Raw genomic sequence first — 228,324 nt, 5'->3', positions numbered from 1 at the left:
CGCGTGATGATCCGGGTGCTGGCTTTCGCACTCCATGCGGACCCGGCGCTCGTGTTCACCAAGGACCTGTTCGACGTCGAGGAGCCGGCCATGTGGCAGAAGGACCTGACCGGCGCCATCCAGACCTGGATCGAGGTCGGCCAGCCTGACGAGAAGCGCCTTCTCAAGGCGGCGGGCCGCTCGGAGCAGGTGCTCGTGTACAGCTACAGCGCTACCAGCGACATCTGGTTCAGGGGCCTGGCCAACAAGATCGACCGGGCGAAGAACGTCGCGGTGGTTAACATTCCGAACGAGGCCAGCGTCCAGCTCGAGAAGATGGCGAAGCGCAACATGCAGCTGCAGTGCACGATCCAGGACGGCCAGGTGTGGCTGACCGACGGCATCGATACCGTGCTGGTCGAGCGCGAATACCTGCGCGGCGGCCCGTGAAGCTATAATTCCCAGTCCACTTCCTCACATTCGTCGCCATGAAACATCGCTTCCTCGCTTTCCTCGCCGGCAGCCTGCTGTCGGTTTCCGCGTTCGCCCAGGTGAGCGTGTCCGAACCCTGGATCCGCGCCACCGTGCCGGCCCAGAAGGTGACCGGCGCCTTCATGCGCGTGCAGTCCGTGGCGCCCGCGCGCCTGGTCGGCGTGCAGACCGAGGTCGCCGGCCGCGCCGAGCTGCACGAGATGGCGATGGAAGGCCAGACCATGCGCATGCGCCGCGTGGACGCGATCGAGCTGCCCGCGGGTAAGCCGGTCAACCTGGCCAGCGGCGGCTACCACATCATGCTGATGGACCTGAAGCGCCAGGTGAAGGAAGGGGAGAGCGTCGAGCTGACCCTGCGCGTAGAGGACGCGGCGGGCAAGCGCCAGGACGTGAAGGTGAAGGCGGCGGTGCGTCCCCTGAGCCACAGCGCCCACGCCGGGCATTGATGTTGCGGATGGCCGGCCGCGCCGGCCATCCCCTGGACCCGCTCAGCGCGGCGCCGCCGCGATCCGGCGCGCATCTCCCGAACCCACGACCGACTTGCTGACGCGCGGGTCGCCGTAGTAGTTGACGTCGCCCGAGCCGGCGATGGTCATGCTCAGCTCGTGGCGCGCCCACACCGTCGCTTCTCCCGAACCGGCCACGCTGATGCTGGCGTTGTCCGCCTGCACCCGGCCCATGTCCACGGTGCCCGAGCCGCCGATCGACACCGACAGCTTGCGCGCCTGGCCGGCCCCGGCCTTGAAGTCACCGCTGCCGCCCAGGGTGACCGAGACCGCGTCGCTGTCCAGCTGGCGCACATTGATTTCGCCCGAGCCTCCCAGGTCGATGTTCAGGCGCGGTGCGCGCAGCAGGTCGGCATCCACCGAGCCCGAGCCGCCCAGCGCCAGGCGCTCGATCTGGCGTGCGTTGACGACGATCTTCAGGTTCCTGGTGCGCAGGTTCAGGTTGCGCTTGGCCGGGCGGATCTTCAGGGTGCCGTTCTCCACCACGGTCTCGATCAGCGGCAGCAGGTTGTCGTCGGTTTCGATCGTGAGGCCTTCGCTGTCGCCCATGCGCAGCTCCAGCTTGCCCGGCACTTCGAGGGCCAGCCCGGTGAAGTGCGATACCTGGCGCGCCTGGCGCTTGATGCTGCCGTTGCCCTCGACGCGCTCGCCGCCGAAGGACCAGCTGGCGGCCAGCGACGGGGTGGCCGTCGTGGCCAGACCTGCGGCCAGGGCGCCGGCCACCAGGGTGGGAAGCAGAATGGCGCGCAGGATGCCGGCCGGGCGGGAAGAGGTCTTGTTCATGCTTGTCTCCTGTTGAAGCGTTTGTCGATGCTGTCATCCTAGGCAAAGGCCGGGCCCGGCGCATCCCGGATGCGACGAAGCGCACAGTCCACTGTCCAGAATGCACCCAGGCAGGACAGGCTGTCGCGCTCCATGCGGCGTGCATGGCTATCACGAACGCCCGGATTGCACTAGAATCGTGCGCTTTTTGCCCCGGTATGCATCCGGCGGAGGTAGCAATGAACCTGATTTTCCTTCTGATGGCCTTCTGCGTCGGCATGGCCATGTCCATCCAGGCGGCCGTGAATACCCAGCTGGCCGCATCGATCGGCGCCAACTCGGTGGTCGCCGCCCTGGTCTCCTTTGCCTGCGGCACCATCGTGCTGGCCGGGGTCGCGCTCTCGCGCGGCGGGCTGGGCCCGACCTTCGCCGCGCTCGCCGGCCAGCCGCTGTGGAAGTTCGCGGGCGGCTTCCTGGGCGCGGCGTTTGTCTTCGGCACGGTATTCCTGGCGCCGCGCATCGGCCTGCTGAGCCTGATCGTGCTGGTGATCGCCGGCCAGCTGATCACCTCGATGGCGATCGACCACTTCGGGCTGGTCAACATGGCGATGCGCAAGGTGTCGGGCGTGCGGGTGCTGGGCGCCTGCATCGTCGCGCTGGGCGTGGCCGTCACCCTGTTCGGCGACCGCATCCTGGCCGGCCTGCGTCACTGAGCCGCGGCGCACGCGTCGCATTCCCGTTAACGCTGTCTTGACGTTGCGGGCGTAAGATAGGCGCCTGGCCGCTGTACAGGGGAACATCATGTTCGCGAGCAAGGTCGCCGCTGGTCGGAAGCATGGGCATCCGTATGCCATCACGCTGCTGCTCGTGGCGCTGTGCGCGTTCAGCCAGTACGAGGGGCGCCACGTGTTCGGCCAGCGCGCCCCGCTCGGCCTGCTGTACCTGCCGGTCATGGCCAGCGCGATCCTGGGCGGCTGGCGCCCGGCGCTGCTGGCCTCGGTATTGTCGCTGCTGCTGTCGCCGCTGCTGGTGGCGCCGCAATTCACCTTCATCATCGCGCGGCCGCAGGATGTCGGCGCCATCCTGGTGCTGCTCATGGTCTGCCTGTTTACCTGCGGCATGGCCGCGGTGCTGGAACGGTCCGAGAACAAGGCGCGCGCCTACCTGGCCGACCTGCAGGGCAGGGAGCATACCTTGCGCGCCCTGCTGGGGGCCTCGGTCCACGCCATCCTCGGCATCGGCCACGACGGCCGGATCCAGTTCGCCAGCGCCTCGGTGGCGCGCCTGTTCGACTTCGCGCCGCAGGAACTGATCGGCCAGTCCTACGAGGTACTGGTCGTGAACGGCCTGCGGCAACTGCGGGGCGGGGGCCTCGACAACCTGTTCCACAGCGGCGCGGTGGGGCAGGTCGGCGACACCCAGGAAATCGAATGCCGCCGCAAGGACGGCAGCCTGTTCCCGGCCGAAGCCAGCCTGGCGCTCGCCGACGTGTCGGGCGGGCGCCTGGTGGTCAGCCATATCGCCGACATCAGCGAACGGCGCGAAGCGGAGCGGCGGGTCCTGCACGCGGCCCGCCACGATCCGCTCACCGGCCTGCCGAACCGGGCCCTGGTCTACGAGCTGGGCGCGCAGCTGCTGGCCTCGGCCAAGCGCCACGGCGACCGCATCGCCATCCTGTTCTTCGATCTCGACCGCTTCAAGCCGATCAACGACACCTATGGGCACACGATCGGCGACCGGATGCTGCAGCAGGTGGGGCAGCGCCTGAAGGACGGGCTGCGCGGCAACGACCTGGTCGGGCGCCTGGGCGGCGACGAATTCGTCGCCATCCTCGCCGATATCCGGACCGACGACGCGGTGCTGCACATGGCCACCCAGCTGCTGCATACCCTGCGCGAACCCTACCGGATCGACACGCTCGACCTGAAGACCTCGCCCAGCATCGGCATCAGCATCTACCCGGAAGACGGCGACGAGCTCGATACGCTGATCCGCCATGCCGATGCGGCGATGTACCATGCCAAGAATGCCGGCCGCAACCGCTGCCAGTTCTTCACCCAGGAGATCTACCTGCATGCCCGGCAGACCTTCGACCTCGAACAGCGGCTGCGCCACAGCATCGCCGAGAGCGACTTCGAGCTCGTGTACCAGCCCTTCATCGACCTGAGCCACAAGCGCTTCGTCGGCGTGGAGGCGCTGCTGCGCTGGCGCGGCGGCCCTACCGCGCCCGGCGCGCAGGAGCGCTTCATTGCCGCCGCCGAGCGCATCGGCCTGATCACGGTGCTGGGCGACTGGGTGCTGCAGGAAGCCTGCAGGCAGCATGAAAAATGGCGCGAACTGGGTTTGCCCGCCATCCGCATGGCGGTGAACGTCTCGGCGGTGCAGTTCCGCGAGAAGAATTTCAGCGAGCGCGCCGCCTACATCATCCGTAGAAGCGGCATCCCTCCGTCCTGCATCGAGTTCGAGGTGACCGAGAGCGCCGTGATGAGCGACGTCGAAGATGCGGCGAAGATGCTGGAGCGGCTCAAGGGCGACGGCGTCAGCATCGCACTGGACGACTTCGGCACCGGCTATTCCAGCCTGAGCTACCTGTCCCAGTTCCCCATCAACAAGCTCAAGATCGACAAGTCCTTCATCCACAACATCGATACCGACCCACGCTCGCTGGCCATCGCCGAGACCGTGATCGCGCTCGGCAAGAAGCTGGGCATGACCGTGATCGCCGAAGGCATCGAATCGCAGGCCGGCATCAAGCTGCTGGCGGACATCGGCTGCGACCTGGGGCAGGGTTTCTTCATCAGCAAGCCGGTCCGTCCGGACAAGCTGGTCGACTGGTATTACCAGGCGCAGTACAAACACCTGTTCGCATAGCGACGCCAAGCGTTGCGGCTTTGTAGCGCCACGAACAATTTTATTTCAGATTTGCAATCTTTTTGATATGCATGGTTCTATAATATCCGGCACTGTTTAACTTTTTGCCACGTGCCGGCCAGATGGAATACCACCAGTCCTCGCAGATCCCCACCCTGTCGTACATCGAGAACGAAGACCATCCGGTATTCGGTACCCTGGTCGAGCAGATCCTGCACCTGCTGAATTCGCGCCTGGTGTTCTCGGACATCATCATCCACCAGAACAGCCCCCTGATGCTGCGCCAGCCGAAGGGCCTGGTGGCGGTGACGGACTCGCCCATCACCAAGGAAGAGCTGGAGGAATTCTTCGACGTCATCGAGCCGAACTGGGCCGAGCGCATCGCGGTGCGCGCCTTCGATCGCTCGATCGACCTGCACACGGCGCGTATCCGCGCCAACTGCTTCAGCTTCCAGGGCAAGAAGCGCCTGGGCTGCGTGATCCGCCGCTTCCCGAAGGAACCGCTGGCGCTGGTGGAACTGGGCCTGTGGCCGGACGAGCAGGAATTCGCGCGCTTGAATAGCGGCCTGGTGCTGATCATCGGCGATACCTGCCAGGGCAAGTCGACCACGATCGCCTCGATGATCGACGAGATCAACAAGCAGCGCTCGGGCCACATCATCACCATCGAAGACCCGGTCGAGACCCTGATCCCGCAGCGCAAGTGCATCATCACCCAGCGCGAGGTGGGCGAGGACGCCGACGTGGCCAGCTACTACCTGGGTGCGCTGGACGCGCTGCGCGAGCGCCCGGACGTGATCGTGATCGGCGAGATCCGCGATGCCGAGACCGCGCAGGAAGCCCTGGCCCTGGCCGAATCCGGCCCGCTGGTGCTGGCCACCCTGCACGCGCGTTCGACCGAACTGGGACTGCAGAAGATGCTGCGCCTGCTCGGCAATTCGGAAGCCCAGTCCCAGGCCCTGGCGCACGCCCTGCGCGGCGTGCTGTGCCAGGCGCTGCTGCCGTCGGTGGAAGGCAACCGCTACCACCTGGCCACCGAATGCCTGACGCCCAGCGCGGCCGTGATGCGCATGCTGGAGGCGGGCGACGTCGGCGCCATCCGCGCCCACATGAACGCGGGCCGCGATCCGGGCTGCCACACCATGAACGCCTCGCTCGAAGGGCTGCTGGCCTCGCACAAGGTGCGGGTGGAGGATGCGCGCAACGCGACCACCGACCGGGTGGGGTTTGCGGACATGGTCTAGGTCGGCGCAGGCAGACATGCCTCCCGGCCGGATTCCGGTATAGTCAGCGACAATCCGGATGGCCGAAAGGAGCACAGGTGCGACACATTCTTCTGCTTGCAGCACTGGCGCTGCTGAGCGCATGTACGGAGCGCGCGCCGGCGCCAGTCAAGGGCACGGATGCCGGCAGCGCATCGATTCCCACCCCGCGAGCTGCCGCTGAGGCGCCGCCGCGCCTGAGCGACGCCGGGTTCGGCCCGATCCGCTTCGGCATGAGCCTGCCGCAAGCGGAAGCGGTGGCCGGCAAGGCCAGCCTGCCCCAATCCTTCGATCCCGCCTGCAGCATGGTGCGCTTCGCCACGCTGCCCGGACTGCGCTTCATGGTCGAGAGCGGCACCGTCACGCGCGCCGACGCCGATCCCGGCACCCCGAACGTACTCGGCCTGGCGGTCGGCGACACGCTCGCGCAGCTGCGGGCCCGCTATCCCGACGCGCAGGTAGCGCCCCACAAGTACGTGGAGAATGGCCATACCATCAGTGTTCCCAGCGCCGACGGCAGTGCCGCCATCGTGCTGGAAGAGGAGGGCGGGAAGCTTACCAGAATTCGCGCCGGTCGCCAGCCGGCGGTCGCCTACGTCGAGACCTGCGGATAAGCGCGACTGCCCTCAGGCGGCACTTCCCACGAACGGGATCACGCCGAAGACCAGCGCCGCCACCAGCAGCACCAGCGATGCCGAGATCGCCCATTTCAGGGTGTAGCGCTGGTGGTCGCCGAATTCCACCTTCGCCATGCCGACCAGCAGGTAGGTCGAGGCCACCAGCGGGCTGAGCAGGTGGACCGGCTGGCCGATCAGCGCGGCGCGGCCGATCTCCGCCGGGCTGATGCCGTACACGGCGGCCGCCTTGGCCAGGATCGGCACGATGCCGAAGTAGAAGGCGTCGTTCGAGATGAAGAAGGTGAAGGGAATGCTCAGCAGGCCGGTCACGATCGCCAGATACGGCCCCATCCACTCGGGCACGGCGGCGATGACGCTGAGCGCGATCGCATCCACCATCTTGGTGCCCTGCAGGATGCCGACGAAAATGCCGGCGGCGAAGATCAGCGAGACCACAGGCAGCACGTTGGCGGCGTGGTGGGCGATGCGCTCCTTCTGCTCTTCCAGGCCGGGGTAGTTGATCATGACGGCGACCGCGAAGAAGACCATGAACAGTACCGGCAGCGGCAGCACGCCGGCGACGAGCAGGCCGAGGAGCGACGCGGTCAGCAGGAAGTTTACCCAGATCAGCTTCGGGCGCGCCGTGGCGGGCGAGGAGACGCCGGAATCCGGCTCGCTGCCGCCGCCATCGCCGTGCGCGCTGCTGCCGACCGATCCTGCGGTGGAAGCGTGCGCAAGCCACTGGCCGGTGGTCCCGTCCATGTCACCGGCAAGCGCCAGCCTGGCGTGGGCAGGCTGCAGCACGCTGACGTTCGAGGCCTGCAGGGTAGCGGCCTGGGCCGGCATCTGGAGCATGCCGATCCGCATGCGTTCCTTCTTGCCCAGCACATAGGCGACGAACAGCACCCAGGCCACGCCGGCCAGCATCGGGGCGATCATGGGGACGAAGATGTCGCCCACGTCGACACCCAGGGCGCTGGCGGCCCGTGCGGTGGGACCGCCCCAGGGCAGGATGTTGAAGACGCCGCCTCCCAGCATGATGACGCATGCCAGCACCAGGCGGCTCATGCCCAGGCGCACGTACAGCGGCAGCATCGCCGACACCGTTATCATATAGGTCGTGGCCCCGTCGCCGTCGAGCGAGACCAGCATGGTCAGCGCCGCCGTGCCGACGACGATCTTGACGGGATCGCCGCGCACCAGCGTGACGAGCCGGCGGATCACGGGGTCGAACAGGCCGGCATCGATCATGATGCCGAAGTAGAGGATCGCGAACATCAGCATGACCCCGGTGGGGGCCAGGTTCTTGATCCCGGTGAGCATCATGGGCCCGAGCTCGGCGCCGAAGCCGCCGATCAGGCCGAAGGCGATCGGCACCACGATCAGGGCGACCATGGCCGGCAGGCGCTTGGTCATGATCAGGAACATGAAAACGATGATCATCGAGTAGGCCAGGATGGTCAGCATGGGTTGTCTCCGAATATTGTGGGCGTTATGTGCCGTCTGAATGACAGCCTATAAGCCAACTATATGCGGGGCCGGCTTTCAGTTAGCTTTCAGGGTGCGCGCCGGCGGGAACAGCACGCTCACCTTCAGTCCGCGGCCATCGTCTCCCGTGCCGAGGGCAAGGCCGGCACCGTGCATGGCGGCGATGTCGCGCACGATGGCCAGGCCCAGGCCGGTGCCGCCGGGATTGGCTTCCAGCGTGGCCTGGGCACGGTAGAAGGGCGTGAACACCTTGTCGTGTTCCGCCGGGGCGATGCCGGGGCCGCTGTCGAGCACCTCCAGCAGGACGCCGTCGTCCTGCCGCGCGATGCGCAGCTGCACGCTGCCGTGCGCCGGCGTGTAGCGGATCGCATTGTCGACCAAGTTGGACACCAGTTCGTGCAGCAGCAGCGCGTCGCCGTTCACGGTGGTGTCGGCGCCGTCCCCGGCGTCCAGGCCCAGGTCGATTCCCTTCTGCACCGCCGCCACGGCCAGCTCCAGGCCGACCTGGCCCGCTACCGCGGCCAGAGACACGGGGCTGCTCTGCAGCTTGCCGCCGCCATGCTCGATGCGCGCCAGCGTCAGCAGGCGGTTGGCCAGGTGGATGGCGGCATCGGTGGTGCCGGCCACCGAGCGCACGATGGCGCGCATGGCTTCCGGATCGTTTTCCCTCAAGGCCAGTTCGGCCTGGGTCTTGAGCACCGCGAGCGGGGTGCGCAACTGGTGCGAGGCGTCGGCGATGAAGCGACGCTGGCTGGCGACCAGGTCGTGCATGCGCGTCATGGCGCCGTTCATCGCCAGCACCAGCGGCCGCACTTCGCGGTGCACCAGGTCGGGGTCGACGTCGCCCAGGTCCGACAGCGAGCGCGTCTCGACCTCGTTCTTCAGGTCCATCAGGGGGCGCAGCACGAGGCGCACCGCGAACCACACCAGGGTCGCCACCGCCAGCACCAGCAAGGCCTGGCGCAGCAGGGTGTTGATCAGGATGCGGCGCGACAGCGCACGGCGCGCGTCCAGGGTCTCGCCGACCTGGATCAGGGCGATGCCGCGCATGCTGTCGTCGAATACCGGCTGCAGCAGCGCCGCGATGCGCACCGTCTCGCCGTTGTACTGCGCGTGGTAGAAGCGCACCAGGGCCGGATACAGGTCCGAGCGCGGCACGTCCTTCGGCACCGGCGGCAGGTCGTCGAAGCCGGACACCGTCTCGCCGCGCAGCCCCGTCACCTTGTAGTAGATGCGCCCCAGGGTGTCGGTCTCGAAGCTGTCCAGGGCCACGTAGGGCACCTCGGCCGCCACCTGGCCGTCGCGCACCGAGACCCGCTCGGCGAGCGCGCGCGTGGAGGCCAGCAGCGAGCGGTCGTAGGCGATGTCGGCGGCCTCCAGCGCGTCGCCGTACAGCGACACCGCATTGAGCGCGACCAGCCCCACCAGCGGCAGGATCAGCCAGCGCAGCAGCTGGTTGCGCAGGCTGCCGCGCGGCCGCGCGGCCTTCAGCGCCATGGCGGCCCCAGGCTCACGCGGGACGTTCCTGCAGCAGGTAGCCGATGCCGCGCAGGGTGACGATTGCGGTATTGCCTTCGGGCTGGCGTTCGAGCTTCTTGCGGATGCGGTGGATATAGAGTTCGATGGCGTCGAGGTTGGCGTCGTCGACCAGCGCGAACACTTCGTCGAACAGTTTTTCTTTCGAGAGCGCGCGGCCCGGGCGCGCGATCAACGCTTCCAGCACCGCGTGTTCGCGCGGCGTCAGGCCCAGCGGTTCGCCGCAGTAATGGAACATGCGCGACACCGTGTCGAAGCTGAGCTGGCCGCAACGGTGCACCAGGGCTTCGGTGCCGCCGCCGTTGCCGAACCTGCGGCGCAGCAGCGCCTTCACCCGCGCTTCCAGCTCGGCCAGCTCGAAGGGCTTGGCCAGGTAGTCGTCGGCGCCCAGGTTCAGGCCCTGCACCTTCTCTTCCAGGCCGCCGCGCGCGGTCAGGATCAGCACCGGCGTGCCGCCGCGGGCGCCGCCGCGCGCGCGCAGGCGGCGCAGCACCTCGAGGCCGTCCATCCGCGGCAGCGTCAGGTCGAGGATCACGAGCGCGTAATCCTGGGTGTGGAGCAGGGCGTCGGCATCGGCGCCGGTGGCCGCGCATTCGACGGTGAAGTTGGCGTCGCGCAGCGCCTTGGATACCCAGTGCGACAGCTCGACATGGTCTTCGACTAGCAGGATTCTCATCGCGCCAGTGTAAGCCCAAACCCGGCGCCGCGAAAAGGCCGGGTGCGCTGAAAGCGAACTGAAAGCTCGGCCTGCCTATAGTGGGGCCAAACAGAAGCTGTACATAACGATGACAGTACCGGAGACAAGATGAAGAAGTCGGCCCTCGCGCTCGCCGTCCTGGCAGCGCTTTCCCTGAATGATTCCGCCCTTGCCCAAGGCAAGACGCAAGTCTATGGCCTGATCGATGCGGGCGTCGAGTATGTGAACAATGCCGCCGACGATGGCGGCAGCATGGCGCGCGTGGTCTCGGGCGGCAAGAACACCTCGCGCTGGGGCCTGCGCGGCAGCGAAGAACTGGGCGGCGGCTTGAAAGCCGTCTACCAGTTAGAGGGCGGTATCCTGATGGACAGCGGCGAATCCGACGGCCCGCTGTTCAAGCGCCAGGCCAACGTCGGCCTGGAAGGCGATTTCGGTCGCGTCGTCATCGGGCGCTCGTTCACCACCACCTACGAGCTGGTGATCAAGTTCGACCCGATGGGCTTTGCCCCGAACTATTCCTGGGCTACGGGCGGCAGTGCTAGCGGGCCGTCGAAGTACGGCATGACGACCTCGTTCGACAACATGGTGAAATATACCGGCACCAGCGGCGGCTTCACCTATGGCGCCTCGGTCGGCCTGGGCGAAAGGAGCAGCAGCGCGGCCGACGGACGGAAAGTCGCGCTCGGCGGCTCCTGGTCCGGCGGCGGCCTCGGCCTGATGGCGGCCTGGGAGCAGGTCAACGGCGCCACGGTGACAGCTGCCGGCGAGCGCGACCGGACCACCGCGCTGCACCTGGCGGCGAACTACCAGTGGGGCCCGTGGCGCAGCAGCGCGGGCCTGCGCAGCTACCGGCTGCGCGCCGGCGGCGCGGGCGTTGCCGACCTGCGCGGCGATACCTGGTGGGGCGGCCTCACCTGGCTGGACGGCCCGGTCACGCTGACCGGCGCCGTCTACCACATCAATACCAGGGAGCTGCCGGCCGCGCGCGACGCCGACCCGACCATGCTGGTGGCGCGCGCCATGTACTCGCTGTCGAAGCGCACCACCTTGTACCTGTCGGCGGCGCATGCCAGGGCCGCGCACGGCCAGCGCATCAGCCTGTCGCGCGACGATGCCGGCGCCGGCGACACGCAAACCGGCATTACCGCCGGCATCCAGCACCGCTTCTGAGCGCTGCGGGCTATCATGGGCGCATGAACATGCTGCGCAACTTGTCCCTATTGCTCTGTGCTGCCGGGCTGGCCCTGGCCGGTCCCGCAGCCGGCCAGCCGCTTGATGCCGAATGCCTGGTGCCGTCCAAGCCAGGCGGCGCGATGGACCTGACCTGCAAGCTGGTGCAACATGGCCTGCAGGGCCGGCCCGGTGCGCCGCGCCTGAAGCTGCGCTACATGCCGGGCGGCGTCGGCGCGGTGGCATGGCATACCCTGGGCTCGCAGCGCCGCAGCGAGCCGAATACCCTAGTGGCGTTCTCGGGTGGTTCGGTACTCAACCTGGCCCGTGGCAAATTCGGCAAGGCCAGCGCCGACGACGTGCGCTGGGTCGCGGCCTTTGGCGCCGATTACGGGATGGTCGCGGTGCCCGCGAACTCGCCCTACCACAGCCTGGGCGAGCTCCTGGCGGCGCTGCGGCGCGATCCGCGCCGCGTCCTGGTGGGCATGTCCGGCACCATCGGCAGCCAGGACTGGATGAAGATGGCGCTGTTGGTGAGCAAGGCCGGCGTCGACCCGCGCAAGATGCGCTTCGTCGCCTTGGAGGGCGGCGGCGAGCAGTTCGTGGCGATGCAGGCCGGCCACGTGCAGGCCATCTCGGGCGACAGTTCGGAAGCGCTCCTGTACGCGGGGCGCGGCACGGTCCGGGTGCTGGCGGTGCTGTCCGAGCACCGCCTGCCCGGCTTGCTGGCGGGGGTGCCGACCGCTCGCGAGCAGGGCTACGACGTGGTGTGGCCGGTGATCCGCGGGGTATGGATGGGGCCGGGCGTAAGCGATACCGACTACCGGCGCTGGGTGGCCGCGTTCGCGGACATGGAAAACGATCCCGGTTTCGCCCGCATGCGGGCCGAAGCCGGGCTCTATCCGTTCTCGCGCACCGGCGAGGCGCTGGCGCGGCACATCAAGCAGTCGATTGCCGAGTACAACCGGCAGGCTGCGCAGTTCAATCTCGTGCGCGAGCGTTAGGACCCGGCACCGCCCCTAGGGGCTGGCGATGCCGGGCTGGTCCCGGTCAGCGCTCGATCAGCACCGGCTCGTCGAAGCCCAGCTCCTTCATGCGCGGCAGCTGGGTCTTGGCGTCGCCCACCACCAGCCACACCATCTTCGACGGATCCAGGTACTTCTGCGACAGGGCCTGCACCTGCGGCAGCGTCATCGACTTGACGATGCGCTCGCGGTCCTTGACGTAGTCGGCGCGCCAGCCGTACTTGCTGATGTTGTCCAGCATGCCCAGCTTGGCCTCGGCCGTCTCGAAGGCGCGCGCATTGCTCTTGACCAGGAAGTTCCTGGTGGTCTCCAGGTCCGCTGCCGAGTAGGTCGGGGCGTAGTCCTGCAGGATCTTCTTGACCAGCTGGGTCGACTCGAGCGTGACGTTGCTGCGTACGCCGCTGGCGATGATGAATGGACCGGCGCTCTTGCTGCCGGCAAAGCTCGAGCGGATGCCGTAGGTGTAGCCTTTGCCTTCACGCAGTTCCTGGGTCAGGCGCGAGGCGAAACCGCCGCCGCCCAGGATGTAGTTGGCGACGGTGGCCGGGTAGTAGTCCGGATCGGTCGCCGCCAGCGCACGGTAGCCGATGTGCAGCACCGACTGTTTGGCGTCCGGCACGTCGACGAAGTAGACCTTGCCGGGCGCTTCGCCGCGCGCCGCGCCGGCCGCGGGGAGGGCAACCGGCTTGGCTTGCCAAGCGCGGCTGAGCGCGGCCAGGGGACGCGCCACGGCATCCTTCGGCAGCGCGCCGATCACGTGCATGCGCGCGTTTGACGGCGACAGGTTGGCGCGGTAGTAGGCCTTCAGGTCCTCGATGGTGATCGCGTTCACGCTCGCGCTGGTGCCGAGGATGTTGCGCGAACGGATGTCCCCCTTGCCGTAGATGAGTTTGTTGAAATTGCTGCTCGCGAGCGCGTTCGGGTCGGCTTCCTGCTGGCGGATCTGGCTCAGCACACTCTGCTTGACGAGGGCGAACTCCTTCTCGTCCCAGCGTGGTTCGAGCAGGATCTCGCGCACCAGGTCGACCGTGGCCGCGTAGTTGCGGGCCAGGGTGGTGACGCTGATGCGCACGTCCTCGGTCCGCGCGAAGACATTGATGCTCGCGCCCAGCTGCAAGATGGCTTCTTCCAGTTCCTGCGGGGTCTTCTTCGCCGTGCCCTGGGTCATCAGGCGCGCCATCAGGTTGGCCACGCCCACCTTGTCCGGATTGTCGAGCAGCAGGCCGCCGTCGATCGCGATATCGAACTGCACCAGCGGCACTTCCTTGTTCTCGATGCCGTAGACGCGCATGCCGTTCGCCAGTTTCGTGTCCCATACCTGCGGCACCTTCACGCTCGGGGCCGCGCCGTAGGGCGGTTCCTTGCTGCGGTCAAAACTGGACGGGGTGCGGGTGTAATCGGCATTCGCGCTCGGGTCGACCTTGTCCTCGGCGCCTTGCACAACTTTTTCCTCGACCACGTCGGCCTTGCTGGATCCGCTCAGGGCCAGGTTCAGCCTGCCCTTCGGGACGAAGCTGGTGGCGACATAGGGCTTGCCCTTGATGTAGGTGTCGTACACGCGGCGCACGTCGGCGGTGGTGACGGCCAGGGTCTTCCTGACGCCTTCCTCGACATAGCCCGGGTTGCCGGTCAGGTAGTTGTACTCGGCCAGCAGGGCGGACTTGCCGAGCACGCTGGATACCGAGCTGTAGAAGCGGGTCTCGAGGCCGGCCTTGATGCGGTTCAGGTCGCGCTCCGAGATGCCTTCGCGTTCGAACTTGGCGAAGGCCTGCCCGATCGCGCCGGCAACGTCGTCCAGCGGCTTGCCCTCGAAGGCGCGCACGCGCAGCATGAACTGGCCCGCCAGTTCGCCCGTCTGGTTGCCGATCTGGACGCTGGGCGCCAGCTTGCTGTCTTCCACCAGCACCTGGTAGAAGGGGGCGCGCTTGGTCTGCGACAGGTATTCGGCCAGCACTTCGAGCGCATATGAATCCGGATGCAGGTCCTCGACCGTCGGCCAGGCCATGGTCAGCTCGGGCAGCTTGGCAAAATTGTCTTCATGGGCCAGCTTGACGGTCTGCTTCACGACACCGGGGCGCTTGGCCATGGCCTCGATCGGCGCGCCGCGCTTGATCTCGGAAAAATACTTCTCGACCCACTTGCGGGCCTGGGCCGGGTCGAAGTCGCCCGCGATCACCAGGGTCACGTTGTTCGGCACGTACCACAGGCGGAAGAATTCCTTGACGTCGTCGAGGGTGGCGTTTTGCAGGTCCTCGAGCGAGCCGATCACCTGCCAGTTGTACGGGTGATCAAGCGGATACAAGGCCTTGTTGATCACGTAGCGGGTGTGGCCGTAGGGCGCGTTGTCCACGCCCTGGCGCTTCTCGTTCTTGACGACCTGCTTTTCCTTGGCCAGCACCGGATCGGTGACGGTATTGATGAACCAGCCCAGCTTGTCCGCCTCGGCCCAGATCATCTTTTCCAGCGCGTCCTTGGGCACCGTTTGCAGGTAGTTGGTGCGGTCCTGCGAGGTCGAGCCGTTGGCGCCGGAGCCGCCGATGCGCGCGCTCATCTTGTCCAGGCCGCCCTTGCCGAGGTTTTCCGATTCCAGGAACAGCAGGTGCTCGAACAGGTGAGCGAAGCCGGTGCGGCCGGCCTTTTCACGGGCCGAGCCCACGTGCGCCGTCAGGTTCACGGCCACCACCGGGTCGGAGCGGTCGATATGGAAGATCACGTCCAGCCCGTTGGGCAGGGTGAACTTCTGGTAGTCCACCTTCAGGCCGGCCGCCTGGCTGGCAACTGCCGGCTTGGCGGCGTGTGCGGGGACCAGTGCGGTCGACGTGAAGCACGCGGCCAGCAAGAGGGGCAGGGGAGACATCTTCATGCAATCGGATCCTTACAATAGAGAACGTTGGCCAGGCGGCCATCCGTTCCGGATGGTATTGTAATTTCCTGATTGCTACAATCACCGGCCGCGTTTGGCAGGCATGGAGAACGCACGGGCCAGCATGCCGCGCTGCGGCGTGAACGGCCGCGTGCGATCGACCTGCTTGAGGTAGCGGACGCCGACGCCGTGCGTGCCGGCCGGGTTCGAGAACGTGAACAGGCTCTTCGCCTGTGCCGTCGTGGCCGCGCACAACAGGAACCCGAGCAGGACGGCGCGCACGGGAGCGCTTGCCTCAGTCGGCCAGTTCACGAACCTGCACCATGAGCTTGCCGTTGGTGGTGGTCGAGTTCAGGCCCATATAGGTGCGCTTGCCGCTGTCTTCCAGGGCAATCCTCGGCTCGTTCTTGTGCATGAGCGGGGTGAGCCGGATGTTCCGCGTGCTGCCGTCGGACATCGTCAGCGTTTTCTCGAAGCTGCCTTCGAAGCGCTCGGCAAAGACGAATTTGTTGCTGACCTCGTCGATCGATACCGCGAAGCGCTTGACGCGCAAGGCCTCCTCCATGCCCTGGGCTTGCGCCTGCTTCACGCGTTCGATCCGCTCGCGCGTCTCGGCGTAGTCACGGCCGTTCTTGATGTCGATGGCCGCCGCAGCGGCGAAAGCGCCGGCGGCGAAGGCGAGGGTGGGAACCAGGATGGTCTTGAGTCGGAACTGCATGCTTGCCTCCATTTATTGGCGCTGAATTTCGGCGATGGCCGCTTCCAGCACTTCGTCGCGACCGGCACGTATGCCTGCGATCGTCGGCTTGACCTCGATATCGGGAACGATGCCGATACGCTGGGTCGGGCGCTTGTCGGGGTAGAAGACGCCGATGCCGCTGATCATGGTCCGCAGGCCGCCCGGCAGGGGAATCCAGGACGCGTTGCCGTCGGCGCCCGCCGTCGTGCTGCCGACCACCCTGGCGCGCGGCGCGGCGCGCAAGGCCATCGCCGTATACTCGGACTGGCTCTGGGAGATGTCGTCGACCAGGATCATCACCTTGCCGGCGTAGCGCGCCGCCTGCGGGTAGAGCGCGACGACCTTGCCCCATTTGAAGCCGCCCGGATTACCCAGGTCGCCCACCGTGAAGCGCGCAAAAGGGGTCGGCTTGTCGACGAGGTACTGGCCAAGGGCGAAGGGGACGAAGGCCGAGGGATAGTTGCGGATGTCGATCACCAGGCCCTTGGTATGCGCGGCTTTTTCCATATAGCCCGGAATGTCGGCGCTCTTGATCGACGACAGCTTGATGTAGGCGACGTCCTTGCCGAGCAACTGGAAGGTGTCGCCGGCCCGGTCGTTGGTGGTGGGGATCTTCAGGTCCTTGCGCGGCACCCGCGTGAGGCTCATCTCCATGGGTCCCTTGTCCTGGCGCACCGTGAGCTGCACCGGGCCGCAGTCGCCCTTGGTCAGGACCGCCCCCATGTCGCGCAGCCGCGTCGGTTCGTTGGAGGCCGCGAAATACGGTTTCCAGGACTGCAACAGGGTATCGACCGGGACGCCGCCGATCGCTTCGATGGTGTCGCCGATCTTCAGTCCCGTCGCCGCCGCGGCGTCCTCGCCCAGGTGGGCGCTGACCATGGCGCGCCCTTCGATGAAGCGCACCCGCACGGGAAGGTGGCAGCGGCCCACCGGCGGACGCACCTGCAGCGAGCTCCACAGGTTGGTATGGGTATCGTGGATGCGCGCGATGAGCGCGATCATCGCCAGCTCATGACTGGCGCGATCCTGTGCCAGCGCCACCGGCGCGATGGATTCGCGCAGCACCTTGTCCCAGTCCTCGTCGAGCTGGTCGCGGTAGGGCGCCCAGTATTCGATGATGTTCCAGAGCCGGAACAGGGACAGGAGCTGGAAGCCGGCGTCCGGGAAGCGCAGGTCCTTGTAGTCGGGCTCGTTGTCGAAGACCGGATTCTCGACGCCCGGCGCCAGCGAGACGTAGTACTGCTTGCCGGCGCTGCGCTTGCGGTAGACCTCCTTCAGTTCCTTGCGCAGCTCGGGGTTCAAGAGGCGCGTGTCGTCCAGCCACTTCAGGTTCGGCAGCAGCTGGAAGTCCTGCTGATCCAGGCTCGCGCAGGGATCGCAATCGGCGACCGGGCCGAACTTGACGATCCAGCGCTGCAGGATGGCGTCCGCGGCTTGACGGTTTTCTGCCGCCAGGATTGCGGGAAGGATGTCCAGCAGCGCGCCGTCCCAGCGGTGCTGCCCCGCGGTGACGGCGGGATGGTGATACTTCAGGAAGCCCCACACCTTGCCGGTGACCGCGAGGTTTTCCACCTGCAGCGGACTCAGGGCCTGCAACTTGATAGGAGAACCGGCCTTGAAATCGTGCTCGCCCGTGGCGGCCGGCGCGTCGGCCTGGGCAGGCGCGATCGGCGCCGCGACGATACTCAATAAGAAAGCGCTGCGGATCAGGTGTGTCAGCATGAAGCCGGTCTCCTTCTTTGGTTGAATTGTTCATGTCGACGTTACCAGAACCTCAGGCCTTGAAAGTCGCGGATTGTCACTGGGCTCAACAATGCGCCATGCTCTTTGCATTATCGATAAGATCGGGCCAAACCAATCCAGGAAGGACCACGTCATGTCTTCTCAAACCACGGTCAACGCGACCTACCGGAGCCCGCCGGGACTGCTACACACGGTCCTGCTTGCCGGGTCCATCCCCCTGTTCCTCGGCGCATTGCTGAGCGATATCGCCTACCACAACACCTACCAGATCCAGTGGAACAACTTCGCCTCCTGGCTCCTGGCCGGCGCCGAGCTGTTCAGTGGGCTCGCCCTCCTGTTCGCGCTGGTCAACCTGCTGCGGGCAAAGCGCAAGGCAGGGCGTCCACTGACCTACTTCCTGGTGCTGCTGGCAGCCTGGGTGCTGGGACTGGTCAATGCCTTCGAACATGCGAAAGACGCCTGGGCCTCGATGCCGACCGGCCTGGTGCTGTCGATCGTCGTCAGCGTGTTGATCCTTGCCGCGGCCTGGCTGGGACTCGCTCCGCAAGCCGCCCCACGCCATGGAGGTGCGCAATGAAGCCGTCATCGACCCTCGTATTCCTGGGCATGGCCCTGCTGCTGGGCGCCTGCAGCAAGGAAGGCGGCAAGCTGGCCCACGGCCCGGATCCGCAGCTGCCCGCGCCGGAACGCGGCTTGTTGCCCGATATGAAGATCGCCGAGCCGGTGGAATGGGGCAAGCAGAAGCCGACGGTCCCGCAGGGTTACAGCGTCAGCGCGATCGCGACCGGCCTGAAGATTCCGCGTCAGACCCTGGTGCTGCCAAACGGCGACATCCTGGTGGCGGAAGGGCGTGGCGGCAACGCGGCCAAGCTCAAGCCCAAGGACGTGATCGCCGGCTATATCAAGGCGAAGGGCAATACCAAGGTCAAGGGCGGCGACCGCCTGACCCTGTTGCGCGATGCCGATGGCGACGGCGTGTACGAACTGCAGACCGTCTTCGCCGACAAGCTGAACGCCCCCTACGGCCTGGCCTTCTTCGATAACAAGCTCTACGTCGCCAACCAGGACGAGCTGGTGCGCTTCGACTACACCGAAGGCCAGACCCAGGCCGGCGGCCCGCCGGTCAGCGTCGCCAAGCTGCCTTCCGAGATCAACCACCACTGGACCAAGGCGCTCACGATCAGCCCCGACGGCCGCTTCCTGTACGTCGGCATCGGCTCGAACAGCAACATCACCGAACGCGGCATGGAAGCCGAAGTCGACCGCGCCATGGTGTGGCAGGTCGATGCCGCCACGGGTGCGCACAAGCCCTATGCGACCGGCCTGCGCAACCCGACGGCCTTGGCGATCCAGCCCGGCAGCGGGCAGCTGTGGGCGGTGGTCAACGAACGCGACGAGATCGGGCCGGACCTGGTGCCGGACTACCTGACTTCGGTGCGCCCGGGCGCCTTCTACGGCTGGCCGTACAGCTACTGGGGCCAGAACGTCGACACGCGCGTCAAGCCGGGCGACCCGAAAAAGGTCGCCGCCGCCGTCAAGCCGGACTACAGCCTGGGCGCGCACGTCGCCGCGCTCGGCCTGGCGTTCTCGCTGCCGGCGATGGGCCAGGCCTATGCCGACGGCGTCTTCGTCGGCGAGCACGGCAGCTGGAACCGTGCCGATCCGGTCGGCTACAAGGTGATCTTCGTACCGTTCCGGAATGGACGTCCGGCGGGCGAGCCGATCGACTTCGTCTCCGGCTTCCGCGACGCCGACGGCAAGACCCGCGGGCGGCCGGTCGGCGTCACCGTCGATCCGCGCGGGGCGCTGATCGTCGCGGACGACCTGGCGAATACGGTGTGGCGGGTGGTTCCGAGCCGATAGTTCATGCCGCATGGGTAAGCGGAATGCCTACCCATGCCGCTACAATGCATGTCGTCGATGCAACACGGGCTATTGCAGCCAATCACCATGCCGCACCTGAAACACAGCCCGCTCAAGCAGCTGGGCTACGTCGGAATCACCATCATCGCGTTTCTCTGCCTGAACTGGATCAATGAGCTCCTGTTCATCCAGTTCGAGCAAAGCAGTGGCATCAATTGGGTATTTCTCCCTGCGGGCATCCGGCTGCTGGCGACGCTGCTGTTCGGGTTCGCCGGCTTCGTCGGCCTGCTCCTGGTGAGCCTCTACCTCAACTTCTACCATTTCGCTTTCACGGACGAGGTCCGTGCGGTGTATGGCGCGGTGGCAGGGGCGGGCGGCCCCTATCTTGCCTATCTCTTCGCCAAGCACTGGTTCGACCTGGGGCCGCGCCTGAAGAACCTGACGGCGCGGCGGCTGCTGTTCACCGGGGTCTTGTGCGGCGTCGTGAGTCCGGCCTTTCACCATGCGTTCATGTGGGTCCAGACTGGACTGGTGGAATGGACCGCGCTGGTCGCGATGATTGTTGGGGACATTGTTGGCATCCTGGTCGTGCTTTACATCGCGAAGGGCTTGATTACATTGACCGATCCGCGCGACGTGGAGTCGCAGCTCGACTGAAGAACGCCTGACGATCTGTTCGACGACTGCATGCGCCGTCTTGGCAAGAACATCGATTGCGGATTTAGTTCCTCCTACTCACTTGATGTGGGTTTATATCTGTCTAGAAGCGGGGCCTACAGTTTGATGTCTGCACTCCTCAATCCTTCCGAGGCTCCTATGACATCCTTTCTTGGTGTAAAAATTCGCCATCAGCTGCATGGCCAGTTCCTGCCGGTTTTTTTAGCGCTTTACGCTACCGCCGCTACAGGCGCCTCGACTAATATTGCAGCTACGCCCCGCTTACTTGAATATAGCGTTATCAATCTCGGCCGCGATGCCGGGTCCGCAGTCTTGAACCAGCGCGGACAGGCGGCTTTCACGAGTTGGGTGCTCGACGACGGATTCCACGGTTTCTTCGATGGCAAGCGGGTGCATACCCTCGTGCCCTCAGGCGGATCGTACGAATACGTGAACGCCCTGAACGATAATGGGGTCGTGGTAGGCGAATACCGGACGGCTTCCGGCGACTATCGGGCTTTTACCTGGACTTCCGCGCGCGGCCTGCGTGTGCTGCCGCGCAACGATGCTGTATCCGGTCCTGCCGGAGGCAGAGCTATTGATATCAATAACTTCAACCAGGTAGTGGGTCAGATCCGGTCGCCGATAGGGATCTACCCGCTTGCTGCGCGCTGGAATCCGAACGGCACCCTTCTCCATTTGGCGCCGCAGACTGCCAGGATCGCGCGTGCGGTTGCCATCAACGATAGCGGTATGGCAGTCGGAGAGGCTGAGGTACAGCGGTACGACAACCACGCCATGGTGTGGAATCCCGATGGCACCGTCATCGACCTGGGTACTTTCGGCGGCACTTTCTCGGCGGCCACGCACATCAATGCCAGTGGACAGGTGTTGGGACACTACTACAAGGATAACAACAAGCTCGGCTTCCTGTGGAGTCGCAAACACGGTATGGTACCGATCGGCCCGGATGGCGGCTATCGCAGCGTAACCGCGCTCAACGATGCTGGAGAAGTTGCCGGAAACAACATGATTATCAGCGGCAGCGCGCCAGCCATTCAGTATCCCTTTATCTGGTCAAGGGCTCAAGGCTTGCGTCCCCTGCCTTTAGGTGGCGCGACGCACGGCGAAGTGCTGGCTCTGAATAACCGCCGCGAGATGGTCGGTCTTGTCAATCGCGCGCCTGGCGACAGCGACCTCAGTCAGAGACGTGCTGTCTACTGGAACGGTGTCGCCGCTCCCGTCGACCTGAACACCCGGCTGTACCGGGCGCCGGCCAGCCTGGTGCTGTACGCGGCGAAGGCGATCAACGACAGGGGCACCATTTTGGCGGAGTCCAACGCTGGGCTGATCATGCTGCGCCCAGGAAGAGAAGGAACGCCCGCGCCGGTGTTGGGACCGCTCGTCGGTGCCGGACAGGACGGTGTCGTTGCCCTGGGTGCCTCGGTCGACTTTACCGTCGATTTCGTGGATAGTGATCTGGCCGAATCGCACCAGGCGAGGGCGAGCGTAAATGACGGATGCCCGCAACCGGTTCCGAGCCTGCGCGAGCGGCGCGGCCAGGGCGACGTCAGCGTACGCCATGTCTTCTGCCGCCCCGGCTATGCCTCGCTGAAGGTCAAGGTGATAGACCGTGCCGGTAATGCCACGCAAGTTGAACGCCTGTTGCTCGTCACCGATCCGCTCGGAACTCTCAAGTATCGGCAGTAAATCCCTTCTTGAAACGAAGAACGGCAAGTGCTTCATTGGATCCTTTCGCCATTACACACTTGCCAGGACGAAGATAAGGTCTGCTTCTGGCCCGATAGCGGAACTAAAGTAGAGTCTGCTTACAACCCAGCACAGCCCAGTACAGATATCGCAGAGCTGGCCAACGGTCCATCAAAAAACTTAGCCAGCCACTCCGGCGTCAATTGATGTTCCGGCGATAACTACGCCGTTCACAGCAAGCGAAACGTCAATGACTGTTTTTCAGTTCACCTATGCAGGGTCTGTCTCAGGAATGCGCTGGAGACACTACGGCAGGATCAGGTCAATCTCGACCAGGGCCCTGCCTTTCGCCACATAGCCGAGCTTGGCGGCGGCCACGTACGATAGATCAATAATCCTGTCAGAGAGGAAGGGACCGCGGTCGTTCACGCGAACGACTAGCGTTCGACCGTTCTCAACGTTCGTAACCCTGACGTAAGAGGGGATGGGAAGCGTCGGATGCGCAGCCGTGAGCTTCATCACGTCGTAGAGTTCACCACTTGCCGTCGGTAATCGGTGGTAACGGGTTCCGTACCAGCTTGCCACGCCACGCGCACGGTAGGGCATTAACTTGGTCATCGGCCGGTAGCTGTTTCCCATGACAACATAAGGCTTGAGCGTACCGGAGACAAACCGTTCTGCCCTAGGTACTGGCTCCTTGACTGCATCAATCTGCGCCTGCGTTACGCCTTTTGGTGGGCCATCGTTGAGGTAATAGCGCCCGCCAGCTTTCGTTGGCTGAACTTTTGGTGTCGAGCAGGCTACAAGAGACATCGCCAACGCGGCTACCAGCCCTAGTCTTGAACAGATAGGTAAATTGCTTCTCATCTTTGCCTTCACATATTTTTCATCGCGCCCGACGGTTCGCAGTTGCAATTAACGTGCAAAAGACCTGCCAGGCGATTCGAGCGCCCGCACTGCTAATCCAGCGGCACGCTACGGTAACGGTTGACGTCCGGCGCCGACACCGGCGCCGCCTCATTGCCCCAGCTGGCGCGCACATACGTCAAGACGGCCGCCACCTGCGCATCGTCCAACTCGTGGCTGTAGGGCGGCATGCCGTAAGGACGCGGATTGCCGGCGGTGCCGGGCGGGAAGCCGCCATGGAGCACCATCCGGATCGCGTTCACGGCCGGGGTGAGCGTCACCGCGCGGTTGCCGGCCAGCGGCGGATAGGCCGGCGCCTTGCCCTTGCCGTCGGCGCCATGGCAATCCACGCAATACTTGCCGTACAGGCGGCGTCCCTCGGCCAGCAGCGGCTCGCTTGGGCGTTCGCCGCTGTCCGCCGGCTTGTCCTGCGTCGCGGGGAGAGATTTCAGGTAGGTCGCCATCGCGCCCAGGTCGGAGCCGTTCAGGTGCTGCAGGCTGCGCGCCACCACTTCGGCCATCGGCCCGGTGGCCGAGCCGCGCGGCGATATGCCGGTGGCAAGCAGGGCGACGATGTGTTCCTTGTCCCAGTCGCCCAGGCCCGCCTCGCTGCTCGCGGTGAGCGAGGGGGCGTACCAGCCGATGGTCGGGATCAGGCCGCCCGAGAGTGTGTTGCCGGCGGCGCCCAGCCGGTTGCGCGTGCTGTGGCATGCGCTGCAGTGGCCCAGGCCCTCGACCAGGTAGGCGCCGCGGTTCCATTCGGCGCCGCGGGTGGGCTGGGGCGTGAACACGGCCGGGCGGAAGTACAGCAGGCGCCAGCCCGCCAGCAGCGCCTGCTGGTCGTAGGGGAAGTCCAGTTCGTGCGGCTGGTTCGGGCGGCGCTGCGGCGCCAGGCTCCGGAAGTAGGCAAACATGGCATCCGAATCGGTGCGCGAGACCTTTGTATAGTTGGTGTACGGGAAGGCCGGGTAGAGCAGCCGGCCGTTGCGCGACTTCCCGTTGTGCAGGGCATTCCAGAAGTCGTCGGCGGACCAACGGCCGATGCCGGTTTCCAGGTCCGGCGTGAGGTTGGGACCATACAGGCGGCCGAAGGGCGTGTCGAGCGCGCGCCCGCCTGCATACTGCGCACCGCCACGCGCGGTGTGGCAGGCCACGCAGTCGCCGGCGCGCGCCAGGTAGGCGCCGCGCGCGATGTTCTCGGGCGTGGCCGCCCAGGCGGCGGGCGAGGTCGAGGGGATGAATTCCTCGCGCGGCCAGGCCAGCGCCACGACGACGACGGCAACCAGGGCCAGGACCAGGGCATAGCGTTTCATGGCGCCTCCGGGGCGCTGCCGCAGGCCAGCGGCAGGGGGCGCGCGATCGAGGCGGCCGGGCGCGGGTCGGCGGGTGTGGGCTGGGCCGCGAGCCAGTGCGAGACGGCGTTCACGTCCTCCAGCGACAAACGGGCCGTGATCTCGGCCATGCAATCCGGCGCATGGGCGCGGCGCGCCTTGTTGCGCCAGGCGCCGAATTGCGCGTTCACGTAGTCGCGCGGCAGGCCGAGCAGGCCAGGGATCGTCGGTTCGACGCCGGTCAGGCGCTGGCCGTGGCAGGCCACGCAGGCCGGCAGCTTGCGCGTACTGTCGCCCTGCATGACCAGCTGGCGTCCGCGCTCGAGCAGCTGGGTGGGCATGCTGGACGCCTCGGCGGCGTGCGCCGCGGGCGGCTGGGCGGCGAAATGGCCGGCGATCTCGCGCAGGTAGGCGTCGGGCAGGTGGTCAACCAGGTAGGTCATGAGCGGATACTGGCGCCGGCCTTCGCGTAAGTTGAGCAGCTGGTTGTACAGGTAGCCGGCCGGCTTGCCGCTGATGCGCGGGAAGTAGCTGTCGTTCACGGGATTGCCGCGCGCGTCGATGCGCGCATGGCAGGAGGCGCAGGCCAGCAGGCGCTGGGCCAGGGTGTCCGGCACCTGGGCGGGCGGGCTGGCCTGCGGCGCGGCCTGGAGCGCACCGGCGGACAGGATCAGGACTGCGAACAGCATGCGGCGTCGATTCATGGATGAACTCGGCAGTAGCAATGCCGGCATGATAACGCGCTTAGGGCTGTCGTAGGTCAGGAAGCGCGGCGCGGCGGCAGGCTGGTGTCGTCGGCGGGCGGATTGGCGAGCCAGTGGCGGTACAGGCGCAGGGCCACGTGGGCGTCGTCGGCCGCGTACAGCACCTGCTTGTCGCTCAGCTGGGGCAGGGCCCAGTTGGTGGTGGTGATGCGGCGCGACTTCTGCAGGCGCTGGCCGAAGAAGCGCGCCACCGCGGTCTTGGCGCCGAGCGTGTTGCGTTCGCCGCGCCGGCGCATGGCCGTGGCCAGGTCCAGCACCTTGCGCGCGTCGATGCCGAGCTTGCTGCGCAGGCGTTTCAGGTCGTCGCCCAGCCCGAAGCCGACCTTCAGGATGCTCTCGGATTCGAGCACGGGCTTGAGCACTTCCAGCGCCGTCTGTGCGCTGGCGGCGCTGCCGATCTGGAACAGGTAGGCGATGTCGTCGGTAGCAAGCTGCACCAGGTGCGGTCCGGTCGAGACCTCGCCCTTGGAAAAGGTGGGCTTGGATTCGGTGTCGAAGCCGATGACATCGGCCTGCGACAGCGCCGCCAGCGCGGCCGCCGCCTCGACCGGCGTGCGCACGATGCGCACGTCCGTCAGGCGGATGCCTTCGTAGGGCGGCAGCAGTTCGTCGGACTCTGCGACGCTCGGCCCGGACATCAGTTGCGCGAGAACTTGGCCGCGAGGGCGTTGAGCTTTTCCTGGCGCTGGCGGTTCGCCTCTTCGGCCGCGGCAGCTTCGCGCTCGGCCTTCTTGCGCTCGGCTTCCTTCTTGAAGCGCTCCTGCAGCTGTTCCTTGGCGTGCTGGCGGTGGGTGTCGGTGACTTCGGCGCCCGGGCTGCCGTCGAGGTTGTAGCGGACCTTGGCCTTTTCCATGGCGCGCAGGTAGCGCATCGAGCCGGTATGGATGCCGAGCGCGGCGCGCATGGCCTTGCGGTTCAGGTCGGGCATCTGCGCCAGCAGCTGCTTGTCGATGCCGATCGCCAGCGGCAGGCAGTCGCGGAAGGCCGGGAACTCCTGTTGCAGCTGCTTGAGCAGCGCGCGGGCCGACGGGGCCGGGGCGGCGCCGGCAGGGGCGGCGGCCGGCGCTTCTGCGGCAGGCGCGTCGCCGGCCGCCCCGTCCTGTGCGGGCGCCGGGGTGGACGTGTCCACGGATGGCGGCGTGTCGGGCGTGGCAGGAGCGGTGGTGTCGACGGTCTCGGCAGCGGTAGTGGTATTCATTGACTTCATTGTAAGAACGGGAAAACGAAGGATAGCACGGCGCCCGTACGCCGGTGCGGGCCGTATTGTACTTGTTCCATTAATCTTGAGAATTTGATTGAAGATCCGATGCGGGCGGATAGGCGTGCTGCCGCGAAATCGTGTATGATCCGCCTCTTGCCTTGCGCACGGCTTGCGCCGGCGCAGATGGGTCGGAGGACCCGGCGAAGCGCCCGTGTCATATTCAGATTGGTGATATCCCTTATCGGATATTTCAATTATCACCAATTCTTGCAATGCGGCATAATATCGCCTTCCTCCTGTTCTTCGCTGAACATGAGATGCAAGCCCGTTTCATCCGACGGGCTTTTTTTCGTTCCGACATGCGCACCGTGATTTCAAACACCGTTTACTTTTCCCCAGCCCGCCGCCATCCCGCCAGGAGTGCAGGCCGCCCCGGGGGAAGCGTGCTTGAAGTCCGCGTGTCCGCCCTCAGCTAGGGCCATCCCGCTTCCAAACCCACACCGGACCCGACCTTGGGTCCCGCTGACATTGATTCGCAGGCAGCCGCATGCCTCGACTGGAGAGAGCTTTACTATGAAAAACACCGCCAAGACACTGACACTGACCGCCAAGAAAACGCCCGCCAAGGCTACGGCACAGCTGGCAGTGCCGAAAACCGCGACCTCCTACTTCCTCGAGACGGAAGCGGCGGCCAAGGTGACGGTGGTGAAGACCCGCTCGCGCCTGGCGTCGGCCAAGGCCGCGCTGGAAGCGGAGCAGGCGCCTGGCGAGGTGGAAGCCGCGGCGAACGAAGCCGTGCTGGACACCCCGGCCGTCGCCGAGCCGGTGGCGGACGTTGTCGAAGCGGTCGTCGAAGCCGCGCCGGTTGCACCGGTTGCACAGGCCGAGGCTGCTCCGGCCGCCGAGCCGGCGCCGTTCGAAGACTATACGGCCGCCGTGCCGAACGCCGCGGCGACCGTGGTCGTGCGCAAGCGCGGCTCGAAGCTGGCCGCCCTGAAAGCCGCCTCTGCCGAAGAAGCGCCGCAGGCCGAGGCCGCGCCCGCAGCAGCGGCTGCACCCGCCGCGCCGGCCGCGGAAGAAGCCCCGGCCGCGCCGAAGGTCGTGCGCACCCGTACCCGCCGCACCGACGCCAACGCACTGCCGGCGCCGGCAGTCCCGAGCAGCGCCGTGGGCGCCGTCAGCGCCACCACCGACGCCGCCGCACTGGCCGCGATCGACACCTCGGGCTATCTGCTGCCGCAGGTGAAGGTCCCGGGCCGCCGCGGCCGCAAGCCGAGCGAATTCGTGCCGGAGAACGACGAAGTCGCGGCACTGAACGCGGTCGAGCGCGCCGAAATGAAGGCCGCCTCCAAGCTGCGCGAGCGCAAGGCCAAGGGCCTGGCCGGCATGCTGGGCGGCGAAAGCGGCTTCTCGGAAGCGGAACTGGAGAAGCGCCGCCAGCAGATCAAGAACCTGATCAACATGGGCAAGGAGCGCGGCTACCTGACCCACGCCCAGATCAACGACCAGCTGCCGGAAAACATCGTCGATCCGGAAGCGATCGAAGGCATCATCGCGACCTTCAACGACATGGGCATCGCGATCTACGAGCGCGCCCCGGAAGCCGAAATGATGCTGCTGTCGGATAACGTGCCGACCGCCACCAGCGACGACGAAGTGGAAGCGGCCGCCGCGACCGCGCTGTCGACCGTCGATTCCGACTTCGGCCGCACCACCGACCCGGTCCGCATGTACATGCGTGAAATGGGCGCGGTGTCGCTGCTGACGCGCGAAGGCGAGATCGAGATCGCCAAGCGCATCGAGGACGGCCTGAAGGACATGGTGCAGGCGATCTCGGCTTGCCCGACCACGATCTCGGAGATCATCGCGCTGTCGCACAAGATCGCGTCCGACGAGATGAAGATCGACGACGTGGTGGACGGCTTCGTCGACCTGAACGATGCCGCGCCTGCGCCCGCCGCCGCGCCGGCACGCGCCGGCGACGACGAGGAAGAAGAAGAGGAAGTCGAGGAAGAGGAAGAAGAGGGCGCCGCCGGCGGTGGCGCGGCCGGCTACTCGACCGAGCAGCTGGCGCAGCTGCGCAAGAGCGCGCTCGAGAAGTTCGCCCTGATCGAGAAGCAGTTCGACCGCATGGGCCACGCCTTCAAGACCAGCGGCTATGGTTCGGACGAGTATGAGGAGGCCCAGGCCATCATCTCGAACGAGCTGCTGGGCATCCGCTTCACCGCCAAGATCGTGGAAAAGCTGTGCGACACCCTGCGCGGCCAGATGGACGAAGTGCGTTCGATCGAGCGCGCCGTGCTGGACATCTGCGTGAACCGCTGCGGCATGCCGCGCGCCCACTTCATCAAGGTCTTCCCGGGCAACGAGACCGACCTGGCATGGGGCGACCGCGAAGTCGACTGCGCCTACCCGTACAGCGCGGTGCTGAGCCGGAACCTGCCGGCCATCAAGGAGCTGCAGCAGCGCATGATCGACCTGCAGGCGCGCGTAGCGCTGCCGCTGGCCGACCTGCGCCGCATCAACAAGCAGATGGCGGCAGGCGAGAAGCGCGCCCGCCAGGCCAAGCGCGAAATGACCGTGGCCAACCTGCGCCTGGTGATCTCGATCGCCAAGAAATACATCAACCGCGGCCTGCAATTCCTCGACCTGATCCAGGAAGGCAATATCGGCCTGCTGAAGGCGGTGGACAAGTTCGAGTACCGCCGTGGTTATAAATTCTCGACCTACGCGACCTGGTGGATCCGCCAGGCGATCACGCGTTCGATCGCGGACATGGCCCGCACCATCCGCGTGCCGGTGCACATGATCGAGACCATCAACAAGATGAACCGCATCTCGCGCCAGATCATGCAGGAAACCGGCAGCGAGCCGGACCTGCCGACCCTGGCGGCCAAGATGGAAATGCCGGAGAACAAGGTTCGCGAGATCATGAAGATCGCGAAGGAACCGATTTCGATGGAAACCCCGATGGGCGAGGACGGCGATTCGCAGCTGGGCGACTTCATCGAGGACAACACCACCCTGGCGCCGCTGGACGCCGCGCTGCACGCCTCGATGCGCAACGTGATCAAGGAAGTGCTGGACTCGCTGACCCCGCGCGAAGCCAAGGTGCTGCGCATGCGCTACGGCGTCGAGATGTCGAACGACCACACGCTGGAAGAAGTGGGCAAGCAGTTCGACGTCACCCGCGAGCGTATCCGCCAGATCGAAGCCAAGGCGATGAGCAAGCTGCGCCAGCCGTCGCGTTCGGACAAGCTGAAGACCTTCCTGCACAACCAGTAATTTTTACCATTCGGTAAAAAATAGACATGCCGTCCAGTGCTGAGCTGGGCGGCATTTTTTTCGTCCCGTGCGGCCCCATGGCCGGCTTTGCGTTATCTTTTATATAAGATTCCACGCTCGCGCCACCCATGAACCACGCCGCCATCTTCGCCGCCGCCCTTGCCCTGTGCACGGGCGCCGCCCACGCCCAGGACAGCATCCAGGCCGACCGTCCCGACTTCGTCGAGTCGAGCAAGGTGGTAGGCAAGGGGCGGGTGCAACTCGAGACCAGTGCGCTGCTCGAGCGCGATCACGGCGAAGGGCGCGAGCGCACCCTGTCGACGCCCACCCTGCTGCGCATCGGTATCGCCGAGGCTTTCGAGTTGCGGGTCGAGACCGACGGCCGCATGGTCCGCCACCATAGCGAGGACGGCGCGCGCGTGAGCGAAGCCGGCTATGGCGACACGGCGCTCGGCCTCAGCTGGCACGCGCTCGATGCCGAGGGCAGCCGTCCCTCGGTCGGCGTCCACCTGGCGGCAGAACTCGCCAGCGGCTCTCGCGCCTTCCGCGGCGAGGGCGTGCGGCCGTCGCTGCGGGTGACCGGGGAGTGGGACTTGCCGAACGAGCTGACGCTGGGCGTGATGCCGGGCATTGGCGTCGACCGCGACGAGGCGGGACGCTACCGCTACGGCATCCTCGGCATCGTGCTCGAGAAGGAACTCGGCGAGCGCCTGAAGGGCCTGGTCGAGCTCGCCCTGCCGCGCATCGCCCGTGGCAAGCATGGCGGGACCGAGGCGCGCTTCGACGTCGGCGCCGCCTATCTGCTGTCGAAGGACGTGCAGGTCGACGCAATGCTGTCGCGCGGTTTGAACAGCCGCACGCCGGACATCGCCTTCACCATCGGGCTGTCGATCCGGCGCTGAGCACCCCGCCTGCCATGGCGGCCCGGTCAGTCATGTGCCGGGGTTATGCCGCCTGTTCCGAATTTCATTGGTTGTCAAAATTGCTCGCGCGTACTCTGTTTCGCGGATGGCAACACATCGGCGCGTGGAGAGGCGCCGGGGACCGCCACCAGCGCTCCCCTGGTGCGCTCACCTCAACCTGCAAAAAAAGACAACATGAAAAAACTTTTGCTTGCAGCGGCAGCCGCCATGCTCGTCGCTTCCATTTCCCACGCCGATGCACAGACGGTGTCACCCAAGCGCGAGATGCGCGGCGTGTGGATCAGCACCCACATCAGCCTGGACTGGCCCAGCCGTCTCGATACGCCGGCCCAGCAGCAGGCCAAGCTCAAGGCCATCCTGGACCATAACAAGGCGACCGGCATGAACGCCGCCTTCCTGCAGGTGCGCAGCCAGTCCGATGCCATGTACCCGAGCGAGCTGGAGCCCTGGTCCTACTACCTGACCAACCAGCAGGGCCGCGCGCCCAGCCCGGCCTGGGACCCGCTGCAGTTCGCGATCGACGAGACCCGCAAGCGCGGCATGGAATTCCATGCCTGGATCAATCCCTACCGCGCGGTGGCCACGGCGGCCAACCAGAACAACACGGCGATGTACGCGCCGAACCACGTCTCGCTCGCCCATCCGGAATGGCTGCTCACGGTCGGCACCGTGAAGATCCTGAACCCGGGCCTGCCGGCGGTGCGCGACCACGTCGTGAACGTCATCATGGACATCGTCAACCGCTACGACGTGGACGGCATCCACTTCGACGACTACTTCTACCCGAACGGCACCACCGGCGACGACGCGGCGTACTACGCCGATCCGCGCGGCTTCCCGGATACCGCGGCCGGCCGGGCCGACTGGCGCCGCGACAACATCGACATCCTGATCGCGCGCGTGAACGACAGCATCCGCGCGGTCAAGCCCTGGGTGAAGTTCGGCATCTCGCCGTCCGGCATCTACCGCAGCAGCACCGACCCGGCCGTGGGCTCCCCGACCGGCGCCGGCGCCCTGCAGCACTACACCCACATGTTCGCCGACACCCGCAAGTGGATCCGCGAGGGCTGGGTGGACTACCTAGCGCCGCAGGTCTACTGGTACATCGGCCAGGCCGGCTCGGACTACAAGCTCCTGGTGCCGTGGTGGAACGACAACGCCTACGAGCGCCACATGTACATCGGCCTGGCCGACTACAAGATGCGCGACACGGCAGGCTGGAGCAACCCGAACGAGATCAACAACCAGATCGCGCTGAACCGCGCTTCGGCCAACATCTCGGGCCAGGTCCACTTCCGCCACCAGTTCCTGCAGAACGACCCGCTGGGCTACCGTACTTCGCTGATGAACAGCACCTATGCGCGTCCGGCACTGCTGCCGACCATGGCCTGGAAAGGCACGGCGGCTCCAGCCGCACCGTCAGGCTTGGCGGCCAGCGTGGGCGAGAACAACGCGGTGAACCTGGCCTGGGCGCCGGCGGCGGAGAGTAGCGACGAACTGGAGAAGACCCGCAAGTACGCCATCTACCGCGCGCCGGATCGCGAGATGGACCTGGAGAACCCGGCCAACCTGCTGGGCGTGACCGACACCGCCACCAGCGCCTTCGCGGACGCCGGCGTCGCGCCGGGCCAGTATTACTACTACACGGTGACGGCGCTGAACCGCCTGAGCACCGAGAGCGCGCGCGCGGGCACGGTCAGCAACGACTTCGAGGCGCCGACCGTGCGCACCCGGGAAGTCTCGGTCACGCTGGCCAACGGCAGCGCCTCGATCGCCGCGAGCGAGCTCGATGGCGGCACGGGCGACAACTGGGGCGTGGAGTCCTTGACGGCCTCGCGCACCAGCTTCTCGTGCTCGGACATCGGCGTGCAGAAGGTGGTGCTGAGCGCCGTCGACAAGGGCGGCAACAGCGCCAGCGCGGAAGGCCTGGTGCGGGTGCTGGGCCACGTGCCGCAGCCCTCGATCAGCGTGAGCCCGGGACCAGGGGAAGCCACCGGCCTGCCGGCGAACACGATCGCGCTGGGCTACGGTCCGCAGAGCGTGAGCTTGACTGCGAGCGACGCGGCAGGATCGTCGACCTTCACCTGGAGCCCGGCCGGCGGGCTGTCGACCGCCAGCGGCGCGGTGACCAGCTTCGCGCCGAGCGCTGCGGGCAGCTTCAGCTTCACGGCGCAAGCAAGCAGCCCGGAAAGCTGCTTCGCGCAGGCCAGCACCACGGTCAACGTGATCGATGCGCGCTGCGGCGAGGGCAAGGTGATGGTGTGTAACAAGACCGGCAGCGCGAGCAATCCGGGGGCGCAGGTGTGCGTGTCGCCGAATGCGGTGCCGGCGTTCCTGAAGAAGGGCAGTGTGTTGGGAGCCTGCTCCAGCTGATGTTCGTAGGGTGGGCGGATTCTCCGCCCACGCGGTGATCGTTAGCAGCAAGATCATCCGGTGCGAAAGCGGAGTCGCTATCCATCACCGCGTGGGCGGGAAGACCCGCCCACCCTACAAAAACGGCTTAGCCTGTGTTGCGCAGGCCCGCCGCCACCCCATTGATCGACAAGTGAATCCCCCGGTGCACCCGCGGATCCGCATTGTCCCCCAGCTTGCGCCGGCGATGGATCAGCTCCACCTGCAGGTGGTTCAGCGGGTCGAGGTAGGCGAAGCGGTTCTGGATCGAGCGCGCCAGCAGCGGGTTGCCAGCCAGCCGTTCGCTCACCCCCGTCACCGATTCGAGGCAGCGCAGGGTCTCGCCATGCTCGGCGGTGATGCGGCGGAAGATGCGCTCGCGCAGCTCCACGTCCGCCACCAGCCCGGCATAGCGCGAGGCGATCGCCAGGTCGGTCTTGGCCAGCACCATGTCCATGTTCGACAGCAGGGTCGCGAAGAACGGCCAGCCTGCATGCATCTCCTGCAGCAGCGCCAGGCGCTCCTCGCGGTCGCCGTCCGCCAGCCAGCCGCTCACCGCGGTGCCGAAGCCGTACCAGCCCGGCAGCAGCAGGCGGCACTGGCCCCATGAGAAGCCCCACGGAATCGCGCGCAGGTCTTCGATGCGGCGGGTCGACTTGCGCGAGGCGGGACGCGAACCGAGGTTCAGTTCCGCGATCTCGGCGATCGGCGTGGCGCTGAAGAAGTAGTCGGTGAAGCCCGGGGTTTCGTACACCAGGTTGCGGTAGGCGCGGTAGGCGCGTTCGGACAGCTCGGCCATCACGGCTTCAAAGCGCGCCAGTCTGGCGTTGTTCACCTCGTCCGCCGGATGCGGCACCAGGCTCGCCTCCAGGGTCGCCGCCACCAGCAGTTCCAGGTTGCGCCGGCCGATCTCGGGATTCGAGAACTTCGAGGCGATGATCTCGCCCTGTTCGGTGAGCCTGATCTGGCCGTTGACGGTGCCCGGCGGCTGGGCGCGGATCGCGTCGTAGCTCGGGCCGCCGCCGCGGCCCACGGTGCCGCCGCGGCCGTGGAACAGGCGCAGCTTGACGCCCTTGGCGGCGAACACGTCGACCAGCTTGAGCTCGGCCTGGTACAGCTCCCAGTTCGAGGTCAGGAAGCCGCCGTCCTTGTTCGAGTCCGAGTAACCGAGCATGACTTCCTGCAGGCGGCCCTGTTTCTCGATGACGCCGGCCACCAGTGGGATCGACATCCACTCGTCCATGATGCCGCTGGCGCGCTGCAGGTCGGGGATGGTCTCGAACAGAGGGATCACCATCACGTCGCTGGTGCCGCTGGATACCCGCATCAGGCCGGTCTCCTTCTGCAGCAGCAGGACTTCCAGCAGGTCGGACACGGTCTCGGTGTGCGAGATGATGTAGTTGCGGATCGCGCGGCTGCCGTAGCGCTGGCGGATGTCGCGCGCCGCGCGCAGGATCGCCAGCTCGGAATTGGTCTCGTCCGAATAGCTCTCGTAGGGCGAGTACAGGGGGCGCGGCTGCGCCAGTTCGCGCAGCAGCAGCGCGACCTTGTCCGCCTCGCCCAGGGCAGCGTAGTCCGTTTGAGCGCCGGCGCGCGCGAACAGCTCGGCCAGCACGCGCTCGTGCACGTCCGAACTCTGGCGCATGTCGAGCGAGGCCAGGTGGAAGCCGAAGATGCGCGCGGCGCGCTTCAGGCCCGCCAGGCGCGGCTCGACCAGCACGGCGCCGTGGTTGGCGCGCAGCGAATCGGCCAGCACCTCGAGGTCGGCCGCGAACAAGGCGGCGTCGAGGTAGGGCGGGGCTTCGCCGACTTCCTTGCGCAGGATGTGGTCGACGCCCAGTTCGCGCGCGGTGGCGGCCAGGCGCGCGTAGATGCCGATCAGGGCGCGGCGGTAGGGCTCGTCGCTGCGGTGCGGCGAGTTGTCGACCGAGGCATCGGCCAGCGCCTGCATCTGCGGCGTCACCGGCACCATCAGGGTCGAGGTGGACAGCTCGGCGCCGAGGGCGTGCACCTCGTCCAGGTAGAAGTCGAGGATGGTGGTCGACTGGCGCACCAGCGCATGGCGCATGGTGTCGGCATTCACGTTCGGGTTGCCGTCGCGGTCGCCGCCGATCCAGCTGCCCATCTGCAGGTACTGCGATTCGCCCAGCTTCGCTTCGCCGCCGTAGCAGGACGCGATCTCGTCCTCGATGTCGTCGTACAGGCCCGGCACTTCACGCAAGAAGGTAATGCGGTAGTAGGACAGCGCGTTGTCGATCTCGTCGGCGACGGTCAGCTTGGAGTAGCGCAGCATCCGGGTCTGCCACAGGGTGGCGATGCGCGCCTGCAGCAGTTGGGTGTTGCGATTGAGTTCCTTGGGCGTCAGGCCGCGGTCGCGCTCGGCCAGCAGGCGCGCGATGTCGTGCTCGGCGTCGAGGATGCTCTTGCGCTGCACTTCGGTCGGGTGCGCGGTGAGCACCGGCGCGATCAGGGCGTCCTTGAAGAAGTCTTCGACGACCTCGCGCGGCACGCCGGCATCGACGAGCTTGCCGAGCGCATGGCCGACGCTGCCCTGGCGCGGCGCGGCGCCGCGCATCAGGTGGGCGCGGCGGCGGCGGATGTGGTGCTGGTCCTCGGCGATGTTGGCCAGGTGCGAGAAATAGGAGAAGGCGCGCACCACCGAAATGGTCTGGTCGCGCGTGAGCCGGTGCAGCAGGGTGGTGAGTTCCTCGCCGGCGACCGGGTCGGCATCGCGGCGGAAACGCACCGCCGTCTGGCGGATGGTCTCGACCACCTCGAACACGGCTTCGCCTTCCTGTTCGCGCAGCACGTCGCCGAGCAGGCGGCCGAGCAGGCGGATGTCTTCTTTCAAGGGCGCGTCCTTGTCCAGGGCGGGCTGTACGGCAGGGTTGTCTAGTGCAGCAGGGTTTTCCATATCGACCACAAATGAATTGTTAGTGCCATGGCGGTTGGCCATCGTCTGCAGGAGGCCCCATGCTAAAATTTGTGATCTTGAGCAAGGGCCGTTAACCGGCATCGTCCTGGTAGGCTAGATGACAGTGAAAGAATCCATGTTGAAAGCAAATGAATCGGCGCAGGAAGCGCCAGTGAAGCTGACGCCTCAAAAGCTCATTATCGCATCCCGCGAGAGCCGCCTGGCCATGTGGCAGGCGGAACATGTGCGTGCCCGACTCGCTGCATTATATCCGCAGTGCAGCGTTGAAATTCTCGGAATGACAACACGCGGCGACCAGATCCTCGACCGGACGCTCTCCAAGGTAGGCGGCAAGGGCCTGTTCGTCAAGGAGCTGGAAGTGGCGATGGCCGAAGGCCGCGCCGACCTGGCCGTGCACTCGCTCAAGGACGTGCCGATGGAATTGCCGGAAGGCTTCGAGCTGGCCGCCGTGCTCGAGCGCGAAGACCCGCGCGACGCCTTCGTCTCGAACGATTACGCCGGCCTGGCCGAACTGCCGGCAGGCAGCATCGTCGGCACCAGCAGCCTGCGCCGCCAGGCCCTGATCGCCGCGCGCTACCCGCAACTCGTCATCAAGCCGCTGCGCGGCAACCTCGACACCCGCCTGGCCAAGCTGGACCGCGGCGAATATGCCGCCATCATCCTGGCGGCGGCCGGCCTGAAGCGCCTCGGCCTGCCCCAGCGCATCCGCGCCTTGCTCGAACCCGAAGACAGCCTGCCGGCGGCCGGGCAGGGCGCGATGGCGATCGAGATCGTCAGCAGCGCGCGCAGCGACGGCGTCGACCTGCGCGCGCTCCTGGCGCCGCTGAACCACGAGGCCACCGCGCGCGCCGTGACGGCCGAGCGCAAGGTCTCGAAGATCTTCGGCGGCAGCTGCCAGATTCCGCTGGCGGCCTTTGCGACCGTCACCGGCACCGCCATGCGCCTGCGCGCGATGGTGACGACCCCGGACGGCCAGCGCACCGCGCAGGCCGAGGTGGCGGGCTCCTGGGAGCATCCGGAATTCCTGGGCGAGCAGGTGGCGATCCTGCTGGAAGACCAGGATGCGCATGCGATCCTGGAAGCATGCAAGCAGGAGGCGGCACAGGAGACGGCCGCCGACGCGTCGCCGGCGCCAAGCCAGGGCGGCTGACCCATGCCTGATCGGGCAGTCGTCATCACCCGGCCGCGCGCCCAGGCGCAGCCGCTGGCCCAGGCCGTGCGCGCGCTCGGGCGCCGGGCCGTGGTGCTGCCGCTGCTCGAGATCGCGCCGCTCGACGATAGCGCGCCGCTGCGCGCCGCGCTGGCCGGGCTGGATTCCTGTGCGATGGTCGTGTTCGTCTCGCCGAATGCGGTGGATGCCGCCTTTGCCCACCTGGACGGCTGGCCGGCCGGCGTGCCGATCGGCGTCGTCGGCGAGGGCAGCCGCGCGGCGCTGGCCCGCCACGGGATCACGGACGAGAACGCCACCATCCATTGCCCGCCGGATCCGGCCAACAGCGATTCGGAACACCTGCTGGCCAGCCTCGACCTGTCGGCCTTCGCCGGGCGCCGCGTGCTGATCGTGCGCGGCGAAAGCGGGCGCGAACTGATGGCCGACACCCTGCGCGCGGCCGGAGCCCAGGTGTCCCCGGTCGCCGCCTATCGCCGCAGCGTGCCGCCCTTGAGCGCGGCGCTGGCGGCCGAGCTGGACGCCTTGCTGGCAGGGCCAAACGACTGGATAATCACGAGTTCGGAAGCCTTGCGCGGCCTGGCGGGGCTGGTGCAGGAGCTCGATCCCGCGACCGGGCTGGCCCGCTTGCAGGCGCAGCACCTGATCGTTCCCCATGCACGGATAGCGGAGACGGCGCGCGCGCTCGGGTGCGATCGGATCACCCTGACGGGTTCTGGCGACGCACGCTTACTTGCCGCGATACAATCTAAAGAATGAACGAACAACAAAATAATCCAGAACACATCCCGTCTGGCAGCGTCACGCTGCAGAAGGCGCCGGCGCCCGCGTCGAGGGGGGAGGGGCTGCTCCAGGCGCTGCAGCGCCCCCTGCCGGCGGCGGTCGCCATCCTGGCCCTGTTGCTGGCGGTGCAGACCTGGACCTCGCACAACCGCATCAACACCCTGCGCCGCGACATGGCGCAAAGCCTGCAGAAGGGCAACGCCGTGAACGCCGAGACCGCGGCGCTGGCGCGCGAGGTATCGGATACGGCCAAGGAGCTGCAGATCAAGGTCGGCGTGCTGGAAAGCCGCCAGTCCGAGGCCCAGACCCAGCAGCTGGCGCTCGAACAGCTCTACCAGGACCTGTCGAAGAACCGCGACGAATGGGCGCTGTCCGAGGTCGAGCAGGTGCTGAACACGGCCAGCCAGCAATTGCAGCTGGCCGGCAACGTGCAGGGCGCCCTGATCGCGCTGCAGAACGCCGACCGTTCGCTGGGCCGTTCGGACAAGCCGCAGTTCCTGAACATCCGCCGCGCCATCGGCGCCGACATCGAGCGCCTGAAGGCGATGCCGGCGGTCGACCTGGCCGGCGTCGCGCTGCGCCTGGACAACGTCATCGCCCAGGTCGACACGCTGCCGATGCTGTCCGACGAAAGGCCGCTGCTGCCGGCGGCCCCGGTGCGCAGCACCCGGAAACCAGATGGCAAGCTTGATGCCAAGGGCGCTGCCGAAGCCGCGCCGGAGAAGCTGAGCCTGGGCCAGCGCATGATCCAGACCTGGCGCAACTGGAGCCAGGAGATGTGGGACGACGTGCGCCAGCTGGTGCGCGTGCGCAGCGTCGACACGCCGGAAGCGCTGATGCTCTCGCCCACCGAGTCCTTCTTCGTGCGCGAGAACCTCAAGCTGCGCCTGCTGAACGCGCGCCTGGCCCTGCTGTCGCGCAACGAGGCGACTTTCCGCGACGACCTGGCCAGCAGCCAGGAAATCCTGCTCAAGTATTTCGACACCCGCTCCCGCGCCACCCAGTCGGCGCAGGCGGCGCTGCGCCAGGTGCAGGCGAACAACCTGACGATCGAGATGCCGACGCTGTCCGAGAGCCTGAACGCGGTGCGCAACTACAAGGCGAAGCAATAAGATGCGGCTCCTCCTCTGGTTAGTCGCCCTGATGGCCGCGGCCATCGGCATCGCCGTGACGGCACGCTTCAACCCGGGCAACGTGGTGCTGTTCTATCCGCCGCACCGGCTCGACATGTCGCTCAACCTGTTCGTCGTGCTGCTGGTGCTGCTGTTCCTGACCTTCTACGGCCTGGTGCGGGCGCTGAAATCCACCCTCAAGATGCCGCAGCGCGTGGCCGCCTATCGCCAGCGCAAGCGCGAGCGCGAAGGCAACAAGGGCTTGCGTGACGCGCTCAAGGCCCTGTTCGAAGGCCGCTTCGGCCACGCCGAGAAAGCCGCCATGCGCGCCGCCGAGCTGCCGGAGAACGCCGGCCTGGCGGCCCTGATCGGCGCCAGGGCCGCGCACCGCATGCGCGAGCCGGCGCGGCGCGACGCCTGGCTGGCCGGCATCGCGCACGACAACACGCTCAAGACCGCGCGCCTGATGACGGTGACCGAGCTGCTGGTCGACGATCACCAGCCGGAAGCCGCGCTCGAGGCGGTCGCCGAACTCAATGCCAGCGGCCAGCGCCACATCCACGCGCTGCAATGGTCGATGAAGGCCCACCAGCAGGCGCGCAACTGGCCGGAAGTGTTGCGCCTGGTGCGCATCCTCGACAAGCGCAAGGCCCTGCATCCGGCGCTATCGACGCGCCTGCGCGAGTTGGCCTACGAAGCCCTGCTATCCGAGCGCAACGTCGATGCGGAAACGATCCGCCGCCTCTGGGCCGGCGTACCGGTGGCGGAGCGCACCCTGCCCACGGTCGCGGCGCGCGCCGCCAATGTCTTCAATGCCTGCGGCCTGCACGACGAGGCGCGCCAGATTGCCGAAGAGGCGCTCAAGGCCAACTGGGACGACTGTGTGGTGCGCGCCTACCGCGAGGCGGCCGGCCCCAGCGGCTCGCCCTCGCTGCTGGCCCAGATCGAGCACTGCGAGGCCTGGCTCAAGGAACGTCCGCGGGACGCCGAACTGGCCCTGACCCTCGGCGCCTTATGCCTGAAGCAGAAGCTGTGGGGCAAGGCGCAGCGCTACCTGGAGCAGGCGCTGTCGGATGCCCTCGATGCGGCGATGGTGCGCGAGGCGCACCTCAAGCTGGCCCAGATGCACGAGGCGCTGGGGCAGGAAGGGGAAGCGGCGCACCATTACCGGCAATGTGCGCTGGCCAGCATCCTCTGATGCCGGGTTGACAGCGGATGCGCGCCGCCACCGGACGCGCCATCCGCTTGCCGCTTTCGCTATAATGACGCACCTTATTAAAACTTCAGCAAGCAAGGAATTCCATGAGCCTGAATAACGTCCCAGCCGGCAAAGACGTGCCGAACGACTTCAACGTCATCATCGAGATCCCGATGAACGCCGACCCGGTCAAGTACGAGGTCGACAAGGACAGCGGCGCGATCTTCGTCGACCGCTTCATGGGTACCGCCATGCACTATCCGTGCAACTACGGCTACGTGCCGCAGACCATCGCCGACGACGGCGACCCATGCGACGTGCTCGTGATCACCCCGTTCCCGCTGCCGCCGGGCGTGGTGGTGCGCTGCCGCGCGCTGGGCGTGCTGAAGATGACCGATGACGGCGGCGGCGACGCCAAGGTCATCGCCGTGCCGGTCGAAAAAGTCCTGCCGATGTACAAGAAGATCCAGAAGCTGGAAGACCTGGAAGAACTGCGCCTGCAGCAGATCCAGCATTTCTTCGAGCACTACAAGGACCTCGAGCCGGGCAAGTGGGTCAAGATTGAAGGCTGGGCCGATGCGGAAGCCGCCAAGGCCGAGATCACGGGCGGCGTCGAAGCGTTCAAGCGCAAGGGCCAGGAATAAGCACCGCTGCATGACGCGCCGCGTGAACGCACGCAGCGCGCCTTGCAAGCGATAAAAGCCGGCGTCCCTCATCGGGATGCCGGCTTTTTTTATTACCAGCCGCGCATTACCAGCCAATATCGCGCAGCAGCGGGAAGGTCAGGTCGCACGGCGGCCTGACCACGTGCCGCAGGTCGGCGTTGATCGACGGCTCCATCAGCTGGTTCGGCTTGGCTTCGGTGGTGTAGTGCGACACCGAGGAGCCCGGCTGGTTGATGCTGGGGCTGTACATCAGGATGCGCCGTTGCCGGTCGGTGCCTGCCAGCCGGGTGGGGTCGATGCCGAAGGTGGCGATCACGCCTGACATCGTCCGCGAGCGCTGCTGCAGCGCCGCCTTGATGGCGACGCCGTCGGACAAGGTGATGCGCAGCGAGGGGATCCTGATGCTCGGATCGGCGCCGCTCAGGCCGATGACGTCGCCCGGGACATTGTCCACCACCAGCATGCCGATCGCGCCGGCCGCCTGCACGTTGCGCGCCTTGGTGACGAAATCGCAGCTGCCGCGGTCCACCAGGGCGATGTTGTTGCGCACCGCCAGGGCATTGTTGAAGCTGAGCGGCGTGCAGGCCAGCCCGGTGCCGTTCGGCTGGTCGACCACCGGCATCAACTGGCCGCTGACGGCGCGGGCGCCGACCGGCGGACCGAAGGACGCATCGCCGACGTAGTAATCGCCCCTGGCGGCCCCGGCGTTCGCGCCGCCGATGTTCAGGTTGCTGCGTGGCGCCAGCACGCGCGGCACCGCGGCGGTGACGTTCGGGCCGTTCCAGGACAGGCCGCGCCAGGTGATGGCGGAGATGCGGCGCTGCTCGTCGGTCATGGCCACCCAGGGCATGTTATTGCGGTTGTTCACCAGGAAGTAGTCCCAGATCGAGGGGATGCCGAAGAACAGTTCGCCCGTTTCGTCGTCGGTGAAGGTCTGGAAGCCGAGCCCGTGCGCCATTTCGTGCAGCAGCACCGTAACCAGGTCGATCTGGCCGTTGGCGCGCCGGTCCAGGCCCAGGTAGAAGGGCGAGCCCGGCAGGCAATCGGGGAACAGGCCGAGGCGCGAGTTGAAGCGCGCGATGATGTGCGGATCTTCCGGCGCGGTCAGGTCGGCGCCGGCCAGCTTGCTGGCCAGCGCCGCCGGATACCAGGTGTTGGCGCGCGGCGCGTTCGGGAAATCGGTCCAGATCTCGGCGGCGCCGGCGGAACCGAGCACCGCGCCGCTGGCCGTGCAGGACAGGGGCACGAAGGCGGCGCCGATGCGGATCGTCACGAGGCTGTCGAGCGTGGCGCCCCAGATGCTTGCTGCGCGCTGGAAGGCGATCAGGCGCTGGGCGCCCAGCGTGGTGCCGGTGTTGCCCCCGACGGGTGCGGCAGGCGTCGGGTCATTGAAGCCTTCGCCGGGCGCGTTCAGGTTGACGATGACGATGGTGGCGGCCGCCTGCGCGGCGCCGATGCCGCCGAGCATGACGGCAAAGGTGGCGGCAAGCGCGCAGGCCAGCGTGGCGGCGCGACTGCGCAGGTGGGCGGTGAAGGTGGCAGCTTTCATTGGCGATGCTCCTCTTGCTTGGCGGCGCCGTGCTCCTGCGCGCCCTGGACCGCCTGGTCGGCGGCATGCGCGCCGTGCACGCATTGCTCCTCGAGCTTGCCGTCGGCGCCGCGGGTGACGACCGAATACACCATGCCGCGTTCGCCGAGCTGGACCGAGCGGCGTCCGCCGGGTCCGGTGACCATCTTCGGTGCGGGCGCGGCCACGCCCGCCGCCGAGGCCTTGGTGCGCGGGTGCAGGGCGCGCGCCTCGTCCGCGGTGGGGGCGCGCAGTTCGCCGGTGTCGGCGTCGCGCACGACCACCATTCCCTGCTGGGCTGGCGCCGCCTGGGATTCGGTTTGCTGGGCGCAGGCGGGGAGGGCCAGCGCGGCAAGCGGCAGGAAGCACATCAATTTATGGATGAACATGGCATTCTCCTCAAACGGTGGGGGGCGCCTCTTTGATGGATGGCGCCGGCGCCCGCCTGCGCAGCCGCCGGGCATGCGCCCCGACGGCGCCGAGGCCCGCCAGCAGCATCAGGTAGGTCGACGGCTCCGGCACGGCGGTGACCACCTTGACGGTGTCGAGCCCGATGTAGGAAAGCGTCTCGGCATTACCGAGGTAGCGGAAAGCGAAGCGTCCTTCTCCTTGGACATCGAGGCTCGTCGTCCATTGCGCCCACTGTGTGGGAAAACTGTTCTCGCCGCCGATGGTCAGGAGCAGAGTGTCGAAGCCGTCGGCGCTGGTATTGCCGCCGTAGCTGAAGCGCACCTCGAGCTGGTCGAAGAAGCCGGGATCGGGTGCGCGGTTGGTGAAGAAGGACAGGGTGGTCAGGCCGTTCAGCGACAAGGTAGGGGTGATCAGCCAGTTGTCCACCATGCCGAGGCCGTTGGCGGCGCTCAGGTAGTTGACGCCGGCATACGAGCCGGCTGCGCCCGACTGTGCGGAGAAAATGCTGGTATTGCCCTGGAACCATGCGTTCCCGGGTGGCGTGCTGCGGTTGATTTGCGCCCAGTCGGACAGGCCGGCCACGCTGCCGAAGCCTTCGTCGAGGACGACAAGGCCGGCGGCATGGCCCGGCAGTGGCGCCCACGTGGCCGCCGCGACGAGCGCCGCGCCGGCGAGTGAGGTAAGTCGCTTCATGATTCCCCTTTCGTGCTGAGCCAGAAAGAAAATGGTGGTCCACTCGCGCTGGCTGACGGCGAGCCCATGGTTGTCTTTATGGTATGGGCAGGCCGACGAGCAAGCTTGATGTTCATTCAATGCGGGTAGACCAGGACACGGCCCGGCTCAAGGGCGAGAGGGGAACTAAATCACGGAAAAGAAAACGGCCTCCGCAAGGGAGGCCGTGAGCTGCTGCTGGGAAATGGCGGTAAAGACTACCGGGCTTGCCGCGCCAGGAAACTGCGCAACCTGAGCTTGCCGACGATCCCGATCGGGAAGAAATAGATCGACAGGATGAACAGCACGCCCAACCATAGCATCCAGCGGTCCGGATGCAGCAGCGCCGCCAGCATCGGCACGCCGGCCAGCGCTTCCGAACCCGCTCCCATCAGTCCCTGCAGGTAGTTCTGCGCGATGATGAACAGGGCCGCGCCCACCACCGCGCCGTACATCGTGCCCATGCCGCCAATGACGACGATCAGCAGGATGTCGGTCATCACCTTGAAGCCGAGCGAGGTATCCGGGCCTACGTAGCGCAGCCACAGGGCCATCAGCGCGCCGGCCAGCGCCGCCACCAGCGCCGCCAGGCAGTTGGCCCAGATGCGGTAGGTCATGGTGCGGTAGCCCAGCGCCTCGGCGCGGAACTCGTTCTCGCGGATCGCCTGCAACACCCGGCCGAACGGCGAATTCACCAATCGCAGCAGGAACAGGAATAGCATCAGGCAGCCGAAGAACACCAGATAATAGGTGAGCAGCTTGCCGTCGATCGAGCGCCCGAAGACCTCGTTTTCCATCAGCGTGAAGCCGGGCGTGAGCACTTCCGGCACGCTGAAGGTGATGCCATCCTCGCCACCGGTGAAGTCCGACAGCTGCGAGGCCAGCACCGCGAACGAGGAAGCGACCGCCAGCGTGATCATGGCGTAGAAGATGGCGCGCACGCGCAGGGCGAACAGGCCGACCACCAGGGCCAGGGCCAGGGCCAGCAGCAGGGCGATGCCGAGGCCGGTCAGCGCCGCGCTCCAGGTCGGCTCGTCCACGCGCGCCAGCCCTAGGCCGATGCCGTAGGCGCCGATGCCGTAGAACATGGTGTGGGCGAAAGAGACGATGCCCGTGTAGCCCAGCAGCAGGTCATAGGACGCCACCAGCACGATGTAGACGCAGATCGTGGCGGCGGTGTTGAGCGGACGCGCGCCCGAGAACAGGAAGGGCGCGAAGGCCAGTCCCAGCAGGATCAGGAGCAGGCTTGCTGCCAGCAGGCGGCTGCGCGGCATGTCGGCGGATAAAAGTCGGTGCAGCATGTTCATCAACCCCGCATCTTCGAGTACAGGCCGGCCGGACGCCACAGCAGGATCGCGATCATCAGGATGATGTTCGAGACCAGCGCTACTTTTGGGGCCAGGAAACCGGCATAGTTGGTAACCAGCGCCATGAGCAGGGCGCCGATGAAGCAGCCGCCCACGGAACCGAGGCCGCCGATGATGATGACGATGAAGATCAGCACCATCATCTCGCCGCCCATCGCGGCGGTCAGCGTTTCCTTGTACAGGCCCCACAGCACGCCGCCCATCCCGGCCAGCGCCGAACCGGCCGCGAACACGATCACGAACAGGCGCTTGATGCGGTAGCCGAGCGCTTCGACCATCTCGCCGTTCTCGACGCCGGCGCGGATCAGGAGGCCGATCTTGCTGCGGTTCAGGGTCAGGAACATGCCCACAAAAACCAGCAGGCCGATCACCACCGCTACCAGGCGGTATTTCTCGATCGCCGCGTCGCCCAGGAAGATGGCGCCGCGCAGCGCGGTCGGCAGCGGCAGGGCGATGGTCTCGGCGCCCCAGATCACGTGGATCAGCTGCTCGGCCACGATCATGCCGCCCATGGTGATCAGGATCTGCTTCAGGTGCTGGCCATAGACCGGCATGATGATCACGCGCTCGAACGCCCACCCCAATAGTGCGGTAACGACCATCGCCACCGTGATGGCCAGCGCCAGCACGCCCAGGTTGATCAGGAGCGAGTCCATCTCGAGCCAGCCGCGCATCGGCAGCAGCACCATGGTCGCCGCGAAGGCGCCGACCGACACGAAGGCGCCGTGGCCGAAGTTCAGCACGCTCATCAGGCCGAACACGAGGGTCAGGCCGCTCGCCATGATGAAGATCATCATGCCCATCGCCAGGCCGGCGACGGTCAGGGTGACCCAGGTGGGGAAGCTGCCGACCAGGGGCAGCATGGCCAGCATCAGGACGGGAACCAGGAGCAGCGGCGCGATGTCGCGCGGCGCGCTTGGCAAAGGTGTGTCCTTGCTGGCAATGGGAAGGCTTGCACTCATGGTGATTCCTATTGATGTGAATCCAAAGACAGGCCGAGCAGGCGCTGTTGCAGCTCGTCGTCGTCCGCCAGCGCCGCCATCGAGCCCGCATGCACGACGCGGCCGTCGTCCATCACGCTGACCGTGTCGCCCAGCGAACGAACGAAGTTGAAGTTCTGCTCGACCAGCAGGATGCTGGTGCTGGTGTCCTTCAGCTCGCGGAAGGCGGCCATCAGGCTCTGGATGATGGCCGGGGCCAGGCCCTTGGTCGGTTCGTCGACCAGCAGGAGCTTGCGGGGCTCGACGATCGCGCGCGCGATCGCCACCATCTGCTTCTGGCCGCCCGAGAGGTTCCCGGCCGGGTAGTTCCAGAATTTCTTCAGGGCCGGGAAGAAGCCGCAGATCCAGTCCACGCGTGCCCCGTCCAAAGGACCATTCCGGGCGGCGAGGTACAGGTTTTCGCGCACGGTCAGGTCGGAGAACACGGCCATGCTTTCCGGGACGTAGGCTATTCCTGAGCGCGAGATGTCGGGCGTGGCCATCTTCGTGATGTCGCGGCCCTCGAACGTGATGGAGCCGGCGCTGGCCTTCCACAGGCCCATGATGGTGCGCAGGGTCGTCGTCTTGCCGGCGCCGTTGCGGCCCAGCAGGATCGACAGGCCGCCGCGCGGGACCACCAGGTCGACGCCCTGCAGGATGTGGTACTGGCCGATGTGGGTGTGCACGCCCTTCAGGACGAGCAGCGGCTCGCCAGGCGCGTTATGCATGGGCGAGGTTTGTTGATTCAGGTGTTCCAAGATAGGCTTCCTGTACGATCTTCGATTGCATGACTTCAGCCGGCTTGCCGTCCGCGACCAGGGTGCCGTTGTGCAGCACGATGATGCGGTCGGCCAGGGCGCGCACCACGTCCATCTTGTGCTCGACCAGCAGCACGGTCTTGTTGCGCTCCTGCTTGACGGCATGGATCAGGTCGAGCACCACCGGCACTTCGTCCACGCTCATGCCGGCGGTGGGTTCGTCGAACATCATGATGCTGGGTTCCAGCGCCAGCAGGATCGCCACTTCCAGCTTGCGCTGGTCGCCGTGCGAGAGCGTCGCCACCCAGGCGTCGCGGCGCTTGACCAGGCCCACACGCTCCAGGTAATGCTCGGCGCGCGCGATCAGTTCCCGGTGGCTCGACCAGATCGAGAAGAAATTCAGGCCCAGGCCGGCGCGGCTCTGCACCGCCAGGCGCACGTTTTCCGCCACCGTCAGGTTGGGAAACAGGTTGGTGAGCTGGAAGGCCCGGCCTATCCCCAGGCGGGTGCGCTTGGCGGCGCCGGCGCGGGTGATGTCCCGGCCGTTCACCAACACGCTGCCCGAGGTGGCCGGCAACTGCCCCGACACCAGGTTGAAATAGGTGGTCTTGCCGGCGCCGTTGGGCCCGACGATGACCGTCAGGGTGCCGGGATGGAAGTCCGCCGTGACCGCGTTCACCGCGACGTGGCCGCCGAAGCGGATCGTCAGGTCGCGGGTGGACAGGGAAGGTGCAGCGGACTGCAGCGATGCGGGAGCCGTCATGTCAGCGCTTGTTCCGCACCGGCAGCGGCAGTTCGGATGCCGGGATCTCGCGCACCAGTTCCAGCAGGTCCCACTCGTTCTTCTGGTCCTTCTTGATGCGGAAGTGGTACATCGGCTGGATCGCCTGGTGGTCTTCCTTGCGGAAGCTCATCCGGCCCTTGGGCGTTTCGAAGGACAGGCCTTCCATCGCCGCCACCATCTCGTCGCCGTTCTTGGCGTTGGGCGCCTTCGACAGGGCCGCAACCACCGCGCCGGCCGCGGCCATGCCACCGGCCGTGAACATATCGGGCGGCATCTTGAAGCGCTTGGTATGCTCCGCCACCAGCCAGTCGTTCATCTTGTTCTTCGGGAAGCCGTAGTAGTAATTGATGGTGCCTTCGGTGCCGGCGAAGTTCTTCCAGGTCTTCATCACCGGCAGGATGTTGCCGCCCGGGGCCAGCGCGATGCCGAAGCGCTCCGGCTTCATGTCGGCGATCTTGTTCAGCGGATTCGGGCCGGCCCAGACGATCTGCAGCACGCGCGGCTGCGGCTTGTCCTTGAGCTTGTCGAACAGGCGCTGGGCCGGCGCGGTGAAGTCGGTGGCGGTGGCCGGCGCGTATTCCTCGTGCACGACGACGGCCTTGCTACCGGTGGTCTTGAGCGCTTCCTTGCCGGCCTCGATGGCGTCGCGCCCGAAGGCGTAGTCCTGCGCCAGGAAACCGACGCTGCCGCTCTTGAAGGTGCTGGCCGCGGCCAGCGCATCCTGCATCGAGCTGCGCGCGGTGCGGAAGATGTACTTGTTCCACTTTTCCTGGGTGATCGCGTCGGCCACGGCCGGTTCGACGATCAGCACCTTCTTGTATTCCTTGGCGACCGGCAGCATGGCGATGGCCGAGCCGGACGAGGTGGTGCCGACCGCGATGTCGACCTTGTCGTCGCCGTAGGCTTCGGCCAGCAGGGTGCGGCCCAGCGACGGGTTGGACTGGTCGTCCTTGACGATGACCTTGATTCTCCGGCCATTGATCTGCATGGTGCCGCCGGTGAGGTATTCGAGGCCCATCATGAAGCCGGTCTCGGTTTCCTTGGCATAGGCTTCGAGCGGGCCGGTCTTGCCGGCGATGAGGGCGATCTTCAGGTCCTTGCCCTGTGCATACGCGCCAGGCGCAGCGCTCGCCGCGAAGGCGGCCACGATGGCGATGGACAGGGGTTTGATCAGGTGGTGCATGTCAGTCTCCTTGTGATTCTTACGGTAGCTTGGACAGGAAAGCGCGGATCGCCTCCAGCGCTTCCGGCTCGGTGAGCATGGGCGCATGGCCGACGTTCGGCACTTCCGCGTAATGCAGTTCCGGGGCGGCCTTGCGCATCCAGTCGGCCTGTTCCTGCTCGACCAGGTCGGACAGCGCACCGCGCACCAGGAGGGTGGGGCGGCGCCGCGCCAGCCGGCGGAAGGCCATGCGCGCGGCCAGCGAGGTCGGACGCAGTTTACCCGTCTGTATCGCTTGTGCGATATTCGGATCGTAACGCAGCGCCAGCTGGCCGTCATCCTTCTGTTCGAAGGCGCGGCGCGCCCACTTGCCCCATTCCTCGTCGGAGTTGGCGGGGAAGGCGCAGGCGTTGATGTCGCGCAGGTAGGCGGCAGCGTCGTCCCAGCTCGCGAGCGCATTGCAGCGGCCCGCATAGCCCGCGATGCGCTGCAGGCCGCGCACGGACAACACCGGGCCGACGTCGTTGAGGACGGCGGCGGCAATCAGATCGAGGCGGCGCGCCGCCAGGGTCATGGTGATCAGGCCCCCCATCGAGGTGCCCACGAAGATGGCGCGCCCCAGGCCCAGGTGCTCCATCAGCCGGGCGACGTCGGCGGCGTAGACGTTCGGGTTGTAGTTGTCGGGATTGGGATCGTGCGCCGAGTGGCCGCGGCCGCGCACGTCGACCGCGATCACGCGCCGGCCCATGGCGGAAAGGATGGGCGCGAGTTCGTCGAAGTCGGCGGAGTTGCGTGTCAGGCCGTGGATGCAGATGACCGGCAGCCGCGCGCCGGCGCCGGCGTCGGTGGCCGCGCTTGTTGGCGGATAATCGCGCGCGTACAGCGCCAGCCCGTCGCTGCTGGTGTAGCTGATTGGTGTGTAGGTAGACACGCTGGCTTGTATCCTGTGTTCGTTCGGGGCGCTTTGCAGCGTTTGTTCGGGCGGCAAGCCTCCGGGCCGGCGCCGGGAGGGCGCCTGCCTGGAGATGCTGCGGGTACTTCGGTGGAAGGTTTAGAAGCGGTACTCGAGCGTTGCCGAGACCTGGCGTGGGTTGCCGTAGAACGCGGTCAGGGTACCTTCGTTGCCCAGGGTCGGGAACAGGTAGCCGCCGGTCTTGTAGTGCTTGTCGCTCAGGTTCTTGCCGTGCAGGCCGACGCGGACCTTGCCGTCGGTGCGGGTCCAGACGATGCTCGCGTCATACAGCTTGTACGACTCCTGGTCCAGCAACGATGCGGTCTCGAACTGGGCGGTGGCGCCCTTGTACGCAGCGCTGCCGATCAGCGACAGCTTGCCGCCGTAACCCATCACCGGCATCGGGATGTCGTAGTTGAAGCGCAGGTTGGCCGAGTTCTTCGGGGTGTTCTGGAAGGTGCGCTGGCTCGCCACGTTGACGCCGGCCGCGATGTATTCCTTGTACTCGGCATCGATGTAGCTGTACATGCCCGCGATCATGAAGTTCGGGGTGAGGTTGGCCACCGCTTCCAGTTCCGCGCCCTTGATCTTGGCCTTGCCGGCATTGGTGGTCACGCCGGCGAAGCTGTCGTCCTTGCCGTCGCCGTTGGTGTCGATCGCCACCGAACCCGGGATCTGCACGTCCTGGTAGTCGCTGTAGAACACCGCCGCGTTGGTGGTGATGCGGCCGCCGTTGAAGGCCGACTTCAGGCCCAGTTCGTAGGTCTCGATGGTTTCCGGCTCGTAGCCGCGCTGCGCCACCGCGATCGGGATGCGGGTGCCGACCACGTTCAGGCGCGGCTCGAAGCCGCCGCCCTTGAAGCCTTCCGAGTAGGACGCGTAGACGTTGTGGTCCTGGTTCAGCTTGTAGTTGAGGGCCACGCGTGGGGTGAATTTCTTGTCTTCGCGCTTCAGGATGCCGCCACGCAGGTCGGTGTCGGTGCGGAACAGGATGGCGCCGGCATTGCCCAGGGCCGGGGAACCGCCCGCGCCCAGGTAGATCTGGCGCAGCACTTCGGCTTCACGCTTGTCGACGGTGTAGCGACCGCCCAGCGAGACGCTGAAGGCGTCGGTGACGTTGTAGCTGCCGTCGGCGTAGATGGCCCAGGCCTTGGTGTCGATGTCGCCCATCGTGTAGGTCGAGGTCGGGACCGCGCCGCCGAGGATGGTGTCGAAGTGGTTGAAGGCGTTGGCGTCGATGTAGTAGATGCCGGCCACGCCCTGCAGGCGGTCGCCGTTGTAGGTGAGGTTGAACTCCTGGCTGAACTGCTTGTTGGTGTACAGGGCCGGGACTTCCATGTCGACCACCGCCAGCGAGTCGAAGTCGATCGGCGCATAGGACTTGTCCTTGCGCGAAGCCGTGATCGATTTGAGGGTCCACTCGTTATTCAGGGTGTATTCGACGGTGGCCGAGACGCCGTGCGCCTTGACTTCCTGGTCGTGGCCGAGCGCCTTCATCAGGTTGGCGCGGGTGTCGAAGACGTTCGAGAGGATCGGGGCGCCGCTGGTGCGGCCGACGATCAGGCGATGGCCGTTCTTCGGGCTGGAGTCGTCCTGGGTGACGTCGCCGGCGATGCGGATGAACAGGTCCTGGTTCGGGGTGAACTCGGCCGACAGGCGGGCCGCCGTCACATCCTTGTCGTAGTTCTCGCCGCCGGTGGTCAGGTTCTTGCCGAAGCCGTCGCGCTTGAAGCGGGCGAAGGTGCCGCCGATGCGTGCGGTTTCCGAGATCGGGGTGCTGGCGGTGGCGACGATTTCCTTCTGGCCGTACTGGCCGATGGTGGCGCGCAGGCGCGCATCGGTCTGCGGCGCCAGCTTGCGGGTGACGTACTTGACGGCGCCGCCGATGGTGTTGCGGCCGTACAGCGTGCCCTGCGGGCCGCGCAGCACTTCGATGCGCTCGACGTCGTAGATGTCGGCCACGGCAGCCTGCGGCCTGGCCAGGTAGATGTCGTCGATGTAGATGCCGACGCCGGACTCGAAGCCGGCCAGCGGGTCGGCCTGGCCGACGCCGCGGATGAAGGCGGTCAGGGTCGAGTTGGTGGCGCGCGAGGCTTTCAGGGTGGTGTTCGGCAGCGCGGTGGCGAGGGCGGTGATGTCCGGCGTCGCTACCTTGGAGAGCTGGTCGGCGCTGAAGGCGGTGACCGAGACCGGCACGTCCTGCAGGGTTTCTTCGCGGCGGCGGGCGGTCACGACCACCTTGTTGACGCCGCCTTCTTCGGCACTGGCCACCGGCGGGGCGGTGGTGGCTTCCTGCGCGTAGGCCACGTTGCCGCCCGAGAGGACGAGCAGGGCGACGGCCGACTGGATGGCGGGGTTCAGCAGCTTCAGTTTGTTCTTGGTCAGACGCATTCATGTCTCCTAATTTTTGATAGCGGCATGCGTTCAGGTTTTCGCATGGTCAGCAGTGTGCCTTGCTCCGGTTTGGTTAGATAGTCAACAATCGCCCACCCCTTTGTGCAAAAATGCACAGGCCGCTGCACCAGGCTTGTGCGCGTGTTGACGAGGGAGGATTCCGGCGGTGCACCGTTTGTGCGCTGCCGCATGCGAAAAGCGCCAAACGATTGCAGGGGGAATGTGCACTAGTGCACAATATGTCATCTTGATATCAAACAACCCGTCTGATGAATACGCTGCCTGAGTGGACCGACCTGCGATTCTTCCTGGAGCTGGCGCGCGCCGGCACCCTCTCGGGCGCCTCGCGCCGGCTGGAAGTGGAGCACACGACCGTGGCGCGCCGCATCGACCGGCTGGAAGCCCAGCTCGGCTCCACCCTGTTCGACCGCTCGCGCGAAGGCTACGAGCTGACCGAGGTCGGGCGCGCGCTGCTGCCGCATGCCGAGGCGATGGAGGGGGCGGCGCTGGCGGCGGCCGAACAGATCGGCGGGGCCGAAGTGGCGGCGCACGGCGTGGTGCGGCTCGGCGTGCCCGAGGTCTTCGGGGTGCGGGTGGTGGCGCCGCTGCTGGCCAGGCTCTTGGCCCAGCATCCCGACCTGTCGATCGACCTGCTGGCGCTGCCCAGCTTCGCCAACCTGGCCAACCGCGAGGCCGACCTCGGGGTCACGATGGATGCTCCCACCACCGGACGCTACATGGTGACGCGGCTGGCTTCCTTTCACTTCTACCTGTATGCCTCGCCGATCTACCTGGCCAAGCATCCGCCGATCCGCACCCAGGCCGACCTGGCCGGCCACGACTTCGTCGACTACGTGCAGGACCGGCTGGCCAGCCGCGAACTGTCCTACCTGAACGAGCTGGGTTTCACGCCGCGGCGGCGCATGTGCTGCTCGGGCATGACGGCGCAGCTGGAAGCCGCGTCGCTCGGCATGGGCCTGATGATGGCGCCGCCCTATGCGGTGCCCGACAACGGCCGCCTGGTGCGGGTGCTGCCGGATTTCCACGCCGAACGTGCATTCTGGCTGGCGGCGCCGACCGACCTGTACCGCCTGCGCCGGGTGAAGGTGGTGTGGAACCTGCTGCGCGAATGCGCGGAGAGCCATCCGGACCTGTTCGTGGCGGACAAGGCGGACACAGACGCGGGCTTGCCCGCATCCTGAGCAGGGCGTATCCTCGCCATTCTCGACCACTTCCCAGGCAATCCATGCGCAACCGGATCAGCGAAGACATCACTTTCCGCAAGCTCGAGATCCTGCTCGCCTACATGGAAGGCGGCAACCTGAACGCCGCGGCGCGCATGCTCGACATCAGCGCGGTGAGCGTGCACCGGGCCCTGCATTCGCTGGAAGAGGCGATGAGCTGCCAGCTGTTCAGCCTGCAGGGCCGCAACCTGATCCCGAACGAGGCGGCCCAGGTGCTGGCCGAGGTCAGCGCCGACGTGCTCAAGCTGATGGCCGACGGCATCGCCGCCACCCGCTCGGCGGCCGGCTATTCGGCCGACCACCTCAAGATCGGCTCGCTGTACTCGCTCACCACCGGGATCGTCCCCAACGTCATCATCGGCATCAAGCTGCGCAAGCAGGAGCTCGAGACCGAGCTGGTGCTCGGCTCCAACGACGACCTGCTGCACAAGCTCAAGCAGAACGCGATCGACGCCGCCCTGATCGCGGTGCCCGATCCCGATCCGGAGGTCGAATCGATCGCCCTGTTCGAGGACGAGGTCTTTTTCGCTGCCCCCGCCGGCTCGCCGTATGCCGGCATGAAGGAGGTCGACCTGCGCGAGTGCGCCGGCGAGAAGTTCGTGTGCCTGCGCGACGGCTTCGTCACCTTCAGCGGCTTCCAGGAAGCCTTCCGCATCGCCGGCTTCGCGCCGGCCATCGTCACCCGCGTGGGCGACATCTTCTCGCTGATGAACCTGGTGGCGGCGGGCATCGGCTATACCCTGCTGCCGGGCCGGGTGCGCGATGCCTTCGGCGACAAGGTGCAGCTGATCCCCCTGAAGGCCGACTACCGCATGCGCCAGACCATCGGCCTGAGCTTCCTGCGGGTGCGCGAACGCGATCCCAACCTGCTGGCCCTGGCGGCGGTTTGCCGCATGCTCAAGCATGGGCCCGCCTGAGATTTCGTCCCGACCGTTTCGCTGAACGTAAACGTCCCACGGCGAGCGTAATTGATCGGACAGGAATTCAGGGCTACCTTACGTCTCTAACACCATAACAAAAGAGCATGTCCGGCACGGCGGTCCAAGCGGCGGCCAGGCATGCATTGGAGACGTATCACCTGCGGCGCCGGGCCCAGTCCGCCCGGCGCCGCGCCTTGAAGGAGCACTACCGTGTCCTCTCATATGATCGCAATCCTCGTGCTGGCGCTGATGTTCGTGCTGGCCACCGCACTGCCCATCAACATGGGCGTCATCGCCTTCGTGGGCGCTTTCCTGGTCGGCTCGGTCGTGGCCGGCATGCAGGCCAAGGCCATCATGGCGGGCTTTCCCGCCGAACTGTTCCTGACCCTGGTCGGGATCACCTTCCTGTTCGCCCAGGCCCAGAACAACGGCACCATCGACTGGCTGGTCCGGCTCGCGGTGCGGGCTGTGGGCGGGCGCATCGCCGCCATTCCCTGGGTGATGTTCGCCATCACCGCGGTGCTCACCTCGGTGGGCGCCGTGAGCCCGGCGGCGGTGGCGATCATCGCCCCGATCGCGCTCGGCTTCGCCGCCAAGTACAACATCAATCCCCTGATGATGGGCATGATGGTGGTCCACGGCGCCCAGGGCGGCGGCTTTTCTCCCATCAGCATCTATGGCGGCATCACCAACAAGGTGGTGCACGAGGCGGGCTTGCCGTTGTCCGAAATGACCACCGCGCTCACCAGCCTGGGCGTCAACCTGGCGGTGTCGGCGGTGCTGTTCTTCGTCTTCGGCGGGATGAAGCTGATGCGCCAGCAGGTGCCGAAGTCGGCGCCCGGCGCCGGCATCGGGATGATGCCGTTCGGCCAGCCGGTGGCAGTGGCGGCGCAGGGACCGCAAATCTACGGCGACGCCGAGAACGAAGCGGCCAGCGAGGAACGCCTGACGGCGCAGCGCTCGAGCAGCGCGGCGGCCGGTGTGGGCCCGGTGGGTGCGGGCGGAGCGGCCGGCGCCGTGGGCGCCGAACGGCACGTAGGCCCGACCCTGCACCAGATCGTCACCGTGGCCGGCCTGATCGCGCTGGCCGTGCTGACCCTGATGTACAAGCTCGACATCGGCTTCGTCGCCATCACCATCGGCCTCCTGATCTCGATCCTGTCGCCGCAGGTGCAGAAGCGCGCCATCGGCCAGGTCTCGTGGCCCGAGATCATGCTGATCGTCGGCGTCAGCACCTATGTGGGCGTGATGCAGAAGATGGGCACCATCACCTGGGTCGGCGACACCGTCGCCACCCTCACGTCGCCGATGATGGTGGCCTTGCTGCTGCTGTTCGTGGGCGCCATCGTGTCCGCCTTCGCGTCCTCGACGGCGGTGCTGGGTTCCCTGATCCCGCTGGCCGTGCCTTTCCTGGCGTCCGGCACCGGCGTGGACCCGATCGGCTTCATCGCAGCGATGGCGGTGGCCTCCACCATCGTCGACGTCAGCCCGTTCTCGACCAACGGCGCGCTGGTGCTGGCCAGTGCCCAGCACATCGACCGCGACGTGTTCCTGCGCCAGCTGATGATCTACGGCGGGATCGTGACCCTGGTCGCGCCGGTCGTGGTGTGGCTGCTGTTCGTGGTCCTGTAAGCTTGACCAAGGAGAAGACATGAATGCAGTGGAAGGCCGCTGGACTACCCAGCAACACAACCGCAGCGCACGCCTGGCACGCGCCCAGGCGGCGCTCGGCGGGGCGCTGGACGGCAAGATCGTTGCGTCCTCGCACATCGTCGAGCTGCTGCACGCGGTACTGGAGCCGGGCGACCGCGTCTGCCTGGAAGGGAACAACCAGAAGCAGGCCGATTTCCTCGGCAAGGCGCTCACAAAAGTCGACCCGGCCCGCGTCAACAATCTGCACATGCTGCTGTCGGTGCTGTCGCTGCCCGAGCACCTCGACGTGTTCGAAAAGGGCCTGGGGTCGCGCCTGGACTTCTCATTCTCCGGGCCGCAGGCCGGGCGCCTGGCCAAGCTGGCGCAATCGGGCAAGCTCAACATCGGAGCGATCCACACTTACCTGGAGCTGTTCTCCCGCTACTTCGTGGACCTGACCCCGCGGGTGGCGCTGGTGGCGGCCGAGATGGCCGACCGCGAAGGCAACCTGTACACCGGCCCGAACACCGAGGACACGCCGGCCATCGTCGAGGCCACCGCCTTCAAGAGCGGCATCGTGATCGCCCAGGTGAACAAGGTGGTCGACAAGCTGCCGCGGGTGGACATCCCGTCCGGCTGGGTGGAATACGTGGTGCAGTCGCCGACGCCGTACTACATCGAGCCGCTGTTCACGCGCGACCCGGCCCAGATCTCGGAAATCCAGGTCCTGATGGCGATGATGGCGATCAAGGGCATCTATGCCGAGTACCAGGTCGAGCGCCTGAACCACGGCATCGGCTTCGACACCGCGGCCATCGAACTGCTCTTGCCGACCTATGCGGCGCAGCTCGGGTTGAAGGGCAAAATTGCGCGGCACTGGGCCCTGAACCCGCACCCGGCCCTGATCCCGGCGATCGAAGCCGGCTTCGTCGAGTCGGTACACTCCTTCGGCTCCGAACTGGGCATGGAGAACTACATCCGCGCCCGGCCCGACGTGTTCTTCGTCGGCCCGGACGGCTCGATGCGCAGCAACCGCGCCTTTTCCCAGGCGGCCGGCCACTATGCCTGCGACATGTTCATCGGCTCGACCCTGCAGATCGACCTGCAGGGCAATTCGTCCACGGCGACCCTGGGCCGCATCTCCGGCTTCGGCGGCGCGCCCAACATGGGCGCCGACGCGCGCGGCCGCAGGCATCCGAGCGCGGCCTGGCTCAAGGCCGGTCAGCAGGCGCGCGAGGGCCGCAACACCATCCCGCGCGGGCAGAAGCTGGTGGTGCAGATGGTCGAGACCTTCCGCGAGCACATGGCGCCGGCCTTTGTCGAACGCCTGGATGCCTGGCAGCTCGCCGAGCAGACCGGGATGGCGATCCCGCCCGTAATGATCTACGGCGATGACGTCACCCACATCCTCACCGAGGAGGGCATCGCCAACCTGCTGCTGTGCCGCAGTATTGAAGAGCGCGAGCAGGCGATCCGCGGCGTGGCCGGGTATACGCCGGTGGGCATGGGCCGCGACAAGCGCATGGTGGAGAACCTGCGCGACCGCGGCGTGATCCGCCGCGCCGAAGACCTCGGCATCGACAAGCGCACGGCGACCCGCGACCTGCTGGCCGCCAAGAACATGAAAGGCCTGGTGCGCGCATCCGGCGGACTGTACGATCCGCCGAAACGCTTCAGGAACTGGTAAGGACTCTTATGGAAACCCTTCAATACAGGTTTGAACAGGGCACGCGGCCACTGAGCGGCATGCCGCAGCTGGTGGGCGTGGTCGGCTCGGGCAATCTGGAAGTCCTGATCGAGCCGGCGCAGCTCAATGGCGCCTGCGAGATCGAGGTGCGCACCGCGGCGGTCGGCTTCGGCGCCACATGGCAGGCGGTGATGAGCGACTTCCACCAGCGCTGGAGCCTGGCGGACGCGCGCATCTGCATCAACGACATGGGCGCGACGCCGGCCGTGGTCGGCCTGCGCCTGGACCAGGCGGTGGAATCGCTCACCGGAGGAGCACCATGAGCAGCTATCTGGAACTGACGGCGCGCCAGCGCATCCCGGCGATCTTCGATCCCGGCAGCTTCGAGGAATTCCTGCCGCCCAGCGCGCGCGTGGCCAGTCCCCACCTGGCCCAGCTCGATGCGCCGGTCTCGTTCGACGACGGTGTGGTGGTCGGGCGTGCTCGCATTCAGGGCCGGCTGGTGTTCGGCGCGGCCCAGGAGGGCGGCTTCATGGGCGGCGCGGTGGGCGAGGTCCATGGCGCCAAGCTGGTCGGGATGCTGCGCCGTGCGGTCGAGGAACAGGCCGATGCGGTGCTGCTCCTGCTCGAATCGGGCGGGGTGCGCCTGCACGAGGCGAATGCCGGCCTGATCGCGGTGTCGGAAGTGATGCGCGCCATGCTGGACGCGCGCGAAGCCGGCATCCCGGTGGTAGCCCTGGTGGGCGGTTCGAACGGCTGCTTCGGCGGCATGGGGATCTCGGCGCGCTGCGCCAACACGGTGATCATGTCGGAAGAAGGGCGGCTCGCCATGTCCGGTCCCGAGGTGATCGAGACCGCGGCCGGCGTCGAGGAGTTCGATTCGCGCGACCGCGCCCTGGTGTGGCGCACCACCGGCGGCAAGCACCGCTACCTGATGGGCGACTGCCAGGTGCTGGTGCCCGACGATACGACGGCCTTCCGCGCCGCCGCCATTCGGGCGATCGAAGATGTCCGCAATCGGGGCGCGCAGCTGACACTGGAAGATTTGCTGGCCGAACAGGACATGCTGGCGCGCCGCATCGACCTGTCCGAGGGACTGTCCGAACCGATGGAAGTATGGAGGACGCTCGGCGTTCCCGATCCGGCCAGCGTGCCGATGCTCGATGCGGATGCGTTCATGGAACTGGCGGCGCAGCACCGCGTGGGAGGACGATAATGGACTGGCAAACACTGGCAACGCAGCTGTTCCCGGGCGGGCACGACATCATCGAGCGCGATCACTTCCTGTCCGGCTCGGCGCAGGTCGAGGGCAGGGCGCTCGACGTGATCGGCACCACCGGGCACGTCCCGATCGGCATCGAAATCGCGCTGGCCCAGGCGCGCGCGATCCTGAAGACGGTGCAGCAGCATCCCGGGCGCCCGATCCTGATCCTGGTCGATACGGTCGGCCAGCGCCTGCGCCACCGCGACGAGATGTTGGGCATCAACAGCTACATGGCCCACCTGGGCAAGTGCGTGGACTTCGCTCGCCGCAAGGGACATGTCGTGGTCGGCCTGGTGTACGACCAGGCGCTGTCCGGCGGCTTCATCACCAGCGGGCTGATCGCCAGCGCCTGCTATGCGCTGCCGCAGGCGACCATCCGCGTGATGGGCCTGCCGGCGATGGCGCGCATCACCAAGGTGCCGGAAGAGCGCCTGACCGAGCTGGCGAAGGACAACCCGGTGTTCGCGCCGGGCCCGGAGAACTACCTGCGCATGGGTGGCCTGCACGGCGTCTGGGAGGGGGACCTCGCAGGCGAGCTGGCGCGTGCGCTGGCGGCCGGCCCGGCCGAGGACACCCGCATGGCGCTGGGCCGCGAACGCGGCGGGCGCCTGCTGGCGCAGCCGGTGGCGGAAGCGGTCAGGACGGGCAGCCATGTTCGCCCGGCATGACCTGGTCTGGCTGACCGGCCGCGGCTGGGAGCGCGTGCGCGAAGCCGCACCGCTCGACGCGCTCGAGGCGCTCGACTTGTGGCAGGGCGGCGGCTGGCCGGCCGTGGTGCGGCGCGCGGAAATCGATTTGCCACCCAACGAAGTCGCCATCGGCTTCGCCCTGCCGCCGCGCCGCGCCGGCGACCCGAAGGGCGGCAAGGGCGGCAAGCTGCGTGTCGGCTGCCGGGTGGACCTGGCGGATATCGGGCGGCGCACCCGCGCGCTGCCGCTGGTGGGCGCCCTCGACGCGGTGCCGCCTCAGTGGCAGCAGGGCCTGGCGGCGCTGGAGCGCGAGGCGGCGGACGCCGGCATCGGGCTGGCCGTGTACGGCTCGGTGGCGCTGGAGGCGCTCACCGGACAGCGCTACCTGACGCCCAGGTCGGACATCGACCTGCTGCTGCGCCCCCTGAGCCGTGCGCAGCTGATGGCGGGCCTGGCGCTGCTGGCCCGGCACGCGCTCACGCTGCCGCTCGACGGCGAAGTGGTGTTCGCGGACGGCCGCGCGGTGGCCTGGAAAGAGCTGCAGGCGGCCTTCGCGAGCGCACCGGGAACCCGGGTACTGGCAAAAGGCCTCGAGCGGATTGCGCTGGTGCCGCCCGACGAACTGATCGCGACGCTGGAGGAGACCACCACATGGCTGAACTGATCGCGCTGCGGCCCGGCACACGCCGGATCCCGCCGCAGACCGGCGCCGACCTGCCGTTCTGCCGCCAGCTTGCGCGCCTGGCGGTGCGCAGCCTGTATGCGGAACTGGTGCTGTATCCGAAACCGGGCCTGGTCTCGCTGGTCGACAACGGCAGCCACGAGGACATGAACGCCGCCACCTTCATGCGCAGCATGTTCGCGCTGCGGCGTTACTTTTTCGAGATTGCCCGGGCCGGCATGGAGGATGCCCCTTTCCACGTGCTCAAGCGCCTGGGCATCGCGGCGGAGGCGCGGATGATGCGCGCCACCGGCGGCATCAATACCCACCGCGGCGCGATCTTCTGCCTCGGCCTGCTGTGCGCCGCCATCGGCCGCTGCCGCGCCAAGGGTACGCCGCTCAGGGCTGCCGCCATCCAGGCCACGCTCCTGATCCAGTGGGGCCGTGAACTCGGCGCGCACAGCGGCGAGGCGGATACGCTCTCGCACGGCCTGGAGGCGCGCCTGCGCTACGCGGCCAGCGGCGCGCGCGAGGAGGGGGCGCGCGGCTTTCCCTCCGTGTTCGCGGTCGGCCTGCCGGCCCTGCGGCGCACCCTGGCGGCAGGCGGCGGACTTCGCCGGGCCCGGGTCGATGCGCTGTTCGCCCTGATGGCGCACATGAGCGACACCAACGTCTACCATCGCGGCGGCCTCGAAGGCGCGCAAACGGTGCAGCGCGAGGCGCGCGCCTTCATCGCGCGCGGCGGCACGGCGGCACCGGACTGGGAAGCGCGCGCGCTGGCCTGCCACCACAGCTTTGTCGCGGCGCGCCTGTCGCCGGGCGGCGCCGCCGACCTGCTGGGCGCCGTATGCCTGCTGCAGTCCGTGTGCGGCGGGATGGACTAGCATGGCCGGCCGGCTCGTCCTCCTGTGTCCCGGCCAGGGCGGCCAGCACCCGGGCATGTTCGACATGGCGCGCAGCGATCCGGCGGCGAGCAGCCTGCTCGACGCGTGGTTTGCCGACCCGGCCCTTGGCCCCTTGCTGCGCGCGGCGGTGGAAGGAGAAGCGCGCTTTGCCAACGCCGTGGCGCAGCCGTCGATCGTGGCCGCGACGCTGGCCATGTGGACCGCGCTGGGCGAACTGCCGGCGCCGCCCGCACTGGTGGCCGGCTACAGCATCGGCGAGCTGTCCGCCTACGGCGTTGCCGGCGCGCTCGACCCTCTCGACGCCGTCAGACTCGCTGCCGAGCGTGCCCTGCTGATGAACGCCTGTCTTGCGGACGGGCAGCGCCAGGGCATGGTGGCGCTGTCCGGCATGCCGGCCGAGACGGTCGAACCGCTGCTGCAGCGCTTCGGCTTCCATCCCGCCATCGTCAACGGCGAGGACAGCCTGGTTGCCGGCGGACCTGCCGAGGGGCGTGAGCGGCTCGCGGAGGCGGCGGCGGCAGCCGGCGGCAAGGTCACCCTGTTGCCGGTCGAGCTTGCATCGCACACGCCCTACCTGCAGGGCGCGGTGGCGCCGTTCGCCGCGCTGCTGGCAGGGCAGCGCTGGTCTGCCTTCACCTGTCCGGTGTTATCCGGTATCTCGGCCGAAGGGGTGGAGGATGCGGCGAAAGCGATGGCCGAGCTGCCACGACAGATCGCGGAACCGATCCGCTGGAAGGACTGCATGGACGCCTGCGCCGAGGCGGGCGCGACGGTCGCGCTCGAACTGGGGCCGGGCGCGGCGCTCTCGCGCATGTTGCAGGTACGCCACCCCAAAATCGCTTGCCGTTCCGTTACGGAATTCCGTTCGCTGGACGGGATACGCTCCTGGCTAGGGGGGCAGCTCGAATAACATTCACCAGACTAATGTCTGGTATTGCTAATGGGAATTGGAATTTCACCCGACTCGCCCCTATAACGGTGATATGGGATCGCTGTTGCGATCGAATCGCTTATCGTAGGTAAGGAGTCGCAAGTGAATAAATTTCTGAACACCGCTACCCGCGTGCTGCTGGCCGCCGCCAACTCGCGCGCAATGCATGTCCTGCGCAAGCAGGCCGAACTCAGCAAGCCTTTTCACGTCGAGTTCCGCTCGAACGCTGGCGGCTGGAACTGATGAGCGCAGGCGCCTGAGGCGCCAGGTACTGGCAAACAGGGTCGGATTCGCGACGAGCGGGTCCGGCCCTTTGTTCGTCTACACCGCTGCATCGGTCCGACGGTGCTGCAGCTGTACATCCACTTGGTGTTGACTGCTGCCTGTGGAAGATGCACACATTTCCACTATACGTGCCCTCACGGGAGCGTGCCGTTCCAGGCCTGCACTGCCGAAATCAGCTGTTTGCTCAGCACTTCGTTATCGCCGCCGAAGCGGTCGCCGTTATGCAGCGTGATCGCGACGATGCCCGAATCGATGTCCATCTCGAGCTGGCTGTAGAAGTTGAGGATGTAGCCGCCGTGCCCGACCAGGCGCTTGCCGTTGACCGTGCGCACCCAGGTACCGAGCCCATATCCGGTCGCCTTGCCGTCCGGGAGGATGGTGTCGGTATTCATGCGCTTGACGCCGGCCGGCGACACCAGCTTCCCCGACTGCAGCGCGAGCATGAAGGCGGCGAGGTCGTCGACGGTGCTGACCAGGCCGCCGGCTGCATGCAGGTTGCTGGAGGCGAGCAGCATGGCAGGGGCGGGACCGCTGCGGTAGCCGGTGACCAGGCCCGGAATGAGCTCCTTGTCGCTGCCTTCGCGCGTATGCTTCAGGCCGAGCGGCTGGATGATGCGGCGATCCAGGAAGGCGAAAAAGCCTTCGCCCGACACCTTCTCGATCACCATGGCGAGCAGGTTGTAGCCGGTATTGTTGTAGGCGAATGTCGAACCTGGCGCGAAGTCGAGCGGGCGCTCGCGCACCGGCGCGATCAGTTCTTCCAGCGTGTGGTCCAGGCGAGCGCTCGTGCGCCAGTAACCCGAATCCATCGACAGGTTGGGAATACCGCTGGTGTGCCTCAAGAGATGCTCGATCGTGACCTTGTCCCAATGGGGCGGTGCATCCGGCAGGTAGCGCTTGAGGGGAGCGTTGAGGGTGAGCCTGCCTTCGTCGACCAGCAGCATGACGGCGCTTGCGGTGAACAGCTTGGTCGTCGAACCGATCCGGAACACGTGGCCGGGCTGGACCGGCACCCCGAGTTCCACGTTGGCCATGCCATAGGCCTTGCGCAGGACCGGGTGGCCGTCCTTGACGACGAGGGCGGCCACGCCGGGCAGTTCCGGCTTGAAGCGTGCGGCGACGATGCGGTCGAGGGACTGGACAAGGGACGCCGGCGCGTCCGGCGCAGCCATGGCGGCGAAGGGAAAACAGAGCAGCAGGGCGAGGCGCTTCATGCAGGTTGGCGTTGGTGGATGAGAGGCGGCGACGATAGCACGCGCCGGACCGCCAGAAATGCATGCATTCTCACACTGCCGCTCAGCGTCCCTCGCGGAACGGATTGCGCTCGTTGAGCTCGTCCAGGTAGTCGTCGATCCCACCCCGCTCGCGCTCCAGGAAGCGCTCGATCGCGTCCGCGAACGAGGGATGGGCCAGCCAGTGCGCTGACCAGGTGCGGGTCGGCAGAAAGCCGCGCGCCATCTTGTGCTCGCCCTGGGCGCCGCCCTCGAAGGCCTGGATCCCCTGTTCGATGCAGAACTCGAGCGGCTGATAATAGGCCGCCTCGAAGTGCAGGCAGGGCACGTGTTCCAGTTCGCCCCAGTAGCGCCCGAACAGCGTGCTCTCGTTGTGGATCACCAGCGAAGCCGCGATGTCGCGCCCCTCGCGCGAGGCGATGACGAGCAGGATGTTGTCGGGCATGCTCGCGCCGATACGCCGGAAGAAGTCCAGGTTCAGGTAGGGCGTCGAATAGTGGGCCTTGTAGGTGTGGCGGTAGCAGCGGTTGAACAGGACCCAGTCCGCGTCCGTCGCATCGCGCCCGCGCACGCGGCGCATCGTCACGCCAGCCTCGCGCACCTTCCGCCGCTCGGCGCGGATGTTCTTGCGCTTCTTCTGTTCGAGCGTGGACAGGAAGTCGTCGAACGTGCCGTACCCCCCGTTCAGCCAATGGAACTGGACCCCGCTGCGCAGCATGAAGCCGGCCTCCTGCAACTGGCGCGCCTGCTCCTCGGGCGGGAATAGCACATGGGTCGACGAGACCTCGGCCGCGCCCTGCGTGGCCACCAGCACCTCGACCAGCGCGGCCCTTGCCGCGTCGTCCACCGCCATCAGGCGCGGACCCGCCACCGGCGTGAACGGAATTGCGGAGAGCAGCTTCGGATAGTACTCGACCCCGTGCCGGTGGTAGGCATCGGCCCAGGCCCAGTCGAACACATACTCGCCGTAGGAGTGGCCCTTGACGTACAGGGGCAGGGCGGCCGCCAGCTGCTCGCCGTCGTAGAGGACGATGTACTGCGGCTGCCAGCCGGTCTCGGGCGCCGCGCTGCCCGATTCGTGCAGCGCGTGCAGGAAGGCATAGGACAGGAAAGGATTGGAGTCTTCCTGTGCCGAGACCAGCGCGTCCCACCGTTCCTGGCCAATCTCGGACAAGGAAGAAACGATATGCGTGCGATAATTCAAAATGACATCCCTAACGAATTGATGAGCGACGACTCAGCGAAAGTCTCACCAATGAACAAGCAATTCTTCAATCTCTACACGCACCACTTCGCCCGCGTCGCCGTGGCCATCCCGCGCTGCCGCATCGCCGACCCGGCCTTCAACGTCGAGCAGACCTTGACGCTGGCCCGCCAGGCCGCCGACGAAGGCGCCGTGCTGGTGGCCTTCCCCGAGCTGGGACTGTCGGCCTACAGCTGCGAAGACCTGTTCCACCAGCGCGCCCTGCTCGATGGCTGCCTCGAGGGCCTGGCGAAGATCATCGAAGCTTCGAAGGCGCTGCCGGTGGCGCTGGTCGTCGGCCTGCCGCTCAAGGTCAACCACCAGCTCTTCAATTGCGCCGCCGTCGTTGCGGGTGGCCGGGTGCTGGGCGTGGTGCCCAAGAGTTTCCTGCCTAATTATGGCGAGTTTTACGAATCCCGGCAGTTCAGTGCGGCCGATTGCGCGGCGGTGGAGCAAATCGACCTGTTCGGCGCAACCGTGCCTTTCGGTGCGAACCTGCTGTTCGAGATCGAGAACCTGCCCCTGTTCCGCTTCCACGTCGAGATCTGCGAAGACGTGTGGGTGCCGATTCCCCCGTCCTCGTTCGCCGCAATGGCCGGCGCCACGGTGCTGGTCAACCTGTCGGCCTCGAACGTCGTGGTGGGCAAGAGCGGCTACCGCCACCAGCTGGTGAGCCAGCAGTCGGCGCGCTGCCTGGCCGCCTACCTGTACACCTCGGCCGGGCGCGGCGAGTCGACCAACGACATGGCCTGGGACGGCCAGTCGCTCATCTACGAGAAGGGCGAGCTGCTGGCCGAGTCGGAACGCTTCAGCGACGATTCGCACGTGATCTTCGCCGACGTCGACCTCGACCGCCTGTCGAACGAGCGCATGCATGCCACCACCTTCGCGCAATCGGTGCGCCGCCATGCGGAAGAGGTGTCGAAGTTCCGCCTGGTACAGTTCACGCTCGCGCTGCCCCTGGAGCGCGACATGCCCCTAAGCCGTACGATCGAACGCTTCCCCTATGTGCCGGCCGACGTGGCGCGCCGCGACGAGCGCTGCCTTGAAGTCTACAACATCCAGGTGCAGGCCCTGATCCAGCGCCTGTCGAGCACCGGCATCAAGAAGGTGGTCATCGGCGTCTCCGGCGGGCTGGACTCGACCCATGCGCTGCTGGTCTGCGCCAAGGCCATGGACCGCCTTGGCCTGCCGCGCACCAACATCCTCGCCTATACGATGCCGGGCTTCGCCACCAGCGAGCGTACGCTCAAGCAGGCCAACGACCTGATGGCGGCGGTGGGCTGCAGCGCCCAGCTGATCGACATCCGCCCGAGCTGCATCCAGATGCTCAAGGACCTCGGCCACCCCTACGTGGAGGGCAAGGCGGAATACGACATCACCTTCGAGAACGTGCAGGCCGGCGAGCGCACCAACCACCTGTTCCGCCTGGCGAACTTCCACAACGGGATCGTGATCGGCACCGGCGACCTGTCCGAACTGGCGCTGGGCTGGTGCACCTACGGCGTGGGCGACCACATGTCGCACTACAACGTCAATGCCAGCGTGCCCAAGACCCTGATCTCCTACCTGGTGCGCTGGGTAGCCGAGACCGGCGCGGTGGTGGACAATGGCGCCGACGTGCTGCTGAAGATCCTCGACACCGAGATCAGCCCCGAGCTGGTGCCCGGAGGGGACAAGGATGGCAAACCGGCCCAGATCACCGAGGACACCATCGGCCCCTACGAGCTGCAGGACTTCAACCTGTACTACACACTGCGCTACGGCCTCAAGCCGAGCAAGGTGGCCTTCCTTTCCTGGAGCGCCTGGCACGACCGCGAGCAGGGCAGGTGGCCGAGCGCGGCCAACGTGCGCAACGAGTACGGGCTGGCTGCGATCAAGAAGAACCTCGGCATTTTCCTGTGGCGCTTCTTCAAGACCAGCCAGTTCAAGCGCACCTGCGTGCCGAACGGGCCGAAGGTCGGTAACGGCGGCTCGCTGTCCCCGCGCGGCGACTGGCGCGCACCGTCGGATTCCGAGGCCACCGTGTGGATGGACGACCTCAAGAATATCCCTGATTGATTCCTGTTTTTTAGAGAGAAAAGAAAATGAAACAGATTACCTGCGTGATCAAACCCTTCAAGCTGGACGAAGTGCGCGAGGCGCTGGCCGAAGTGAACGTCACCGGCCTGACCGTGACCGAAGTGAAGGGCTTCGGCCGCCAGAAGGGCCACACCGAGCTGTATCGCGGCGCCGAGTACGTGGTGGACTTCCTGCCGAAGGTGAAGATCGAGGTGGTGGTCGACGACGGCATGGCCGACCAGGTCGTTGACGCCATCATCAAGGCGGCCCGCACCGGCAAGATCGGCGACGGCAAGATCTTCGTGCAGAACGTGGAGCAGGTGATCCGCATCCGTACCGGCGAAACCGGCCCCGACGCCGTCTAAGCCGGCGCTTCCAGCGTTGCGGCTGGCATCCCGCGTTTCCCAAGCTCATCAGTTGTAGTCCTATTCTTGCTTCATGAGAAGCCAGCCTGCTATTCGAGTGCAGGCTGAGCTGAGCTATCATGCATAAAAATTGTCTAATTGACATGAGTACGTGTATCTCGCTCTTCCAACAAGCCTAGAGAGAACAACATGAGCGACCTGGAAAAAATTCATACCGGCATCCCCGAGCTCGACATGGTCTTGCGCGGCGGCTTGCCGAAACAGCGTATCCACCTGATCGAGGGCCGTCCCGGCTCCGGCAAGACCACCATCGGCCTGCGCTTCCTGATCGACGGCGCGGAAAAGGGCGAGAAGTGCCTGTATATCTCGCTGTCCGAGACGGTGGAGGAACTGCGCGCCACCGCGGCCAGCCATGGCTGGTCGCTGGACGGCATCGGGCTGCGCGAAGTCGTGCCGGCCGAAGCCCAGCTCGGGCGCCAGCAAAGCGTGCTGTTTCCGTCGGAAGTCGAACTCGGCCAGACCATCTCGGCGATCACCGAGGCGGTGCAGGAAGAGGGGCCAAGGCGGGTGGTGATCGATTCGATGTCGGAACTGCGCATGGTCGCCGATGACCCGATGCGCTACCGGCGCCAGATCGTCGCCCTGAAGCGCTTCCTGCTGCAGCAGAACTGCACCACGCTCTTGATGGACGACCTGACCGACGAGCCGCGCCAGTACGACCTGCAGGGCACGGTGCACGGCGTGATCACGCTGGAACAGCGCGAGCGCGAGTTCGGCGCGGCGCGCCGGCGACTGCGGGTGGTCAAGATGCGCGGCGCCGAGTTCCAGAGCGGCTGGCATGACTTCGCCATCACCGAGCGCGAAGTGTACGTGTTTCCCAGCCTGATCGCGGACGAGCACAAGGGCGAGCGCACCCGCGACACCATCACCAGCGAGATCCCGGCCCTGGACACGATGCTGGGCGGCGGCCTGATGCGCGGCACCTCGGTGATGATCCTCGGGCCGACCGGGGTCGGCAAGTCCTCGCTGGCCCTGCAATACGCCAACGTGGCGGCCGAGCGCCAGGAACACGTCGCCTACTTCGCCTTCGACGAGAGCAGGGAAACCCTGATCGACCGTGCCAACGGCCTGTCGATGCGCGCCGCCGATGCCATCCGCAACGGCACGATTTATTGGGAGCGCATCAATCCCTCGCGCATCTCGCCGGGGGAATTCATCTGGAAGGTGCGGCGCCAGGTCGAGGACCAGGGCGCTGCCGTGGTCGTCATCGACAGCCTGAATTCCTACCTCGAGACCATGCACGAGGAGAAGGCGCTGATGCTGCAGATGCACGAGCTGCTCAGCTACCTGTCGCACCAGGGCGTGCTGTCGATCCTGATCGTGGGCCAGAGCGGCCTGCTGGACAACGTGGGCGACCCACTCGACATCGCCTTCATCAGCGACACCGTGATCCTGATGCGCTACTTCGAGGCCGAGGGCGAGGTCCGCAAGGCGATCTCGATCGTCAAGAAGCGGCCGGGCCGCCATGAGAGCAGCATCCGCGAGTTTTCCCTGACCAGTGCCGGCGTCGCGGTCGGCCCTCAACTGGGCGGCTTCGAAGGCGTGCTGACCGGCGTGCCGCGCGCCGCGCAGGAGGATTCCGACCCGCCGCCGGTGCAACATGACTGACCCGCGCAAGCCCGGCGCCAGCGTGGTCGCCGCGATCTGCGCGCCTTTCGGCTACGACGAACAGGCGCTGGCCGGCCTGCTGGCGGAGTGGGGCGCGCAGGCCCGGCCCTGTGCCGACGGGGCGCAGCTGGCCGCCGCGGTGGAGGACTCCGACGTCTGGCTGCTGCTGCTCACCGACGACGCCCTGGAGACGCACGCGACGCCGCTGGCCGCTGCCCTGCAGGGCCAGCCCGCCTGGTCGGACATGCCGCTGATCGTGCTCAGCGCCCAAGCGGGCAGCGGTGGCTCGCACCTGCAATGGAGCTTCCTGCGCCAGTTCGCGAACCTCACGGTGCTGGGACGGCCGGGTTCCGCCAACGTCCTGCGCACCGCCTTCGATGCCGCCTGCCGGGCACGCGCCTGGCAGTACACGGTGCGCGACCAGATGCAGACCCTGTCGGGCGCGGCCACTCTGCTGGAGCAGCGGGTGCTGGAACGCACCGCCGAACTGGTCGCCGAGACTGAAACCCGCAAGCGCGTCGAAAGCGCCCTGAACGAGGCGCGCAAGCTGGAAGCGATCGGGCGGCTCACCGGCGGCGTGGCCCATGACTTCAACAACCTGCTGCAGGTGATCCAGGGTTCGACGACCCTGCTGCCGCTGGTCGAGCCGGGCAGCGAACGCTGGCAGCGCGCCCTGCATGCGATCCAGCGCGCGGCCTCGCGCGGCGCCAAGCTGACCCACCAGCTGCTGGCCTTCGGCCGGCGCCAGGCATTGAGCGGCGGCGCGCTCGACATCGCGCGCCAGCTCGAGGAGATGCAGGACTTGCTGCAGCAGTCCCTGCGCGAACGGATTGCGCTGACCCTGGAGGTCGAACCCGGCCTGTGGCTGGCCGATGCCGACCTGACCCAGCTCGAGGTGGCGCTGCTCAACCTGGCCGTCAACGCCAAGGACGCGATGCCGGACGGCGGCGCGGTCACCATCCAGGCCCGCAATCTCAGCCTGCCGTCGCCGGGCTTGCCCCAGCTGGAACTGAGCGGCGACTTCGTCTGGCTGAGTGTGCGTGATACCGGCACCGGCATGCCGCCCGAGGTGGTGCGGCAGGCCTTCGATCCCTTCTTCACGACCAAGCCGCTCGGCGCCGGGACCGGCCTGGGCCTGAGCCAGGTGTACGGTTTCGCCAGGCAATCGGGCGGCACGGCCTGGATCGACAGCTCGGCGCAAGGGACGGCGGTATCGATCCTGCTGCCGCGCAGCAGGGCCGCCAGGAGGCAGGAGAAGGAGGACGGCGCCGCCTCGCCGCCCCTGGTGGCGGGCGCCCGCGTGCTATATGTCGAGGACGATGCGGCGGTCGCCGACGCGACCCTGGAGTTGCTCGCCAACCTCGGCTGCGAAGCCACGCTGGCACGCGACGCCCAGGACGCGCTGCGGCATCCACTGGAGCGCTTCGACCTGGTGTTCTCCGACGTCGTCATGCCGGGGGCCATGGACGGCATCGGCCTGGCGCATCACCTCCGCACGCAGCACCCGAAGCTGCCGGTGCTGCTGGCCAGCGGCTATGTGGTCGCGCCCGAGCGCCTGCACGGGCTGGACGTCAGCGTATTAGCCAAGCCGTATACGCAGGAAGAATTGCGCAGGGCACTGGCGCGCCTGCTGGCGCGAGGAGAAAGGAGCGCTTAGCGCCCCATCTGCAGATCGAACTTCCAGGTGATCAAGCGCAGCCCGCTGATGAACAGCGCGCTGGTCCACAGGGCGAAATCCGGCTCCACGCCATAGTGGCGCATCATGAGGTACAGCCAGTTCCCCAGGAAGGCGCAGATCGCGTAGGGCTTCCCGTCGCGGAACACCATCGGCACTTCGTTGCAGACGATGTCGCGCAGCACCCCGCCGAAGATCCCGGTGATCACACCCATCATCGAGGCGATGAAGATCGGCATGTCGGCCGCCAGCGCGGCGGATACCCCGGCTATCGAGAACAGGCCCAGGCCGACCGCGTCGGCGATCACGATCAGGCGTTCCGAGACGATCTGACGCAGCGTGCGGATCAGGGGGGAGGCCACCAGGGCCAGCACGAAGATCAGGATCGCGTATTCCTGGTGGATGACCCAGAACAGCGGCCGGCGGTCGAGCAGGATGTCGCGCAGGGTGCCGCCGCCGAAGGCGGTGATGAAAGCCACCGTGAAGACGCCCACCAGGTCCATGCGCTTGCGCCGCGCTTCGATGAAGCCGGAGAAGGCGCCGACCAGGATCGCCATGATTTCGATGAACTTGATGAGGGTCATGCGGTAATGAAGAGCGGACAGTGTTGCTAGACTACCATGCCGCTCTGCATTTCAGTAGGGTGGTCGGCTACGCCGACCGCGCGTTCAGCTCGGGCATGCACGGTCACAGCACATCCGAGAGTTGAACGCGCGCACGGCGAAGCCGTGCACCCTACAGAAGCGGTAAACGCACCGAGAAGACCACTTCGTTCCCATCGTAGCGGTAGGCGATGTCGCCATGGTGCTCGCGTACGATCTGCTGCGCGATGTACAGTCCCAGCCCCATGCCCGTGCGGTTGCGCGGGTTGTTCAGCGAGGCGCGCTTGAAGGGGTTGAACAAGGTCGCCACCAGTTCCGGCGGGATCGGGGCGCCCGCATTGCTGACGTCGACCACCGCCTCCTTGCCGTCGACCCTGACGCAGACGCGCACCGGCTTGCCCACCTCGCCATGGTGGCGCGCATTGCTCAGCAGGTTGGACAGCACCTGTCCCATCCTTCCGCTGTCGGCATTGACCATCGCCTGCTCGTCGCAGGCCAGCTGGAAGGGGATGGTTGGGTAGGCCAGGCGCGCTTCGTCGATCAGGTCTTCCACCAGGGCCGTCAGGTTGACCGGCTCGAGCGCCACGCCCAGGCCCAGGCCGCCGTCGATGCGGCTCATGTCCAGCACTTGCGTGATCATGCGCTGCATGCGGCTGGTGGAGGACTGGATGCGCTTGCCCAGGGTCGGCTGGCTGTTGCCCTTCTCGAGCACCATGCCGGCCATGTTGATCGAATGGAGCGGGTCGCGAAGGTCGTGGCCGAGCATGGCCAGCAGCTGGGCGCGCGTCGCTTCGGTTTGGGCGCGGCGCGCGGTCATCACGCGCACCAGTTCGGCCAGGGTCAGGCGCGAATTGGACAGGACGGTCGATTCCCACGGATGCGCATGGCCGCGCACCGTCTGGTACCAGGCGTCGAACGAGCCGCGCGGCGTCAGGCGCTCGCCGAGCGGGCCGAAGGCCGTGGTCTTCTCCGGACGCCCACCCCAGGCGACCTGCTCGATCTGCTCGACCCGCAGCACCACGTTCCAGCCGTTCGCGGCCGGATCGAAGGGCAGGGCCAGCAGGCCGACCCATTTGCCGAGCCGCTCGCGGATCGCTTCCGGCCAGTCGTCCAGCTTTTCGCGCACCACCAAATCGTGCGCGCCCTCGGGCAGCGAGGCGACGATGGCCTCGGCCAGTTCGTGCGGCACATCGCCGCGCACCTGCACCTTGTGGTAGTAGCTGGTGAGCTGGGCCTGCGCCAGGGTCGCCTCCAGGATGGCGTCGGCGAAGCGGCCGAAGGTCTCGAGCGGATCGTCTTCCAGCAGCAGGTCTTCGACCAGCTTGGTGCGGGTCGAGGCCGCGCGCTCGATCAACCCGGTTTCCAGACGCGACTCGATGCTGTGGATGGTCGAGGCCATCACCTGGGCCAGCACGTCGCAGGCCATGCGGATCGAATAGGGCACGAGCTTGCGCGACATGTGGTGGCAGGCGATCAGCCCCCACAGCCGGTTGTTGATGACGATCGACACGCTCATCGACGCGCCGACGCCCATGTTCTTCAGGTACTCGATGTGGATCGGCGAGACGCTGCGCAGCACGGCATGGCTCATGTCGAGCGGCAGCGCATCCGGCGCGCCCAGCAGCGGCACCATGGTGTCGTTGACGTCGATGATCGAACGCAGCGTGTTCAGCACATACAGGCGGCGTGCCTGGGCCGGGATGTCCGAGGCCGGGTAGCGCTGGCCGAGGTAGGGCACGATATCCTCGCGCCGGGCTTCGGCCACCACGTCGCCGCTGTCGTCCGGGCGGAAGCGGTAGGCCATCACGCGGTCGAATCCGGTGATCTCGCGGATCTGCTCCACCGCGATGGACAGCAGGCCTTCGATGGTCTTCTGGCGGCGCAGGCGGTCGATCGAGGCATGCGCCTTCACCGCGAACAGGGCCACTTCGTCGGCGCTCGATTCGCGCTGTTCGAATTCGGCCGTCACCCGCCCGAGGGCGGCATGTACGACGCAATCGAAGTCGGCGCCGCCGATACTGACCGGGACCATCGAGGGAGTGACTTCAGGCTCGCCCGGTCCGATGTACTCGACCAGCAGTTCCAGCGCGGCGGGCGGCAGGTCGAGCGAGGCATAGGGGGCGCCGAGTTCGGGCGCGAGGCCGAGCAGGGCAGGGGCGTTGGCGCTCCAGCCTTCCAGCGCGCCGTCGGCAGTGAAGAACAGGAGGGCGCCGTGAGGCTGGATCGAGCCGGGGATGTGGATCGGCTCGTCGGCGCAGTTCAGCAGGTCGACCTGGCGGCCGTGCTCCATGGGAATCACGGAAGTACCCTTCAATTCGCCACCATTCCCTTCTCGTCAAATTCGTCAAATGTCCGTGAGCGCATTTTACAGGTAATACATACAAGGACACATTCTATTGTTGTGTCCATGTTGCATTCCGTGCGGCCGCTCACTCGAGCAAGGCGGGGCGCAGCAGGACGATCAGGGCCCCGTGTCCGCCATCTTTCTTACCTGCAACGCAGAAGGCCACCACCTCGCTTTTTTGCACCAGCCAGCTGTGCACGATCCCGCGCAGGACCGGCTGGCCCTGCGGCGAGCCGTAGCCGATGCCATGGACGATGCGCACGCAACGCACGCCGCGGCGGTTGGCGCGGTGGAGGAAGTCGGTGAGGGCGTCGCGTGCCCCGTCGCGGTTCAGGCCATGCAGGTCGAGCTCGTCCTGCACGGGCCAGTGGCGCTTGCGCAGCTTTTTCACGACGTCCGGCCCGACGCCCGGTTGGGCGTAGCTCAGCGACGGGTCTTCGTCGAGCAGGCCGTCGACGTCGAATTCGTCGGACAGCGACTCGCGCAGCACCGCTTCGATTTCCTCTTCCTCGGTGAGCGGGCTGCGGTCCTTGAAGGCGCGGTCGGAGGCCACGTACACCGGACGGTATACATAGCGGTCCGATTCGGGAATCTTGGTCACGCCTTCCATCGCGCCGCGGAATTCCACGGCGCGTTCCTTCGCGATCCGCTCGCGCTTCTCGCGCTCGGCCTTCTCGATGGCGCGCAGGCGCTCGTCTTCCTTGAGCTTGTCGCGCAAGCCCTTTAACTCGGAAAAATCCTTCATGCCCGCCATCGTACCGCTACTTGCTTATTTAGGATCGTCTTCAAGCGCTTCGAGATAACGCTGCGCGTCGAGCGCGGCCATGCAGCCGGTGCCCGAGCTGGTGATCGCCTGGCGGTACACGTGGTCCTGCACGTCGCCGGCGGCGAACACGCCCGGCACGCTGGTGGCGGTCGCCATGCCCTCGGTACCGGAGCGGGTCTTGATGTAGCCGTTCTGCATGTCCAGCTGGCCTTCGAAGATGCCGGTGTTCGGCTTGTGGCCGATCGCCACGAACAGGCCGTGCACGGCGATGTCCTTGGCTGCGCCGGTCTCGGTGGACTTGATGCGCAGGCCGGTCACGCCGCTGTTGTCGCCCAGTACCTCATCCAGGGTGTGGTTCAGTTCGAGCACGATCTTGCCTTCCTGGACCTTGTGCATCAGGCGATCGACCAGGATCGGTTCGGCGCGGAACTTGTCGCGGCGGTGGATCAAGGTGACCTTGGAGGCGATGCCGGCCAGGTACAGGGCTTCCTCGACCGCGGTATTGCCGCCGCCGATCACCGCGACTTCCTGGTTGCGATAGAAGAAACCGTCGCAGGTGGCGCAGGCCGACACGCCCCTGCCCATGAACGCCTGTTCCGACGGCAGGCCGAGGTACTGGGCCGAGGCGCCGGTGGCGATGATCAGCGCGTCGCAGGTGTATTCGTTGCTGTCGCCGACCAGGCGGATCGGCTTCTCGTTCAGGAAGGTGGTGTGGATGTGGTCGAACACGATCTCGGTGTTGAAGCGCTCCGCATGCTGCAGCAGGCGCTGCATCAGCTCCGGACCCTGCACGCCCAGCGGGTCGCCCGGCCAGTTCTCGACGTCGGTCGTGGTCATCAGCTGGCCGCCCTGTTCGACGCCGGTGACCAGCATCGGGCTCAGGTTGGCGCGCGCGGCGTACACCGCGGCGCTGTAGCCGGCAGGACCGGAACCGAGAATCAGGACTTTGGCGTGTTTGGTAGTAGTCATGGGAGGCTTCAATAAGAGATGAACAAGCGGAAACTGGGGGCGGCCTTTAGAAAGATCAAGGCTCGGTTTGCAACACAAGATTATAGACGATGATGCACACGAGCATGAATCGTAGGCCAGCCCAGCCGTATATGGCTTAGAATGGGCGGATTGTCGATAGCGAACACTTCTGTTTCGCTTTCCATGTCACTTTCGTAGTACAAGCAATGAGCAAGAACAGCCAAGCCAGCACTTCTGGATACACCCGCACTGCGCAATCCACACGCGCCCGCCAGCCCCTGCCTGGCCGGCTGTCGCGCCTCCTGTCGGAAGCGCGCTGGATCGCCATGGCCGTCGCCTTCCTGTATTTCGTGCTTATTTTATTAAGCTATAACAAGGGCGATCCGGGCTGGTCGCACGCCAACTCCGTCCCCAGGATCGCCAACCTGGGCGGCAAGGCCGGGGCCTGGCTGTCCGACCTGCTGCTGTTCATCTTCGGTTTCTCGGCCTGGTGGTGGGGCGTGATCTTCCTGCGCGGCGTCTGGAAGGGCTGGCGGCGCCTGACCGACAAGCTGGCCCCGGTGAGTGACGAACCGCTGCATGCCGGCGAGATGTACGTGCGCTGGACCGGCTTCGCCATCATGCTGGCCGGCAGCCTGGGCCTGGAGTACCTGCGCCTGTGGACCTGGAACGTCGAGCTGCCGCGCGCCGCCGGCGGGGTGCTGGGCCAGCTGATCGGCCATTCGGCCCACGTCGCCTTCGGCTTCACTGGCGCGACCCTGCTGCTCCTGCTGCTGTTCGGCCTGGGCTTCTCGCTGTTCTTCCAGGTGTCCTGGCTGGCCGTGGCCGAGCGCATCGGCGAGTCGGTCGAGAACACGATCGACTGGTTCCGCATGCGCATGGAAGACCACGAAGACCGCAAGCAGGGCGAAGCCGCCGCCGTCAAGCGCGACGAGCTGGTGGTCAACGAGCGCCAGAAGTACACCGAAAAGCATCCGGCCCCGCCGCCGATCGTCAAGGCCGAGCCGGCGCTGGAGCCGCGCGCCGAGCCCGCTCAGGTGCCCCAGATCCTGCCGCCGTCGACGCCGTCCTCGCTCGCCATGCCGCCGGCGGCCCCGTCGCCGGTGGCCAGCGCGGCCTCGACCATCAAGATCGAGCCGCAGATGACCAGCGTGCCGAAGTCCGAGCGCGCCCAGAAGGAAATGCAGACGCCGCTGTTCCACGAGCTGGCGGGCGACGGCGGCCTGCCGCCGCTGGCGCTGCTGGACGAAGCCCCGCCGGCGCAAGAGACGGTGGCGGTCGAGACCCTGGAATTCACCAGCCGCCTGATCGAGAAGAAGCTGTCCGACTTCGGCGTCGAAGCGAAGGTCGTGGCCGCCTATCCGGGCCCGGTGGTCACCCGCTACGAGATCGAGCCGGCCACCGGCGTGAAGGGCAGCCAGATCGTCAACCTGGCGCGCGACCTGGCGCGTTCGCTCTCGCTGACCTCGATCCGCGTGGTCGAGACCATCCCGGGCAAGAACTACATGGCGCTCGAGCTGCCGAACCCGAAGCGCCAGATCGTGCGCCTGTCGGAGATCGTCGGTTCCAAGGTCTATGGCGACAGCGCATCAAGCCTGACGGTCGCCCTGGGCAAGGACATCGCCGGTAAACCAGTCTGCGCCGACCTGGCCAAGATGCCGCACCTCCTGGTGGCGGGTACCACCGGTTCGGGTAAATCGGTGGGCATCAACGCGACCATCCTGTCCTTGCTCTACAAATCCGACCCGCTTGATGTGCGCCTGATCCTGATCGACCCGAAGATGCTGGAGATGTCGGTGTACGAAGGCATCCCGCACCTGCTGGCGCCGGTCGTGACCGACATGCGCCAGGCCGGCCACGCCCTGAACTGGGCGGTGAACGAGATGGAGCGCCGCTACAAATTGATGTCGAAGCTGGGCGTGCGTAACCTGGCCGGCTACAACGGCAAGATTGTGGAGGCGGCCAAGCGCGAGGAGCACATCCCGAATCCGTTCTCGATCATGCCGGACAATCCCGAGCCGCTCGAGAAGTTGCCGACCATCGTCATCATCATCGACGAACTGGCCGACCTGATGATGGTCGTGGGTAAGAAGGTGGAAGAACTGATCGCCCGTATCGCCCAGAAGGCGCGTGCGGCCGGCATCCACCTGATTCTGGCCACCCAGCGTCCGTCGGTCGACGTGATCACCGGCCTGATCAAGGCGAACATCCCGACCCGCATCGCCTTCCAGGTCTCGTCGAAGATCGACTCGCGCACCATTCTCGACCAGATGGGCGCGGAAACGCTGCTGGGCATGGGCGACATGCTGTACATGCCGCCGGGGACCGGCCTGCCGATCCGCGTGCACGGCGCCTTCGTGTCGGACGACGAAGTGCATCGAGTTGTAAAACATCTCCAGTCGCTCGGTGAACCGAACTATATTGAAGGCATTCTCGAAGGCGGCACGCTGGAAGAGGGCAATGCCGAGGGCATCCCGGCGGGCGAGGGCGGCGGCGAATCCGACGCGCTCTACGACCAGGCTGTGGCGGTGGTGCTCAAGAACCGCAAGGCCTCGATCTCGCTGGTCCAGCGCCACCTGCGCATCGGCTACAACCGCGCGGCCCGCCTGATCGAGCAAATGGAACAGAGCGGCCTGGTGTCGCCGATGCAGTCGAACGGCAACCGCGACATCCTCGTGCCGGCGACGACCGCCGAATAACCGCGCCTATCCGCTGTTGTAGGGTGGGCGGGTCCTCCCGCCCACGCGGTCAACGATGGGCGGCGGACCACAACAAGAGGAATCCATATGAAATTCACGACCACCCGTTTCGCAGCACTCATCGCAACGACCGCGTTCGCCCTGTCGGCCAACGCCGGCGCCGCCGCCCTCGACCAGTTCAAGAGCTTCGTCGCCACCACCAAGTCCGCCAAGGGCGAATTCACCCAGCAGCAGCTGACCAAGTCCAAGAGCGGCAAGGCCGCCCCGATCTCGAGCGGCACGTTTGTGTTCGCCCGTCCCGGCAAGTTCATCTGGACCTACCAGAAGCCCTACGAACAGCTGCTGCAGGCCGACGGCGAAACGCTCTACATCTACGACAAGGACCTGAATCAGGTCAGCACCCGCAAGCTGGGCAACGCCCTGGGTTCGTCGCCGGCCGCCATCCTGTTCGGCAGCAATGACCTGGAAAAGAACTTCACCCTGTCGGAGGCCGGCGAGCGTGACGGCGCCGAATGGCTGACCGCGGTGCCGAAGACCAAGGACACCACCTTCGAGCAGATCGGCATCGGCCTGAAGGGCGGCGTGCCGGTGGCGATGGAGCTGAAGGACCAGTTCGGCCAGGTCTCGCTGCTGAAGTTCACCAACTTCCAGCGCAACCCGGCGCTGGGCGCCCAGCAGTTCAAGTTCGACGTGCCGAAGGGCGCCGACGTCGTCAACCAGTAAATCGCGCTGCCGGGCGCTCCGCCCCGCCGCCTTCCGTACAATCGGTCTTCACGACCAACGGCAGGCCAAAGGAGCGCCCATGAAGGCAGTACGCATCCATCAGTACGGAGGACGCGAGGTCCTCTCCCTCGACGAGATTCCCGTCCCCGACATCGCTCCGGATGAGGTGCTGGTGCGGGTCGTCGCCGCATCCATCAACCCGGTCGACTGGAAGGTCCGCGCCGGCTACCTGGCCCAGATGATGCCGCACCAGATGCCGCTGACCCTCGGCTGGGACGTCTCCGGCGTGGTGGCGGCGGTGGGCAGCCAGGTCACGCAGTGGCAGGTCGGTGATGCGGTCTACTCGCGGCCCGACCTGGCGCGCAACGGCACCTACGCCGAGTTCGTCGCGATCCGCGCCGGCGAATGCGCGCGCAAGCCGCGTACCATCTCGCACGTCGAAGCAGCTTCATTGCCGTTGGCCGGGATCACCGCCTGGGAGGCGATGATGGACACCGCCCGGGTCCGTGCCGGGCAGCGCGTGCTGGTCCACGCCGGCTCGGGCGGCGTCGGTTCGCTGGCGATCCAGCTGGTGAAGGCGGCCGGGGCCACCGTCGTCGCCACCGCATCCGGCCGCAACCGCGCGCTGGTGGAGTCGCTCGGCGTCGACCAGTTCGTCGACTACACGACAACGACGCTGCTGGATGCGGTCGAGCCGGTGGACGCCGTGTTCGACACCATCGGCGGCGAGGTGCAGGAAGCCTCGTGGTCGCTCTTGAAGCCGGGCGGCATCCAGGTATCGATCATCAGTCCGCCGGACGAGGCCAGGGCGGCCGCGATGGGCGTGCGCGGCGGCTTCGTCTTCATCGGTCCGAATGCGCCGGTGCTCGACAAGCTGGCCGGGATGGTCGACGGCGGCCGCCTGCGGCCGATCGTCGGCGCCGAGTTCGCGCTGGAAGACATCGCGCAAGCCCATGCGCTGAGCGAAAGCGGCAGGGCGGTCGGCAAGATCGTGCTCTACGTCGGCAAGCCTTGATTCAGTAGATCGTGGTGCGCAGGTCGATGTGCTTGCTCGGTGCGAGCGCCAGGAAACTGGAATCCGTCGGCGCGGCCTGCAGGGTCACCCAGACCGTGTGTTCCTCATAAAAATAGGAACGGTTCGAACCGGAGACCGAGGCGCGAAAGCGCGCGTTCCAGTCGATCCGGACCGCGTCGCCCAGCCCGCCCTCGAACAGGGGCGAAGCCAGCCAGCCCGGCCACCTGGTGGTCAGCATGCTGTCCCACGGCCGGAACAGGGACACGGCAAATCCCTCGCCCACGCGCCAGGCCTTCAAATTGTCCGGGCGGGCAGGACGGTCGTGGGCCCAGGCCGGATCGTCCATGCGGCGCACCAGGTGGCGCGCTTCGAAACCATGCTCTTCCAGCACCGCCACCTCATGGCGGATCGTGGCCTCGCCGCTCAGGATGGGCAGGCGGTGCACGCGCGGCACGGCCAGCCGCGTCCCGGCATCGGCGGCGGCGCGCGAGGCCTTGGTCCACCTGGACCAGACGTCCTGGATCATGAGGACGGGCGCGGGATGTGTCATGGGGCGGCTCCGGCGTGGAAACGGGGAATTATAGGGCTGGGCCGGCTCGTGCAGACTGCCTGTGCCGCGTGCATCGGCTACACTAGACACATGCACAACACTCTGCAACATTTCGCATGTCCCTCGAGCGTCCCGGGAGCGCATCATGGATGACCTCTTCAAGACCGAACCCTCGCCGCCGCTGGCCGAAGCCCTGCGGCCGCGCACCATCGACGAAGTCATCGGCCAGAGCCACCTGCTCGGCCCGGGCAAGCCGCTGAACCTGGTGTTCAAGTCAGGCAAGCCGCACTCGATGATCCTGTGGGGCCCGCCCGGCGTGGGCAAGACCACGCTGGCGCGCCTGACCGCCTACGCCTTCGACTGCGAGTTCATCGCGCTGTCGGCGGTGCTCTCGGGCGTGAAGGATATCCGCGCCGCGGTCGAACAGGCCGAGCACTACCTGCAGCAGGGCAAGCACACCATCCTGTTCATCGACGAGATCCACCGCTTCAACAAGTCGCAGCAGGACGCCTTGCTGCCCTTCGTGGAGTCGGGCCTGGTGACCCTGATCGGCGCCACCACCGAGAACCCATCGTTCGAGGTCAACTCGGCGCTACTGTCGCGCTCGCAGGTCTACGTGCTCAAGGCCCTGAGTGACGAGGAGATGCGCCAGCTTCTCAAGCGCGCCCAGGAGCGCGTGCTGCAGCACCTGAGCTTCGACGAGGTCGCGGTCGACACCCTGGTCGGCTATGCCGACGGCGATGCGCGCCGCTTCCTCAACCTGCTGGAGCAGACCAAGACCTCGGCCGAGACGGCCGGTGTCACCCGCATCACCGCGGAGTTCGTCGAGAACGCGCTGACGCTGAATGCGCGCCGCTTCGACAAGGGCGGCGACAACTTCTACGACCAGATCTCGGCCCTGCACAAGTCGGTGCGCGGCTCGCACCCGGACGCGGCCCTGTACTGGCTGTGCCGCATGCTGGACGGCGGCGCCGACGCCAAGTACCTGTCGCGCCGCATCGTGCGCATGGCCTGGGAAGACATCGGCCTGGCCGACCCGCGCGCGCTGCAGATCGCCAACGACGCCGCCACGACCTATGAGCGCCTCGGTTCGCCCGAAGGCGAGCTGGCCCTCGGCCAGGCCGTGATCTACCTGGCGATCGCCGCCAAGAGCAATGCCGGCTACAACGCCTTCAACGAAGCGATGGCCTTCGTCAAGAAGGACAAGTCGCGCGAGGTCCCGGTCCACCTGCGCAACGCGCCGACGAAGTTGATGAAGGAACTCGGTTACGGCCACGCCTACCGCTATGCCCACGACGAGCCGCATGCCTATGCGGCGGGCGAGACCTACCTGCCGGAGGGAATACGCGAACCGGGCTGGTACCGTCCGGTGCCGCGCGGGGTGGAATCGAAGATCGCCGAGAAGCTCGCCTTCCTGCGCAGTCTCGACGACGAGGCAGGCGGGACCTGAACGATAAAGCCCCACGATGGACTGGCCATCGTGGGGCTGTGCAGGATATGGCGGAGCTGTTCGGCTCCGCCAGGCCTTCGAGATCAGTAGTTCTCGTAGGCGCCGATATCCCATGCGCCGCCTTTCGGACGCAGCGCGTTGACGATGTCGACCGTCGGGGCGGACGCCTTGGTGCCCTTGTTCACGGCCGGCGAGCTGCTCTGCAGGCGATAGTCGCCGGTCCCGGTCGGGTTGTAGCTGACGAACTTCGGATCGGCGTTGATGGTGCCGGTCGCGCTGCCGACGCGCAGCGAGATCGCCGAGCCGTTGCCGTAGACCAGGTTGTTCGCGGTGACGTTGCCCGAACCGATGCAGCTCTGGCCCGAGTAGCAGTACTGCGAAATGCCCTGGCGCGGGTTCTTGTACACGATGTTGTTGATGACCTTCGTGTTCTTCAGCTGGATGTTGCCCGGCTTGTCGCCCACGCCGGTGACGATGCCGCCGCCCATGCCGCTCGAACCGTTGGCGAACACGGTGTTGTTGGCGATGGTCGAGTCGGTCGCGGCGTGCCACAGGTGGATGCCGTAGGCCGAGGCGCGGTAGACGATGTTGTTCATGATCTTGCTGCCCTTGTTGGACGAGTAGATCCCCTGAACGCCGTTGCAGCCGCCCGGCTTGCCGATGTCGTGCACCACGTTGCCGATGATGTCGCCGGCCGAGCTGGTGTAGCTGGCGTTGACGATGCCGGCGCCGCCGGAGCCCGTGCAACCGCCCGACACGGTGATGTGGTGGACGCGGTTGTTGGTCACCAGGGTGTTCGAGCCCATGTTCTGGATGCCCAGGCGGCCCGGACCGCTGATGTCGAAACCGTTGATCTCGACGTAGCTGCCGTTGTTCAGCCACATGACTTCGGTGCCGCTGCCGACGATCTTGGCGCCCCACTTGGTATCGGACACGAAGCGGATGCGGGCGGTCGAGGTGCCGCTGAGCTTGGTGGTGACGTTGCCGTTATAGGTGCCCGGCGCCACGTGCACGGTGGTGCTCGCCTTGGCGACCGAGGCCGCCTTGTTGATGGTCTTGAACGGACGTGCCTTGGTACCCGGGTTCGAGTCCGAACCGGTGGTGGCCACGTACAGGTGGTAGGACGAGGTATCGGCCGTCGATGCGGTGCGGTTCTGGTATTCCTGGCTGCTCATCAGGGCGACGCGCACGGTATCCAGCGGCAGGCCGTTGTTGACGAGACCAACCCAATAGGCGAGGCCGGCGGTGTCCGGCTCGCGGCCGAGCAGGGTGCGATAGAGTTCGGTGACCTGGTCGACCGAGCTCGTCGCCGCGGCAACAGTCGCTTCGGATGCCGTGGCGTTGTCAGCGGCGTAGGCGTTGCCGCCGATAGCGGTCAGCAGGACGGCGGCGCTGCAGCAGAGGAGGGCATTAACGCGGGCATTCGAAGCAAAGTTGACTACGTTTTTCATCAGGGTATTTCCTTCTCAAAAAAGTGAAAGCGAAACTTTGAGAGCAGGAAACTGCATTAGTTCAATGTTTTTGCAGAAAATTTTTCCTGTGGTAATAATTCCATAAAAGATATTTCCCGAGTGAATTATAAAAGTTAAAGAACATTTAATTGATTTGAAAAAAAATTATTTGAGAATAATTGTTCTATAAAGGCTGTTTCATATTTGAAACCCCAAGTCGAATCGCAATGCTGAAGGCAAATAAAAAAGCCCCACGATTGGCTGACCATCGTGGGGCTGTGCAGGATGCGGCGGGGCCGGAACGGCTCCGCTTGGCCTAGATTAGTAGTTCTCGTAGGCGCCGATATCCCATGCGCCGCCTTTCGGACGCAGCGCATTGACGATATCGTCCGTCGGGGCGTAGTTCTTGGTGCCCTTGTTCACGGCCGGCGAGCTGCTCTGCAGGCGATAGTCGCCGGTGCCGGTCGGGTTGTAGCTGACGAACTTCGGATCGGCGCTGATGGTGCCGGTCGCGCTGCCGACGCGCAGCGAGATCGCCGAGCCGTTGCCGTAGACCAGGTTGTTCGCGGTGACGTTGCCCGAACCGATGCAGCTCTGGCCCGAGTAGCAGTACTGCGAAATGCCCTGGCGCGGGTTCTTGTACACGATGTTGTTGACGACCATCGTGTTCTTCAGCTGGATGTTGCCCGGCTTGTCGCCCACGCCGGTGACGATGCCGCCGCCCATGCCGCTCGAACCGTTGGCGAACACGGTGTTGTTGGCGATGGTCGAGTCGGTCGCGGCGTGCCACAGGTGGATGCCGTAGGCCGAGGCGCGGTAGACGATGTTGTTCATGATCTTGCTGCCCTTGTTGGACGAGTAGATCCCCTGAACGCCGTTGCAGCCGCCCGGCTTGCCGATGTCGTGCACCACGTTGCCGATGATGTCGCCGGCCGAGCTGGTGTAGCTGGCGTTGACGATGCCGGCGCCGCCGGAGCCCGTGCAACCGCCCGACACGGTGATGTGGTGGACGCGGTTGTTGGTCACCAGGGTGTTCGAGCCCATGTTCTGGATGCCCAGGCGGCCCGGACCGCTGATGTCGAAACCGTTGATCTCGACGTAGCTGCCGTTGTTCAGCCACATGACTTCGCTGCCGCTGCCGACGATCTTGGCGCCCCACTTGGTATCCGACACGAAGCGGATCAGGCCGGTCGAGGTGCCGCTGAGCTTGGTTGAGACGTTGCCGTTATAGGTGCCCGGCGCCACGTGCACGGTGGTGCTCGCCTTGGCGACCGAGGCGGCCTTGTTGATGGTCTTGAACGGACGCGCCTGGGTGCCCGGGTTCGAGTCCGAACCGGTGGTGGCCACATACAGATGGTAGGACGAGGCGGTGGCCGCGGACACCGTGCGGTTGGTGTATTCCTCGGTGCTCATCAGGGCCACGCGCACGCTGTCCAGCGGCAGGCCATTGTTGACGAGGCCCACCCAGTAGGCGAGGCCGGCGGTGTCCGGCTCGCGACCGAGCAGGGTACGATAGAGTTCGGTGACCTGGTCGACCGAGCTCGTCGCCGCGGCAACAGTCGCTTCGGATGCCGTGACCTTGTCAGCGGCGTAGGCGTTGCCGCCAATGGCGGTCAGCAGGACAGCGGCGCTGCAGCAGAGGATTGCGTTGACACGGGCATTCGAAGCAAAGTTGACTATGTTTTTCATTAGGGAGTTTCCTTCTCAAAAAAGTGAAAGCGAACCTTTGAGAGTAGGAAACTGCAGGAGTTCAATTTTTTTGGAGAAAAATTTTCTGGCGATAACAATTCCGTAAATACTCTTTCAGATCGGAAAGCAAAATCGATGCGAAAGATTAATTTATTTGGAAAAAGATATTCAAAAATGCTCGTTCGCTAAATGTCGCGTGCGGCGCCACATTCAGCATGCAGGAAAGCTGCCGCAAATCAGCATTTGGGAAGCTTCTGTTGGCGCCAGGAGGCGCACGACAAGCCAGGCTATATGGATGAGGACGGCGAAGCGCTCAGTGTTGATACGCACCGATGTCGACTGCGGGAGCACGCGGACGCTCCGCTCCTTCGATATCGCTAGGGGGCGCAAGCGCAGCCAGGCCGCGCTTGCGGGCCGGCGAATCCTTGCGTAGGCGATAGTCGCCTTTGCCGTCGGGGCGGAAATCGACAAATAAAGGATCTTGGGTAATTGTCCCAATATCTTTTCCGACTAACATTTCAATCTTCGCAGCATTTCCAAAAACCACATTGTGCGCAACAAGATTGTCGGCGCCGATGCAGGACTCGCCGCGGTAACAGTATTGCCTGATCGATGCGCGAGGATGATAGGCGACAATATTGTTGATCACCTTGGTTTCCGTCATCACCACATTTCCCGGCGCATCGCCGGTCCCCATCACGATGCCGCCGCCGGTCGTGGCCGAGCCGTTTGCAAACACCGTGTTATTGGCGACGATGACCTTGTTGGCGGCGTGCCAGAGGTGGATTCCCCACGCCGAGGCGCGGTAAACGATGTTGTTGTAAATTTTGCCGCGCAGGTTGGAGTAATAGATTCCCTGCACGCCCGAACAGGTGCCCGGCTCGCCGATGTCGTGCACGAGGTTGCCGCTGATTTCGCCGTCCGAGGCCTGGTAGTTGCTGAACACGATGCCGCCGCCGCCATTGCTGCTGCAGCCGCCCGTCACCGCAAGCTCATGCACGTGGTTGTTGAGCACGCGCACCCAGGAGCCGTAGTTCAGGATCCCGTTGCGTCCGCTGCCGGTCACGTCGAAGCCCTTGATCTCGACGTGTTCGCCGTGGTTTTCCCAGACCGCCTCGACACCGCCCCCGATGATCCTGGCGCCCCATTTGACCGTCGAGACATAGCGTATCGGCGCCGTGGGCGTGCCGCTCTTCATCGACTTGATGTTCTCGCGATAGGTGCCGGGCGCGACGTGGACGGTACTGCCCGGGACCGCACGCCTGGCGGCGGCCCCGATCGTCTGCAGCGGTGCGCCCTCGGTGCCCGGGTTGTTGTCGCTTCCGCGCGGGGTGACGTACAGGGCACGCGGGTCGACCGGGTGCTCGAGCGAGATGCATGCCTTGAGGCCGAGGCCGGCCACCAGCAGGATGCAGACGATCATCGGATATCGAAAGCTTCGCGGGTTCATTGTCTCTGACGACGGGATGAGCGCGGCGCCGTGGCCGCCGGGATCCCGAGCTTAAACCGGCGCACGATTGCGCACCTTGCGTTTGCCCGACTAGCGCGCCATTCCGTCGTTATTTAATTTCGGCAATTGATTCGTCGCGGCTGCCGGCTTGATCGTGCGCAGCATGTCGCGATGACGGGTCCGGATAATGAACTGGAGGCGCCACGGCGGACCGCAGGCGCCGGCGCACCCGGCACCTGGCGTGGCGTCCCGGCTCCATCCGCATTCGAACCCGACAGCGAGCACATACAGCGACGACCAGCCTATGCTGACCCAAATGAAGAGCCTGCTTGCGTCGCTGCCGCTCGGCCGCAGCCCGGATTCGCGGCGCAACCTCTCGACCGCCATCGGCTCGACGATGCTGCGCCAGATGCTCTCGAGCGCCTTGTACTTCGTCGCATTGTGGGTCACCACGCGCCAGCTCGGCCCGCACCACAATGGCCTGCTGGTGACGGCCCTGCTGTTGCCGCAAACCCTGTACGCCGTCCTGAACCTGGGCCTGGCTTCCAGTCACGTCTACCACATGAGCAGCGGAAGCCCGGATGCCGCGGCCATGCGCCGCGTCAACTGGATACTCGCTTGTGCGCTATGGGGCATGGCCGTGCTCGCGCTCGCGCTGAGCAGCGATGCCATGATCGGTCGCTACCTGCCCGGGACGAGCAAGGACACGGCCTTGTATGCCAGTCTCCTGTTTCCCGCCATGCTGCTGGCGGCCTGGACCGTATCGCTGATCCAGGGCGCGCGCGACTACGCCACGTTCAACAAGACCGCGCTGATCCAGCCCTTCACCTTCTGTGCGGGTGTGCTGGTGCTGGGCGCCAGCGGCGCCATCAGTGTCGTCTCGGTGCTGTCCTGCCATATCCTGAGCCAGGCCTCGCTGTGGCTGGCCAGCGAAGTGCGGGTGCGGCGCTACCCGGCCGCGCCCGCCGGCGGCGCGCTCGTCCTGGCGCGGATGATCGGGTATGGATTGCGGGCGCACCTGAGCAACGTGATCACCTTCCTCAACTACCGGGTCGGCCTGTATATGGTGAGCCTGCTGCTCGATCCGTCCTCGGCAGGCATCTACGCGCTCTCGGTGCAGCTGGCCGAGGCGCTATGGCTGATCGCGAGCGCGGCCTCGGTGGTCGTGTTCCCGGAGTCGGCGGCCGCCAACGGCACCCCGGCGGCGCTGCGCCAGATGGTCGGCCGTATCGCCTTGGCCGTATTCAAGATCACGCTCGTGGTGGGCATGCTGGCGGCGGCGCTGTCGACCGTATTGATTCCGTGGGCCTTCGGGAAGGATTACGCGAGTGCCGTGCTGCCCTTCATTGTCCTGTTACCGGGAATTATTACCTGGAGCTACATGAACGTCATTGCCAATTCCCTGGCTGGCATGGGGCGGCAGGGCGTCAACATCGTCGGGGCCACGCTGTCACTGGTACTGAACGGCGTCGGCTGCATGCTGGCGATCCCCACCTACGGCACCTGGGGGGCGGCGCTGGCTGCCAGCGTGGCATTCACGGCGACGGCCGCTTATACGGTGTTCATGTACCGGCGCATCATGGCCAGGCGTATCGCGCAGGAAGGCGCCGGGGCAGCAGCGGCGCCAGCCGGAGGAGACCAAGGATGACGACAACGACGATGTTGATGGTGACTTCGCTGTATCCGTATGGGAATGGCGAGACCTTTATTACAGCCGAGCTCGAACACGTCGCGCAGCACCTCGGCCATATCGAGATCGTGCCCGGCTTCTATTCCCGCGACGAGGCGCCGCGTCCGGCCCGGCAGCCGGTCAACCTGGCCTATGCGGACGGCCGCTGGGGGGCGCTGCGGGTGCCGCGGATGCTTGCCGCACTCGCGATGAGCCTGTTCAAGTACCGCTGGCTGTCCGACTTCAGGCTGATCCTGAAGCGGCCGGGCAAGCTGGCGAACTTCAAGGAGCTGGTCCGCGCGCTCTACCGGGCCAACATGTTCGAGCGCTTCTTGAAACAGCAGGAGCGCGCAGGCAAGGGCGGCTACGATGTCATCTATTTCTACTGGCTGGTCCCCGAGATCCTCGGGGCGGCGCGCTTCTCCAGAACCTCCGGCGGGAGCACCCGGGTCATCTGCCGCGCCCACCGCGGCGACCTGTACGAGGAAGTCAAGCCGGCCGGCTATGCCGGGCTGCGGCGCGAGATCATCGCCGAGGTCGACGAGATCTACTGCATCTCGGAACACGGCAAGCATTACCTGGAGCAGCACTATGCGCACCTGGCCGCGAAATTCCACCTCGCGCGGCTCGGCGTGAACGATCCGGGCTTTCTCAACCGCCAGCCCGGCGGCGGCGCGCTGAGCATCGTCTCGTGCTCCTTCGTCATCCCCAGCAAACGCCTGCACCTGCTGGTCGACGCCATCGCGCACCTGCTGGCGGCCGATCCCTCCCTGCAGGTGCGCTGGACGCATGTCGGCAACGGCCCCTTGCTCGAGGCGGTGCAAAGCCATGCCGCGAGCCGCCTGGGCCCGCGCGCACAGGCGCTGTTCAAGGGCTACCTGACGCAGGCCGAGCTGATGGACCTGTACCGCGAAGACACGTTCGACCTCATCGTCAACGTGAGCGATAGCGAAGGCATCCCGGTGAGCCTGATGGAGGCCGCTTCGGTGGGCATTCCGATCGTGGCCACCGACGTCGGCGGCAGCCCGGAGATCATCGGCGGCGCCAACGGCGTGCTGGTGCCGGCCGACGCCGACGCTGCGACGGTCGCGGCCGCCATCGCGCGCTTCAAGGACCGCGAAGCCGCCGCCGCCTGGCGCCGCGCCGCCCGCCGCTTCTGGGACGAGCGCTTCAACGCGGCCGTCAATTACGAGCGCTTCGGGCGCATCCTCGCCGGCTTGCCCTGTGCGCCGGCCGGCAGCGCCGCGCAGTTGGCCAGTACAGCGGTGCCGGCGGGGCAGGGCGGCGACCGGGTGGTCGGCTGAAACCTTGGGTACCCACGGGAGCAGGCATGCCAGCGCACCCACAAGCACGTAGCAGAAGCATGCTGGCAGCCCTGGCGCTGTTCATTCCGCTGTTCCTGCTGTTTACCCCGTTCGAACAGGGTGGGCCGAATCCGAGCATGTTCCCGAAGTATTTCTCGGCCGGCGTCTCGGCACTGGCGCTGGCGCCCCTGTTCGTCATCACCAGGCTGCGCTTCCGGGTGGAGAGCCAGCTGGTGCTGGTGACGCTGGCGATGTTCGTGTTCCATGCGCTCGTCGTGAAGCCCGTGCCCTTTCACTACCTGTTGCTGGTCCTGCTGAACGTGCTGCTGGCCGTCTTCATCTACGAGGCGAGCTTCGCGTGGCGCGCCGAATTCGTGACGGCGGTGTCCTGGCTGCTGCTGCTCAATGCCGTGGTCATCGCTGCGCAGGCACTGATGTTCCACCTGCTGGGCGCGCCGATCTTCGACTTCCACAAAATGATCTTCGGTTCCAACAGCCGCTTCGTCGAGGATTACCTCAACATCGCACGCTTTTCCGGCCTGCACGTCGAGCCGGGCACCTACGCCAACTACATCGCCTGCCTGGCCGCGATCCTGATGCTGACCTCCGAGTTCAGCGTCCGTTTCGTCTCGCTATGCTTCGTGGCCGTGCTGTCGGTGTTCGTCACCAACTCCGGCTCCTCCGTCTATTTTGTGCCGGTCATGGTCCTGCTCCTCGGCTACCTGTGGCATTCGAAGGTGCGCCTCATCCATGTTGTCGTGCTGGTCGCGTCGCTGTGCGCCTACCTGCTGCTGTCCGGCGTGCTCGAGCACCTCGAGACGCGCTTCTTCGAGCAGGACGACGGCAGCCTGTCGCACCGGATCGACGGCGTGAACGCGTGGCTGGCGCTGACCCTGGAAGAGAAGCTGATCGGCGTGGGCTTCGCGAACGATCCCTGCGTGCGCTGCTACTACCAGGACATCGGCATGATCTTCAACCTGCTGACCCGCGGCGGCATCGTCGTCGTGCTCGCGTTTGCCCTGGTGATGGGGCGCATGCTCCTCGCCAACGGCCTGGTCCTCTCCGTGCTGCTGATGCTCATTCCCATCAACGAGAAGATGTTCTTCTACGAAGCGCCGATCTGGCTCTTCATCCTGTTTGCCATGACACCCTTCGTGCGCCGCACCGCGCCGCTGCGCAGTCCGACGGACGATGCCGTGGTCGTCCCTGCCGCCGGGCCCGCGCCGGGCCACTGACACCACTCCGATCGCGCCTGGTCCGCCCTCCCTGCATTTTATGCCGCGGTTTCAGCACTTCATCGCAAGTCGATGGCTGCGGCGGTGATGCGTCGGTAAAGTTCGAGCATACCAACGCTGCAACACCAAGGGAGAACACCATGAACATCCGTAAAAACTTCGAAGCCATTTTCCTGAGCGCCGCCGCACTGGGCCTGGTCGCCAGCTACGCCACCGCCTCCGCCCGCCCGGTCGAAGTCGTCAAGCAGGAATCGGCCATCCTGATCGACTCCACCGTGCACGTGGTCGTCGTCAAGGCGCCGCGCCTGAGCGTCGCGGAAAAAGCCGGCCTGAAGTAATGCAGGGAAGGGCTGGCGCAGGGCCCGGCAGGACGGTCGAGGATACCGTTGTCGAATCTCGCTAGGATTCCCTGTCGGCTTGGTACAATTGTGTTTTCGACATACGCAAGCCCAACCCGACATGATTGACATCCAACTTCTCCGCAAAGACATCGACACCGTCGCCGCGCGCCTGGCGACCCGCAAGTTCCAGCTCGACGTGGCCGGGTTCAACGCCATCGAGGCGGAACGCAAGGCGATCCAGACGCGAACCGAGGAACTGCAGGGCAAGCGCAATTCGCTGTCCAAGCAGATCGGCATGATGAAGGGCAAGGGCGAAGACACCACGGCCGTGATGGCGGAAGTGGCCGGCCTGGGCGACGAGCTCAAGGCCAACGAGGTCGCCCTGGGTGAAGTGCAGGCAAAGCTGGCGCGCTTCATCGAAGCAGTGCCGAACCTGCCGCACGAAAGCACCCCGCAGGGCACGGACGAATCGGGCAACGTCGAAGTGCGCAAGGTGGGCACTCCGCGCACGTTCGAGTTCGAGGTGAAGGACCACGTCGACATCGGCGAAAAGCTGGGCCTGGATTTCGACACCGCCACCAAGCTGACCGGCTCGCGCTTCTCGATGATGAAGGGCGGCATGGCACGCCTGCACCGCGCGCTGGCCCAGTACATGCTCGACACCCACACCGGCCAGCACGGCTACACCGAGTGCTATACCCCGTACATGGTCAATGCCGATTCGCTGCGCGGCACCGGCCAGCTGCCCAAGTTCGAAGCCGACCTGTTCTCGGTGAAGAAGGGCGGCGCGGAAGGCGAGGGCGAGCACTTCTACCTGATCCCGACCTCGGAAGTCTCGCTGACCAACGTGGTGCGCGACGAGATCGTGGCGCTTGACGAGCTGCCCCTGAAGATGACCGCGCACACCCCATGCTTCCGTTCGGAAGCGGGCAGCTACGGCCGCGACACCCGCGGCATGATCCGCCAGCACCAGTTCGACAAGGTCGAGCTGGTCCAGGTGGTACATCCGGAGCAGTCCTACGCGGCGCTGGAAGAGATGGTTGGCCAGGCCGAGTTCATCCTGACCTCGCTGGGCCTGCCGTACCGCGTCATGTCCCTGTGCACCGGCGACATGGGCTTCTCGGCCGCCAAGACCTATGACCTCGAAGTGTGGCTGCCGGCGCAGAACACCTACCGCGAGATTTCCTCGCTGTCGAATTGCGAAGCCTTCCAGGCGCGCCGCATGCAGGCCCGTTTCCGCAATGCCGCCGGCAAGCCGGAACTGCTGCACACCCTGAACGGATCCGGCCTGGCCGTGGGCCGCACGCTGGTGGCGGTGCTGGAGAACTACCAGCAGGCCGACGGCAGCGTGATCATTCCGGAAGTGCTGCGTCCGTACATGGGTGGGCTGGAGCGTCTGGCGCCTGCTGCCTAAGTTTTTCTGCCGCGGACGAATTTGCTCTTCCGTTTTTACAAGACCATCGCTATAATGCGTGCTCTCGCTTACAAGCGACCGCAGCACCGATTTAGGAGAGGTGGCAGAGTGGTCGAATGTACCTGACTCGAAATCAGGCGTACGGGTGACCGTACCGTGGGTTCGAATCCCACCCTCTCCGCCAGTAAATGAAAAAGGCTCCCTCGGGAGCCTTTTTTATTTGCTGGCGGAGAGGAGCAAGGGTTGCAGGGCGTGGGGCGCCCTGCAACGCGGGCCTTGCGTGTGGGATTCGAAGCCTCGCGCATACTTGCGCGAGGGCGGCCCGCGGCACGTGGGCGAATCCTGTCTACCGTTCCAGCAGAGATATACAGGCTCCCATCGGGAGCCTTTTTTATTTCCCGGGACCGTTTGCGTGGGGGAGATCGACCCTGAACCGATCAGACTGCTGAGCACTTCTCATCCATTCCGAAAATAGTTGGAAATTTTTCATTCCTGGTTGCACACTTACCGCTAGTCCCACTCGGCCAGCGACCAACCATGTTGAAACCTCTCCTCGGCATCGCTCTCCTGCTCACCCTGGCGCCCGCCGGCGCCCAGGCCCCGGCCGCCCCTGCCGAACCGGCAGCCCCGGGCCAGGTGGTCAAGATCACTGGTTCCAAGTCGACGCCGACCGGCGAGAGCGCCAAGGTCTACGCCGCCAAGCGGCGCGTCCTGCGCGGAACGCTGGCGCAGAAATGCGCCCTCGACAGCGTCTACTTTTCTCAGCAGGACGACGAGGAAACCTATATCGAGCAGCTCGAGCAGATGCAGGAACCCGGCGAGCTCAGCGAGACCGGCACCCCCATGCCGTCCGCCACCCTGCAAAAATTCAATCCGAACGCCCCCTATGGCGACGCATCGAACGCGGTCGACTCCTCCTCGATCACCGGCGCGGCGTCGAGCAACAACGTGGGCCCGTGCGAGGTCGGCGACCGTCGCTTCGCCTCGGGCCGCGAGCGCATCATCCGCAACGACAAATCCTTCGCCCAGGCCCTGGAGCACCTCGATGCCAAGGAGTACGACAAGGCGGCGGCCCAGCTGGAGGCCGCCTACAGCAAGATCGGCTATCCGGAAGCGGCCGTCCTGCTGGCGAAACTGAGCCTGGACGGCCTGGGCGTGCCGCGCAGTACCGACAAGGCCTTGTACTGGCTCGACCGCGCCGCGGGGCAGCGCTTCGATGCCAGGAAGGACGCGCTGCGTTTCAACCCGAAGGAGCCGGAAGCCCTGAACGGCATGATCGAAGCGGCGCTGCTGCTCGCGCGGATCCACCAGCACGGCATCGGCGGCATCAAGCCGGACCAGGCCGCCGCGCGCAAGTGGTACGCCAAGGCCGCCGACTTCGGTTTCGTGCCGGCCCTGAATACCCTGGGGCTTGCGTCGCAGGCCGGCGCCGGCGGGCCGAAGGACCTGAAGCAGGCACGCGGCTATTTCCAGAAGGCGGCGGAAGAGGGCTATGTGCCGGCCCAGTTCAACCTGGCCAGGCTGTATTACGCCGGCGGCGAGGGAGTGGCGCAGGACTACGCGCAGGCGGGCGCCTGGTTCGCCGAGGCCGGCAAGTCCGGCCACGCCAGGTCGCTGTACGCCATGGCCCGCATGTACGACCTGGGCGAGGGCGTGAAGGCCGACCAGTCGAAGGCGATCGTCTACTACAAGGAGGCCGCCCTGAAGCTGCTGCCGGAGGCGCAGAGCGCGCTGGCCACCTATTTCTACACCGGCGAGCAGGTGCCGAAGAACCTGGCGACCGCGCGCCAGCTGTTCAACCAGGCGGCCATGGGTGGCGATTCGGAAGCCATGTTCAACCTGGCTGCCATGCTGGTGGGCGGCGAAGGCGGGGACAAGGACCTGGGCATGGCCTATGCCTGGCTCAGCCTTGCCAAGGCCAGCGGTCTTGAGCGCGCTGGACTGGCTCTCAGCCAGATCGAGCCGAAGCTCTCGGCGCAAGACCGTGCCAGGGCTGATGCGGTTCTCACGCCGTCCGCGGGCAAGAAGTGAAATATTATTTCGCCTTATCTGCTTTGGTGAAATTTTATTGCGTGTTGCAAGTAGTGGGTTAATGTAATGGAATAGTTCACCTTCCACAAATGGAAAACAGCCGCTATAATGCGGCCTCGCTTACGGCGACCACGCAGCACCGAATCAGGAGAGGTGGCAGAGTGGTCGAATGTACCTGACTCGAAATCAGGCGTACGGGTGACCGTACCGTGGGTTCGAATCCCACCCTCTCCGCCAGTAAATAAAAAAGGCTCCCTCGGGAGCCTTTTTTATTTACTGGCGGAGAGGAGGAAGCCCCCTGCGGGGCTTCCGTGTGGGATTCGAAGCCTCGCGCATACTTGCGCGAGGGCGGCCCGCGGAACGTGGGCGAATCCCACCAGCGAACAGGGCCCCTCAACGGGGCCCTGTTCGCTTAAAGCATGCGTACACGAATCCGATGCGGCATCACGGCGCGTGCCGGGCCGCCGCATTCTCCCATCCTCCCCCCAGCGCCAGGAACACCTGCGCCTGATCCGCCGCCAGCTGCGCACTCGACGCCGCCAGCATGCTCTCGGCATTGGCCAGCCCCCGCTCCGCGTCCAGCGCGCTCAGGAAGTCGGTACGCCCGGCCTGGTACAGCCTGGCCGCCTGCCTGGCCGCCAGCGCGCTCTGGTCGCGCGCCGCGCGCAGCGAGGCGTTGCGGTCGAGCTCGCGGGCGTAGACCGTCAGTGCACTCTCGGTCTCGCGCAGGGCGTTCAGCACCACCGCGTCGAAGCGCGCCAGCGCGCCGGCCGTATCCGCCTTGGCCTGGGCGATGTGCACCCGCGCCGGGCTGAGCGCCGGCAGGCTCCACGAGACCAGCGGGCCGAGGGTGAACTTCCAGGTGCTGGCGTCGCCGAACTGCTCCATGAAGCCGACGCCCCCGAAGGACGCGCCCAGGGTGATGTTCGGGTACAGCTCGGCGGTGGCGACGCCGATGCGCGCGGTGGCGGCGGCCAGCCGGCGCTCGGCCTGGCGCACGTCGGGGCGGCGGCGCAGCAGGGCGGCGCCGTCGCCGACCGGGACTGCCGAGGCCACGCGCGGCGGCGTGGCGCACTGGGCGACATCGTGTGGGAACTGGCTCGGCACCTCGCCACTCAGGACCGCCAGGCGGTACAGCGCCGTGCGGCGGCGCGCCTCCAGCGGCGGCAGCTTGGCGCGCAGCTGCTCCAGCTGGGCCTGGGCGCGGCTGTTGTCGATGGCGATGCCGCGGCCGCGCCGCACCCGCTCGGCGGTCAGCCTGGCGAATTCCTGCTGCAGCGCGACCGACTGCCGGGCCACCTTCAGCTGGTAGCCGGCCGAGCAGGCGTCGGCGTAGGCGCGCGTAGTATCGGCCGCGACCATCACGTGGGCCAGGTCGCTGGCCGCCTGCGCCGCCTCCCGGTCGGCGTGCGCCGCCTCGATGGCGCGGCGGATCCGGCCCCACATGTCCACCTGGTAGGCGACCTTGATGTCGCCGTCATAGATGCCGGTGCGCGGCAGCTGTTCCGGCAGGCCGATCGAGGCGCCGGCGATGCGGCCGTACAGGGGCGCGGCGCCCATCTCGACTTCCGGGCGCTTGTGCTCCTCGACTTCTTCCAGCACCGCATGGGCGCGTTCCAGGTTGGCGGCGGCCACGCGCAGCTCGGCGTTGGCGCTGAACGCCTTCGCGATCAGGCGGTCCAGCACCGGGTCCTGGTACAGGTGCCACCAGTCGGCCGGCAGCGGGTCGGAGGTGAACGGCGCCTCGCGCACGCCCATCAAGGGCGCATTCGCGGCCTCGCGCTTGATCACAGCCTCTTGCGGCACGCGGTAGTCGGGGCCGACCGTGGTGCAGGCGGCAAGCAGCGCGAGCGCCGTCAGCGTGAGTGCCTTGGTGGCAGTGGAGCGGTATCGCTGCATCTTCATCCCACGGTGTGCTGCCCCGGCAGCACCTTCACGGTTGCGGTCTGGCCGGCTACCAGGCGTACGCCGGCCGGCACCCGGTCGATCGCGACGCGCACCGGGATGCGCTGGGCCAGGCGCACCCAGTTGAAGGTCGGGTTCACGTTGGGCAGCATGTTGGCGCCGGTGCTGCGGTCGCGGTCGGTGATGCCCTCGGCGAAGCTCTCGACATGGCCGGCGATCGGCTGGTGCGAGCCCATCAGGGTCACCTCGACCTTGTCGCCGACCTCGATGGCGGGCAGCTTGGTCTCTTCGAAATAGCCTTCCACATAGAAGCTGCTGCGGTCGATCAGCGCCATCACCGGACGGGCGGCGGTGGCATAGGAACCCTCGCGCAGGTCGAGATTGGTCACGATGCCGTCCACCGCCGACACCACGTGCGAGCGATCCAGGTTCAGCCTGGCCGTGTCGCGGTCGACGATCGCCTGGGCCAGCGCGGCCCGTGCCTGGTCGCTGCGGGTCTGGCCCTGCTCGCGGGTCTCCTGCGATACCAGGTCGTCCAGCTCGGCATTGCGGCGGTGTTCGCGCAGCGCCTGGGCCAGGGCGGCTTCGGCGGCGCCCACCCGGGCCTCGGCCTGGCGCAGCGCCAGCGCGAAGCGCGCGCGGTCGATCTCGAACAGCGGGGCGCCGGCGGCGACACGCTGGTTGTCGTGCACGTAGACCCGGGTGACCTGGCCGGTCACGTCGGGCGCCACCTGCACCACATAGGCCTTCACGCGGCCGTCGCGGGTCCAGGGTTCGAGCTCGTAGTGGCGCCACAGTTGCCAGCCCGTCCAGGCTGCGCCGGCGGCCGCCAGCAAGGTCAGCCCGACGCGGCCGGCCGCCGGAAGGAAGTTTTTCGTTGCCATATCAGGACCAGTTGCGTGTGAGGTAGGCCAGCGCGCCGAGCACGATGACGAACAGGGAAAAATCGAACAGTGCCGGGTGCCACACCCGGCGGTAGAAGCCGGTGCGGGCCAGCGCCAGGTTGAGGATGCGGCACACCACCAGCGCCGCCAGCGCCAGCAGCAGCAGCGGAGGAAGGTAGAGGCCGTAGATGCTGACTTCGCCGATCATGTGGCGTCCTTGCTGGATGGGGTTGGGACAGGCGCCTGGTAAGGCAGCGCGTGCGGGAACAGGTCGCGGCGCATGCCGGTGAGGGCGGCGAGCGCCTCGCGCTGGCCGGCGCCGGCCGGGCCCGCGCAGATCGCGCGCAGGGCGTTGTCGAGGGAGGCCAGCAGGCGCGCTTCGCCTTCCCTGGCAAGGGCCGGCAAGCCGGCGAAATGGCGCGCCAGCTGCGTCATCACGGGCTTGACGGCGGCTTCGCCGCGTCCGAGGCGGGCGCGCACGGACTGCAGCAGGGTCATGTTCAGGCCGATGCGCAGGTCGCGCAGGGCGTCGGCCGCCTGCAGGTCCTGGCGCGCGCCGGCCAGCGCCAGGCGCGGCGTGAGCAGGCCGACGCGGTCGACCATGCGCGCCGAGAACTCGGCCGGCGAGGCCACGCGCTCGCCGCTGCCCAGGCGCGACAGCTCGCGCCAGCCGGCCTTGAGCACGCGGCGCGCGGTCCAGGCGGCGCCGACGCTGCGCAGCACCCGGGTGGTCAGGACGGCGGCGGCCAGGCCCAGGACCTGCGCCAGCATGCCGTTGGCGAAGGACACGACATCCGCGTTGTGGGTGTCGACCAGGGCCAGGGCGCCGCAGATGCCGAACACGAAGGGCAGGGCGCGCCCGAAGGTCGAGGGCCGCGCCACCAGCACGCCCAGCACCAGGAAGGTCGGCGCGCAGGCCAGCACCAGCGCCTCGAAACCGTGCACGGCCGGCAGGATGGCCAGCAGGTACAGGGCCGCCACCGGGATCGAGTAGATCGTCCAGGCCAGGAAGCTCTGGATGAAGGGCGCCGGATCGTCCTGGGTCGAGAAGAAGCAGCACAGCACCGCGGCCATCATCGGCGCCGCCGCGCCGGCCGGCCAGCCGGTCAGGATCCAGAACGCGCAGCACAGCAGCACGGCCACGACGGCGGCAAAGGCCGACAGCAGCGCCATCCCGCGGTCCTGGTGCAGGGCGCTGGCCGGAACGCCCGGCAGGTGACGCAGCGCCTGCGGCAGGCGCCCGTGCACGCCGGCGTCGATGTGCTGGCGCAGCGCGCGCGTCTCGACGCACAGGTCGACCAGCATGTGCAGGCGCGCCGCCAGGTTCGTCTCCAGCATCCCGCTCCAGCCGAGTTCCCGGTGCGGGGCCGGGGCCAGCGCGTCGATGCGCGCATGCAGGGCGGCGCCCCGTTCGGCGAGCGAGACTTCCTTCGGGGTCTCGGTCAGCGCCGTCACTTCCTGCAGCAGCGTGCTCCAGCGCGCCGACACGTCAGCAGCGTCGAGTTCGCGCAGCGCCGCCAGCCGGTCCTCGATGGCCGAGACGACAGGCACGAACTGCGCCAGGCGCTCCTGCAGCGCGTTGACGGCCTTTTCGGTCCAGCGCAGGTGCGAGGTGTCGAAGGGCAGGTGGGTGCTCATCAGGCGCAGTTCGGTGATGTCGCCGGAGAGCCTGCGGCGCTCGCCCGCGCTGCGCGGGTCGCCCGCCGGCTTGAGCGCATCGCGGATCCAGTGGTGGGCGTCTCGCACCGCGCCGTCGAGGCGTCCCAGCAGCACCGGGGCGAAGCTCTGCGGCAGCACCAGGCTGTGCACCAGCGTCGCGCAGGTCATGCCCAGCACGATTTCCTCGACCCGTGCGAGCGCGATGTCGAAGATGGCGCCCGGATCGCTCACCGCCGGAAAGCCGATCAGGCCCGCCGTATAACCGGCCAGCATCAGGAGGTAGGAGCGCGGGGTGCGGTCCAGCAGCGAGAAGTACAGGCAGCCGCCGATCCACAGGGCGAGGGCGAGCGACAGCAGTTCAGGAGCATTCGCCAGGTGCGGCACCAGGAGGGTGACCGCGACCGCGCCGAGGACGGTGCCGCCGGCGCGGTACATTCCCTTGGAGCGGGTCGGCCCGGCAAAAGGGGCGGAGACGACGTAGGCCGTCATCATCGCCCAGAACGGGCGCGGCAGGCCGATGCGCATCGAGATGTATACCGCGAGCATCGCTGCCGCGAAGGACTTCACGGAGAACAGGATCTCCGACCTGCTGGCCAGCTTCATGCGTCCCTGGATGCGTCGGCGCCGTCGGAGGTGATGTTGGCGATCGCGGCAGGCAGGCCGGACAGCACGCGCAGGCAGGCTTCCACGTCGCTTGGTGCGAAGGCGCCGAACAGCTTGCGGCGGAAGGGGCGCAGGGCCTGGTCCATCTGTTCCGCGGCCTGGCGGCCGTCGTCGGTCAGGCGCAGGATCCGGGCGCGGCGGTCGTTCGGGTCTTCATGGCGCTCCAGCAGGCCGGAGGCGATCAGCTGGTCGACCACGCGCACCAGCGACGAGGCCTCCAGGCCGAGCGCCACGGCCAGCACGCCGGGCCGCACGCCGTCCGCGCCGAAGCGGCTGATCAGGAGCACCGGCAGGCCGGTCGCCTGCGACAGGCCATAGTCGGCCGCCACCTTGTCCGCCGCGGCGCGATAGGCGCGCGAGGCATAGGTCAGGGCGGAGGTGAGGCTGCCCAGGGTCTGGTCCGACAATTCCATGGTTATTTTGGATGCTGATTGTTGCGGTGCAAAAGTTTAGCATGCGAAGTAATTGCCCGCAACCGGAGGGGCAGGCCTGCGCGCACTTCCGTGGTTGAAATCCACGTCAAGCGCTACACTGTCGGGCTGGTGCTGTCCGTCATCGCAAGGAGGTATTCATGGTACAGAAACGTTCATTCCTCGGCACGCTCGCCGCGATCGCCTGGTCCTTCATCGGCCTGCGCCGCAAGCGCGATTTCGACGTCGATGCGGAAGGCGCCTTCAACCCGCTCTACGTCTTCATCGCCGCCCTGCTGGCGCTGGTCGTCTTCATCGGCGCCCTGATGCTGGCGGTGCGTTTCGCGGTGTCGTGATATCCGCCGCTTGCCGCTAGCGCAGGAAGATGAAATCGTTCCCCACCCGGTGCCGCCAGGTCCGGATCAGGTCGCGGTAGGCTTCGCCCACCGGCCGCACACGCCGCTCCAGGTCGCACAGGCCGTACTGGTTGACCGTGCCTGCATCCAGGGTGAGCGCGCTGTCCCAGTCGACCTGGTCGATCAGGCTGTACCAGGTAAAGCCCAGGATCGGTACGCCGTCCGATTTCAGGCGCACCAGGTTCGACCACTGCTTGTCGAGCCAGGCGCGCGCATCCTTTTCGCCGGTGCCGGCGTCGCGGTTGTTGGTCTCGGTGTGCATCACCGGAATGCGGTAGCGGTGGTAGTACTGCTGGGTGATCACGTAGTAGCCGAACAGTTCGCAGGAGGTGGTGCTGCCGTCCGGCTTGATGACGTGCTCGTTGGTGGCGTAGTAGTCGTTGCCCATGATGCAGACCGGCTTGACGCTGCGGTTCAGGAAAAAGTGGTAGTCCTTGCGCGTCATGCCGTGGTCGAACAGGTACTCGTACATCCTGCCGCTGACGTCGTGGCCATAGGTCAGGTCGAGGGCCAGGAAGCGCAGCTCGTTCATGTGGCGCGCGATCTCGGTGGCCTCGGGGCCCGAAGGGTGGTAATACTCGGACGATTCGCTCTGGATGAACTTGGCGTCCGGCCGCACCATCATGATCGCTTCGGTGGCCAGGATGTTGGCCCGCGCCAGGTTGCGCATGGCGGTAACAAAAGCCCGGTCGGAGCGCAGGCGCTCGTTCCACAGGCCTTCGTGGGCCGAGAACTTGGCGGTGATGTAGATCTCGTTGATCGGCGTGTACAGGTCGACCCAGGGATAGCGCTTCGCAAAAGCGGCCGCGTACTCGGTGAAGTAGGGCACGAACTCGGGGTTCTGGAAGTTGCCCAGCCAGTCGGGCACGCCGAAGTGGCACAGGTCGACGATCGGCTTGATGCCGCGCTCGCGGATCTCGGCGAAGACCTCGTCGGTGAAATCCCAGTCGTAGCGTCCCGGCCCCTGGTGCACCCGGTAGTAGGGCGGGCCGTAGCGCAGCGCGTCGATCCCGAGCGCGCTGACCAGGGACAGGTCTTCCTTCCAGTGCCGGTAATGGCCGGTCTTTTCCATTTCGTCGACGCGCAGCCCGGCGCCGTCGCGTCCGGCAACGACCGGGTAGCTGCCTTCGATCCCGGTCGCAAACATGAAGCCTTGCATGGCACGCTCCTTATTCCTGCACTGGCGAATCCATCATCCCGCCAAATCAGGGCGTCATGCAAGCCCAAAGCCGTAACAATTGGTGTCCGTGGGCTTCCGCGCAACAGTCCCAGATGTGAACCGCGATCCGCTCAGCGCGCGTAGCTCGGCCGTTTCGGATCGTAGGTCCAGCCGGGGAACAGGTAGCGCATCGCCAGCGCATCGTCGCGCGCGCCCTGCGCGACCTGCTGGTACAGGGCGTGCGCCGCCTCGATGCGTTCGAGGTCCGGTTCGATGCCCAGGCCGGGACGATCCGGCACCGCGACCGCGCCGTCGACGATCTGCAGGGGCTCGCGGGTCAGGCGCTCCTCGCCTTCCTGCCAGATCCAGTGGGTGTCGATCGCCGTGATGCGGCCCGGCGCGGCCGCCGCCGCATGGGTGAACATGGCCAGCGACACGTCGAAGTGGTTGTTCGAGTGCGAGCCCCAGGTCAGGCCCCAGTCGTGGCACAGCTGGGCCAGGCGCACCGAGCCGCCCATGGTCCAGAAGTGCAGATCGGCCAGCGGAATGTCGACCGCGCCCAGCAAGTGCGAATGTCCCATCTGGCGCCAGTCGGTGGCGACCATGTTGGTGGCGGTGCGCACGCCTGTCGCGCGTTTGAACTCGGCCATGATCTCGCGCCCCGAATAGCCCTGCTCGGGGCCGCAGGGGTCTTCGGCATAGGCCAGCAGATGGCCGTATTCCTTGCAGACCGCGATCGCATTAAACAGCGGCCAGGCGCCGTTCGGATCGACCGTGCAGCGGGCCTCCGGCCGGCGCCGCTTGATGGAGGCGATCGCCTCCAGCTCGTCCTGCGCCGACATGACGCCGCCCTTGAGCTTGAAGTCCTGGAAGCCGTAGCGCTCGGCCGCCGCGTCGGCCAGGTCGGCAATCGCTTCGGTGCTCAATGCCTCGCGCCCGCGCATCGCGTACCAGTCGTCGCCGCCGCGCTGGGCGGCGTAGCCGAGGTCGGTGCGCCGGCTGTCGCCGATATAGAACAGGTAGGCCAGCATCGGCACGCGCTCGCGCTGCTGGCCGGCGCCCAGCAGTTCGCAGACCGGCACGCCGAGGTGCTGGCCCAGCAGGTCGAGCAGCGCCGCCTCGACCGCGGTGATGACGTTGTCGAGCCGCAGGTTGATCTCGTGCGGCTGGCGCAGCACGGCGGCTTCCGCGGCCGAGCTGACCTGGTGCTGCATTGTCCCCGCGTGCGCGCCATGGCTGGCGCGGATCGCGTTCAGGGTGCGCTGGTAGCGGGCGACCTCCGTGCCCTCCACCAGCGGCACGGCGTTCTGCAGCGCCTTCAGGATGCCGTCGCCGCCGGGCACTTCGCCGATGCCCAGGCGCCCGTCGCTCGACTCCAGCAGCACCAGGTTGCGGATGAAGTAGGGGCCATGGGCGCCGCACAGGTTGAGCAGCATGCTGTCGCGGCCCGCCACCGGGATGACGCGCATGGCGGTGATGGTGGGGCTCGAAGAGATAGGTGCAAGGTTCATGGGTCGGATGGCGGCATGCCGTAGTAGTGGGGGGCGCCGTCCAGGACGACGTCGATGCGGTCGAGTACGACGCCGGGATCGAGTGCGTACACGCGCAGCCTGTGCACGCCCGGCTTGAGCCTGGCCAGCGTGGTGCTGCGCACCGCCATGTTGGACAGGACGTTCTGCTTCCATTCGTCGCTGCGCCCCACGGTGGTGTAGTCGAAGGTCTCGAGCGGCCCGTCGTCGAGCTGGACGGCGATGCGCAGGCGGTGTTCGGACGTCAAGGCGTGCACGGGCACGGCGACGAAGCGGAGAGTAGCGCCGCCTTCGCTGCGGGTCTGGAAGCGGTATTCGAGCGGCTTGGCCTTGGTGAGCGACGCGACGCTGCGCTGCGGCAGGTCGAGGCGGGCGCGCATGGCTTTGCCCGAGGTGCCGAGGCCGGGCTGCGCTTCCCAGTCGCCACCGGCTGCCGCGCTCCCGGCGGGCAGGGTCACGATACGCTCGCGTTCGCCGGGCAAGGCCTGGTCGCCCGCGCTGTGCGCCTGCACGTTCAGCGTGATTTGCTTGCCGCCGCATTCGAGCGCCAGCAGCGGCCTGGCCGAGCCGTCGTAGTCCAGCGTGATGCGCTGCTCGTAGCCATTCGATGCGTCCAGCCTGCCGCCCCGGACCTGCGCGCGCAGGCCCTGGGCGCCGGGGGCGACCGACCACGCCGCCGCTTCGCCGCCATAGCTGACCAGGGTCACGGTACGGCTGGCGGCCCGGCCGGCCGGCAGCACCAGGGTGCTCGCCTCGACCGAATGCGGCGCGGGATAGATCAGGCCGCAGCCGCGCCGCGCGGACGCCGTCCAGGACGGATAAAGCGGTTCCGCAAACACGGGAAGCCGGCGCGGCGCGATGTCCATCATGTGGGCCCACTTGCCGCCGCCGAGCGCGTTGTAGGCGGCGGCATCGCGCAGCAGCGCCGCATGCGCCTCCTGCGCCTGGCGGGTGTAGAAGGCGGAGGAGGGGCGTTGCTGCAGCGCGTACTCGGCGGCGAGGTCGAGCTTCAGGATGCGCTCGTTGAGCCTGGCGCTGGAGCGTACCGGGTAGAGAACCAGCTGGAAATAAGCGTCGCGCAGCTCGGCCGGCAGGCGCTGTTCAATGGCCTCGGCGCGCGCCACCAGCGCGGCGTAAGCCGCCAGGCGCCGCTCGGCCTCTTCGCCGCCGCTGCGCATATACTCCGTGCCGCGCACGGGGCGCGTCGGTTCGGTCTGGCTCCAGCCCATGAATTCGGGGCGGCGCTCCCAGACCAGGCGGTAGTACTCCTGCTGGATGGCGGCGATCTCTGCGCCGTGTTCGGCGCCGAAGGCCTGCGCGGCCCAGGCGCTCAGATGACGCGCCGGGTCCTGGCGCAGCACGCTCGCATCGAAAGCGGCGTCGAGGAAGTACTGGGTCAGGTATTCGTTCGGCTTGATGTCGCCCACGTTCACTACCCACATGCGGCGCGCGCCCGTGCTCCAGGCCCGATCGAGCTGGTCGCGGATCAGGGCCGGGTGGGTCGTGCCCAGCCACAGGTAGTCGTGCGGGCGGCCCCAGTAGGAGATGTGGTAGTAGATGCCGTTGCCGCCTGGACGGGCGCGTTCCTTCGCCGTGCCCAGCTGGTGCAGGTAGCCGTAGTTATCGTCCGGCCACACCAGGCTGACGTCGCCGGGCACCTTCAAACCGGCGTTGTAGTAGTCCAGCACCTCCTTGTACATCGTGAACACGGTGGGGATGCTTGACGCCGGCTTGCCCAGGCTGCGGGCGAGCATGTCGCGCTGCAGCTTAACCACCTGCTGCACGGTGTCGCGCGCATGTTCCGGGCTGGTGGCGCCTTCCATGGCCGAGTCGTGCACGCCGCGCAGGCCGAGCGTGTAGACGTTCTCGAAACCCTTGACCTCGTCGACGCGTTCCTGCCAGTAGCCGAGCAGGCGATCGCGGTTGCTGAAGAAGTTGAAGGGGCCGTCGGATTTCTTCCATTCGCCGACGTTGTTGCGCATCATCGGCTCGGCATGCGAGCTGCCGACCAGGATCGCGTAGTCGTCCGCCACCTGGGCATTGCCCGGCACGGTGTAGAAGGCGCGGGTGGAATCGTGCATGGCCGGCCAGACCAGGTTGGCCTTGAGGCGCCACATCAGTTCGAACACGCGCGCGTAGGTACGCGGGCCGATGTCCCTGGCCGGATCGAAGGTCTTCGCGGCCCAGGGCTGCAGGCCCCAGTCCTCGTCGTTGATGAAGATGCCGCGCCAGGCCACGGAAGGCGCGGGCGACAGGCGGCGCTCCCCATCCAGGGAGAGGCCGGCGCGGCGGCGCGGCGTGACGTCGGCCCACCATTCCCAGGGCGAGATGCCCAGTTCGCGCGAGGCGTCCACCACGCCGTAGACGGCGCCGCGGCGGTCGGCCCCCGCGACCAGCAGCACGCTGCGGCCGCCAACCGTGCCGGCGGCGCGGATGTAGCGCTCCTGATGGCCGGCGAGCGGCGCCAGGTCGACGCCCATCGCCCGCGCGACCTGCGTTACCAGGGGCGAGCCGATGGCGCCGATCACGATGCAGCGCTCGCGGCAGTCGTCCAGGCTGTCGGTGCGGGTCGCGGAAAACCCGGTCAGTTGCTGCAGGTCGCGGCCGAGCAGCTCGCCGGCAAGGCGATAGGTAGCCTGCGCGTCGGTGACGATGACCGGCAGGCGCCCATCGGCGTCCATGGAGAAAGGCGCGGAATGGGCGAAGCCGTGTGCGAGCAGAAGGCTCAGAGCGAGAAGGCGTGGTGTCATGTTGGGCACATTGCGCTAATGTATTAGTGCATTATATCGAGTTTGCATGGGAGAATATGCATCGATCAGAAACGCTCACGTCGCTGAGTGGGACGCGATGGGCTTCCCGGGCCTGCCTCCACCGAAGACCCCAGGCCGCCCTCGTTCGACTGGCACTAATGTGCTAGCATCTTGTCAATTCGGCAGGAGCCAGACTGGTACTTCGCCGCCACGCGCCGCGTGGAGCTTCGAATAACAATCATGCAGCCTTTGATGGCTTCAACAATGGAAACAATCGCATTCAGCGGCCCGTTCACCCTCGACCGATCGCGCCAGGCCGCGGTCCAGGTGTACGAATACCTGCGCGAGGAAATCGTCAACCTCACGCTCAAGCCCGGAACCCTCCTGTCGCGCAACGAATTGTCGGCGCATTTCGAGCTGTCCGTCACTCCCATCCGGGATGCCCTGATGCGCCTCGAGGAAGAAGGATTGGTCGACATCTACCCGCAGCACGCGACGCGCGTGCGCGGCATCAGCATCGCCTCGGCGCGGCAGGCCCATTTCCTGCGGCTGTCGATCGAGCTCGAGGTGGTGCGCACGCTGGCCCGGAAGAACGACGCGGCGCTCGGCCAGTCTCTGCAAAGCCTGGTGCTGCAGCAGCGCGCGGCGCTCAAGGCGAACGACCTGGAATCCTTCTACCGGGTCGACCATGCCTTCCACCGCCAGCTCTACGTCGCGGCCGACGTCGAGGAATTGTGGCGCCTGATGCGCCATCGCAGCGGCAACATGGACCGCCTGCGCCGCCTGCACCTGCCGCTCAACGGCAAGGCCGACCAGATCCTGAAGGACCATGGCGCCATCGCCGACGCGGTCGCACAGGGCGATGCCGCCGCGGCCGAGGCGGCGGTGCGGCGCCACCTGTCGGGCACGCTTTCGGAGCTGGATGCGCTGCGCGAGCGATACCCGAACTACTGGATGCCGGGAGCGGACTGAGCGGCGCTACGGGCGGGCCGCGCTTGATCTGCATCAGAAAACACGGGCAACGGCCCAGAACCTGCCGACGGCAGCATGCTCCAAAGCGTATCGGCGGCGCGCGCGAAGCGTGCGTCGCTTCTGTTCTGGAGCCGGACATGTACAAGCGCATATTGTTACCTACCGATGGCTCGGATGCATCCCGACGCGCCATCGACGCCGGCGTTGAATTCGCCAGGGAGAGCGGGGCGGAGCTCGTCGCCATGACGGCCACGACCCCGTTCCGGGCCATCACCGCCGATGCCGAGATGCTGGAACTGACCGCCGAGCAGTACGAAGCCAGCAGCCGCCAGCACGCCCAGCGCCGCCTGGACGAGATCGTCAATCTGGCGCGCGACGCCGGCGTGCCCTGCACGGCGGTGCAGGTCATGTCCGATGATCCCGACGAGGCCATCATCGCCACCGCGCGCGAGCGCATGTGCGACCTGATCATCATGGCCTCGCACGGACGGCGCGGCCTCAAGGGCTTGCTGTTGGGCAGCGTGACGCACAAGGTGCTGGTGCACAGCGCGATTCCCGTGCTGGTGCACCGCTAGGCAGGGGGGAGGAGGCAGCATCAATACCGCAAGCTGCGGTATTGATGAGCGCTGCGCATGAATCGCCCCCTTGATTGTTGAGCCGGAGAACTGAATTCCCGTTCAGGTCAGCAGTCCGGCCGCGCGCGCCGCCTCGTCCAGCGTGTCGCCGCCAAGCGCCATGTGCTGGATCGCGGCCAAGCCCCACTGCGCCGAGCCGTTGGTGCTGATGCCGCTCATCTCGTCGACCGGACGCAGCACTGCCGGGCCGTCGATGCGGCGCACCGTGTGGCGCGGGCTGCCGCGCTTGAGCCAGTCCGAGGCGAAGAACTCGCGCCAGGCCCGCAGCGCCAGCGCCCGGTCGCGCAACTGGTAGGCGGCGTAGGCGGTCATGCGCGAATTGGTGTCGCTCATGCCGCGCCCGCCCGGAACCTGTCCCAGCAGCGCCACTACCTCTTCTTTCGGCGCATTGTAGGTGCGGCAGTACTGCAGCCAGGTCTTGCGGTACTCCGGCACGTCGACCAGGGTCAGGAGCTCGGAATTCATCTCGACCACGCCGAACACGCCGTTCAGGTTCGAGAACGAGGGCTTGTCGCCGGGGCCGTGGAAGCGCCCGGTAGTGTGGTCGTAGGGCGCGCCGGCGGCGAACCAGCCATACTTGAGGGCCGCGATGCTCTTCATGCCGTTGACGATCTTGTCGCGCCAGCGTACGTCGCCGCTGCGTTCCCACTCGGCCAGCCAGGCCGAGATCAAGGAGCCCCAGACGGTGCCGAAAGAGGCGCCGATGAAGGCGTCCGGGCGCGCGCCCGCCACCTTCAGCTTGCGCGAGATGTCGACCTTGTGCAGGTCCTTGTCCGAATCGAGCAGCTCGCGCATCAGGTCGCCGACGCGCTCGTCCGCCGTCAGGAAGTAATAGATGCGCCGGTAGGCCGCGTTCGAGACGCGCGGCTGCTTCGACGAATCGGCCCAGTGCTGCACCGCGTGGCGGGTGCCGAAGCCTTTGAAGGGACCGAGGTGGTAGACGTCGACCTCGCCGGTATGGCGGGTCATCGCTTCGGCATAGCGGAACAGGTCGGCGCGCCCGGTGCGCAGGTAGCTGTACCACAGCCACAGGTCGGTCGAGAGTTCCGAATTGTCCCAGGCGTAGCCGCCGATGTCGTAGCGCCACATGTGGCGGTCGGGGTCGTAGCTGTGCATCACGTCGCCGTAGGACCAGAAGCCGTACCAGCGGTGCTGCTCGGTCTCAACCAGGTACTGGTCCAGCTGCAGGTCCAGGCGCTCCTCGATCAGCTTGCGCGCCGGCGTTCCGGCATCGACCGGGTCCCAGTCGCCGAACACGCCGCATTGATGGATGCGCTGCGGCGTCAGCACCAGGCGCGCCGGACGCGCCACCTGCTCGGCCATGTCGGACAAGGCCTGGTGCGAGGGCGTTCCGCCCAGCACCCACAGCTGCAGCTCGGAGCTGCGGGCCACGCCCGTAGCCGAGTCCCAGCCCGCCTCGTAGTCTTCGTAGGTGATGTTCAGGCCGGCGATCTGCTTCTCGTGCGTGTCCATGCCGTCTTCGCCGCGGTAGGAGCGCACGTCCATGCTTGGGGCCGAGGGCGCCCACATCCAGGCCGTCACCTCCGCCATCGGGCTGGCCGCATTGCGCACGTCCAGCTGCACCGGGGCGCGCTGCCAGAAATCCTTCAGGCCCAGGGCCACGCCGCCCGCGGCCCCGCCGGCGTACAGCAGGCCCTTGCTGCGGGTGCCGGCGTTCGAGTCGATCCACGCACGGCCCGCGCGCAGGCGCTTCTGCAGGGTGAAGCCGTCCGGCGAGAGCTGCGCCAGCGTGAAGTCGCCCCATTCGGGGATCCACTGCAGGCCGTCCTGCACCGGCTTGGCCATGCCGGCGAGCGGCGGCAGGGCCTTGCCCGCCACCTGGGCCGCGCGGTAGGCGTCGCCCGGGTCGCGGCGCAGGCCGGTCACCGGCCGCACCGCCTCGCCCCAGACGCCCACGCCTTCGCCCGAGAAGCGCACGTGGCGGTCGTAGCTCTGGTCGCTCATGGGCACCTGGGCGCTCACGCCCAGGCCGGCGATGAAGTCCTGCTCCGGATTGCCGTCGTAGATGAAGGAGTGCACGATGCGCACGCTGTCCGAGCCGGTATAGAAGTACAGGCGCACCGAGAAGGGCAGCCAGTCGCGGCTGCCGTCGCTGTGCATGCCGTCGAACTTGACCACCGCACGCACCGGGCCGCTTTGTTCCACCGTGACGGCAAGCAGCTTGCTGGTGAAGGGCTGGCGCGCGACGCTGCCGCTTCTCTCCAGCTGGGCGCCGTCCTGGCGCAGGGCCACCAGCTTCATGTTTTGCATCGTCACGCGGCCGGCGCGGGTCGCGCTGCGCACCAGCACCTCGCCGCCGCGCGGCAGCACCCATGCCAGCTCGCCCGCGGTGACCAGGATGTCGTCCGCGTTCTCCTTCACCGAGACCGTGCCGCGCGCCTCGGCGCCGCGGCCCAAGCTGTAGCCTTCGGACGCGACCTTGCCCGCGACCCCGCCCGCGACCGCGTGCGCGGTCCACTTCAGCGAGCCGTCCGGCCAGTAAGCCAGCGGCCAGGACTGCATGGCGGGGCCGCTCGCGCCCAGCGTGAAGTCGAGTCGTTTGTTGGCGGGCAGGCGCAGCGTGCCGCGCGGCCAGGGCACGCCCAGGGTGCAGCCCTCGAAGCGGGCCGGGGCCTGGCCGTCCAGCCAGCGCAGCGCGGTCTCGGACACGGGGACCGGCTTGGCGCCGGTGTTGGCCGTTACCGCGCCGGCCAGGCCAGGGAAGGAAGCAAGGAAGGGAAGGGCGCTGGCCGAGCGAAGGAAATGTCTGCGCGATGAAGTGGGCACTGTCGGTCTCCGTGCCGGCACTGCCGCTGGGCGGCGCGCCGGTCTGTATTGAAGTGGAAGGGGCGTGGTCGCTGCTGATATATTAGTTGACGAAGCGAATAGTAGATCGACTCTAGCCCGTGGTCGACATGCCGTGCTGAATCACTCAAGTGCTTGACTGAACGCGGTCAGGCCATCCGATCACAAGATTGAGTGCATCGACGGCAGTACGCCCTGTAGACTTATGTGGCATACTAATATATCAGCGCCCGTCAACCGACTACCCTGAACCCATGAAAAAACTTTTCGCAGCATTCTGGATCCTCATCGGCACGCTCGCCTGCCTGCCGGCCCTGGCGGACGACCTGCGGCCCGCCTTCCTGCTCACCGGCGCACTGCACCGCGACGGCCAGGACCTGTCGGGCCAGTGGACCTATTCGAAGGATCTGTATCGCACCGGCCTCACCGACATCAACGGCTGGGTGGCCAAGTCGCGCATGCAGCGCTACCGCGACCTCGACGTCGCCGCCATCGAGGCCAAGGGCGGGGTGGACTTCTTCGAGTTCGACCTCGACCGCGGCCCGATCGTCAACGTGCCGGGCGCCTGGAACTCCGCCGCCCCCGAACTGCGCTACTACGATGGCCTGATCTGGTTCCAGCGCAAGTTCAATGCGCAGGCCTTGAGCGGCAAGCGCGCCTTCCTGCGTTTCGAGGCGGTCAACTACCGCGCCTACGTCTACCTGAACGGCAAGGAGGTGGGGCGCCACGAAGGCGGCTTCACGCCCTTCGTGCTGGAAGTGACCGAGCTTCTCCGCGCCGGCGACAACCGCCTGGTGGTCGGCGTCGACTCGACCCACGATGCCCAGTCGATCCCGACCTCGATCACCGACTGGGACCTGTACGGCGGCATCACCCGCAAAGTAGCCCTGATCACCACGCCGAGCACCTTCATCGACGACGCCATGGTCCAGCTGCGCGCGGACGGCCGCATTGCCGGCGAAGTGCGCCTGCAGGGGCCGCAGGCCGCCAACCAGGAGGTGAGCGTGGCGATCGGCGCGCTCGCCACCGTGCGCGCCACCACCGACGCGAGTGGCCGCGCCAGCTTCGAGCTGGCCGCGCCCAAAGGCCTGGAGCGCTGGTCGCCCGAGAAGCCGACCCTGTACGAGGTGCGCTTTTCCGCCGCGGGCGACGCAGTACGCGACCGCGTCGGTTTCCGCACCATCGCCGTGAAGGGAAACCAGATTCTCCTGAACGGAAAACCGGTCTGGTTGCGTGGGATCTCGCTGCACGAAGAAGAGTTCGGCCCCAACCCGGCGCGCAACATGACCGAGTCGAGCTCGCGCGCGCTGCTGCACGAGATCAAGCATGGCCTCGGTGCGAACTACGTGCGCCTGTCGCACTATCCGCACTCGGAAACCACGGTGCGCCTGGCCGACGAGATGGGCCTGCTGGTGTGGAGCGAGATCCCGGTGTACTGGACGGTGGACTGGGACAACCCGGCGGTGCTGCGCAAGGCCCTGGCCATGCAGGCCGAGACCATCTACCGCGACCGCAACCGCGCCTCGGTGATCATGTGGAGCGTCGGGAACGAGACCCCGGTAGCGGACGCGCGCACGCGCTTCCACAGCGCCATGGCGGACAACGTGCGCAAGCTGGACCCGTCGCGCCTGGTGAGCGCGGCCTTGCTGGTGAAGCACGACGGCGACGCGCTGGCGATCGACGACCCGCTGGCCGGCAAGCTCGACGTGCTGGCGGTGAACATCTATGCCGGCTGGTACGGTTCCGACACGCTCGACGCCGTCGCCAAGCTCAAATGGAAAGTGCCGAGCGACCGCCCGCTGATCCTGTCCGAGTTCGGCGCCGACGCGCTGGCCGGCTACCGCAACGACAGCATGAAGAAGTTCACCGAGGAATATCAGGCCGAGTATTACCGCCAGACCCTGGCGATGGCCGATCAGATCCCGACCCTGCGCGGCATGTCGCCCTGGATCCTGAAGGACTTCCGTTCTCCGCGCCGCGAGCACCCGGTGTTCCAGAACGGCTGGAACCGCAAGGGCATCGTGTCCGAGACCGGGGTGCGCAAGCAGGCCTTCGGCGTGCTGGCCGACTATTACCGTAACAAATAAGCCGCGGCAAATAATTTCATCACATACCTGGAGTCATCCATGAATTCGAACATCAGCGGCGCCCCGGTCATCACCGCGATGCGGGTCGTCCCCGTCGCCGGCCAGGACAGCATGCTCATGAACTTGAGCGGCGCCCACGGCCCCTGGTTCACCCGCAACGTCGTGGTGCTGACGGACAGCGCCGGCAACGTCGGCCTGGGCGAAGTGCCGGGCGGCGAATCGATCCGCCAGACCCTGGAAGACGCGCGTGGGCTCATCGTCGGCAAGTCGCTGGGCGACTATAACGCCGTCCTGAACGCCATCCGCAGGGAGTTCGCCAAGCGCGACGCGGGCGGGCGCGGCCTGCAGACCTTCGACCTGCGCACCACCATCCATGCGGTCGCCGCGGTGGAGTCCGCTTTTCTGGACCTGCTGGGCCGGTTCATGAACGTGCCGGTGGCAGCCCTGCTGGGCGAGGGCCAGCAGCGCGCCGCGGTGCCGATGCTGGGCTACCTGTTCTACGTCGGCGAGCGCCAGCGCACCGGGCTGCCCTACCGCAGCGAAGAGGGCGCGGACGATGCCTGGTTCAGGTTGCGCAACGAAGCGGCACTGACCCCGGAGGCGGTGGTGGCCCTGGCCGAAGCGGCGCAGGCGCGCTACGGCTTCCAGGACTTCAAGCTCAAGGGCGGCGTCTTCTGCGGCGACGAGGAAATGGAAGCGGCCGTGGCGCTGCACGAGCGCTTCCCGCAGGCGCGCGTCACGCTCGACCCGAACGGCGCCTGGTCGCTGGAGGAAGCGGTGCGCCTGTGCCGCGACAAGCACGATGTGCTGGCCTATGCCGAAGACCCCTGCGGCGCCGAGAACGGCTTCTCGGGCCGTGAAGTGATGGCCGAGTTCCGCCGCGCCACCGGCTTGAAGACGGCCACCAACATGGTCGCCACCGACTGGCGCCAGATGGCGCACTCGATCCAGCTGCAGTCGGTGGACATCCCGCTGGCCGACCCGCACTTCTGGACCATGCAGGGCTCGGTGCGCGTGGCCCAGCTGTGCGAGATGTTCGGCCTGACCTGGGGTTCGCACTCGAACAACCACTTCGACATCTCGCTGGCGATGTTCACCCACGTCGGCGCGGCGGCGCCGGGCAGGGTGACGGCGATCGACACCCACTGGATCTGGCAGGACGGCCAGCGGCTGACCAGGGAACCGCTCAGGATCGAAGGCGGCGAAGTCAAGGTGCCGGCACGGCCGGGCCTGGGCATCGAGCTGGACGAAGATGCCTTGGCGGCCGCGCACCAGGCCTACAGGAACATGGGCCTGGGCGCGCGCGATGACGCGGCGGCCATGCAGTTCCTGATTCCGGGCTGGAAGTTCGACAACAAGCGGCCTTGCATGCTGCGATGAGAAAATGCGGCGCGATGCGCCGCTTTTCTCATATCCGTGATGGATTCTTCGGAATCGGGTGTTCCGACCGGAAGGGGACGGCCGGCAGGCCGGCGCCGTTGACCAGGTTGGGCGTGGCCGCCTCATGCCAGGCGAAGCGAACGGACTTGGGCTCGCTCACCTGCGGGCTGTCGACGAGCACCTCGCCGCCCCGGATCGTGGCCGTCGCGGGATGGTAGCGGCCGTCGCTGCCGGCGATCTCGAACCAGTCGAGCGGCTTGCCGTCGCGGGCGGCCAGCCCCTGCGCATGGTCGAAACTGAGGATCGCCTGTCTGCCGGCGAAGCGGATCGCGCGGTAGGTCGGGCCATAGGGCTCGATTCCCGGCCGCTCGTAAGTCTCGGCCAGCGCCAGGTTGGCCAGGCGCAGCCCGACGCTCTGCTTGTCGCGCGGATGGATGTCGCGCAGGTCGTCCGCCAGGTCGGTGGTGACGACCATGCCCGTCTTCGGAATACGCAGCGCATCAAGCTGGGCCTCGCGCAGGCGCGGCAGCGATTCCGGGCCCCCGACACCCTGGTCCTTGCGCACCACGGAATACAGGTGCGGCGCCAGCTGCACGTAGTAGAAGGGCAGATCCTGCCCGAAGGCGCGGCGCCAGCCCCGGACCATCGCTTCCATCTTCGCCGTGTAGGCGGGACCGTCGTCGGTGTGGAGGATGTTCGATTCGCCCTGGTACCAGAGCGCGCCCTTGAGCTTGACGGGCGCCAGGCCGGCGATCATGCCGTTGTACAGCGAGGCCGGCTTGTCCTTGACCGCGGGCGGCAAGGCGAGCTGCCCGAGCAGGTCCGGCGGCGTCCACGATTCGATGCGGGTGCCGCCCCAGGTGGCGTCGATCAGGCCGACGGGCGTGCCCAGCTCCTCCTTGATGCGGCGCCCGAAGCTGTAGGCGGCCGCCGAGAACTGGGTTGAGATGAGTGCGGCAGGCGTGCTGCGCACCCAGGCGCCGCTGACGTCCTCGCCCGGCTGGGCGGCCTTGAGCCTGGCCACCTTGAACAGGCGGATCTCGGGCTGCTCGGCGCCGGCGAGCGCTTCCTCGGAACCGAAGGTGGGCAGCTGGCCCTTCTTTTCGCCGAAGGGCTTTTCCATGTTCGACTGGCCCGAGGCCAGCCACACTTCGCCGACCAGCACGTCCTTGACGACGATCTCCTTGCCGGCGCCGCGCACCGACAGCACGCCCGGCGTCGACGGCGCCTGGCTCAGGTCGAGGTGGAGGCGCCAGCGCCCGTCGCTATCGGCGACCGTGCCGAGCGTCTGGTTCCCGAAGCGTACCGATACCGCTTCGTTCGGCGCCGCCCAGCCCCATACCGGCACCCAGGCCGCGCGCTGCAGCACCATGTGGTCGGACAGCACGCTGGGCAGGCGCAGCTCGGCGCCGGAGGGCAGCGCCACCAGCAGGAACGCGACCAGGCCGGCCGCGCGGGCGTGAGGGGATCTCATGACGGGTACTTCGGTCCGATGTTCAGGAAGGGGCCTCCCTGCAGGAAGGTGGTGAGGTCGTCCGGGGCCGGGTACGTGACCTCGGTAGGCAGCTTGTCGAGGAACTGCGCCGAGCTGTCTTTTGCGACGAAGGCCAGGTGGCGCGAATGGCGATCGTCCCACCAGCTGCCCGGATTGCTTGAAACGCCGAAGGCGATGGTGTGGCCGACCCGTGGAGTGACCAGGGAACGGCGCAGCAGCTCGACCAGGTCGTCCAGGCTGAGCCAGGTGACCATCTGGCGGTGGGTGCCGGGTTCCGGGAAGCAGAAGCCGATGCGCAGGCACACGGTCTCGATGCCGAAACGGTCCCAGTAGTAGCGCGACAGGTTCTCGCCCCAGACCTTGGACAGGCCGTAGTAGCCGTCGGCGCGCGGCAGCATGCCGGCGTCGACCCGTTCGCAGGTTGGGTACATGCCCATGGTGTGGTTGCTGCTGGCGAAGACCACGCGCCGGATGCCCAGCTTGTGCACGGCTTCGTACAGGTTGACCATGCCGAGGATGTTGGCTTGCATGATGGGTGCGAATTCGACTTCGGTCGAGACGCCGCCGAAGTGCAGGATCGCGTCCACGCCTTCGCACATGCGCATGACCTGGTCGCGGTCGGCCAGGTCGCACTGCACCACTTCCTCGCCCGGGCCCGCGGGTCCGATGTCGGCGACGTCGGCCAGGCGCACGATGTCGGCGAATTCGTGCAGGCGTTCGCGCAGGCGGCGCCCCAGGTTGCCGCCGGCGCCGGTGAAGAGGATGCGTTTGAATGGTTTGCTCATGGTGCTCATGGCCTTATAGGACTGGTTGAAACGGATGCGCCATTACCGGCGCATTCGCGGCGGGTGTCAACGTTCGGTCAGCGAACGCTCACGATCTTGAGTAATTCGGCAAATGCTGAACAATAGCACGCTAAGCTACTAATATATTAGCTCGTATCCGCGCCGTGTTCTACCCTGGAGACCCTCGATGTTCCGATCCGCTCACTTGAGCCTGTCCGCCTTTGCGCTGGCCGCCTTCCTCGCAGCCGCCCCGGCCCATGCCGAGCGTGCCCAGTACGACTTCAATCCCGGCTGGAAGCTGATGGTCGGCGACCCGGCGGGCGCGTCCCAGGCCGGCTTCGACGACAAGGCCTGGAAGCCCGTCACCCTGCCGCGCGCCTGGAACGAGGACGACGCCTTTGCCAAGGACATCGTCGACCACTCGACTGGTGTCGCCTGGTATCGCAAGCGCTTCAGTATCAAGGACCTCAGGCCGGGCCAGAAGGTCTTCCTCGAGTTCGAGGGGGCGCGCCAGGCGGCGGAAGTGTTCGTCAACGGCCGCCGTATCGGCCTGCACGAGAACGGCGTCACCGCCTTCGGCTTCGAGATCGGCGACGCCCTGGTGAAGGGCGAGAACCTGATCGCGGTGCGCACCGACAACCGCTGGGACTACAAGGAGCAGGCTACCCTCCAGCGCTACCAGTGGGCCGACCGCAACTTCAACGCCAACTACGGCGGCCTGCCGAAGAACGTGCGCCTGCACGTGACCGAGCCGCTGTACCAGACCTTGCCGCTGTATTCGAACCTGGGCACCACCGGGGTCTACGTCTATGCGCGCGACTTCGACATTCCGGCACGCACGGCGACCATTGCCGCCGAATCCGAAGTGCGCAATGACGGGCAGCAGGCGCGCAGCTTCACCTACGAGGTCGAAGTGCGCGACAAGGACGGCAAGACGGTGGCGCGCTTCGCCGCGCCGGCCCAGACCCTGGCGCCCGGCGCCACCACGGTGGCCAAGGCCAGCGCGCAGGTAAAGGGACTGCACTTCTGGAGCTGGGGCTACGGCTACCTGTACGACGTGCTCACCACCCTGAAGGTCGACGGCAGGCCGCTCGACCGCGTCACCACCCGCACGGGTTTTCGCAAGACCGAATTCGGCAATGGCGTGATCAAGCTGAACGACCGCGTGCTGCAGATGAAGGGCTACGCCCAGCGCACCTCGAACGAATGGCCGGCGATCGGCCTGTCGGTGCCGGCCTGGCTGAGCGACTACAGCAACGGCCTGGCCGTCGAGAGCAACGCCAACCTGATCCGCTGGATGCACATCGCGCCGTGGAAGCAGGATGTGGAGTCGCTCGACCGCATCGGACTGATGCAGGCCATGCCCGCCGGCGACTCTGAGAAGGATGTCGACGGGCGCCGCTGGGGCCAGCGCGTGGAGACCATGCGCGACGCCATCGTCTACTACCGCAACAACCCGAGCATCCTGTTCTACGAGTCCGGCAACAAGGGCGTGAGCGCCGAGCACCAGCTGGAGATGAATGCGCTGCGCGACCGCTTCGATCCGCACGGCGGACGCGCCGCCGGCAGCCGCGAGATGCTGAGCACTGCGCTGCAGCAGGTGTCCGAGTACGGCGGCGAGATGTTGTACATCAATAAGAGCGCGCGCATGCCGATGTGGGCCATGGAATACGCCCGCGACGAAGGTGCGCGCAAGTTCTGGGACGAGCTCAGCCCGCCCTTCCACAAGAATGGCGACGGCCCGCCGCACAAGGGCCAGCCGGCGCTCTCGTACAACCACAACCAGGACAGCTTCGCGATCGAGACCGTGCGCCGCTGGTACGACTACTGGCGCGAGCGTCCGGGCACCGGCACGCGCGTCTCGAGCGGCGGCGTCAACATCATCTTCTCGGACAGTAATACCCACCACCGCGGCGCCGAGAACTACCGCCGCAGCGGCGAAGTCGACGCCATGCGCATTCCGAAGGACGCCTTCTATGCGCACCAGGTGATGTGGGACGGCTGGGTCGACGTCGAGCGCCCGCGCGCCCACATCGTCGGCCACTGGAACTACGCGCCCGGCACGGTGAAGCCGGTGCACGTGATCTCGAGCGCCGAGACGGTCAAGCTCACCCTGAACGGCAAGACGGTCGGCAGCGCACGCCAGAGCGAACGCTTCCTGTTCACCTTCGACCAGGTGGCCTGGGAAGAGGGCGAGCTGAAAGCGATCGGCTACGACGCCAAGGGCAGGCAGGTGTGCGAGACGCGCATTGCAACGGCCGGCAAGCCGGTGGCGCTGCGCCTGACGAACATCCGCTCGCCGCACGGCCTGCGCGCCGACGGCGCCGACCTGGCGCTGGTGCAGGTCGAGGCGGTCGATGCCCAGGGCCGCCGCAATCCGGTGGCGCTCGACACCGTGCACTTCGAACTGGATGGCCCGGCCGAGTGGCGCGGCGGCATCGCGCAGGGGCCAGGCAACCATGTGCTGGCGCGCTCGCTGCCGGTCGAGGGCGGCGTGAACCGGGTCTTGGTGCGCAGCACCACGCAGCCGGGAAAAATCACCCTGCGCGCCCGCGCCGATGGCCTGGCGCCGGCGACGCTGAGCTTCGCCTCCAACGCGGTCAAAGTCGAGGGTGGCCTGGCCGCGTTGCCGGCGCCGCCGCCGCTGCGCCTGGACCGTGGGCCGACACCGGCTACGGCGTCCTTCACGGTCTCGCGCATTGCGGTGCCGGTGGCCTCCGCGCAAGCCGCCAGCAACGGCGAACAGGCCGCGCACTCCTTCGACGACGACGAAACCACCAACTGGACCAGCAAGACCGGCGAAGCGGCGGACATCACCTACCGGCTGGCGCGCCCCGCGCTGCTGCGCGAAGTGACGCTCAAGCTGGCCGGCTGGCGCGAGCGCAGCTATCCGCTGCGCGTGTTCGTGGATGGCGTCGAGGTCTGGCGCGGCACCACCTTGACGAGCCTCGGCTACGTCACGCTGCCGCTCAAGCCACACCGCGGCAGCCGGGTGCGCATCGCGCTCGACGGCCAGGCGGACGATGCCGGCGCGATCCAGCTCACCGAGGTGGCGAACCAGGCGAATACCGACACCGGCGCCCAGCGCGTTGCGCGCACCGCGCTCGCCATCGTCGAAGCCGAGTTCTACGAATTCCCGGAATCCTGATTGCGGGGGGGAGCTTCGATGAATCTTGTCGGCATTCCGTTTCGCCTCGACCGCTCGCGCAACGCGACGGTCCAGGTGTTCGAGCACCTGCGCGAGCTGATCGTCAGCCTGGCGGTCGGGCCGGGCACCGTGCTGCCGCGCCCGCAGCTGTGCGAGTACTACGGGCTGTCGCTCAGCCCGGTGCGCGAGGCGCTGCTGCGCCTGGAGGAAGAACACCTGGTCGACATCTATCCGCAACACCAGACCCAGGTGCGCCGGATCGACCTGGCGCAGGCGCGCCAGGCCCACTTCCTGCGCCTGTCGGTGGAGCTCGAAATGGTGCATACGCTGGCGCAGCGCGGCGATGCCGCACTCGGGCGCGCGTTGCAAGCACTGGTCGCGCGCCAGCGCGCCTGCCTGGAAGCGGGCGACCTGGCGGGCTTCACGGCGGTGGACATGGAGTTCCATCGCGCCATGTACGACGCGGCGGCGGTGCCCGACCTGTGGGCCCTGGCCCGCAGCCGCAGCGGCAACCTGGACCGCCTGCGCCGCCTGCACCTGCCGATGAACGGCAAGGCGCGTTCGATCCTGGCGCAGCACGCTGAGATCGCGGAGCGCATCGCGCGCGGCGACGCCGAGGGCGCGCAGCGCAGCGTGCGCATCCACCTGTCCGGCACCCTGAACGCGATCGACGCGCTGCGCGAGCGCTACCCGGAGCTGCTGCTGCCGGTCGATTACCGGAGCTGAGCCATGCGGCGCCGTCCCTTCCTGCTCACCCTGGCATCCGTGCTGCCGGCCGGATGCGCGTCCATCCTGCCGGGCCGGGGAGATGCGGCGCGCGTGCTGGGCGTGATCGAGTACGGCCAGTCCAACTCGGAGGGCCAGGCCATGCAGGCCGCCTCCGTGCTGCATGCCGAATACCCTGCGGGGCTGCGCATGCCGCGCACGGCATCGGGCAACGTGTGGCTGGGCCAGGCCACCGTGGGCGGCCGCTCCTTCGAAGCGGACGCCGTCACCGGCCTGGCGCCGCTGCGCGGCGCGATGGGCAGTGCCACCCACGGCAGTACCGCCGGCGAAAGCATGGTGCTGCGCCTGGCGCAATCGGCCCGAGACGGCCCGGAGATCGTGCTGTTCAATGTCGCCGAAGGCGGACAGAAGATACGCAAGCTGGCGCGCGACGCGGCGCCGCGCTACCACGGCTTTCGCAACCTGATGCGCACCGCGCAAGCGGTCGACGCGGCGCTGCGGCGCGAAGGCAAGCGCTACGTCGTCCCGGTGGTCATCATGGCCCAGGGCGAGAGCGATGCCGGCGAGCCGCGCCTGGGCGAACTGCAGGAGCAGGTCCGCGCCGAGATCGAGGCGGGCATCCGCGCCATCACCGGGCAGCGCGAGCCGGTGTGGCTGCTCAGTTCCCAGCCCTCGAGTTTCGACGCCGATTCAAGCGGCACGCGCGCGATCCTGGCGCGCCATGTGCAAAGCCTGGGGGAGGGCGGCGCCTACTTCTGCCTGGGGCCGACCTACAACTTCCCCTTCGCTCACGATTTCCTGCATCACAGCAGCGAAGGACACGACATGCGCGGCGAGCTGTATGCGGTCGCCTTCGAGCACCTGCGCCGCCATGGCCGCTGGGACGTGCTGCGTGTCCTTGAGGCGCGCGTGGCCGGTCCGGACCAGATCCTGCTCACGCTGAGCGAGCCTGCCGAGGTGGAGCAGCTCCCGGGCCTGGCGCTGCCCATGCTCGGCATCGGCCTCGATGGCGGCGCGCTTTCTGCGCTGCGGGTGGAAGGCGACATCATCCGCATCACCACAAGCGGGCCGGCCGCCGCGGTGAAGGCGGTGCGCCTGGGACTGGATGGACACCGCGGCAAGCGCAGCAGCGAGACCATCCCGCGCACCAGCATCCGATCGGCCACGGCGTATGGCCGGTATCGCAGCGGAACGCCGATCCGCAAATGGCTGTGCCACCAGCAGATCGCCCTCGAGCGATAACCTGGCGCGGCCTTGCGATGTCATAAACGGCATCAGTCGCCATCGGCAGATGTGGCGCTTTCGCACCAACCGCTCAAGCCCATGAGTGTTTGGCGCAATTAGTTCGAAGCCGGTTGTTGTATTGATTTCATTCAATAACAATCGACTGCGTTCATCGTTGAGCACAACGATCACATAAGACAGACAACAAGGAGGAGAGATGGCACCGTATACCAAGCATGGGTTCCCCGTAAACCGTATCAGTCAGGCAGTCGCCATGGCACTGGCTTCGCTGGTCGCGACTGGCGCATACGCGCAGCAGGCGACGACGCCGCAGGCATCGTCGACCTCGTCCACGGCCGCCGCCGCGGCGGATGGCGCCGTCGAGACGGTGCTGGTGGTCGGCTCGCGCGAATCGCAGCGCAGCGCGATCGCACGCAAGAAGAACGCCGCCACCGCGCAGGATTCAATCATCGCCGAAGACGTCGGCGCTTTCCCGGACCGTAACGTGGCGGATGCGATCTCGCGCATCGCCGGCGTGGCGGTCGACCGCGGCGAATTCGGCGAGGGCATCAGCGTCTCGATCCGCGGCAACGGCCCGGAACTGACCCGCGTGGAACTGGACGGCATGGGTGTGCAGCAGGCCGGCGGCGCCGACATGTTGGGCGGCATCAGTGCCGGCGCCGACACCTCGGGCGGACGCGCGGTCGAGATGCGCCAGCTCTCCTCGGACCTGATCAAGAGCGTGGACGTGGTCAAGGGCTCGACCGCCGACATGACCGAAGGCTCGCTCGGCGGCGGCGTGCGCATCCAGACCCGCAACGGCCTCGACTTCAAGAAGGACTACCTGTCCTTCCGCGTGGCGGCCCAGCAGAATTCGCTCAACAAGAAGAAGAACCCCAACCTCAACCTGATCGGCGCCAAGAAGTTCATGAACGACCGCCTGGGCGTGCTGGTCAACCTCTCGAAGAGCAAGGTCAACCAGGAAGCCCACTCGATCAACCAGGGCGGCAACAGCGGCGTGGTCGGCCAGTACCGCCCGATGGACTTCGACAATTCGCCGGAGAAGACGGTCGCGCTGCGACCCGATACCCTGAACCTGAACGACGCGGCCTCGACCACGCCGTTCTACACGGTCCCGTACAGCAATGCGGCGCTGGGCAACTGGACCAGCATGACGCCGAAGGACGTGCTGGAAGGCTCGGCCGCCGCCCAGACCAAGGCCGAGTGCTACCAGAAATTCCCGCTGCTGCCGGCCAACGTGGCCAGCCAGCTCAGCACCGGCAACAACGGCCGCACCAATGCCCAGAACATCACCCAGCTGGCGCTGCTGAGCTGCCTGGGCCAGTGGAACGACTGGGTGCCGAGCAATACCCGCTACTTCGTCAACCGCTGGAACGACGACCGCACCAGCGGCGACATCCGTCTCGACTTCAAGGTCAACGATGCGCTCACCGTCTATGCCAAGCATAGCCGCAGCAAGGGCGACGTCATCTCCTACAGCACCAACCTCGGCTACGGCGGCGTGGCCGTGAATCCGGCCACCGTGCGCGGACCGAACGGCTTCAGTGGCGCACCCTTCGTCGACACCATCTCGACCACCCAGCTGGCCAACGGCGCCTGGGGCACCCGCGCCCTGAACCCGGCCTCCGGCTACTACCTCTATCCGGGCGAGCTGACCTATCGCAGCACCGGCGCCCTGAACGGCGCGGTGTCCAACGTCAACCCGAACTCGGTGACCGTCGATGGCAACCACCACGTCACCGGCTTCGAGTTCTCGGACGGCGTCTACGGCGTCGACAACACCACGATCACCACCGGCACCAAGTCCAGCTATACCCAGGCCGGCGGTACCTACAAGAAGGGCATCGTGCGCGCCGAGTTCCTGATCGGCGATTCGAAGTCCGATTTCTACCGCTATGAAAAGCGCATGGGCCAGAGCGCCTACCTCGGCACCACCAAGGCCACCGTGCTGCCGAACGGTATCTGGAACTATGAGGCGGCCGGCTCGGTAGACCTGAGCAACCCGAACAGCTGGCTGACGCTCGCCAACCAGGCGGCGCAGGCCGCGGTCGCACCGAGCTTCACCACCCCGGGCTCTCCCGCCTACACCGCGGCCCAGCTGCCGCGCGTGAACGGCGCCACCACCCTGGCGTTCCAGAATCCGCGCATCAACGAGTCGTTCGAGAAGACGGCCAAGCTGGACCTGGATGTGTACACCGACGAGTACATCCCCTTCGTCCCCTCGATCAAGGTCGGCTACAGCCGCCGCAAGAGCGGCTACGACCACTGGGGCACCGGCGGCCCGACGGTGCAGGACGCCGTCGGCACCTTCGGCACGGCCGGCTACATTCCGGGCATCTACGTCCCGACCAACAACCTGCGCACCACCTTCCAGGTATGCGAGAACACGCCGGGCTCGCTGGCGCCGGGCGGCCGTCCCTGCCAGTACGGCTACACCCCGAACACCGACCCGCGCGCTGCGCGCCATGGCACGATCGTGATCTCGCCGGAGCAGTATCGCTCGCTGTTCAACCAGGGCTACACCAAGGAGCCGACCGCGCAGTTCTATGCGGGCGATCCGGACCGTCCAGGCACCCTGACCAACGGCTGGACCGAATTCGACATCGACAAGGTCTACGCGCTGCTGGGCGTGCCGAACTACAACCTCGACTGCATCAAGGAGTGCCTCGGCAGCGACGGCCAGATGTACAAGCAGCCGGTGAACTCGATCGTGGAAACCGTCGATGCGGGCTACATGATGGCCAACTTCGAGGTCGACCGCCTGCCGTTCACCCAGCGCTCGCTGCCCTTCGGCATCGTCTTCGACGGCAACGTCGGCGTGCGCGCCGTGCGCACCAAGGTGATCGGCAGCGGCCAGCTGACCTTCCGCTCGATCGTGCCGACCGCCGCCTACAACCCGCTCGACCCGAACAACGCGAACGGCATCAGCACCCGCGTCTATCGCCGCGATACCGCGATCAATGCGACCACCACCGACTACCTGCCGTCGGCCAACCTGAACACCTGGCTGATTCCGGACAAGCTGGTCCTGCGCTACAACTGGGGCAAGACCATCGCCCGTCCGGCCGCCGGCCGCCTGATCCCGAACGGCACCTGCGAGTACGACGGCCGCAACCTGATCGAGCTCGACGGCGACGGCAACGAAGCGTCGATGCGCTGCACCGACGTCATGGGCAACCCGGAGATCAAGCCGCTGACCAACCATAACCAGAACCTGTCGCTGGAATGGTATGCCAACCGCGACATCATGCTGGCCGGCGCCGTCTACAAGCAGGAAGGCGTCACCGGCGCCCCGACCCTGATCGAGACCGTCGACAACGTCAAGCCCTTCGCCGGCTCCGACGCGGTCGACCCGCAGACCGGCAAGTCGCTGTCCGACCTGGTGTTCACCCAGCGCCGCTGGACCAACCAGATCCCGTTCACCCGCAAGGGCTTCGAGGTCTCGGCCAAGGTCGCCTTCACGGTCCTGCCGTGGTACCTGCGCTATACCGGCGTGGACGCGAACTACACCCGCAACAAGGCGACCCTGAACGGCGGCGGCCTGCGCGACCTGATCACCGGCGAGCTGCTGCCGGTGGCCGGCGAGCCGCGCCACTCCTGGAACGCCTCGGTGTGGTACGACGACGGCGCCCTGTCGATGCGCGTCGGCCTGCAGGTGAAGGCCGATACCTTCTCGTGCACCTCGGGCTGCAACACCAACTCGGTGAACAACTACCCGGTGGTCGGCATGACCAACGTGCGCTTCCCGACCTACAGCCCGGGTGCGCCGCTGTTCCGCCTCGGCACCCGCTACGTGGACGCCAAGATCGCGTACCGCTTCAACAAGAACGTCGAGTTCTTCCTGGAAGGGCGCAACCTGGGCAAGACCCACACCGGTTCCAACACCGGCGGCTACTCGGTGTTCGCGGACGGCACCCCGAACGTGTACACCGACTCGTACGCGGGCAGCACCTACATGGCGGGCCTGAACTTCAAGTTCGGCGGCTAAGCATCACGTAGGATGGCAGGGCCGGATGGCCGCCGCACTTGCGGCGGCCATCTGCGTTTACGGGCAGTCGCATCCGAAACAATCACCGTATTGATCGGTTGCCGATGCAATTTTGCCATTTCGATCAGTTCGGTGATTCTTTCGACCCTGAATGGATTAACTCGACCCTGCGCACATAGAATGTTTTCAAGGCCAAGCCGTATTTCAAACTACAGAGCCCATGGAGACATCGATGAATCAAGCCATGACCAGCACCTCCGTGCTGCACCCGACCCGCTGCGCCCGCGCAGTCGCCGCAGTGATCACCCTCCTGGCGGCACAAGCCGCGCTGGCGCAGGAAACCGCGCAAGCACAGGCAGCGCCCGCCGCATCCGCTTCCACCTCGACCGCCCAGGGCCAGTCCGGCGCCGGCGCGACCGCTTCCGGTACCGCCGACGCGGCGCCCGCGCCGCAGGTCGTCCACATCGCCGGCACCCGCCAGTCGGTGGCCTCCGCCATCACCCGCAAGAAGAACGCCGGCACCGTGTCGGATTCGATCGTGGCCGAAGACATCGGCCAGTTCCCCGACAAGAACGTGGGCGAAGCGCTGTCGCGCGTGACCGGCGTGCAGCTGTCGCGCGATTTCGGCGAAGGCACCCAGGTGGCGATCCGCGGCGTCGAGCCGGACCTGAACCGCGTCGAGGTCAACGGCATGTCGGTGCTGGGCACCAATGGCGGCGCCGGCCGCGGCGCCGAACTGCGCGAGCTGGCCTCGGAGCTGATCGGTTCGATCGACGTCTACAAGGGCCTGACCGCCGACATGACCGAAGGCGGCGTGGGCGGCACCGTGCAGATCACCACCCGCAAGCCGCTCGACTTCAAGAAGCCGACCATCGGCACCAGCATCGCGGCCGAGCACTCGACCTCGCGCGGCGGCGTCCAGCCGCGCGGCAACCTGTACATGGCCGACAAGTACTTCGACGGCAAGCTGGGCCTGATGGCCAACTTCGTCTACGACAAGGTACTGACCCAGAACGACTACGCGCGCAATACCTCGTGGCGCTTCCTGCAGGATTGGGACAACTCGCCGGAAAAGACCGTCAACAGCATCGACCCGAAGGTCGCCGCCGTGGGTAGCGCCGCCGCCTGCGCCACCTCGGGGCTCACCGCCGCCCAGCAGACCGCCTGCCGCAGCCAGTGGTTCGATTATTCGCCGGGCATCGCCCGCTACGGCCTCTGGACCCGCGACCACAAGCGCTCCTCGGGCGAGGTCACCGCGCAGTACGCGTTCAGCAAGGAATTCAATGCGTATGCGACCTACCAGGCCAATACCCAGCGCCAGCGCCTGAACGACCGCAACTTCGGCACCGACTTCGCCAACGCGGGCCGCCTGGCCAACACCGGCCGCGCTCCGGTCTACGGCGCCAACGGCGTGCCGACCGCCGCCGGCGCCTGCACCGCGCCGACCAGCGCGACCCCGGGCATGGTGGTCAGCAACCACCACGTGACCGAATACGTCGTCGGCTCCTGCCTGTTCGGCGCAGGCGTGGGCGGGCAGGGCGCCTTCAGCACCTCGGCGCGCGACTTCCAGCTCGACATCGACTCGCGCTACCTGTCCTCGGGCTTCAGCTTCAAGCGCGACCGCCTCGAAGTGACCGGCCTGCTCGGCACCTCGAAGTCGCTGTACGACAGCGACAGCAACAGCATCGTGCTGACCCAGAATGCGCCCGGCCTGAAGGTGGCGCTCGGTCCGGACAGCATTCCGCGCTTCACCTTCCCGGCCGGCTACAGCCCGGACAATCCGGCATCCTATGTCCAGGCCCAGCTCCAGTACCGTCCGAGCGAAACCGAGAACAAGGAACACCAGGCCAAGATCGACTTCAAGTACAAGCTCGACACGCCGTTCTTCAACAAGGTCTGGTTCGGCGCCCAGGCGCGCAAGTCCTCCTCCGAGCAGTTCAACGGCGGCGGCTACCTGGCCAGCAATGGCGCCAACCTGAGCTCGACCGCGGACGACATCAACGTGCGCGGCGCCAACGTCAACCAGACCGCGGTCTACGATCCGCTCTACACTGGCTCGGCGCAGCGTCCGAACGATACCCAGACCTTCATCAACTCGGGCTTCGCCACCCGCTACCTGAACGCGGCCCAGATGGCCGCCCTGGTCACCGCGGTGCAGGGCCGTTCGCCCGGCACCTTCTTCGACGGCTACGACAAGGTGTCCGGCCTGCCGGCCAACTGGATGTCGCCGGTCTACGCCAACGCGACCCAGTTCTTCGACACCTCGAGCTTCAACCACGCCTACCTCCGCAACGCGCCTGGCAGCGACGGCAACATGTACCCGCAGATCCCGGCCTTCATGATCGACGAGCGCATCGCCGCGACCTACCTGCGCCTGGACTACGCCACCCAGGTACTGGGCAAGGAAGTGGAAGGCAACGTCGGCGTGCGCTACACCCGCACCCGCGACCGCTCGACCGGCCTGGCGCGCTATTCGGTGCGTACGCCGAATGCGGGAGGCACGACCTTCAGCGACATCGTCCTCAGCAACTCGGTGGCGACCGTCGAGAACACCTACAACGACGTGCTGCCGAGCTTCAACGGCGCGGCCTGGCTGATCGACAACAAGCTGGTGACCCGCGTCGGCTGGTCCAAGGCCATGGCGCGTCCGCGGATGGACCTGCTGGCTCCGAACGCCACCTGCATCCGCGGCAGCGGCGATCCGGCCTTCGGCGGCGACGGCACCGACGACTGCAGCGCCGGCAATCCGGACCTGAAGCCTTACCGCTCGACCAACACCGACCTGAGCATCGAGTACTATCCGGGCGCCGACAGCCAGCTGTCCGTGGCCTTCTTCAAGAAGGACATCACCAGCTACGTGATGGAGCGCGTGCTGACCCGCGGCGTGGACCTGTTCAAGAACGGCGAGCTGTTCGACGTCACCCAGGCCGTGAACGGCGAGGGCGCCACCACCAAGGGTGTCGAGATCGCCGGCCGTACCGCGCTGACCTTCCTGCCGGGCTGGCTGAGCGGCTTCGGCGTGGACGCCAACTACACCCGCATGGACTACAAGTATGCGGCCGGCACCGAGCGCCTGAACGTCCTCGACAACACCGTGCTGCCGTACCCGGGCATGTCGAAGAACGCGTACAACCTGTCGCTGTGGTACGACAAGGGTCCGATCAATGCGCGCCTGGCCTACAGCTACCGCGACCGCTTCTTCACCGGCGGTAACGACGTCTCGGGCAACCCGGTGTTCGAAGCGGCGACCGGCTACCTGGATGCGAAGATCCAGTATCGCTACAACGACAACATCACCTTCGCGCTGGAAGGCAAGAACCTGACCGACGAAGTGAAGCGCCTCGACGCCGGCGACAGCTTCCGCCTGAACGAGCTGGCCTGGGCGGGCCGCCGCTACTACTTCACGGTGTCGATGAAGCTGTGATCGCCTTGTAACGACTCCTGTTCCGGGCCACGCGCCCCGATTTGCCAGTCATCTCGCGATGACTGGCTTTTTTACTTGCCGAGGTCCCGATGAACCGTCCTGCCGTTTTCGCCGCCGCCGCCATGCTGGCGCTGCTCGCCGTCCAGCCGATCGCCGCCGCCGAGATCAGCTTCGCCAACCCCCTGGTGCGCCAGCTCGCCGATCCCCACGTCACCCTGCAGCCCGATGGCTGGTACTACTACACCGCCACCGTGCCCGAATATGACCGCATCGAGGTGCGCCGCGCGCGCAGCCTGAACGAGCTGGGCGCCGCCGACGCCAAGGTGGTGTGGCGCAAGCACGCCAGCGGCGAGATGGGCGCGCACATCTGGGCGCCCGAGATGCACCGCATCGACGGCAAGTGGTACATCTATTTCACCGCCGGACGCGCCGACAAGATCTGGGAGATCCGCCTGTACGTGCTGGAGAACGCGTCCGCCAATCCGCTCGAAGGGGAGTGGGTTGAGCGCGGCCAGCTCAAGACCGGCTGGGAGAGCTTCTCGCTCGACGCCACCACCTTCGAGCACCGCGGCCAGCGCTACCTGAGCTGGACCCAGCGCGCACCCGACGGCAGCAAGGGCACCAACATCTACCTGGCCAGGATGGACGGACCGCTGGCGATCCGCCAGCCGGCGGTGCTGCTCACGCGCCCGGAATACGCGTGGGAGAAGATCGGCCATGAGGTCAACGAGGCGTCCTCCTTCCTGGTGAAGAACGGCAGGGTATGGATGACCTACTCGGCCAGCGCGACCGACGCCAACTACGCGCTCGGGCTGCTCAGCGCGCCCGTCGACGCCGATCTGCTGGATGCGCGCGCGTGGACCAAGTCGCCCGTGCCGGTGATGCGCAGCAGCGCGGCCAACGGACAGTACGGGCCGGGGCACAACAGCTTCACGACGACGCCGGACGGGAAGACCGACATCCTGGTCTACCATGCGCGCAACTACCGCGACATCGTGGGGGAGCCGCTGCGGGATCCGAACCGGCATACGCGGGCGCAGGTGATTCGCTGGAAGGCGGATGGGTCGCCGGAGTTTGGGGAGCCGGTGGCGGACTAATCGTGCTTGGTGACATTTAAAGGATATTCAGCAAACCTTTGTTGGTAAGATCGATCGGTTTGCTATTGAATATTCTCGGATGCACCGTCACTTCGCCTGCCTGTTAGCCATCTACGGCGCCTGCGCCCATGCCCAGATCGAAGCGTCTGCGCCAGCCCAGAAAGTAGTCATCAGTGGCGCCCGGACCGACGTCGAAGCAAGCCAGGATTTCGTCGCCGGGAAGATCATCATCGGCCAGAAGAAGATCGCCGACAGCGGCCTGCAGAACACCGGCGAACTGCTCCGTCGTGAGCCCGCCATCAGCGTCGACAAGAGCGGCCGCGTCGGCCTGCTCGGCCTGCCTGGCTACACCCAGGTGCTGGTGGATGGCCAGGCTCCGGCGGGCGACACCATGAACATCGACCTCGTGCGCGTCGAGCGCATCGAGATCGCCAAGACCACTACTGCCGCCACCGGACCGTTCGGGATTGCGGGCACCATCAACATCGTCCTGCGCAAGGCGCAGCGCAAGACCTCGTCCCGCTTGCACGGCAATGTGCGGACCGAGGGTGGCAAGAAGGGCATGGACCTGACCTGGACGGCCACCGATGTGACGGATGGCTCGTTCAGCCATACCTTCACGCTGTCACGGTGGCGCCGCTTGTCCAGCGCGCACAGTGATTATGTCCAGACCAGCGAGCGGCCGGGCAGGGGCGTGGTCCGCGAGTACGACGGCAAGGCCCATGTGCCGGGTCTGTTCGAGTCGCTCAATGCGAACAGCGTGCTGGCCTGGACCCTGGATGCCAGTCATACGCTCACCTTCAGCCCGGAGATCGCCCGCTACCGCTCCGACAATGACAGCGATGAACAACGGCGCTGGGTGACAGGCCTCAGCGCATCGGCAACCCAGACCAGCAAGACACCGACGAAGAATCTGTACCTGCCCTTGCTGTGGAACTGGAGGATTGACACGGACAGCAGCCTGGCCCTCAAGCTGGTCGCGAGCGGCTCGCGCTCGGACAGCCGATTGCGCAGGGACGAGCTGTGGTCGCCGGGCGGCCCGCGCCAACGTGTGCATGAGCAGGACCGCAGCACGCGCAACTACTCCCTCGACCTCGACTACGCGCTCGACACCGAGGACGGTCACCGGATCAGCGCCGGCGCCAAGTTCGCGCGCAACGACAGCGATAGCAGCTACATCGACCTGGTCGACGGCCGTCCAGACCCCAGCCTGGCAGTGCTGGGGCCGGAAACGGCATCCCACCTGACCAGTGCACGGCTGTTCATCCAGGACGAATGGCGGATCAACCGCCGCTGGGCCGTCAACCTGGGGGCATCCGGCGAACGGCGCCGCTACCGGCTGGTCGAGGGCCCGGCCAGTAGCCGTCCGCGATTCAAGCTGTGGTCGCCGTCGGCGCACGTGTCGCACCGCATCGGCGGGAATCGCAAGCGCCAGCTCAGGGCCTCGCTGGCGCGCAGCTACCGCACGCCCTTCTTCGACGAAATGCTGCTGCGTCCCACGATCAATCCGTATGCGCCATGCCCGGCCTTGGGTTTGTGCGGCGCCAATGGGATCGACCTGGCCGACAGCAGCGGCAATCCCGCCCTGCGGCCGGAACGCTCGCTCGGCCTGAACCTGTCATATGCGCACGGCTTCGGTCGCGACAGCGAGGTCAGCCTGGAATTCTACGCACGTGACATCAGCGACAAGAACGGCCTGGACGTCGCACTGGTGGAGGTGCCCTGGGCGAGTGTTCCGCGTTACGTGGCTCGCCAAGCCAACCTGGGCCAGGCGCGGGTGCGCGGCCTGGACCTGGAAGCTCGCCTGGCGGGCAAGGATTTTTCCCCGACACTGTCGAACCTGGAGCTGAGCGGCAGCATTGGCCTGGCCGATTCGACGCTGAGCGAGCTGCCCGGCCCCGACAACCATATCCCGGGGCAGTCGCCCTGGCGCGCCAAGCTGGGTGGCAGCTACTCACTGCAGTCGCTGCCGCTGAAGCTGGGTTTCGATGCCAGCTACCTGCCCGAGGACTGGGTGCGCAGCAGCATCAACCAGCGCGTTTATGAATCCAGCCGACGCACGCTGAACCTGAATGCGAGCTGGAACGCCAGCAAGACCACGGTCCTGCGGCTCAACCTGGATAATCTGCTACAACGGCGCACTTCCCGCATCGACGAATACCTGGAGCGGGACAGCCTTGTGCGCCTGTCGACCTGGAACACGCACCACGCGCGTTTCGTGGTGCGCTTCGAGACCAGTCTATAACCACGAAAGCAAGCATATGAAGAAGATTCTCGCCCTTTGCGCACTGGCGTGCGTGTTCACCCACACTGCCTCGGCCCAGATCAGGGAGCGGCCCAAGAGCGAATGCCTGAAGGCCTGCAATGAGCTGGATGGCTTCAAAGGGATGGAACGGATCGAGCGCAAGCTGGTCGAGGTGCGCGACAGAAAGAAGAACGAAACCGATCCGCGCAAACTGGAACAGCTGGCCAGTCAGGAGCAGGAGCTTGTCGACGAACGCGATGATCGCCGCAAGGAGGTCTGCAGCTACATCTGCGAACACAATCCTGCGGGTTGAACGCTAATGCTGCAAGGTTCGCTTCGGGTCGCGTGAGGTGACTGTCGACGATTTCAAACCGGACCCGGATGCTTGGCGAGAGCAGTAAACGCATTTCGAGTAGGCGAGGCGAGCGCGAGGCAGGCGAAATGTCGTCCGCTTCTAGAGCATCTGGACGCCCATCAGTGCCGCCCGCCGAGCCTGGCTTTCACATACGCCAGCCACTTGTCTTCGGCGTTTGGCTTGCCACGGACGGATTCGATACGCTCGAAGCTACGCCAGGTAGCGGGGTTCCCGCGAAAAACCAGATAGCGCTCGCCGACCGTAAAGTTGGGCCGCAGCACGCAGTCGGAATCGTTGTACAGGCGCCCACCGCCACGCTCCCAGAACTCCTTGTCGCTATGGTCTGTCGATCCAGGTCGGGGGCGCGTTTCTCCTCTCGCACCGATAATGACAAAGCGCGGCTCATCTGGTCCGAGGATTCGCTCTTCAACTTCGAATTCGTACTCCACCGATGGGCGGCCGCCAGAAGCAGGAAGAGGAGAAGGAGTTGCCCTGATGACCCTGGCGACGGACACATCGGTCGCGATCGCCATTTGCTGCTCGGGTGTTACCACCTGTTCCATTGGTGGCACCGTGCAGGCATGACCGAACGGAACGACAAGTGCGTTGAAGAGCAGAACGACACAAGTACGTTTTACGGTGCCAAGTTTTTGCGGCAGATTCATCATCGCTTGCCATCTCAAGTCAACTGATGGCCGATGATAGCAGTCCGACGTGCGTCCAAAGCACGCACTCTGTCACGCGCTGCCCATCGCATCACGTTCTTGACTCCTGCAGCCTCCGCCCTTGGGGCCAGGCGGAGGCTGCTCACTACCTCAGATCACCACCAGGCCGCGTAGATAATCACCAGGATCGCGCACACCACCGCCGAGCCGAAGGCGAAGCCCGGCTCCACCTTGAACAGGTTGCGCTCGACCTTGACGATCGTCGATGCCGGCTGGCGGCCCAGCAGGCTGATGATGGCCATGCCGATCACGATCATCAGGAACACGATCAGGGTGCGGTCCAGGAACGGGATCTCGTAGACGCCGCTGCCGTTGTCGGCGGCGAAGCCGATCGGCGCCAGCAAGGACAGGTCGACGAAGTCCGGCAGGAATTTCAATACGATCGACAGGCCCACGCTGGCGATGGCCGCGAACATCGCGGCGGCGCCGGTCGTGCGGCGCCAGAAGAAGCCGAGCAGGAACATGGCCAGGATGCCTGGCGAAACAAAGCCGGTGTATTCCTGGATGTACTGGAAGCCGCCTTTCTTGTCGATGCCCATCAGCGGCGCGATCGCCACCGCGATCGCCATCGCGACCACCACCGTCATGCGGCCGATCCAGACCATGTGGCGCTCGCTGGCGTCGGGGCGGAACTTGGGACGGTAGATGTCGAGGGTGAAGATGGTGGCGATGCTGTTCGCCTTGCCGGCCAGGGAAGCCACTACGGCCGCGGTCAGGGCGGCGAAGGCGACGCCCTTCAGGCCTTCCGGCAGCAGGGTCAGCAGGGTAGGGTAGGCGCGGTCGGGATTGAGTTCGCCGCCCGGGCGCAGCGAGTCGCCCAGCATGCCACCCTGGTCGAGCGCATAGGCCGCGATGCCCGGCAGGACCACGATCACCGGCATCAGGAGCTTGAGGAAGGCGGCGAACAGCAGGCCCTTGCGCGCCACCGGCAGGCTGGCGCCGAGGGCGCGCTGGGTGATGTACTGGTTGCAGCCGAAGTAGCTCAGGTTGACGATCCACATGCCGCCGATCAGGGTCGACAGGCCGGGCAGGTCCATGTAGTTCGGGTTGTCGCGCGAGAGCACCATGTCGAAGTGGCCGCCGGCGCGCTCGAACAGCTCGCGCACGCCGACCATCGCGCCTTCGTTGCCCGACAGGCGCGCCACCAGGTCGAGCGCGATCCAGGTGGTGACCAGGCCGCCGATCACCAGGCAGAACACCTGGATCACGTCGGTGTAGCCGATCACCTTCATGCCGCCCAGGGTGATGATGGTGGCGAACACCGCCAGGAACAGCATGCAGGGCAGCACGCCGATGCCGACCATGCTGTTGATGGCCAGCGCGCCCAGGTACAGGATCGCGGTCAGGTTCACCACGATGTACAGGACCAGCCAGAACCAGGCCATGACGGTTGCCACCTTGGGCCCGTAGCGCTGCTCCAGGAACTGCGGCATCGTGTAGATGCGGTTCTTCAGGTAGACCGGCATGAAGAACACCGCCACGATGATCAGGGTGGCGGCCGCCATCAGCTCGTAGACCGCGATGGCCATGCCGATCCGGAAGCCCGAGCCGCTCATGCCGATGAACTGCTCGGCCGAGATGTTCGAGGCGATCAGCGAGGCGCCGATCGCCCACCAAGTGAGCGAGCCCTCGGCCAGGAAGTAGTCGTGCGATTCCTTGCCGGAGCCGTTGCGCCGCCGGTAGATCCAGATGCCGTAGCCGGCCACGATCACGAAATAGGTGAGGAAGACGAATGTGTCGAGTGAGGAGAACGAATTCATTGGGTAGCGGTGTCTCGTCTTGGCAGTGCGGCGCACTTCCTTGTTATCCGGCCGGCTTCGCGGCGGGCAGAGCGCCAGGGACGGGCTCCGCGGTCCCAATCTTTGCATAACGGGCAAGAACTGCGTGCCCCCGCACGAAATACTCATCCGCTTGAGCGAATGCCCGTATCCGTCCTTACATCCGATCACCTGCCTGATTCTTTCTCCGCTGCGTTGATCGTTGTACGGAAGAGCACCTAGAATGTCCCGCATATAATAAGGAGACAGCATTGCCGAACACCTCCCCAGCCAGGCGCTCGCTCCTGGCCGCAGGGCTTGCCATGCCCGTGCTGGCGGCCTGCCAACTGCCGCGGCGCAGCGGCGCACTGGCGCAGCGCAGCGTCCGGGTCCAGGCGCCCTTCGAAATGCCGGCCATCGCCATCCCCGATTTCTCCGGCAGCCGCCGCTTCCCCATCACCGACTTCGGCGCCGACCAGCAGGACCAGGCCCGTACCGGTAGTGCCATCGCCGCGGCGATCGCCGCCGCCAACGCCAACGGTTCCGGCGTGGTGGTGGTGCCGCCCGGGACCTGGCCCACCGGGCCGGTCCACCTCAGGAGCAACGTCAACCTGCACCTGGAAAAGGGCGCGACCCTGCTGTTTTCAAGCCAGCCGCAGGACTACCTGCCGCCGGTGGCGACCACCTGGGAAGGCCTGGAGTGCCTGAATTATTCGCCGCTGGTCTACGCCTACGAGTGCGAGAACGTGGCGATCAGCGGCCAGGGCACGCTGCAGGCGAAGCTCGACGTCTGGCGCGTCTGGTACGCCCGGCCCAAGCCGCACATGGACGCGCTGGTCGCCCTGTACAGGATGGCGGACGCCCTCAGGCCGCTTGCCGAGCGCGACATGACCCGCGGCCAGGCCAACCTGCGGCCCCAGTTCGTGCAGTTCAACCGCTGCCGCCATGTGCTGGTGGAGGACATCCACATCGTCGACAGCCCGTTTTGGACCGTGCATCCCTACCTGTGCCGCGACGCGGTGGTGCGCCGCGTGAACATCCGCGCGCACGGCCACAACAACGACGGCGTCGATCCGGAGATGAGCCAGAACGTGCTGATCGAGGATTGCGTGTTCGACCAGGGGGACGACGCGGTGTCGGTCAAGTCCGGGCGCGACCGCGACGCCTGGCGCCTGGCTTCCCCGTCGCGCAACATCGTGATGCGCAACTGCCGCGTGAAGAACGGCCACCAGATGATGGCGATCGGCAGCGAGCTGTCCGGCGGCATCGAGAACGTCCTGGTCGACAACTGCCACTTCGACGATGCCGGTCCGCGTGCCAAGACCGCGATCATGAACCTGCTGTACGTGAAGACCAACGAGCGCCGCGGCGGCTACGTGCGCAACATCCACATGAACAATGTGAGCGCGACGAAGATCGAGGGCGGCATCCTGAGCGTGGAGACCGACGTGCTGTACCAGTGGCGCACCCTGATGCCCACGAATGAACGGCGGCTGACGCCGATCGCGGGCCTGTATGTCAGCAATGTGGAGGTGGCCGAGGCGAAGTTCGTCTGCCAGGTCAAGGGCCAGGCCGAGCTGCCGGTGCGGGACGTCAGGCTGCGCGACCTGCGCGTGCGGACCCTGCGCGGCGCCCCGGTGATTACCGACAATGTCGAAGGTTTTGTTTACGATGCGAATCTGAAGGAGCGCGCATGAAGTCGTTTGATTCAAGGAGTGACAGGCAGGCGGGGCGCATGCGCGCCCTCGCATTCGCAGTGGCGGCGGCAATCGGCGGTTCGGCCGCGGCCCAGGAGCTCGGCATTCCGCAAGGATCCGGCCAGCAGGCCGGGACGCCCAGCGCCCAGGCCGCGTTGAAGTCCGGCCAGGTGATCCTGATGCCCGCGCTGACCGCCGGCGCCGCGAACACGCTCAGCCTGCTGTCGTCGAACGACGGCGCCAACTTCGTCTCGCTCGCCTCCGAGACCTGGACCCCGCCGTCCGGCAAGCTGAACGACCCCACGCTGGCGCGCCATGCCGACGGCCGCTACCTGCTGGCCTATGCCGGCGCCGCACCGGGTTCGATCGGGCTGGCCAGCTCGCAGGACCTGCGCCGCTGGGACGCGACGCGCGAAATCCAGCTTGCCTCAGGCCAGGTCCGCGCGCCCAACTGGGTGCGCGGCACCGACGGCCAGCTCCACCTGGTCGCCACCATCGGGCGCGGCAGCCACGTTCTCACGCCGGACGCGCAGCTGGCCAATCTGTCGGCGCCCGTGCCGATGCGCGGCCTCGAGGACGGCTACACCGACACCGTCGTCGCCGTCGAGGGCGACGGCTTCGTGGCGGTGACGCGCGAAGCGGCCAGCGGGCGCCTGGTGCTGGCGCGGGCGGCCGACTTGACAGGGCCGTGGCGCATCGAAGCGCAGTCGACCTTGAACGGCCTGGGCACGGACATCAAGGCGGCCGGACTGGTGCGCCTGGGCGCCACGCTGCGCCTTTACACTCGCGGCGGCGACGGCCAGCGCGCCTGGTTCGCCGACAGCCAGGACGACGGCCGGACCTGGAGCGCGCAAAGCCGCCTGACGGGCACCGCCGCCATGGCGTCCTCGTTCGGGGTCATGGGCGAAGAGGCCAAGGCCTTCGATCGGATCGCCGCGCCCAAGGGACGTCCGAAGACGATCGCCTGGGACCAGTATTCGCTGAAAGTCGACGGCAAGCGCATCGTGGTCTGGTCCGGCGAGATCCACCCGTTCCGCCTGCCGAACCCTTCGCTGTGGCGCGACGTGATCCAGAAGATGAAGGCGCTCGGCTTCAACGGCGTGGCCTTCTACTTCGATTGGGGCTACCATTCGCCGGCGCCGGGCGTGTACGACTTCTCGGGCATCCGCAACGTCGAGCGCGCGCTGCAGATCGCGAAAGAGGAGGGCATGTACGTGATCGCGCGCACCGGTCCTTACGTGAATGCCGAGCTGACCGGCGGCGGCTATCCGGGCTGGATGTTCCGCAGCCGCGCCGAAGCGCGCACCGACGATCCGGTCTACCTGTCCGCCGTCGACGAGTGGATGACCCAGATTAACGCGATCATCGCACGCCACCAGGCCACGGACGGCGGCGGCAACGTGATCGCCTACCAGCTCGAGAACGAACTGGGCAAGGTGGAGCCGAAGCACGTGCGCCAGATGGAGCACCTGGCGCGCAAGGCGCGCGCGGACGGCATTACCGTGCCGTTCTTCCACAATGCGGCCGGCCGCCTGCCGGACTGGGCGCCGAAGAATTCCAGCGCCCCCTGGGCCAACCAGGGTCCGACCGACATCTATGCTTTCGATGGCTACCCCGGCGGCAGCTGCGACGTGTTCGCCAACCCGGCAGGCGCCAACAAGGCGCCCGACTGGGGTATCTACGCGACGGGCAGCGGCAAGGTCGGCTCGCTCACCTCGCCGAATACGCCCGGCTTCGCCGCGGAGCTGGGCGGCGGCTGGTTCGACTACTGGGGCTCGAACGGCACCTACAACTGCACCGCCGAGCGCCAGGGCACCGGCTACCAGCGCGTGTTCTACGGCACCAACCTGATCAACCGGATCACGATCCACAACGTCTACATGACCTTCGGCGGCACCTCCTGGGGCTGGCTGGCCGGCCCGGTGGTGTACACCTCCTACGACTACGGCGCGCCGATCTCGGAAGACCGCGGCATGCGCCCGAAAGCCTATGCGCTGAAGCAGCAGGGCATGCTGGTGCAGGCGGCCGAGCAGGTGCTGGCCGAAATGGACAAGGGTCCGGCGCTGGCGCCCGTGGACGCCAAGGTCAAGGTCTACCACAACGTCAACCGGCGCCTGGGCACGCACGTGATCTTCGCCGCCCACAACCCGACCGACGGCAAGGGCGAGGAAGCCTTCAGCGTCAAGCTGGCCACCCGCGACGGCGAATACAGTTTCGGCACCACGCTGCGCGGCCAGGATGCGCGCATGCTGCTGGCTTCCTACGACATGGAGCGCCAACGCCTGGTGTACTCGACTTCCGAGCTGCAGACCCACTTCCGCAACGGCGAACGCGATATCGCGCTGCTGCACGGGCGCGACCGGCAGGCCGGCCAGACCGTGCTGCGCTATACCGGCGCGCCGACCGTCGAGGTGCTGGCGGGGCAGGTGACCTCGCGCTGGGATGCGGCCAGGGGCGACCTGGTGCTGGACTACGTGCACGACGGCCTGGCGCGGGTGCGCATCTCGGGCGGCGGCCGGGCGCCGATGCTGCTCCTGCTGGCGGACGAACAGACCAGCCTGCGTTTCTGGACCCAGGAGACCGGTAGCGGGCGTGCGCTGCAGCTCAGCCCTGCGCTGGTGCGCTCGGCCCAACTTGTTGGCGGCAAGCTCGCCATGCGCGGCGACGCGGGCGAGGACAGCAGCTTCGAGATCTGGGGACCGGCCTTCGAGGCCGCCAGCTTCAACGGCCAGGACCTGGCATTGACGCGCCAGCCGGACGGCAGCATGCGTGCCGACACCGTCAAGGGGCCGGAAGCAGTGAACCTGCCGGACCTGGGGCGCCTGGCCTGGACCCGCCGCATGGACAGCCTGGAAAGCGCGCCGCGCTTCGACGACAGCGCCTGGGTGCAGGCCGACCGCCGTCCGTCGGCGGCCCAGACCTGGACCATGCCGGAACGCGGCCAGCCGACCCTGTCGATGAGCGACTACGGCTTCCACCACGGCGACGTCTGGTATCGCGGGCGCTTTACCAGCACTGACGCGAAGGCGAACCAGCTGGAACTGTTCTACGGCGCCGGCGGCGCGGGCCTGATCCAGGTCTGGATCGACGGCCGCTTCGTCGGCCAGCATGAGCTGGACACCGGCCGTTCCTTCCCGGAGACCACCGACAGCGTCAAGTTCTCGCTGGGCGAGCTGAAGCCCGGCGAGCACGTCATCTCGGTCATGGTGCGCAACAACGCCCATAACTGGAACCTGATGGCCGACGACTACCACCGCGAGGCACGCGGCCTGATCTCGGCCTCGCTCACCAAGCGCGGCGGCCAGCGCTTCGGCGTGCCGATCGCCTGGCGCATCCAGGGCCGTCAGGGCGGCGAGGAGATCGTCGACCGCATGCGCGGCCCGATGAACAACGGCGGCCTGTTCGGCGAGCGCCAGGGATGGCATCTGCCGGTGGCCTCGCCGAAAGGCTGGCAAGCGGCGCGCACCACCGATGCGCCGCCCGCGGCCGGTACCTACTGGCTGCGCACCGGCTTCAAGCTGGACCTGCCGAAAGGGCATGACATCCAGCTGGGCCTGGCCTTCGGCGATACGACCAAGCCGCGTTCGGAGCGCGAGAACCGGGCGCTGATCTTCGTGAACGGCTGGAACATGGGGCAGTTCATCGCCCACATCGGCCCACAGCGCACTTTCGTGATCCCGCCGGGCATCCTGAACCCGAACGGCGAGAACACCATCGCGCTGGCGGTAACGACCGACGGGCGCAAGGAAAACGCGCTGGAGCCGCTCAAGCTGGTCAAGCTGCGCGCGGTGCGCGGCGGCGTGGACCTGGAGATCATGCAGTAAAACGGAGCCCGCACCGATGCCCACACCTCGCCTGATCCTGGCCGCGCTGGCGGCCGGCCTGAGCTTCTCCGCCGGGGCCCAATCCGGCGACGCCCTGACGCTGCACTATGACAAGCCGGCCGCCGTCTGGACCGAAGCCCTGCCGGTCGGGAACGGCCGGCTGGGGGCGATGGTGTTCGGCCGGCCGGGCGAGGAACTGCTCCAGCTGAACGAAGCCACGCTCTGGAGCGGCGGGCCGGTGGGCAAGAACATCAACCCCGGCGCGTATGCTGCACTCGGCAAGGTGAGGGAAGCGCTGGCCAGGGAAGATTACGCCCAGGCCTACGCGCTGTCGCGCCAGATGCAGGGGCTGTACACGCAAAGCTTCCTGCCGCTGGGCGACCTGCAGCTGCGGCAGGATTTCAAGGGCGGCGAGGTCACCGGCTACCGGCGCGCGCTGGATATCCGCGACGGCATCCAGACCACGCGCTTCACGGCCAATGGCGTACGCTACCGGCGCGAAGTGTTCGCCTCCAACCCTGACCAGGTCATCGTCGTGCGCCTGCAGGCGGACCAGCCGCGCCGGATCAGCCTCGACCTGGGGGCTGCAAGTCCGCTGCGTTCCAGCAGCACCGTGGAGCAGGGCGTGCTGCGCTTGACCGGCAAGGCGCCTGCCCAGGTCGACCCGAACTATGTGGGTGACAACCTGGAACCGATCGTGCAGGATGACCCCGCCGGCTGCCGCGGGATGCGCTTCGCCCTGCTGGTCAAGCCGGTGGTGCGCGACGGATCGATAACGCAGCAGGACGGGGGCATCCGCATCCGCGATGCGTCCGAAGTGACGCTGCTGCTGTCGGCGGCGACCAGCTTCAACGGCTTCGACAAGTGCCCCGACAGCGCCGGAAAGGACGAGCGGGCGCTGGCCCATGCCTATCTGGAGCGGGCAGCCACGCGCGACGCCGCCGCCCTGCGTGCGGCCCACGTGGCGGATTTTCGCGCTTTGTTCGACCGCATGTCCCTGGTCATCAATCCCGGCGCCGACGACCGCAGCGCGCTGCCCCTGGAGCGCCGCCTGCAGGAATACACGGACGGCGGGGCCGACCCGGCGCTGGAAGCCCTGTACGTGCAGTTCGGACGCTACCTCTTGATCTCCTCCTCGCGCACGCGCGGAGCCCCTGCCAACCTGCAGGGCATCTGGAACGCTGCCGTCAGACCACCCTGGAGCAGCAACTACACCACCAACATCAACGTCCAGATGAACTACTGGCCGGTGGAGAGTGCGAACCTGGCCGAGCTGTTCACGCCGCTGGATGACCTGATCCGCAACCTGGCCGTCACCGGCAAGGAGACCGCGGCGTCCTACTACCGCGCGCCCGGCTGGGCGCTGCACCACAATTCCGACATCTGGGCCGCCAGCAATCCGGTCGGGAACCTCGGCAAGGGCGACCCCAAATGGGCCAACTGGGCCATGGGCAGCCCCTGGCTGGCGCGGCACCTGTGGGAGCATTACCAGTTCACGGGCGACCGCCGCTACCTGGAAAGCGCCTATCCCATCATGAAGGACGCGGCGCGCTTCCTGCTCGCCTGGCTGCAGCCGGATGCCCAGGGCCGCCTGGTCACCGCGCCCTCGACTTCGCCGGAGAACGATTTCTACTACGGCGAAGGACGCAAGGGTAATGTCACCGTCGCCTCCACCATGGACCTGGGGATCGCGCACGACCTGTTCGAGAACGTCGCCGCCGCCAGCGAGGTGCTCGGGGTCGATGCCGCCTTCCGTCGCCAGCTCAAGGATGCGCGCGCCAGGCTGTTGCCGTTCCAGGTCGGCGCCCGGGGCCAGCTGCAGGAGTGGCACAAGGACTTCGAGGAAGTCGAACCGCATCACCGTCACGTGTCGCACCTGTATGCGCTGCACCCGGCGCGCGTGATCTCGCCCCTGTCGACGCCGGAACTGGCCGCCGCCGCGCGCCGCACCCTCGAGCTGCGCGGCGACGACGGCACCGGCTGGAGCCTGGCCTGGAAAGTCAATTTCTGGGCGCGCCTGCACGACGGCAACCACGCCTATACGCTGTTTCGCAAGCTGCTGCGCCTGACCAAGCCGGGCGACAAGCACGGCGGCGCCTATGTCAACCTGTTCGACGCCCACCCGCCGTTCCAGATCGACGGCAACTTCGCCGGCACGGCCGGGGCGATCGAGATGCTGTTGCAGAGCCAGAACGGCGAGCTGCACCTGCTGCCGGCGCTGCCGGACAGCTGGCGCGACGGCCGGGCGAGCGGCATGGTCGGGCGCGGCAATTATGTGGTCGATATCGACTGGGAGGCGGGACGCCTGAAGTCGGCCCGCATCACGGCCCGTGTGGGCGGACGCACGGCGATCCGCAGTCCGGTACCGGTGGCGGTCGAGGGAACGGGCATCCGCAGCAGGCCGGACAGGATCGGGCACACGCTGTCGTTCACTGCCGTCAAGGGCCGGACCTACGTGCTGCGCCCGCGCTGAGTGCTCAGCGCTGCGCCAGCCGCGACTCCAGCACCACACGCTGGCCAAGGCGCAGGTCGGGCACATAGCTCATTCGCATGTCCGCGCCATCGGAGCCGCGGTTGAAGTCCATGGTGATGTTGCCGTCTCCCGAGACGAAGCGGTAAGGCGCGATCGCGGCCAGGCGGATCGGCTTGTTATCGTCGATGATGGCATCGATGTAATGCGCGGACGTCAGCACGCGCAGATACCAGCCATTCGACATCTCGTAGGCACCGGATATTTTTTCGGCCTCCGCGGCGCGGATCCGTGCCGCCTTGCTGGGAGCACTGACCTGGACCGAGGCGATCGGCGCCGTGTCCGCAGGCGGGTAGGGCATGGTTTGGGCATCCGCGCCGGTGGCCGACAGCAGCAGGGATGCGGCAAGGAGGATGGGGGAGCGCATGGTGGTTCCTTCACGAAGCGGGAATGGACCCTGGGACGCCGGGATGCGTCCATGCGCATCCCGGATGATTCAGTCTAGGGCGTCCACCACGGTGTGCAAGGACCAAGACGGACACATCACCAAACAATCTGTACCGGCGCAAAGCAAGACAGGCGCGACATGATTCAAAAGCCGCGGCCGGCAGTCCAGTTTTGCGTCATTTTCAGGGCACAATCATTCAACGTTGCGCGAGCCGCGCGCTGAGCACCACGCGCTGGGCAAGCCGCCCTTTGGGCTGGTAGCTCATGAGCATCTCATCGCCTGCCGCGCCGCGCTTGAACTGCATGCTTACCTTGCCGTCGCCGGACACGAACCGATACGGTGCAACCGGTACCAGGCGCAAGGGCGGCTGGTCGTCGATGATGGTGTCGATGTAGCGGCGGCCGGTGTGCACGCGCAGGTACCAGCCGTTCGACATTTCGTAGGCCCCCGAGATCTGCTGCGCTTCGCGGGTCGCGATGCGCGGGGCAGTGGACGGCGCCGTCACCTGCACCCACGAGATCGGCGCCGTGTCGGGCGGTGGGTAGGCCGTGGCCTGGGCGCCCGCACCGGCAGCGGGCAGGAGCAGGGAGACGGACAGGAGCAAGGAAAGTGGACGCATGATCGTTCCTTCGCGAAGGGGGAAGTGGCCTTCGGAACAGGCGTCGCGCGCAGGCGCGGTGTCGACCGTCGGGATGCCGCGCGGCGCAGGGCGCAGCGCGGATGATTCAGTCTAGGATGAGCCCCGCGGCGCGCAAGGGCGCGCGGCGGCCCATCACGAATCAATCTCAGTGCCAGTCGAATCAGAACGCTGCGAAATGATTCAGATTACGTGCCATGGTACGTATTTTTGAATCATATCTTTGGGCGTCGCTCAGCCGGCAGCAGCGACCGGAACCCCGGCCTGCTGCAGCGCCGCGCGCCACTTGGCGCGATAGGCTTCCAGTCCGGCCAGCGCACGCGGCGGCTTCGGCACGCTCAGGCCCGGCGGTGTGGCGTCGCGGTAGCGCAGCAGCCAGCCGCCGCAGGTGGTGCCGCTGGCGTCGTCCGAATAGCTCAGCGCCTGCTGCGGCCGCAGGCCGGCGAGCAGGGGGCCGAACCAGGGATTGGCGGTGAAGCTGCCCTCGACCGTGATCGGTCCGCGGGCGCCCAGCGCGTCGAGGCAGTAATCCGTCATCAGGACGCAGTACAGCGTGGCCAGTGCGAAGCGCTCGCCCGCATCGCGCGGCGCCAGGCCCTCGATGCGCCCGGCACGGCCGGCGAACGGGCCGCCGCTCTCGGCAAAGCAGGGAATCGCCATGCTGCCGCGCGCCACCATCTGCTCGAGCTCCAGGTAGGAACAGGTGGCCGGCTGGTCGCCCGCCAAGGCGCCGAATTCGCGCCCGCCCATGAAGCGCATGCATGCCACCGGCTGGCCCAGCGCACTGGTGTTGGCCAGCATGTCGGCGTCTTCGCGCAGGCCGTCCAGGCCCGTGCCGAAGGCGGCCGCGATGACCCAGGTGCCGGTCGACAGCACCGTGCGCGGCCCGCCGGCGGCATCGCTGCCGAGGTAGCGCACCAGCGAGGCATTGCTGTCGTGGATGCCGCACAGGACTTCGCAGTTCGGCGGCAGGCCGGTCGCTTGCGCGACTTCCGGCAGCAGGGTGCCGAGCGAGGCCGAGGGAGCGGCAATCGGCGGCAGCTTGTCCAGCCAGCCCATGCGCGCCGGCAGCGACGAATACGCCTGGCGCACCGGATCCCACAGGTCCGTATGGCAGCCCAGCGAGGTGGCCTCGCCCGCGGCGACGCCGCACAGGCGCCAGGCCCAGTATTGCGGGTACATCAGGATGTGGCGTGCGCCGGCGAACTGCTCGGGATGGCGCTGCTGGAGCCAGGCCAGCTGGCGGCCCAGGTTCAGGCCGGCCGGCAGCAGGGGCGAATAGGTCTCGGCGTAGGCCGGGCGCAGGGACGCGTAGTCCAGGCCGGGCAGGGCCGCCTCGTAGTCGAGCACCGGCAGCACCAGGCCGGCGTCGTCGACCAGGGCGGCGGTGGCGCCATGGGTCACCGGGACGATCGCCGACACCTGCGCCTGTTTCGCGAAGCCGCGGCAGGTCGCCAGCATCCACTGCCAGATGCCCTCGACGTCGTGGTGCGGGTAGGGTCCATCGTTCAGGATGGCGTTCGGGCGGCGCGCTTCCGCGATGGCGCGGCCGCCGGCGTCGACCAGGGCCAGCTTGACGTTGGTCTTGCCGATGTCGAGAACGATGAGGGCGTCGCCCGTCCTTGCTTGCATTGGGTGCTTTCCTGGGTCAGTGGCGGGTCGGCTTGCCGCGCACCAGGCGCGACACGGCGATGGTGCTGAGTAACAGCACGCCCACCACGATGGTCATGTAGATGCCGGGGACGTTGGCCAGGGCCAGGCCGTAGGTCACGGCGCCCATGGTCAGCACGGCCAGCATCACGCCGCCGATGGTGCCGGCGCCGCCGGCGATGCTGACGCCGCCCAGGATCACCATGGTGATGATTTCCAGTTCCCAGCCGGTGGCGATGTTCGGGCGGGTGCTGTCGATGCGGCCGGTGAGCAGGAAGGCTGCCAGGCCCGCCATGGCGCCGGTGAGCATGAACAGGCCGAGGCGGTAGCGGTCGACGGCGATGCCGGAGAAGCGCGCCGCATCCGGGTTGTTGCCGATCGCGTAGATGCGACGGCCGGTCGAGGTCCAGTGCAGCACCAGCGCGAACAGCAGGGCAAAGCCGAGCAGGATCACGAAGGAGCGCGGCACCATGCCGAAGAACACGCCCTGGCCCCAGCTGGTCATCGCTTCCGGATAGTTGGTGAAGGCCTTGTCGCCCAGCACCACGCTGCCCAGGCCCCGGTACAGCGAGAAGGTGCCGATGGTGACGACGATCGAGGGCAGCATGAAGCGGGTGACCAGGAAGCCGTTCAGCCAGCCGCACACCAGGCCGGTGCCCAGCGCCACGAACAGCAGGCTTCCCGCCGGGGCGCCGGCCTGGTGGGCCAGGCCCATTGCCACCGAAGACAGGGCCAGCGTGCCGGCCACCGAGATGTCGATCTCGCGGCAGATGATCAGGAGGGCCATCGGCAGCGCGATCAGGGCCTTCTCGCTGAAGTTGGCGGTGCCGTCCAGCAGGTTGTAGGGATCGAGGAAGTGCGGCAGGGTGACGCCGCCGGCCACGAACACCGCCAGCAGCAGCACGGCCAGCAGGCTCTCCCAGCGCGCCGCCAGGTGGCGCAGCGCCGGCTTTTCGCGGTCCAGGATGGTGTAGCGCGAGGTGCTGGCTGCGGCTTCGCTGGCCGCCTCGGTTTGTGCAATGGTGGTCGCGTTCACGCGGCGCTCCTCAGGTTGTCAAGCTTGTGCAGCGGCAGGATCTGGCGGCTGCAGTTGCGGTTGCCTCTAGCATTCATCAGGACGGCGACCAGGATCACGGCGCCGGTCAGGGCGCTCTGCCAGAAGGGCGAGACCTGCAGCACCGGCAGCGCATTGCCGATCACCGACAGGAACAGCGCGCCCAGCATGGCGCCCGCTACCTTCCCGACCCCGCCGGCGATGCTCACGCCCCCGATCACGCAGGCGGCGATCACGGTGAGTTCGAAGCCGTAGGCGATCTCGGTATAGGCGACCGCGTAGCGCGCCACCCACAGGTAGCCGCACAGGCCGGCGACCGTGCCCGACAGGCCATAGGTCCAGAACAGGCGCTTCGCAGTCGGAATGCCGATGTAGGCGGCGCACTGCGGCGCATTGCCGATGGCGTACAGGTCACGGCCGAAACGCGTGTAGCGGGCCACGAACACCATCGCCAGCACTGTGGCCAGGGCAATCCACACCAGGTGCGGCAGGCCGAGCAGGCGCTGCAGCGGGAAGGCGACGAAGCCGGCCGGCATCTGGTGGGCCGAGACCCAGGTCCCGCCCGAGATCACGAACACCAGGCCGCGGTACACGCTCATGGAACCGAGCGTGACGACGATCGGCGGCAGCTGCAGGTAGCCGATCAGCCAGCCGTTCAGCAGGCCGGCGACCAGGCCGGTGGCGGTGGCGGCCAGCATCACGAGCACCAGCGGCAGGCCGGGGTTTGCGCTGGCCAGCATGGCCGCGACCATGCCCGCCAGGGCCAGGGTCGACGCGACCGACAGGTCGATTCCGCGGGTGACGATCACCAGCATCTGGGTCAGCGCCAGCATCACGAGCAAGGTGCTGTCGGTGAGCAGGTTGGCGAGCGAGCCTGCGCTCACGAAGACCGGCGCGCGCAAGCCGACCAGCAGCACCAGCGCGACCACCATCAGGGCGAGCAGGGGCTCGCGTTGCTTGAGAATGTTCATATTCATGCTGCCACCTCGTTTGCGGCATTGAGCTCGACGCCGGATGCGGCCGCGACCACGGTTTCGGGCGTGGCGTCCTGGCGCGCGAACTCGCGCACCACGCGGCCCTGGCGCATCACGACCACGCGGTCGGCCAGGCCCAGCACTTCGGGCAGCTCGGAGGACACCAGGATCACGGACAGGCCGCGTTCCACCAGTTCGCTGATGAAGCGGTGCACCGCGGCCTTGGAGCCGATGTCGATGCCCTTGGTCGGCTCATCCAGGATGATGACTTTCGGATCGGTGGCCAGCCACTTGCCGAGCACCACCTTCTGCTGGTTGCCGCCCGAGAGTTCGGCGACGTTCTGCTGCAGGTGGTGGGCCTTCAGTTCGAGCTGTTCGGCGAAGCGGCGCGTCACTTGCGCCTCGGCACGGGCGCGGGTGAAGAAGCCGAAGCGCGACAGGATCGGCAGGGTGATGTTGTGGGCGATCGGCTGGCTCAGGTGCGCGCCGTGCTGCTGGCGGTCTTCCGGCACATAGGCCAGGCCGGCGGCGATGGCGTCGCGCGGGGCGCCGAAGCTCGCGTCCCTGCCTTCCAGGTGCACGCTGCCGCGCACATTGCTGGTGAGGCCGAACAGGGCCTGCATCACTTCCGAGCGGCCGGCGCCCACCAGGCCATAGAAGCCCAGGATTTCACCTTTGCGCAGCGTGAAGCTGACGTTCTGGAATTCGGTCGGGTGGCACAGGTCGCGCACTTCCAGCAGCGGCGCGCCGATCTCGACCTGGGCTTTCGGGTAGGCGTGGTGCACGGCGCGGCCCACCATCAGGGCCACCAGTTCCGGCTCGCCGATGTCGGCCAGGCGCCCTTCGGCCACGAACTGGCCGTCGCGCAGCACGGTGTAGCAGTCGGCCACCTCGAAGATCTCGTCGAACTTGTGCGAGATGAAGATGACGGCGGTGCCGGCGGCCTTCAGCTGGTCGATGATGCGGTACAGCTCGCGGATCTCGCGCTGCGACAGGGCGGCGGTCGGCTCGTCCATGATCACCACGCGCGCATCCTGCGACAGGGCGCGCGCGATCTCCACGAAGTGGCGCTGGGCCACCGACAGGTCGCGCACGCGGGCGCGCACCGGCAGGGCCACTTCCAGGCGCGCGAACAGGCGCTCGGCCTCGTCCTCGATGTTCTTCCAGTCGATGCGCCTGGCGGGGCCGCGGGTCGGATGACGGCCCACGTAGATGTTCTCGGCCACCGTCAGTTCGTCGAACATGACGGTCTCCTGGTGCACCGCGGTGATCCCGGCCGCCATCGCCTCCTGCGGGCTGCCGAAGGCGACTTCCTTTCCGTCGAGCAGGATGCTGCCGGCGTCGGGGCGGTGGATACCGGTCAGGGTCTTGACCAGGGTCGACTTGCCGGCGCCGTTCTCGCCGATCAGGGCCATGACTTCGCCCGGACGGATCGAGAGGCGCACGCCATTGAGCGCATGGACGCCGTTGAAGCGCTTGGTAATGCCGCTCAGCTGGAGGACCGGGGCATCGGCAAGATTCGCGGATGCTGCGTTTGCGCCGGGTAGGGGAGGGCTTGCAAGTTGGGTCACTGGCATACGGGTGTCGCTAAAGGTAAAAGGCGCCGCGCGGGAAAAAGATCACGCGCGGCGGCGGGGCCGGTCAGAACAGCTTGGCGAACTGCTCGACGTTCTCGGCGTTGTAGGTGAACGGCGGGCCGAGGGCCGCTTCGCCGTTGGCATCCAGGGTCACGTTGCCGAGGCGGCCAACCGAGACGCTAGCGCCGTCCTCCGCCTTGGCCTTGCCGGTCACGAACTGGTGGGCGGCATAGGTGGCGGCGTAGCCGAGGTCGATCGGGTTCCAGATCGCGAATTCGCGCACCGCGCCGCTCTTGACGTGGCCAGCCATCTCGGACGGCAGGCCCAGGCCGGTGACGAACACCTTGCCCACCAGGCCTTCGTCGGCGACCGCCTTGCTGGCGGCGACGATGCCGACCGTAGTCGGGGCGATGATCGCCTTCAGGTTCGGATGGCTGCGCAGCAGGCCGATGGCTTCGCGGTAGCTCTTGTCGGACTGGTCGTCGCCGTAGACGGTGGCCACCAGCTTCAGGTCCTTGTATTCGGGCTTTTCCAGGGTCTTCTTCATGACGCCGATCCAGAGGTTCTGGTTGGTCGCCTGGGCCGAGGCCGACAGGATCGCCAGCTCGCCCTTGCCGTTCATTTCCTTGGCCGCCATCTGGATCTGCTTCTCGCCGATCATCTCCGGATTCGACGGGTTCAGCTGCATCTGGCGACCGCCGGGGGCCAGGCCGCTGTCGAAGGAGATCACCTTGATCCCGCGCTGCATCGCCTTCTTGGTGATCGGCACCAGGGCGTTCGGATCGTTGGCCGAGACCACGATGGCGTCGACCTTCTGGCTGATCAGGGAATTGATGATCTCGATCTGGCCTTCGGCGCTGGGCGTGGTGGGGCCGGTGTAGATCACCTCGACGCCGCCGATCTGGCCGGCGGCTTCCTTGGCGCCGGTGTGGGCGGCGTCGAAGAAGCCGTTGCCCAGGCTTTTCACGACCATCGCGATCCTGGTCTGTTGCGGCGCTGCCGGATCGGCCTTCTTTTCACCGCAGCCGGCCAGGCCGGCGAGGATGCCGACGGCGGCCGCCGCGAGCAGGAAGTGTTTAAACGGCTTGATCTTCAATGGGAAAGCTCCATCAGGGCAGCGGACTGCAAGTCATAGGGCGCGCTATAGCGCGGCGCGTTGTGGGCGATTGGATCGCCGTCGGGTTCGACGGTGACCACCTTCACGCCGTACTGCTCGAGCAGCTGCACGGCCTTGTCGGAGGCGTTGGTATCGGTGATGACGGTGGACACGCGGTCCAGGCCGCACAGGATCAGGCCGGCCTTGCGCGCGAACTTCGAGCTGTCGGCCAGCACCACCAGTTCCTCGGCCTGGCTGATAAGGCGCTTCTCGGCCTGGATCAGCAGCGGGTCGGCTTCCATCAGGCCCAGCAGCGACAGGCCGTACACGCTCATGAACATCTTGGTGGCGTAGTGGTGCTGGGTGATGTCGTTATCGAAAGGCGAGAGGATGACGTTCTGCTCGCGGTACACGCGCCCGCCCGGCACGATGATCTCGTTCTCGCTCGAGACCAGCAGGCGCTCGGCCATCAGGAAGGAATTCGTGAGGATCTTCAGGTGCTTGTCGGTCAGGAACTCGGCCATCATGAAGGTGGTCGTGCCGCCGTTGATGATGATCGTTTCGCCGTCGGTGCACATGCCGGCCGCATGGCGGGCGATGGCACGCTTGCGCGCCGCGAAGCACTGGATGTTGTTCTGGAAGGTCTCGCTGGTCAGCGAGAACTGGCGCGTCTTCGGCAGCAGGTTCTCGGCGCCGCCGCGGGTGCGGGTGAGCAGGTTGCGGCCAGCCAGCCAGCTGATGTCGCGACGGACCGTCGCGGGGGATGCGTTGAGCCATTCGACAAGCTGCTGGACCGTTGCCGTCTGATGCTCGGCAAGCAGCTTCAGCAAACGCTTGCGGCGTTTGTGATTCACCATGTTGTCTCCTCCGAAAGCCGTCTGTTTTTAATGCGGCATGTCCGTCGTTCCTGCTGGAATCGCGGTGTGTATCAAAAGTATTAATCAAGCACTGCCGTAACGTCAATCACCAAATGATCAAGGGCCTGATTATTTGCCTTCGCTGCAACGCACAAACGCGCAATTCGCTCAAGTCGATGATTGATTGGGACTTGGTCAGCAAGTTGATTATTTCTGCGTTGACACCCCTTGCCCGGCTGCTTTCTACTGTCTGTCGATGCCGCAGAACGTGGCGGTTGCAGGACATTGGAAGAGAGACGCATCGTCCGCTCGGACGATGACAAAACAATCAACTTGGAGAATATCTTGATGGGCGCAATGAGCGAAACGAAACAACGCGAAGCAATCACTTCGCGCTGGGACGACGGTGTGGCCGCGAACATGAGCGAGCCGGAGCTGTTGCTGTACCGTTCGAACCTGCTGGGTTCGGACCTGCGCATTACCAATTTCGGCGGCGGTAATACCTCGGCCAAGGTCACCATGACCGACCCGCTCTCGGGCCAGCAGGTCGAGGTGCTGTGGGTGAAGGGCTCGGGCGGTGACCTGGGTTCGATCAAGATGGACGGCTTCTCGACCCTGTACATGGACAAGCTGCAGGCCCTGAAAGGGCGCTACCGCGGCCTGGAGCACGAAGACGAGATGGTCGGCTACCTGCCGCACTGCACCTTCAACCTGAACCCGCGCGCGGCCAGCATCGACACCCCGCTGCACGCCTACATCGCCCACAAGCACGTCGACCACATGCACCCGGATTCGTGCATCGCGATCGCCGCCTGCAAGAACAGCAAGGAACTCACCGCCAAGATCTTCGAAGGTGAGCTGGGCTGGCTGCCGTGGCAGCGTCCGGGCTACGACCTGGGCCTGAAGCTGGAACAGGTGTCGCAAGAGAACCCGCAACTGAAGGGCATCATCCTGGAAGGTCACGGCCTGTTCACCTGGGGCGACACCTCGAAGTCGTGCTACGAAACGACGCTGGCGATCATCAAGCGCGCCGAAGATTGGCTGGCTGCGAACATCCAGCAGCCGGTGTTCGGCGGCCAGGCCAAGCAGGCACTGCCCTCGACCGAGCGCGCCGCCCTGGCAGCCCGCCTGATGCCCCTCCTGCGCGGCAAGATCAGCCAGGACGAGTACAAGCTTGGCCACTTCGACGACAGCGACGCCGTGCTGGAATTCGTCAACTCGCAGGACCTGGCGCCGCTGGCGGCCCTCGGCACCTCCTGCCCTGACCACTTCCTGCGCACCAAGATCCGCCCGATGGTGCTGGACTTCGATCCGGCAGCGCCGGACTTCGAGCGCCTGGTGGCAGGCCTGGACCAGGCACTGAGCGACTACCGCGCCGACTACACCGCCTACTACGAGCGCTGCAAGCGTTCCAACAGCCCGAAGATCCGCGACGCCAACCCGATCATCTACCTGATCCCGGGCGTCGGCATGCTGTCCTTCGCCAAGGACAAGGCAACCGCGCGTATCGCCGGCGAGTTCTACGTCAATGCGATCAACGTGATGCGCGGCGCGAACGGCGTCGACAGCTACGTCGGCCTGCCGGAACAGGAAGCCTTCGACATCGAATACTGGCTGCTCGAGGAAGCCAAGCTGCAGCGCATGCCCAAGCCGAAGAGCCTGGCCGGCCGCATCGCCCTGGTAACCGGCGGCGCCGGCGGCATCGGCCAGGCGGTCGCCCGCCAGCTGCTGCAGGAAGGCGCCTGCGTGATGGTGACCGACATCGACAGCGAAGCCCTGGCCGCTGCCCAGCAGGACCTGAGCAAGGTGGCGGGCAAGGACAACGTCGCTGTCGTACGCGGCAACATCACCAGCGAGGAAGACGTCGCCCAGGTGCTGGCCGACACCGCCCTGCGTTTCGGTGGCGTCGACCTGCTGGTGTCGAACGCCGGCATCGCTTCGGCAGCACCGCTGGACGAAACCACGCTCGATATCTGGAAGCGTAACCAGGACATCCTGGTGACCGGCTACTTCCTGGTCAGCCGCAGCGCGTTCCAGATGATGAAGCAGCAGAAGCTGGGCGGCAGCATGGTCTTCGTGGGCAGCAAGAACGGCCTGGTGGCGTCGGCCGGCGCATCGGCCTACTGCACCGCCAAGGCGGCCGAACTGCACCTGGCGCGCTGCGTCGCGCTGGAAGGCGCCGAGCACGGCATCCGCGTCAACGTCGTCAACCCGGACGCGGTCATCAAGGGCTCGCGCATCTGGGATGGCAAGTGGAAGGAGGAGCGCGCCGCCTCGAACAAGATCGGCACCGACGACATCGAAGAGTTCTACCGCAAGCGCTCCATGCTGAAACTGAGCGTGCTGCCGGAAGATATCGCCGAAGCCGTCTACTTCTTCGCCAGCGACAAGTCGGGCAAGAGCACCGGCAACATCCTGAACGTCGACGCCGGCAACGCCGGGGCATTCACCCGCTAAAATAGAAGGCTGCGCAGCGGACAGCCACGCTCCATACGGGGGGCGTGGCGCCGCTAGCGCAGCATGAAGGAGACACGCATGAAACACCTGATCGACGCCGGCCTGGTGCAAGACCAGAACGCCAAACTGGAAGCCAATCTGCAGGCTGACTACGACGCCCTGGGCGGCGTGCTGTCGCGCCGCGGCCTGGACATCGACAAACTGACCGCACTGGCCCAGACCTTCGAAGTGGCGGTCCCGAGCTGGGGCGCCGGCACCGGCGGTACGCGCTTCGCGCGCTTCCCGGGCCGCGGCGAGCCGCGCAACGTGGTCGAGAAGCTGGAAGACTGCGGCGTGATCAACCAGCTGACCCGCGCCACCCCGGCCGTGTCGCTGCACTTCCCGTGGGATAAGCCGAGCGACGCGTCCGAACTGCGCGGCGTCGCCGAAGAACTGGGCCTGGGCTTCGACGCCGTCAACTCGAACACCTTCCAGGACCAGGTGGGCCAGGAACACACGTATAAATACGGCAGCCTGACCGCCAATAACGCCCAGGCACGCGCCCAGGCCGTGGCCCACAACATCGAATGCATCGAACTGGGCCAGGCGCTCGGTTCCAAGGCGCTGACCGTCTGGGTCGGCGACGGCGCCAACTTCCCGGGCCAGAGCAACCTGCGCGGCGCGCTGGAACGCTACCTGGACAGCATGCGCGAGATCTACGCCGCGCTGCCCGACGACTGGAACATCTTCATCGAGCACAAGCTGTTCGAGCCGGCCTTCTACGCCACCACCATCGCCGACTGGGGCACCAGCTTCGCCTGCGCCACCACCTTGGGCCCGAAGGCCAAGTGCCTGGTCGACCTGGGCCACCATGCACCGAACACCAACATCGAGATGATCGTGGCGCGCCTGGCGCAGTTCGGCAAGCTCGGCGGCTTCCACTTCAACGACAGCAAGTACGGCGACGACGACCTGGATTCGGGCTCGATCAATCCGTTCCAGCTGTTCCTGGTCTTTAACGAGCTGGCCGATGCGGCCCTGCGCGAAGGCCCGGGCTTCAAGCCGGCCTACATGCTGGACCAGTCGCACAACGTGACCGATCCGATCGAAAGCCTGATGAGCAGCGCCGTCGAAGTGCAGCGTTCCTTCGTGCAGTCGGCCCTGGTCGACCGCGCCGAACTGGCTTCGCTGCAGGAGCAGAACGACGTGCTGCAGGCCGCCCAGTGCCTGAAGCGCGCCTTCCGCACCGACGTCGGCCCGATCCTGGCCATGGCGCGCGTGCGCGCCGGTGGCGCCGCCGACCCGGTGGCCGCCTACCGCGCCAGCGGCTACCGCGACCGCGTCGCCAGCGCCCGTCCGGCCAAGGCCGGCGCAAGCAGCAGCGGCATCGTCTGATCCTGGTTGTGGCGTCCCAGGGTGATACCTTGGGACGCCATTTTTCTTGAGAAGCAGGAGAAGAGATGAGCACCACGACTCGCGCATTCCGGATGAAACTCAAGCCGGGCAACGAGGAAGAATACCGCCGCCGCCACGACGAGATCTGGCCGGACCTGGCCGCGCTGTTGCAAGGGGCAGGGATCCACGATTATTCGATCTTCCTGGACGAAGAGACGCTGGACCTGTTCGCGGTCATGAAGCTGCATCCGGGGCACCAACTCGGGCCGCTGCCGGAGCATCCGGTGATGAAGCGCTGGTGGGACTACATGGCGGATTTGATGGAAGTCGAGCCGGGGAACCGGCCGAAGGAGTGGCCGTTGAAGCAGGTGTTTCACCTGGCGTAAGGCCAGTGCTTTGGTAGGGTGGGCGGCTTTGCCGCCCACGCGGTCAGCTGAAGGCGGCGACCCCGATACACTTTTTCGATCCGCGTGGGCGGGAGACCCGCCCACCCTACGTTTATTTGGCCTTGTCGAGCAGCCCACGCATCTTCAACCATTCCTCCGCCCGCCGCGGCCAGCTCGACGCCGTCCCCAGCCCATCCCGCATCCCCATCCCGTGCGACCCCTGCTCGAACAGAACCATCTCCGCCGGCACCTTGTGGCGGGTGAGCGCCTGGTAGAACAGGATGCTGTTCTCGACCGGCACCGCCTGGTCGGCCTGGGTATGGATCAGGAGCGTGGGCGGGGTAGCGGCCGTCACCTGGCGCTCCGGCGACATCAAGGCCAGGTCCGCCGCGGACGGCGCGGCCCCCAGCAGCGCCTTGCGCGAGCCGGCGTGCACGGCCGGGCCTTCCATCGCGATCACCGGGTACATCAGCATCAGGAAGTCCGGCCGCGCACTCAGCTTGTCCAGTTCCGCGCCGGTGCGCCCGAGCGGATGATCGTACAGGGTGCCGGCGGTGGCGGCCAGGTGCCCGCCGGCCGAGCTGCCCATCACGCCGATGCGGTCCGGCTGGACCTTGAAGCGCGCCGCCTGCGAGCGCACCAGGCGCACCGCGCGCAGCACGTCGCGCAGCGGCGCCGGGTGGCCGAATTCCTGCTGGCGGTAGGTCAGGACAAAGCTGGCGATGCCCAGGGTGCTGAGCCAATGTGCGTACTGCTCGCCCTCGCGCCGGGTCGACTGGCGCACGTAGCCGCCGCCCGGGCAGATGATGACCGCAGTGCCGTTCGGGCGGTCCACCGCCGCCGGGTACACGGTCAAGCTCGGCTCGGTGATGTTGGTAGTGCGGCCATCCTCGTCGACCTTGTTGGGCCCGAGTTCCGGCCTGGCGTCGGGCACGCCTTCCGGCCACAAGGGCAGCACCAGCGGTCCCGCGGCGAGGGCGGGCAAGGATCCAAACGTCGTGAGCGCGAGGCCGGCAGCCAGCTGCGTCATCGTGCGTCTCCTGTTTTCATTCATGGAATATCCTCTTATGGTAAAGCTAACCGAACTTTGCAGTATTCTCGCATCCGCCGCCTTGCTGGCCGGCTGCGCCACCCAGAGCGTGCGTCCCTTCGACGGCGCCGGTGAACTGGAGCTGGTGAGCGCGCCGGGCGTCGACCCCTCGACCGTCTGGTCACGCGGCGCCGATGGCGTCGTCAAGGTGAGCGGCAAGCCGGCCGGCTACATCGCCACCCGCGCCAGCTATGTCAACTACCGCATGCACGTCGAGTGGCGCTGGCCGGGTCAACCTGGCAACGCCGGCGTGCTGCTGCACGTGGCGTCCGGCCCGAAGGATGGCGCCTGGCCGCTCAGCCTGCAGGTGCAGACCAAGCACGGGTTCGCCGGCGACATCCTGCCGATGGCCGGCGCCGGCTTCGCCGAGCCGCTCACCACGGCGCCGGGCGCCTACCCGGCCATCAAGGGGCATACGGGACCGGACAGCGAACGCTTGGTGGGCGAATGGAACAGCGCCGACATCCTGGCGCGCGACGGCGTGATCGAGGTGGCAATCAACGGCGTGCCGCAGAACCGCGTCAGTGCGCTGAAGCCGGCAGCCGGCCGGATCGGCTTCCAGCTCGAAGGCGTGCCCTACGAGCTGCGCAACATCACGATCACGCCGATCGACTGATCACTTTCGCTTCAGCCAGGCGTCGGGAACGGGCACCACGACGATGTTCATGCTGCGGCCGTCCTCCGACAGCATGGCCGACTGGATCTGGATCTTGGTCCCATCGGCGCTGAAGGTCGGGTGCGGGTGGTCGGCGGCGGTGGTCTTGTGGCCGGTGGTGAGCATCATCATCTCGCGGGTCTTGCGGTCGATCAGGTAGACGCTGCGGCTGAAGTCGTCGCCGACGGCGAAGCGGCCGTCGCTGGAACCGTGCACGTGCCAGAGGCCGCTGCCGGACGGGGTCTGTCCAACGATTTGCATCTGCCGGGTCCGCAAATTGACGATCGCCAGGCCGGTCGGCTTCTCGCGGGTGCCGGTCTGGCCCCAGCCGTCGTCCTGGCCCGGGTTGGCGCCGCCGACGTCGGTGGCGGGGCCTTCCACGGCCTTGGCCGCGCCCGGGATCGGACGGTGGCCCATGATCGCCATCGCCACTTCATCCTTCGAGATCACCGCCTCGTGCGTCACCCATTCGTAAGAAGCTTCCGGGTACAGCGGGCGCAGGCCGCTACCGTCCGCCATCACGGTCCAGGTGCGCTGCGGCGACTTGCCGCCGGTCTCCCAGCAGAACACGATCTCGCCCGGGTTGTACAGGTTGGCCTGGATGTGGCCGACCTGGAAGGGCACCGAGACCACGTGCTTGACTTCGCCGGTCTTGACGTTCAGGCGCGCGATGCCCTGCGGGCCGGCGCCCATCTTGCGCGGGCCGAAGGCCGGCTCGATCTTGGTGCCGGGCGCCAGGTGCTTGGCGGCCTGGCCCGGGCCCACCTTGAAGTAGACCCATTCCTCGTCCGCGTCCAGGGCCAGGTCGCCGCCGGCTTCCAGTTCCGGCGGCAGGTTGGCGGTCACGCGCTGGTAGCTGCTGGCCGGCTGCATGCGGCCGGCGGCGCTGTCGGCGAAGACGCGCGCCAGGTCGGTCTCGACGATCTGCAGGATCTTGTCGTTGTCCGGCGCCTTGCGCATGTAGTACAGCTTCATCGACTTCTGCGCGAGATTGAGCATGCCGGTGTAGCCGCCCTCGGTCACCTGCACCAGGTCGCCGGTGGCCTCGTTCACGGCCACCGCTTCGCTGCCGGCCAGGCGCGAACGGAACACCAGCCACTTGCCGTCCGAGGTCCATTGCGGGTGGGTCGGGTAGATCTTCGAGTCGCCGTGCGGTTTGCTGGTCAGGAAGGTGAGCATGGTGCCGGTCACCGGGTCCTTGACGAGCTTGCGCTCGGACGGGAAACGCTTGCCGATCTGGGCGGACGCGTCGAGGCTCAGCGTGAGCGCGGCGGAAAGGCAGAGGAGGGTGGCTAAGCGGGATGGCATGGTGGGTCTCCATATTGTGATGTTGTCCGCTCATTCTCCCAGCAGGAGTTGCTCAGATCTAATCATTCTGGTGATTCTTTCTGCGTCTTTACTGCCGGGTTGAGCGGTGGCGCATAGAATCAAGGGAAAGCTATAACACATGGAGACCCGTCGATGTCATACCTAGACGCCTTGATTCGCGCCGGCGCGATCCTATTGCTGGCCTGTGGAATCGCACAAGCACAGACCCCGGCAGCTGCCGTCAATACCGATCCGGCGCGCGCCCAGGTCAAGCTGCCCGAGCCGGCCAACCCTGCGCTGCCGTCGATCATCCTGATCGGCGATTCCACCGTGCGCAACGGCCATGACGACGGCCAGGGCAAGGGCGCGGAGGGGCAGTGGGGATGGGGCAATCCGCTCGCCGCTTACTTCGATCCGAGCAAAGTCAATGTGGTGAACCGCGCGGTCGGCGGCCTGTCCAGCCGCACCTACGTCACCTCCGGCCACTGGGAGCGCACGCTGGCCTTCGTGAAGCCGGGCGACATCGTCCTCATGCAGTTCGGCCACAACGACGCCTCGGCGATCAACGACGACAAGCGCGCCCGCGGCAGCATCCGCGGCATCGGCAGCGAGTCCCAGGAGATCGACAACATCCTGACGGGCAAGCGCGAAACCGTGTACAGCTACGGCGGCTACCTGCGCAAATACATCGCTGAGATTCGCGCCAAGGGCGCCACGCCGGTGGTGGTGTCGCTCATCCCGCGCAAGGCCTGGGTCGAAGAAGGGCCGGATGCCGGCAAGGTCCGCCGCAACAAGGGCGACTACGCCGGCTGGGCCGAGCAGGTCGCGCGCATGGAGAAGGTCGGCTTCATCGACCTCAACGAGCTGGCGGCGCGCCGCTACGACGAGATGGGCCGCGAAGGCGTGATGAAGATGTTTCCGGTCACCGTGCCGGACGAGCGCATTCACACCAACTGGGCCGGCGCGGCGCTCAATGCGCAGCTGCTGGTCGGCGGCCTGAAGGCGCTGGGCGACCCGCGCATGGCGAGCTTCCTCAAGCCGGTCGAAGACGTGCGCCCGGTGGTCGACGCGCGTACCGTGCGCGAAGAAGCGCCCTTGAATGCTTCGCTGCCGACCCTGTTCCTGGTGGGCGACTCCACGGTGAAGAGCGGTGGCCAGAACGGCGCCATCGGCTGGGGCGAGCGCATTTCCCAGTACTTCGATACCCGGAAGATCAATGTGGTCAACGCCGCCATCGGCGGGCGCAGCAGCCGCACCTTCTTCACCGAAGGGCGCTGGGACCGCGTGCTTGGCCAGATGAAGCAGGGCGACATGGTGGTCATCCAGTTCGGCCACAACGACGGCGGCCGCATCGGCGACCCGGCCAACAAGAACCGTGCATCGGCGCCCGGCATCGGCCCGGAGACGGTCGAGGATACCCGTCCGGATGGCAGCAAGGAGCAGGTGCACAGCTTTGGCTGGTACACCGCCAGGTACATCGCCGACGCGAAAGCGAAGGGCGTGACCGTCGTCATCGCCTCGCCCATCCCGCACCGCGACAAGTGGCAGCAGGAGCGTGACTTCGCCAACTTCGCCGACTGGGGCCGCCAGGTTGCCCAGGCAGGCGGCGCGCACTTCATGGACCTGACCATGCTGGTCACCGATGGCTACCACAAGATCGGCGCCGAGCGCGTCGACACCTTCTTTTCGGACGCGCGCACCCATACCAATGCCGCCGGCGCCGAATTCAATGCCCAGCGCGTCGTCGCCGGCCTGAAGGCACTGCCGGGCAATCCGCTGCGTCCGTATTTCTCCGACAAGGCGACGGGCATCCAGTGATGAAGGCATTGTTCGCGACCCTGCTGCTCGCCGCGGGCAGCGCGCAGGCGGCCTGTGAGAGTTGGGGCGAGAAGGGCGCTCTGCTGCACCAGGACAGCTTCGACGGTTCGCTGGAGGGCTACGTGAGCGAGTACGCGCTCAAGCCGGGCAACTTCATCGGCAACCGCGACGGCCGCCTGGTCATCGATGTCGACTCCGGCGCCACCGTCTGGCTCGACAAGCCGCTATCCGGCGACATCCTGATCGCCTACACGCGCCGCGTGGTGATGGCGGGCGGCCCGAACGACCGCCTGTCCGACCTGAACCACTTCTGGATGGCGCGCGACCCGGCCAACAAGAACCTGTTCACCCGCTCGGGCAAGTTCGAGGACTACGATGACCTCGACATGTATTATGCCGGCGTCGGCGGCAACCACAACGAGACCACCCGCCTGCGCCGCTACGCCGGCGGCCAGCGCGAGATGGTCGCGGAGCGCCTCGGCGCGGACTGGATGCTCCAGCCCAACCGCGACTATCGCGTGGAGATCTCGGTCTACCGCGGCTGCACCCGGATGCTGCTCGACGGCCGCGAAGTATTTTCCTATCGCGACCCTCACCCGTTCACCCAGGGCTACATGGGATTTCGCACCACCTGGTCGCGCCACACCATCGATAACCTGACGATTCACCAGCTGAAATAAAAAGGAGACACCCAAGATGACCACCCCCATGCCGCGCCGTGCACTGATCGGCCTGCTCGTTGCGAGCCTGTTCCCGGCCATGAGCGCGATTGCGCAGGACGCGCCGGCGGCCCAGGAAAAAGGCCCGGCCGCGGCCGACGCGATGCTGCACGCCCTGGACGTGAAGTACCCGACCCGCTACCAGCCGATGGAAGCGAACGAGGTCAAGGCCGTGCTCGACCGCGTGTTCGCCTACCTGGACCGCACGACGCCGGCTGAGCTGATCCACAAGGGCGACAATTCGCCGATCACCGACCTGAGCAAGGCCGAGCCGGATGCGGTGCTGAAACCCGGCGACTTCCGCCTGACCAGCTACGAATGGGGCGTCACCTACCTGGGCATGCTGGCGGCCGGCCAGGCCACCGGCGACCAGCGCTACACCGACTACACCCAGAAGCGCCACGCGCTGCTGTCGCAGCTGACCAGGACCTACCTGCCGGTGGTGCAGGCCGACCGCGCCAACTCGCACGCGCCGATCAAGAGCTTCCTGAACCCGCACGCGCTGGACGATGCCGGCGCCCTGTGCCACAGCTTCCTGAAAGCCCAGGTGGGCGGCTCGAAGGTCGACTACAGCCAGATGGTCGGCATCTGCGGCGACTTCGTCACCAAGCATGAATACCGCCTGAAGGACGGCATCCTGGCGCGCGGCGGACCGGACGGCAAGGGCGGCCGCAAGATGCGTCCGCTGCCGGACACGATCTGGCTGGACGACATGTTCATGGGCGTGCCGACCATGGCTTACCTGGGCAAGGTCACGGGCAACCGCAAGCACTACGACGACGCCGTCAACCAGGTGCTGCAGTTCTCGAAGCGCATGTTCAACCCGAAGCTGGGCATCTACATGCACGGCTACGTCGAAGGCATGCGTGACCACCCGGAGCTGCGCTGGGCGCGCGCCAACGGCTGGGCGGTGATGGCCATGGTCGAGGTGCTGGAAGTGCTGCCGAAGGACCACAAGGGCTACAATCAGGTGCTGGCGCAGCTGCGCGCCCACATCAAGGGCCTGGCCGGCTACCAGACCAAGGAAGGCTTCTGGCACCAGCTGATCGACCGCAACGACACCTACCAGGAGACCTCGGCCACCGCGATCTACACCTACGCGATCGCACGCGCGGTCAACCGCGGCTACGTCGATGCGCAGATGTACGGTCCGATGGCGAACCTGGCCTGGAACGCGGTGGCCAGCAAGGTCACGAGCGCTGGCCAGATCGAGGGCATCTGCGTGGGTACCGGCATGGCCTTCGACCCGGCCTTCTACGCCTATCGTCCGACCAGCGTGAAAGCGGCGCACGGCTACGGCCCGACGTTGCTGGCCGGCGCCGAGATCATCGAGATGAACAAGAAGTACAAGTTCGGCTTGAACGACAGCGGGCTGATGTTCCAGGGCGCGCGTCAGTAAACCGGGATCCGGTAGGGTGGGCGGGTTTCCCGCCCACGCGGTGATCGTTATCGCTGGAACAGCCGTGTTGGCTGATCTTGTGGGAGTCGACCGCGTGGGCAGGAAACCTGCCCACCCTACATATGGCTCAGGGCTTTGTCGCTTTGAGTTGGTCGACCAGGCTAACCGGCACGGCAAACGCCGTCCCATGCCGCACCCGCTGCTTGGTGCCGGCGTTCGGGAAGCGCAGCTTCGCGGTCACATCTTCCCAGTTCACCATGTCGCGCGTACGCAGCGCGCCGTAGTGCCCCGCCGTGTAGGCGTCGTAGTACACGATCACCTCGTCGCCCACCTGCAGCACGCTCGGCCCTTCGCTCCACAGGCCGGACGGCGTGATCGGCGCACCCAGCGCCCCGAACGGCCCCTCGAAGCTGGACGCCTGCGCCACCCGCAGGTGCTTCATCGGCGGATAACGGGTCTCGTCCTTCACCAGCAGCCAATCCTTGCCGAAGGCGTGCGCCAGCGTGGCGTCGATCACCGAGAAGCCCGGGTCGTAATACAGGCGCGTCGGCGTGAAGCTGACGAAATCCTCCGTCGTGGTGGCATAGATGCGGTGGTTGTATTTCTCCTCGCTCTTGCCCTCGGTTTCCGGGAAGCGCCCCGGGACCGTGGACGACCACAGGATCAGGTAGTGGCCCTGTTTAGCATCGTAGAAGAGCTCGGGCGCCCAGGCGTTCAACGCGGTCGGCTCGTGGCCCATCACCGGGATCTCGCGCTGGGGTGACCAGGTCAGCAGGTCGGGCGAGGAGGCGTAGCCGATGCCGCGGTCGTTCCAGCCGCTGGTCCAGACCATGTGGTACAGGCCGTCAGGCCCGCGCACCAGGCTCGGGTCGCGCATCAGCTTCGCGCCGCCCACGGTGGGCGTGAGGAAGCTGGCGCCGCCGGCGAGCGCTTCCCACTGGTAGCCGTCCTTGCTGGCGGCCAGGTGCAGACCGTCGGCGCCGTTGCCGATGAAGTAGGCGAACAGGTAGGCCTGTTTCTCCTCATTGCGCAGCAGCGGCGCGCAGCCGGCCAGCAGGGCGGCGCTTGCGATCGCGCCGAGGGCGGCGCGGCGCTTCATCGGGCGCTCCCGGTGCTGGAGACGCGCACCTCGCGGTTGCTCTCGTCGCCGGCCGGCCGCTCGGCCTTGCGGCCCGGGCTCGGCGGCACGGCGAAGGCGCTGACCGGGTCGGGCCTAGCCGGGTCGAAGGCGAAATCGTCGACCACGTGGCTGGCTACAGGTAGTTTCGCCTGGCGCATGCCGAGCACGATGGCCTTTGCCAGCACGTAGCTGCCGTAGTTGTTGTGGTGGGTATTGTCGAGGCGGTCCGGCGCGGGCAGGGCGAAAGCCGCCTTCGAGCCTTCGACGCCGAGGGCCGTATACATGGTCTGGCTCATCGCATGCAGGTCGATGAAGGGTACGTTCAGTTCCCGGGCCGACTGGCGCGCCGCTTCGGCGTAGTCGGTCAGGGTGAGCTGGATTTTCCCCGCCGGGTCGAAGCGGCGCCGTTCCATCGACGAGACGATGACCGGCAGCCCGCCCCGGGCGCGCACCATCTCGACGTGGGTCTTGATCTCGGCCTTGTAGGTAGTGAAGGGGCCGCCCTTGCCGGAGGCGATCTGCTTCTGGTCGTTGTGCCCGTACTGCATCAGGAGCGTATCGCCCGGCTTCATCTGGCTCAGGATCTTGTCGATGCGGCGCTTGGACAGCGAATCGCGGTAGGTCTCGCCCGACTGCGCGTAGTTGGCCACCGCCACCGAGGGCTTCAGGAAGCGCGGCAGCATCTGGCCCCAGCTGTTGTAAGGCTCGCCCGGCTGGTCGCTGACGGTGGAGTCGCCCAGCAGGAACAGGGTCGGCACCTCGACCTTCTTGATCTCCACGGTACGTACCGCCGGGCGGGCGCCGTTGAGTTCCAGGGTCAGGCGCTTGTCCCAGGCCCAGGCTTCGCTGACGGTCTCGCGTGGGACGTTGAGCTTCACTTCGCCCGCCGCGACGCCGTTCGCCGCCGGGATCTGCGGGGTGCGCACGTTCACGATGAAGCTGCGCTCGAGCTTCTGGCCGGGCGCGGTCTGCACGTTCTCGAGCGCCAGGCGGCGCAGTTCGGACTTGATGGTGGTGGTAGCCGGCTGGGTGTCATCGCCCAGGGTGACCGTCACGCGGTAGTTCCCTTCTGGGAGGTCGACCGAAAAATAGCTGCCCTGGGCCGCACCCGGCTCGAAGCCGTAGCCGCGGCCGGCGTCGTAGGTGGTGCTGGTGCTTACCGGGGTGTAGCCGGCCGGGGCCGCGCTGCCGAAGGCGAAGCGCTTCGCCTGGTCCGCCTGGGGCTGGGAAGCGCAGCCCGCCAGCAGGAGGGCGCCGATGGCGGCGCCGAGGATGGTCAATCGCATGTTCGTCCTTTCAAGACGCCGGCAGGGCGTCACCGACCAGTGCCAGGTTCTGGATCGCGGCCAGGCCCCACTGGGCGGTCTCGTTGGTGGTCACCCATGGCACCTCGTTCACCGGATTGAGCACGGCCGGACCGGCCACGCGCCGCGGCGCGAAGGGTGGATACGGCCGGTTGGCGCCGGCGAATTCCTTCCAGGCGCGCCGCGCCAGTTCGGGGTCCTTGCGCTTCCAGGCCGCGTAGGCCGTCATGCGCGAGTTGCCCTGGTAGATGGCGTCGGTGCCGCCGTGGGTCTTGCCCAGCCTGCGGCGCTGTTCCTCGGCGGGCGCGTTGTACAGTTCGCAGTACTCGATCCAGGCCTTCTCGAAAGCCTTGTCGCCGGTGAGGTTGATCAGCTCGTCGAAGATCTCGATGGCGCCGAACACCGCGTTCAGGTGCGAAGCCTTGACATCGGTGCCGATCATATTGTGCAGGCGTCCGGTTTCCAGCTCGTAGCCCATGCGCTCGGCGTTGAAGAAGCCGTGCGGCATGGCGGCGATGTCGCGCATGCCGGTCAGGATGCGGTCGCGGTACTTCGTGCTGCCGCTGCGTTCCCATTCGGTGAGCCAGTTGGCCACCAGCGAGGCCCAGTCGGTGCCGAAGCTTGCCCGCACCGGGAACTGTCCCTTGGGCGGCTGGTTCGGAAGTTTGCGCACCGGGTCGACCGCCTCCAGGCGCTGGTCGGCGTCGAGCGTTTCGCGCATGACGTCGCCGATGCGTTCGTCGGCGGTCAGGAAGTAGTACATGCGGCGGTAGACGGCGGTGCTGATGCGCACCTGCTTGGCACTGCAGCCCCAGTGCTGGACGTTGTGGCGCGTGCCCAGCCCGGCAAAGCGGCCCAGGTGGTAGGTGTCGACGTCGCTGGTGTGGCGCACCATGGCTTCGCCGACGCGGAAGATGTCGGCGCGGCCGGTACGCAGGAAGGAATACCACAGCCACAGGTCGGGCGAGAGTTCCGAGTTGGCCCAGGCATAGCCGCCGACGTCGTAGCGCCATTCGTGGCGGTCAAGATCGTAGGTATGGCGGAAGTCGCCATGGTCCCAGAAGCCATACCAGCGGCGCTGCTCGACTTCGTTGCGGTAGAAATCGAAGTGGGCATCCAGCCGGTCCTCGATATGCGCCTTTGCGGGCGTGGAGCGGTCGGGCAGGGACCACATGTTGCCGAACACGCGGGTGGCGAGGATGTGGGCGGGCGCCGCCACCAGTTGCGGCGGCGTCTGGACATGGGCCGCCATCTGCACCAGGCGCTCGCGCGCCGGCGTCGCGCCAAGGGCCCACAGGGTCAGCTCGCTGCTGCGCGCGACGCCGACCGGGGTGCCGAAGCCTTTTTCGTAGTCCTCGTAGGTGATGTCGAGGGCCTGCAGTTCTTCGGCGTGGGTGTCCATGCCCATGCCGTCGTGGTAGAAGCGCAGGTCCATGGCCGGCGCGTCGGGCGACCACATCCAGAGCGTGACCTGGGCTGCGTCGGTATGGGCATTGCGGATGTCGAGCTGGGTCGGATGGCGCTGCCAGAAGTCGCGCATGCCGAAGGCGACGCCGCCGGAGGCGCCGCCGATGTAGCCCAGGCCCGGCGCGCGCCGGCCCCATGCCGCGTCGATCCAGCCATGGCCGGCCTTGGTGCGCTTGCGGATGCGGAAGCTGTCGGCGGACAGTTGCGACAGGCTGTAGTCGCCCCAGGCCGGCACGTACTGCATGTTCTTGCGCACGCGCTCGGCGATCTCGGAGACTGCCACGCCCTGGCCCGCCAGTTGGGCCTTGCGTACCGCCTCGCCCGGGTCGCGCCGCAGGCCGGTGAGGTTGCGCACGCCCTCGGCCCACAGGCCGCCGCTGTTATCCTGTAACTCGCCGCCGAAGCGTACGTGGCGGTTGTGTTCTTCGTCCGTCATAGGCACGTCGAAGCGCAGGCCGATCCCGCGCACGAAGTCCTTCTGCTCGTCGCCGTCGAAGACGAAGGTGTGCATGATGCGCACCGACTCTGCACCTAGGTAGAAGTACAGGCGCACGGTGAAGGGCAGCCAGGCGCGGCTGCTCTTGACGTCGCGGTGCATGCCTTCGAGCTTGACCACGCTGCGCACCGGGCCGCGCTGTTCCAGCGTGACCTTGGAGAGCTGGCTTTCGTAGGCGCTCTGGCGCGTGCTGCCGTCCGGCTGGTCGTCGCTCAGCGCCACCAGCTTGCCGGCGCGCGCGATCTCGGTCTTGCCGCGCCGGATGCTGCGGATGATGTCGGCGCCCTGGCGCGGCACGACGCATTCGATGACGCCGGTGTCGATCACGATGGCGTCCGGGCTTTCCTTGACGGCCAGCCCCTGGGCGGGCAGGCGCGCCTTGCCGGGCTTGAGCTGCAGGCGTCCCGGCATCGCGCCCTGTGCCGGCAGGGCATGGGCGGTCCATTTCAGGGAACCATCCGGCCAGTAGGCGAGCGGCCAGCTCTGGCAGGCCAGTTCGCCGCCAGGGCTGGACAGGGCAAAGGCCTGGTCCTTGCGCAGGGCGCCGCGTGGCCAGGGCACGCCGAAGGTGGTGCCGGTCATGAGCGAGGGCGCGCCTTCCAGCCAGGACAGGTCGGCGATGGTCGGGGAGGACGGCGCGGTGGGTGCGGCGACGGCGCCGGCGGCGCGCATGCCGAAGGGCAGCGCGGCGGCCAGTGCGCCGGTCTTGAAGAAGCTCCGGCGGGACAGCGGGGCCATGCTCAATTCCCTTTGGCGAGGCTGACACTGACCGGCGCACGCAGGCGCGCCGCTTCCTCGGCCACGTGGCGCTGCCAATCGGCCTGGGTGGCGAAGGGGCTGCCGCGGGTCCAGGCGGCGCCCACGTGGTAGCTCAGCGGCTGGCCGGAGCTGACCGGTGCGATCACCAGACCGTTGCGTTCGTCGGCGGCAAAGCCCGATGCGCTCGGCACGATCACGGCGACGCCGAAGTCGCCGAAGCTGCGCTGGGTGACCCATTGCACCAGGCTGCCGTCCTTCTTGTTCTCGCTGAAGTCGACCTTGACTTCCTGGCCCTTGTCGCTCGGGCGCTTGTTCAGGCCCACGGCCGCGTTCAGGCTGGCCGGGCCCGTAAAGCTGAAGGTGCTGTCGATGCGGTCGAAGTAGCGGCCGGCGTCGACGGTGAAGCGCTTGACTTCCGAGACCTTGGTGCCCTGGGCGTCCCAGCCGTCGTAGTGCAGCTCGAACACGGTGCGTACCGGGCCGTTGGCCAGGATCTTCCATGTCTTGTAGTTGGTGCCGACAAACAGCTTTTGACCGTCCCAGATGCCGGTGCCGCCCGCTCCGCGGGTCGGCCCGACGTTGTACATGTCGATGCCTTCGCCTTCGTCGACGTGGTAGTGATCGTGGCCGATGTTATACCAGCGGTCGACGATGGGGTAGGGCACGCGCTTGAACCAGATGTCCATGCCGCTCGTGACCAGCACTTCCTTGTCGCTGCCGGCGGGTGCCGGAGCGGCGAGGGCCGGGCCATAGGTGCGGTGGGCCAGCTTGTCGTTCTCCCAGGCGAAGTCGTCGAGGCGTTCCTGCACGAAGCGCGCGTAGGTCTTGGCCGGGAAGGGAGCTACGGTGGCGCCGGCCTTCTCGATGGTGACCGTAGTGCGCTTCTCGCCCGCCTTGAAGGCGACCTGGAACAACAGCTCGCCGTAGCCGGCGCCGATCATCTTCGGGTCCTTGGCGGTGGGAGCGATATTGGTGACCTGGTAGGGCAGCACACGGCCGGCGGCGTCCTTGACCACCAGCTGCTGGTTCAGGGCCTGCGGCAGGGCCTCGTTGACCTTGGTCCAGGGGATGGCGATGGTCTCGGCCGGGCGGGCGATGTCCAGCGTGTGGCTGACGGTGACGGTGAGGCGTTCGGCAGCGTTGGCGCCGGTGGCGAACAGGGCTGCAAGGGCGATGGCGGACAGGGCGAAGCGAGTAGTCATGTCGGGATGCGCTTATCGAGATTGGTGACTTATTTGGACGAATGCGGCGGCGGGGTCATGCCTTCGCCGAGGAAGAAGCTGGGGTGGGGCGGCTGGTTGTAGCCGGCGTTCTGGGCCGCCACCTGCACCCGGTACTGGGCGTCGTGCATCAGGGTCGGCAGGCGGTGCGCGGTCGGCACGGTGGTGCTGAATACCAGCAGGGCGTCGTCCGTATTGCTGCGCCAGACGACTTCCTCGCGCCAGTCGCCGAACAGGTCGGCCGACAGCACCGGGTTGGCCTTGGTGCTGTTGTTGGACGCGCCGCGCAGCGGCGCGGCGTCCAGCAACAGGTCGAGGCGCTGGGCCTGCGGGTTCCACTTCTCGATCTTCGTGCCGTCGAGCGATTCGCGCAGCAGATCGCCGTCCCACCACAGGCCGAAATTGTACGCGCGCGGGCGCACCGCCGAGATCTGCTGGCCCTTGGCGTTGTACAGGCCGCCCGCCGGATTGGTGATGCCGCCGATCGCGGCCCAGCATTCGTTGCCCGGATGCGCGGCGTCGATGTCCATGCAGATGCCGCGGCCGACGTCGATGGTGCTCGGGATGCCCCACAGGACCTTGCCGGTGGCGGCATCGCGCATGGCGGCGCCGTTGCCGCGGTAGCACTTGGGCGATTCGTGCACCATGAAGACCTGCAGTCCCGGCAGGCTCGGGTCGTGCTTGCCCACGTGGAGGGCGTCGCCGTGGCACAGGTTCGATGAGTACATCAGCTTGCCGCTGCTGGCGATGGTGGCGGCGCCGTAGACGATGTCGTCGCGACCGTCGCCGTCGGCGTCGGCCACCGCCATCCAGTGCGCACCCTGGCCGGCGGCCTCGCCGTTACCGGGCGTGTCGCTGTCGAATACCCAGCGCTGCGTCAGCTTGCCGTCGCGCCAGTCCCAGGCCGCCAGCACGGCGCGCGTGTAGTAGCCGCGCGCGAACACCGCGCTCGGCTGCTTGCCGTCGAGGTAGGCCACGCCGCCGAGGAAGCGGTCGACCCGGTTGCCGCGGTTGTCGCCCCAGGCGGCGCCGTCGCCGCCGCGCGCCGGCGTATAGCCGGTGGTGGCCAGCGCCGCGCCGCTGCGGCCGTCGAACACGGTCAGGAATTCCGGACCAGCCAGGATGAAGCCGTTCTTGTTGCGGTAGTCGGCCTTGGCGTCGCCGATGACCTTGCCCTGGCCGTCGACGCTGCCGTCGGCGGTCTTCATCATCACCTCGGCGCGGCCGTCGCCGTCGAAGTCGTAGGCGAGGAAGGTGGTGTAGTGGGCGCCGGCGCGGATATTCCTGCCCAGGTCGATGCGCCACATGAAGCTGCCGTCGAGGCGGTAGGCGTCGATATAGGTCGAGCCGGTGTGACCGCTGTGCGAATTGTCCTTCGCATTGGTCGGCTGCCACTTGACCAGCAGTTCGTAGCGGCCGTCGCCGTCGAGGTCGGCCGCCGAGCCGTCGTTCACCTGGTAGCTGTAGGCCACACCGTCCGGCGTGACGCCATCCTGCGGCTTGCGCAGAGGGATAGTCAGGAAAGGCTGCTGCCAGGCGGCGACGGGCTTGGCGTCCTCGCCCGCTTCGGCATTGCCGCGCACTGCCCGCACGCTGTAGCTCGCCCCTGGAGCGGCGCCCTTGTCGACGAAGTTGGTGGCGGCCAGCGGCGCATCGTTGAGGCGCTTGCCGTCGCGGTAGAGGTTGAAGCTGGTGGCCGCGTCTTCCTGGCCAAGCAGGCGCCAGCTGACGAAGTTGCCGTCCTGGGTGTGGATCGCGACCACGCCGCGGTCGAGTCGTTCGAGCTGCTTGCCGGCGAGCTGGGTGACGGCGGGCGCCGTGCTCGTGGTCGCGCAGGCGGTGCAGGCAAGGGCCAGCATGCCGAGGGCGATGCTGCGCTTGCTGGTGTCGTTACAGGTCTTGGGTGCCATGGTGTCCGGGGTTGGGCGTCGAGGGTAGCTCATCCGAGTATTGGATGCCATGCCGACAGTGTCAACAATCGGGGGGTGTGGCGGGACATTTAATCAGGCGCTTGAGCGGATCCTGCGCCGTGTGAATACAGCGCGAGCGCTCCCTTGCGCTCAAGGCGCTGATCGAAGCATCAGTTGAGCAGAGCGGGATATGGACGCTCATGCGCATGCCAGCGTAGACTGTGCGGATTCGTTCTCTACCAGCCAGTCCATGATCATCTCGTCCGCCACCGATTTCCGAGAGGCCGCACGCCGCCGGCTGCCCCCTTTCCTGTTCCATTACCTCGATGGCGGCGCCGGCGCCGAGCAGACGCTGCGCAGCAACGTCGACGACTTGCAGGCCGTGAAGCTGCGCCAGCGCGTCCTGCGCGGCTCCGAGCAGCTGGACCTGGGCGTGCAGTATTTCGGCCAGGATTACGGCCTGCCGATCGCGCTGGCGCCGGTCGGCCTGACCGGCATGTATGCGCGCCGCGGCGAAGTGCAGGCGGTGCGCGCGGCTTGCAAGCGTAATATCCCGTTCATCCAGTCGACCGTGTCGGTGTGCCCGCTGGCGGAAGTGGCGGCCCAGGCCTCGAATCCGATCTGGTTCCAGCTCTACGTCCTGAAGGACCGCGGCTTCATGCGCGACGTGATGCGGCGCGCCTGGGAGCTGGGCGCGACCAATTTGGTGTTCACGGTCGACATGCCGGTGCCGGGCGCGCGCTACCGCGACGCCCACAGCGGCATGAGCGGCCCGAACGGCCCGCTGCGGCGCGTGCTGCAGGCGATGACGCATCCGCGCTGGGCCCTCGACGTGGGCGTGTTCGGGCGTCCGCACGATCTCGGAAACATCTCGGCCTATCGCGGCAGCGCGACCGGGCTGGCCGACTACATCGGCTGGCTGGGGGCGAACTTCGATCCGGGCATCAGTTGGCCCGACCTGCAGTGGATCCGCGACGAATGGAAGGGCAAGTTCATCGTCAAGGGCATCCTCGATCCGGAAGATGCGCGCGATGCGCTGGCCTTCGGGGCCGACGGCATCGTCGTGTCGAACCACGGCGGGCGCCAGCTGGACGGGGCGCCGTCCTCGGCCCAGGCGCTGCCTAGCATCGCCGCCGAAGTAAAAGGCAAGATGACGATCTTCGCGGACGGCGGCGTGCGCACCGGGACCGACGTGTTCCGCATGCTGGCGCTGGGCGCGGATGGGGTGCTGATCGGGCGGGCGTTTGTCTACGCGCTGGCGACGCAGGGGCAGGCGGGGGTGGAGCGGCTGCTGGCGATCATGGAGAAGGACTTGCGGACCAATATGGTGCTGACTGGGGTGCAGTCGGTGCGGGAGATTAGGCCGCACTTGCTGGCGAAGTGAGGCCGATCGGGGCAGGCGGCGATCATCGATGTGTGGCGTTTGCATTGCGGCGATCGGCCGTGGCGATGCCATCTACGTCCGCTATCGACCGTGGATTCAACTGGTGAACGCAACACTCTAAGACATATGGAGGAGTGTTCACATGAAGCGCAAACCTCGCATCTACTATTCGGACAGCCAAAAGGCACTGATGTGGGAGCGATGGCGGCAAGGCGACTCGCTTCAAAAGATTGCCCAGCTGTTTGACTGAAACCACTCGTCAGTTGAGAGGATCTGGCCGAATCAGGCGGAATATGTCCAGCAAAACGATGTCGGTCCCGCCTGGCGCTAACGCTGGCTGAGCGTGAGGAGATATCGCGTGCGGTTGTGGCTGGCCAGTCGATCCGGTCCGTCGCCGCCAAGCTCGGGCGAGCACCGTCAACAGTCAGTCGCGAGATCACGCGCAACGGTGGCCTGGGCGGCTACCGGGCCGCGCAAGCCGACCAGCGTGCATGGGATCGAGCGCGACGTCCCAAATCATGTAAGCCCGTTACGAATCCAAAGCTGGCAGCTATCGTCGCCAGCAAGCTGCAAGTCCAATGGTCACCGGAGCAGATTGCTGGTTGGCTCAAGCAGGCCTACCCGAGTGACGAGGACTATCACGTGTCACACGAAACGATCTACCGCAGCCTCTATATTCAGGCCTGCGGTGCACTGAAAAAGGAATTGCTCGACCACCTGCGACGTACCCGGGATATGCGGCGCTCGCGCCATTACACGCAAAAGACAGGTGAGCACGGCAGGATTACTGACACCGTTTCGATCAGCGAACGTCCTGCTACGGTCGAGGATCGCGCGATACCTGGCCACTGGGAAGGCGACCTGCTTTTTGGCAGCCATAACAGCCAGATTGCTACACTCGTAGAGCGCCAGACCCGCTATGTGATGCTGGTGAAGGTAGCCGGCAAAGACACCGAGTCGGTGGTCAATGCGCTCATCATGAATGCACGAAAGCTACCTACAGAGCTCTACAAATCGCTGACATGGGATCGAGGCAAAGAGATGGCTGACCACAAGCGCTTTACCCTGGATACCCATATCCAAGTTTATTTCTGCGATCCCCACCATCCTTGGCAACGCGGATCGAACGAAAATACCAACGGGCTGCTACGGCAGTATTTCCCGAAAGGACTGGACCTTTCCACGTACTCCCAGGAGAATCTCGACGAGGTTGCGAGGCTGCTGAACGAGCGCCCACGCAAGACGCTCAACTACGAAACGCCAGCACAGCGGTTTAACAAATGTGTTGCGAGCACCGATTGAATTCGCAACCCAAAGCAGACATACGTTCTCGATACGTTGCTACCGGCATCTCACCGATTACGACATCAGCCTAGTTGCTAATTCCTGTACATGTCGATATCGACCGTGGCACCGATCGCAGCTAAGAAATCCAAAACACGTCGCTCAAAGCCAAGTGCAGGCATCGAAGCGGCTTCATCCTGATCTATCCAAAGCACGACTTGGAGCTCGGCTTCAAGGCCAAATTTCTTTACTGCTTCGGCGATCTTTGATTCAAACGGTGCAAGCCGAAACACTAGGTCGTTTGACAGTGCATAGACATCAACGACCGCAGCTTCAACTGTGCCGAGAGAGAACTTCCAAGCCGAAGTTCTAGGTAAAGGCACCTGAGGATTGCACTCACCTTTACGCTTAACTCGCGTAGCCTCCAGGCCGATGAAATTGCTTACCTCATCCGGCTCAAAGCTGTCTCCGTAGAGTCCAAGGTAGACTTCGCCCGTGCTTGTCATGGTCCTATTCTCAATACGTTCATGTCCGCTTCTGGCCGATTGCTGCCGTCCAGGTAGGGCCGCTTACGATCCAGAGCGAAGTTTATCTAGACCAGTGTATCTCAGCAGGATTGCAGACAAGAACCTTCCCTGCCTCGGCCTGTCGCATTTTTTGGCATTATTCAATGGAATTGACAGGGTAAGTCGCTATCTGATGCAGAGTGCGTCGTCAAAGCCGCGACGTTATATATTGGGCCAGCCCACCGGCCATTGTTCATGGTGGCTCCGTATGGCCCTGTATGTCGAGTCACCCGTCCTGATTTCGCTAGTACAGTTGGCCGCAATCTTAAAAAATTCGCCTTTATCAATAGGCTTACCGTCTTTTCCAATGTAGAAGCTGCTTCGAGGGCTTGGTGGTGCAGGAACACGCGCCAGTTCAATAACGACTGACAAAAGTGCTGACGACAGCTCGGTGATGGGGATGTTGTGCTTTTGCTTGTCCTGCAGCAGCCACCCATTAAGTTCATGTGCAATCGAGACCGAACTGATAGGACTGCCATTAAAATTGCATTTTGCCTCTAACACGTCAATATCGAGAACGCCAGAACCAAGGGTTTGAAGTTCAACGTAAGAATTCGTCAGCCGCCAGCCGCAGAACATCGCACAGAAAGTTTCAGCGGCGTGATTCAACCTTTTGCGACCCATTTAAGATCTTCCATCAACGTTAATTCGAGCAAGGCGCGCGAGTCTCAAACGACCGCTTCTGGCCGATGGCAGATATCGCAACGGCTCAGTGTACGGTCTTATTGCGCTTGCAACAAGAACGGAACGGTCGAGCTCCTAATGCCCGCGCCGCCCAATCCGCTGATGCACCCGCCGCTGCGCCACCCACACCCCGACCGCCACCACCGGCACCAGAATCCCCAGCATCAGATCCGGATTGATCGGCACCCCGGCCGCCTTGGCCGCCTTCCCCGCATAGCCGAGCAGCCCGACCAGGTAGTAGGAAATCGCCGCCACCGATAATCCTTCAACCGCAAGCTGCAGCCGCAACTGCTGCGCCGCGCGCGCATTCATCGATTCCAGGATGCGCCGGTTCTGCAGCTCCTGCACGATGCCGACCCGGGTGCGCAGCAGGTCGTTGGTGTCGGCGATGCGGCGCGCCAGCGCGTCCTGGCGCGCGCTGACCGCGGCGCAGGTCTGCATCGCAGGCGCCAGGCGGCGTTCCATGAATTCCTCCACCGTGGGCGTGCCCTCGATGCGTACTTCGCGCAGCTCCTCGATGCGCGCCTTGACCAGGCCGAAATAGGCCTTCGAGGCCGAGAAGCGGTAGCCGTTGTCGAGCACCAGCTTCTCCAGCCGGGCCGCCAGCCGCGTGATCTGCCCCAGCAGGCGCTGCTCGTCCTGCGCGCCATGTTCGACGGGCGCCATGTCGGTCGCCACCATGGCGCTGGCCAGCGAGGACAGCTCCGCTTCGATCGCGTCCAGCTCGATGCCGACGGTGCGCGCGGCGGGCAGGCCGAGCAGGGCCATCATGCGGTAGGTTTCGATTTCCAGCACCCGCTGCACCAGGCGTCCGCCCTGCAGGTGGCGCATGCCGAGGTCGCGGATCACAAAGCGGCTGAAGCCGTCGGACTGGATCGCGAAATCGGTCCACAGCTCGGCGCCCTGCATCACCGAGGAACCGGCCAGGCCGTTGCGCTCGAACACCGAGGGCAGGCGCGAGGCGTCGGCCGCGCCCTTGACCAGCGCCACGTGGGCTGCCGCCATCAGGCTGCCTTCCAGGCTGGCCAGCCAGCTGGCGGGCAGGAAGGACAGGGGTACGTGGGAGAAGGCCTCGTACGCTCCCATGTCGGGCGGGAGCGGCGTGGTCACCGTATAGGTGGCGAACTCGGTATGGCATTCCCACTTCAGGCGGAAGCTGCCGAAGTCATGGAAGAAGTGGCTGCTGCCCGGGCCGGGCGCGGCGACGCCGAAGTGGCCGCACAAGCTTCCCAACAGCTGGTGCTGGGAATGGCGCCCTGGCGGACCGGCTTGCCCGCCGTGATAGACCGCGAGGTGGGTGATCGCCTCGGGCGCGTCGAGCCGCATGAACGGGCGCGAGTGGAGTTCGGCGGCGAGCGGCACCCGCAGGGGATGGTTCAGCGATACGTTGAAGTCTCTCACTCGACGCTCTCTCGGTAGTAGTGAAGTATTCCTTTTCGCTATTCTGTCATTACTTGACGTTTTGTGCACTGCATCAAATGATTAACATCGAACACTCAGGAGCTTGAGCGGAAAGTGTTGGAAATGATCATCAGACATGGCTTTTACTCACCCGGCTCAGTTTCCTGGGTTGCGTTCCTGCACATGCTTTGAGCACGGTCAGGCGGCCAGCGTTTAGCGGCGCTTTCATTTCTAGGCGAACTCATCTGTCAGCATTTCGTCAGACGCCCGGCCGAGGATCGATCTGTCAAGCCCGCACCATTCTGGTGCAATTTGGCAATCCATCCAGGAGGAAAACATGACTACCCGCAGCTTCCTGCGCCGCAGTTTTCACAAGACTTGGACCGCGATCCGCATCCGGGTGCTCCCGGCTTGCGCCATACGCTAACGGTTGAGTCGATAACGAGAATGCATTATCATTAGTGCCTTGTCCCTGCCCCGAGGTGCCCGATCCATGAAATACCCCTTCCTGCCGATGCTGCTGGCCTTGTCCCTGTCCAGCCAAGCCGCGCTCGCCGACGATCCCGTGATGGTGATGGGCGAAGTCCGGGTGAGTGCCCAGCGTCCGGGCGGAGCGCTGCTGTCGAACAGCGTCATGAGCTCGGTCGACGTGCTCGGCGCCGACAAGCTCGAAGACAAGAATGTCGCCAACAGCTGGGAGCTGCTCGGCCAGTTGCCCGGCATGCAGCTCACCGAGACCCGCATGGGCGCGGAGTCCGGCAAGGCGAGCTTCCGCGCCTTCAATGGGGAAGGCTATATCAACGGCATCAAGGTGCTGATCGACGGCGTTCCCAGCAATGTCAACAGCGGCAACCAGCGCTTCATCGACATGGTCTTCCCGCTCGAGGTGGACTACATCGAAGTGGTGCGCGGCACCAACGATCCGCGCTACGGCCTGCACAACATCGGCGGCAACATCAACTTCGGCACCCGCCAGGGCGGCAACTACCTGGACGGGCGCGTGAGCGTCGGCAGTTTCGCCAGCCGCGAAGCCCAGCTGGCGCTGGGACGCGAGCGCGGCAGCCTGGCCCAGAACTACTTTTTCGCCAAACAGCAATCGAACGGTTCCCGCGCGCACAGCGGTTCGGACAAGTACACGGTGGGCGCCAAGTGGTTCCTGAGTTCGCCCGACAAGGCGCTCAAGGCCGGCCTGGTGCTGCGCAGCTACCGCCACGATGCCGAGGAACCGGGTTTCCTCACCGCGCAGGAGCTGGCCGCCGACCGCCGCCAGTCGCCCGCCAAGAACGCCAACGACCTCAGCGAGCGCGATATGCGCCATGCGAGCGCCCACCTGGACTGGCAGCTCACGCCGCAAACCTTCTGGAGCAACAAGCTGTACTACAACCGCTACCTGGACGACCGCCGCGTCACCTTCACCAGCAATCCAGCGGGCACCGCGCCGCGCCAGCGGCGCCTGTGGGACGAGGCCCAGACCGGCTTTCTCAGCACGCTGACCTGGCGCGCCCATGCCGCTCTGGCGGTCGAGAGCGGCATCAGCGCCGAGCGCCAGGACAACGCCTACCGCCGCCTGCGCTACAGCTTCGCGCTGCCGACGAATTTCACCACGCCGGCCGCCGTCCAGAACGACGACAGCTATACCCTCGACAATACCGGCGCCTACGTGCAGGCGGTCCTCAAGCCGCTCGCGTCGCTCAGGATCATCCCGGGCTTCCGCCTGGATAAGTTCAGCGGCGGCTTCCTGAACAATGCGAATGGACTGCGCGCGCGCCTGCAGGACTATGGCTGGATCCGGCAGCCCAAGCTCAGCATGGTCTACAGCCCGGCGCAGGAACTGAGCCTGTACGCCAACTGGGGGCGCACGTTCCAGATCCTGACCGGTTCAGGAGCGCCGGCCTACCTGACCCCGGGACAGGAAGGCTTCGCGCCTTCGATCAATACCGGCAAGGAGCTCGGCGTCAAGTTCAAGCCGGCGCCCGGGGCCGACCTGCGCATCGCGGCCTGGCAGCAGGACGCCACCGGCGAGGTGGCCAACATGCCGGCCACCGGCACTACGGTCGGCCTGGGCGAGACCCGCCGCAAGGGGCTCGACCTGCAGGTTGCAAGCCGCATCGGCGAGCGCGTCGACCTGACGTTCTCGCACTCGCTGCAGAAAGCCGAAGTGGTGAGCGCGTTTACCGCCGACGGGGTGTCGCTGGCCGGGAAGGAGGTATTTCACACGCCGCGCCACATCACCAACCTCGGCGCCGACTATCATCTCTCGGAGCGCTGGCGCTTCGGGCTGCAGGGACGCGCGCAGGGCAGCTACTACATCGACAACGCGAATGCGCTCGGCAAGTTCGGCGGCCTCGTGCTGTTCGACGCGAGCGTGCGCCATCAGCTTTCCCGGACCGTGAGCCTGGACCTGCAGCTCAAGAACCTGGCCGACCGCCGCCATGCCTACGCCTGGTACGACAACTTCTTCTGGCCTGCCGCCCAGGCCCAGCCGATGTTCTCGGCGGGAGCGGGGCGCGCCGCCTACCTGTCGCTGAACGTGAAGCTGTAAGGCCATGACGAAGCTGCTCCATTCCCGCATCATGGGCATCGACGCGCTGCGCGGCCTGGTGATGGTGTTCATGCTCGCCGACCACGTGCGCGAGACCTTCCTGCTGCACCTGCAGGTGTCCGACCCGATGGACGTGGCGACGACATCCGGCCCGCTGTTCGCCTCGCGCCTGCTGGCGCACCTGTGCGCGCCGGTGTTCGTGTTCCTCACCGGACTGTCCGCCTTCCTGTACGGAGCGCGCCAGCAGGACAGCGCAGGCGCGGCGGCAAGCTTCCTGTGGAAGCGTGGGCTGTTCCTGGTGATGCTGGAACTCACGGTCGTCAACTTTGCCTGGACCGCGAGCTTCCCGCCCAAGGTGATCTACCTGCAGGTGATCTGGGCGATCGGCCTGTCGATGCTGGCGCTTGCGGCGCTGGTGCGGCTGCCGCGCGCATTCCTGATCGCGCTCGGCCTGGCGATCGTCGCCGGCCACAACCTGCTGGATCCGCTGCACTTCGCGCCCGGCCATCCGCTGCACGCCATCTGGGCGGTGCTGCACGAGCGCGGCTGGCTGGAGTTCGGCGACACGCTGCGCCTGCGTACCTCCTATCCGGTACTGCCCTGGATCGGCATCATCTGCCTGGGCTATGCCTGCGGGCCGTGGTTCGGCGCAAGCTTCACGCCGCAGCGCCGCGCAAGCCGACTGCTGGGGTGGGGCATCGGAGCCCTGGTCGGCTTCCTGCTGCTGCGCACGGCGAACGTCTACGGCGACCGGCCGTGGAGCGCCGGCGCCACCGCAGTCGACGCGGTGATGGGCTTCTTCAACGTCACCAAGTATCCGCCTTCGCTGCTGTTCACCGCGCTGACGCTCGGAGCGGGCCTGTTGCTGCTGCGCGCGCTGGAAAGCCGGCAGGGAGCGCTCGTGAAACGGCTGGCGGTGCTGGGCGCGGCGCCGATGTTCTTCTACATCGCCCACCTGTACGCGCTCAAGCTGCTCTTGATTGCCGTTTCCGCATTCGACAAGGACGCGGCCCGCTTCGACGGGGTAGGGCCGGTGTGGATCGTGAGCGCGCTGCTGTGCGCGGCGCTGTATCCGGCGGTGGCAGCGTTCGCACGGCTCAAGGCACGGCGGCGCGACATCGCCTGGCTGAAGTACCTGTAGGCCGCCGCATGCTACCATCGGGGCTTATGAAACACCGATTATTCCTGTTCGACCTGGACGACACGCTCCTCGACTTCAAGGCCTCCGAACGCCTCTCCTTTGTCCGTACGATGGGCCAGCTCGGGTTGCAGGGCGAGCTCGAACCCTTGTTTCAGCAGTACCAGGCGATCAACCTGGCGCTCTGGCGCGCCTTCGAGGCCGGCACGGTATCGAAGGAGCTGCTGAAGGTCGAGCGCTTCCGCCAGACCTTTGTCGGCAATGGCCTCGACCTGGACCCGGCGAAGGCGAGCAGCCTGTACCTGGAATCCCTGTCCGAGACGGTGGTGCTGGTCGACGGTGCGCAAGCGCTGTGCGAGAGCCTGGCCGCTTGTGGCGAGGTCGGCATCATTACCAACGGCGTGCACCACATCCAGCACCGCCGCATCGCCAGCTCGGGATTGAAAGGGCACATCTCCTTCGTCGCGACGTCGGAAGCCTGCGGCCACGCCAAGCCGGACAGCCGCTTCTTCGAATTCAGCGCCCGGATGGCGCGCGCGCGGCCTTTCGCCAGGCACGAGACCGTCATCGTCGGCGACCGCCTGGACGCCGACATCCTCGGCGCCAACCGGTTCGGGATCGACAGCTGCTGGTTCAACCCCGGCGGACTGGCCAACGACAGCTTTGCGCTGCCCAGCTGCGAAGTCAGCGCCCTGGACCAGGTCGTTCCCGCGCTGAGGCAGCTGGCGCTGGCCGCCTGAGACTTTTTGGCAACACAAAGCGCCGGCATCCGTGCCGGCGTTTTTTTGCGCCGCAGGTCTTGCAATACTCCCGTTATACTCCATCTGGAGTATAAGGAGAAGATAATGCACCCAACCGTACGTGTTCCCGAGAGTGAGAAAGTCACCGTCAACGTCGGCCTGGTCGATCTGGCCCAGGTCGACCTCCTGATCAACGAAGGCTTTTATTCGAACCGGACCGACTTCGTCCGTACCGCCCTGCGCAACCAACTGCTGGCCCACGCCGACGCGCTGCGCCAGATCGTGGTGCGCAAGCGCTACGTGCTGGGGCAGCACCGCTATACCCGCAAGGAACTGGAGGAAGTGGTCGCCAGCGGCCAGCGCCTCGAGGTCCACGTGCTGGGACTGGCCGTGATCGAAGACGACGTGACGCCGGAACTTGCCGGTGCAGCGATCGCCTCGGTCCAGGTCCTGGGCGCCTTCATCGCGTCGCCCGCCGTCAGGCAGGCGCTCGCCGACCGTATTCACACATAGAACAGGATTCCCATGAAACCCATCGACGAATTCGTGCGCCAGATGATGGCCTCGGCCGAGCGCGTCCGCGCCGGCGACCCCGGCGCCGCCACCGACGTCATCCAGCGCGCACTGCAGCAGGCAGGGCTGATGAGCCCCGCGCCAGGCGCCGCGCCGCCGGACGCGCCCACCATCATCGATCTCAACCCTGCACCCGCCGGGAAAGGGGCGCAGCCCAGGCCGAAGGCGCGCAGCGGCTGGAAGCGCCAGCCGCACGCCCCCGCCGACCTCGGTCCGGGCCGCTTCATCGACGGCAGCTTCGCCTGCCCGGAAGGCCGACGCCGCTACAAGCTGTACGTGCCGGCCGGCGCCGCCGAGGAGCCGCGCCCGCTGGTGGTGATGCTGCACGGCTGCACCCAGAATGCCGGCGATTTCGCCGCGGGCACGGCGATGAACACGCTGGCCGAGGAGCACGGCTGCCTGGTGCTGTATCCGGAACAGGACCGCGGCGCCAACCATAACAGCTGCTGGAACTGGTTCGAGCCGGGCCAGCAGCGGCGCGGCTGCGGCGAGCCGGCGATCCTGGCCGCCATGACGCGGGAGATCGTCGCCGAGCATGGTGCCGACCCGCGCCGCGTGTATGCGGCGGGCCTGTCGGCCGGCGGGGCGATGGCGGCCATCCTGGGCGCCGAGTATCCGGAGCTGTTCGCGGCGATCGGCATCCATTCCGGCCTGGCGGCCGGCAGCGGCAAGGACATGATCTCGGGCCTGCATGCGATGAAGCATCCGAAGGCGGCAGCAGCAGCCGGGCAGGGCGTGCCGGTCATCGTGTTCCATGGCGACGCCGACCACGTGGTCCATCCCGGGAACGGAGACGCGGTGCTGCACCAGTTCAGCGGTGCGCAGGCGGGCAGCCTGCAGCGCGAGCGCCAGGAGGGCAATGCCGGCGGGCGCCGCTTCACCCGCAGCTGCTGGCGCGACGCGCAGGGCCGGCGCCTGGCCGAGCACTGGCTGGTGCATGGGGTGGGACACGCCTGGGTCGGCGGCAAGGCGGCCGGTTCGCACACCGACGCCAGCGGACCGAGCGCCTCGAGCGAGATGCTGGCTTTCTTCCTCGAGCACGGCCGCTAACGCGGTTTCTCCTCAGCGCTTGATCGCGTGCAGCCACACCGCCGCGATCCGCTCCGCCTCTTCGTAGCCGGGCTCCCCCAGCTGGCCGCCGAAGATGTCCGGGTCCAGCTCTTCATAGCTCCAGTGGTCGCACTGGGCTTCCAGCTCGGGCCGGATCGCTTCCAGGAATTCGTCCTGCGCGCCGGTGATCGCCACGCCCGTGTACAGCATCAGGTTGCCGCCCCGGCGCAGCCGTCCCAGGCTTTCCTTGACGATGCGCACCGACAGCTCGGCGCCGCGCATGCCGCCGCCGTGGCGGTAGGGCAGTTCGCTCGGGTCGAGCACGTAGGGCGGGTTCGACACGATCAGGTCGAAGTCGCCGTCCAGGCTGTCGAACAGGTTGCTGTGGCAGGCATGCAGGTTGGGCAGTTCCGCCAGCCGCGCGTTCACCACCGTCAGCGCCAGCGCGCGCGTATTGATGTCGGCGCCGACTACCTCGGCGTGCGGGAAGTGGCGCGCGATCGCCAGCGCGCCGGCCCCGCCGCCGCAGCCGATGTCGAGCGCCCGCACCGGACCGGAACCGAGCCAGGGAAAGGCGCGTCCCATGGTGCCGACGAAACGGTAGGTATCGGGACCGAAGAACACGGCGTCGTCGTCGTCCGTGGGATGGGCCGAGTGGAAGACCAGCAGTTCGCCCAGGCTCGAGGCGCGCAGCGTCGAGCGCAGCAGGGCGCCGTCGGGCGCGACGATGCCGGCCTCGCGCATCAAGTCCAGCAGTTCGGGCGCCACGTCCTCGGCGGCGAAGGGCCGGCTCCAGCCGAAGATGCCGCGCAGGTCCTGCGCCCGTTCGTTGCCGGGGCGGCGGTTGATGCGGCGGTGCGTGGACGGAGTCACCGTGACGAAACGGTAGTCGTGCTCGCGCAGGTAGCGGCCGAGGGCGACGAGGGCATTGGCGTGTGGACTTGTCATGCCTGCCAGCGTCGCATACCGTATCCGGTGCTGCTGTGCGCCAGCTAACGCTGATCGTGAGCTTGGCAATGGGAAATTGCTGCGCATATGTGAACATGCGAACAGTCCGACACGGCAGGGGTGTCCATACTCGATCACACGGGGGCGGCACGGCCGCCTGGCCCGACAACAGGGAGGGGAACATGGCGAACAGGAACGGGATCGAAGGGCCGCTCGGCCGCGTGGAACGTGAAGTCGCCCGCGAACGCCACGAGCGCGCCCTGCACGACGAGGTGCGCAGCGGGCTGGCGCCGCTGGAAGAGGAATTCCGTCTGAAGGATGCGCGCGAGCGCGCCGACAGCAGCAACTTGAAACGGCATCAGGGGCGCTGATGGCGCCGCCAATGGCCATGAGGAGAACAGGCGATGAAATGGGAAGGTGATCGACAGAGCGACAACGTGGAGGACCGCCGTGGCGGCGGTGGCGGCGGTGGTTTCGGCTTCGGCGGCAAGACCGTCGGTATCGGCACCCTGGTCATCGCGCTGATCGGCAGCGTATTTTTCGGCATCGATCCGAGCGTGATCCTCGGCGGCGGTGGCGGGCCGGTGCAGGTGCAGCAGGCGCCCCAGGGACCCCAGGGCGCGCCGGCGAACGACCGCGAGACCCAGTTCGTCAAGACCACGCTGGCCTACACCGAAGACGCCTGGGCCCAGATCTTCGCGGAGCAGGGCGCGCAATACCGGCCAGCGCGGCTGGTGCTGTTCGAGGGCGCCACCCCGACCGCCTGTGGCACCGGCCGCAGCGCCACCGGCCCCTTCTATTGCCCGGCCGACGGCAAGGTCTATATCGACCTGAGCTTTTTCCGCCTGATGCAGCAGCGTTTCAACGTGGCCGGCGAGTTCGCCCAGGCCTACGTCATCGCGCACGAAGTCGGCCACCACGTGCAGAACCTGCTGGGCCTGTCGGACAAGGTCCACAACGCCCAGCAGCGCGTGTCAGAGCGGGAAGGCAATGCCCTCTCGGTGCGCCTCGAACTGCAGGCCGACTGCTTCGCCGGCGTCTGGGCCAACCGCACCAACAAGCGCGAGCAGATCCTGGAGGCGGGCGACGTCGAGACCGCCCTGGCCGCGGCCACCGCCATCGGTGACGACGCCCTGCAGCGCCAGTCGCAGGGCACCGTGGTGCCGGATTCGTTTACCCACGGCAGCTCGGCCCAGCGGGTGCGCTGGTTCACGCGCGGCCTGGAGACCGGCAGCGTGGAACAGTGCAATACCTTCGAGGCGCGCCAGCTATAACAGGCCAGCTCCGGCTGTGACCATCCGCAAAAAGCGGGTCGCTTGTAGGACAAGCCCTCGTCGAGCGGCCCGTTGTCCGGAAAATCCGCAAAACGCCCCGTTCGTTTCCGTGCGCGTATCGCCATCCTTGGTGTTTTGACATAACGTATTTGCACGAGCCCGCCAAGCTGGCGGGCGTTTTGTATCCGTTGCGAACAACCATCGAGGAGGAGTTATGCTGGCAATGAACTACCGCGGGCCCTACCGCGTCCGCGCCGATCACAAGCCCGACCCCGTCATCGAGCACCCGGGCGACGCCATCGTGCGCGTCACCCGGTCCTGCATCTGCGGCTCGGACCTGCACCTGTACCATGGCCTGGTGCCCGACACCCGCGTCGGCCACACCTTCGGCCACGAGTTCATCGGCGTTGTGGAAGAGGTCGGCTCCGGTGTGCAGCACCTGAAGGTCGGCGACAAGGTGCTGGTGCCATTCAACCTGTTCTGCGGTTCCTGCTTCTTCTGCGACCGAGAACTGTACGGCAATTGCCACAATACGAATCCACAAGCCACTGCGGTCGGCGGCATCTACGGCTACTCGCACACGGCGGGCGGCTACGACGGCGGCCAGGCCGAGCTGGTGCGCGTGCCGATGGCCGACGTCGGTCCGATGGTGATCCCCGACGACATCCATGACGACGACGCCGTGCTGCTTACCGACGCGGTGCCGACCGGTTACCAGGCGGCCGAGATGGGCGATATCAAGGAAGGCGACACGGTGGTCGTGTTCGGCGCCGGCCCGGTCGGCATCTTCGCGGCCAAGTCGGCCTGGCTGATGGGCGCGGGGCGTGTGATCGTGGTCGACCATATCGAATACCGCCTCGAATTCGTCAAGCGCTATGCCCAGTGCGAAGTGGTCAACTTCAAGGAAGTGCAGGATATGGCCTTGCACATCAAGAAGATGACCGACTGGATGGGGGCCGACGTCTGCATCGACGCGGTCGGCTGCGAAGCCTCGGGCAGCGCCATGCAGACGCTCACCGGCCGCTACACGATGATGCAGGCCGGCGCTGCCACCGTGCTGCACTGGTGCATCAACTCGGTGCGCAAGGGCGGCAACGTGTCGATCGTCGGCGTCTATGGTCCGACCTTCAACGCGGTCCCGATCGGCAATGCCTTGAACAAGGGCCTGACCCTGCGCATGAACCAGGCCAGCGTCAAGCGCCACCTGCCGCGCCTGATCGAGCATATCCGCGCGGGACGCCTGAATCCGAAGGAAATCATCACCCACCGCGTGCCGCTGGAAGAGGTGTCGGATGCCTATCACATCTTCTCGGGCAAGCTCGATAACTGCATCAAGACCATCCTGATCCCGCCGAACGCCAACCAGGTCAAAGCGGTCTCGGCCAGCGCAATGCATTGAGGAGCGAACATGGAACCACGCAGCGATATCCAGGAACACCACCATCACGCGCATGGTCACGACCACGACCACCTGCAGCGGCACCCGAGCCAGGGCCACATCGCGCCGCGCCGTCCCTCGCGCCAGGAACTGCAGCACATCAACGGCTGGGGCGCCGACCTCGACCGGAAGAACCGCCCCGCCGTGCCGATGGAACGCACCCCGCCGCGCTTCATCAACCAGCCCGAGGGCGATCCGGTGCAGCAGCAGGAAAAAGTGGAAGTGCTGGTCTCTCCGGAACGCCCGGGCATCACCCAGATCTTCGGCACCGTGCAGCCGCCTTCCGGCCTCTCGGGCATGATCCGGCGCCTGGCCTTCAAGTCGACCGAGAACGACCTGCGCCACTGGCTGCTTCTGCTGCTGGCCGACCGCGTCAACGTGGTCGAAGGCATTGCCGACGACCTGGCGCACGGGAAGGTCCCGAACGTGCTGGGCGAGATGGGCATCAAGGCCGAGATGAAGCACAACCCGGCCGGGCTGGCCAAGAAGGTGGCGATCACCGCCGCCGTGGTGGGCACGGCGGTCTACCTGATGAAGCGGCGCGACCGCGACGACGATCGCTACGAGCGCAGCCGCTACGAGGGTGATCGTTACTACCGCTGAGCCTCAAGCGCTCCGATGAGCAGGGGCAGCAGGCCCTCGCGGGCCTGCTGCTTGCGCTCAACCGTAGCGTGGATCGTTCAGTACGGGCGACGCCTCGGTCTGCGCCATCACCGGTGCTGGGCGGGGCGTCGCCACCTTGGCGGGCGCCTTGCGCTTGGCCGGCTTGCGGCGGAACTTGATCCAGACCACCAGGCCGGTGATGAAGAACAGCAGGGGCGTCAGACCCACCACGCTGATCAGGATGCGCCCGGCCAGGCCAAAGGCTTCGCCGGTGTGCAGCGGGAACAGGGTGCTGACGAACCAGTCGCCGCCGCGCGCGGTGAGCGGGTCGATGGCGCGTACTACCTCGCCGCTGCCGGCATCCACGCTCACGCGGGTGGCGCCTGCACCGTGGCGCAGCTCGCCCGGCTGGCGCACCCGCACTTCATAGGGCTGGTTTGGCTTGGCCGGGATGCCGATGCGCGACACCCGGCCTTCCGGATAGCGCGCCTGCGCCGCCGCCATCGCCGCACCGGCGTCGATGCGCGGAACCTCCTTCGCGCTGGTATTCAGCGCTTTCTCGTTCTTGCTCAGCGGCGCGACGGCGCGGATGGCCGGGGTCACCCAGTCCGGCGCGTTGAAATAGACCCCCGAGAAGGCCAGCACCAGCAGCACCGGCGCCACGTAGAAGCCGGCGGCCCGGTGCAGCTGGAAGTTAAACTTGGGCCAGTTGCTGCCGCGCCGTACCGAGATCGCATGCCAGAAGGCCGATAAGGTCATCTTCGGCCACCACACCACGATGCCTGTCAGGGTCAGGAGCATCAGCGCCAGGCCCTGCACGGCGATGACGATCTTGCCCGCTTCGCCCGCCATCAGGTAGCGGTGCAGATGAAACAGGGTCGGCATCAGGAGCGGCCGCGACAGGCCGGCTTCGCCCCAGTTGCGCTCGCCCAGGATCGCCAGGTTGGCCGGGTCGACCATGACCTGGCGCGTCACGCCCTGCGTCCAGCTGGAATCCGGCTTCTGCGGCCGGTACCAGGCGACGTACACATCCCCATGCACTTCCGGCAGGAACAGGGTGTCGGGCCGTCCATAGCCGGGCTCATCCTGCAGGCGCGCCATCACCGCCGCCACCTGGGCCGGGGCAGGGCGGGCCTCAAGGCCGGCGGTGGCACCTGCGGGAGGAGCCACCCGCAGCAGACCCGGATTGAGCCAGGCATCGACTTCATGGCGCCAGCCGATGACGGTGCCGGTGAGCCCTTGCAGGACCAGAATGGTGCCGAAAATCAGGCCGGCCCAGAGGTGAACGGTACGGATGAGCGGTTTCATGTCCGGAATGATAACCTAAATGAGAATGATTCTCGATCTTGCGTCATTACATGATAACGATTATCATTTAGGAATTCCTGCTGAGCAAGCGTATTTCGTATCCATGAATAAGAACAACTCACTCAAAACGATCCCCGCCGCCGTCGCCACCGCATGCATGTTGATGGCCGTACCCCACGCCATCGCGCAAGAACAGAAGCCGCAGGAGAACACGGAAGAAAACCTCGCCTCGGTCGTGGTCACCGCCACCCGCACCGCCAAGGCCGTCGACAAGATCCCGGGTGCGGTCTCGGTCATCACCCAGCAGGAACTCGCAACCCAGTACCTGATCGCCGACGATCCCTCGCAGGCGCTGGCGACCTATGTGCCGGGCTATGCCCCGAGCCGCCAGAAGATGACCTCCACCGGCGAGTCGCTGCGCGGCCGCCAGCCCTTGATCCTGTTCGACGGCATCCCGCAATCGAACCCGCTGCGCGCCGGCATGCGTGAAGGCTATTTTGCCGACAGCGCGATCATCGAACGCATCGAAGTCATCAACGGCGCCTCGGCCATGCAGGGCATGGGTGCGACCGGCGGCATCATCAACTACATCACCAAGATTCCGCGGGTCGAGGGCACCACGTACACGGTGAACGCCCGCCTGGCCAGCCAGTTCGAATCCGACAACCTGGACTGGAAGACCGGCCTGACCGTCAGCCACAAGTCGGGCGACTTCGACCTGCTGGCCTATGCCAGCGTGCAGCGCCGCGGCATGGGCTACGACGGCAGCGGCCGCCGCCTGGGGATCGACGCGGTCCAGGGCGACACCATGGATTCGCACGGCAACGACCTGTTCGTCAAAATGGGCAAGAACTTCGGCGACCAGCGCCTGCAGTTGACCCTGAACCGCTTCGACCTGGCCGGCGACGGCGACTACCGCAGCGTGCCGGGCAAGCTGGCCCAAGGCCTGCCGACCAGCTCGGCGCCCGGCACGCCGATCGGCATGCCGCCGCGGAACAAGGTGCGCAGCGCCAGCCTCGACTATCGCCACAACGACCTGGGCGGCGGCTACCTCACCGTGCAAGTGTTCGGCCACGAGTTCTCGGCGCTGTACGGCGCTACCAATACCTCCACCTTCCAGGACCGGGCCATCGCCCCGGTCGGCAGCCTGTGGGACCAGTCGCAGGTGGTGACCGACAAGCGCGGCTCGCGCATCACCTGGGTGCGCCCGGACCTGTGGGTAGAGGGACTGGAACTGACGGCCGGGGTCGACTGGCTGCAGGACAATCCGCAGCAGCGCCTGGCCGGCACCGGCCGTACCTGGGTGCCGGAGCTGAAATTCCGCTCGCTGGCGCCGTTCACCCAGCTCGAATACGAGTTTGGCCCGGTGACCGTGCGCGGCGGCGTGCGCTTCGAAGACGCCAAGCTCGACGTCGACACCTACACCACGCTGGCCGCCTACGGCAGCCGACGGGTGGAGGGCGGTTCGGCCGAATTCTCGAAAGCTGTGAAAAACATCGGCGCCGTGTGGCGCTTCGCCCCAGGCTGGTCGGCCTTTGTCGGCAGTTCGGAAGGCTTCGGCCTGCCGGACGCCGGCCTGGTGCTGCGCGGCGTGGCCGTGCCGAACCAGTCGGTCTCGAGCCTGATCAGCCTGCAGCCCATCGTCACCCGCAACAACGAGGTCGGCATCAACTGGCGCGGTCCCAAGGGCCAGTTCGGCCTGTCGCGCTACGATTCGCGTTCCAAACTCGGCAGCGTGATCCGCATTACCTCGGCCGGGATCGGCCTGGTCGAGCGCGTGCCGACCACGGTCAAGGGCTGGGAAGCAAATGCCGAATGGCGCCCGAATAAGGAGTGGAGCGTGTTCGGCACCTGGGCCACCCTCGACGGCAAGACCGCCGCCACCCAGGGCGCACCGATGGACCTCGACCTGGGCGCCCGTTCGCAGGGCCCGGACAAGTCGGTACTGGGCGCCAACTGGACCTTCCGTCCGCAAGCCCAGCTGCGCCTGCAGGCGACCCACCTGCGCGACCGCGACATCAACATCGGCCGCCGCGTCGGCACCAGCAACCTGGAAGAGCACTTCAAGGGCTACACCCTGGTCGATGTCGCCCTGACCTGGGACAGCGCCTACGGCCGCTTCGGCCTGAGTCTCGAGAACATGTTCGACAAGTACTACGTCGGCTACTACTCGCAGTCGGCATCTGCGGTTGATGTCAATGCCACCTACGCCGGCCGCGGCCGCACCCTGGCCCTGAGCTGGAACCGCAGCTTCTGAGGCTGCCAAGGCAGGCCGGCCTTGCCGCCAGCCTGCCTGCATGAGCGTTGCGCTCAAGCAAATACTTTCTGCTGAGCTCGTCCAAACTGTCCGGTGGGCGGTCCATCCCAGGACCACGTTTTCCACGATAGGGGACGAGATGAGAACGCACACCACCTTCCCGGCAGCGCTGCTCGGCGCCGCCCTGCTGTTCCTGGCGCCGGCGCAGTCCCTCCACGCGGCGCCGATGATGAGCCCGCCCACGACGCTGAGCGCATCCGTCAAATCCGCGCTGCTGGCGCAGCTGGCGGCGCAGCGCCAGGCCAAGGGCCTGGACGCCGACCACCACTACCGCATCACGGCCCAGCATCCGGGCGCGGGCGGCACCCAGATCGTGCGGGCGGCCCACACCTGGAAGGGCCTGCGCGTGTTCGGTTCCGAATCCGTGGTGGTGCTCGACAAATCCCTGAAGATCCTGTCGGAATCTAGCTCGGAGCGCCGCCAGCACCTCGGCACCGGCAGCGCCAACCGGCTCGGCGCGCTCACCGCGAGCTTCAGTGTCCAGCCGCAGATCAACAGCCGTGCGGCGATCGCGGCGGCGCTGGCCTCGCTGGCGCCCGCCTTCGGCCAGAATCCGGTGACCGTGGCCAAGCCGACCGCCGAACTGCTGATCTACCCGGTGATGCGCATGCAGCGCGTGGTCGGCGCCGGCGCCAAGGAGGAAGCGGAGCTGAACGCCCTCGACGTGCAGGACGTGGTCGAGCGCTACGAGCTGGCCTACCTGGTGCGCACCCGCCTGCTCGTGGGCGACCAGCCGGTCTACCACGACAGCATCGTCAGCGCCAGGGACGGCGCCATCCTCGACCAGTGGAGCATGGTGCAGACGGTGATCGGCGTGGGCAAAAGCCAGTACAACGGCGAGGTCCCGATCAGCACCACGCTGGCGAACGGCGTCTACCAGATGCTCGATCCCGAGCGCGGCAAGGGCGGCACCTTCGGCGCGATGGCGATCACCAATGCCAACAACGGCAGCAGCGCCGGCAAGGTCTATACGAATGCCACCAATGTCTGGGGCGACGGCAAGCAGTTCGAGGGCGGCAGCACGGTCGGGCCGAACGGCCAGACTGCGGCCGTGAATGCGCTGTGGGGCCTGATGAACACCTACGACGCCCACAAGAACGTGCTGGGCTGGCTCTCGCTCGACGGCAAGAACACCGCCACCTACATCGCTGCCCACGTCAACCGCGGTTACGACAACGCCTACTACAGCGATACCTGCAAGTGCATGTTCATCGGCGACGGCACCTACTTCACCAGCCTGGGGGCGATCGACGTGGTCGGCCACGAGATGGGACACGGCATCACCGCCTCCACCTCAGACCTGATCTACAGCGGCGAATCGGGCGGCCTGAACGAATCGAGCTCGGACATTTCGGGCGAGGTCGTGGAAGCCTATGCGCGCGCCGGCGGCAAGGGCGATAAATTCCCGGAAGAGGGCAACGACTGGCAGCTGGGCACCGAGATCAGCCGCAACGCCACGCCGCTGCGCTGGATGTACCGTCCGAGCAAGGACGGCAGCAGCCCGGATGCCTGGAGCACCTCGCTGCGCCGCCTCGACGTGCACTACAGCAGCGGGCCGAACAACCGCATGTTCTACTTCCTGTCACGCGGCTCGCGCGCAGACAGCGCCGGCGACTACTACAGCAAATACCTGGTGAAGCAGCCGAGCGCGATGACCGGCATCGGCATGGACAAGGCCTTCCGCATCTGGTTCCATGCGAATACCACCAAGTTCACCTCCTCGACCAACTACGCCGATGCGCGCGCGAAGATGATCGAGGCGGCCGAGGAACTGTACGGCAAGGCCAGCGTCGAATCGGTGGCAGTGCAGCGCGCCTATGCCGCCATCAATGTCGGGGCCGACGTCGACGAGCCGGGCGCCGTCGCCACGCCTTATTGAGCGGCGACGGTCTGCGCGTCCGACATCAGGGGAAAGGGATTCAGGGGAGTCCCTTTCCACCACTGCTTCTCGGGCGTCAGCTCGAACACGGCGAAGTGCAGGTGCGGCGCGTTCGGATCGGAATTGCCGGTCACGCCGACATAGCCGATCACGTCGCCGCGCTTGATGTCCATGCCTTCCTTGATGCCGTCGGCGTAGCGGTCCAGGTGCGCGTAGTAATAGGCGTACTTCTCGCTGGGGTCGAACTGGTACAGCGTGGTGCCGCCCGGCTTACTCGTGAACAGCTTGGCCACCTTGCCGTCGGCGGCGGCCAGCACCGGCGTGCCCTTCGGCGCCATGATGTCGAGCGCTTCATGATGGCGCTGAGTGCCGCGCGGCTGGTCGTAGGTGTCGCTGAGGTTGGCGAGCTTGATGCCCTGTACCGGCACCAGGAGATTGCCATGGACGGCGGCGGCCACCGCATCGGCCGGCGACTGCGGGCCGGACGCGCCGACTGCAGGAGAGGGAGGACGCAGCGGCAGGTCGAATTCGCTCAGGTCGGCCTGGATGCTCGGCGGACCCGGCAGCTGTGGATCGATCTGTGCCGCCGGCACGCCGGCAGCCGGCGGCGCGGTGGCCACGCTTGGCGCCGGCTCGTCGGGCACGGCGCGCAACATCACGAACAGGCCGCCGGCGCCGACCAGCACGCCGAGCAGGAAGGTCATCAACCATCTCATGTCATCCTCCGTTGGGTGTCAATCCAGTTAACTCTCCAGCACCACCTCCAGGCCCGCGCCGACCGCGCCCGCCACTTCGGCGGCGCTCCAGTTGGTCAGGCGGATGCAGCCGTGCGACTCGGTCTTGCCGACGTGGCCCGGCACCGGCGTGCCATGGATGCCATAGTGTTCCTTCGACAGGTCGATCCAGACCACGCCGACCGGGTTGTTCGGCCCCGGTGCGATCTTTGCCTTCTTGTCGCCCGGCTCGGCGTCCCAGAACAGCTTCGGGTTGTAATGGTAGGTCGGGTTGGCGTGCACGCCGTTGATCTTCCAGGTGCCGATCGGCAGCGGATCGTTGGCGCTGCCGGTCGAGACCGGGTACTGCGCGATCAGGCCGCCCGCCGCGTCGTACAGCTGCAGCACCTTCGGCCCTTCCTTCACCACCACTTTCGCGGCCTTCGGCAGCGGCTGCTTGCCGTGGACGTTGGGGACGACGATCTGCTCGCCGGCGCGGCCGAAATCCTTGCCCGGATTCAGGCGTTCCAGCATGGCCGGCTTGGCGTGGAATTTCTCGCCCAGGCCTTCGAGCACGTTGGCATAGCCCAGCTCGGGCAGCTTGGCCTTTTCCATCATGTCGCTCGGCACCGGGCGGAACGGGCCGGCCACGTCGGCCTCGACCAGGGTATAGGTGACCAGGTGCGGGCTGTTGTCGGCATTCAGCGCCTCCCAGGTGGCGGCATCGAGCTTGCCGGTCACGGGCAGCTTGCGCAGGGACTGGAAGGTGCTCAAGGCCTGGCGCATGTTGGAGCCGTAGGCGCCGTCGATCTCGCCGGGCGACAGGTTGGCGCGGTCCAGCAGGACCTGGGCGCGCAGGTTGCGTTCGAATTCGGCCTTTTTCGCGGCGGCCGGGTCCACCGGCGCGCCGGCCTGGGCGGGCGCCTGTCCGGCCACTGCCGGCGTCTGTTGCTGTGGCGCCGGCGCGGGCTGCTGTTGCGCAGGGGCGGGAGCGAGCACCGCCTGCTGTGCATGGGCCGGGGGAAGGCTGCCCAGCAGGGCAGCCACGAGGAGGGGGAGGGCGTGCGATTTACTCATTTTGGTTTCCTGCAATGCTTGCTTTTGGAAACCTCAGGTTAGGCCTGCGGCCGTACCGGGTCTGTGCGAGAACGAACTCAAGCGGCCGGGGCCGCTTGCCGCCCGAGGCAAGCTACAATCGCGCCATGAGCACCCACACCATCGTGCTGCAGCCCAGCGGCTTCGCCTGCGAGGCGGGCGAAGACATCAGCATCCTCCACGCTTTCGAAGCGGCTGGCATCGAGCTGCCCAATTCCTGCCGCAACGGCACCTGCCGCACCTGCATCTGCCGGGTGCGCAGCGGCGAGGCCGCGCACCGGATCGAATGGCCGGGCTTGTCCTTCGACGAGAAACGCGAGGGCTACATCCTGGCCTGCGTGGCGGTGGCGCGCAGCGACCTGGTGATCGAGGCGCCGGTGGCGCGCCGCATCGTCTGGGGCGATTGAGGGCCCTTGACCAGCCTGTCAATCCTGATTGGACTTGTGAAGACGCGACCCCAGCGCTCTGATCGAAAACAGCATCAACTCCAATACCATCCAGAGAACACAGCTGATGCAAAGCCAAATGAGGAGCCAATTGATCTCGACACGCCCTTGGATCTGCTTCTTGCGCTGCTCATAATCGATGGTAATCGGACGTACCGGGTACCCGAACCGGAGCCGATGCCAGCGCTCCTTGAAGTGAACATCGGATCTTTCGTTATTGACGCCAAAGACGAATCCATGTCGTTTCGGTATGACGGTTACCGAGCCTTGTTCGCGGATATCTCTCCCCAGGGAAGTCCAAGTGGGGCGGTAACTGTTGAACATGGACTCGTAGGTCGGCGTCGCATTCAGCACCAGGATCAGGACGAGCCCGCGGCGCGCTGGGCTTGAGAACATTCGCATCATGGCTACGGCCGGCCCAGAGCCCGTTCGATCACTTCCACGACCAGCGGCCAGGCATGCGAAGTCGCGGCCACCTCGTCGTAGTGGCTGGCGCCCGGCAGGATCACTACCTCGGCAGCATCACCCGCCTTGCGCGCCCGCGCCGCATAGTCGTGCGCCACGCGCGGCGGCGAGATCGTGTCGAGCTCCCCCGTGACCAGCCAGGTACGGCTGCCGTTCGGCATGAGTTCCGCCGCATTGGTGTCCACGAAGACGTCCGGCCGCCCCGGACCAGGCACGCCGGCCAACTCCGCGGTATCGCGCCCGCAGCTGGACTTGATCAAGGCAGCTTCACTGCGCAGGTCGGCCAGGCCGCCCAGGCTGACCACCGCCGGCACCTTCAAGGTCCGCGCACGGTACAGCGGGCTGCCGGCCGGAATCCGGGAGCGTCCCGCCATCCACTGCACCAGCTGGCCGCCGGCCGAATGGCCGACCGCGACCAGGCGCTGCAGGTCGAGCGGATAGCGTCCCGCCTGCTTTTCCAGGGTCTCGAGCGCCGCATGCATGTCCTGGTAGGTGCCGGGATAGCCGCCGCCCGCTTCGTCGGTGCGCCGGTATTCGACGTTCCAGACCGCGATCCCGCGCGCCGCCAGCGCCCCGGCCATGTTGCGCAGCTGGGTGATGCCGCCGAACTTGCTGGTCCAGCAGCCGCCGTGCACCAGGACCGCGACCGGAAAGGGGCCGCTGCCCGGTGGCAGGAACAGTTCCGCGTACTGCGAGGGCGCTTCGCCGTAGGGAATGCGGGCGCTCGGCGCGGGGCCGTCCAGGGCCAGGTAATCGGCCAGCTTCATCGGGGTGGCGGCGGATGCGCCATGGATGCCGGCTGCAAGCAGGGCTGCGAACAGGAAGGGACGAAGATTCATGGTCGGCGAGGAAATAGTCGAGTAAGCACTATAGCCGAGGATGCCAGGCTGCGGCGGGCCGCCTTCAGCGCCGCACGATTGAAAAACCCGGCTTCGGCATCCATGCTAGGCTGCATCCAAAGCCAACCACGTCAACAGGAGGAGTGCGATGAGCCAATCGAAATCCGGCGGAAGCCAGACCAACAAGCAGTCGGACAACATGTCCGAGGAAGACATGGCGAAGCAGCGCGCGGGCCAGAACACGCAGAAAAGCAGCCACGACCACATGTCGGACGTCAAGGCCGGCAAGGGCGAGGGCGCCGGCGGCGGGGCCAAGCAGAAGCATCAACGCTGATTGAAACCTAGGCCCGCCGGCGGCGCGACCAGCATGCGCCGTGCGGTGGGCTTCACCCGCGGGCGACCGCCCGCACCATCCGAGAGGCTGACCATGACCATGCTTGCTCAAGAAAACAAGCTGCACGGATCAACCCCCGTGTACGCCCATAGTACCCCGGAACCGGACGTCCCGGACCCGACGCCGACGCCCGACCCGCGGCCGCCCGTGCCGGACGATGTCCCCGACCCGGTCAATGCCCCGGTCGAGGAGCCGCGCTTCCCCGAGCCGCCGATCCGGGCCGCCTGACCCCGGCGCTCAGGCCGGCCCGGGCGCGCAGCCCCTGGCCGGCCGGCTAGGCCCGTGCCGCCAGCCGGACAGGGTCTTCAAGGCCTCGTATTTCCGAAGATGACGCGATGAAGCGTGATTGCCACCCGGCCGTCCGTCGACCTGTCACGTCGGACAGGACGGAAACGGCCCGCTGCAAGCGGGGTGGACGGGGGAGGACGCCGGCCGTGAAGGCCGGCAGGGAAGCTCAGCTGCGCGGCTTGTCCTGGCTTGCGGACGAGCCCTGGCTGCCCGATGGGGGCAGCGGCGGAATTTGTCGGATCATTTCTTCGGTTTCCAGTTCTCCAGGGGATTTCTCACCGCTGCCGATATCGGATTCGTGCAGCACGTTGGGGCCTTTTGCCGCGGGATCGACTTGGCGGGTTGCGTTGCTCATGGTGCGCTCCAGGTGGTTGTTCGACAGGATGATCCTAACAGGGCCGAACGGTCATCGGCGCGCGGGACGCCGCACTGCAACATTCGGTCCGGCCCGCAGGCGTGCCGATCCATGTCATGTTGCCGACATCTTGGCCTGCCTATAATGGATCGGAGAATGGAGCACAGAAGGACCCCACAACAAGCACTGCCGGATGCCGGAGGAGACCATGGGCCGTACCCTGCACAACACCATCTACCTGGGCCGCGGCCCGCTCTACTACTCGCGCCGGGCGCAACTGGCGCTGGCGCTCGGCGTCGCGGCGAGTGCCGGCCTGGGCTGGCTGGCCTTCCGGGCGCTGCGTTGATGCTTGCCCTCGGCCGGCGCGCCGGTTACCATGGCGCGCCCTGGCCGAATAGAAAACAGCATGAAGAACGAACAACTGACGACGGACGAATACGACGCCCTGGAACTGGTACGCCGCGGCGTGAAGCGCGACACGGCGGGTGCCTGCGTGGGGCGCAATGCCAAGCGCCTGTCGGGATTGAAGATGCTCGAATACACCCGCGACGGGCGTATCGTGCTCACGGAGAAGGGGCAGCAGGTGCTGTTCCTGCGCCGCTGCATCAAATCGCTGACTGCCCTGGCGGATGACCCGCGGGCCCCGCTCGACGGCGACGTGGTCCGCTTCCTGAGCATCAAGTCGCACATCGCCCCGCTCGAAGACGGGGGCTACGCCCTGACCGACAAGGGCCGCGAGACGCTGGACGATATCACGCGCCAGCAACAGCAGCAGCGCCGCTAGGTTCTTAGTTAATCCGGCGGCGGTTCGGGTAAACCAGCACCCGCACGGCCACCTCGGCCGGCACATTCATGGTCGCCAGGAACTCGGCGGCGCGCTGCAGTCCGAGCGTGGGGATCGATGCCACAGCCTGGTTGATCAGGTCGCGGGTGCGGATGTCGGTGCGCTGGCGGCGTACGCCACTGGCAGTGCCCGCTGCGGCGGCGACCGGAGTCAGCTCGCCGGTGTCATTCATCATGATGGATATCCGTTATGTCTGAGGTTGCTAAAGAGACACGGCTATTCTAAGGCTAACAATGTTGTTTAGGCTACAAATAAATAGCCTATAAGCAGCTTAGCGGATAAATGACGATGGGAAACTTGAGCCGGATCAAGCCTCGGCGATTTCCGGCGCGGTTTCCGGCGCCGGTTCGGGCTTGGTTTGGCGCGGCGGCGGCAGCGCCTTGCGCTGGACCAGCAGCTGTTCGAACTCCTCGGCCGCCAGCGGCTTGCTGAAGAAATAGCCCTGCATTTCGTCGCAGCCATGGCTGCGCAGGTAGTCGAGCTGCTCGAGCGTCTCGACGCCCTCGGCGATCACGGCCAGCTTCAGGTTATGCGCCAGCGCGATGATCGAGGTGACGATCGCGGCGTCGTTGGCGTCAACGGTGATGTCGGCAACAAAGGAACGGTCGATCTTCAGCACGTCGATCGGGAAGCGCGACAGGTAGGACAGGCTCGAATAGCCGGTGCCGAAGTCGTCGATCGACAGGTTCACGCCCAGCGACTTCATGCGGTGCAGCAGGTCCACCGCCGGCGTCACGTCGCTCATGAACAGGCTTTCGGTCAGCTCGATCTCGAGGCAGTCCGGGTCCAGCATGGTATCAAGCAGCACCGACTCCAGGCTGGCGACCAGGTCGGCGGCGCCGAACTGGCGCGCCGACAGGTTGACCGCCACGCGCAGGCGTCCCAGTCCCGCATCCTGCCAAGCCTTGTTCTGGGCGCAGGCGGTGCGCATCACCCAGGCGCCGATCTGGACGATCAGCCCGGTCTCCTCGGCGATGCCGATGAAGCGGCCAGGCGGCACCATGCCTAGCTCGGGATGCTTCCAGCGGAGCAAGGCTTCCATGCCGACGATCTGGCCGGTCTTGAGGTCGACCTGCGGCTGGTAGTGCAGCACGAATTCGTTACGCTCGAGGGCGTTGCGCAGCGCGCTTTCGATGCGCACCCGCTCCAGCGACTCCTCGTTCATGGCCGGCGTATAGAACTGGAAGTTGTTGCGCCCCATCTTCTTGGCGCTGTACATCGCGATGTCGGCGTGTTCGATCAGGCTGTCGGCCGGCGTGCCCTCGCTCGGGTAGACCGCCACCCCGATCGAGCAGGTGACGAAGAATTCCTTGGTGCCCAGCATGACCGGCTGGGCCACCGAATCCATCACGCGCTGCACGATCTCGGGCGAGAGCGGCTCGTCGTGGTGCTCGGACAGGATCACCACGAATTCGTCGCCCGACAGGCGCGCCACGGTGTCGGTGTCGCGCAGCGAGCCGGTCAGGCGCGCCGCCACCGTCATCAGGAGCACGTCGCCGGCCTTGTGGCCCATCGAGTCGTTGACGAACTTGAAGCGGTCGAGGTCGATCAGCATCACCCACATCGGGCGGCCGCTGCGGTTGGCATAGGCGATCGCCTGGCCGAGGCGGTCCTGCAGCAGCGAGCGGTTGGGCAGGCCGGTCAGCACGTCGTGCTGGGCCACGTGGTGCACGCGCTGTTCGGTGAGCTTGCGTTCGGTGATGTCGCTGCCGGTGCCGCGGTAGCCCAGCAGCTCGCCGTGTTCGTCGAACACCGGCTGGCCGTTGACGCAGAACCAGCGGGTGTCGCCCTGCGCGTCGACCACCTTGTATTCGAGGTTAGCGAAGGGTTCGTGCGCCTTGACCTGGGCGATGTGGGCGCGCCCGGCCTCGGTCTCGAGCAGGGCGGGGGCGTGTTCCCAGCGCGTCTTGCCGAGCACCGCCTCGACGGCGACGCCGGCCTTTTCGGTGAAGCCGCCGGTGACCATGGTGAAGCGCAGGTCGCGGTCCTGTTCCCAGTACCAGTCCGAGGACATCGACACCAGCTGACGGAAGCGCTGTTCGCTCTGCTGCAGGGCGCGCTCGGCGCGCTCGCGCGCGGCCATGTCCTCGACCAGGCGGCGGTTGGTGCGGCGCAGATCGGCGGTGCGCTGGCGCACCAGCTGCTGGACCTTGCGCGCGCGCTGGCCCGAGGCCTGCACGAAGGCGGTGCCGAGCAGGGTCATCAGGATGCCGCCCACCAGCAGGGCAGTCGAGGCCATGTGGTCGTGCAGGAAGGGGCGCGGCGCGCTGGCCACTTCGATGCGCCAGGGCTTGCCGGCGATGCGCAGCAGCTTGCTGGCATGGCCGGGCTGGCCGGGTGCGAGGAAGCCGGCCAGCCAGCCCTGTTCGGGTTTGCTGGTGTCGCCGGTGGAAAACAGCAGGTTCGCCGGGCTGGCCCCGTCGCCGGCATAGACCGACACGAAGATCTCGCTGGAACCCTCGCGCGGGTCGAGCAGTCCGGTGGCGGCCAGCGAGGCGCGCACCAGTTCCGGGCCGCGGATGACGATCGCGGTGTCGCCGGCCAGCGTGCCGTCACGGTCGAGCACCGGCATGACCAGGCTGAAGGCCGGCTGCTTGCGCTCGTCCTGGGCCAGCTGGAACAGGTCGGTCGCGGCGGCGCGGCCCTCGCCGCGCGCGATCGCCAGCGCGCTCATCACCTGCAGGTTCTCGCCGGCGTTCAGCCCGAAGGCACGTTCGTTGCCGGCCATCGGTTCGATGAAATCGACGATGTGGTAGCGCGCACGCGGCGGCGCCGCCACCAGGCCCTGGGCCTGCAGCTCGGTGAACACGGTGCCCGGGCGGATCCGCTGCAGCTCGCGCTCCACGGCCGCGCGCTGATCGCCCGGCACCGTGCGGTGGACGTTGAAGGCCTGGATGTAGCGGTGGCGCTGGAGCAGGGCGGCGGTGAAGTCGCGGAAATGCTCGCGGCTGACCGGCTCGCCGCGCGCGAACAGCTGGTTGGTCACGGTCAGCACTTCGACGGCCTGGTCGATGCCCTGGCGCACCGCGGCCACGCGCTCGTCGGCGCGCTGGGCGAAGCCGAGCGCCATGTTGTCGTACTCGAGGTGGCTCACTCCCAGAAACAGGGCGCCGGATGCGGCCAGGCCGCCCCCGAGCGTGAGGGCTGCCGCGAGCGTCAACGACAGGGGCAGGCGAGGCGCCATGGATGTGTCCAGAAGGTCCGTGATAACGACGTGCACAAGATGCCTAAAGGCTTGCCAGTAGGCATCAATACGTGGAGTGTGTCACATCCGGACAGTTTTCGGCAAACGAAATGTCGCAAGCGCGCGCCAGGCTATTGGCCCGCGCGCTTCAACGCCGCTGCGGTCGCCATGCCAGCCAGGCAAGGACCAGGCGCGCCAGCAGGCGGTTGGCCAGCGCACTCCCGAGTCCACGATTACCCAGTGTGTCTCGCAGGAAGCGCAGGGCGCGCCCTGGCGCGGCGCCGGGGAGGGAAGGGCGCTGGGCGAGCAGGATCTGGTTGTTGCCGGCGATGCCGGACAGCCAGCAGACCTGGCCATCGAAGGCCGCCTGCAGGCGTTGCACCGCAGACACATAAGCGGGATCGTAGGTGAAGATGTTCGCCACCAGCACGCCGCCGGGACGCAGGGCGCGCCGGCAATGCGCATAGAAACCGGCGCTGGCGAGTGCCGGCGGCAATCCGGCGGCGTCGAAGCCGTCCACCAGCAGCACGTCGACGTCGCCAGGCGCGTCAGGCTCGCCGGCGCCGGCCCGGGCCAGCCAGTCGGCCGCGTCGCAATGCAGCACGCGCAGCCGCGCATCGTCGGGCGGGACCTGGAACTGCGCGCGCAGCGCGATCACGTCCGCACGCACTTCGAGCACCGTGATGCGGGCCCGGGGAAACCGGCGGCGGCAGAACTTGACCAGCGAGCCGCCTCCCAGCCCCACCATGAGGATATGGCGCGGGCGCGGCGCCAGCAGGGCAAAGCACATCATCGCGCGCGCATAGGGCAGCACCAGGGCGTCGGGGCGCGACAACCGCATCTCGCTCTGGATGTCGCCCGGGGTGAATTCCAGCGTGCGGCGGTCGCCCCGGGTGGTGACGATCGGCGGGGGGAGGGAGGGAGGCTGGTCGGGTGAGGCGGACATGGCGCCAGTATAGGCGAGCGCTCCCCCAAGGGACTAGCTTGTTCTGCGGCATCGCTTTCTGATAAGCTGGCCATCCGAACAAAGACCGACTCCCATGTTCCTGGACCATCCTTCCATCACCGCCACCAACGCCCAGACCGAGCCCGACCGTCTCGAGCGCCTGCAGCGCGTGTACGGCTATGCGATGGCCCTGGCCGACAGCGCCGGCAACGCCGGTTTCGTCGACAAGCTGACCCAGCTTCACGACCACAAGGGCACCCTGATCGTGTTCTGGCACGCGCCCCCGAGTCCCGAGGAGCAGGATTATTTCAGCCGCGCCTGGGCCAGCAAGGTGGGCGACGGCACCACCCTGGTCGAACACGAGTACTGACAGTAGAACCGACACATGACGAACCTGGACGCGACCACGATGGTGTTGGTGCTGGCCCTGGGCAACCTGGCCCTGTGCGCGCTGCTGACCTTCTTCGACCACGGCCCCGTGCGCCCGGCGGCCTTGAGCGCCTGGGCCCTGTCGAAGCAGGTGCAGGCGGGCGCCTGGACCCTGCTGGCGCTGGGCGGGGCCGGCGTGGTGCCCGAAGCGCTGGCGCTGCCGGGCGGCTATGCGCTGCTGTTCGCCGGCGTCGCCATCGAGGGCGGCGCGTCCTGGCAGGAGGCCGGCCGCGACGGCTGGCGCCGTCCGACCCTGCTGGCAGGCGGGCTGGCGATCCTGGTGTTCCTGCTCTGCTACCTGGTCGACGAGCAGGGGCTGCGCAGCCTGGCGGCGTCGCTGCTGCTCGGCGCCCTCTACCTGAACTGTGCAGCGGCGCTGGCCGCCGGCTGGCGCCAGGCCAGCCTGCTGCAGCGCTTCCTGGCCCTGGTGACCGCCGTGCTGGCGCTGCTGGTGGCGGCGCGCGGCCTGTCGGTGCTGCTGCTGCCGGGCGGCTGGCGCTGGCTGTCGAGCGAACTGCTGCGCCAGTTCTCCAGCGCCGCGCTGTATCTCCTGATGCTGGCCAACGCCTTCGGCGTGCTGCTGCTGGGACGCGAACGCCTGGGGCGCGAACTGGCGCGCCTCGAGGTGGTGGACCCGCTCACCGACGTGCCGAACCGGCGCGGCTTCTTCAATGCCCTGGCGCCCTGGATGGCGCTGGCGCGCCGGCCCGGCCTGCCGACCGCGCTGGTGGTGCTCGATCTCGACCAGTTCAAGCGCGTCAACGACGGCTACGGCCACCCGGCCGGCGACGCCGTGCTGCGCCACGTGGTGGACCTGTGCAAGCGCCAGCTGCGCGATTCCGACCTGGTGGGGCGCCTGGTGGGCGTGGAGTTCGCGATCCTGCTGCCGCGCACCAATCTGGACGAGGCCCTGCTGGTGGCCGAGCGCATCCGCGCCGCGATCGCCAGTTCGCCGGTCAAGAGCGAACGCGCGATGATCGCCATGACGGCCAGCTTCGGCGTGACCGTGATTCGCCCGGAAGACAGCACCGTGACCCTGTTCCAGCGCGCCGACGACGCCCTGCGCGCGGCCAAGGAGGCCGGGCGCAACCGGGTCAGCCAGGCGGCGACCGCGACTGTCGAGACCTAGATCGCCGCTGCCCCGGCCGGCTGGAATCGGCCGGGCGAGGACAGGTGACAACAAGAGCATGTTTCTTCTGGACATCTTTGTCGGAGCCTGACAAGATGTTGAAAGTTTCATGTCCGCAAACAATGTTGACCTCAGGTTAAGAGGCGCGGTGCGGGCGACAGGATTCCTTCACCAGCTCTCGATGACGTCGTGACCACCAATCAGCCCATGGGCGAATCCGACCTGGCGCTTGCGCGCGCGACAGGTTTTTCGGAATGTGCGATTGCGCTTCGTCGCGCGCTGACCACCACACCGGTCGGCTGGCTGCTTGCCGTGTGGTTTTGCCGGGACCATGTGCCGATGCAGTCGATCGCATTGTGGCTGGGCAGCGCCGCCGCGATCTGGGCCGGCAGCCTGTGGGTCCTGCAGCGGATGATCGGCGCCGGCTCGACGCTGGCGATGCATGGCGTCCGGCTGCGCTGGATCGCCGCGCTGGACGGCTTCGCATGGGGGCTCTTGACCTGGTTCCTGATCGGCTACGACCCGGCGCTCGACGCCATCCTGATGGCGCTGCTGTGCGGCGTCACCTCGATCAACGCCCAGGTGTACGGCACCTTCGTGGTGGCTTATTACGGGCAGATCGGCATGCAGTGGGCGGTATCGGTGTCGGGATTGCTGCTGCTTGCCGGCATCCCGAACGCGCTCGACTACGCTGCCGGGCTGAGCGTATTCATTGCCCTGACTGCCTACTATACGCGCGCGATCTCGCAGCGTTTGCTCGAAGGGATACGCCTGCAGCATGCCAATGCTTCCCTGGCGGCGCAGTTGCGCGCGGCACTGCAGAAAGTCGAGCTCGATGCGGCGACCGATGCGCTGACCGGACACTGGAACCGCCGGGCGCTCGATGACGTCCTCAAGCAGCAGGCGGCGCAGTTCGCTGTCTCGGGCCGGCCTTTCTCGATCCTGATGCTCGACATCGACTTCTTCAAGAACATCAACGACGAATTCGGCCACCTGGTGGGCGACGACGTCCTGCGCGCCTTCGCGCAGGCGCTGCGCAGCTTCCTGCGGTCCGCCGACGTGTGTGCCCGTTTCGGCGGCGAGGAGTTCGTCGTCGTGCTGCCGGAAACTGCGCTGGCTACCGCGATGGAGGTGGGCGAACGCATCCGTACCGGCATCGCCCAGGCGCCCCTGTTGAACAAGCCGAGAGTGCAGGCCACGGTCTCCATCGGCGTGGCGACCATGACGGAAGGCCAGGGCATCAAGGATCTGTTTGCCGCCGCCGATGCGGCGGTCTACCTCGCCAAGAACGAAGGGCGCAACCAGGTGCGTTCGCAGATGCTCCTGGCGGCCTGAAGCGACGCGCGACCGGCGCTGTCGTTTTCCATGCTGAATCCTCGTTTTTACTGTTGTTTGGAAACTTCTGGTGGCATACTTGTGTTGTTCGTTCAACCATGCCTCTTGCCAGCTTTCCATGCACCGCTACCTGCTTTCCGCCCTGGCCGTCTGTTGCCTGCTTGCGCATGCCCGGGTGCAGGCCGCGCCGGGTGAACACCTCACCCTGTGTTTCGAGCGCCAGGAAGTGCGGCCCTGGCGCACCCTCGATGGCGGCGGGCTGAACTTCGAACTGCTGGCCGAGGTCGCGAAACGCACCGGCGTCACCTTCAATTACCAGAGCATGCCCTGGAAGCGCTGCCTCGAGCAGCTCAAGGCGAACCAGGTCGGCGGGGCCTTCGCGGTCAGCTTCAACCGCGAGCGCATGGCGCTCGGCGCCTACCCGGGCGTGGCCCCGGGCGCATCCGACCCGCGGGTCGACGCCTCCAAGCGCATGCACCTCGATACCTACATGCTGGTGCGCCCGCGCGGCAGCCGCCTCGACTGGGACGGCAAGAGCATCCGCAACCTGGACGGCCGCATCGGCTTCCAGCTCGGCTATTCGGTGGGGGAATTCCTGCGCGCCCAGGGCGTGGCGACCGACGACGGCAGCCAGCGCTCGGACGAGCTGATGCAGAAACTGGTCGCCGGCCGCCTGGCGGGCGCCGCGATGGGCGGTGGCGATGCCGCGCGCCTGATGCGCGGCCCGCATGGCAAGCGGCTCGAAATGCTGCCGCTGCCGCTGATGGAAAAACCCTATTTCCTGGTGCTGTCGAACGCCCTGGCCGCCAGCCAGCCGCAGCTGGCCACGCGCCTGTGGAATGCGATCGAAGAGGTGCGCAACAGTCCCGCCTACCGCAAGCGCGAACAGCAGGAGCTCGGCGGCCGGCAGCTCGGCAGCCGCGGGGGAGATCATTAACGGCCGCCGCAGCCGGGTGCGCGTGGTGCCGCGCCGCCTGGTCGAGAACTGGCGCCAGAATATCGTGTTCCGGCTCGGCGCCGGCATCGTGCTCGCGGTCGCGCTGTCGACCGGCGTGTACACCACCTATACGCTGCATACCCTGCGCCTGGATGCCGACGCGCGCCTGCAGGAACGCATGGAGCGCCAGGCGCGCGTGCTGTCGCAGGCGCTGGCGCGCCCGCTGTTCGACATCAACAGCGCCGCGGTGTCCTCGGTGGTGGACGCGCTCGGCGCGACGCCCGAAGTGCAGACCCTGCGCGTGCTGGCCCCGGACGGCAGCCTGATCGCGGCGCTCGGCAGCCACGACGACACCCGGGCCGAACTGTGGGTACGCCAGCGGATCCACTACAACGACGGCACCCGCAAGTACCCGGTGGGAGCGATCGAGCTGGCCTTCTCGCGCGAACAGATCGACGAGGACCTGCGCAAGCAGATCGTGCATACGGCTAGCGCCAATATCCTGCTCACGCTGGCCATCGTGGCCTGCGTGTTCGTGGTCGGGCGGCGCATGTCGCAGCCCTTCGCCGACATCCAGGACGCGCTCGAGAAGCTGGCGCGCGGCGAGACCGACATCCGCCTGTCCGGCATCGGCCGGCGCGACCAGGTCGGGCGCCTGTCGTCGGCGGTGCGGAGCTTTCGCGACACCCTGAACCGGCTGCGCCAGGCCGAGCAGGTGACCAACGGCCTGCTGCGCGAGAAGAGCCGCATCGAGCAGCAGCTGCGCGAACTGAACGAGGACCTGGAACAGAAGATCGCCGCCCGCACCGAGGAACTGACCCAGTCGAACCTGCGCGCGGAAGCGGCCAACGTGGCCAAGTCCGAGTTCCTGGCCAACATGAGCCACGAGATCCGCACCCCGATGAGCGCCATCATCGGCATGGCCTACCTGGCGCTGCGCACCGACCTCAACCCCAAGCAGCAGGACTACGTCGGCAAGATCCACCGCGCCGCGCTGTCGCTGCTCGGGATCATCAACGACATCCTCGACTTTTCCAAGATCGAGGCGGGCAAGCTCGACGTCGAGCAGGTGCCGTTCTGCCTGGACGAGGTGCTCGGCAACGTGGCCAGCGTCACCAGCCAGCGCGCCGCCGACAAGCGCCTCGAATACCTGTTCCACGTGCCGCACGCGGTGCCGCGCAAGCTCGTGGGCGACCCGCTGCGCCTGGGCCAGGTCCTGATCAACCTGGTCAACAACGCGGTCAAGTTCACGCCAGCGGGGGAGATCCAGCTGTCCTGCATCCCGCTGAAAGGCGCCGAGCCGGGACGCGTGAAGCTGCGCTTCGCCGTGCGCGACACCGGCATCGGCATCGGCGAGGAGCAGCAGGCCAAGCTGTTCCGCGCCTTCAGCCAGGCCAACGGCTCGACCACCCGCGAGTACGGCGGCACCGGCCTGGGATTGTCGATCTCGCAGCAGCTGGTGGGCCTGATGGGCGGGCGCATCGCGGTCGACAGCGCCCCCAGTGCCGGCTCGACCTTCCACTTCGACCTCGATTTCGCCCTGTCGGGCGAACCCGAATCGACGCTGGCGGCGCCGCCGGAGCTGACCGGCGCGCGCGTGCTGGTGGTCGACGACAGCGCCCTGGCGCGCGCCATCCTGCGCGAGGCCCTGGCGGCGCTGCCGCTGCGGGTCGAGTGCGCATCGGATGCGCGCCATGCCGAAGGCGCCATCATCGCGGCCGATGCCGCCGGTATGCCTTACCGCCTGGTGCTGCTTGATTGCACCATGCCGCGCATGGACGGCATCGAGCTGGTGCGCCGCATCACGGCGAACAAGGACTTGTGCGCGCCGCCGCTCACCGTGCTGGTGACCGCCTTCGGGCGCGAGGACGTGCAGGCCAGTGCCGAAGAAGCGGGCGTCAACGGCTTCCTGTTCAAGCCCTTCGTGCAGTCGGCGCTGTCCGGCACCCTGGCCGGCCTGTTCACTGCCGCCCGGGCCGGCGGGGGCGGCGCCTTCGTTGCGCGCGCCCAGGCGCATGGCGCGCGCGTGCTGGTGGTCGAGGACAACCTGGTCAACCAACAGATCGCGCGCGAGCTGCTCGAAGCCCAGGGCGTGGACGTGGACGTCGCCTCGACCGGCCAGCAGGCCCTGGAAAAGCTGTTCGACGCCGGCCCCGGCGCCTACCGCCTGGTGCTGATGGACCTCGAGATGCCGCAGCTGGACGGCCACGCCGCCACGGTCGAGCTGCGCAAAGACCCGCGCTTCGACGAGCTGCCGGTGATTGCGATGACGGCGCATGCGCTGGCCGAGATCCGCGAGCGCTGCCTGAGCGAAGGGATGCAGGATTACATCACCAAGCCGGTCGATCCCGAAAAGCTGTACGCCACGCTGGCGCGCTGGATGGGCAAGGCGATGCCGGCGCGGTTTGCGACGCCCGCGGTGCCGGGCCAGGACCATGCCGCCGAGCTGGCGCCGTTGCCGGCCTTGGCCGGCATCGATGCGGGCTTCGGCCTGCGCAATGTCGGCGGCAACAGTGCCCTCTACGTCGAGCTGCTGGACCGCTTCCGCGCCTCCCAGCGCGACGCCGGCAGCAGCATTCGCAGCGACTTCGACGGCGGCCGCCTGCGCGAGGTGGCCAGCCGTGCGCATTCGCTGCGCGGGGTGGCCGGCAACATCGGCGCACGCGAACTGATGTCGCTGGCGCGCGAGATCGAAGAGCTGGCCGCCCGGCCTGCTCTGCGCGAGCCCGACCTTGCCGCGCTCGAGCGCAGCGTGGCGGCGCTCGAGCGCGCCATGGCCGACCTGATGGATGCGCTCGACTGCTACTTCGCCAACGCCCCTGAGGTGCCGGCCGCGGCGCCGCGCGAGAACGGCGAGCCGGACCGCAGCGACACCGAGCGCGCCCACGCGGCCGCGGCCCAGCTGGAACGCCTGCTGGCCGAGTTCTCGGGCGAAGCCACCGATTATTTCGACACCGTGCGCGCTTCCTTGGGCCGCCTGCTCGGCCCGGGCGCGCTGGCGCGCCTCGAGGCGCACCTGTCGCGTTACGAATTCGAAGAGGCGCGCCTGGTGCTGACCCAGGCCAGCGGCGCTTCTTCCTCCATTGCGGAACAACTATGAATTCATTGAAGGACCGGCTGCCGCAGGACGCCCAGCATGACCGACCATACCGGCCGACGATCCTGATCGTCGACGATACGCCGGACAACATCATGCTGCTGTCGCGCCTGCTGAAGGACAAGTACCACACCAAGGTCGCCACCAACGGCAGCACCGCGCTGCAGGTCGCTTGCTCGACCCCGGACCTGGACCTGATCCTGCTCGACGTGATGATGCCGGGGATGGACGGCTACGAGACCTGCCGCCAGCTGAAGGCCAACCCGGCGACCAGCGACATCCCGGTGATCTTCCTGACCGCGAAGAACCAGATCGAGGACGAGGCGATGGGCCTGTCGGTGGGCGCGGTCGACTACCTCGGCAAGCCGATCAGCCCGCCGATCCTGTTCGCGCGCGTCTCGACCCACTTGACCCTGCGCGCGGCGCGCAAGCTGTTGCAGGAGCATAACGAGAACCTGGAGCGCATGGTCCAGCAGCGCACCGCGCAGCTGCTCCTGATGCAGGAAGCCCTGATCCTGGCGATGGGGGCGATGGCCGAGACCCGCGACGGCACGCTCGATGGCCTGAGCGGCAACCACATCCGCCGCACCCAGCGCTACATGCGCGCGCTGGCGATGAAGCTGCGCAGCCACCCGCGCTTCGCCGCCAGCCTGACCGACGAGAACATCGAGCTGATGTACAAGTCGGCGCCCCTGCACGACATCGGCAAGGTCGCCATTCCCGACCGCATCCTGCAGAAGCAGGGCAAGCTCGACCCGGAGGAATTCGAGGTGATGAAGCTGCACGCGGCCTACGGGCGCGACACCATCATGCTGGCCGAGAAGCACCTGGGCGGCAGCAACAGCTTCCTGATGTTCGCGCGCGAGATCGCCCATTCGCACCAGGAGAAATGGGACGGCAGCGGCTACCCGGAAAACCTGAGCGGCGACGCGATCCCGGTCTCGGCGCGCCTGATGGCGGTGGCCGACGTCTACGATGCGCTGATCTCGCGCCGCGTCTACAAGCCGCCGTTCTCCCACGCGCAGTCGCTCGAGATCATGCGCCAGGGCCGCGGCACGCATTTCGACCCGGATGTGCTGGACGCCTTCTTTGCGCTGGAGGCGGAATTCGCCGGCATCGCGCGGGAGTTCGCGGACGAGGACGGACACGACGCGGGTTAACGCGTTCACATCACGGCGGGTGACGCACACCTTGGCACTCTCCGGGCAAATCGACTATATTGTTTAGCTTGTTGAACGATGGAGTCAGTAATGCCCAGGAAGTCCGCTGCCGTCACGGCGGCAGCCAAGGGAGCGGCGCGTGCGAAAGCCGCGCCCGCCAAAGCGGCCAGGCCCGCTGTGAAACCTGCCGCGAAGCCGGCCGCCAAGGCAGCAGAGTCTGCCAAACCTGCTGCCAAACCCGCTGCCAAACCCACCGTCAAGGCGGCCGCGAAGGCGGCCGCGAAGTCGCTGGCCGCCCCGGTGGTGAAACGCGCCGCGCGCAAGGCGGTAGCCCCGGTCGCGGTACGCGAGGCCGACACGGCGCGCCCGGTGCTGGTGCGCGACAGCTTCACCATGCCCGAGCAGGAATACGCCGTGCTTGCCGAGGTCAAGCAGGCCTGCCTGCGCGCCGGCATCGACGTCAAGAAGAGCGAGCTGCTGCGCATCGGCGTGGCTCTGCTGGGCCAGGTCGACATCGCGACCCTCAAGGCGGTGCTGGCGGCGCTGCCTCAGCTTAAGACCGGAAGGCCGCCGGCCAGCCAGCCAGGACTAAGCGCGTCCTAGTGTATCGAGGCGCTGGTGAGCTCCTTTAGTTCGCGGATCGGGATGTTCGATTTCTCGTGCATGCGCAGCAGGATCGTGGCGCCGACGTTGAGCTTGCGGTGGCGGATCTTGCTGATGATCGGCGGCTGCACCTCGAGTACGCGGCACAGCTCGGCATCATTCTTCAGCTGCATGCGCTCGATCAGGGTGTCGAGCAGTTTGTTGGGCACGAAGCTCGACGGCTCCAGGGCACGGGCCCGGTGCATCGCGGCGAGCATTTCCTGTTTTTTCTGTCGTACGCTCATGGTGCTTCTCCGAATATAAAAACGATAATTCGGGACAGATCGACTTGTTCTGGAAATAGCCCCCTTTTGTCACGGCTTTTGTGGTGGGGTCGTTGTGATATTACTACGATTGCGCCGCACGCGATTTACGAATTGAACGTAACGGACCGCAACATCGGTCTTTCTGCGCGGAATTTACGCCAATTTCAATCCGGAACGTGTCAGGAGCAGCACCTGGTCGGCCATGGCGGCCGCCGCGTGGGAGTGGGTGACCATGATGGCGCCGGCGCCGCTGGCGCGGGTTTCGCGGCGCAGCAGCTCGAGGATGCCCCCGGCGGTCTCGGGGTCGAGGTTGCCGGTCGGTTCATCCGCCAGCAGCAGGGCGGGGCGGTGCACCAGCGCGCGGGCGATCGCCACGCGCTGCAGTTCGCCGCCGGACAGCTGGCGCGGGAAGTCGTTGCCGCGTCCGGCCAGGCCGACCGCGGCCAGCATCTCGTCGGCGCGCCCGTCCGGTGTCCGGTTCAGCAGCAGGGGCAGCGCCACGTTCTGGCGCAGCGTCAGGTGCGGCAGCACGTGGAAGGCCTGGAAAATGAAGCCCATGCGGGTGCGGCGCAGGCGGGTCGCCGCGGCGTCGTCGAGCGCCGACATCGGCGTGCCGTCCACGATCACCTGGCCCGCGTCGGGCGCGTCCAGGCCCGCGATGATGTTCAGCAGGGTCGACTTGCCGACCCCCGACTCGCCCATGATGGCCACGAACTCGCCGGCCCGGAAGGCATGCGACAGCTGCGACAGCACCGTGCGGCCACCGTAGGATTTGGTCAGGTTGTCGAGGACGAGCATGGCGATCTCTTAGCGGGTCAGCGTACGGCGCAGCGCGAAGCTGAGGGCATCCACGCTGGCCACCAGCAGCAGCATCGCGATCACGACGGTGGCCGCGCTCTGCATCTGGAACAGCGACAGGTGGTATTTCAGCATCTGGCCCAGCCCGCCGGCGCCGACCACGCCCAGCACGGCGGCCGCGCGGATGTTGTTCTCCCAGCGGTACAGGGTATAGGACAGCATCTGCGGCAGGGCTTGAGGCAGGGTAGCGTACAGGAAGGCGGCGAGCGGTGCGGCGCCGTTGGTGCGCAGGCTCGCTTCCGGCAGCGGCTCGACGTTCTCGAGGGCGTCGGCGAACAGGCGCCCCAGCACGCCGCTGGTGTGCGCCGCCAGCGCCAGGGTGCCGGCGAAGGGGCCGAGTCCGGCCGCGACCAGCAGCAGCGCGGCCCACACCAGTTCCGGGATCGAGCGCAGGATGTTCAGCAGCGCCCGGGTCGGGCCGCGCAGCACCCGGCCGAGGCGGCCGGCCGCGGGCAAGGCCAGCAGCATGCCCCCGATCACCGCCAGCAGGGTGCCGACCAGGGACATGGCCAGCGTCTCCCACAGTGCGCCGGCGGTCTTGGCGAGGAAGGCGCGGCCGGTCTCGGGCGGCGTGAAGCCGGCCAGGAATTCCGCGCCGGATGCCAGCGCCTCGGGCGTGAAGAAGGCCGACCATTGCAGCGGCAGCGAGGCAAAGCTGGCCACCACCAGGGCGGCTAGCGCCAGCAGCAGCACCGGGGTGCCCCAGCTGCGCGGCGGCGGTGGCGGCAACTGCGGGTTCATCCGAGCCTCCGACGCAGCAGTTTCGAGACCAGGTCGGCCAGCGCCACCAGCAGCACGAACATGATCAGCATGGTCGACACTTCGCCGCCCGCCATCATCTTGGTCGACTCTTCCATGCGCTGGCCCAGGCCGCCGGCGCCGACGAAGCCCATCACCGCCGAGCCGCGGATCGCGCATTCCCAGCGGTAGACGGTGTAAGACACCAGTTCGGCGCTCGAGTCCGGCAGGGCGCCGTACAGCAGGGCCGGGAGGCGTCCGCTGCCGTTGGCCAGCAGGATGTCGGTGGCGTGGGCGCTGGACGATTCCAGGATCTCGGCATAGACCTTGGCCAGCATGCCCGAATAGGCCAGGGCGATGGCCAGCACCCCGGCGGTCGGCCCGAGCCCGACGATGCGCACGAAGAGCAGCGCCCACACCAGTTCGGGCACGCTGCGCAGCAGCACCAGCACCCAGCGCAGCAGCTGGCGCACCAGCGACGCCAGCGGGTGCATGCGTCCAGTGCCGAGGCGCGAAATCGACAGGCGCTCGCTGATGAGCATGGTGGCCGGAATCGCGCCCAGCAGGGCCAGCGAGAGGCCGGCGGTAGCAATGGCCACGGTCTGCCAGGTTTCGCGCAGCACCATGGCCAGGAACTCGCCCTCGAGCGAGGGACGCAGGAAGTCGGACAGGAAGTGCCAGGCCGCCGCCAGGCTTTGCGGGTCGAACAGCAGCCAGGGCTTGAACTCGCTCGCCGCCAGCATCGGCCACAGGAGCAGCAGGCCGACGAGCGTGGCGCTGACGCGGCCGCGCCAGGCCGGGTCCGGATGGGCGGCCTTCATCAGAAGCAGGCGCCGACGGCGATCCGCTCGGGCGACTCGTGCGGGGGCTGGGAAGGCGCTTCGACGGCCTCGTTCTCGTACAGGGCGGCGATCATGGCGTCGCTCACGGCGTTCGTGGGCGCATCGAACACGATGCGCCCGGCGCGCAGGCCGACCAGGCGCGGGAAGTGGGCGCGCGCCATCTCGACCTGGTGCAGGCTGCACACCAGGCTAGCCTTGCGCGCCGAGGCCTCTTGCTGCAGCGTGGCCAGGGTATGGCGGGCCAGCGCCGGGTCGAGCGCGGAGATCGGCTCGTCGACCAGGAAGGCTTCGGCGCTGGAGAGCAGCAGGCGCGCCAGGCCGCAGCGCTGGCGTTCGCCGCCCGACAGGCGGTCGACGCGCGCATACAGCTTGTCGCCCAGGCCGAAGCGCGCCAGGGCGGCGTGGGCCGCATCCGGGTCACTCGGCCGCACCAGCGAGGCGAAGGCCTGCCATAGGCTCATGTGGGGCAGGCGCGCGGCCAGCACGGCCGTGACCACGCGCTGGCGCGGCGGCAGCGGCGGGGTTTGCGGCGCCAGGAACAGGCGCGCGCGCAGGCGGTGGCGTGCCGATTGCGGCAAGGCCCAGGGGTCTTGTCCGAACACGGAGAAGCCCCCCTGCGCTGGGCGGTGGGCGCAGGCGAGGGTGGCGAGCAGGGTGGTCTTGCCGGCGCCGGAAGGGCCGATCAGGGCCAGCTGCTCGCCGGGCGCGACGTCCAGGTCGAGTTCATGGAGGGCGACCGGCGCCTGCGCCGTTGCCGCCAGGTGGCGTACCGTGAGTTTCTCGAGCCGGAAAGTCATCGCGCAGCAGCCAGCTCCGGATTACTTCAGCAGGCCGGCGTTGCGCGCCGCGGCCTCGATCGCGCCGTAGTTCGCGGTCTTGGTCGGGACGAACCTGGTGGCGCGCTGCAGGTCCAGGATCTGCTTGCCTTCCGGGGTCGAGGCGTCCAGCGCCAGGAAGGCGTCGGTGATCTTCTTCTGCAGGGCCGGGCTCATGTCGCTGCGCACGGTCCAGTTGTAGTCGTAGTAGCCCGGGGTGGTGTAGAACACGCGCACCACCTTGGGGTCGACCTTCTTCGTTTCCACCAGCTTGTCCCAGACCGAGATGTTCAGGGCGCCGGCATCGACCTTGCCGCCCGCGACCGCGGCCACGGTGGCGTCATGCGCGCCCGAGAAGGCGACGCGCTTGAGGTCGGTGTCCGGGTTGATCTTCGCGCCCAGCAGGAAGGAGCGCGGCATCAGGTGGCCCGAGGTCGACGATTCCGAGCCGAAGGACAGGGTCTTGCCTTTCAGGTCTTCCAGCTTGTTGATGTCCGGCTTGGTGGTGATGAAGACCGAGCGGAACTTCTCGTCCTCGGCGCGCTGCACCAGCGGCACGACCTGGCCCTTGCTGCGCACGTTGGCCTGCACGAAGGTGAAGCCGCCGAACCAGACCATGTCGATCTTGCGGTTGATCAGGCCTTCGACCGAGGCCGCGTAGTCGGTCACCGGGGTGAACTCGACCTTCAGGCCGGTGGCCTTGGACAGGTACTTGCCCAGCGGCTCGAACTTGCGCTGCAGCTCGGTCGGCGCTTCGTCGGGGATGGCCGAGACGCGCAGCACGCCCGGCGTGTTCTGGGCATGGGCGCCGCCGGCGGCAGCGAAGCTCAGGCTCACCGTAGCAGCGGCGAACATGGTTTTCAGGACACGCGAAGTCGAGAACGAAGTCATGGTTGGCATTCTTATTAAGTAGTGGAAAGTGGTGAACCGGGGACGTCACGGCAGCACGGCTGCGGGAAGCGGCGAAAATCCGGAATCCGCTATTATGGCAAAAACAGCAACTCAACCCTATGCCATGGCGCATCCGGCGGTATGGCGGCACGAATGATAACGCTTATGCACATCTCCTGCACGCAAGACCGCCCGCGCGCCGCCAATGCCCATGTGGCGGACGAGCTGCATGCCGGCCTCCAGGCGCCCGACGCCTGGATCTCGCCCAAGTTCCTGTACGACGCGCTCGGTTCGAAACTGTTCGAGGCCATCTGCGAACTGCCCGAGTATTATCCGACCCGCACCGAGGCCGCCATCTTCGCCCGCCACGGGGCCGAGATCGCGCGCGTGGCCGGCCTTGGGGCGACGCTGGTCGACCTGGGCGCCGGCAACTGCGCCAAGGCGGCGGCGCTGTTCCCGCTCTTGAACCCCGCCCAGTACGTGGCTGTCGACATCTCCACTAGCTTTCTGTGCGAGGCCCTCGAGCGCCTGCGCCAGCGCTTCCCGCACATCGACATGGAAGCGCTGGGCATGGACTTTTCCAGCCGCTTCGAGCTGCCCGCGCAGGTACGCGCCGCGCGCCGCCTGTTCTTCTACCCGGGCTCCTCGATCGGCAACTTCACTCCGGACGAGGCCCTGGCTTTCCTGCGCCGCCTGCGCGCCCAGTGCGGCGACGATGGCGGCGTGCTGATCGGCATCGACCTGGCCAAGGACAAGGCCACGCTCGACGCCGCTTACGACGACGCCCTCGGGGTCACCGCGGCCTTCAACCTGAACGTGCTGCGCCACGTGAACCACCTGGTCGGGGCCGACTTCGACATCCGCGCCTGGCGCCACCACGGCTTCTACCAGGCCGAGCGCGGCCGCGTCGAGATGCACCTGGAGGCGGTGCGCCGGCAAGAAGTGCACTGGAACTGCGGCGGCAAGGCCTGCTCGCGCGTGTTCGAGCCGGGCGAGCGCATCCACACCGAGAACAGCTACAAGTACCAGCAAGCCGATGCGATCGCCTTGCTGGAGCGTTCCGGGTTCGAGGCCACCCGCGTGTGGACCGATCCGCAGCGCTGGTTCGCGGTGATCCACGCACAGGCGATTCACTGATGGGCATCGGGCAGCGCGAAGACCTCCTGCACGCCTTCGACCGGGTGCGCCGGCGCTCGCTCGAAATCGCGGCGCCCTTATCTAGCGAGGATTGCTGCGCGCAGTCGATGCCGGACGCCAGCCCCGTCAAGTGGCACCTGGCGCATACCACCTGGTTCTTCGAGACCTTCATCCTCGAAGCGTACGAGCCCGGCTTCGCGCCTTTCCACCCGGCCTTCCGGGTACTGTTCAACTCCTATTACAACGGCATCGGCGCCAAGCATCCGCGCCCCCAGCGCGGTCTGCTCACGCGCCCCGCGCTGGACGAGGTGCGCGCCTACCGCCAGGATGTCGACGGCCGCGTCGCCAGGCTGCTGGCGGCAGGCGCCGGGCTTGAAGTCGCCAGGCTGCTCGAACTCGGGCTGCAGCACGAGCAGCAGCACCAGGAACTGATGCTCACCGACCTCAAGCACCTGCTGGCCCAGAACCCGCTGTACCCCGCCTATTCGCCGCAGGAGATGGAAGCCGGCATGGCGCCGGAACCGACCGCCTGGATCGAGTACGACGGCGGCCTGGCCGAAATCGGCTACGGCGGCAGCGGCTTCTGCTTCGACAACGAGCTGCCGCGCCACCGTACCTACGTCGCGCCTTTCGAGCTGGCTTCGCGCCTGGTCACCAATGGCGAGTACCTGGAATTCATCCGGGCCGGCGGCTACCGCGATCCCTCCCTGTGGCTGGCCGAAGGCTGGGACCGGGTATGCAGCGGCGACATCCTGCACCCTCTCTACTGGATAAGATCGGACGACGGCGCCTGGAACGAGTTCACCCTGCACGGCGTGCAGGCGCTCGATCCGGCGCGCCCGGTCACCCACGTCTCGCTGTACGAGGCCGACGCCTATGCGCGCTGGCGCGGCGCGCGCCTGCCGACCGAGGCCGAGTGGGAATTCGCCGCGCGCCAGGCCAGCCTGGCTGGCGGCGCCCTGCACCCGGAAGCGGCGGAAGGCGACGGCCTGCTGCAGATGTTCGGGGCCTGCTGGCAGTGGACCAGCAGCAGCTACGCGCCTTATCCCGGCTATGCGCCGGCCGCCGGCGCCATCGGCGAATACAACGGCAAGTTCATGGTCAACCAGTACGTGCTGCGCGGCTCCTCCTGCGCCACGCCCGATGGCCATGCGCGCGCCAGCTACCGCAACTTCTTCCCGGCCGGGGCGCGCTGGCAGTTCACCGGGATCAGGCTGGCCCGATGACGCGGCGCAGGAGCTGGCGCGAGCGCCTGCTGGACCAGCGCGCCAATGCCTGGATCCTGGCGCACCCGCTCAACTTCAGCCTGCAGGTCATCCGGGGTTTCCGCGCCAACCAGGGCCTGCTGCTGGCCGGCGCCGTCGCCTATTACGCGCTGCTGTCGATCGTACCCTTCCTGATGCTGGCGGTGGTGGCGCTGTCCCACTTCATCGAGCAGGCCGAGCTGCTCGAGACCCTGCAGCGCTACCTGGGCATGCTGGTGCCCGGGCAGTCGCAGCCGATCGTGGACGAGGTGGCGCACTTCCTCGAGAACCGCGAGCTGATCACCTGGGTGCTGGGCGGCACCATGCTGTTCTTCAGTTCGCTCGCGTTCACGGTGCTGGAGAACGCGATGAGCGTGATCTTCATCCACCGGGTATCGGTCCGGCGCCGCCACTTCCTGGTATCGGCCGTGCTCCCGTACTGCTACATCCTGGCGCTGGGCGTCGGCGTCATGATCGTGACCCTGGTGGCCGGCGCGCTCGAAGTGCTGGGCAAGGAGAGCATCTGGCTGTTCGGGGTCCAGTGGTCGCTGGGCGGCGTCTCGGGCGCCTTGCTCTACCTGCTCGGGCTGTTCGGCGAAATCCTGGTGCTGACCTCGATCTACCTGGTGATGCCGGTCGGCCGCCTGTCGCTGTGGCATGCGCTGATCGGCGGCGTCAGCGCGGCGCTGCTGTGGGAGATCGCGCGGCGGGTGCTGGTCTGGTACTTCTCGACCCTGTCGCAGGTGAACCTCGTGTACGGCTCGATGACGACGGCGATCGTGGTCATGTTCAGCCTCGAGATCGCGGCCACGCTGCTGCTGCTCGGCGCCCAGGTGATCGCCGAGTACGAACGCGTCGGGCACGGACTGGTCGACCGGCCGCCAGAGCCGATGCATACCGAGCCGCCGCCTGCCTGAGGCGCCTACGCGGCGCGGGTTGCTCTTGCGCCCGGTCAATTTCTTAATCGAAGGCAATGGCACAGTATGGGCTTGCGCGCTCCGCTTGGCTTGGCTCAAGCGCGCGCAAGTTCCATTGAATCGGGAGATGCCATGAGCCAGACAGTCGCTATCGTCCTTCCGCTGCCGGTCGTGCTTGCGCTGGTAGTGCTGTTGTTCGTGTTGCTGGTGCTGAGCGCGGTCGTGCTGTCCCTACATAGTCCGGCGCCGGTCCGGTTCCCGTCGCCGCCAGGCGAGAACGGCGGCTGCCCTGGCGCCGACGATGCCGAGAGGCTCCCGGCCGCGCAGTCCTGACCCCATCCCGCGGCTGTCGGCCGCAGCCGGGCTTCGGCTACACTGCCGGGCATGGCTCACTTCTACCTTTGCTGGGAACTCGGCGGCGGCCTCGGGCACGCCGGCCGCCTCAAGTCGATCGCGCTGCCGCTGCGCGCGCGCGGCCACCAGGTCAGCTTCGTGCTGCGCGACCTGGTGCTCACGCGGCGCCTGCTGGTCGACCCCCGGCTCGACGGCATCGCGCGCCTGCAGGCGCCGGTCTGGCTGCACCGCACCGCCGGCCTGCCGCCGGAGGAAGCCAGCCTGGCCGAGATCCTGCTGGCCTGCGGCTACCTCGATGCGGACGCGCTGGCCGGCCTGTGCGAGGGCTGGCGCGGACTATTCCGGCAAGGCCGCCCCGACCTGGTGATCGCGGACTACGCGCCTACCGCCATCCTGGCGGCGCGTAGCCTGGGCTTGCCCAGCGCGGCGGTCGGACCGGGCTTCACGATGCCGCCCGCCGGCCAGCCCTTGCCGCCGCTGCGCAGCTGGGAGCCGCCGCAGCCGGCGCGGCTGCGCGCGGGCGAGGCGCGCCTGCTGGACAGCGCCAACCGCGTGCTGGCCGCGCTCGGCGCCGCACCGCTGGCGCGCGGCGCCGAACTACTGCTGGGGGACCATCCGCTGCTCTGCACCTGGCCCGAACTCGACCACTACGCGCGCGGCGGCAGCGGCCCCTGGCTGGGGCCGAACCTGCCGCAGCCGGCCGGATGCGCACCCGTGTGGCCGGCCGGCGCGGGCCGGCGGGTGTTCGCCTATCTGCGCCGCGGGGTGCCTGACGCCGTCGAGGTGCTGGGGGCGCTGCTGCGGCAGGGCTGCCGGGTGCTGTGCTACATGCCCGAACTGGCCAGCGGCGCGCCGGCGCCGCTCACGCACCCACATCTAGCCTGGGCGCCGGGACCGGTGTCCCTGCCGGAGGCGCTGGCCGGCTGCGAGCTGGTGGTCAGCCACGCGGGCGAAGCCTTGAGCGCGCAGGCCCTGCTGGCCGGGCGGCCGCTCTTGATGCTGCCGCATACGACGGAGGGCTTCCTGATGGCGCGCCGCGTCGCGCAGCTGGGGGCGGGGATCAATGCGATGGAGCAGGCGCGTACGCGCGACTGGGAGGCATTGGTGGCAAGCCTGTTGGGGCAGCCGGGCTACCGCGACGCCGCCGCGGCCTTTGCGCGGCGCTATGCGGGCTTCGATCCGCAGCGCCAGGCCGAGGCGCTGGCGGACCGGTTCGAGGCGCTGGCGGCCGCCAGGGGTAATGTTTAAGCGACGCTGACGCGCGCAGCGCCTTCGCCCATGCGGCCGATCACGGCGGCATGCTCGAAACCTTCACGGGCGAACAGCGCCAGCACCTCGTCCACGCTGGCCGGGTCGCAGGAAACAAGCAGGCCGCCCGAAGTCTGCGGGTCGGTCAGCAGCGCGCGCTGGGCCGGCGTGACGGCGGCGCCGAGGTCGACGTCCTTGCCGTAGGCATCCCAGTTGCGGCCCGAAGCGCCGGTGAAGAAGCCATCCTGGGCCAGCTGCAGCACGCCGGGCAGCAGCGGCACCTTGTCCATTTCCAGCGTGGCCGACAGTCCGGCGCCGCGCGCCAGTTCCAGCAGGTGGCCCAGCAGGCCAAAGCCGGTGACGTCGGTCAGGGCATGCACGCCCGGCATCTCGGCCAGCAGGCGCCCGGGCTTGTTCAGCTTGGTGGTATTGGCGATCATGGCCGCGTAGCCTTCTTCGCCCAGCGCATCCTTCTTCAGCGCGGCCGACAGCACGCCCACGCCGAGCGGCTTGCCGAGAACGAGCACGTCGCCGGCTCTGGCGTCGGCATTGCGCTTGATCTTGGACGGATGCACCAGGCCCATCACCACCAGCCCGTAGATCGGCTCGACCGAGTCGATGGTATGGCCGCCGGCGATCGGGATGCCGGCGTCGGCGCAGACCGACTCGCCGCCGCGGATGATCTGGCCGATGGTCTCGAGCGGCAGCTTGTTGACCGGCATGCCGACCAGGGCCAGGGCCATGATCGGGGTGCCGCCCATCGCGTACACGTCCGAGATCGCATTGGTCGCGGCGATGCGGCCGAAGTCGAAGGGATCGTCGACGATCGGCATGAAGAAGTCGGTGGTGGCGATCAGGGCCTGCTCGTCGTTGAGCTTGTAGACGGCAGCATCGTCGGCCGTCTCGATGCCGACCATCAGCTCTTTCGGCACCGGGAAGCCGGCGGACTTGCTCAGGATTTCGGACAGCACGCCCGGCGCGATCTTGCAGCCGCAGCCGCCGCCGTGCGAGAACGAAGTCAGTTTGATTGGTTGGTCAGTCGTCGTGCTCATCCTAGTCTTTCGTGTTGGTGGTCGCGCCGGGCGCGTGAAGGAGCAGATTATCCACCAAGTCGCGCAGCGCCGCTTGCTCGGCGCCAGGCAGGAACAGGGCGGCGCGGGCCGCGCACTGGCGCCGCAACAGGGCGTCGAACTCGCTGTCGCCGATGACCCGGTCGATCAGCCGGGCCAGTGCGGCCGCATCGCCCGGCGCGAAATAGCCGGCATAATCCTCGCCCAGCATGCCGCGGTTGCCATTGATATCGGATGCCAGCACCGGCACGCCGCTGGTCACGGCTTCGATGATCACGTTGGCGCCGCCTTCCATGCGCGAGGTAATGGCCATCGCATGGCAGCGTTTCAGGCGCTGGCGCGCGGCCGCATGGGGCAGGGCGCCAAGCCAGCGGTAGCGCGGGTTGGCTGCCTGCGCCTCGAGGGCGGCCTGGCCCAAGGTGGGGTCGAGCGCGCCGCCGATGTGGAGCAGGCGCGCGGCGGGGTGGGTTAGCATGCCGGCGGCGCGGATGAAGGTCGATGGATCCTTTTCCTCGCGCAGGTGGCCGATCATGCAGATGTCGGCGAAGCGCGCCTGCCCGCGGCGCAGGTGGGGGCGCAGGCTTGGCGCTGACTGGTAGATGACCCGCGCCCTGGCGCGCAGCGCCTCCGGCAGCAGCGCCAGGCCGGCCGGCTGCAGCAGGACCAGGGCGTGGGCGCGCTCGAGCGAGGCGCGGGCCGCGGCGTCCAGGGCAATGTCGCGGTACAGGTCGGTCCCGGTCAGCACCAGGATCGCGGGGCGGCCGGGATGGGCGTCGGCGAACGCGGCCAGCGAGGCGGCCGAGCGGCGCGCATGCAGGGCGATCATCAGGTCGGGCGCGCGGCCGGGCCCCGACCAGGCGCCGGCAATCTCGACGCGGTGGACGGCGCGCAGGAAGCGCGCCCAACGGCTGGCGGTTTGCCAGTTGCCGTTGTTCTCGCGCGCACTGGCGGGACTGACGATGAGGATGTGCTTGCGCACGGCCACTTTCCTGGAGTTGGGGAGGGCGATTATACGACGCCGCCGGAACAGGCATCCGGCCGCGCGTCCGGATCTTGAACACCGAAAAAGCTGTCGTATTCGCGCATCGACAAGCCCGGCCACGGGCCGCTTGTGGCATGATCGCCCGCTCATCGGTTTCAGTGCTGCTTCATCATGCTATTTCGCCAACTCCTGCTTGCCTTCGCCGCAGCCATCGCCCTCGTTGCCTGCGGCGGGGGCGCAGAAGATCCCGTACAATCGGCCGGCATGGCTGCCACGCGCGCCAGCCTCGTCTCGGGACAGCACACCTTCCCCGGCATGCGCTGGGAATACACGGTCGTGCGCACCGCCACGGGCTGGAACGTGGTCGACCTGGTCCGCGGCGGGGCGGTCACCGCGGTCCCTGCGAATGCGCGCCTGCGCTTCGCCGACAGTTCGCTGGCGCTCGACGTGGAAGGCATTGCCGGCCAGGTCTACCGCCTTTATCAGGCAGCGTTCGCGCGCATTCCGGACCAGGCCGGCGTGGGTTTCTGGATCGACGCCCTCGAGCGCGGCAGCTCGCTCGACGCGATCGCCGAGGGCTTCGTGGCTTCCGCCGAGTACCGCGGCATCTATGGCAGCAACCCGTCCAACGCCCAGATCGTCGAGCGCTATTACCAGAACGTGCTGGGCCGCCCGGGCGAGGCGGCCGGCATCGCCTTCTGGCGCGGTGTGCTCGACCGCGGCGCGGCTACGCCGGCCTCGGTGTTGAAAGGCTTCAGCGAAAGCGCCGAGAACCAGGCGATGGTGCTGGTGGCGATCCAGAACGGCATCGCCTACCAGGAACCGGGTGTGGCCTATGTGCCGGTGGCGCGCCCCGGCGCCGACCGCAATGTCGGCCCGGGCAAGGTCGTGACCCTGGACGGTGGGGCGAGCAGCGTGGCGCCCGGCCGCAGTATCTCCTACGCATGGACCCTGCTGTCGAAACCGGCGGGCAGCGCCGCCGTGCTGGCCATGTCGGCGACCGCCACCCCGGCCTTCCTGGCCGACGTGGAGGGCAGCTATGAACTCGGCCTGACGGTCGGCGACGGCAGCGCCACCAGCGCGATGGCGCGGGTGACCGTGAACGCCGCCTTGTGGCGCCCGGCCGAGGGACGGATGCCGGCCGGCGGCAACGCCGTCTACCTGGAAAGCGAGGCCGGCGACTACATCGGCGCCGGCAAGGCCTACCTGTACACCGGCGCCGACACCCTGTTCTCGGTCACCCCGATCGGCGCCGGCCTGCGCCTCAACCTCACCGGCGACGAGAACTGGTCCGGCGAATTCGTGCCGCCCAACAGCCAGACCCGGCTCCAGCCGGGCTACTACGGCAACCTGACCCGCTACCCCTTCCACAATCCGGTCAACGGCGGCCTGGCGTGGAGCGGCGAAGGGCGCGGCTGCAATACCCTGGCCGGCTGGTTCATCGTGGACAGCGTCACCTATGAAGGCAGCGTACTGAGCGCGATCGACCTGCGCTTCGAGCAGCGCTGCGAGGGCGGACAGACCGCCCTGCATGGCCGCGTCCGCTGGAGCGCGAACGGCAGCACGGCCGCCCCCAGGCCGGTGCCCGCACCGGCCGGCCTGTGGACCCCGAGCGCGTCGGCGCTGCCGGCCAGCGGCAACTACGTCTACCTGCAGAGCACCCTGGGCGACTACATCGGCGGCGGACGCACCTACACCTACACCGGCAGCAATGCCCTGCTGAACATCAGCAGCAACAGTGCCCACCTGAAGGTGGGGGTGACCGGCGACGAGCAATGGAGCGGCGACTTCGCCGGCATGACCGGCATGACCCAGCTCGAGCCGGGCTACTACGGCGACCTGCAGCGCTACCCCTTCCACAACCCGGTGCGCGGCGGCCTGTCCTGGAGCGGCGAGGGGCGCGGCTGCAACCGGCTGCTGGGCTGGTTCGTGGTCGACAGCGTGAGCTACGTCGGCGGCAGCATGACGGCGATCGAGATGCGCTTCGAGCAGCGCTGCGAGGGCGGCAGCAGCGCCCTGCGCGGCAAGATCAAGTGGCGCGCGGACGACAACACGGCGCCGCCGGGCCCGGTCAATCCGCCGCCGACCGGGCTGTGGGCGCCCGCGGCGGGCGCGACGCCGGCGAGCGGCAACTTCGTCTACCTGAGCAGCATGCCGGGCGACTACATCGGCGGCGGCATGACCCGCAGCTTTACCGATGCGAACGCGGTGCTGAAGGTAACGGCGATCGGCGCGCGCCTGCAGGTCAGCGTCAACGGCGACAGCTGGTGGTCGGGCGACTTCGCGGGCATGAACACTCTGAGCCAGCTGCAGCCGGGCTATTACGGCAACCTGCAGCGCTACCCTTTCCACAACCCGATCCGAGGCGGACTGTCCTGGAGCGGCGACGGCCGCGGCTGCAATACCCTGAGCGGCTGGTTCGTGGTGGACAAGGTGAGCTACGTGCAGGACCAGCTGTCCGAGATCGACCTGCGTTTCCAGCAGCATTGCGAAGGCGGCAGCGCCGCGCTGCGCGGCAGGATCCGCTGGAACGCGGCGGCGCGCTGACACGGGAAGCGGCGCCGCAGGGCGTCGGGACCAAAAAAAATGGCTGCCCGAGGGCAGCCATTTTTCATGAGGCATTCGGCGATCAGTAGTCGCCGAAAGTGCGGCGGGTGCCGTCAGCCGAACGCGGGTGCGCCGACTTGCTGTAGCCGCCTTCGCGCTTTTCGCCATAGCGGGCGCCTTCCGGGCGGGTGCCGCGGTAGCCGCCTTCGCGTGGGGCGCCGCTCGGTGCGCCTTCGCGCGGGGCCGCGTCGCGGCGGTAGCCGCCTTCACGCTGCGGACGGTCGCCATAGCCGCCGGTACGCGGTGCGCCGTAGCCTTCACGCGGGCCGCGGTCGGCGTAACGGCTTTCGGCAGGGCGGGCGTAGCCGCCTTCGCGCGGAGCGCGATCGCCGTAGCCGCCTTCACGCGGGGCGCGGTCGCCATAGCCACCCTCACGCGGAGCACGGTCACCGTAGCCGCCTTCGCGCGGCGCGCCATAGCCCGGCTTGGAGAAGCTGCGCTGGCCCGGCTTGTGGCCGTTGCGGCCGTCGCCCGGCTTCCAGCCCGGACGGCTGGCCGAACGGGTCGGGGCGGCGCGCTTCGGCTCGAAACCTTCCACCACGTCGACCGGGATGGTCTGCTTGGTGAAGCGCTCGATGCGGCGCACGTTCATGTTCTCGGCATGGTTGACCAGCGAGATCGCGAGACCATTGCGGCCGGCACGGCCGGTGCGGCCGATACGGTGCACGTAGTCCTCGGGGAACTTCGGCAGGTCGTAGTTCACCACGTGGGTGATGGTGGGCACGTCAATGCCGCGGGCGGCGACGTCGGTCGCCACCAGCACGCGCACCTGGCCGCGGCGCATGCTGTCCAGGGTGCGGTTGCGCGCGCCCTGGTGCATGTCGCCGTGCAGGGCGGCGGCCGCGAAGCCGGCGATGTTCAGGCGGTCGGCGATCATGTCGGCGTCGCGCTTGGTCGCGGTGAACACCACGGCCTGATCCATCGACTCGTCACGCAGCAGGTGGTCGAGCAGGCGGTTCTTGTGCGACAGGTCGTCGACAAAGTGCACCTTCTGCACGATGTTCTCGTGGCGGTTGGCCGCGCTCATGATCTGGATCGTCTGCGGATCCTTGGTGATGCGGCGCGCCATGTTGCCCACCACGCCGTCCAGCGTGGCCGAGAACAGCATGGTCTGGCGGGTAGCCGGGGTCGCAGCGACGATCTTCTCGATGTCGTCGATGAAGCCCATGTCGAGCATGCGGTCGGCTTCGTCCAGCACCAGGATCTCGAGCTGGGAGAAGTCGATCTTGCCCGATTCCATGTGGTCGATCAGGCGTCCCGGGGTTGCCACCAGGATTTCCGGATTCTTCGACAGCAGTTGCATCTGCTTCGGATAAGGCATGCCGCCCAGGATCGACACGGCGCGGATGCGGCGCATGTCGGTAGTATATTGTTCGGTCGCGGTGGTCACCTGCAGTGCCAGTTCGCGGGTCGGGGTCAGGACCAGCATCTTCGGCTGGGCCGGGGTAAAGCGGACGCGTTCGCCACGGGCGCGCGCCGACTGCGCGTTCTGCGCCGGGGTGCGGGCCGGAGCCATCGGTTCCATATTGGCCAGCTTGTGCAGGGCCGGCAGCATGAATGCCGCGGTCTTGCCCGAGCCGGTCTGCGAGGAGACCAGCAGGTCGCGGCCGGCGATGCCGGCAGGGATGGCCTGTTCCTGGACCGGGGTCGGCTTGGTGTAGCCGGCGCTTGCTACTGCCTTGACGAGCGACGCGTGTAAACCTAGTGCTTCAAAACTCATGTGTACTTTTACTTTCGGAATTCAATCATGATCGCGCGTGTCGTGTCGAAACGACGAGCGCAGAATAGCAACGCGAACCAACACTACGAAATGACTCAGAAATGAAAGAAATTTCGGCACAAAAGCTTTGCGCCGGGACGGTGTCTGGATGCTGACACGCAGGGCGGGAGGGCTTTTAAGAAGGGCGATCGTTTGTCGCCAAGGCTTGCGATGCTGCTTGTTGTACTACTGTGGTGAACTGCTGGATCCTGTCTGTTCGGACCTGCTATTGCAGCGCACAAACGACATCATACATCAGATTAAAAAAGTCTGCACGCGGCCGTCCACCTGGACGGCCGTTGCTGGGAGGGGTTTAAGGCCGGTCTAAGTGCCGGCCTTGATGTGGATCAGCGCTGCTTGCGCTTGGACGAGGTGTTGCGTGCGATGCGCTTGCTGGACGAGGCGGTCGCCTTGACCTTGTAACGCGAGGTCTTGGCCTTCACGCGCGGGCTGCGCTCGGCTTCGAAGGCCACCACCGCGTTCTCGATGATGTTCTCGGCGATGTCGCCGGCCTGCGAGGCCGAGGCCTTCGGCACCAGGATGGTCGAGCCGGCCTTGATGGTCGACTTGGCCGGGATGTTGTTGGCCTGGCGGATGACTTCCGGGGTGGTGCCGAACTTCGATGCCAGCGCGCTGATGCTGGTGCGGGCACTGGTGATCTTGTGAGTGGTCCAGGTCGACAGCTCGCGGCCCCACCCGGCCAGGTTCAGGTGAAACTTCTCGGCGTTTTCCTTCGGCAACAGGATCTTGGTCTTTTCGCCGCCGGTGATGACCGGCTTCTTGAACTGCGGATTCAGCGCGCGGAACTCGTCGAGCGACATCTCGGCCAGCTGGGCCGCGACGGCGACGTCGATGTCGCTGGTCTTGTCGATGGCGGTGAAGTAGGGCTGGTTGTCGATCACCGGCAGCGCCACGTTGTATTGCGACGGGTTGGCGACGATGTTCTTGACCGCCTGCAGCTTGGGCACGTAATTGCGGGTTTCCGCCGGCATCAGCTCGGCCAGGCTCTCGAAGTCGGTGCCCTTGCCGAGCGCCTGGTTCTTCTTGACGATGCGCTGGATGTTGCCTTCGCCCCAGTTATAGGCCGCCAGGGCCAGCTGCCAGTCGCCGAACATGGTGTACAGGCGCTGCAGGTAGGTGAGGGCCGCATCGGTCGAGGCCAGCACGCCGCGGCGCTCGTCCTTGAACATGTTCTGCTTCAGGTTGAAGTCCTTGCCGGTACCCGGCACGAACTGCCACAGGCCGGCTGCGTCGGCGGTGGACAGGGCTTGCGGGTTGAAGGCGGATTCGATCACCGGCAGCAGGGCCAGTTCGGTCGGCATGCCGCGCTTTTCCAGTTCCTGGACGATGTGGTAGAGGTAGGGCGAGGCGCGGCCGGAGATGCGCTTGAGGCTGTCGGGACGGGCGCTGTAGGCCTGGGTGTGGCGTGCCACCAGGCTGTTGTCGACGTCGGGAATGGCGTAGCCGCTGCGGATGCGGCCCCAGACGTCGGTTTCCTTGTAGTCGTCGACCTTCAGCAGGCCGGGCGCCAGGGGCGCGGCAGGGCGGGCGTTCAGCGCGTTCGCGGCCGGATTCGATACGGCGGCCACGGAGGCGTTGTCCATCGCATAAGCGAACGGAGAACTGAGCGGGGAGGTGGCCAGCAGTGCCAGCGCGGCAGTCGCTACGGTCTTGCGGATCATGTCGTGCATCGCTTTCCAATGTTGCGTCCGAGAACGGACGTACTGGTCAAGGGGGCAGTGTACGTAGTCATGCTCGAGTCAGTCAAGGCATGCGGACTCATCGTTACAAATTAATTTCCAGAGTTCATTTATGTAAATTGACATCATGAAAACGGAAATTGCCGCGAGATGCACGCCGGATCGCAGCAGGAGGCTGCCGATCCCGGCCCGTCGGAGGGCCGGCCCTTCCTCATCTGTTCTGCCTCTAGCCTAGCCGCCGGAAGGTGTCAATCTATGAGGGGACGCAAAGAGTGCGTACAATCCGGCTTCTGCCACCGCCTTATTATTTGTCATCCATGCGTACCGCAAACCCGAATGCGGACGACGACGCGATCGTCGCCGCCACCCGCCGCTGGCTGGAACGGGCCGTCATCGGCCTGAACCTGTGCCCCTTCGCCAAGTCCGTTTACGTGAAGGAGCAGGTGCGCTACGTGGTGTCCAGCGCGACCACGCCGGAAGCCTTGCTCGAGCAGCTCATGGACGAGCTGCAGCACCTGTCCGACACCCCGGCCGAGGAGGTCGACACGACCCTCCTGATCCATCCCTTCGTGCTGACCGACTTCGAGGACTACAACGAATTCCTGGACGTGGCCGATGCCGCGGTCGAGGACATGCAGCTCGACGGCGAGCTGCAGGTGGCAAGCTTCCACCCGGACTACCAGTTCGCGGACACCGATCCGAACGACATCGCGAACTACACCAACCGGGCGCCGTACCCGATCCTGCACCTGCTGCGCGAGGACAGCATCGACCGTGCGGTCGAGGCCTTCCCGGAAGCTTCCGAGATCTTCGAGAAGAATATCGATACCATGGAAAAGCTCGGCCACGAAGGCTGGGACAAGCTCGATGTCGGACCGGCACGCTGATTCGGACGGCGCGCCGCAGCGCCCTGTCGGGGCGCTCCCGCAGCGCCCCGACACTCCCTGCGTGGCGGTGTGTTCGACCACCTTCGACGAAGTCTGCCGCGGCTGCGGCCGCACCTACGTCGAGGTGGCGCAGTGGGTGGCGATGAGCGCCGAGGAGAAGGAACGGGTGTGGGTGCGGATCCTGGCGCAGGGCTACCCGCGCCGGAATACCTGAACCCACTCTCTCTATATAGAGATCAGAGACCCAGGAAGTCGCGCTTCCCGATCGGCACTCCGTTGTGGCGCAGGATCGCGTAGGCGGTCGTCACGTGGAAGAAGAAGTTCGGCAGCACGAAGCCGGTGAGGTAGTCGTCGCCGCGCTCGAACTGGCGCGCGCGCTCACCGGCGCCGTGGGTGACGGCGCGTTCGCCGGCCGCGTCGAAGGCTGCGCGCGGCAGCGACTCGATGTAGCCCAAGGTCTTGGTGATGCGCTGCTGCAGTTCGGCGAAACTCTGTTCGGTATCGTCGTAGCGCGGCACTTCCACGCCTGCCAGGCGGGCGCTCGCGCCCTTGGCGAAATCGGTCGCGATCAGGACCTGGCCCACCAGCGGGAACATGTCCGGGAACAGGCGCGCCTGCAGCAGGGCGGCCGGCTCGATCTTGTGCTGCTGGGCGTGGGCCTCGGCTTTTTCCAGCACGCC

General features: G+C 66.9%; 186 protein-coding genes, 2 tRNA genes and 1 pseudogene (2 of these 189 cut by a window edge). 103 read left to right on the top strand and 86 right to left on the bottom strand.

The window, feature by feature from the left end:
* On the top strand, positions 1–429 hold the 3' portion of the coding sequence (locus tag ACK6C6_RS14415) for a YaeQ family protein (protein ID WP_036211422.1). The gene continues 114 nt to the left of window position 1, outside the view; the window shows 429 of its 543 coding nt (coding positions 115–543); the start codon falls outside the window, past its left edge; the stop codon is at positions 427–429.
* Between the two features lie 38 nt (positions 430–467).
* The gene (locus ACK6C6_RS14410) at positions 468–917 is read left to right on the top strand and encodes a copper chaperone PCu(A)C (RefSeq protein ID WP_409267862.1); all 450 of its coding nucleotides are present in this window, start codon (positions 468–470) and stop codon (positions 915–917) included.
* A gap of 42 nt (positions 918–959) precedes the next feature.
* On the opposite strand, the gene ACK6C6_RS14405 is transcribed toward ACK6C6_RS14410, so the two are convergent.
* Entirely contained in the window at positions 960–1,760 is an 801-nt protein-coding gene (locus ACK6C6_RS14405; RefSeq protein ID WP_292042312.1) for a head GIN domain-containing protein, read from the bottom strand.
* A 218-nt stretch (positions 1,761–1,978) separates the two neighbouring features.
* Here ACK6C6_RS14405 and ACK6C6_RS14400 point away from each other — a divergent pair, with 218 nt between their 5' ends.
* The 4 genes from ACK6C6_RS14400 to ACK6C6_RS14385 all read left to right on the top strand — a co-directional run bounded on the left by ACK6C6_RS14400 (position 1,979) and on the right by ACK6C6_RS14385 (position 6,486).
* Positions 1,979–2,452 (top strand): DMT family transporter, encoded by a 474-nt coding sequence (locus ACK6C6_RS14400; protein WP_409267861.1) that lies wholly within the window; start codon positions 1,979–1,981, stop codon positions 2,450–2,452.
* Positions 2,453–2,540: 88 nt separating this feature from the next.
* Positions 2,541–4,610, top strand: a complete 2,070-nt coding sequence (locus ACK6C6_RS14395; RefSeq protein ID WP_409267860.1) for a putative bifunctional diguanylate cyclase/phosphodiesterase — start codon at positions 2,541–2,543, stop codon at positions 4,608–4,610.
* Positions 4,611–4,732: 122 nt separating this feature from the next.
* Entirely contained in the window at positions 4,733–5,854 is a 1,122-nt protein-coding gene (locus tag ACK6C6_RS14390) for a type IV pilus twitching motility protein PilT (protein WP_409267859.1), read from the top strand.
* 77 nt (positions 5,855–5,931) lie between these two features.
* Positions 5,932–6,486 carry a hypothetical protein gene (locus tag ACK6C6_RS14385; protein WP_409267858.1) on the top strand — a complete coding sequence of 185 codons (555 nt, stop codon included), beginning with the start codon at positions 5,932–5,934 and terminating at the stop codon, positions 6,484–6,486.
* A gap of 12 nt (positions 6,487–6,498) precedes the next feature.
* Here the strand turns inward: ACK6C6_RS14385 and ACK6C6_RS14380 are convergent, their stop codons facing one another.
* The 3 genes from ACK6C6_RS14380 to ACK6C6_RS14370 all read right to left on the bottom strand — a co-directional run bounded on the left by ACK6C6_RS14380 (position 6,499) and on the right by ACK6C6_RS14370 (position 10,189).
* Positions 6,499–7,956: a CitMHS family transporter gene (locus tag ACK6C6_RS14380; RefSeq protein WP_409267857.1), complete on the bottom strand. Its 1,458-nt coding sequence runs from the start codon at positions 7,954–7,956 to the stop codon at positions 6,499–6,501.
* 78 nt (positions 7,957–8,034) lie between these two features.
* Positions 8,035–9,474, bottom strand: coding sequence for a sensor histidine kinase (locus tag ACK6C6_RS14375; RefSeq protein ID WP_409267856.1), 1,440 nt, complete (start codon positions 9,472–9,474; stop codon positions 8,035–8,037).
* Positions 9,475–9,487: 13 nt separating this feature from the next.
* Entirely contained in the window at positions 9,488–10,189 is a 702-nt protein-coding gene (locus tag ACK6C6_RS14370) for a response regulator (protein WP_027866067.1), read from the bottom strand.
* Between the two features lie 129 nt (positions 10,190–10,318).
* Between ACK6C6_RS14370 and ACK6C6_RS14365 the strand changes: the two genes are divergently transcribed.
* Both ACK6C6_RS14365 and ACK6C6_RS14360 read left to right on the top strand, forming a co-directional pair.
* Positions 10,319–11,380, top strand: a complete 1,062-nt coding sequence (locus ACK6C6_RS14365; protein WP_409267855.1) for a porin — start codon at positions 10,319–10,321, stop codon at positions 11,378–11,380.
* 23 nt (positions 11,381–11,403) lie between these two features.
* Positions 11,404–12,384 carry a tripartite tricarboxylate transporter substrate binding protein gene (locus ACK6C6_RS14360; protein ID WP_409267854.1) on the top strand — a complete coding sequence of 327 codons (981 nt, stop codon included), beginning with the start codon at positions 11,404–11,406 and terminating at the stop codon, positions 12,382–12,384.
* Between the two features lie 46 nt (positions 12,385–12,430).
* Here the strand turns inward: ACK6C6_RS14360 and ACK6C6_RS14355 are convergent, their stop codons facing one another.
* The 4 genes from ACK6C6_RS14355 to ACK6C6_RS14340 form a co-directional block, all read right to left on the bottom strand.
* Positions 12,431–15,268 carry a M16 family metallopeptidase gene (locus ACK6C6_RS14355; RefSeq protein ID WP_409267853.1) on the bottom strand — a complete coding sequence of 946 codons (2,838 nt, stop codon included), beginning with the start codon at positions 15,266–15,268 and terminating at the stop codon, positions 12,431–12,433.
* Positions 15,269–15,349: 81 nt separating this feature from the next.
* Positions 15,350–15,550, bottom strand: a complete 201-nt coding sequence (locus ACK6C6_RS14350) for a hypothetical protein (protein ID WP_409267852.1) — start codon at positions 15,548–15,550, stop codon at positions 15,350–15,352.
* 13 nt (positions 15,551–15,563) lie between these two features.
* Positions 15,564–15,986: a hypothetical protein gene (locus ACK6C6_RS14345; RefSeq protein WP_409267851.1), complete on the bottom strand. Its 423-nt coding sequence runs from the start codon at positions 15,984–15,986 to the stop codon at positions 15,564–15,566.
* A gap of 12 nt (positions 15,987–15,998) precedes the next feature.
* A complete protein-coding gene (locus ACK6C6_RS14340) occupies positions 15,999–17,729 on the bottom strand; it encodes a S41 family peptidase (RefSeq protein ID WP_409267850.1) in 1,731 nt (576 codons plus the stop codon).
* Between the two features lie 154 nt (positions 17,730–17,883).
* Here ACK6C6_RS14340 and ACK6C6_RS14335 point away from each other — a divergent pair, with 154 nt between their 5' ends.
* The 4 genes from ACK6C6_RS14335 (at position 17,884) to ACK6C6_RS14320 (ending at position 21,980) form a co-directional block, all read left to right on the top strand.
* The gene (locus ACK6C6_RS14335) at positions 17,884–18,327 is read left to right on the top strand and encodes a DUF2231 domain-containing protein (protein ID WP_409267849.1); all 444 of its coding nucleotides are present in this window, start codon (positions 17,884–17,886) and stop codon (positions 18,325–18,327) included.
* Positions 18,324–19,613, top strand: a complete 1,290-nt coding sequence (locus ACK6C6_RS14330) for a PQQ-dependent sugar dehydrogenase (RefSeq protein ID WP_409267848.1) — start codon at positions 18,324–18,326, stop codon at positions 19,611–19,613. The genes ACK6C6_RS14335 and ACK6C6_RS14330 overlap by 4 nt, the downstream gene beginning before the upstream one ends.
* Before the next feature lie 87 nt (positions 19,614–19,700).
* Positions 19,701–20,270 carry a hypothetical protein gene (locus tag ACK6C6_RS14325; RefSeq protein WP_409267847.1) on the top strand — a complete coding sequence of 190 codons (570 nt, stop codon included), beginning with the start codon at positions 19,701–19,703 and terminating at the stop codon, positions 20,268–20,270.
* 159 nt (positions 20,271–20,429) lie between these two features.
* Complete coding sequence (locus ACK6C6_RS14320) at positions 20,430–21,980, top strand: hypothetical protein (protein WP_409267846.1); 1,551 nt, start codon at positions 20,430–20,432, stop codon at positions 21,978–21,980.
* A gap of 306 nt (positions 21,981–22,286) precedes the next feature.
* Here ACK6C6_RS14320 and ACK6C6_RS14315 read toward each other — a convergent pair whose 3' ends face one another.
* Genes ACK6C6_RS14315 through ACK6C6_RS14295 form a run of 5 tightly spaced genes read right to left on the bottom strand, consistent with a single transcriptional unit; the run spans position 22,287 to position 26,179 of the window.
* A complete protein-coding gene (locus ACK6C6_RS14315) occupies positions 22,287–22,895 on the bottom strand; it encodes a septal ring lytic transglycosylase RlpA family protein (protein ID WP_409267845.1) in 609 nt (202 codons plus the stop codon).
* Between the two features lie 44 nt (positions 22,896–22,939).
* Positions 22,940–24,199 carry a c-type cytochrome gene (locus tag ACK6C6_RS14310; RefSeq protein ID WP_409267844.1) on the bottom strand — a complete coding sequence of 420 codons (1,260 nt, stop codon included), beginning with the start codon at positions 24,197–24,199 and terminating at the stop codon, positions 22,940–22,942.
* Complete coding sequence (locus ACK6C6_RS14305; RefSeq protein WP_409267843.1) at positions 24,196–24,921, bottom strand: c-type cytochrome; 726 nt, start codon at positions 24,919–24,921, stop codon at positions 24,196–24,198. The genes ACK6C6_RS14310 and ACK6C6_RS14305 overlap by 4 nt, the downstream gene beginning before the upstream one ends.
* Positions 24,922–24,977: 56 nt before the next feature.
* The gene (locus ACK6C6_RS14300) at positions 24,978–25,619 is read right to left on the bottom strand and encodes a 3'-5' exonuclease (protein ID WP_209588567.1); all 642 of its coding nucleotides are present in this window, start codon (positions 25,617–25,619) and stop codon (positions 24,978–24,980) included.
* Complete coding sequence (locus ACK6C6_RS14295; RefSeq protein WP_409267842.1) at positions 25,619–26,179, bottom strand: ProQ/FINO family protein; 561 nt, start codon at positions 26,177–26,179, stop codon at positions 25,619–25,621. Before ACK6C6_RS14295 ends, ACK6C6_RS14300 begins: the two co-directional genes overlap by 1 nt.
* Positions 26,180–26,755: 576 nt before the next feature.
* Here ACK6C6_RS14295 and rpoD point away from each other — a divergent pair.
* The 3 genes from rpoD to ACK6C6_RS14280 all read left to right on the top strand — a co-directional run bounded on the left by rpoD (position 26,756) and on the right by ACK6C6_RS14280 (position 32,763).
* On the top strand, positions 26,756–29,467 hold the full coding sequence (gene rpoD, locus ACK6C6_RS14290) for an RNA polymerase sigma factor RpoD (RefSeq protein ID WP_409267841.1): 2,712 nt from the start codon (positions 26,756–26,758) through the stop codon (positions 29,465–29,467).
* A gap of 128 nt (positions 29,468–29,595) precedes the next feature.
* A complete protein-coding gene (locus tag ACK6C6_RS14285; protein WP_409267840.1) occupies positions 29,596–30,369 on the top strand; it encodes a transporter in 774 nt (257 codons plus the stop codon).
* A 195-nt stretch (positions 30,370–30,564) separates the two neighbouring features.
* Positions 30,565–32,763 carry a family 10 glycosylhydrolase gene (locus tag ACK6C6_RS14280; RefSeq protein ID WP_409267839.1) on the top strand — a complete coding sequence of 733 codons (2,199 nt, stop codon included), beginning with the start codon at positions 30,565–30,567 and terminating at the stop codon, positions 32,761–32,763.
* Positions 32,764–32,890: 127 nt separating this feature from the next.
* Here ACK6C6_RS14280 and ppc read toward each other — a convergent pair whose 3' ends face one another.
* Positions 32,891–35,695, bottom strand: a complete 2,805-nt coding sequence (ppc, locus tag ACK6C6_RS14275; RefSeq protein WP_409267838.1) for a phosphoenolpyruvate carboxylase — start codon at positions 35,693–35,695, stop codon at positions 32,891–32,893.
* 136 nt (positions 35,696–35,831) lie between these two features.
* Here ppc and hemC point away from each other — a divergent pair, with 136 nt between their 5' ends.
* The 5 genes from hemC to ppa all read left to right on the top strand — a co-directional run bounded on the left by hemC (position 35,832) and on the right by ppa (position 40,621).
* Entirely contained in the window at positions 35,832–36,866 is a 1,035-nt protein-coding gene (hemC, locus tag ACK6C6_RS14270) for a hydroxymethylbilane synthase (protein WP_409267837.1), read from the top strand.
* Between the two features lie 3 nt (positions 36,867–36,869).
* Complete coding sequence (locus tag ACK6C6_RS14265; protein ID WP_409267836.1) at positions 36,870–37,643, top strand: uroporphyrinogen-III synthase; 774 nt, start codon at positions 36,870–36,872, stop codon at positions 37,641–37,643.
* Positions 37,640–38,779: a uroporphyrinogen-III C-methyltransferase gene (locus ACK6C6_RS14260; protein ID WP_409267835.1), complete on the top strand. Its 1,140-nt coding sequence runs from the start codon at positions 37,640–37,642 to the stop codon at positions 38,777–38,779. The genes ACK6C6_RS14265 and ACK6C6_RS14260 overlap by 4 nt, the downstream gene beginning before the upstream one ends.
* Before the next feature lies 1 nt (position 38,780).
* Positions 38,781–39,977 (top strand): heme biosynthesis protein HemY, encoded by a 1,197-nt coding sequence (locus ACK6C6_RS14255; RefSeq protein ID WP_209588558.1) that lies wholly within the window; start codon positions 38,781–38,783, stop codon positions 39,975–39,977.
* Positions 39,978–40,081: 104 nt separating this feature from the next.
* Positions 40,082–40,621 (top strand): inorganic diphosphatase, encoded by a 540-nt coding sequence (gene ppa, locus ACK6C6_RS14250; RefSeq protein WP_036211366.1) that lies wholly within the window; start codon positions 40,082–40,084, stop codon positions 40,619–40,621.
* 106 nt (positions 40,622–40,727) lie between these two features.
* On the opposite strand, the gene ACK6C6_RS14245 is transcribed toward ppa, so the two are convergent.
* From ACK6C6_RS14245 to ACK6C6_RS14200, 10 genes are all read right to left on the bottom strand, one after another.
* Positions 40,728–42,191, bottom strand: a complete 1,464-nt coding sequence (locus ACK6C6_RS14245; protein ID WP_409267834.1) for a PA domain-containing protein — start codon at positions 42,189–42,191, stop codon at positions 40,728–40,730.
* Entirely contained in the window at positions 42,188–42,598 is a 411-nt protein-coding gene (locus tag ACK6C6_RS14240) for a post-PEP-CTERM-1 domain-containing protein (protein ID WP_409267833.1), read from the bottom strand. The genes ACK6C6_RS14245 and ACK6C6_RS14240 overlap by 4 nt, the downstream gene beginning before the upstream one ends.
* 10 nt (positions 42,599–42,608) lie before the next feature.
* Positions 42,609–43,313, bottom strand: coding sequence for a choice-of-anchor J domain-containing protein (locus ACK6C6_RS14235; protein ID WP_409267832.1), 705 nt, complete (start codon positions 43,311–43,313; stop codon positions 42,609–42,611).
* Between the two features lie 236 nt (positions 43,314–43,549).
* Complete coding sequence (locus ACK6C6_RS14230; RefSeq protein WP_409268287.1) at positions 43,550–44,632, bottom strand: branched-chain amino acid ABC transporter permease; 1,083 nt, start codon at positions 44,630–44,632, stop codon at positions 43,550–43,552.
* Positions 44,633–44,637: 5 nt separating this feature from the next.
* Positions 44,638–45,660, bottom strand: coding sequence for a branched-chain amino acid ABC transporter permease (locus ACK6C6_RS14225; protein ID WP_036211360.1), 1,023 nt, complete (start codon positions 45,658–45,660; stop codon positions 44,638–44,640).
* Positions 45,661–45,668: 8 nt separating this feature from the next.
* The gene (locus ACK6C6_RS14220; RefSeq protein ID WP_409267830.1) at positions 45,669–46,406 is read right to left on the bottom strand and encodes an ABC transporter ATP-binding protein; all 738 of its coding nucleotides are present in this window, start codon (positions 46,404–46,406) and stop codon (positions 45,669–45,671) included.
* Positions 46,399–47,199, bottom strand: a complete 801-nt coding sequence (locus ACK6C6_RS14215; RefSeq protein WP_409267829.1) for an ABC transporter ATP-binding protein — start codon at positions 47,197–47,199, stop codon at positions 46,399–46,401. Before ACK6C6_RS14215 ends, ACK6C6_RS14220 begins: the two co-directional genes overlap by 8 nt.
* A gap of 1 nt (position 47,200) precedes the next feature.
* The gene (locus ACK6C6_RS14210) at positions 47,201–48,403 is read right to left on the bottom strand and encodes a substrate-binding domain-containing protein (protein ID WP_409267828.1); all 1,203 of its coding nucleotides are present in this window, start codon (positions 48,401–48,403) and stop codon (positions 47,201–47,203) included.
* A gap of 19 nt (positions 48,404–48,422) precedes the next feature.
* Positions 48,423–49,313, bottom strand: coding sequence for an alpha/beta fold hydrolase (locus tag ACK6C6_RS14205; RefSeq protein ID WP_409267827.1), 891 nt, complete (start codon positions 49,311–49,313; stop codon positions 48,423–48,425).
* A gap of 120 nt (positions 49,314–49,433) precedes the next feature.
* Positions 49,434–51,725: a TonB-dependent receptor gene (locus ACK6C6_RS14200; RefSeq protein ID WP_409267826.1), complete on the bottom strand. Its 2,292-nt coding sequence runs from the start codon at positions 51,723–51,725 to the stop codon at positions 49,434–49,436.
* A gap of 272 nt (positions 51,726–51,997) precedes the next feature.
* Here ACK6C6_RS14200 and ACK6C6_RS14195 point away from each other — a divergent pair, with 272 nt between their 5' ends.
* From ACK6C6_RS14195 to ACK6C6_RS14145, 11 genes are all read left to right on the top strand, one after another.
* Positions 51,998–52,930, top strand: coding sequence for a LysR family transcriptional regulator (locus ACK6C6_RS14195; protein ID WP_409267825.1), 933 nt, complete (start codon positions 51,998–52,000; stop codon positions 52,928–52,930).
* Between the two features lie 44 nt (positions 52,931–52,974).
* Entirely contained in the window at positions 52,975–53,889 is a 915-nt protein-coding gene (locus tag ACK6C6_RS14190) for a LysR family transcriptional regulator (protein WP_409267824.1), read from the top strand.
* A gap of 213 nt (positions 53,890–54,102) precedes the next feature.
* Positions 54,103–55,524 carry an SLC13 family permease gene (locus ACK6C6_RS14185; protein WP_409267823.1) on the top strand — a complete coding sequence of 474 codons (1,422 nt, stop codon included), beginning with the start codon at positions 54,103–54,105 and terminating at the stop codon, positions 55,522–55,524.
* A 19-nt stretch (positions 55,525–55,543) separates the two neighbouring features.
* Positions 55,544–57,211 (top strand): malonate decarboxylase subunit alpha, encoded by a 1,668-nt coding sequence (gene mdcA / locus ACK6C6_RS14180; RefSeq protein ID WP_409267822.1) that lies wholly within the window; start codon positions 55,544–55,546, stop codon positions 57,209–57,211.
* 8 nt (positions 57,212–57,219) lie between these two features.
* Positions 57,220–57,534, top strand: a complete 315-nt coding sequence (gene mdcC, locus ACK6C6_RS14175; RefSeq protein WP_209588545.1) for a malonate decarboxylase acyl carrier protein — start codon at positions 57,220–57,222, stop codon at positions 57,532–57,534.
* Positions 57,531–58,427, top strand: coding sequence for a biotin-independent malonate decarboxylase subunit beta (locus ACK6C6_RS14170; protein WP_409267821.1), 897 nt, complete (start codon positions 57,531–57,533; stop codon positions 58,425–58,427). The genes mdcC and ACK6C6_RS14170 overlap by 4 nt, the downstream gene beginning before the upstream one ends.
* Positions 58,427–59,143 carry a biotin-independent malonate decarboxylase subunit gamma gene (locus tag ACK6C6_RS14165; RefSeq protein ID WP_409267820.1) on the top strand — a complete coding sequence of 239 codons (717 nt, stop codon included), beginning with the start codon at positions 58,427–58,429 and terminating at the stop codon, positions 59,141–59,143. Before ACK6C6_RS14170 ends, ACK6C6_RS14165 begins: the two co-directional genes overlap by 1 nt.
* The gene (gene mdcG / locus ACK6C6_RS14160) at positions 59,127–59,828 is read left to right on the top strand and encodes a malonate decarboxylase holo-[acyl-carrier-protein] synthase (protein ID WP_409267819.1); all 702 of its coding nucleotides are present in this window, start codon (positions 59,127–59,129) and stop codon (positions 59,826–59,828) included. Before ACK6C6_RS14165 ends, mdcG begins: the two co-directional genes overlap by 17 nt.
* Entirely contained in the window at positions 59,816–60,709 is an 894-nt protein-coding gene (mdcB, locus tag ACK6C6_RS14155; RefSeq protein WP_409267818.1) for a triphosphoribosyl-dephospho-CoA synthase MdcB, read from the top strand. The genes mdcG and mdcB overlap by 13 nt, the downstream gene beginning before the upstream one ends.
* 1 nt (position 60,710) lies before the next feature.
* A complete protein-coding gene (locus tag ACK6C6_RS14150; protein WP_409267817.1) occupies positions 60,711–61,640 on the top strand; it encodes an ACP S-malonyltransferase in 930 nt (309 codons plus the stop codon).
* 123 nt (positions 61,641–61,763) lie between these two features.
* The gene (locus ACK6C6_RS14145) at positions 61,764–61,904 is read left to right on the top strand and encodes a hypothetical protein (protein ID WP_409267816.1); all 141 of its coding nucleotides are present in this window, start codon (positions 61,764–61,766) and stop codon (positions 61,902–61,904) included.
* A gap of 176 nt (positions 61,905–62,080) precedes the next feature.
* On the opposite strand, the gene ACK6C6_RS14140 is transcribed toward ACK6C6_RS14145, so the two are convergent.
* Together ACK6C6_RS14140 and ACK6C6_RS14135 are read right to left on the bottom strand one after the other, a co-directional pair.
* The gene (locus ACK6C6_RS14140; protein WP_409267815.1) at positions 62,081–63,160 is read right to left on the bottom strand and encodes a serine hydrolase domain-containing protein; all 1,080 of its coding nucleotides are present in this window, start codon (positions 63,158–63,160) and stop codon (positions 62,081–62,083) included.
* 82 nt (positions 63,161–63,242) lie between these two features.
* Positions 63,243–64,382: a GNAT family N-acetyltransferase gene (locus ACK6C6_RS14135; RefSeq protein WP_409267814.1), complete on the bottom strand. Its 1,140-nt coding sequence runs from the start codon at positions 64,380–64,382 to the stop codon at positions 63,243–63,245.
* 51 nt (positions 64,383–64,433) lie between these two features.
* Here ACK6C6_RS14135 and ACK6C6_RS14130 point away from each other — a divergent pair, with 51 nt between their 5' ends.
* The 4 genes from ACK6C6_RS14130 (at position 64,434) to ACK6C6_RS14115 (ending at position 70,172) form a co-directional block, all read left to right on the top strand.
* Positions 64,434–66,482, top strand: a complete 2,049-nt coding sequence (locus ACK6C6_RS14130; RefSeq protein ID WP_409267813.1) for an NAD(+) synthase — start codon at positions 64,434–64,436, stop codon at positions 66,480–66,482.
* Between the two features lie 26 nt (positions 66,483–66,508).
* Entirely contained in the window at positions 66,509–66,847 is a 339-nt protein-coding gene (locus tag ACK6C6_RS14125) for a P-II family nitrogen regulator (protein WP_027866032.1), read from the top strand.
* A gap of 189 nt (positions 66,848–67,036) precedes the next feature.
* Positions 67,037–68,515 (top strand): ATPase domain-containing protein, encoded by a 1,479-nt coding sequence (locus ACK6C6_RS14120; protein WP_409267812.1) that lies wholly within the window; start codon positions 67,037–67,039, stop codon positions 68,513–68,515.
* Positions 68,508–70,172: an ATP-binding protein gene (locus tag ACK6C6_RS14115; RefSeq protein WP_409267811.1), complete on the top strand. Its 1,665-nt coding sequence runs from the start codon at positions 68,508–68,510 to the stop codon at positions 70,170–70,172. Before ACK6C6_RS14120 ends, ACK6C6_RS14115 begins: the two co-directional genes overlap by 8 nt.
* Here the strand turns inward: ACK6C6_RS14115 and ACK6C6_RS14110 are convergent.
* The 4 genes from ACK6C6_RS14110 to trxB all read right to left on the bottom strand — a co-directional run bounded on the left by ACK6C6_RS14110 (position 70,169) and on the right by trxB (position 74,871).
* Complete coding sequence (locus tag ACK6C6_RS14110; RefSeq protein ID WP_027866030.1) at positions 70,169–70,774, bottom strand: trimeric intracellular cation channel family protein; 606 nt, start codon at positions 70,772–70,774, stop codon at positions 70,169–70,171. The genes ACK6C6_RS14115 and ACK6C6_RS14110 overlap by 4 nt on opposite strands.
* Before the next feature lie 151 nt (positions 70,775–70,925).
* A complete protein-coding gene (locus ACK6C6_RS14105; RefSeq protein WP_409268286.1) occupies positions 70,926–73,082 on the bottom strand; it encodes an ATP-binding protein in 2,157 nt (718 codons plus the stop codon).
* A gap of 139 nt (positions 73,083–73,221) precedes the next feature.
* The gene (locus tag ACK6C6_RS14100) at positions 73,222–73,890 is read right to left on the bottom strand and encodes a Smr/MutS family protein (RefSeq protein WP_209588533.1); all 669 of its coding nucleotides are present in this window, start codon (positions 73,888–73,890) and stop codon (positions 73,222–73,224) included.
* A gap of 15 nt (positions 73,891–73,905) precedes the next feature.
* Positions 73,906–74,871 carry a thioredoxin-disulfide reductase gene (gene trxB / locus ACK6C6_RS14095; protein ID WP_209588532.1) on the bottom strand — a complete coding sequence of 322 codons (966 nt, stop codon included), beginning with the start codon at positions 74,869–74,871 and terminating at the stop codon, positions 73,906–73,908.
* Between the two features lie 206 nt (positions 74,872–75,077).
* Here trxB and ACK6C6_RS14090 point away from each other — a divergent pair, with 206 nt between their 5' ends.
* From ACK6C6_RS14090 to ACK6C6_RS14080, 3 genes are all read left to right on the top strand, one after another.
* Entirely contained in the window at positions 75,078–77,570 is a 2,493-nt protein-coding gene (locus ACK6C6_RS14090; RefSeq protein ID WP_409267810.1) for a DNA translocase FtsK, read from the top strand.
* Positions 77,571–77,657: 87 nt separating this feature from the next.
* A complete protein-coding gene (lolA, locus tag ACK6C6_RS14085) occupies positions 77,658–78,293 on the top strand; it encodes an outer membrane lipoprotein chaperone LolA (protein WP_409267809.1) in 636 nt (211 codons plus the stop codon).
* Positions 78,294–78,372: 79 nt separating this feature from the next.
* Positions 78,373–79,308, top strand: coding sequence for an NADP-dependent oxidoreductase (locus ACK6C6_RS14080; RefSeq protein WP_409267808.1), 936 nt, complete (start codon positions 78,373–78,375; stop codon positions 79,306–79,308).
* A gap of 1 nt (position 79,309) precedes the next feature.
* Here ACK6C6_RS14080 and ACK6C6_RS14075 read toward each other — a convergent pair whose 3' ends face one another.
* On the bottom strand, positions 79,310–79,858 hold the full coding sequence (locus ACK6C6_RS14075) for a hypothetical protein (RefSeq protein ID WP_409267807.1): 549 nt from the start codon (positions 79,856–79,858) through the stop codon (positions 79,310–79,312).
* A 145-nt stretch (positions 79,859–80,003) separates the two neighbouring features.
* On the opposite strand from ACK6C6_RS14075, the gene ACK6C6_RS14070 reads away from it, so the two are divergent.
* A complete protein-coding gene (locus tag ACK6C6_RS14070; RefSeq protein WP_209588527.1) occupies positions 80,004–81,308 on the top strand; it encodes a replication-associated recombination protein A in 1,305 nt (434 codons plus the stop codon).
* A gap of 83 nt (positions 81,309–81,391) precedes the next feature.
* Here ACK6C6_RS14070 and ACK6C6_RS14065 read toward each other — a convergent pair whose 3' ends face one another.
* From ACK6C6_RS14065 to ACK6C6_RS14055, 3 genes are all read right to left on the bottom strand, one after another.
* Positions 81,392–82,759 carry a choice-of-anchor Q domain-containing protein gene (locus ACK6C6_RS14065; RefSeq protein ID WP_409267806.1) on the bottom strand — a complete coding sequence of 456 codons (1,368 nt, stop codon included), beginning with the start codon at positions 82,757–82,759 and terminating at the stop codon, positions 81,392–81,394.
* Positions 82,760–83,080: 321 nt separating this feature from the next.
* Entirely contained in the window at positions 83,081–84,448 is a 1,368-nt protein-coding gene (locus ACK6C6_RS14060) for a choice-of-anchor Q domain-containing protein (protein WP_409267805.1), read from the bottom strand.
* A 313-nt stretch (positions 84,449–84,761) separates the two neighbouring features.
* Positions 84,762–85,871 (bottom strand): right-handed parallel beta-helix repeat-containing protein, encoded by a 1,110-nt coding sequence (locus tag ACK6C6_RS14055; protein ID WP_209588524.1) that lies wholly within the window; start codon positions 85,869–85,871, stop codon positions 84,762–84,764.
* A 331-nt stretch (positions 85,872–86,202) separates the two neighbouring features.
* Here ACK6C6_RS14055 and ACK6C6_RS14050 point away from each other — a divergent pair, with 331 nt between their 5' ends.
* The 8 genes from ACK6C6_RS14050 to ACK6C6_RS14015 all read left to right on the top strand — a co-directional run bounded on the left by ACK6C6_RS14050 (position 86,203) and on the right by ACK6C6_RS14015 (position 94,129).
* Entirely contained in the window at positions 86,203–87,546 is a 1,344-nt protein-coding gene (locus ACK6C6_RS14050; RefSeq protein ID WP_409267804.1) for a lipopolysaccharide biosynthesis protein, read from the top strand.
* A complete protein-coding gene (locus ACK6C6_RS14045) occupies positions 87,543–88,871 on the top strand; it encodes a glycosyltransferase (protein WP_409267803.1) in 1,329 nt (442 codons plus the stop codon). The genes ACK6C6_RS14050 and ACK6C6_RS14045 overlap by 4 nt, the downstream gene beginning before the upstream one ends.
* A gap of 59 nt (positions 88,872–88,930) precedes the next feature.
* Complete coding sequence (locus ACK6C6_RS14040) at positions 88,931–90,106, top strand: hypothetical protein (RefSeq protein ID WP_409267802.1); 1,176 nt, start codon at positions 88,931–88,933, stop codon at positions 90,104–90,106.
* A 140-nt stretch (positions 90,107–90,246) separates the two neighbouring features.
* Positions 90,247–90,444 (top strand): hypothetical protein, encoded by a 198-nt coding sequence (locus tag ACK6C6_RS14035; RefSeq protein WP_036211300.1) that lies wholly within the window; start codon positions 90,247–90,249, stop codon positions 90,442–90,444.
* A gap of 121 nt (positions 90,445–90,565) precedes the next feature.
* The gene (gene serS, locus ACK6C6_RS14030; RefSeq protein ID WP_409267801.1) at positions 90,566–91,861 is read left to right on the top strand and encodes a serine--tRNA ligase; all 1,296 of its coding nucleotides are present in this window, start codon (positions 90,566–90,568) and stop codon (positions 91,859–91,861) included.
* A 94-nt stretch (positions 91,862–91,955) separates the two neighbouring features.
* Positions 91,956–92,045 (top strand) — tRNA-Ser (locus tag ACK6C6_RS14025).
* Between the two features lie 353 nt (positions 92,046–92,398).
* Entirely contained in the window at positions 92,399–93,892 is a 1,494-nt protein-coding gene (locus ACK6C6_RS14020; protein ID WP_409267800.1) for an SEL1-like repeat protein, read from the top strand.
* A 147-nt stretch (positions 93,893–94,039) separates the two neighbouring features.
* Positions 94,040–94,129, top strand: a tRNA-Ser gene (locus ACK6C6_RS14015).
* Positions 94,130–94,336: 207 nt separating this feature from the next.
* Here ACK6C6_RS14015 and ACK6C6_RS14010 read toward each other — a convergent pair.
* The 5 genes from ACK6C6_RS14010 to ACK6C6_RS13990 are packed head-to-tail and all read right to left on the bottom strand — an operon-like array spanning position 94,337 to position 99,416.
* Entirely contained in the window at positions 94,337–95,797 is a 1,461-nt protein-coding gene (locus ACK6C6_RS14010; protein WP_409267799.1) for an efflux transporter outer membrane subunit, read from the bottom strand.
* Positions 95,794–96,681 carry an efflux RND transporter periplasmic adaptor subunit gene (locus tag ACK6C6_RS14005; RefSeq protein WP_409267798.1) on the bottom strand — a complete coding sequence of 296 codons (888 nt, stop codon included), beginning with the start codon at positions 96,679–96,681 and terminating at the stop codon, positions 95,794–95,796. Before ACK6C6_RS14005 ends, ACK6C6_RS14010 begins: the two co-directional genes overlap by 4 nt.
* 1 nt (position 96,682) lies before the next feature.
* Entirely contained in the window at positions 96,683–96,889 is a 207-nt protein-coding gene (locus tag ACK6C6_RS14000) for a DUF1656 domain-containing protein (protein ID WP_036211291.1), read from the bottom strand.
* Positions 96,886–98,943 carry an FUSC family protein gene (locus ACK6C6_RS13995; RefSeq protein ID WP_409267797.1) on the bottom strand — a complete coding sequence of 686 codons (2,058 nt, stop codon included), beginning with the start codon at positions 98,941–98,943 and terminating at the stop codon, positions 96,886–96,888. The genes ACK6C6_RS14000 and ACK6C6_RS13995 overlap by 4 nt, the downstream gene beginning before the upstream one ends.
* A complete protein-coding gene (locus ACK6C6_RS13990; protein ID WP_209588515.1) occupies positions 98,940–99,416 on the bottom strand; it encodes a MarR family transcriptional regulator in 477 nt (158 codons plus the stop codon). Before ACK6C6_RS13990 ends, ACK6C6_RS13995 begins: the two co-directional genes overlap by 4 nt.
* Positions 99,417–99,574: 158 nt before the next feature.
* Between ACK6C6_RS13990 and ACK6C6_RS13985 the strand changes: the two genes are divergently transcribed.
* On the top strand, positions 99,575–99,769 hold the full coding sequence (locus ACK6C6_RS13985; protein ID WP_027867906.1) for a DUF2970 domain-containing protein: 195 nt from the start codon (positions 99,575–99,577) through the stop codon (positions 99,767–99,769).
* 16 nt (positions 99,770–99,785) lie between these two features.
* On the opposite strand, the gene ACK6C6_RS13980 is transcribed toward ACK6C6_RS13985, so the two are convergent.
* From ACK6C6_RS13980 to ACK6C6_RS13970, 3 genes are all read right to left on the bottom strand, one after another.
* Positions 99,786–100,988 carry a family 1 glycosylhydrolase gene (locus ACK6C6_RS13980; RefSeq protein WP_209588514.1) on the bottom strand — a complete coding sequence of 401 codons (1,203 nt, stop codon included), beginning with the start codon at positions 100,986–100,988 and terminating at the stop codon, positions 99,786–99,788.
* Positions 100,989–101,119: 131 nt separating this feature from the next.
* Complete coding sequence (locus ACK6C6_RS13975; protein WP_409267796.1) at positions 101,120–102,499, bottom strand: enolase C-terminal domain-like protein; 1,380 nt, start codon at positions 102,497–102,499, stop codon at positions 101,120–101,122.
* Positions 102,496–105,267, bottom strand: a complete 2,772-nt coding sequence (locus ACK6C6_RS13970) for a glycosyl hydrolase 115 family protein (protein WP_409267795.1) — start codon at positions 105,265–105,267, stop codon at positions 102,496–102,498. The genes ACK6C6_RS13975 and ACK6C6_RS13970 overlap by 4 nt, the downstream gene beginning before the upstream one ends.
* Before the next feature lie 264 nt (positions 105,268–105,531).
* On the opposite strand from ACK6C6_RS13970, the gene ACK6C6_RS13965 reads away from it, so the two are divergent.
* Positions 105,532–106,239, top strand: coding sequence for a GntR family transcriptional regulator (locus tag ACK6C6_RS13965; RefSeq protein WP_409267794.1), 708 nt, complete (start codon positions 105,532–105,534; stop codon positions 106,237–106,239).
* 137 nt (positions 106,240–106,376) lie between these two features.
* Entirely contained in the window at positions 106,377–106,814 is a 438-nt protein-coding gene (locus tag ACK6C6_RS13960; protein ID WP_409267793.1) for a universal stress protein, read from the top strand.
* 102 nt (positions 106,815–106,916) lie between these two features.
* Here the strand turns inward: ACK6C6_RS13960 and ACK6C6_RS13955 are convergent, their stop codons facing one another.
* Positions 106,917–109,661, bottom strand: a complete 2,745-nt coding sequence (locus tag ACK6C6_RS13955; RefSeq protein WP_409267792.1) for a Tat pathway signal sequence domain protein — start codon at positions 109,659–109,661, stop codon at positions 106,917–106,919.
* Between the two features lie 272 nt (positions 109,662–109,933).
* Between ACK6C6_RS13955 and ACK6C6_RS13950 the strand changes: the two genes are divergently transcribed.
* Together ACK6C6_RS13950 and gudD are read left to right on the top strand one after the other, a co-directional pair.
* The gene (locus tag ACK6C6_RS13950) at positions 109,934–111,766 is read left to right on the top strand and encodes a glycoside hydrolase family 2 protein (RefSeq protein ID WP_409267791.1); all 1,833 of its coding nucleotides are present in this window, start codon (positions 109,934–109,936) and stop codon (positions 111,764–111,766) included.
* A gap of 39 nt (positions 111,767–111,805) precedes the next feature.
* Entirely contained in the window at positions 111,806–113,146 is a 1,341-nt protein-coding gene (gudD, locus tag ACK6C6_RS13945; protein ID WP_409267790.1) for a glucarate dehydratase, read from the top strand.
* 28 nt (positions 113,147–113,174) lie between these two features.
* Here the strand turns inward: gudD and ACK6C6_RS13940 are convergent, their stop codons facing one another.
* Together ACK6C6_RS13940 and ACK6C6_RS13935 are read right to left on the bottom strand one after the other, a co-directional pair.
* A complete protein-coding gene (locus tag ACK6C6_RS13940; protein ID WP_409267789.1) occupies positions 113,175–114,620 on the bottom strand; it encodes a sialate O-acetylesterase in 1,446 nt (481 codons plus the stop codon).
* Complete coding sequence (locus ACK6C6_RS13935) at positions 114,617–115,426, bottom strand: NAD(P)-dependent oxidoreductase (RefSeq protein ID WP_292044621.1); 810 nt, start codon at positions 115,424–115,426, stop codon at positions 114,617–114,619. Before ACK6C6_RS13935 ends, ACK6C6_RS13940 begins: the two co-directional genes overlap by 4 nt.
* Before the next feature lie 187 nt (positions 115,427–115,613).
* Here ACK6C6_RS13935 and ACK6C6_RS13930 point away from each other — a divergent pair, with 187 nt between their 5' ends.
* The 8 genes from ACK6C6_RS13930 (at position 115,614) to ACK6C6_RS13895 (ending at position 131,612) form a co-directional block, all read left to right on the top strand.
* Positions 115,614–118,574 carry a glycoside hydrolase family 2 protein gene (locus ACK6C6_RS13930; RefSeq protein WP_409267788.1) on the top strand — a complete coding sequence of 987 codons (2,961 nt, stop codon included), beginning with the start codon at positions 115,614–115,616 and terminating at the stop codon, positions 118,572–118,574.
* Between the two features lie 18 nt (positions 118,575–118,592).
* Positions 118,593–119,300: a GntR family transcriptional regulator gene (locus tag ACK6C6_RS13925; protein WP_409267787.1), complete on the top strand. Its 708-nt coding sequence runs from the start codon at positions 118,593–118,595 to the stop codon at positions 119,298–119,300.
* 3 nt (positions 119,301–119,303) lie between these two features.
* A complete protein-coding gene (locus ACK6C6_RS13920) occupies positions 119,304–120,542 on the top strand; it encodes a hypothetical protein (protein WP_409267786.1) in 1,239 nt (412 codons plus the stop codon).
* Positions 120,543–120,798: 256 nt separating this feature from the next.
* Positions 120,799–124,533 (top strand): TonB-dependent receptor, encoded by a 3,735-nt coding sequence (locus tag ACK6C6_RS13915; RefSeq protein WP_409267785.1) that lies wholly within the window; start codon positions 120,799–120,801, stop codon positions 124,531–124,533.
* Positions 124,534–124,765: 232 nt separating this feature from the next.
* Complete coding sequence (locus ACK6C6_RS13910) at positions 124,766–127,957, top strand: TonB-dependent receptor (RefSeq protein ID WP_409267784.1); 3,192 nt, start codon at positions 124,766–124,768, stop codon at positions 127,955–127,957.
* A gap of 89 nt (positions 127,958–128,046) precedes the next feature.
* Positions 128,047–129,054, top strand: coding sequence for a family 43 glycosylhydrolase (locus ACK6C6_RS13905; protein ID WP_409267783.1), 1,008 nt, complete (start codon positions 128,047–128,049; stop codon positions 129,052–129,054).
* 79 nt (positions 129,055–129,133) lie between these two features.
* Positions 129,134–131,299 (top strand): TonB-dependent receptor plug domain-containing protein, encoded by a 2,166-nt coding sequence (locus ACK6C6_RS13900; RefSeq protein ID WP_409267782.1) that lies wholly within the window; start codon positions 129,134–129,136, stop codon positions 131,297–131,299.
* Positions 131,300–131,315: 16 nt separating this feature from the next.
* Positions 131,316–131,612 (top strand): hypothetical protein, encoded by a 297-nt coding sequence (locus tag ACK6C6_RS13895; protein WP_409267781.1) that lies wholly within the window; start codon positions 131,316–131,318, stop codon positions 131,610–131,612.
* 161 nt (positions 131,613–131,773) lie between these two features.
* On the opposite strand, the gene ACK6C6_RS13890 is transcribed toward ACK6C6_RS13895, so the two are convergent.
* Both ACK6C6_RS13890 and ACK6C6_RS13885 read right to left on the bottom strand, forming a co-directional pair.
* Entirely contained in the window at positions 131,774–132,322 is a 549-nt protein-coding gene (locus ACK6C6_RS13890) for a hypothetical protein (RefSeq protein WP_409267780.1), read from the bottom strand.
* A 152-nt stretch (positions 132,323–132,474) separates the two neighbouring features.
* Positions 132,475–134,139 carry a sodium:solute symporter family transporter gene (locus ACK6C6_RS13885; protein WP_409267779.1) on the bottom strand — a complete coding sequence of 555 codons (1,665 nt, stop codon included), beginning with the start codon at positions 134,137–134,139 and terminating at the stop codon, positions 132,475–132,477.
* A gap of 269 nt (positions 134,140–134,408) precedes the next feature.
* Here ACK6C6_RS13885 and ACK6C6_RS13880 point away from each other — a divergent pair, with 269 nt between their 5' ends.
* From ACK6C6_RS13880 to ACK6C6_RS13870, 3 genes are read left to right on the top strand one after another with little or no spacing between them, the layout of a single operon-like run.
* A complete protein-coding gene (locus ACK6C6_RS13880) occupies positions 134,409–135,833 on the top strand; it encodes a glycoside hydrolase family 28 protein (protein ID WP_409267778.1) in 1,425 nt (474 codons plus the stop codon).
* 38 nt (positions 135,834–135,871) lie between these two features.
* A complete protein-coding gene (locus tag ACK6C6_RS13875; RefSeq protein ID WP_409267777.1) occupies positions 135,872–139,657 on the top strand; it encodes a beta-galactosidase in 3,786 nt (1,261 codons plus the stop codon).
* 16 nt (positions 139,658–139,673) lie between these two features.
* Positions 139,674–142,130, top strand: a complete 2,457-nt coding sequence (locus ACK6C6_RS13870; protein ID WP_409267776.1) for a glycosyl hydrolase family 95 catalytic domain-containing protein — start codon at positions 139,674–139,676, stop codon at positions 142,128–142,130.
* Positions 142,131–142,134: 4 nt separating this feature from the next.
* On the opposite strand, the gene ACK6C6_RS13865 is transcribed toward ACK6C6_RS13870, so the two are convergent.
* From ACK6C6_RS13865 to ACK6C6_RS13830, 8 genes are all read right to left on the bottom strand, one after another.
* Positions 142,135–142,554 carry a hypothetical protein gene (locus ACK6C6_RS13865; protein ID WP_036211233.1) on the bottom strand — a complete coding sequence of 140 codons (420 nt, stop codon included), beginning with the start codon at positions 142,552–142,554 and terminating at the stop codon, positions 142,135–142,137.
* Positions 142,555–142,771: 217 nt separating this feature from the next.
* Complete coding sequence (locus ACK6C6_RS13860; protein WP_409267775.1) at positions 142,772–143,194, bottom strand: hypothetical protein; 423 nt, start codon at positions 143,192–143,194, stop codon at positions 142,772–142,774.
* A gap of 252 nt (positions 143,195–143,446) precedes the next feature.
* Positions 143,447–144,844, bottom strand: coding sequence for an FGGY-family carbohydrate kinase (locus ACK6C6_RS13855; RefSeq protein ID WP_409267774.1), 1,398 nt, complete (start codon positions 144,842–144,844; stop codon positions 143,447–143,449).
* Between the two features lie 16 nt (positions 144,845–144,860).
* Positions 144,861–145,898: an ABC transporter permease gene (locus tag ACK6C6_RS13850; RefSeq protein ID WP_209588490.1), complete on the bottom strand. Its 1,038-nt coding sequence runs from the start codon at positions 145,896–145,898 to the stop codon at positions 144,861–144,863.
* Positions 145,895–146,887: an ABC transporter permease gene (locus tag ACK6C6_RS13845; protein ID WP_409268285.1), complete on the bottom strand. Its 993-nt coding sequence runs from the start codon at positions 146,885–146,887 to the stop codon at positions 145,895–145,897. Before ACK6C6_RS13845 ends, ACK6C6_RS13850 begins: the two co-directional genes overlap by 4 nt.
* Before the next feature lie 2 nt (positions 146,888–146,889).
* Positions 146,890–148,467, bottom strand: coding sequence for a sugar ABC transporter ATP-binding protein (locus ACK6C6_RS13840; RefSeq protein WP_409267773.1), 1,578 nt, complete (start codon positions 148,465–148,467; stop codon positions 146,890–146,892).
* A 64-nt stretch (positions 148,468–148,531) separates the two neighbouring features.
* The gene (gene rhaS / locus ACK6C6_RS13835; RefSeq protein WP_409267772.1) at positions 148,532–149,563 is read right to left on the bottom strand and encodes a rhamnose ABC transporter substrate-binding protein; all 1,032 of its coding nucleotides are present in this window, start codon (positions 149,561–149,563) and stop codon (positions 148,532–148,534) included.
* A complete protein-coding gene (locus tag ACK6C6_RS13830; RefSeq protein ID WP_209588488.1) occupies positions 149,560–150,420 on the bottom strand; it encodes a DeoR/GlpR family DNA-binding transcription regulator in 861 nt (286 codons plus the stop codon). Before ACK6C6_RS13830 ends, rhaS begins: the two co-directional genes overlap by 4 nt.
* A 348-nt stretch (positions 150,421–150,768) precedes the next feature.
* Between ACK6C6_RS13830 and ACK6C6_RS13825 the strand changes: the two genes are divergently transcribed.
* The 3 genes from ACK6C6_RS13825 (at position 150,769) to ACK6C6_RS13815 (ending at position 154,637) form a co-directional block, all read left to right on the top strand.
* Entirely contained in the window at positions 150,769–152,877 is a 2,109-nt protein-coding gene (locus tag ACK6C6_RS13825) for a bifunctional rhamnulose-1-phosphate aldolase/short-chain dehydrogenase (protein ID WP_209588487.1), read from the top strand.
* 78 nt (positions 152,878–152,955) lie between these two features.
* Positions 152,956–154,251 (top strand): L-rhamnose catabolism isomerase, encoded by a 1,296-nt coding sequence (gene rhaI / locus ACK6C6_RS13820; protein ID WP_409267771.1) that lies wholly within the window; start codon positions 152,956–152,958, stop codon positions 154,249–154,251.
* Positions 154,252–154,316: 65 nt separating this feature from the next.
* Positions 154,317–154,637, top strand: a complete 321-nt coding sequence (locus tag ACK6C6_RS13815) for an L-rhamnose mutarotase (protein ID WP_409267770.1) — start codon at positions 154,317–154,319, stop codon at positions 154,635–154,637.
* A 112-nt stretch (positions 154,638–154,749) separates the two neighbouring features.
* On the opposite strand, the gene ACK6C6_RS13810 is transcribed toward ACK6C6_RS13815, so the two are convergent.
* The gene (locus ACK6C6_RS13810) at positions 154,750–155,667 is read right to left on the bottom strand and encodes an alpha/beta hydrolase (RefSeq protein WP_409267769.1); all 918 of its coding nucleotides are present in this window, start codon (positions 155,665–155,667) and stop codon (positions 154,750–154,752) included.
* 37 nt (positions 155,668–155,704) lie between these two features.
* Between ACK6C6_RS13810 and ACK6C6_RS13805 the strand changes: the two genes are divergently transcribed.
* Complete coding sequence (locus ACK6C6_RS13805; protein WP_409267768.1) at positions 155,705–156,343, top strand: DUF1080 domain-containing protein; 639 nt, start codon at positions 155,705–155,707, stop codon at positions 156,341–156,343.
* Here the strand turns inward: ACK6C6_RS13805 and ACK6C6_RS13800 are convergent, their stop codons facing one another.
* A complete protein-coding gene (locus ACK6C6_RS13800; RefSeq protein ID WP_409267767.1) occupies positions 156,344–157,690 on the bottom strand; it encodes a hypothetical protein in 1,347 nt (448 codons plus the stop codon).
* Between the two features lie 153 nt (positions 157,691–157,843).
* Between ACK6C6_RS13800 and ACK6C6_RS13795 the strand changes: the two genes are divergently transcribed.
* The 3 genes from ACK6C6_RS13795 to ACK6C6_RS13785 are packed head-to-tail and all read left to right on the top strand — an operon-like array spanning position 157,844 to position 161,626.
* A complete protein-coding gene (locus tag ACK6C6_RS13795; RefSeq protein WP_409267766.1) occupies positions 157,844–159,508 on the top strand; it encodes a rhamnogalacturonan acetylesterase in 1,665 nt (554 codons plus the stop codon).
* Positions 159,508–160,188 (top strand): DUF6250 domain-containing protein, encoded by a 681-nt coding sequence (locus ACK6C6_RS13790; protein WP_409267765.1) that lies wholly within the window; start codon positions 159,508–159,510, stop codon positions 160,186–160,188. Before ACK6C6_RS13795 ends, ACK6C6_RS13790 begins: the two co-directional genes overlap by 1 nt.
* Before the next feature lie 16 nt (positions 160,189–160,204).
* The gene (locus tag ACK6C6_RS13785) at positions 160,205–161,626 is read left to right on the top strand and encodes a glycoside hydrolase family 105 protein (RefSeq protein ID WP_409267764.1); all 1,422 of its coding nucleotides are present in this window, start codon (positions 160,205–160,207) and stop codon (positions 161,624–161,626) included.
* Positions 161,627–161,753: 127 nt separating this feature from the next.
* Here the strand turns inward: ACK6C6_RS13785 and ACK6C6_RS13780 are convergent, their stop codons facing one another.
* From ACK6C6_RS13780 to ACK6C6_RS13760, 5 genes are read right to left on the bottom strand one after another with little or no spacing between them, the layout of a single operon-like run.
* The gene (locus ACK6C6_RS13780) at positions 161,754–162,725 is read right to left on the bottom strand and encodes a glycoside hydrolase family 43 protein (RefSeq protein WP_409267763.1); all 972 of its coding nucleotides are present in this window, start codon (positions 162,723–162,725) and stop codon (positions 161,754–161,756) included.
* A complete protein-coding gene (locus tag ACK6C6_RS13775) occupies positions 162,722–164,032 on the bottom strand; it encodes a GDSL-type esterase/lipase family protein (RefSeq protein ID WP_409267762.1) in 1,311 nt (436 codons plus the stop codon). The genes ACK6C6_RS13780 and ACK6C6_RS13775 overlap by 4 nt, the downstream gene beginning before the upstream one ends.
* A 10-nt stretch (positions 164,033–164,042) precedes the next feature.
* Positions 164,043–166,751, bottom strand: coding sequence for a Tat pathway signal sequence domain protein (locus ACK6C6_RS13770; RefSeq protein ID WP_409267761.1), 2,709 nt, complete (start codon positions 166,749–166,751; stop codon positions 164,043–164,045).
* A gap of 2 nt (positions 166,752–166,753) precedes the next feature.
* Positions 166,754–167,974: a DUF4861 family protein gene (locus ACK6C6_RS13765; protein WP_409267760.1), complete on the bottom strand. Its 1,221-nt coding sequence runs from the start codon at positions 167,972–167,974 to the stop codon at positions 166,754–166,756.
* A gap of 29 nt (positions 167,975–168,003) precedes the next feature.
* The gene (locus ACK6C6_RS13760) at positions 168,004–169,902 is read right to left on the bottom strand and encodes a rhamnogalacturonan lyase (protein WP_409267759.1); all 1,899 of its coding nucleotides are present in this window, start codon (positions 169,900–169,902) and stop codon (positions 168,004–168,006) included.
* Between the two features lie 250 nt (positions 169,903–170,152).
* Between ACK6C6_RS13760 and lldD the strand changes: the two genes are divergently transcribed.
* Together lldD and ACK6C6_RS13750 are read left to right on the top strand one after the other, a co-directional pair.
* A complete protein-coding gene (gene lldD / locus ACK6C6_RS13755) occupies positions 170,153–171,286 on the top strand; it encodes an FMN-dependent L-lactate dehydrogenase LldD (RefSeq protein ID WP_409267758.1) in 1,134 nt (377 codons plus the stop codon).
* 142 nt (positions 171,287–171,428) lie between these two features.
* Positions 171,429–172,588: pseudogene (locus tag ACK6C6_RS13750) on the top strand (IS30 family transposase).
* A 77-nt stretch (positions 172,589–172,665) separates the two neighbouring features.
* On the opposite strand, the gene ACK6C6_RS13745 reads toward ACK6C6_RS13750, so the two are convergent.
* The 3 genes from ACK6C6_RS13745 to ACK6C6_RS13735 form a co-directional block, all read right to left on the bottom strand.
* A complete protein-coding gene (locus ACK6C6_RS13745) occupies positions 172,666–173,076 on the bottom strand; it encodes a DUF4279 domain-containing protein (RefSeq protein WP_409267757.1) in 411 nt (136 codons plus the stop codon).
* Positions 173,077–173,298: 222 nt separating this feature from the next.
* Positions 173,299–173,760: a hypothetical protein gene (locus ACK6C6_RS13740; RefSeq protein WP_409267756.1), complete on the bottom strand. Its 462-nt coding sequence runs from the start codon at positions 173,758–173,760 to the stop codon at positions 173,299–173,301.
* 135 nt (positions 173,761–173,895) lie between these two features.
* The gene (locus tag ACK6C6_RS13735) at positions 173,896–175,221 is read right to left on the bottom strand and encodes a DUF3422 family protein (protein WP_409267755.1); all 1,326 of its coding nucleotides are present in this window, start codon (positions 175,219–175,221) and stop codon (positions 173,896–173,898) included.
* A 493-nt stretch (positions 175,222–175,714) separates the two neighbouring features.
* Between ACK6C6_RS13735 and ACK6C6_RS13730 the strand changes: the two genes are divergently transcribed.
* The 5 genes from ACK6C6_RS13730 (at position 175,715) to ACK6C6_RS13710 (ending at position 181,264) form a co-directional block, all read left to right on the top strand.
* On the top strand, positions 175,715–177,763 hold the full coding sequence (locus tag ACK6C6_RS13730; protein ID WP_409267754.1) for a TonB-dependent receptor: 2,049 nt from the start codon (positions 175,715–175,717) through the stop codon (positions 177,761–177,763).
* Positions 177,764–177,767: 4 nt separating this feature from the next.
* A complete protein-coding gene (locus ACK6C6_RS13725) occupies positions 177,768–178,904 on the top strand; it encodes a DUF1624 domain-containing protein (protein WP_409267753.1) in 1,137 nt (378 codons plus the stop codon).
* A gap of 26 nt (positions 178,905–178,930) precedes the next feature.
* Positions 178,931–179,641, top strand: coding sequence for a YjjG family noncanonical pyrimidine nucleotidase (locus tag ACK6C6_RS13720; protein WP_409267752.1), 711 nt, complete (start codon positions 178,931–178,933; stop codon positions 179,639–179,641).
* Positions 179,642–179,746: 105 nt separating this feature from the next.
* On the top strand, positions 179,747–180,154 hold the full coding sequence (locus ACK6C6_RS13715) for a CopG family transcriptional regulator (protein ID WP_209588469.1): 408 nt from the start codon (positions 179,747–179,749) through the stop codon (positions 180,152–180,154).
* 12 nt (positions 180,155–180,166) lie between these two features.
* A complete protein-coding gene (locus tag ACK6C6_RS13710; protein WP_409267751.1) occupies positions 180,167–181,264 on the top strand; it encodes an alpha/beta hydrolase family esterase in 1,098 nt (365 codons plus the stop codon).
* A gap of 12 nt (positions 181,265–181,276) precedes the next feature.
* Here the strand turns inward: ACK6C6_RS13710 and ACK6C6_RS13705 are convergent, their stop codons facing one another.
* The gene (locus ACK6C6_RS13705) at positions 181,277–182,212 is read right to left on the bottom strand and encodes a methyltransferase (RefSeq protein WP_409267750.1); all 936 of its coding nucleotides are present in this window, start codon (positions 182,210–182,212) and stop codon (positions 181,277–181,279) included.
* Positions 182,213–182,394: 182 nt separating this feature from the next.
* Between ACK6C6_RS13705 and ACK6C6_RS13700 the strand changes: the two genes are divergently transcribed.
* The 4 genes from ACK6C6_RS13700 (at position 182,395) to ACK6C6_RS13685 (ending at position 185,527) form a co-directional block, all read left to right on the top strand.
* Positions 182,395–182,583, top strand: coding sequence for a hypothetical protein (locus ACK6C6_RS13700; RefSeq protein ID WP_209588466.1), 189 nt, complete (start codon positions 182,395–182,397; stop codon positions 182,581–182,583).
* A gap of 33 nt (positions 182,584–182,616) precedes the next feature.
* Positions 182,617–183,486, top strand: a complete 870-nt coding sequence (locus ACK6C6_RS13695) for a neutral zinc metallopeptidase (RefSeq protein ID WP_209588465.1) — start codon at positions 182,617–182,619, stop codon at positions 183,484–183,486.
* A gap of 214 nt (positions 183,487–183,700) precedes the next feature.
* On the top strand, positions 183,701–184,885 hold the full coding sequence (locus tag ACK6C6_RS13690; protein ID WP_036211159.1) for a zinc-dependent alcohol dehydrogenase: 1,185 nt from the start codon (positions 183,701–183,703) through the stop codon (positions 184,883–184,885).
* A gap of 9 nt (positions 184,886–184,894) precedes the next feature.
* Entirely contained in the window at positions 184,895–185,527 is a 633-nt protein-coding gene (locus ACK6C6_RS13685; protein WP_409267749.1) for a hypothetical protein, read from the top strand.
* A 57-nt stretch (positions 185,528–185,584) separates the two neighbouring features.
* Here ACK6C6_RS13685 and ACK6C6_RS13680 read toward each other — a convergent pair whose 3' ends face one another.
* Positions 185,585–186,835: a PepSY-associated TM helix domain-containing protein gene (locus tag ACK6C6_RS13680; RefSeq protein ID WP_409267748.1), complete on the bottom strand. Its 1,251-nt coding sequence runs from the start codon at positions 186,833–186,835 to the stop codon at positions 185,585–185,587.
* Between the two features lie 163 nt (positions 186,836–186,998).
* Here ACK6C6_RS13680 and ACK6C6_RS13675 point away from each other — a divergent pair, with 163 nt between their 5' ends.
* The gene (locus ACK6C6_RS13675; RefSeq protein WP_409267747.1) at positions 186,999–189,092 is read left to right on the top strand and encodes a TonB-dependent receptor; all 2,094 of its coding nucleotides are present in this window, start codon (positions 186,999–187,001) and stop codon (positions 189,090–189,092) included.
* Positions 189,093–189,231: 139 nt separating this feature from the next.
* On the top strand, positions 189,232–191,031 hold the full coding sequence (locus ACK6C6_RS13670) for a M4 family metallopeptidase (RefSeq protein ID WP_409267746.1): 1,800 nt from the start codon (positions 189,232–189,234) through the stop codon (positions 191,029–191,031).
* Here ACK6C6_RS13670 and ACK6C6_RS13665 read toward each other — a convergent pair.
* Positions 191,025–191,747 carry a M23 family metallopeptidase gene (locus ACK6C6_RS13665; RefSeq protein WP_409267745.1) on the bottom strand — a complete coding sequence of 241 codons (723 nt, stop codon included), beginning with the start codon at positions 191,745–191,747 and terminating at the stop codon, positions 191,025–191,027. The two genes, ACK6C6_RS13670 and ACK6C6_RS13665, sit on opposite strands and share 7 nt — an antisense overlap.
* Positions 191,748–191,774: 27 nt before the next feature.
* Positions 191,775–192,821, bottom strand: coding sequence for a L,D-transpeptidase family protein (locus tag ACK6C6_RS13660; protein WP_409267744.1), 1,047 nt, complete (start codon positions 192,819–192,821; stop codon positions 191,775–191,777).
* Between the two features lie 125 nt (positions 192,822–192,946).
* On the opposite strand from ACK6C6_RS13660, the gene ACK6C6_RS13655 reads away from it, so the two are divergent.
* Entirely contained in the window at positions 192,947–193,246 is a 300-nt protein-coding gene (locus ACK6C6_RS13655; protein ID WP_409267743.1) for a 2Fe-2S iron-sulfur cluster-binding protein, read from the top strand.
* A gap of 18 nt (positions 193,247–193,264) precedes the next feature.
* Here the strand turns inward: ACK6C6_RS13655 and ACK6C6_RS13650 are convergent, their stop codons facing one another.
* Together ACK6C6_RS13650 and ACK6C6_RS13645 are read right to left on the bottom strand one after the other, a co-directional pair.
* Positions 193,265–193,690 (bottom strand): hypothetical protein, encoded by a 426-nt coding sequence (locus ACK6C6_RS13650; protein ID WP_409267742.1) that lies wholly within the window; start codon positions 193,688–193,690, stop codon positions 193,265–193,267.
* Between the two features lie 2 nt (positions 193,691–193,692).
* The gene (locus ACK6C6_RS13645; RefSeq protein ID WP_409267741.1) at positions 193,693–194,589 is read right to left on the bottom strand and encodes an alpha/beta hydrolase; all 897 of its coding nucleotides are present in this window, start codon (positions 194,587–194,589) and stop codon (positions 193,693–193,695) included.
* Positions 194,590–194,737: 148 nt separating this feature from the next.
* Between ACK6C6_RS13645 and ACK6C6_RS13640 the strand changes: the two genes are divergently transcribed.
* Positions 194,738–194,923, top strand: coding sequence for a hypothetical protein (locus ACK6C6_RS13640; RefSeq protein WP_027864967.1), 186 nt, complete (start codon positions 194,738–194,740; stop codon positions 194,921–194,923).
* A complete protein-coding gene (locus ACK6C6_RS13635; protein ID WP_409267740.1) occupies positions 194,924–195,211 on the top strand; it encodes a hypothetical protein in 288 nt (95 codons plus the stop codon).
* Positions 195,212–195,437: 226 nt separating this feature from the next.
* On the opposite strand, the gene ACK6C6_RS13630 is transcribed toward ACK6C6_RS13635, so the two are convergent.
* The gene (locus ACK6C6_RS13630) at positions 195,438–195,626 is read right to left on the bottom strand and encodes a hypothetical protein (RefSeq protein WP_209588454.1); all 189 of its coding nucleotides are present in this window, start codon (positions 195,624–195,626) and stop codon (positions 195,438–195,440) included.
* 208 nt (positions 195,627–195,834) lie between these two features.
* Here ACK6C6_RS13630 and ACK6C6_RS13625 point away from each other — a divergent pair, with 208 nt between their 5' ends.
* The gene (locus ACK6C6_RS13625) at positions 195,835–195,972 is read left to right on the top strand and encodes a hypothetical protein (protein WP_169728098.1); all 138 of its coding nucleotides are present in this window, start codon (positions 195,835–195,837) and stop codon (positions 195,970–195,972) included.
* A 60-nt stretch (positions 195,973–196,032) separates the two neighbouring features.
* The gene (locus ACK6C6_RS13620; protein WP_409267739.1) at positions 196,033–196,410 is read left to right on the top strand and encodes a hypothetical protein; all 378 of its coding nucleotides are present in this window, start codon (positions 196,033–196,035) and stop codon (positions 196,408–196,410) included.
* A gap of 4 nt (positions 196,411–196,414) precedes the next feature.
* Here ACK6C6_RS13620 and ACK6C6_RS13615 read toward each other — a convergent pair whose 3' ends face one another.
* From ACK6C6_RS13615 to ACK6C6_RS13605, 3 genes are all read right to left on the bottom strand, one after another.
* Positions 196,415–196,645, bottom strand: a complete 231-nt coding sequence (locus ACK6C6_RS13615; RefSeq protein ID WP_229413051.1) for a hypothetical protein — start codon at positions 196,643–196,645, stop codon at positions 196,415–196,417.
* A gap of 132 nt (positions 196,646–196,777) precedes the next feature.
* Entirely contained in the window at positions 196,778–199,654 is a 2,877-nt protein-coding gene (locus ACK6C6_RS13610) for an EAL domain-containing protein (protein WP_409267738.1), read from the bottom strand.
* A gap of 148 nt (positions 199,655–199,802) precedes the next feature.
* On the bottom strand, positions 199,803–200,600 hold the full coding sequence (locus ACK6C6_RS13605; protein WP_209588451.1) for a transferase spermidine synthase: 798 nt from the start codon (positions 200,598–200,600) through the stop codon (positions 199,803–199,805).
* A gap of 94 nt (positions 200,601–200,694) precedes the next feature.
* Here ACK6C6_RS13605 and ACK6C6_RS13600 point away from each other — a divergent pair, with 94 nt between their 5' ends.
* From ACK6C6_RS13600 to ACK6C6_RS13570, 7 genes are all read left to right on the top strand, one after another.
* The gene (locus tag ACK6C6_RS13600) at positions 200,695–200,970 is read left to right on the top strand and encodes a hypothetical protein (RefSeq protein WP_036211783.1); all 276 of its coding nucleotides are present in this window, start codon (positions 200,695–200,697) and stop codon (positions 200,968–200,970) included.
* A gap of 15 nt (positions 200,971–200,985) precedes the next feature.
* The gene (locus tag ACK6C6_RS13595; RefSeq protein ID WP_209588450.1) at positions 200,986–202,158 is read left to right on the top strand and encodes a GGDEF domain-containing protein; all 1,173 of its coding nucleotides are present in this window, start codon (positions 200,986–200,988) and stop codon (positions 202,156–202,158) included.
* A gap of 189 nt (positions 202,159–202,347) precedes the next feature.
* The gene (locus ACK6C6_RS13590; protein WP_409267737.1) at positions 202,348–203,493 is read left to right on the top strand and encodes a diguanylate cyclase; all 1,146 of its coding nucleotides are present in this window, start codon (positions 202,348–202,350) and stop codon (positions 203,491–203,493) included.
* 118 nt (positions 203,494–203,611) lie between these two features.
* A complete protein-coding gene (locus ACK6C6_RS13585) occupies positions 203,612–204,430 on the top strand; it encodes a substrate-binding periplasmic protein (RefSeq protein ID WP_409267736.1) in 819 nt (272 codons plus the stop codon).
* Entirely contained in the window at positions 204,333–207,530 is a 3,198-nt protein-coding gene (locus tag ACK6C6_RS13580; RefSeq protein WP_409267735.1) for a response regulator, read from the top strand. Before ACK6C6_RS13585 ends, ACK6C6_RS13580 begins: the two co-directional genes overlap by 98 nt.
* On the top strand, positions 207,527–208,687 hold the full coding sequence (locus ACK6C6_RS13575; protein WP_409267734.1) for a two-component system response regulator: 1,161 nt from the start codon (positions 207,527–207,529) through the stop codon (positions 208,685–208,687). Before ACK6C6_RS13580 ends, ACK6C6_RS13575 begins: the two co-directional genes overlap by 4 nt.
* Positions 208,688–208,777: 90 nt before the next feature.
* Entirely contained in the window at positions 208,778–209,290 is a 513-nt protein-coding gene (locus ACK6C6_RS13570) for a hypothetical protein (protein WP_409267733.1), read from the top strand.
* Here the strand turns inward: ACK6C6_RS13570 and ACK6C6_RS13565 are convergent.
* The 6 genes from ACK6C6_RS13565 to ACK6C6_RS13540 all read right to left on the bottom strand — a co-directional run bounded on the left by ACK6C6_RS13565 (position 209,287) and on the right by ACK6C6_RS13540 (position 213,739).
* Complete coding sequence (locus tag ACK6C6_RS13565; protein WP_036211798.1) at positions 209,287–209,574, bottom strand: hypothetical protein; 288 nt, start codon at positions 209,572–209,574, stop codon at positions 209,287–209,289. The two genes, ACK6C6_RS13570 and ACK6C6_RS13565, sit on opposite strands and share 4 nt — an antisense overlap.
* A 174-nt stretch (positions 209,575–209,748) precedes the next feature.
* A complete protein-coding gene (locus ACK6C6_RS13560) occupies positions 209,749–210,393 on the bottom strand; it encodes an ABC transporter ATP-binding protein (protein ID WP_409267731.1) in 645 nt (214 codons plus the stop codon).
* Between the two features lie 9 nt (positions 210,394–210,402).
* The gene (phnE, locus tag ACK6C6_RS13555) at positions 210,403–211,194 is read right to left on the bottom strand and encodes a phosphonate ABC transporter, permease protein PhnE (RefSeq protein WP_209588444.1); all 792 of its coding nucleotides are present in this window, start codon (positions 211,192–211,194) and stop codon (positions 210,403–210,405) included.
* Complete coding sequence (locus ACK6C6_RS13550; RefSeq protein ID WP_409267730.1) at positions 211,191–212,012, bottom strand: PhnE/PtxC family ABC transporter permease; 822 nt, start codon at positions 212,010–212,012, stop codon at positions 211,191–211,193. The genes phnE and ACK6C6_RS13550 overlap by 4 nt, the downstream gene beginning before the upstream one ends.
* Positions 212,012–212,830, bottom strand: coding sequence for a phosphonate ABC transporter ATP-binding protein (locus ACK6C6_RS13545; RefSeq protein ID WP_409267729.1), 819 nt, complete (start codon positions 212,828–212,830; stop codon positions 212,012–212,014). Before ACK6C6_RS13545 ends, ACK6C6_RS13550 begins: the two co-directional genes overlap by 1 nt.
* A 21-nt stretch (positions 212,831–212,851) precedes the next feature.
* A complete protein-coding gene (locus tag ACK6C6_RS13540; protein ID WP_313034558.1) occupies positions 212,852–213,739 on the bottom strand; it encodes a putative selenate ABC transporter substrate-binding protein in 888 nt (295 codons plus the stop codon).
* 165 nt (positions 213,740–213,904) lie between these two features.
* On the opposite strand from ACK6C6_RS13540, the gene egtD reads away from it, so the two are divergent.
* The 5 genes from egtD to ACK6C6_RS13515 all read left to right on the top strand — a co-directional run bounded on the left by egtD (position 213,905) and on the right by ACK6C6_RS13515 (position 218,639).
* Complete coding sequence (gene egtD, locus ACK6C6_RS13535) at positions 213,905–214,876, top strand: L-histidine N(alpha)-methyltransferase (protein ID WP_409267728.1); 972 nt, start codon at positions 213,905–213,907, stop codon at positions 214,874–214,876.
* Positions 214,876–216,102 (top strand): ergothioneine biosynthesis protein EgtB, encoded by a 1,227-nt coding sequence (gene egtB / locus ACK6C6_RS13530; protein WP_409267727.1) that lies wholly within the window; start codon positions 214,876–214,878, stop codon positions 216,100–216,102. Before egtD ends, egtB begins: the two co-directional genes overlap by 1 nt.
* Entirely contained in the window at positions 216,099–217,037 is a 939-nt protein-coding gene (locus tag ACK6C6_RS13525; protein WP_209588438.1) for a YihY/virulence factor BrkB family protein, read from the top strand. Before egtB ends, ACK6C6_RS13525 begins: the two co-directional genes overlap by 4 nt.
* Before the next feature lie 132 nt (positions 217,038–217,169).
* A complete protein-coding gene (locus ACK6C6_RS13520; RefSeq protein WP_209588437.1) occupies positions 217,170–217,370 on the top strand; it encodes a hypothetical protein in 201 nt (66 codons plus the stop codon).
* A gap of 51 nt (positions 217,371–217,421) precedes the next feature.
* Positions 217,422–218,639 carry a glycosyltransferase gene (locus ACK6C6_RS13515; protein WP_409267726.1) on the top strand — a complete coding sequence of 406 codons (1,218 nt, stop codon included), beginning with the start codon at positions 217,422–217,424 and terminating at the stop codon, positions 218,637–218,639.
* On the opposite strand, the gene selD is transcribed toward ACK6C6_RS13515, so the two are convergent.
* Both selD and senB read right to left on the bottom strand, forming a co-directional pair.
* Positions 218,636–219,691, bottom strand: coding sequence for a selenide, water dikinase SelD (selD, locus tag ACK6C6_RS13510; RefSeq protein ID WP_209588435.1), 1,056 nt, complete (start codon positions 219,689–219,691; stop codon positions 218,636–218,638). The two genes, ACK6C6_RS13515 and selD, sit on opposite strands and share 4 nt — an antisense overlap.
* Position 219,692: 1 nt before the next feature.
* Positions 219,693–220,688, bottom strand: coding sequence for a selenoneine biosynthesis selenosugar synthase SenB (senB, locus tag ACK6C6_RS13505; protein WP_409267725.1), 996 nt, complete (start codon positions 220,686–220,688; stop codon positions 219,693–219,695).
* Between the two features lie 174 nt (positions 220,689–220,862).
* Between senB and ACK6C6_RS13500 the strand changes: the two genes are divergently transcribed.
* The gene (locus ACK6C6_RS13500) at positions 220,863–223,238 is read left to right on the top strand and encodes a DUF4214 domain-containing protein (RefSeq protein ID WP_409267724.1); all 2,376 of its coding nucleotides are present in this window, start codon (positions 220,863–220,865) and stop codon (positions 223,236–223,238) included.
* 82 nt (positions 223,239–223,320) lie between these two features.
* Here ACK6C6_RS13500 and ACK6C6_RS13495 read toward each other — a convergent pair whose 3' ends face one another.
* Positions 223,321–225,018 carry a DEAD/DEAH box helicase gene (locus ACK6C6_RS13495; RefSeq protein ID WP_409267723.1) on the bottom strand — a complete coding sequence of 566 codons (1,698 nt, stop codon included), beginning with the start codon at positions 225,016–225,018 and terminating at the stop codon, positions 223,321–223,323.
* Positions 225,019–225,404: 386 nt separating this feature from the next.
* Positions 225,405–226,748, bottom strand: a complete 1,344-nt coding sequence (locus ACK6C6_RS13490; protein WP_409267722.1) for a transglycosylase SLT domain-containing protein — start codon at positions 226,746–226,748, stop codon at positions 225,405–225,407.
* Between the two features lie 326 nt (positions 226,749–227,074).
* Between ACK6C6_RS13490 and ACK6C6_RS13485 the strand changes: the two genes are divergently transcribed.
* A complete protein-coding gene (locus ACK6C6_RS13485; protein ID WP_209588432.1) occupies positions 227,075–227,644 on the top strand; it encodes a DUF1415 domain-containing protein in 570 nt (189 codons plus the stop codon).
* The gene (locus ACK6C6_RS13480) at positions 227,625–227,858 is read left to right on the top strand and encodes a DUF1289 domain-containing protein (RefSeq protein WP_409267721.1); all 234 of its coding nucleotides are present in this window, start codon (positions 227,625–227,627) and stop codon (positions 227,856–227,858) included. Before ACK6C6_RS13485 ends, ACK6C6_RS13480 begins: the two co-directional genes overlap by 20 nt.
* A gap of 22 nt (positions 227,859–227,880) precedes the next feature.
* Here ACK6C6_RS13480 and ACK6C6_RS13475 read toward each other — a convergent pair whose 3' ends face one another.
* Positions 227,881–228,324 carry the 3' portion of a DUF1993 family protein gene (locus ACK6C6_RS13475; RefSeq protein WP_409267720.1) on the bottom strand. Its footprint extends 63 nt past the window's final position, so 444 of the gene's 507 nt are visible here — the last part of the coding sequence; its start codon lies off the right edge, out of view — the gene reads right to left on this strand; its stop codon occupies positions 227,881–227,883.

It is taken from the genome of Massilia sp. BHUDP2, assembly GCF_046236355.1.
GTDB lineage: Bacteria > Pseudomonadota > Gammaproteobacteria > Burkholderiales > Burkholderiaceae_D > Telluria > Telluria varians.
Note: the sequence above shows the minus strand (reverse complement) of the source record. Positions and strands in the feature narration are given on the sequence as shown.

What these genes read in the sequence shown, in the direction of transcription:
- ACK6C6_RS14410 (WP_409267862.1), top strand. Translation starts at nt 468, where the DNA reads ATGAAACATCGCTTCCTCGCTTTCCTCGCCGGCAGCCTGCTGTCGGTT.
- ACK6C6_RS14405 (WP_292042312.1), bottom strand. Translation starts at nt 1,760, where the DNA reads ATGAACAAGACCTCTTCCCGCCCGGCCGGCATCCTGCGCGCCATTCTG.
- ACK6C6_RS14400 (WP_409267861.1), top strand. Translation starts at nt 1,979, where the DNA reads ATGAACCTGATTTTCCTTCTGATGGCCTTCTGCGTCGGCATGGCCATG.
- ACK6C6_RS14395 (WP_409267860.1), top strand. Translation starts at nt 2,541, where the DNA reads ATGTTCGCGAGCAAGGTCGCCGCTGGTCGGAAGCATGGGCATCCGTAT.
- ACK6C6_RS14390 (WP_409267859.1), top strand. Translation starts at nt 4,733, where the DNA reads ATGGAATACCACCAGTCCTCGCAGATCCCCACCCTGTCGTACATCGAG.
- ACK6C6_RS14380 (WP_409267857.1), bottom strand. Translation starts at nt 7,956, where the DNA reads ATGCTGACCATCCTGGCCTACTCGATGATCATCGTTTTCATGTTCCTG.
- ACK6C6_RS14375 (WP_409267856.1), bottom strand. Translation starts at nt 9,474, where the DNA reads ATGGCGCTGAAGGCCGCGCGGCCGCGCGGCAGCCTGCGCAACCAGCTG.
- ACK6C6_RS14370 (WP_027866067.1), bottom strand. Translation starts at nt 10,189, where the DNA reads ATGAGAATCCTGCTAGTCGAAGACCATGTCGAGCTGTCGCACTGGGTA.
- ACK6C6_RS14365 (WP_409267855.1), top strand. Translation starts at nt 10,319, where the DNA reads ATGAAGAAGTCGGCCCTCGCGCTCGCCGTCCTGGCAGCGCTTTCCCTG.
- ACK6C6_RS14360 (WP_409267854.1), top strand. Translation starts at nt 11,404, where the DNA reads ATGAACATGCTGCGCAACTTGTCCCTATTGCTCTGTGCTGCCGGGCTG.
- ACK6C6_RS14355 (WP_409267853.1), bottom strand. Translation starts at nt 15,268, where the DNA reads ATGAAGATGTCTCCCCTGCCCCTCTTGCTGGCCGCGTGCTTCACGTCG.
- ACK6C6_RS14345 (WP_409267851.1), bottom strand. Translation starts at nt 15,986, where the DNA reads ATGCAGTTCCGACTCAAGACCATCCTGGTTCCCACCCTCGCCTTCGCC.
- ACK6C6_RS14340 (WP_409267850.1), bottom strand. Translation starts at nt 17,729, where the DNA reads ATGCTGACACACCTGATCCGCAGCGCTTTCTTATTGAGTATCGTCGCG.
- ACK6C6_RS14335 (WP_409267849.1), top strand. Translation starts at nt 17,884, where the DNA reads ATGTCTTCTCAAACCACGGTCAACGCGACCTACCGGAGCCCGCCGGGA.
- ACK6C6_RS14330 (WP_409267848.1), top strand. Translation starts at nt 18,324, where the DNA reads ATGAAGCCGTCATCGACCCTCGTATTCCTGGGCATGGCCCTGCTGCTG.
- ACK6C6_RS14325 (WP_409267847.1), top strand. Translation starts at nt 19,701, where the DNA reads ATGCCGCACCTGAAACACAGCCCGCTCAAGCAGCTGGGCTACGTCGGA.
- ACK6C6_RS14320 (WP_409267846.1), top strand. Translation starts at nt 20,430, where the DNA reads ATGACATCCTTTCTTGGTGTAAAAATTCGCCATCAGCTGCATGGCCAG.
- ACK6C6_RS14310 (WP_409267844.1), bottom strand. Translation starts at nt 24,199, where the DNA reads ATGAAACGCTATGCCCTGGTCCTGGCCCTGGTTGCCGTCGTCGTCGTG.
- ACK6C6_RS14305 (WP_409267843.1), bottom strand. Translation starts at nt 24,921, where the DNA reads ATGAATCGACGCCGCATGCTGTTCGCAGTCCTGATCCTGTCCGCCGGT.
- ACK6C6_RS14300 (WP_209588567.1), bottom strand. Translation starts at nt 25,619, where the DNA reads ATGTCCGGGCCGAGCGTCGCAGAGTCCGACGAACTGCTGCCGCCCTAC.
- ACK6C6_RS14295 (WP_409267842.1), bottom strand. Translation starts at nt 26,179, where the DNA reads ATGAATACCACTACCGCTGCCGAGACCGTCGACACCACCGCTCCTGCC.
- rpoD (WP_409267841.1), top strand. Translation starts at nt 26,756, where the DNA reads ATGAAAAACACCGCCAAGACACTGACACTGACCGCCAAGAAAACGCCC.
- ACK6C6_RS14285 (WP_409267840.1), top strand. Translation starts at nt 29,596, where the DNA reads ATGAACCACGCCGCCATCTTCGCCGCCGCCCTTGCCCTGTGCACGGGC.
- ACK6C6_RS14280 (WP_409267839.1), top strand. Translation starts at nt 30,565, where the DNA reads ATGAAAAAACTTTTGCTTGCAGCGGCAGCCGCCATGCTCGTCGCTTCC.
- ppc (WP_409267838.1), bottom strand. Translation starts at nt 35,695, where the DNA reads ATGGAAAACCCTGCTGCACTAGACAACCCTGCCGTACAGCCCGCCCTG.
- hemC (WP_409267837.1), top strand. Translation starts at nt 35,832, where the DNA reads ATGTTGAAAGCAAATGAATCGGCGCAGGAAGCGCCAGTGAAGCTGACG.
- ACK6C6_RS14265 (WP_409267836.1), top strand. Translation starts at nt 36,870, where the DNA reads ATGCCTGATCGGGCAGTCGTCATCACCCGGCCGCGCGCCCAGGCGCAG.
- ACK6C6_RS14260 (WP_409267835.1), top strand. Translation starts at nt 37,640, where the DNA reads ATGAACGAACAACAAAATAATCCAGAACACATCCCGTCTGGCAGCGTC.
- ACK6C6_RS14255 (WP_209588558.1), top strand. Translation starts at nt 38,781, where the DNA reads ATGCGGCTCCTCCTCTGGTTAGTCGCCCTGATGGCCGCGGCCATCGGC.
- ppa (WP_036211366.1), top strand. Translation starts at nt 40,082, where the DNA reads ATGAGCCTGAATAACGTCCCAGCCGGCAAAGACGTGCCGAACGACTTC.
- ACK6C6_RS14245 (WP_409267834.1), bottom strand. Translation starts at nt 42,191, where the DNA reads ATGAAAGCTGCCACCTTCACCGCCCACCTGCGCAGTCGCGCCGCCACG.
- ACK6C6_RS14240 (WP_409267833.1), bottom strand. Translation starts at nt 42,598, where the DNA reads ATGTTCATCCATAAATTGATGTGCTTCCTGCCGCTTGCCGCGCTGGCC.
- ACK6C6_RS14235 (WP_409267832.1), bottom strand. Translation starts at nt 43,313, where the DNA reads ATGAAGCGACTTACCTCACTCGCCGGCGCGGCGCTCGTCGCGGCGGCC.
- ACK6C6_RS14230 (WP_409268287.1), bottom strand. Translation starts at nt 44,632, where the DNA reads ATGCTGCACCGACTTTTATCCGCCGACATGCCGCGCAGCCGCCTGCTG.
- ACK6C6_RS14225 (WP_036211360.1), bottom strand. Translation starts at nt 45,660, where the DNA reads ATGAGTGCAAGCCTTCCCATTGCCAGCAAGGACACACCTTTGCCAAGC.
- ACK6C6_RS14220 (WP_409267830.1), bottom strand. Translation starts at nt 46,406, where the DNA reads ATGCATAACGCGCCTGGCGAGCCGCTGCTCGTCCTGAAGGGCGTGCAC.
- ACK6C6_RS14215 (WP_409267829.1), bottom strand. Translation starts at nt 47,199, where the DNA reads ATGACGGCTCCCGCATCGCTGCAGTCCGCTGCACCTTCCCTGTCCACC.
- ACK6C6_RS14210 (WP_409267828.1), bottom strand. Translation starts at nt 48,403, where the DNA reads ATGCACCACCTGATCAAACCCCTGTCCATCGCCATCGTGGCCGCCTTC.
- ACK6C6_RS14200 (WP_409267826.1), bottom strand. Translation starts at nt 51,725, where the DNA reads ATGCGTCTGACCAAGAACAAACTGAAGCTGCTGAACCCCGCCATCCAG.
- ACK6C6_RS14195 (WP_409267825.1), top strand. Translation starts at nt 51,998, where the DNA reads ATGAATACGCTGCCTGAGTGGACCGACCTGCGATTCTTCCTGGAGCTG.
- ACK6C6_RS14190 (WP_409267824.1), top strand. Translation starts at nt 52,975, where the DNA reads ATGCGCAACCGGATCAGCGAAGACATCACTTTCCGCAAGCTCGAGATC.
- mdcA (WP_409267822.1), top strand. Translation starts at nt 55,544, where the DNA reads ATGAATGCAGTGGAAGGCCGCTGGACTACCCAGCAACACAACCGCAGC.
- mdcC (WP_209588545.1), top strand. Translation starts at nt 57,220, where the DNA reads ATGGAAACCCTTCAATACAGGTTTGAACAGGGCACGCGGCCACTGAGC.
- ACK6C6_RS14170 (WP_409267821.1), top strand. Translation starts at nt 57,531, where the DNA reads ATGAGCAGCTATCTGGAACTGACGGCGCGCCAGCGCATCCCGGCGATC.
- ACK6C6_RS14165 (WP_409267820.1), top strand. Translation starts at nt 58,427, where the DNA reads ATGGACTGGCAAACACTGGCAACGCAGCTGTTCCCGGGCGGGCACGAC.
- mdcG (WP_409267819.1), top strand. Translation starts at nt 59,127, where the DNA reads ATGTTCGCCCGGCATGACCTGGTCTGGCTGACCGGCCGCGGCTGGGAG.
- mdcB (WP_409267818.1), top strand. Translation starts at nt 59,816, where the DNA reads ATGGCTGAACTGATCGCGCTGCGGCCCGGCACACGCCGGATCCCGCCG.
- ACK6C6_RS14150 (WP_409267817.1), top strand. Translation starts at nt 60,711, where the DNA reads ATGGCCGGCCGGCTCGTCCTCCTGTGTCCCGGCCAGGGCGGCCAGCAC.
- ACK6C6_RS14140 (WP_409267815.1), bottom strand. Translation starts at nt 63,160, where the DNA reads ATGAAGCGCCTCGCCCTGCTGCTCTGTTTTCCCTTCGCCGCCATGGCT.
- ACK6C6_RS14130 (WP_409267813.1), top strand. Translation starts at nt 64,434, where the DNA reads ATGAACAAGCAATTCTTCAATCTCTACACGCACCACTTCGCCCGCGTC.
- ACK6C6_RS14125 (WP_027866032.1), top strand. Translation starts at nt 66,509, where the DNA reads ATGAAACAGATTACCTGCGTGATCAAACCCTTCAAGCTGGACGAAGTG.
- ACK6C6_RS14120 (WP_409267812.1), top strand. Translation starts at nt 67,037, where the DNA reads ATGAGCGACCTGGAAAAAATTCATACCGGCATCCCCGAGCTCGACATG.
- ACK6C6_RS14115 (WP_409267811.1), top strand. Translation starts at nt 68,508, where the DNA reads ATGACTGACCCGCGCAAGCCCGGCGCCAGCGTGGTCGCCGCGATCTGC.
- ACK6C6_RS14110 (WP_027866030.1), bottom strand. Translation starts at nt 70,774, where the DNA reads ATGACCCTCATCAAGTTCATCGAAATCATGGCGATCCTGGTCGGCGCC.
- ACK6C6_RS14105 (WP_409268286.1), bottom strand. Translation starts at nt 73,082, where the DNA reads ATGGAGCACGGCCGCCAGGTCGACCTGCTGAACTGCGCCGACGAGCCG.
- ACK6C6_RS14100 (WP_209588533.1), bottom strand. Translation starts at nt 73,890, where the DNA reads ATGGCGGGCATGAAGGATTTTTCCGAGTTAAAGGGCTTGCGCGACAAG.
- trxB (WP_209588532.1), bottom strand. Translation starts at nt 74,871, where the DNA reads ATGACTACTACCAAACACGCCAAAGTCCTGATTCTCGGTTCCGGTCCT.
- ACK6C6_RS14090 (WP_409267810.1), top strand. Translation starts at nt 75,078, where the DNA reads ATGAGCAAGAACAGCCAAGCCAGCACTTCTGGATACACCCGCACTGCG.
- lolA (WP_409267809.1), top strand. Translation starts at nt 77,658, where the DNA reads ATGAAATTCACGACCACCCGTTTCGCAGCACTCATCGCAACGACCGCG.
- ACK6C6_RS14080 (WP_409267808.1), top strand. Translation starts at nt 78,373, where the DNA reads ATGAAGGCAGTACGCATCCATCAGTACGGAGGACGCGAGGTCCTCTCC.
- ACK6C6_RS14075 (WP_409267807.1), bottom strand. Translation starts at nt 79,858, where the DNA reads ATGACACATCCCGCGCCCGTCCTCATGATCCAGGACGTCTGGTCCAGG.
- ACK6C6_RS14070 (WP_209588527.1), top strand. Translation starts at nt 80,004, where the DNA reads ATGGATGACCTCTTCAAGACCGAACCCTCGCCGCCGCTGGCCGAAGCC.
- ACK6C6_RS14065 (WP_409267806.1), bottom strand. Translation starts at nt 82,759, where the DNA reads ATGAAAAACGTAGTCAACTTTGCTTCGAATGCCCGCGTTAATGCCCTC.
- ACK6C6_RS14060 (WP_409267805.1), bottom strand. Translation starts at nt 84,448, where the DNA reads ATGAAAAACATAGTCAACTTTGCTTCGAATGCCCGTGTCAACGCAATC.
- ACK6C6_RS14055 (WP_209588524.1), bottom strand. Translation starts at nt 85,871, where the DNA reads ATGATCGTCTGCATCCTGCTGGTGGCCGGCCTCGGCCTCAAGGCATGC.
- ACK6C6_RS14050 (WP_409267804.1), top strand. Translation starts at nt 86,203, where the DNA reads ATGCTGACCCAAATGAAGAGCCTGCTTGCGTCGCTGCCGCTCGGCCGC.
- ACK6C6_RS14045 (WP_409267803.1), top strand. Translation starts at nt 87,543, where the DNA reads ATGACGACAACGACGATGTTGATGGTGACTTCGCTGTATCCGTATGGG.
- ACK6C6_RS14040 (WP_409267802.1), top strand. Translation starts at nt 88,931, where the DNA reads ATGCTGGCAGCCCTGGCGCTGTTCATTCCGCTGTTCCTGCTGTTTACC.
- ACK6C6_RS14035 (WP_036211300.1), top strand. Translation starts at nt 90,247, where the DNA reads ATGAACATCCGTAAAAACTTCGAAGCCATTTTCCTGAGCGCCGCCGCA.
- serS (WP_409267801.1), top strand. Translation starts at nt 90,566, where the DNA reads ATGATTGACATCCAACTTCTCCGCAAAGACATCGACACCGTCGCCGCG.
- ACK6C6_RS14020 (WP_409267800.1), top strand. Translation starts at nt 92,399, where the DNA reads ATGTTGAAACCTCTCCTCGGCATCGCTCTCCTGCTCACCCTGGCGCCC.
- ACK6C6_RS14010 (WP_409267799.1), bottom strand. Translation starts at nt 95,797, where the DNA reads ATGAAGATGCAGCGATACCGCTCCACTGCCACCAAGGCACTCACGCTG.
- ACK6C6_RS14005 (WP_409267798.1), bottom strand. Translation starts at nt 96,681, where the DNA reads ATGGCAACGAAAAACTTCCTTCCGGCGGCCGGCCGCGTCGGGCTGACC.
- ACK6C6_RS14000 (WP_036211291.1), bottom strand. Translation starts at nt 96,889, where the DNA reads ATGATCGGCGAAGTCAGCATCTACGGCCTCTACCTTCCTCCGCTGCTG.
- ACK6C6_RS13995 (WP_409267797.1), bottom strand. Translation starts at nt 98,943, where the DNA reads ATGAAGCTGGCCAGCAGGTCGGAGATCCTGTTCTCCGTGAAGTCCTTC.
- ACK6C6_RS13990 (WP_209588515.1), bottom strand. Translation starts at nt 99,416, where the DNA reads ATGGAATTGTCGGACCAGACCCTGGGCAGCCTCACCTCCGCCCTGACC.
- ACK6C6_RS13985 (WP_027867906.1), top strand. Translation starts at nt 99,575, where the DNA reads ATGGTACAGAAACGTTCATTCCTCGGCACGCTCGCCGCGATCGCCTGG.
- ACK6C6_RS13980 (WP_209588514.1), bottom strand. Translation starts at nt 100,988, where the DNA reads ATGCAAGGCTTCATGTTTGCGACCGGGATCGAAGGCAGCTACCCGGTC.
- ACK6C6_RS13975 (WP_409267796.1), bottom strand. Translation starts at nt 102,499, where the DNA reads ATGAACCTTGCACCTATCTCTTCGAGCCCCACCATCACCGCCATGCGC.
- ACK6C6_RS13970 (WP_409267795.1), bottom strand. Translation starts at nt 105,267, where the DNA reads ATGACACCACGCCTTCTCGCTCTGAGCCTTCTGCTCGCACACGGCTTC.
- ACK6C6_RS13965 (WP_409267794.1), top strand. Translation starts at nt 105,532, where the DNA reads ATGGAAACAATCGCATTCAGCGGCCCGTTCACCCTCGACCGATCGCGC.
- ACK6C6_RS13960 (WP_409267793.1), top strand. Translation starts at nt 106,377, where the DNA reads ATGTACAAGCGCATATTGTTACCTACCGATGGCTCGGATGCATCCCGA.
- ACK6C6_RS13950 (WP_409267791.1), top strand. Translation starts at nt 109,934, where the DNA reads ATGAAAAAACTTTTCGCAGCATTCTGGATCCTCATCGGCACGCTCGCC.
- gudD (WP_409267790.1), top strand. Translation starts at nt 111,806, where the DNA reads ATGAATTCGAACATCAGCGGCGCCCCGGTCATCACCGCGATGCGGGTC.
- ACK6C6_RS13940 (WP_409267789.1), bottom strand. Translation starts at nt 114,620, where the DNA reads ATGAGATCCCCTCACGCCCGCGCGGCCGGCCTGGTCGCGTTCCTGCTG.
- ACK6C6_RS13935 (WP_292044621.1), bottom strand. Translation starts at nt 115,426, where the DNA reads ATGAGCAAACCATTCAAACGCATCCTCTTCACCGGCGCCGGCGGCAAC.
- ACK6C6_RS13930 (WP_409267788.1), top strand. Translation starts at nt 115,614, where the DNA reads ATGTTCCGATCCGCTCACTTGAGCCTGTCCGCCTTTGCGCTGGCCGCC.
- ACK6C6_RS13925 (WP_409267787.1), top strand. Translation starts at nt 118,593, where the DNA reads ATGAATCTTGTCGGCATTCCGTTTCGCCTCGACCGCTCGCGCAACGCG.
- ACK6C6_RS13920 (WP_409267786.1), top strand. Translation starts at nt 119,304, where the DNA reads ATGCGGCGCCGTCCCTTCCTGCTCACCCTGGCATCCGTGCTGCCGGCC.
- ACK6C6_RS13915 (WP_409267785.1), top strand. Translation starts at nt 120,799, where the DNA reads ATGGCACTGGCTTCGCTGGTCGCGACTGGCGCATACGCGCAGCAGGCG.
- ACK6C6_RS13910 (WP_409267784.1), top strand. Translation starts at nt 124,766, where the DNA reads ATGAATCAAGCCATGACCAGCACCTCCGTGCTGCACCCGACCCGCTGC.
- ACK6C6_RS13905 (WP_409267783.1), top strand. Translation starts at nt 128,047, where the DNA reads ATGAACCGTCCTGCCGTTTTCGCCGCCGCCGCCATGCTGGCGCTGCTC.
- ACK6C6_RS13900 (WP_409267782.1), top strand. Translation starts at nt 129,134, where the DNA reads ATGCACCGTCACTTCGCCTGCCTGTTAGCCATCTACGGCGCCTGCGCC.
- ACK6C6_RS13895 (WP_409267781.1), top strand. Translation starts at nt 131,316, where the DNA reads ATGAAGAAGATTCTCGCCCTTTGCGCACTGGCGTGCGTGTTCACCCAC.
- ACK6C6_RS13890 (WP_409267780.1), bottom strand. Translation starts at nt 132,322, where the DNA reads ATGATGAATCTGCCGCAAAAACTTGGCACCGTAAAACGTACTTGTGTC.
- ACK6C6_RS13885 (WP_409267779.1), bottom strand. Translation starts at nt 134,139, where the DNA reads ATGAATTCGTTCTCCTCACTCGACACATTCGTCTTCCTCACCTATTTC.
- ACK6C6_RS13875 (WP_409267777.1), top strand. Translation starts at nt 135,872, where the DNA reads ATGCGCGCCCTCGCATTCGCAGTGGCGGCGGCAATCGGCGGTTCGGCC.
- ACK6C6_RS13870 (WP_409267776.1), top strand. Translation starts at nt 139,674, where the DNA reads ATGCCCACACCTCGCCTGATCCTGGCCGCGCTGGCGGCCGGCCTGAGC.
- ACK6C6_RS13865 (WP_036211233.1), bottom strand. Translation starts at nt 142,554, where the DNA reads ATGCGCTCCCCCATCCTCCTTGCCGCATCCCTGCTGCTGTCGGCCACC.
- ACK6C6_RS13860 (WP_409267775.1), bottom strand. Translation starts at nt 143,194, where the DNA reads ATGCGTCCACTTTCCTTGCTCCTGTCCGTCTCCCTGCTCCTGCCCGCT.
- ACK6C6_RS13855 (WP_409267774.1), bottom strand. Translation starts at nt 144,844, where the DNA reads ATGCAAGCAAGGACGGGCGACGCCCTCATCGTTCTCGACATCGGCAAG.
- ACK6C6_RS13845 (WP_409268285.1), bottom strand. Translation starts at nt 146,887, where the DNA reads ATGAACATTCTCAAGCAACGCGAGCCCCTGCTCGCCCTGATGGTGGTC.
- ACK6C6_RS13840 (WP_409267773.1), bottom strand. Translation starts at nt 148,467, where the DNA reads ATGCCAGTGACCCAACTTGCAAGCCCTCCCCTACCCGGCGCAAACGCA.
- ACK6C6_RS13830 (WP_209588488.1), bottom strand. Translation starts at nt 150,420, where the DNA reads ATGGTGAATCACAAACGCCGCAAGCGTTTGCTGAAGCTGCTTGCCGAG.
- ACK6C6_RS13825 (WP_209588487.1), top strand. Translation starts at nt 150,769, where the DNA reads ATGGGCGCAATGAGCGAAACGAAACAACGCGAAGCAATCACTTCGCGC.
- rhaI (WP_409267771.1), top strand. Translation starts at nt 152,956, where the DNA reads ATGAAACACCTGATCGACGCCGGCCTGGTGCAAGACCAGAACGCCAAA.
- ACK6C6_RS13815 (WP_409267770.1), top strand. Translation starts at nt 154,317, where the DNA reads ATGAGCACCACGACTCGCGCATTCCGGATGAAACTCAAGCCGGGCAAC.
- ACK6C6_RS13810 (WP_409267769.1), bottom strand. Translation starts at nt 155,667, where the DNA reads ATGACGCAGCTGGCTGCCGGCCTCGCGCTCACGACGTTTGGATCCTTG.
- ACK6C6_RS13805 (WP_409267768.1), top strand. Translation starts at nt 155,705, where the DNA reads ATGGTAAAGCTAACCGAACTTTGCAGTATTCTCGCATCCGCCGCCTTG.
- ACK6C6_RS13800 (WP_409267767.1), bottom strand. Translation starts at nt 157,690, where the DNA reads ATGCCATCCCGCTTAGCCACCCTCCTCTGCCTTTCCGCCGCGCTCACG.
- ACK6C6_RS13795 (WP_409267766.1), top strand. Translation starts at nt 157,844, where the DNA reads ATGTCATACCTAGACGCCTTGATTCGCGCCGGCGCGATCCTATTGCTG.
- ACK6C6_RS13790 (WP_409267765.1), top strand. Translation starts at nt 159,508, where the DNA reads ATGAAGGCATTGTTCGCGACCCTGCTGCTCGCCGCGGGCAGCGCGCAG.
- ACK6C6_RS13785 (WP_409267764.1), top strand. Translation starts at nt 160,205, where the DNA reads ATGACCACCCCCATGCCGCGCCGTGCACTGATCGGCCTGCTCGTTGCG.
- ACK6C6_RS13780 (WP_409267763.1), bottom strand. Translation starts at nt 162,725, where the DNA reads ATGAAGCGCCGCGCCGCCCTCGGCGCGATCGCAAGCGCCGCCCTGCTG.
- ACK6C6_RS13775 (WP_409267762.1), bottom strand. Translation starts at nt 164,032, where the DNA reads ATGCGATTGACCATCCTCGGCGCCGCCATCGGCGCCCTCCTGCTGGCG.
- ACK6C6_RS13770 (WP_409267761.1), bottom strand. Translation starts at nt 166,751, where the DNA reads ATGGCCCCGCTGTCCCGCCGGAGCTTCTTCAAGACCGGCGCACTGGCC.
- ACK6C6_RS13765 (WP_409267760.1), bottom strand. Translation starts at nt 167,974, where the DNA reads ATGACTACTCGCTTCGCCCTGTCCGCCATCGCCCTTGCAGCCCTGTTC.
- ACK6C6_RS13760 (WP_409267759.1), bottom strand. Translation starts at nt 169,902, where the DNA reads ATGGCACCCAAGACCTGTAACGACACCAGCAAGCGCAGCATCGCCCTC.
- lldD (WP_409267758.1), top strand. Translation starts at nt 170,153, where the DNA reads ATGATCATCTCGTCCGCCACCGATTTCCGAGAGGCCGCACGCCGCCGG.
- ACK6C6_RS13745 (WP_409267757.1), bottom strand. Translation starts at nt 173,076, where the DNA reads ATGACAAGCACGGGCGAAGTCTACCTTGGACTCTACGGAGACAGCTTT.
- ACK6C6_RS13740 (WP_409267756.1), bottom strand. Translation starts at nt 173,760, where the DNA reads ATGGGTCGCAAAAGGTTGAATCACGCCGCTGAAACTTTCTGTGCGATG.
- ACK6C6_RS13730 (WP_409267754.1), top strand. Translation starts at nt 175,715, where the DNA reads ATGAAATACCCCTTCCTGCCGATGCTGCTGGCCTTGTCCCTGTCCAGC.
- ACK6C6_RS13725 (WP_409267753.1), top strand. Translation starts at nt 177,768, where the DNA reads ATGACGAAGCTGCTCCATTCCCGCATCATGGGCATCGACGCGCTGCGC.
- ACK6C6_RS13720 (WP_409267752.1), top strand. Translation starts at nt 178,931, where the DNA reads ATGAAACACCGATTATTCCTGTTCGACCTGGACGACACGCTCCTCGAC.
- ACK6C6_RS13715 (WP_209588469.1), top strand. Translation starts at nt 179,747, where the DNA reads ATGCACCCAACCGTACGTGTTCCCGAGAGTGAGAAAGTCACCGTCAAC.
- ACK6C6_RS13710 (WP_409267751.1), top strand. Translation starts at nt 180,167, where the DNA reads ATGAAACCCATCGACGAATTCGTGCGCCAGATGATGGCCTCGGCCGAG.
- ACK6C6_RS13705 (WP_409267750.1), bottom strand. Translation starts at nt 182,212, where the DNA reads ATGACAAGTCCACACGCCAATGCCCTCGTCGCCCTCGGCCGCTACCTG.
- ACK6C6_RS13700 (WP_209588466.1), top strand. Translation starts at nt 182,395, where the DNA reads ATGGCGAACAGGAACGGGATCGAAGGGCCGCTCGGCCGCGTGGAACGT.
- ACK6C6_RS13695 (WP_209588465.1), top strand. Translation starts at nt 182,617, where the DNA reads ATGAAATGGGAAGGTGATCGACAGAGCGACAACGTGGAGGACCGCCGT.
- ACK6C6_RS13690 (WP_036211159.1), top strand. Translation starts at nt 183,701, where the DNA reads ATGCTGGCAATGAACTACCGCGGGCCCTACCGCGTCCGCGCCGATCAC.
- ACK6C6_RS13685 (WP_409267749.1), top strand. Translation starts at nt 184,895, where the DNA reads ATGGAACCACGCAGCGATATCCAGGAACACCACCATCACGCGCATGGT.
- ACK6C6_RS13680 (WP_409267748.1), bottom strand. Translation starts at nt 186,835, where the DNA reads ATGAAACCGCTCATCCGTACCGTTCACCTCTGGGCCGGCCTGATTTTC.
- ACK6C6_RS13675 (WP_409267747.1), top strand. Translation starts at nt 186,999, where the DNA reads ATGGCCGTACCCCACGCCATCGCGCAAGAACAGAAGCCGCAGGAGAAC.
- ACK6C6_RS13670 (WP_409267746.1), top strand. Translation starts at nt 189,232, where the DNA reads ATGAGAACGCACACCACCTTCCCGGCAGCGCTGCTCGGCGCCGCCCTG.
- ACK6C6_RS13665 (WP_409267745.1), bottom strand. Translation starts at nt 191,747, where the DNA reads ATGAGATGGTTGATGACCTTCCTGCTCGGCGTGCTGGTCGGCGCCGGC.
- ACK6C6_RS13660 (WP_409267744.1), bottom strand. Translation starts at nt 192,821, where the DNA reads ATGAGTAAATCGCACGCCCTCCCCCTCCTCGTGGCTGCCCTGCTGGGC.
- ACK6C6_RS13655 (WP_409267743.1), top strand. Translation starts at nt 192,947, where the DNA reads ATGAGCACCCACACCATCGTGCTGCAGCCCAGCGGCTTCGCCTGCGAG.
- ACK6C6_RS13650 (WP_409267742.1), bottom strand. Translation starts at nt 193,690, where the DNA reads ATGATGCGAATGTTCTCAAGCCCAGCGCGCCGCGGGCTCGTCCTGATC.
- ACK6C6_RS13645 (WP_409267741.1), bottom strand. Translation starts at nt 194,589, where the DNA reads ATGAATCTTCGTCCCTTCCTGTTCGCAGCCCTGCTTGCAGCCGGCATC.
- ACK6C6_RS13640 (WP_027864967.1), top strand. Translation starts at nt 194,738, where the DNA reads ATGAGCCAATCGAAATCCGGCGGAAGCCAGACCAACAAGCAGTCGGAC.
- ACK6C6_RS13630 (WP_209588454.1), bottom strand. Translation starts at nt 195,626, where the DNA reads ATGAGCAACGCAACCCGCCAAGTCGATCCCGCGGCAAAAGGCCCCAAC.
- ACK6C6_RS13625 (WP_169728098.1), top strand. Translation starts at nt 195,835, where the DNA reads ATGGGCCGTACCCTGCACAACACCATCTACCTGGGCCGCGGCCCGCTC.
- ACK6C6_RS13620 (WP_409267739.1), top strand. Translation starts at nt 196,033, where the DNA reads ATGAAGAACGAACAACTGACGACGGACGAATACGACGCCCTGGAACTG.
- ACK6C6_RS13615 (WP_229413051.1), bottom strand. Translation starts at nt 196,645, where the DNA reads ATGATGAATGACACCGGCGAGCTGACTCCGGTCGCCGCCGCAGCGGGC.
- ACK6C6_RS13610 (WP_409267738.1), bottom strand. Translation starts at nt 199,654, where the DNA reads ATGGCGCCTCGCCTGCCCCTGTCGTTGACGCTCGCGGCAGCCCTCACG.
- ACK6C6_RS13605 (WP_209588451.1), bottom strand. Translation starts at nt 200,600, where the DNA reads ATGTCCGCCTCACCCGACCAGCCTCCCTCCCTCCCCCCGCCGATCGTC.
- ACK6C6_RS13600 (WP_036211783.1), top strand. Translation starts at nt 200,695, where the DNA reads ATGTTCCTGGACCATCCTTCCATCACCGCCACCAACGCCCAGACCGAG.
- ACK6C6_RS13595 (WP_209588450.1), top strand. Translation starts at nt 200,986, where the DNA reads ATGACGAACCTGGACGCGACCACGATGGTGTTGGTGCTGGCCCTGGGC.
- ACK6C6_RS13585 (WP_409267736.1), top strand. Translation starts at nt 203,612, where the DNA reads ATGCACCGCTACCTGCTTTCCGCCCTGGCCGTCTGTTGCCTGCTTGCG.
- ACK6C6_RS13580 (WP_409267735.1), top strand. Translation starts at nt 204,333, where the DNA reads ATGCGATCGAAGAGGTGCGCAACAGTCCCGCCTACCGCAAGCGCGAAC.
- ACK6C6_RS13575 (WP_409267734.1), top strand. Translation starts at nt 207,527, where the DNA reads ATGAATTCATTGAAGGACCGGCTGCCGCAGGACGCCCAGCATGACCGA.
- ACK6C6_RS13570 (WP_409267733.1), top strand. Translation starts at nt 208,778, where the DNA reads ATGCCCAGGAAGTCCGCTGCCGTCACGGCGGCAGCCAAGGGAGCGGCG.
- ACK6C6_RS13565 (WP_036211798.1), bottom strand. Translation starts at nt 209,574, where the DNA reads ATGAGCGTACGACAGAAAAAACAGGAAATGCTCGCCGCGATGCACCGG.
- ACK6C6_RS13560 (WP_409267731.1), bottom strand. Translation starts at nt 210,393, where the DNA reads ATGCTCGTCCTCGACAACCTGACCAAATCCTACGGTGGCCGCACGGTG.
- phnE (WP_209588444.1), bottom strand. Translation starts at nt 211,194, where the DNA reads ATGAACCCGCAGTTGCCGCCACCGCCGCCGCGCAGCTGGGGCACCCCG.
- ACK6C6_RS13550 (WP_409267730.1), bottom strand. Translation starts at nt 212,012, where the DNA reads ATGAAGGCCGCCCATCCGGACCCGGCCTGGCGCGGCCGCGTCAGCGCC.
- ACK6C6_RS13545 (WP_409267729.1), bottom strand. Translation starts at nt 212,830, where the DNA reads ATGACTTTCCGGCTCGAGAAACTCACGGTACGCCACCTGGCGGCAACG.
- ACK6C6_RS13540 (WP_313034558.1), bottom strand. Translation starts at nt 213,739, where the DNA reads ATGACTTCGTTCTCGACTTCGCGTGTCCTGAAAACCATGTTCGCCGCT.
- egtD (WP_409267728.1), top strand. Translation starts at nt 213,905, where the DNA reads ATGCACATCTCCTGCACGCAAGACCGCCCGCGCGCCGCCAATGCCCAT.
- egtB (WP_409267727.1), top strand. Translation starts at nt 214,876, where the DNA reads ATGGGCATCGGGCAGCGCGAAGACCTCCTGCACGCCTTCGACCGGGTG.
- ACK6C6_RS13525 (WP_209588438.1), top strand. Translation starts at nt 216,099, where the DNA reads ATGACGCGGCGCAGGAGCTGGCGCGAGCGCCTGCTGGACCAGCGCGCC.
- ACK6C6_RS13520 (WP_209588437.1), top strand. Translation starts at nt 217,170, where the DNA reads ATGAGCCAGACAGTCGCTATCGTCCTTCCGCTGCCGGTCGTGCTTGCG.
- ACK6C6_RS13515 (WP_409267726.1), top strand. Translation starts at nt 217,422, where the DNA reads ATGGCTCACTTCTACCTTTGCTGGGAACTCGGCGGCGGCCTCGGGCAC.
- selD (WP_209588435.1), bottom strand. Translation starts at nt 219,691, where the DNA reads ATGAGCACGACGACTGACCAACCAATCAAACTGACTTCGTTCTCGCAC.
- ACK6C6_RS13500 (WP_409267724.1), top strand. Translation starts at nt 220,863, where the DNA reads ATGCTATTTCGCCAACTCCTGCTTGCCTTCGCCGCAGCCATCGCCCTC.
- ACK6C6_RS13495 (WP_409267723.1), bottom strand. Translation starts at nt 225,018, where the DNA reads ATGAGTTTTGAAGCACTAGGTTTACACGCGTCGCTCGTCAAGGCAGTA.
- ACK6C6_RS13490 (WP_409267722.1), bottom strand. Translation starts at nt 226,748, where the DNA reads ATGCACGACATGATCCGCAAGACCGTAGCGACTGCCGCGCTGGCACTG.
- ACK6C6_RS13485 (WP_209588432.1), top strand. Translation starts at nt 227,075, where the DNA reads ATGCGTACCGCAAACCCGAATGCGGACGACGACGCGATCGTCGCCGCC.
- ACK6C6_RS13480 (WP_409267721.1), top strand. Translation starts at nt 227,625, where the DNA reads ATGTCGGACCGGCACGCTGATTCGGACGGCGCGCCGCAGCGCCCTGTC.